The sequence below is a fragment of the Klebsiella sp. X13 genome, assembly GCF_003323835.1.
Taxonomy (GTDB): Bacteria; Pseudomonadota; Gammaproteobacteria; order Enterobacterales; family Enterobacteriaceae; genus Klebsiella; species Klebsiella ornithinolytica.
In genome coordinates, this window is sequence record NZ_CP030874.1 from 1196786 (window position 1) to 1427471 (window position 230686).

Here is a 230686-nt window from a genome sequence, read left to right on the forward strand (position 1 = left end):
TGCTCGCCCCGCAGAGTGGCCGTATTGCGTTCGAAATCCTCCAGCGAATTCAGCAAATCGATGCTTTGCTGAAGGACGGTTTCCCCTTTTTCCGTCAGCGAAAATCCGCCTCTGCCACGGCGACACAGAATGATTCCCAGCTTCTCTTCAAGCTCACTCATATAGTTGCTGATGGCCGAAACCGTCAGGTTAAGCTCCTGCTGGGCATTGGCGTAGCCCTGATATTTTGCGACGGTGATAAAAACGTGTAACAGGCGCAGATTGGGAAATTTGCCCACTGACATAGGGGAATACTCCACTGTAAGTCCCGGGTTTTGTTTTTATTTTTCTAAACTAATTTTTTGGCTTTGACTATTTTTTCTCTGTACTACGTTCCGCAGTATCTCTTTATCGCCCCGATAAGCCATGGAGAAACTGCAATGACATCCGCAACTGAACATGAGTACCCGCAGCCGCAGGATGGTGAAATTCCGCGCTTCAGCGGATTACCGACCTTTTTCCGTCTTCCGTTTGCCCCGCAGACCAGCGAACTGGATATCAGCGTGGTGGGGGTACCGTGGGATGGCGGAACCACTAACCGTGCCGGCACACGCCACGGGCCGCGCGAACTGCGCAATGCCTCCAGCCTGGTGCGGCGGATCCATCCGGTGACCCGCCGCTCTCCCTACGATTATGCGCGGGTGGGCGATCTGGGCGATGTGCGAATTAATCCCGTGGATATGCAGGATAGCCTGGCGCGCATTGAGGCCTGGTATCACGTCCTTAATCAGCAGCAGGTAATGCCGTTAACCGCGGGGGGCGACCATCTCACCACCTTGCCGATTTTGCGGGCGCTTGGACGGAATAAGCCGCTGGGCATGATCCATTTTGATGCCCATTCGGACACCAACGACAGCTATTTTGGCGGTGAGCGCTTTACCCACGGCACCCCGTTTCGCCGCGCCGTGGAAGAGGGGGTTCTCGACCCGAGACGCACGGTGCAAATCGGTATTCGCGGCGCGCTGTTCTCCGCGGATGAACACCGCTGGGCGGAGGAAAACGGCATCACGATTATCCGTATGGAGCAGGTCAATGAACTGGGCGTCGAGCGGGTGATGCAGCGGGCGCGGGAGATTGTCGGCGACCAGCCCACCTACATCAGCTTTGATATCGACGTGCTGGATCCGGTCTATGCCCCCGGCACCGGAACGCCGGAAATTGGCGGTATGACCACCTTGCAGGCGCAGCATTGTCTCCGCCAGCTTGCCGGGTTGAACCTGATTGGTGCCGACCTGGTGGAGGTGTCGCCGCCGTTTGACCAGGGCAATCTCACCAGCCTGACCGGCGCGACCCTGATGTTCGAACTGCTTTGCCAGCTTGCCGATGCTCATCATCGGCGCATTTCTGCTTAACCGGAGCCAACTGATGAAAAAATGTCTCTCACTAGGTTATCTTGCGACCACGCTGGGACTGGCGTTGGGGCTGGCATCGGCGGCCAATGCGGCCGATGCCACTCTCTCACCGGGAAAAATAAAAATAGCTATGGAAGTGACCTACCCGCCATTTGAATCCTGGCAGGATGACGCCATCGTGGGGTTCGATGCCGAACTGGCGGCGCTGCTCAGCCAGCAAACAGGCTTAACGCTCCAGCTGGTGGATACGAAATTCAGCAGCCTGATCCTTGGTCTGAGCGGCGGGCGCCAGGATGCGGTGATCTCGGCGCTCTATATCACTGAGGAACGTACCCGTCAGGCGGATGCTATCCCGTACGCCAACACCGGGGCCTATATTATGGTGCGCAGCGACAGTCCCGTGGCGCCGCAAACGGAACACGATCTCTGTGGGCTAACCGTCGGACTACAGCAGGGGACTTCATGGGTGAAAAAGCTGCAGGCGCTTTCGGCAGGCGATTGCCAGCAGCAGGGCAAAGGGGCTATTGAGATTAAAGAATTCCCGACCTCGCCGGAGACGCTGCAGGCGCTGCTCTCCGGAAATATTCAGGCCCAGGTGGATATCGCTGGCGTGGTCAGCCTGTTTACCCAGCGTAGTAAAGGCCGCCTGAAGGTGAGTTCCCCGCAGACGATTTACCCGCAAACGCTGGGGATTTACGTTCGCAAAGGCAACACGGCGCTGGCGCAGCAGCTGACTTCGGCATTGAAAACGCTGCGTGACAACGGGGAATATCATGCTTTGCTGCAGAAATATGCCGCCTACGGTATTACGGATAACGCGCCGCAGCCCTGAGATGAAAAGCGGAAATGTTGTGATGAACGAGCCATTTAATGAGATCTATATCACGGTTTTTGCCTGATTATCGTTCAGATAAAACTTAATTCTCATAGTTATCAATTGATTACTGTCTTTTTACCATCCTTTGTGTATTCAGTGTGTAAAATTACACACTGATCACAATTCCTCTCCCCTCCGCATGTTTTAATTCCCCTCACCAAAACAGAGAGGAATTCATATGAAACACATGATGATTTGCTGCGGCGCTGGCGTAGCGACCAGCACCGTCGCCTTAAATAAACTGCAGGACTTCCTGAAAAAAGAAAATATCCTCGATAAGGTTCGTATTTCACAAGGTACCGTGGCGGAAGCCAAAACCCGTGACGACGTCGATTTTATCGTCTCGACGTCGCCCGTTACGCTGTCCGTTCCGGTCATTAACGCTCTGCCGCTATTAACCGGCATGGGTACCGATAAAGTGTTCAGCAGCGTGAAAGAATTAATTCTCGCCGAGGGTTAAGCCATGTTTATTGTTGATTACATCGTGGGTTTAGGCGCATCGGTGATGATGCCGCTGATATTTATGCTCCTCGGTCTATTATTACGTCTGTCCCTCAGTAAAGCCCTGAAAGCGGGCTTAATGGTGGGGATCGGGTTTATCGGCTTAAGCATTACGGTGAACCTGATGATCGATTCTCTGACGCCCGTCAGCCACGCGCTGGTAGAGCGTTTCGGTCTGAATCTGAACGTGCTGGATGTGGGCTGGCCCGCGGCAGCGGCGGTGGCGATGGGGACGCGCGTCGGAGCGCTGGTGATTCCGGTGTGCGTGGCGATTAACGTGCTGATGCTGTACACCAAAACCACCCGGGTGTTGAACGTCGATATCTGGAACCTGTGGCATCACGCGTTTACCGGCTCACTGGTGACGATTATTACCGATAGCCTGTGGCTGGGGATATTTGCCGCCGGGATTAACTGCATTATTACGATGGTGATTGCCGACCGTACCAGCGGCGATGTTGAAAAATATTTAAATCTGCCCTCTATTTCGGTGCCACACGGTTTCTCCGCTTCATTTGTTCCGGCGGCATGGCTGGTGAATGCTATTGTCGACCGTATTCCGGTGGTGCGTGATATTAAAATTGATACGGAAGTGATTCAGCGGAGATTATCTATTCTCGGCGACCCGGCTTCCCTCGGGGCTATTATCGGCGCGCTGCTCGGCATTATTGCCGGCATTGAAGTCAAGGCTATTTTGCAAACTGCGATTACCATGGCGGCGGTGATGACCATTATTCCGCGGATGGCGAAGATGCTGATGGAAGGGGTCTACCCGATCAGTGAGCGTATTCAGGAAATTGCCCAGTCACGAGCCGGATCGTTCGGTAAAATTGCCATTGGTCTGGACTCTGCCGTCAGCGTCGGGCATCCGGTCACGCTGTCCGTTTCGATGCTGATGATTCCGGTGATGCTGGTTCTCGCGGCCATCATTCCCGGCAACCAGTTCCTGCCTTTTGCGTCATTAACCGGTTTACCCTTTGCCTTTGTTCTGGTAACGGCGGTATGCCGCGGCGATATGTTCCGCACGCTGCTGACCGGGCTGTTAACCCTGAGCCTGGCGCTGCTGATTGGTACCAACCTGGCGCCGATTGTCACCAGCACCGCGGTCAGCACTGGCTTCTCGCTGCCGCAGGGCACCACCAGTATCAGTAGCGTGGATTATGCCGGGGCCATGTTGCCGTGGGCGATTATCCAGAGCTTCCACCTCAAAGAGATTGGCGTCGGGATTCTGACCCTGTGCACCCTCGCGCTGGTGTTGTGGAATCGCCGCAAACTGGCCCAGGAAAATGAACAGCCGGCAGAAGCGGCGACGGAGGCAGGAAAATGATGTTTAGCGCTCAGCGAGTGGTGACATTTAACGAGGCCGTGAGTCGGACGGCCTTACTAACCCGCCTTGCCCAAAGTCTGCTGGCGGATGGTCTGGTAAAACCGAGTTTCACCGACGGCGTGCTCGCTCGTGAGGAGCGCTACCCGACGGGGATCTTTATGGAGACCCACAGCGTCGCCATTCCGCATACCGAGTTTGAGCATGTTAACCACACCGGGTTTGCCATCGGTATCAATCGGGCCGGCGTGGCGTTTCACCGTACCGATGAGCCGGAAGAGAGGGTGGTGCCGGAGATCGTGGTCATGATGGCCATTGATAAAACTTGCGAAAAAGTGGCAATTATTCAATCCTTATTCGCATTATTAGCCGATCGCGATCGCGTTAACGATATCGTTAAAATGACGCCAGAGGAGATTGCAAAAGTGTTCACCGATGCCGTCGTCACGCAGTAAGATAAAATGATGGGCGCCAGACGGTGAGGCCGGAAGCGGAGAGGGGAAAGATGTTACGAATCAGCGACGTCATAGAGTTAGCGATGGTCAGTCGCAAGACTATCTATAACGCGATCAACAGCGGCCGGCTGAAGTATCAGCTGGTGAATGTTGATAACCGCCAGGTTCGTATGTTCCTTGAAGAGGATGTGTTTGAAGCCTTTCCAAAAACCAGCCGCAGCACCACGCAAGAGCAGGAGATGCAGGCGCTACGGGAGGAGGTGGCTTCCCTCAAGTTTGCCCTTGCGGAACTGCAAAAGGCGGTCAACGCCATGGACCCTGAAGGTCAGTTCGAAATGACGTCGGTTAACGATCCGGCCAAAAAGCCCGGCCGCTAGTCAGCGGGCGGGCGCTAAGCGGTCAGACAATATCATCTACCACGCCGCCATCGACGCGCAGCGCCGCGCCGGAGGTGGCGGAGGCCTGAGTTGAGCAGACGTACACCACCATATTAGCCACTTCATCAACCGATGCCGCCCGCTGGATCACCGAGCTGGGGCGATGGGTCATCACAAACTCTTTGGCGAGCTGGTCCAGCGGTTTACCGGTTTTCGCTACCTCGTCTTTCATCATTTCGGCAAAGCCATCGGAAATCGTCGGGCCGGGCAACACGCTGTTCACCGTCACGCCGCTACCGGCTACAAATTTCGCCAGCCCGCGCGCCAGCGACAGCTGAGCGGTTTTGGTCACGCCATAGTGGATCATGTCCGCCGGAATGTTGCGCGCCGACTCCGAGGAGATAAACACCACCCGGCCCCAGCCTTTTTGCACCATCGCCGGCAGCAGCGCACGCGACAGCCTTACGCCGGACATAACGTTGGTCTGCCAGTAGTTTTCCCAGATGGCATCGTCGGTGTCGTAGAAGTCCAGCGGGCCATAAATCCCGGCGTTATTGACCAGAATATCGACGCCGTTTACCGCGTGCAGGAGCTGCGCGACCCCTTCGCCACCGCTGAGGTCGGCAACGGCAGCGCGCGGCCTGGCGCCGGGTACCTCGTTTTGCAGGCGAGCGATGGCCTCGTTGACGCTACGCTCGCTGCGCCCGTTGACCACCACCTCCGCGCCGCTGGCCGCCAGCCCTTTGGCGATAGCAAAGCCAATTCCGGCCGTGGATGCGGTCACCAGCGCAACTTTCCCCGAAAGATCAATCTTCATAACTCTGGCCTTATGTGTTGTCAGACAGACCATTAAGCGTAGCAGCTGATGAGGGCGCAGGCCGGGGATCGCCTGAGTAAAGGCTCAATATCCCCGCTGTTTATCCACCAGATTGTTCAGCGGCAGCGCACGCTGCTGGCGGTGAATGTTCTCCAGCAGCTGGCGGGCAATCACCTCCGCCGGCGCGATCGAGGCCATATGTGGGGTGATGACCACCTGCGGATGCAGCCAGAGCGGGTCATCCTGCGGCAGGGGTTCAACGGGGAAGACATCCAGTACCGCGCCCGCCAGCCGGCCGCTATCCAGCGCCTGCAGAATATCGTGATTCACCATATGTTCGCCGCGCCCGCAGTTGATGAGTACCGCGCCTGCGGGAAGCCGATCGAGCAGCGGCCGGGCGAGAATACCGCGAGTCTGTTCGGTGAGCGGCAGAACGTTGATCAGCGCATCCAGCTCAGCAAAAAATTCACCGGCCTGCGCATCGCCGTGATAGCACCGGACGCCGGGGAGTTGTTTCTCGCTGCGCGCCCAGCCAGAAACGTGATACCCCAGCCCGGCGAGGCGGGTGGCGATATAACCGCCGATTTCGCCAAGTCCCATCACGCCAATGCGAAAATCGCTGGCGGCCCGCTGCGGATAGATCTTCCAGACCCGCTGGCGTTGATGCGCCAGCGCGCGGTCGAAGCTGCGCTGAAACCACAGCACGCCCCATAGCGCGTACTCGAACATTCCGTGACGGAAATCCTCATCCACCACCCGGCAGAGCGGAACAGAGCTGGCGAACAGGTTATCGGGGAGATGGTCTACCCCGGCCGATGCGGCCTGGATTAATTTTAATGCCGGTGAACGCGTCAGCAGGCTGGTATCGGGAAACCAGCAGCTGGCATATTCCGCGGTGCGTGCCGCCGGATGTTCGGGCAAGACCGCGGTCACGTCCGGGAACAGCCGCAGCGCCTCGCAAATCTCGCGGGCATAGTTCTGGTCATTGCAATCGACAACGATAGTCAGGTTTGGCATAGGCGTTAGTCTTTGTAAGAAGTGTCGAGACGGTTCAGGCGGCGCAACCACGCCTGCCAGACCAGCTGGCGCTCATGTTCCACGCCCATCAGCTGTTCGCAGGCATGCTGGCTCAGGTGGGCAGGAATGGTGTGGATGGCGCTGAGCGGAGCGAGCTGGGCGCTGGCCATTTGAATTTCGCAGGCGCGGTTGAGGTAGTACATGATGTAAAACGCGTCGGCGACGGTACGCCCGACCGACAGCAGGCCGTGGCTTTGCAGAATCATGGCGATATGATCCCCCAGCGAGCGCTGAATACGTTCGCGTTCGTCGAGGTCAAACGCCACGCCCTCATACGGGTGATAGCCGACGCGCTGATAAAACTCGGTGCTGATCTGGTTAAGCTGTAACAATCCCTGCTGGCAGGCGGCGACCGCCATGCCCGGCAGCGTATGGGTATGGATGACGCAATGCGCATCTTCCCGCGCCATATGCACCGCGCTGTGGATGGTAAAGCCGGCCGAGTTGGCCGGAGCGTGGCCCTCTACGACCTTTCCCTGCATATCGACGACGATGAGATTACTGGCCGTCACCTCATCGAACATCATGCCGAACGGGTTAATCAGAAACCGCGGTTCGCCGTCGCCCGGCAGGCGCACGGAAAAGTGGGTGTAAAGCGTATCTTCCCAGCCAAACAGCGCCGCAAGCCGGTAGGCGGCAGCCAGATCCTGGCGTAGTTCACGTTCAGTCGTCATTTATTGCACTCCCATAAATTCACGTATGCGGCTCAGCGCCGGATCTTCCGCGCCGTTGCGGATGCGCTGTGGAGGCACATCGCTCGCCACGACGCCGTTTTCCATCATCACCACCCGGTCAGAGATGGATAAAGCGAAGTCCATCTCATGGGTGACGATCAGCATCGTCATCCCTTCACGGGCAAGAGACTGAATCACCTTCAGCACTTCCCCCACCAGTTCGGGATCCAGCGCGGAGGTGGGTTCGTCAAACAGCATGATGTCCGGTTTTAAAGCCAGCGCTCTGGCGATGGCGACGCGCTGCTGCTGGCCGCCGGAGAGCTGCCAGGGGTATTTTTCGGCATGGGCCAGCAGGCCGACGCGATCCAGCAGATAGAGGGCCTGCTCTCTGGCCACCCGCTGCTCAACCAGCTTGTGATACAGCGGGGCGAGCATGACGTTATCGAGCACCGTGCGGTGAGGGAACAGGTTGAAACTCTGGAAAACCATGCCGATACGCCGCACGCCGGCGCGCATCTGCGGCTTATCCACGATTGCCGCCCCCTTAAGGTAATCTTCGCCATAGAGCACGATCTCCCCGGCATCGATGCTTTCCAGCGCGTTAATGGTGCGGATAAGGGTGGTTTTGCCGGACCCCGACGGCCCGATGATGCTGATGACCTGACCGTTTTCGACTTTCAGATCGATACCTTTCAGGACCTGATGCTGGCCCCAGGATTTCTCGATCGCGCGCAGATCGAGCGCCGGCGGGTTACCGCTGGTGGGTTCGGCTTTCGCCGTATGCTGCGGCGCCTTCAGCGACTGACGCAGGGCGTCACACTCGGCGTCATTGAAGGTCTGCGGGCGCTTTTGCTGAATATCCAGTACATTTTCCAGCGCCCGGAACAGCCAGGTGAAGACCGTTACCACCATGACGTAGTAGACCGCGACCGCCAGCAGCGTCTCCATGACGAGGAAGTTTTGCGCATACAGGCGCTGTCCGGTGAGCAGCAGCTCCGGAAGTGAAATAACCGATAATATTGAGCTGAGCTTAATAATCGTGATGTATTCATTAATCAGGGTGGGTAACGAAATACGAAACGCCTGCGGAATAATAATTAAGCGCTGAATGCCAATAAAGCTGAAACTTAATGCGTGACCGGCTTCGCTTTGTCCTTTCGCCACTGACATTAATCCGCCGCGATGGATTTCCGCCATATACGCTGCTTCGGTAACGGTCATCGACACTAATCCGGCAATAAACGGAATACCGAGCAGCGGCTGCGTAACCGGAAAGAGCTGCGGCAGGTTATAGACAAAGACCAGCAGCACCATTAACGGCACGCTGCGAAAAAACCAAATATAGAGTTCGACGGGAACCTTTAGCCAGCGCGGGCCTGAGAGCTTCGCGCAGGCTAATAAAAATCCTAATACCAGGCCAATAAACCAGGACAATGAACTGACGACGATGACGGTGATACACGCCTGCCAGAATGCCCCAACGCTAAATAATGAGAAAAAGTATCCCCAATCGAACTCCATACCGACTCCTGTTGCTCGTGTGCTTTATTGTATTTAATCGATGCGCTCTAAATTGTATTTCTTGATAATGGCGTCATATTTGCCGTTGGCTTTTAAGGTGGTTAATGTTGATTTAATGGCAGTCACCAGTTCGCTATTTCCCTTCGCAACGTAAATCCCCAGAGGCAACGGGTAGACCAGCCGCGTGGAGCTGATAGCCAGCCGTCCACGACTTTTATCAACAATGATTTGCGCCGCCGGGGCGATTTCTAACTGCGCGTTAATGTTTTTCGACAGCAGGGCCTGCGAGGCTTCCGGCGCGGTCGGGAACTCCTGGATGCTGATGGCCGGTTTACCGTTCTTCAGGCAATACTCGTCGGAGTGATTCTTCAGGCTGGTGACCCAGGTGGTGCCCTGCTGCAGGCCCACCTTGACGCCGCAGAGCTCGTCTTCCGTTTTGGGCTGAATCGCGCTGCTCTTCAGGGCGATAATCGACGCGCCGGAGAGGGCGTAAGGGATCGCATCGGCCTGTTTCAGGCGCTCAGGCGTGACGTACATCCCGGATATCACCGCGTCGTATTTCTTGCCGATGCCTAAAATCAGGCTGGTGAATTTGGTATCGATCAGCTGTGGCTTCGCGTTGAGCTGTTCGGCAATCAGCGCGGCAAACTCCGGATCGAGGCCAACGATGTTGTTGTTGCTGTCATAGGATTCAAACGGCGGATAGGTGACCTCCATGCCGACTTTAAAGACACCATCGGTCAGCAGTTCTGCGGCCTGGGTCAGCGGAGAAAAGCAAGCGGCGACGGCGATGCCCAAAGCCACACGGTGCGAGAGCGACTTAAGCGTTTTTTTCATCATGTATCCTCACGGGTTATTAACGGTTTTTTGCTGTGCTTGTTTCTTCAGGTGACCAAAGGTGTTGGTGCCGCGCGCGCGCTCCGGAAGCTGCAGCTCGCCGCGGGTGACTTTCTCACGCAGGTAGCGATAGGTTTGCAGCGCCTGGCTCCACATATGCTCGCCAATGCTTAATTCCTGGTAGTCGCTGGCTTCCCCGGCGGCTAAAAAATTGGGCAGCGGCCGAATCAGCGTGTGGTAGTCGCAGGCGAAAAACAGCGGGAAGGAGTAGCGTTCCTGCGGCACCTTGCGAACACGGTGAGCTGTAGCAACAAATGTGCCAGCGCTTAATACTTCCAGCATGTCACCGATATTGATCACGAAAGCCTCTTCTCCGGCGGCGCTCTTCGCCGGCGGCGCATCGATCCAGACGCTTTCTTCGTTCAGGACTTCCAGGCCCGGCTGGTCGGCGAGCAGCAGGGTGAAGCACTCGTAATCGGTGTGTGCACCAATACCGGGAACATCCTCGGCGCTGGCGTCAAAGGGATAGTGGATCAGGCGCAGCTTCGACGGCGGGCAGGTCACCATCGCCTTGAAATATCCTTCCGGCAGGCCAAGGGCGAGGGCGAAGGCGTCAAACAGGCGATGGCCAAGGGCGAAAACCGCGTCATAGTAGGCCAGTACCCGGGATTGAAATTCCGCCAGTTCCGGCCACTCGTTGGCACCAATCAGCGGCGTGCCGGCCAGCACAAACGGATGGTCGTCCGCCGCCTGGAAGCCAATATCGAACGCCTCTTTATGGTCCGGTTTGCCGGAGCCGTAAATCTCTTCGCCTTCGGGGACGTAGCCTTTATGGCTGCGGGAATGGCCGATGTAGTACTGCATCTTTTGCTCCATCGGCAGGGCGAAGAGCGCTTTTGCCGCCGCGCGGATGCCGGCGATCAGTCCAGGGGCAATGCCGTGGCCGGTGATATAGAAAAAACCGACCTCCCGCGCCGCTTTGCCGATGGTGTCGGCGACGGCCTGGCGCTTTGCCAGACTGTCGCTGGCCAGATCGCTGATATCGATGGTCGGTAACTCAGTGAAAGAACTTTTTGCGACGCTCATTACGACAGATCCTTTTCGGTTAGCGATAAAAACTCGGCGAAATGCTGCTGTTGATGTTTCGCCATCCACGCATTCAGCGACCACAGGTCGGCCACCGGGACGTTGGTGAACGGCAGGTGATGCAGATAGCCGTCGGGGCCAAACTCGGGTGTCAGCGTGGTGTGCTGATACCCACGCCGGCGCTGCGAGTGCCAGATTTGCTGCCAGAAGCGCTGTTGAAACTGCAGCGCGGCCCGATATTCCGGCGCGGCCGGATGGGGCACCTGCGGCCCCTGGTCATAACCAGCGCGGGCCTGAATGTGGTGCACGCGGTCGATAAACGCGCTGAAATCATCGCAGGGGTCATCCAGCAGACGTTCACTCACCACAATCCAGTGGCTGATATCGGCGGTAAACCGCAGCTCAGGCAGCTGCTGGATAATCTCGAGAGTCAGCCACGGGCTATACAGCGAGGTGGCGCGATGGGTTTCAAAGCTGCAGGTCAGCTCATACGCCGCCGCCAGCTCGTGGGCCTGGCCAAGAAAATCCACCTGCTGCGCCAGCGGCCAGCGGTCGTTGCCGGCCAGCAGATTAACGAAGCGAGGGTTCAGCGCTTTGGCATCATCAAAACGACCTTTCAGGCGTTCAAGATGCTGCCGGGGCGTGTCGGCCTGAGCGGGGATCACGCCGCCGCCGCTGAATACGATAGCGATATATTCCAGCGCCGATTCCTGCAGGCGTCGGGCCAGCGTCTGCTGCTCTTCCGGGATCAGCGGTACGCGTGCTTCGATGCCGCCGCAGCCGACGCTTTTCAGCTCGCTGACCGTTTGCTGCCACGGGGTGGTGACCCCCCAAAGCGTACGAAAAACCGTGAGTTGCATGAGCCGAATCCTCTATGGGTATTTCACGCCGGGCAGGACGCAGAGCATTTCGTACAGCAGGTTTGCCGCCAGCTGGGAGGTGTTGCCACTCACGTCGTAGGGCGGAGAGACCTCGACCAGATCGCCGCCAATCAGGTTCAGGCCGCGGCAGCCGCGAACGATTTCCAGCGCCTGAATCGATGTCAGGCCGCCGACTTCCGGCGTGCCGGTACCGGGCGCCCAGATGGGATCGAGACTGTCGATATCGAAACTGAGATAGACCGGACCGTCGCCCATCTGCTGGCGGACTTCGGCCATCAGCGGGGCGAGGGATTTGTGCCAGCACTGCTCCGCCTGTACCAGGCGAAAGCCCTGGTCGACGCCCCACTGGAAGTCGCCGGCGGCGTAACCCTGGGCACGCTGACCAATCTGCACCACCCGTTTGAGGTCCAGCAGCCCCTCTTCAACGGCGCGGCGGAAGGTGGTGCCGTGGGCGATTTTTTCCCCAAACATTTCATCGTTGGTATCGGTATGCGCATCGACATGAATCAGGCCAACCGGGCCATGTTTTTTAGTCAGGGCGCGCAGGATTGGCAGGGTGATGGTGTGGTCACCGCCAAGGGTCAGCGGGATCAGCGGGAAACTATTTAAACCGGTGTAGTAATCCTCGATGATCTGCACCGATTTGAGCAGGCTGTAGGTATTTATCGGTACGTCGCCAATGTCGGCCACCGACAGCGATTCGAAAGGCGCCGCGCCGGTTGCCATGTTATAGGGGCGAATCATCACCGATTCGGTGCGGATATAGCGCGGCCCGTAGCGGGTGCCGGATCGCTGAGAGGTACCGATGTCTAACGGGATGCCGACGAATGCCGCATCAAGTCCCTGTAAATCTTCAATAAACGGCAGGCGCATCATCGTTGCGCGGCCGCCAAAACGTGGCATCTCGTTGCCACCCTGCGGTTGATGAAAGACGTTATCCATTTCAGCTCCTGAATCTGACACACAAATACTCGACAGGGAGATAGTGCGAAAGATGGGCTGGACTTTACATCGTCTGCCGTAAATACTTAGTTCATTTATTGGTGAACTAAGTATGCTCAACGACGGCAGTCTCAACATTCGGCAGCTGCAGGTTTTTGAGGCGGTGGCGCGCCTGGAAAGCTATAGCAGAGCCCAGCAGGAGCTGGGGATTTCCGTGTCGGCGATCAGCAACGCGATGTCTCAGCTGGAAGGGCAGCTGGGGTTCAGCCTGTGCCAGCGCGGGCGCGGAGGCTTCGCCCTGACCGAGAAAGGGCAGCAGTTTTTACAGCAGGCGATTCGGGTGCTGAGCGAGCTGAACGAGCTGGAGCGCCAGTCGGCGCTGCTAAAAGGCGAGCACAGCGGCACGATTTGTATTTCAACGCTGGACTCGATTGAAACTGAAACCGCGCTGTCGCTGCCGGTGGTGCTGCGTAGCTTCAGCGATAAGTTTCCCCATGTGCATATCAAGCTGATTATCCGCACCCCGGCGGAGCAGCTGAACGGCGTGCTGAACAACCATATCGATCTGGCGATCGGCAGCTACAACTCCCAGGTGCATAACATTATCAGCGAGCCGCTCTATCGCGAGCAGCACTGGCTCTACTGCAGCGATCTTCATCCGATGTTTTTCAGCCGCCAGCTCGATAAAGACCACATCAGCCAGTGTCCGCTGGTGACCCGTAGCTACTGGAATACCAGCGACCTGCGGCGGCGCGGTTTCAGTAAAGGCAGCGCCACCGTGGAAACCGTCGATGCGCAGCTGCTGCTGATTCTTTCAGGAAAATATATCGGCTATCTCCCTGAGCATTATGCCTGGCCGTGGATCAAGGAGAACCGGCTGCGGGTGCTGCTGCCTAACGAATTTGGCTTCCAGTCGCCGTTTTCGGCGATCTGCAAACGCGGGCGCAGCAACGAGCCCTATCTGAAAGAGTTCCGCAATTTACTGAAGAAGAATACGGTGGCCAGGCCGAAGTGGAATTATTGAGGGCGGTGACAGTCTGGCCCTCCGGAGCGCAGCAAGGCAAATGTTGAGTATTGCTGTTTTTTCGGGTCTGTGGCTGAATATTGAACACCCTTAACAGGCATTATTTATCTCCAGAGGAAGGAGCTGAACGATGGCATTTGAAGAGAAGAAGAAAAAAGCGATTGCGCTGATGGAAGAGAAAAAGATGTGGCGGAGCAACTATGCGCCTCCGCTGCTGCGTCTTTTCTGGAAAGTCGGCGGTAAAATGCCGCCGCCGCCGTTTGCCCCGTTCTGGCGCAATATGCTGTTCTTCGCCGCCTGGTTTGGCTGTTTATGGGGCGTTTTTATGTGGTTCAGCACCTGGCAAAGTGAAGGCTATAGCGCCCTTGACGCGCTGTTTGCCAGCGTGACTGCCGGAGGCTTATTCGGCTTTTTGATGGCACTATTTCATGCCTGGCGTAAGCGTGCCAACAAGCTGCCGGACTGGGATCGTCTTTAGCGATAAACGTGGGCGGTTAAATACCCTGGATGGCGATGTGTGTGGTGCGGAAAGTGTCTTTTACGCAACGGGTCGCGCGCAGATTGCTTCAAAAAAATGACCGTATTTGTTATATTGTTGTTCATTGCTTATTCACCTCTGCGGTGCCAAAAAGAACAAGATTCACCGCAACCCAGGAAGATAAAATGTTAGATTATCGCTTCCCGACAGCTTTGCAGATGGTTCTCAGCGTAGCGATGGCGGAGCAGTTGGGTCAACGTTCGACGAGTGCGATTCTGGCCTACGGCCTGGAAGCCAACCCGAGCTTTATCCGCAAATTAATGGTGCCGCTCACCCGTGACGGTATTATTGTCTCCACGCTGGGACGCAACGGTTCCATCCACCTTGGTCGCCCGGCGGAGAGCATCACCCTGCGCGATATCTACGTGTCGGTGATTGAAGATAAAAAGCTGTGGGCGTCGCGGCCCGATGTGCCGGCCCGCTGCGTGGTCAGCGCCAACGCCTGCTGGTACTTCAAGTCTATCGCCGACGAAGCAGAGCAGGCTTCGCTGGATGTGTTAGCTCGCCATACCGTGGCAAGCGCGCTGGAAAAGGTCAAAAAAGGCGATACCAGCGGCTGCGAGCTGCTGCCAGAACTGGATAGCCTGTATAAAAAAACGCATTAATCCTGCCTTCAGCACAAAAAATGCCTTCACTCAGAAGGCATAGGTTGTTGATAATAAACGAGCTTCCTACATTGCCCGGCGGCGCTTCGCTTGCGCGGGCCTACAGAGATTATCTCATCGTTTGATAGTGCGGGTTTTGTTGGCCAGCAGAGATTATCTCATCGTCTGATATTACGGGTTTTGTTGACCAGCAGAGATTGTCTCATCGTTTGCTAGTGCGGGTTTTGTTGGCCAACAGAGATTGTCTCATCGTCTGATATTACGGGTTTTGTAGGCCGGGTCAGGCGTCAGCCGCCACCCGGCAAAACGCGCGCGCAGTGTTCAAAACAGATTTGTCACCCGTCTCCGCCTTCATCCAGAAGGCGGTTTTTTTGTTGTGACCTATTCAGGCTGCGCTTCCAGCGCCGGTTTACCGCGTGTGACCAGCTTACGCAGCGTGACGTAGAACACCGGCGTCAGGAACAGACCAAACAGCGTCACGCCGAGCATCCCGGAGAACACCGTAATCCCGGTGACGCCGCGCACTTCTGCGCCCGCTCCGTGGCCGAGGATCAGCGGAATTGTTCCGGCAATAAAGGCGATGGAGGTCATCACGATTGGACGCAGACGCAGGCGGCAGGCTTCCAGCGCGGCTTCCATGATCCCTTTCCCCTGAATTTCCAGCTCGCGAGCAAACTCAACAATCAGGATGGCGTTTTTACAAGCCAGCCCCATCAACACCACCAGTCCAACCTGCACGAAGACGTTATTATCGCCGCCGGTGAGCCAGACGCCGAACAGGGCGGAGAGCAGAGTCATCGGAACAATGAGGATCACCGCCAGCGGCAGCGTCCAGCTTTCATACAGCGCCGCCAGCACCAGGAACGCCAGAAGAACCGCCACCGGGAAGACAATCAGCGCCGTGTTGCCCTGGGTGGCCTGCTGAAAGCTCAGATCCGTCCATTCGATGTTCATACCATTCGGCAGCAGCTGGCCGGACATCGCGGCCAGTTTGGTCATCGCCTGAGCGGAAGAGAGTACCCGAGGATCGGCGTCGCCGATCAGATCCGCCGCCGGATAGCCGTTGTAGCGGATCACCGGATCCGGCCCGTAGGTCGTGCTGATATTGACCATACTGCCGATCGGCACCATTTCACCCTGGTTATTCCGGGTGCGCAGATTGGCAATATCCTCCACGCTGTCGCGGAACGGCCCGTCGGCCTGCGCCATGACGCGCCAGGTTCGGCCGAACTGGTTAAAGTCGTTCACATAAGATGATCCCAGGTAGGTTTGCAGCGTACCGAACAGATCGGTCAGCGATACCCCCTGCGCTTTCGCCTTGTCGCGATCGACCTGCACATCCAGCTGCGGTACGTTTGCCTGGTAGGTTGAAATAGGGAAGTGCATTCCCGGCGTTTGCATGATTGCCCCGGACAGGGTATTCACCGCCGTTTGTAGCGCACCGTAGCCTAAGCCCCCTCGATCCTGAATATACAGCGAGTAACCGGACCCCTGGCCGAGGCCGAGAATCGGCGGCGGCAGGATTGAGAAGCCAAAGCCTTCCTGGATTTGCGCGATTTTGGCATTGATCTCGGCGTTAATTTCCGCCGCAGAATGTTTACGCTGATCGAACGGCTTCAGGCCAAAAAATACCGTACCGGTGTTCGGCGTATTGGTGAATTGCAGCGCGTTAAGTCCTGGAAACGCCACCGCATAATCCACGCCTTCAGTGTTCATCCCGATTTCGCTCATTTTACGGATGACCGCGTCGGTGCGGGCCAGCGAAGAACCTTCCGGCATTTTCACGCCGCCAATCAGGTAGAGCTTGTCCTGGGTGGGAATAAACCCGCCCGGCACGGCTTTAAACATCACCCCGGCGGCGCCGAGCAGCAGCAGGTAAACAATAAACACGGCGCCACGTCGTCCGAGCGTTTTGCCAACCAGCCCCTGGTAACCGTGCGAGCTGCGATGGAAAAAGCGGTTAAACGGGCGGAACAGCCAGCCGAACAGGCGATCGATAAGCCGGGTCGGGAGATCTCTTGGCGCGCCGTGCGGCTTCAGCAGCAGGGCCGCCAGCGCCGGGGAGAGGGTCAGCGAGTTGATGGCCGAGATCACCGTCGAAATCGCGATCGTCACCGCAAACTGTTTATAGAACTGCCCGGTTACGCCGGAGAGGAAGGCCATCGGTACGAACACCGCGCACAGCACCAGGGCGATGGCGATAATCGGCCCGGAAACTTCACGCATCGCCTGGTGCGCCGCCTGCAGAGGGGCGAGCCCCTCCTCGATATTGCGCTCGACGTTTTCCACCACCACAATCGCGTCGTCCACCACGATCCCAATGGCGAGAACCAGACCGAACAGGCTCAGGGTGTTAAGCGAGAAGCCAAGCAGATAGAGAATACCGAACGTCCCCACCACCGAGACCGGTACGGCAATCAATGGAATAATTGATGCGCGCCAGGTTTGCAGGAACAGGATCACCACCAGTACCACCAGCACTACCGCTTCGAGCAGGGTTTGCACCACCGCGCGAATAGAGTCGCGCACAAAAACGGTGGGGTCGTAAGGGGCGGCCCACTTCATGTCTTCCGGGAAACGCGTGGACAGTTCGTCCATTTTGGCGCGTACCGCATTCGACAAATCAATGGCGTTGGCCCCCGGCGACTGGAAGATGCCGATCCCGACCGCATCTTTATTGTTAAGCTGGGAACGTAGCGCGTAGCTGCCCGACCCCATTTCGATGCGTGCAACGTCGCGCAGGCGTACCAGCGAACCATCCTGGGCCGTTTTGAGAATGATATTGCCGAACTCTTCTTCCGTGTGCAGACGCCCCTGGGCGTTAATCGAGATCAGGAAGTCGCTCTCTTTCGGCAGTGGCTCGGCGCCAAGCTGCCCGGCGGACACCTGCACGTTTTGCTCCTGCATCGCCGTCACCACATCGGAGGCGGTCAACCCACGTGCGGCCACCTTATTCGGATCCAGCCAGATTCGCATGGCGTATTCGCCGGCACCGAAAATCTGGATTTGGCCGACGCCGGGCAGGCGCGCCAGTTCGTCCTTCACTTTTAAGGTGGCGTAGTTACGCATATACAGCGAATCGTATTTTCCGTTGGGCGAAAACAGATGCACCACCAGGGTGAGCGTCGGCGACTGTTTCTGGGTGGTGATCCCCAGACGGCGTACATCTTCCGGCAGACGCGCTTCGGCCTGTGATACCCGGTTTTGTACCTGAACCTGCGCCTGATCGGGGTCGGTGCCAGGACGGAAGGTGACGGTGGTAACCAGTACGCCGTCGGAGCCGGCGACGGACTTCATGTACATCATGTTTTCGACGCCGTTGATCGCTTCTTCCAGCGGCGTCGCCACGGTCTCGGCGATCACTTTCGGGTTGGCGCCCGGATACTCCGCGCGTACCTGCACACTCGGCGGTACGACGTCAGGGTATTCGCTGACCGGCAGCAGCGGGATGGCGATGAGCCCGGTAATAAAAATCAAAATCGACAGCACCGCGGCGAAAATTGGCCTGTCGATAAAAAAGCGGGAAAAGTCCATGCGTCGGATTCTCTGGTAAGGGATCAGTTGAGGGCAGTGCGGGTGGTCATCGCCACGGTTTTCGCGTTAACCGGCATCCCGGGCATAAACACTTTTTGTAAACCCTCGACGATGACTTTATCGCCAGGATTCAGCCCCTGCTGGACGATGCGTAAACCGGCGGCCAGGCGACCTGGCTTGATATCACGGCGCTGCGCTTTACCATCTTTATCAACGATATAGACGTATTTCCGATCCTGATCGGTCAGGACCGCTTTGTCGTCGATCAGCGTGGCCTGGAATTCGGCGCTGCCCGGCAGGCGCACGCGGGCAAACAGGCCCGGTATGAACTGACGTTGGGTGTTATCCAGCAGCGCGCGCATTCGGATAGTACCGGTGCTCGGCGTTAGCTGATTATCAAGGAAATCCACTTTCCCCTGATGGGGGTAGCCGTCCTCACCGACAAGACCAATTTCAACCGGCAGCGCAAGATGATTGCTGGCCGCCCCCTGGCCGCTACGGGCGAGGTTTTGATAGTGAAGGTAGGTCGATTCGTCGACATCAAAATAGACGTAGACCGTCTTCTGCGAGACCACCGTTGTCAGCACGCTGGCGCTGTCACCTGCGGTCACGAGATTACCGCTGGTGATCAGCGCGCGGCTGGCACGGCCATCGATAGGGGCGGTCACTTTGGTGAAGTCAAGGTTAAGCTGAGCGGCATCAACGGCTGCCTGCGCGGCCTGGATGTCGGCTTGCGCCTGGGTTGCGGCCGAACGACGCTGCTCCCACTCTTCGCGGGATACCACGTTGGTGTGGATTAATTTGTCGGTACGACTGGCCTCGCTGCGCGCCAGGCTGGCCTGTGTTTTGGCTCGTGCCAGCGTTGCCTGCGCCTGCTCGAGGGCGGCGCGATAGGTTCTGTCATCAATAGTGAATAGCACCTCGCCCTTTTTCACTTCCTGGCCGTCGGTGTAGTTCACTTTTTCAATGTAGCCGGAGACGCGTGGACGGAGCTGAACGCTTTCTACCGCTTCAATTCGACCGTTAAAGCTGTCCCACTGGCTAATGGATTTCACCACCACGTCAGCGGCGCTGACGGCAGGGGCTTGCGGGGCGGCGTTTTGCGCCGCGCTGTTATCGCAGCTGGCAAGCAGCATGGCGATGACCGCGCTCCCCAGTCCGCGCAGATAAAAGTTAACCCAGGTTTTTTGCAGGCTCATTATTTTTATTCCGGTAATTGTTGCCGCCGGGCAAGACGCAGCGAAGGGCGCTGCGCGACTTCCTATGTCCGGTCTGGCTTAAGGCCATTTGTGTCGTTCATCGCCACAAAACTGTAACAGTTGCGAATACACTATCGCGGCGATTGTAGGAAGGCGCTTAACTAAGTGCAAGAATAATTGTTGCACTTTATGTGCTGTTTCCGTTGAGCGGAAAAGACACATTTCAGGCAGGGATTTTAATGTAACAATAAAACTTGCAATTTATGCAAAAGCAGGTCACTTTTAAATGTATTAGATAAAGATACTTTTATTAACAGCCCAGGGGAACCCGACATGAACACTGGCGCTTTTATACATGATTTACTTGACTGGATTGATAATAACCTTGAAAGCCGCCTCGATATTGACACGGTCTCCAGGCGGGCAGGCTATTCAAAATGGCATCTTCAGCGGATATTCAAAGAGCATACCGGTCATCCCATTGGCGAATACATCCGCGCCCGGAAGCTGCAAAAATCGCTTGAGCGCTTAACCCGTAGCGACGAACCGATCCTCAACGTGGCCATCGCGTTGGGTTTTGACTCCCAGCAATCCTTCAATCGCAGCTTCAAGCGCCAGTATGGCCAGGCGCCGGGGGTCTGGCGCCGCAGCATGGGAATGGCTCCATCGTGCCAGCGTCCAGGCTGATAGTGGGGCGGGATTTCATCAGGAAGTGCCGGCTTAACGGCAGGCGAGTGTGCGCTTCTTTTTCTCTGCCGGCGGCTGTCTGGTTGCCGGAGACGCGCTTTTTATGCTGACCCGGACTTTTAGACGCTCATGGCCGTGAGTGTAAGAACCAGCCCCTCACGTGCTGTACGCGTCAGCAGGCTATTCTCGCCAATCAGGAGGCCAGATTATCGATCGGCGTATTCAGTCGGGGTTTGGTCGTTTTCATCGTTTGCTCTCATTCCTCAAGAGTGAGTGATCATTTTAGCTGGTTTTATTCAGGGTGATGTTAATGCTGGCAGCGTCGCACAAGGCAGGTGAGCCCAGAAATTCACGACGCTATACACACACTCCCGCTATCTTCTGTTTCAACACGGCAATTCTAGCGTGACCCAATACAATTAGCTGCCGCGATAGGTGGAGTAGCCATACTGGCTTAACAACAGCGGGATATGCAGCTTTTGGTTCTGTTTCGTTACATTAAAAATAACTGGAATGACGGGGAAGAAGGTGCTCATATTATTAATTTTAAAATACTCTCCCGTTTTAAATGTCACTTTATAGATTCCCGGCTCCATATTATCTGCCCGCGGATAGAGTGTCTTGATACGGCCATCAGCGTCCGTTTTACCGCTAGCGATATGCTGCCAACTACTGCCTTGCTGCTTATCGAGTTCAACCTGTACCCCCTGAGAAGGCAGCCCTGTCTGCTGGTTGAGAATATGTACGCTTAATGTCCCTTCTGGTGCGGCAAGCGCGCTGAAACTCAGCAATGAAATAATGGATGCGATAAGTGACTTCACGTTCGGTGACCTTAATTAGCAAGTGAATTTGTCTCAACTATAGTCAGCGTGGCGGGAAATAAAATTAAACTTTTTGTTATTAATTAGCAGGTAATATCAGCAAGGATAGGTGGCTAAATGGCTCACCATGCGCCGCTGGTTAGAGGAAAACCCGGGCGATGAATTTGCGTCAGAGGTGCGGACGGAGCTGACGATTGCGGCAAAAAACCATACCACCTATACGCGAGAGTATTGGCTGGGGGCTCAGATTCAGCCGTTGTGTCAAATACCCGGCATAGCAGAAGGCTATGCCGGAGGAGCTCGCTTAGTTTTGTGGGTTCTCTTTAACAAACAAAGTCAGTACAAAGAAGATCGCCACAAAAGCGATAATCAAGTTGAAGCCCAGCGAGACGCCATACATCTGGGATACCTGGCCTATCAGCCAGCCAGCAAAGGCTCCCCCCATTCCTGAGGCGACGTAAATCAATCCCATGGTCGAGCCGCTTTTATCGGTGAGCTTCGTCGCCACGGCGGAGGCCGTAGGGAACAGCACCGACATAGCGAAACCAAACACCATAAACAGGTAGACAAATTGGCTGGCAAAGTAGCGGCTGGCAATAATGGCAATCAGCGAGAACAGAGAAAACAGGATTAAGGTTTTGCGGTCACCCAGCTTCAGGTTGATAAACCCGCCGATAAAGCGGCCGACGGTGAATAGCATGGCAAAACTGGATATGACATAGGCGGCCGTCACCATCTTGTCTTCCGCAGACGCGCCAGCAATATCCAGCGAGCTGTAGAATATCGGGAAAAAGTTCAGGAAAGCGGCTTCGGCGGCGACGTAGAACAGGATAAAGCCAATCACCAGCATCAGGCGTCTCTGGCCAAGGATATGGACAAAATCAGAGAGCTGCATGTCCATCCCCTGCGCTTTTTCCAGCTTCAGGCTGCTGAGGACCAGAATGATAATCGCAACAATAATGGCAATCCCGACATAGAACAGGCGCCATGAGACATGATGAGAGAAAAGCTGCTGTAAAATCAGCGGAGTGGCGATCATCCCCACGCCGAACATGGCGTTGGAAACGTTGAACATCATGCCGGCTTTTTCTTTGTAGAAGGTCGGGATAACGGTAATGATGGAGACCAGCATCGAGCCGATGCCCAGGCCGACAATCAAATAGAAGCCGAAAAACAGCAGCACGCTGAATGCCAGGCTGGTGCCGACCAGACCAACGGCCATCATCAGCGAGCCAATCAGCATCATGATCTTCAGCCCTTTTTTATCGGTAAAGTAGCCGGTGAGCAGACTGGCGACCAGAAAGCCTATCTGGAAGAACATGATCAGTGTGCCTATCTGACCCATGTTGAGATTGATATCGTGCTGGACCTGCTCAAGTATCAGACCTTTGGTGTTCTGTATGCCGCCAAGAAGGAACATGGTGACGAACAGCAGGAAAAATACTTTCCATTTTTGTTGGTTAGCCATTGTGAATTTCCCCTGTATTAGCAAATGGGCTTTTGGTAATGGTTGCCTGCGGCGTCGAAAAGCGACTGCTCCGCCCAGCCGTAGCAGTAATAGAGCAGATCGTCGCAGTCGCTCTGTTCTGCTGCATTAATCGCTTCCAGGAGCGCTGCCGGAGGCAGGTTCCACATCTGAATTCCGCTGTAAATGAAGGTGCCCGGCTGCGATTTTTCACGCACCAGATTGTTTTGCTGTTTTACAAATTCAATCGGGAAACCTTCTGCTTTGAACTGTTGATATGTGATGTCGTAGGGCAGGTTGAACAGGCGCATAAAGCCGCGAAAGGCGCTTTCACGCTGGGCGTCATCGTTGGCGAAATATTCAATGAGTCCCTGAACGTCCGCGCCGCCGCCGAGCTTATGGTAGGGGAAGTGTTTCAGGACCTTAGAGGAACGAGTCAGTGACTGATAGTCCTGACCTAAGATCCAGGAATAGGCTGGTGGCCAGAGATCGAGCCAAAGTTCGCTTTCCCCGGCTTCCCTGTCGCTGATTCCGGCCAGCAGGTTCTGTACAAAGCGAGAGACGCTATGCTGGCGAAACGCCATCCAGCGCTGCAGGAGCTCGTCATTTAATAAGGCATCGACCGTCGCCTCGTACTCGCCGGAGCGCATGTGAGCCGCCAGGGTTTCCAGACGTTGGCGTACCGCCTCGACATTGATGCCTGTCCGGGTCATTTCGCTCTGACAGTGCGGACAGAAACAGGTGAATAATCCTCTGGGGCTGACGCTCTTACCCGCCCAGTCGGGATAGCGGATGCGGTCAATCAGGAAAGTCGAATAACCATACTGTGCCTTGATAGCGCTGAAAGTCGCTATCCAGAGTTCAATAACGTCCGGGCCATTAGGACATAGCCAGTGTTCAACCGGGGTGCCGCGAAAATCGATCACCTGATTGTTTTCGATCTGTCCGGCAAAATCGCCGTTGAGAATATTAACCCAGGGGATCACTTTATAAGGACCGCTATCGGTTGCCTGCTTCAGATCCCGCAGAGGATCGGACTCCGCAACAATAGTGGGATCGACGCGCTGATTCAGCCGCAGTGGGGGCAAATCGAGTTTGACATGCAGCGTGGCGGTGCCTTGCACAAATTCATGTTTCGGATTGTGCGGCAGGCGGCCCGTGGGGTAAGGGTTGCGTTCAAAAATCGTGTTGACCTCAACAAAGAGGCGGTCGACGCCGTTCATTTTAGTAATACGTTCAAGTATTGAGTCGACGCCTTCATCAAGAATATCGTGTGGGTGTAGATGGATCCCGGCCATTTTCGGCTCCTCATTGTTCTGGCTGCTGGTGGTATTTAGATAAGCTGTGTGTCCGGCATAAATTGAATCGATGGGTAGACCGCATGGAGCGCCAGCATAGCCATTCCGTATAGCGGTGCTTTTTCTTTTAATTCAGAAAGTTCGACGGATACACGGGTATTGGCAAACAGATGCCTGTCGAGATTGGCCTGTACTCTTGGCATGAAGAGTTCAGCGGATTGCGAGACACCACCCGTAAGAATGACTTTCTCAAGGTTGGCTATTGTCACCATGTTGAGAATGCCGATGGTTAAGTAGTCCGCCATCTCCTCCAGCAACATAGCGGGTAGTGTTTCACCCTGGGCGGCGGCGATAAGTATTTCATGGGCGTTCATGCTTTGGCCGCTTAGCGCGGACATTCTCTCTTTGAGTCCGGAGCCGGAGCAGTAATTTTCGAAGCAGCCCTTATTTTTCCAGTTCTGAGTCAGATGGTTGCGTTCGAAGAGCATATAGCCAATTTCACCGGCAGCATTATTGATGCCCCGGATAATTTTTCCATCCATCAGCAGCGCCGATCCCAGCCCGGTGCCAATACCAATAAGCGCGGCGCTATGAACGTGGCGACATTTTCCTTTCCACATTTCGCCGATCAGCGCTGCGCGAATATCGTTTTCCAGCACCACTCTGATATTCAGGCGCGCGTTTAATTCATCGGCAAGCGGAATGTTGTCCCACTCAGGCAGGTTAGGGGAACCTTCCAGAACCGTTCCGCTGCGATAATCAACGATGCCCGGTGTGGCGATGCCGATCACTTTTAGCTTGTCACGAGGTATATGATTCTGTTCAATAAATGACTCAATACTGGCGCTGAACAGATCGAGAAATTCCCGACGGGTTGTGACGTCATAGGTCGACTCCTGATGCTGCGCCAGCAGCTCCGCATTGAGATTAAAGAGTGAGAAGGTGATTTTAGTTCCACCTAAATCAATGCCGATACCGAGCCCATGGTTGGGATCAAAGTTAACCAGAATACCTTTGCGCCCCAGGCCGGCGTCTTCGCTGACGCCGCTCTCATAGATAATTTTCTCTTCCAGCAGATCGCTCACGATTTCAGAAATCGTTGCTTTAGTGATACCAGTAACCTTGGCTATCTGGGCGCGAGAAAGGGGGGAGTTCTCACGGATGACGTTGAGGACTACGGAGGCATTCATCTGCCTTAAGGTGTTGGGAACATTCAGCTTCAAAGTGCCATTCCTTTAGTTTGTAAACTAAACTAATTAATCGAAAAAATGCTTATTTAGCTCGTTAAAAACACATTACATCTTTTTTAAGCGGCTTATAAAGCGTTATTTTTGATCATATAGTTTGCTTTGTATATTTTATGAAAGGGATCACATAATGAGGAGGAGGCGATTGTCGGGCTGATATGAGAGTCGCGGGGTAAGTCACCGAACGAACGTTTTTTAATCAATTACCTATGGTAAGAGTAGCGGAATATCTGCGCACGGTTCCTGAAATCATCCTGTGAACCGTCATGGCTGCTAAAGCCGAAAATGATGAAAGCTCACTTAATGAAATGAGGTTTATCAGCCAGTTATTTCATTAATTTGCATGGGTAACGCATCCAGCTTTCGCATAGTCAGGCTTCTTTTAGACCATTTGGCATCCCCGTGCAGAGAAGTAATGACTCTGCGGCTCCACGTCATGGCCAGGTTTTCAGCCTGAAACCGCTCCAGTATTTGGCCGATGCATTGATGTATTCCCGCGTCAGGGTCCAGATACCGCTGAGCGTTTTTGCGCCCCGGTATGGAACGCGAAGCTTCATCAAATGCCGTTTCATCCCTGTTAACTGAACCAAGACAAAGCAAAATGTTATCACCCGCTTTATGACCCTGGCCCAAAATCAGTTCAGTGCTACATCAGAGATCCGGATCTTTTTGCAGACTCCGGATAAATTCCTCTGGTGTCTGGTTATTTTATGATGAACAGGGGCGTTGTTGGTTATATTCATGTTGCCAGCAGTCGATCCTCTCTTGAGCATCTTCGGGGACAGGAACCAGTGCACATTCAGACATTCATCGCGAAGGCTACCATTAAATGGCTCGACCAGTTCGTTGTCTGTGGCGGTTCATACCTCAAAAACAAGAAAGCTTTATGAGGTGCCTAAAAGGTTCGGATTTAATGAGTTCTCTTCGGACTTCGCGGGACAAACTGAGGGCACAAAAAAGCCCGCAGGGCTTACGCCGTGCGGGCTCTCAGGACTTCATCGGATGACTCTGGTAATCACCGATGGAGAATTTTGGGGCTGGCGGAGTCTGAATTGGTACCATAACTTATTGTTTAATCGCTAGTAATGTTCAGTTCAATTTTCACTTTGGTCCCATTGTTGGTCCTAAAAGAAAATGTCAGGTTTTTTTCGGGGGAGGGGAGGTTACAGCAGAAGTTTCTTCGTCTGTGAGATTAGCATTTTGCTTTCCTTTAGTCTGCTCTGTATTTAAGCGTTTATTTCACGTTAGCTTTTAGCAATCCGGTAGAGCGCCTTGCTCGCAGAATATCCACTACGGAAATATACGGGGTTTGTTCTTGCCACGAAAACGCCTTCCGGTCGATACGGACAAGCTCGTATTTTTCTACCAGAAAGTTCACCGCATCGCTGAGCGATACTCCAGCATCAATATGTTCCTGAATAACTGTTTTATCACTGAACGGCGTGTCGTTTAGCGTCAGGCCATAGTGTTGTTCCAGCAGGCGTGTCAGTAACATTTGCCAGACAGCCACGGGCGACAGACAGGGCTTCGTCGCCCGCGAAATTGTAGCAGGTAGAGTTTTCATGTTTGCTCTCGTGAAATTCGTTAGCGTTGAGTGGGATAGACGGCGATGTATACATAGCCGCAACTGCCAAGAGTGTCGGCTTCGCAGGTGAAACCGTTGTGGTACAGGGTGACACAGTGGGCATGGCGGGGATTCATTTCAACAGTGGTCAGCATCGATTCCATCTGGCTGATAAAGTGCGGGAATGTTTCATCCAGCTTCCGGCATTCAGCGTCACTGAATTTACCGGTGATACTGGCCCGGTCAGCCAGATAGTACAGCCGGTTGCCCTCCTGTACCAGACGGGCTCCCAGACGCGGCGTGGTATCCCGCTGCAGGCCCCATGTAATGTTGCTCATTTATAACCACCTTTATTGTCAGTTCAGAGTGATACTCATCAGACAGGCATAGGGCCCGTTGCGGTCCTGGCGGCGTTCGGCGTATACCGCCAGCACGCCGGGAATGTCAGGAACTACCTTACCGGTGTAATGACAGACACTGCCATGCCACTGGTATCTGCCGGTGCAGTATCGAAAAATGCGGAAGGCCGGGTGCTGACGGTAAATCGTCATCGCCCGGCGTTTACTGATAATTTTCATGTCATACCTCAAAGCAGACCGTGTTCAGCGAACGATAATATCTGCGTACCACCTACGATAAGGTGGTCAGGCACACGGATATCAACGAGCTGAAGCGCCTGCACCAGACGCTGCGTTATGGTCTTATCTGCCTGGCTGGGCGTGGTATCGCCAGAGGGGTGGTTATGCGCCAGTATCACTGCTGCTGCATTGAAATACAGGGCGCGTTTGACCACCTCACGGGGATGTACCTCGGTGCTGCTAATGGAACCGGCAAACAGGGTTTCATGGGCAATCAATTGGTTCTGCTGATTCAGGTACAGCACCATAAACTCTTCGCGCTCCAGCCCCGCCATTTTCAGTTTCAGCCAGTCACGGGCAGCCTGAGTGGAGGTAAATGCCACGCCTGTTTCGCGCAGGTGTCGGTCAAGCAGGGTTAAGGCGCGTTTTACCGTACGTTGTGCGGTCAGTGGAAGTGCCGGAGCCTGTGGGATAAGTGACTGTTCTATCATGAATATCCTTAATCAATAATGCGAAAAATGGCGTGGGATTCAGGGTGCTGCAGGGCGTAATCCCGCAGGCGGTAATAGTGCTCCGTCATGGCATCGCATTCGGTGCGACAGGCGTGATGGCTGTATTCAATCAGGCAGATAGCAATACCTGCGGCTTCTGCGCTCATTTGCGCACCATTACCGTTCATGCTGTTGAAAAGATGCCATTTGTCGTCACTGTCAGCATCAGGAGCCATAAACGCGCCGCCATTGCTGAGCGTGTAAAAGGACCAGATACCACCGCTGTACTCATCACAGAAGCGTTCCATCCAGGCGAAAATACGGGATTCCAGCGTTATCCACTGTGTGATAGCACCAAAGTGCAGCGGCCAGAAATCGAGACGCTGCTCGTCAGGTACTGGTGATGCAGTAAGGTCAAATTGAGGTTCATTAGCGGACATCAATTTGCATTGCGTTTGTGTCGTCATGGATATTCTCCGTCAATAAAAACGCCAGCGACGATGGCTGGCGTATGGGAAATAAAGGACATGCAGGGATGATGAATGGGTGTGGTCAGGAGGAGGATGCTCTGAGGATGCTCTGAGGATGCCTGACTTGCGGATATAACGGTTAAGCCCTTCACCGGCATCAGGTTCAAAGCACCAGGCCCGCCAGACCATTCGACCTTCAGAGTCACGAACCACCAAGCGGAAGTGACTACCCTGGTCGTCTTCAATGCTGATGTTGCGATACCGGCGGGTAACCGCTTCGGCCTGCTGTCGGGTAAAAGGTCCCGGTGGCAGCATGTGAGATTCAGGCATTCGGTGTACCTTAAAAACAAAAGCCCCTGACGCAGATGCGTCAGGGGCTGTGGGAGTTTGCATGTGTGGGGGGATTGTCAGTAACCGGTTTGCACCTTATACAACCGCAGGGTTTTGCTGCCCCGTACAATTTTCACATACAGGGCATTATCTTTCGTGCCACGCACAAAACCGGCATGCACATCGCCCTTACAGTCACCACCATCGTAAGGAATGTTGACACCGGTCTGGCGCACGAGGTCGATAATCCCGAAGCTTAAGTCTTCACAGGCCGGGCCCGGCAGGTCGTGAATCAGGGCAAATTTATGGTCATCGCTGATACCGGTCAGTGAGCACATGGAGGTATTGATGTCGTTTCCCTGGCACCAGTACTCCTGGCCGGGATTGTCTTTATCCATAAGGCTTGCCGGAAGCTGAGCGGCACCGGCACTGAAGGCGGCAAGTGACAGAATGAGGGCGGGTAGAGCAGAGGTCAGTATTTTCAGCATGGTCTTCGTCCTGAATTAATCCAGCCCGCAGTTGGGCAAAATAAGAGTGGTTGATATCGGGTGTTATCAGAAGCGCCGGTAGCGAAACAGCTCTTTGCCCTGGTAAAGTGCCACCAGGTCGTCATATTCCGGCTTCTTCTGGTTGGGCTTAAAGGTCACTACCGTACCCGGACGGCACAGGTCTTTTACGGTGAGACCGAATTTCTTGTCCGGAGTAATGGTGAATCCCTTCGACACATCGTTGCGCATGATAGTTATCCAGCCCCACAGGCCACCTTCGCAGTCTTTAAAAGGTGCTGAACGCACCGTGACCATCCCGCCCTGACGGTCAACAGACATGGCTTCGCATTTTCCGGTAATCTGACGATGCGCATCACACCAGAAAATATTCCCGTTGTTGTCATTGACGACTGCAGGTAGCGTCCGGTTATAGGGCTGGGCCTGAGCCCCTGCACAAAGCAGAAGGCTGCCGGTAATGCCCAGTATTTTAATCAGTGTTTTCATTACGTTGGTCCTTAACAGAGAAAGTATCAGGTAGCGGTGATTCAGGCCCATACGGTCAGGGCCAGCATCACAAGCCATACCCAGAAGTAAGCCGGTTTCTGACCGAGGTTTTTCGCCCGACGCCACAAATAGAACGGCACCAGCCAGGCCAGTTTGCCGAACATGGTGGTATCCACTCCGGCCTTACGCAGGCGTCGCTCATCGAGATACCCCAGAGCGATATTGAGCAGCAGCGTGATAAACCAGTACTGCCCGCCCGAGACAGCCTCATATGCCTCGTCAAAAGACATTCCGTTCAGCCCTGCAGTCCACAGCTCAAGCGCATAACCAATGAAGGGAGCAAATGCCAGTGTCCATACCACTCCACCCGGAATGCAGTTCCCCGGCAGCGCTGGTGGTGTAGTGCTGTGGAGCAGCGCTGAAGCCAGCGGGGTGGCGGAGACCGGTTGCCACTCCGTCATACCCTGTCGCCACACCAGCGTGGCAGCGGTGAGTTCACCGCGCGCAATCAGGCCAGTGATGTCGTCTTCGGTCACATTGTCGTGACGTATGCCATTTTTCTCGTAATACCAGGTCATTGTTTTTCCTTCTTAACAGAGGTAATTAAATCAGCGTGTTGCCCCGCTCCTCCTCAGAGGGCCCAGGAGACAGGATTTCGCGAATACAGCTGAAGTGCGGTAGAGCCCGGATAAAGCCCGCCTGTGTGGTTAACTGGCTGAGACGTTTTCGCGGGGTAAAAGTGGTGTTCAGGACTGTCACCGCATGGATGGTCGCCAGAGGGTGCACGGTGATATGCCCGTTAAGTTCACCGGTGAGGTACCAGCAGCCGTCGAGTGATATCAGGCGGTACGGAGCCAGCCCGTCACAGCGCTCTCCCTCGGCCAGCAGTAGTACCCGCTGGCAGGTGGTAATGGCACTGACGAGACGGTAGAACACCAGCGAGATGGCCGGTGACACAGACTGTGGCGGCTGCCATACCAGACACGGCATCCCTCCCGCAGTGAGCAGCATGCCCGCCAGACGCCGGTCCAACCCCGGAAAAATATCGGCCAGTCCTGCCCGGTGAGCAAAGGTCAGCGCATCCAGCTCGCCCTGTACGCCTCCACCGGCACTGCGCAGGCGGCATTGCCCCCGTTGATACTCAAGGTCGAGATACATCAGCCGTTCGCGAAAATCCCGTCGCAGGGTACGGACTGACACACCAAACTCTGCAGCCAGCCGCGTCATGTTCAGCGTTTCACCTGCAACCAGGCGGCTGATTATCAGTGACAGCCTGACAGCCAGCCGGTCATGACGGCGCTCTGCCTGTGTCATCTTAAATCTCCGTAATAGTTAACTGACTGAATATGAAATGATTCTAAAGAGGGGGGCGGACAGGGTATGGACACGGAATGAACTATTTTTTATCTGCCTCCGGAAGCTGGCCCGACACGGCACACCGCGAAATGCGGTGAAAAAACACTCAATTCAATGGAGGTAAAACGGACAGGGAGTGTCCCTTCCCAACATGTTGATAACAAGCTCAGGACTGAAACCCACTCAGCATCGCTTCCTCCATCACCCAGAGAGCCCGGTTGAGCTTCACATCACCGTCAATACCGCGCACCGCACGGGTATGCGTTCGTCCGCCTTTCGCACTCCGTCCACTGAGCCCCCCCTTAATCAGGTTCTCCTGAATACGCTGGTATGTGGTCCACAGATCATTGCTCTCATCCTGCCAGCGGCGTGGGGAGAGTATCTGAGGTGCTGTCACCGGCTGGTGGTCCTCACCGAAACGGTACGTCAGTGCAGCCTGTGCCAGAGCCTGTTGTGCAGGCGGCGGCAGCATCAGCGACTGCATGGCATCCCGCTTCTCTTCCACACGGTCAAAAATACCCAGCACTTCATACGCTCCCTCAATCACCTGACTCACGACATCTCCTTTGTGCGGCACCCGCACCTCGCCAAACGACTCACCGCAGACAAGCCCGTTCTGGCATACCGCACGGAATAGTCCCGGTAGCATCTGATACGAACTGGAGCCATCGTGAGAATTGAGCAGAATAATTTCCGGAACCTGCTTACCGGTAGTCTGCCCCTCCCGACGCAGGCGCAGCATATGCTTCGTATGTTCACGACGACCCGGATCACGCACGCGGGTCTGACAGGCAAAGAACGGCTGAAAGCCCTCCCGCTGCAGACTGTCCAGCAGAGAGATGGTGGGTATATATGTGTAACGTTCACTGCGGGATTCGTGTTTGTCCTCGCTGAAAACGCTGGGCACCACAAGAAACAGTTCTTCGCGGGTTAACGGACGGTCACGACGGATAAGATTTACTGCGCCAAAGCGCGAAGCCAGACGGGTCATAAGCAGACTCCTCATGATGGAAAATAAATACAAAAAGCCCCGCCGCAAAATCGCGGCAGGGCTCAGGAAACTACGGGTTAGAAGGGTTAATTTTCAGAAGAAGAAATTCCAGACTGCACGAGCGACTGATACCACGATGTCGCGTACAGACTGGATGACTGTCCGAACCGGGGCCGGTATCAGGGGCATGGAACTTACAGTGTCCAGTACCGAGCCGACCGTTTCACCAAAATCGTCACGAGCTTTTTTATTAACGACATCGGTACGAAGTTGAGCACTAAGCTGTACCGCTACCGGACTACTGGCCTCCCGCGGCAGGCAACGAATCATCCGTTCAGCCATCACCCGCAGCCCCCACTGCAAACGTACCGACACCGCACAGACAGGGTTTACAGGTTGGAACAACTCATGCAGTAGACAGATTTTGCGGCTGATATTTTGTTTCTGCTCTGTAGACAGCTTTTCACCACCGCAGGTGGGTTCAATCTTGTCGGACTGACTGATAACAAACAACACCTTATGCCGGTATACCTCACCAATCACCTCCCGGTAAAAATGTTCATCCACCGCCAGCGCTCGATCATCGCCCTTAATCAACCACAGCACCAGGTCCAACCGGGGAAGATGTTCGCGATATAGGGCGGCATATTCAGTATCGCGTAAGCTACTTTCCCCTACACCTGGTAGATCAACAAGGGTCATAATGCGCTCGCCCACTTGTAGGCTAAATTGCAATGGGTCGCGTGTGCAGGCGACCACATCGCTAACGGGTGAAACCTCACTGGCAAACAGGGCATTGCACAACGACGATTTTCCCGTCCCGGTTTTACCCATAATGCCGATTACCGGCTCGTACTGCGTGAGACTGCGAAGACGCTCAAGGATAAGGTAGCGAAGCGTGTGTGGTAGTGACGCCAGCGGTTTTTCAAAAGCCTGTAGGCCGTCAGATTTTTGCATACGAATATCTCTGTGTGAAAAAAAGACCCCGCGATCCGGTAAAAGATGTGGGGGATTCACGTAGATGATATCTATCTGAATTTATTTGAAATATAAGCAGACGCATGTAACTGCAGCAGTGCCACTTTTAAAATAACGCTCATGGTGATTGGCAGCTTTTTGCTAATAGTAGACATTTACTCCTAGGTTTAGATATCGAAATTAGTACTCCAATATAGATAGAACATGGAGTGAACCGAATTGCCTGTGCGAGACAAGAACCGTTGGCCCCTTTGGTTCGACGGATTGCAGGAAAGTCATTTCCTGTGCTGAAGAGGGTTTCTGAGGCAACCTGAGAATTTTTAAGAACATCAGAATGAATGACGTAAGTTACTTATATGCGATCGCTTAATATATCATGACATTAGTAGCATTTAAGTGCATGAAAGTTTGTACATTTGTTTGAGTTTATCTCGAAGCTAGAAATCTCAACATAAATACATAAGAGGGTTTTGTGAAACGGAAACCTGAGGCTGAATCTGCTACAGAGCTGGGTTCTATTCTGTTAAACTTGCGGTCAAAAATTTCCAAGAAAACCTAGGATTTGACATGAGTTTACTGCACACCAGTAGCAGTAGGCCGGTCACATGCCAATGGAGAGCTGTACGCAAATGAACGCCGTAGAAATTGAACAAGCCATCACGGATCTTGCAGAGCAACCCTTTGATCCCATAGAGTTTCCTTATGCTTTCCTTGAAGCCTTTGGCAACAAGGAAACGACTATCAAACGCTTGCGCGCCGGAGCATCCAATAAGTCCGATTTGGGCGGCGTTCTTCAGACCAATAACATTCACATTTTGGTTAGTGAAGAAGGGCTGGTAACACAAATGCTGGCTTCACTCAAGGCCAGCCCGGCAACAGGCAAGGCCAAGGCCAAATTCATCCTCGCCACAGACGGAAAAGACTTCGAAGCTGAAGATCTCATCAGCGGCCAGACTGTCGCTTGTGCCTTTAAAGACTTTCCCGATCACTTCGGCTTCTTTTTGCCACTGGCAGGAATCAGCACTGTTCGCCAGATCAGCGAGAATGCCTTCGACATTCGGGCCACTAGTCGCCTGAACCGTTTGTACGTCGAACTACTAAAAGATAATCCTGAATGGGGTACTACTGAGCGTCGTCATGACATGAACAAATTCATGGCGCGATTAATATTCTGCTTCTTCGCTGAAGACACCGATATATTTATCGGCAAGGGACGCTTCACCGAGACCATTGCTCAGATGAGTGAGCGTGATGCTTCAAATATGCACGACGTTATCGCCACGCTGTTTCGCGCTATGAACACCCCAGGCGATGAGCGTGTCAGCGTCGGTATTCCACGCTGGGCTGCAGAGTTTCCTTATGTTAACGGGGCTTTATTCTCGGGTAGTGAGGAAGTGCCGCGCTTTAGTCGCATTGCGCGCTCCTATCTACTGCATGTTGGCAATCTGGACTGGACCAAGATCAATCCAGATATTTTCGGGTCGATGATTCAGGCCATTGCCGAAGATGAAGAACGTGGTGAGTTAGGTATGCATTACACTAGCGTCCCCAATATTCTCAAGGTGCTTAACCCACTGTTTCTCGACGAACTGCGGGCGAAACTCGAGGAAGCTGGCGACAACCCGCGGATGCTGCTCAATCTGAGAAAGCGTATTGCCCGCATCCGCGTATTTGACCCCGCGTGCGGTTCTGGCAACTTCTTAGTCATTGCATATAAAGAAATGCGTGTGATCGAGGCCGAAATCAATCAGCGACGCGGCGAGCCAGATCGTGCGTCTGAAATACCTCTTACCAACTTCCGCGGGATTGAAATACGTGATTTCCCCGCGGAGATTGCCCGCCTTGCGCTGGTTATCGCTGAGTACCAGTGTGATGTACTGTATCGGGGGCTAAAGCTTGCACTGGCTGAGTTTCTACCTTTACGCAACGAAAATTGGATTACCTGTGGTAATGCGCTGCGGCTCGACTGGATGAGTGTTTGCCCTGCGACTGGAACTGACGTGAAGTGGCAGACAGATGATCTCTTCACGACACCTCTCGATCAAGCTGAGATCGATTTCGAGAACGAAGGTGGCGAAACGTACATTTGTGGAAACCCACCATTTACGGGTACGCGCAAACAAACAGCTGAGCAAAAAACTGATTTGAAAGAAGTTTTCTCAAATCTTACAAGTCAATGGAAAAATGTCGATTACGTTGGAGCTTGGTTTCTAAAGGCGGCGCAGTACAACGCGCAATGCAATGCACCTTTCGCTTTTGTTGCCACAAACAGCATTTGTCAAGGGCAACAAGTTCCAATTACTTGGGCCTTACTCCATTCGATGGGACTGGGTATTCGCTTTGCTGTAACTCCTTTCAAGTGGAATAACTTGGCTAGCCATAATGCTGGGGTTACGGTGGTTATTGTTGGCGTTGATGCTTATAAAAGCGGCGTTCGAACTCTTTATTATAATGATACTAAAGCAGTAGTTGAGCATATAAACCCATATCTAACTGCTCATAGAGTTGAGATCGTTGAAGCTTTAAAGAGCCCAGCCTTCCTGCCGCTTTCCTTGGAGTATGGCGTGTACTACTCGAAATCTGCAGGATTGCTCCTTTCACCGGATGAGGAGCGGAGCATAAAAGCCTCGGGTGTACCTAGTCAATACATACGCCAGTTTATTGGTTCACATCAATTCATTAACGGAGAGGTTCGCTATTGTCTTTGGATATCTAATGAGCAAATGGATGATGCTTTGTCCTATGAAGAGATTTCTTTACGTGTTGCGGCGGTTAAGCGAGACCGCCTTGAGACCGTTGACAAAGCAGTAAATAAACTTGCTTCGAGACCCCATCAATTTCGAGAATTCAAGGGTGATGATGCTAAGAAAATATTTGTCCCGATAGTTAGTTCGGAGAGTCGGTATTACTTTCCGGCAGGACTGGCTGGAAGTAATGTCATCCCCACAAACAAAGCTTTCTATGCTTCAACGGAAGAATTGTGGCCATTGGCTATTCTCCTCTCTAGGCTTCATCTGACTTGGATCGGAACGATATGTGGGCGGCTCGAAATGCGCTATTCGTACTCTAATACCCTTGGGTGGAATACTTTCCCTATCCCAACATTGACCGACAAGAATAAGCGCGACCTCACTCGCTGTGTTGAGGATATTTTGCTGGCGCGGGAGCATCATTTCCCAGCGACAATCGCGGATTTGTACGACCCCGAAAATATGCCGGCAGAACTACGCGCCGCGCATGAGCGCAACGACGAAGTGCTTGAACGCATCTACATCGGTCGCCGCTTCAAAAATGACACCGAGCGGCTGGAAAAGCTGTTTGACCTTTATACCAAGATGACTGCTTCAGTTACACCAATCAAGAGCAAGAAGCGTAAAGCAGGAGCCGACACATGAGCGTCAAGATCAAGTCAGTACCGTCCGTTTCCGTTACTTATGCACGCAACGGAGAATCGACTAAGTCTAATGCCCTTGGAATGCGCCCTATGCAAGAGCGCGCCTATGAGAAACGTGGAGAACAATATCTTCTCATTAAGTCGCCGCCCGCCTCCGGTAAGAGTCGTGCTCTGATGTTCATTGCACTCGACAAACTCGAAAATCAGGGGATCAAACAGGCCATCATCGTCGTTCCAGAGAAATCCATCGGTGCTAGCTTCAACGATGAACGACTATCGCAGTTTGGATTTTGGGCTGATTGGCATGTCGAACCTAAGTGGAACCTGTGCAATGCGCCCGGTAACGACAACGGTGGCAAGGTAAGATCTTTCGGCTCTTTTCTTGAAAGTAGCGACAAGGTGCTTGTTTGCACACACGCAACCTTTCGCTTCGCGGTCGATGCCTACGGCATAGAAGCGTTTGACGATCGCCTGATCGCGGTAGATGAATTCCACCATGTGTCAGCTAACCCGGATAACAAGCTTGGTCAGCATTTGGGGCAGTTCATCGCGCGTGACAAGACACACATCGTTGCCATGACCGGCTCCTACTTCCGGGGTGATGCGGAGGCCGTTTTGGCCCCTCAGGATGAGTCCATGTTCGATACCGTCACTTATACCTACTACGAACAACTCAACGGTTACGAATACCTCAAGCAACTCGACATCGGCTACTTCTTCTATGGTGGCTCCTACGTCGATGACATCCTTAATGTCCTCGATCCTGACAAGAAGACCATTATCCATATACCCAACGTCAATTCGCGAGAGAGCACGAAGGATAAAATCAAAGAGGTGGAGCACATTCTCGGCGAGCTTGGCGATTGGCAAGGAGCGGATCCTGTGACTGGTTTTCAGCTAGTCAAATGCCTCGATGGACGCGTGCTACGGATTGCTGACCTGGTGGACCCAACCAGCCAAGGCAAGATTCAGGAAAGCCTCCGTGCTGCAGAAATGAAGACAGACCGTGATTATGTGGACATCATTATTGCACTTGGTATGGCGAAGGAAGGTTTCGACTGGATCTGGTGCGAACATGCGTTGACCGTTGGTTACCGAGCCAGCCTAACTGAGATCGTGCAGATCATCGGTCGCGCCACTCGCGACGCGCCGGGTAAACCCCGCGCAAGGTTTACCAACCTGATCGCCGAGCCGGATGCTGTAGAGGGGGCTGTCACCGAGGCAGTCAACGATACCTTGAAGGCCATCGCGGCAAGTCTGCTGATGGAGCAGGTACTGGCTCCGCGCTTCGAGTTCAAACCCAAAAACCCAGAAAGCAGCCCTACTCCAGGTTTTGACTATGGTGATGGAGGGTATGACCCGGATAACTGCAATTTTGGTGCTAATGAGCAGACAGGGACGTATCAAATCGAGATTAAAGGACTTGCCGAGCCCAAGAGCAAAGAGGCGGCACGCATCTGCCAGGAAGATTTAAACGAAGTGATCGCGGCCTTTGTGCAGGATAAGCCCGCCATCGAACGAGGTCTGTTCGATGAAGAACTGATCCCTGAAGAATTAACACAGGTTCGTATGGGGAAGATTATCAAAGAAAAGTATCCTGAACTTGATGCGGAAGATCGGGAGGCTATACGTCAGCATGCTATCGCTGCTCTTAACCTCACGCAGCAGGCTAAGCATCTTGCCATAGACGAGAACGATGGGACGCTCAATACTGCTCTTATTGACGGAGTGCGTCGCTTTGCGATGGACGTGCGCGATTTAGATATAGATCTTATCGACCGTATCAATCCCTTTGGTGAAGCCTACGCTATCCTTGCTAAGACGATGAGTGAAGACAGTTTGAAGCAGGTCGCGGCGGCCATCTCGGCCAAGCGTACCTCGATCACACCTGAAGATGCCAAGGTGATCGCCAAGCGTGCCGCTGAATTCAAACGTGAACGTGGGCGCCTCCCATCGTTAACTTCACCGGATGCCTGGGAGAAACACCTTGCCGAGGGCGCAGCTGCGTTTATGCGTTTCAGGGCGGAGGGACGTTATGAGTAATTCTGATTTAGACGATTTGGCAGCAGAACTTGCCGAGTTTGCACCACCAGAGAAGAAAAAAGGACGTCCAGCCAGCGAGGAACGCATCATAGCCGGTTTTGAAGAAATCCAGCGCTTTACTGAGCAGCATGGGCGTGTTCCGCAACACGGCGAAGATCGTGATATCTTCGAGCGTCTCTATGCAGTGCGGCTCGACCGTCTACGCAATCTCCCAGCATGTCGTGCCTTGCTTGAGCCGCTGGATCATCAGGGCTTATTGGCTGGAGGGGGCGAAGTAGCGGAGTCTGCGGACGAAATCATTGATATCGATAATTTGGCTGTCGAACTGGCTGATGTTACCAGCGAGGACGATATCACAGTCTTGCGTCATGTTCGTGCTAGCGCCGAAAAGCGTGTTGTACAAGGGGTTGCGGATCGCAAGCCGTGCGAGGATTTTGATGCGCTCAAACCGCTATTTGAGCAGGTGCGCAGTGATCTAAGTTCAGGGTTAAGAGTGACCCGACCTTTTGGGCAGTATGCGACGATCGAAGTAGGCCATTGGTTCATCCTGGATGGTCAAACGGCTTATGTGGCTGGGGAAGGTGAAGAGTTCGATTCTCCACAGGGGAAGAAGGATGCTCGACTGCGTGTCATTTACTCGAATGGTACGGAAAGTAACCTACTTCGGCTGTCATTGGTTCGTGCTTTGTATAAAGACGAAACAGCACGCCGAATTACCGATCCAGACATGGGGCCTTTATTCAGCGATGCTCTAGAAGAGGGCGATCTAGAAAGCGGCACCATTTATGTGTTGCGTTCACTATCTGATAACCCCTATGTGGCTGAACATCGTGATGTCATTCACAAGATTGGTGTGACTGGTGGCAAGGTAGAGACTCGTATTGCCAATGCTGAACACGATTCCACCTATCTCTTAGCGAAGGTCGAGGTGGTAGCTTCATACAAGCTTGCAGGTATCAACCGCACCCGGATGGAAAACCTGTTTCACAGGTTGTTTGCACCCGCACGGCTTAAAATTACCATTAACGACCGTTTCGGCCATCCAGTGCAGCCCGAGGAATGGTTTCTCGTTCCGTTATTCGTTATCGATGAGGCTGTTGCACGTATTAAGGATGGTAGCATCATTGGGTATGTCTATGACCCCATGTCTGCGAAACTGGTGAAGGCATAGGGCAGAATTCACGCATTATGATGAAAATAACCAATGCAGTTCGCAGGGATATTACTTCCAGAGAGAATAACGGCGATAGCGGGCATTGTTTACTTAAGCTACAAAGCACTACTGAGATGATTAGTCAGGATCACTAGATAAATCAGATTGAAGTCCTGGGGGAGATTCCGTTGGAAGTAGAAATGTGGGATGGCGGTTTACAAGAGCAAGAAGTGGCAGCTATTGAGAAAATAAAGGCTGCGTTTTCGGATAATTTATCTATGTCTGACAAGCCTGTTCGTGGAGGTTCTATTGGCGAGCAGCTACAAAGATATGGTTATACCGGCAACGGAATGTTCCCCTGGAAAGGTTATGCAGGTTTTCGTTTTGTTGAGGCAAAAAAAGAAGGTGAATTTGATTTAGTCATTGTTACGCATTGTAATGTGATCATAGCTGAGTTGAAGGACTGGAACCATCAGCCCGTAACTGCGCGCGGAGAGACTTGGTATAAGGGTGATAAGAACATGGGACGCTCGCCGGTAAGCGTGACCCGTGGCAAAAAGTTCACGTTGGACAACAAACTCAAGCGTCTGGCAGATCGTTTTACGAACAAAGGCTATGTTCCATTTGTACATTTCTTTGTTGTGATGACTGGCAATGCGGACTTCAGTGAGTTACCGGAAGAACAACTTCACCATACAATCTCGTTAACAGATTTTCTTAAATTTGCTGATCGCAATACATTCAACAACTATTTCAGACCCCATCCAAGCTCCCAAGTTCTAAACAAAGATTTTCCCCTTTTTGATACCCTTTTCTTAGGGCCTCAGACAGCGGCAAAAGCCCTGCGGGTTAATGGCTTCGAAGCTAAGGATATGATTTTCGAACATCCTAAAAAGGTGTATCGGGAATACCTAGCAAAATCAGAAATATCGGTAAATAGCGAAGCATTACTCAGGGTATGGAATTTCCGGAACATCCAAGGGACGAAAGCGTACACGCCGGAAGGAAGAGCCGAGATCGTTTCACGTGAGCGTGAAGTGTTACAGCACATCAATCACCAGAACCGTGACCTGTATAACCACTGTCTGAGATCTCTGACGAGTTTTCAGAAAGACGAAGTGACTGCCGAGTACAGTGAAGTCTATGAGCTTCCGCCGGGTCATGTTCGGTTTAACGAATTCATCGGAAAGTATGGAAAGGCGTTTTCAGATCTGGACCGGTTGAATGTGGTTAAATTGCTCATTGCGAAGTTTAGTGATCTCCATGAGATGAAAATTGCGCACAGGGATATCGCCGATCATAGCTTGTGGATTTCACCTTCAAAAGAAGTTGCCCTTTCGAACTTTATTTCGGCATACCACCGGCCAGCCGGAACGGTAGGCGATTACCGTAAGCTTTTATCCGTAGGTGCAGTCGAGGTAAAAGACATGCTTGATGAGGGCGAGCTTACGCCTTTTCAGCAGGATGTTCATGCCCTGGGCCTTGTAGCCTGGCACTTGTTAAGCGGTAAGCGCATGTCTCCCAAGAGTCTGGAGACAGTACAGGACAGTATGCTAAACAGCCAGCACTGGTATTCATATGTATTACTGGATGCCGTTGCTGCAAAATTTGCTTCCGCGACAGAATTCTTTGATGTCCTGAAACAAGCCGAACCTGCGGGCAAGGCTATCCCAACATTTGATGATACTGAGCTTGACCCTTATCGGCATGCTATCAACCACTCTCGTCAGTACCGGGAAGACGATGACTTTCTGGTAGAAACATCCGACAAAGAAGTTTATATCTCGGGTGGAAGGGTCGTGAAGGCTTGGCTGAACGTTGGAGGGCAGGGAGACGATCCGTCAGTAAACTTCCAGGTTATGAAGTTTTTAAAACAGGTTGAGCAGCTTTCTTTAGTTAAACCAACGTATCTACCTGAAATTCGTGAATTCGGTATTGCATCCAAATCATCAAGTCTGTACCTGGTTACGGATCGGGTACTGGGAGAAACCTGGGATAACATGGCGGTCCCAGATGATGAAAAAATCGACCTCATTGATAAGTTTGTCGCCGCCGTTGAGCACTTGCACGGACTGGGTGTTTCTCACGGAGATATCCATCCTGGTAATGTGATGCTTGGGACACAGAGTCGTTCTCTTTTCCTCATCGATATCCCCGATTTTTCACCGTCCGGTGACGAAACTAAAAACCACAGCTACAGCCCTGAATACATCGATAATTGTACTTCCTTTGAACGCGACAACTATGCAGTGATGAAGATGTCCTGCGAGTTGTTAGGTTTGTCATGGGGGCAGGAATCAGACATTTATCCGACTATTGCTAATGCCATCAGGGCTGAACTGGAAGATCCTGTTTTTGGGTTTAAGGATTTGGGGCGATTTAAAAAAGCGATAAACAGTAATGGCCTAACGTCAGAACAAGCCCTGATAGAGATAACAGCAGGAAATGCCGATGAAATCATCTCTGTCCTGCCAGATAACGGGCATCTGTATGTCAAAGTTGAACCAAATCCTAAAGCCCCAGCTGAAGTAAAAGTAACTTTCAGCGGGATAGGTGGCGGTTTCACTGCAGTGTTCCACAAAGAGCAGAAAACGCTGATTCATGGCTTCAGGCCATGGGTTCGCGCCACAATTCGTAAGCAAGATATTGATGAAAGCCAGTTCGAAATTGGTACTGGCATCAGGATTATTCCCGGCAGTCCGCAGGATATGTCGGCCTTGACAGCATTGCTTAATGAAGAAGAATCTTTTGCGCGGGCAATCGAGTTGATTGCCGCACCTGAAGACGTTCAGGAACAGGACCCGCTTACGCTTCAGCTAAAAGATGCCTTTGCAAGACTTGATAAGCAGGCGCTTGAACCGGCTTTAAAAGAAGTGCTGGAAATTCCTACGGTGAAGCTGTGGCGCGCCATTCTGGATACTGAAACAGAATCCTATCCAAACATTGAAGTCAGCGGAGAGGTGGTCCCGGTTGCAGATGCTCCCGGAGAGCTTCTTCTCCCTTACTCTGCAGATGTTGATCCACTTGGCTCTTTCAGAAGTAGTGATGAAGTCGAAGCCTTACAGGTCGATCAGGAAGGTGTTGAGCGATTTATAGGTGAGGTGTCACTTAAGAAGTCAGAGCTCAAAGAGATCCGTCTGGTCAAAGTGCGTTCAACAGCCTACAGGCTGAAGGATTCTGATATTGTCTTCTTCCGTACAAAGCAGGATCGGGCGTCTTATCAGAAACGTAAACGCGCACTGGAACGTCTTCTAGATCGAGAAAGTGTGCTCCCTGACTTAATTGACCTGTTCGACCCATCCTGCAAACAGGTGGCTCAAAATTATGGTATCACTCTCAGCGATACCGATTTTGCCAGATACGACCGTGAAGACCAGCACGGAAACAAGATCAGTCTGAATGAGCAGCAAAGAAAGGCGTTTAACAAACTGGTTAATAATGGCCCTCTCTCCCTGCTTCAGGGGCCACCGGGGACCGGTAAAACCGAGTTCATCGCGGCCTTTGTCCACTACCTGATCGAGAAACAGAATACCAAACGCATTTTACTGGTCAGCCAGTCACACGAGGCTGTGAATACAGCGGCCGAGCGCATCAGAAAGCACTGTTCCCGGCTTGGTACAGAGCTGGACGTTGTCAGGTTCAGCAACCGGGAAGGAGCCGTTTCCCCTGGCCTGAAAGATGTGTATTCAAACGCAATTACAACTGAGAAGCGCGAACTGTTCAATGCTGAAATTAAGTACCGTGTTGAAGCGTTGAGTGAAGCCATTGGTCTGGAGCCGGGTTTTATTTCGGGTGTTGTACTTGCTGAGCTCAGGTTGTTCAGACAAATCGATCACCTTGAGAAATTGCTCTATCAGGTTAACGATTTAACGGATTCAAAAGAGATCGGTGAACTGAAAGAAATTGCAGTCGAACTCGATTTTTCTATCCGCTCCAGGCTGAGTCAGGAATATGGGATTAACCTAGACAAAGGCGCGAAGGTCTCTGCAGCAAAAGACATTCTGATTTCCAAGCTGTGTACTGAGTATGGCGTCAGACCTGATGAGGCAAGACGAGTAAAGGCATTAGCTAAAATATCCCGTGATATGCAGGATGCTATGTCGGGAGAGCGAGTGAACCTTGACGAGTTTTATTCGCGCTCCAGGCAGTTAGTGGCTGGTACATGCGTTGGTATTGGACAGGGGCACATTGGCATTCAAGAGAATATCTACGACTGGGTGATCATTGATGAGGCGGCGCGCTCGATTGCAAGTGAACTGGCCATTGCAATGCAGTCAGCCCGACGCGTCCTGTTGGTGGGTGACCACCTGCAGCTTCCCCCGTTGTACTCAGATGCCCACAAGGCGGCATTAGCGAGGAAGCTGGGTATCAATAACTCCCGCACTGAAATTGACGAGGTATTACGAAGTGACTTTGCCCGTGCCTTCAACTCTGCTTATGGTGCTCAAGCGAGTGCAGCTCTGCTGACCCAGTACCGAATGGCTCCACCGATTGGTGATCTCGTATCGAAGACGTTCTATGACAGGAAGCTTCTGAATGGAGAACGGGCAATTCCGGATGTCTATCAGCACGCTCCAGAAGCGTTATGTAGCGTCGTAACCTGGCTTGATACTGCTAATCTGGGCCACCGGGCACATCATCTTGAAGATCGCGGAACAAGCATTTACAACCGATGTGAAGCTGACGAAATTATTTCTGTACTTAAACAGGTGTCAGAGAATGAAGAATTTGTCGCTCAGCTTTCAAAGCTCGTTAACAAAGATGAAGCCGCTATCGGCGTGATATGTATGTATGCCGAACAAAAGCGGTTGCTCCGTCAGAAATTCAATCAGGAAATCTGGAGCGAGGGATTTAAGGACATTGTTAAAATTGACACTGTTGACAGTTATCAGGGTAAGGAAAACCGGATCATCATCCTGTCACTGACGCGTTCGGATAAGCAGCATAGCCCAGGTTTCTTACGAGCTCCAAACCGTATAAATGTTGCGATGTCACGCGCAATGGATCGCCTGTTGATTGTGGGTAATGCCGATATCTGGAAGGGAAACAATAAAGAACTGCCATTAGGCTCAGTTGTAAGTTATATGGCTGAACGAGGTCAGGAAGCTGGATACAGGTTCCTCTCCGCTCAGCAGGGAGGCAAAAAGAAATGATATCTGATAACAAAGTAACCTATCACGAGATTGACTTCCTGCTGCCCGCACAGAGGTTTAACATTCAGTTTTCCTATGTTTCCCAGAAGGGGCTGCCATTCATCCGGGAGTTTGTGCTAAGACTTGTTCATGTAGCCTCGATGAGCAAAGCACAAATAGCAACCTATTTCGGCCTGACCCACCGTGAGACAGAGGAGGCGATTTCCGATCTTGTGCAGCGTGGCGAATTGACGCTCTCCTCAGACGGCAGACTGACTTTAACCGACAAATCAAATGGCTATTTTTCTGAGGTTGGCGAGATACCGCACCTTTCAACTATCCAGGACAGTGGTGGTACCTTATCCTTTGATTTAGCCACATTTAGCTGCTTCAGCAACCAAACTTTCCAGGACCACTGGAGGGGAGGGTTAACATTAAAGGTTGATGACAACAACATTTCTCAAAGTGAGAAACTGGTTGAGAAGCACTTTCAGTACCAGTTTAATCAAATCTTGGATAAAGGTTATCTGTCTCACTTGCAGGTTCAGGGAGGTAAAGAACAACCTTCTATCTATACAGTTAATTCTGTTAATAAGCTGCGGCAAATACCGCTCCGTTTAACAACGGAATTTAAAATGGATAACGATGGTAAGGCTGTCGAGCGTGAAGACTATGAACAGTTAAACAGTTCGGAATGTGTTCATGAGTTAATGGCTGTTGAGATAGCTAGGTTATCACGGCATAACAATACCATGAGTATTTTTAAGGCCATGGTAGCCATAAACGATGACCTTACGCTTAAGCTGTTTGACTCTAAAACGAATCAACTTAATCCATTATTTATCAAGGATATGCAGGCGCTGGAAGAATACTCAGACTCTGGCAGGACGACTTTTTTAGGCCCGGTTTATTCTAAAAACAACTGGGAAAAGCTGCAGAAAGCTCTGGCACCGGTGCTCAATCAGCGTATCAGAGACAAAACCGATTATGGCGGTAGCCCGTTCGTCTGGGTAGCTCCATCAGATCCCTACTGGTCAAAGAGCGTCCGATTTATCTCAAGCCTGAGCGATTTTCTTAACAGGTCGGCTACGAAGGATAAGCGGCTGTATAAACCGGTGCTGTACGTACCCGTCCAGGATGCAGTTGATGCCCGGGTTGCCAGACAGTGGAAGCATGAACTTGGGCAATTCCACGCGTGCGCTAAAGGGCTAGTAGAAGGACTGTTAGATGGTAATGTTGAGATCCTTCATCTTGAAGATGAGTTATCTGCCGTTATCTATCATATTTCTCAACCAGAAACGCTGCCTGTGACGATGCCATTGGGCTTCATTACAACTAACAAAGATGCAGTTAAGATTATTGGTGCGCTGATTACTGAATATGTCAAAAGCACCTCTGGTTTTGATAAGCCTCATGACTGTGGATTTCTTTCTTCAATAGTTGAAAAACATTGAAAGGATGAGAATTTGCTTTTTTTTGCCTAAACCACCTCTATAGGAGGTGGTGATTAATGGCACCATTAAACTATTGCTTAAAGGGATCGTGTAGCATCTACGACTTACGAAATGGTTGTGGCTCATCGGCATATCGCGATTCAAGGTTTGAAGGCTATAAAATAGCCAATATATTGGCGTAGTATATTTAACATAGAGTTGCGAGCAGAAAAATAAAAAATGAAACATACATCCCCTGCTACAGCTGCTACGTGTAGCAGCTGTAGCAGGGATAAAGGGGGTTACTCATCATATTTGAAAAGCTCACTGCTCAGGTCGTGTATTAGCGCCATTTTTTGAGCTTTTTCACCTTCAGCTAAAGGCTTAATTTGACCTTCTCTCTCATTAACAATTCTGATAGCCTCAGCTAAAAATTCCCGCTTTATTACACGTTCTTCTGAATTGCCGACAAGTCCATAAATATTAACTAATTTCTCCCCGGGGAGTGTCAGGTAAGGTTTTATATAATTCAAGTTAAGAATGCAGTTGTACAATGTAAACTCATTCAGATAGCTTACGAGGTTTTGTCTGCACTCCCGAACGGTTAATATTTTTTCATCTATAATTAACTTGGCCAGTTCTTCGCTATTAATAATTTTCTCGGCTGCATCAAGCCGTTTATTTATTTTGCACAATGCAGATTCAACTTCATCCAGAATGCCCGTAATAGACTGTGGGTGGATGACAGAAAGTTCAAGCTCGTTGTAGAAACTTGTCATCTGAACCATGTTATTATACTGTTTTATCGCACTCATTATTATCAAATTATTGGCGCACATAACTAATATCCAATCGGGTTGTTTAAATTTGCGATCGATATTGACATGATCAGTAAAAATGCCGCGATACGTTAAAATTGTATTTATATCTGAAAGTAACTCTCCATTTTTTATCGTATTCCCGTTTAATTTGATGTTAAGAGCTAACTTAATAGTGCTAATAGCTGCTGAAATAAAACCTGGAGGTAGCTCATTAATTGATATGGCATTAGCTTTTTTATTTGCCTCGTTTAAATCGTCAATGCAAATGTTATGTATTATTTTAGATAACGTCAGATAAGGTGTAAGGACAACTGAGTCTGGAGAATTTTTAAGGTTGATAGCCAATTCTATCAAATCTAATTCAGAAAAAATTTCACCTTTAAGAGAACTGAAAACAAGATGCCAGATGACCTTGATATCCAGCCATGCATCTTTGTTTATCTCTATCGAATAAGGTTTGGTCGCTTTCTTATGAAACTCTTCTATTACAGATTCCAGCAACCGCTCATCGAATTTTTTCGATTCATAAAGATATTGATGTAATGCCAAATAATAGCTGTCATTCAGACCCTCTACATGAAAAAGGTATCGGTAAAAACTGGAAAGGTGTTCAGTCAGACCAGTCTTTCGTTCCAAAGCCAGCAGGACTCGAAGCGAAGAGTAAGCTACTTTAAAATCATTTAGTTGACCTTTAATTTTGTTAAACTCATCCTCGTCTAATGTTATCTGGGAATGTTCGATGCATTCATCTATGGCACTATTCATCCATGATTTTATCGGAGTGCTGTTTTTTCTGATATTTCTTATATATTCAGACAGTGGATTGAGAACTTTTTTATAACTCCCGTCAGGTGACTTAATAAGGTCCCTTAAATAGTTTTTCACTCCTTGTAGGATATCCCTTTCATTATTTTCCAGTGTTGGGCAATGATCACTCAATAAAAAAATATGAATATGAAAGTAGAATCCGCTGTTATTAGTGGTGTTGAAAGTTTTGTGTATATCAAGTGCCAGGCATGAAGAAACCCCGAGCTGAATATAACGCTCGAATACTTGGCTCCGGGTCAGAGTGCTGAACACGGGGTAAGACATGATTTGATTATAAAACATTTCGTATTTGTAGAACAAACTACGACGTTCTTCTTCACTGAATACTCTTTCTTTATCAATTATTCCGATTATCTCATTATAGCGCTGATTAAAAAACGCCTGATGACGCCAAAAACTCCCATATGCACGTATATCCCGCTGTTTACTCCCTTCCCTGAATACTCCCAAAATCTGACAGACGTCGTACATCAGTTTTGCAAATGCATGTGCCACTGAACTTCCTCCGGTTGGTTTCCATTTTTCTACGCGGACACTATCCCAGATGTTATGGCAAATTTCGAATCCAGCCAAAGACATCCAACAGGAGAAGTGAAAATGTCGAACGTTAGTGAACAAAAAGCACACCCGCTATGCATCCTACGCATGACTGAGTTGACGGCGATTCTTGGGATTTCGCGCTCAAGTATCTACGAAAAACTGAATCCGAAATCGAGGTACTACGATGCTGAGTTCCCTAAACCGGTCCGGCTAGGGGCAGCATCTGTTGGTTGGCGAGCTACTGCTATTGATGAGTGGATCGCTTCCCGTACAGTTTAATTTTTTTGGAAAAAAACAAAGGATGATGCAATGAGCAATAAATTTAAAAGTAAAATTAATCATGAGCTTAACCTGAACTATGGAAAATTACCACGGCGCATCAGGTATTGGGCTTCACATTTTTCCTACAAAACAGGAGTGGCTCTTGAGATAGCAACAGTTGCGCTATTAGCCTTTTTGGGTTTGGCTTGTCAGGATTTGTACTGTGTTAAACTAGTGGATAGACCGCGATCTTTCCTGGCATTGTATCTGCTGCTGCTTTCAAGGTCTGGTAGTGGAAAATCAAGTATATTCAGACTTTTGAAGGAGCCGGTTTTACAACTTGAGCGGGAGTTTGAAGACGATTACCGTGCGGAGCTTGAGGTATTTGAGCGAAACATTGTTCTTTGGGAAGCGCAGTTTAAAGTATTAAACAAGCGTTATAAAAAAGAACTGAGCCAGAGCGAAGACACAACGGAAACGGCTAAGGAACTAGAAGAGTGTATTGCTCGAAAGCCGAAGGCACCAGTTAGAAAATCCATTATTTTAACAAATCCGACAAGCGAAGCACTCGCAAAAGCAATCGGGCTGGGGTATCAAAACAGGGCTCTCTTCAACGATGAAGCAGCAACTGTGTACAGGAGGCTCGTCAATAATTCTGCGTCTCTTAACACATACTGGTGTGCAGATAAGGAAACTGTAGATAGAGCATCCAGTGAAAGTTTTGTTATTGAAAATTACGTGTTTTCATCATTTTTAATGATGCAACCGCAGCCATATAACAATACCCTCAGACAGAAAATGGCAAGCATCAGAGATACTGGGTTATATGCCCGTACCCTGATGATTGATATGGATCAGATTGCTGAACCATGCACCGCCAATAGTCGTTATGCACATGATGAGTCAGCGCTTTGTGACCTGTATTCACTTTTGACGCGGCTTATGAAAGCTGGTGTTAAGCGAAGAGAAAATGATGATGAATATATTGAACTTACCTTGGCTCAGGATGCACAAGAACTCTACGAATCAACATTACTGAACTTACAGCAGGAGATGGAACCTGGCGGCCTTTTGTACCACTATGATGATATAGGTGCTCGCCTTCCTGAGCAGAGCCTCAAGTTGGCAGGTATTTTTCAAATTTCTAGTGATCCTGATTCGACAGTAATAACCAAGGAACATTTGTCGTCAGCTTTGGATCTTACAGACTGGTTTGCCAATCACGCCATCACAAAAATTGATTCAACAAGAGAGCTTAGCGATGAAGAGAAAATATTGTTCTGGCTAGAGTCGCATCTTGTAGAAAATAGATCTTTCGAATTCAGAAGAAATGACATTATCAAAAAGGGGCCAAACTCAGTCAGGCGCGCTGAGAGGTTGATACCAGCGCTGGAAAAACTTGAGTCGAGAGGGAAGGTGCAATTATTCGAAGTGGCGGGTATAAATTATGTCAAATTTACTGGCTCAGAAATGGATCCTGTTTCTCTAGCTGAGAAAACTAATATACCCATATACCAGTCTGGATCACTGACACTGAGTAAGCTGGCTAAGCCTGAATAACTTCAGAGTAATTTTTATGGTCTATCAACGGGTTATCTTGCCCATGAACCCTGGTTGGTTGCGGGTTAGAGTGTCGCGAATAATATCGTTTCTTAGTTTTGGTTAGTCGGTATATGTAATATATGTCCTATATGTCCTATATGTCCTATATGTCCTATATGTCCTTATTAACATATACCTAGATACCAGTTAACTAATCGATCACTATACCAGACACCAGCATAGATAATCCATCTCTGTGATAGGAACTGTACGCCTAATCAAATGGGTAGCCCATTGCTACCCATTAATAAATAAATCTTACCTGAGTAATTTATTATGAGATCACCTTATGAGTTATCTGTAAAAGAATTTGAATCCCTGCTACTGGCAGCAGAAAAGAAATATGCCTCCAGGATATCACGCTATATGCTTCGTCGATCGCTTGCTGTGATATCTAACTATCTGGAAAGCTATCACCGGATATTTGCATTACGCGCTGACCTGAGATTTGCTCAGTCCCATGTGCCTGGAGAGCCAGACTTGCCGCTCTGCTTTCAGAAGGATGATGAGAAAGCTATAACTCGGGCTATAGAATCCCTTAAAAGCCAGTTACGGGAAGAGCACAAGCGTTCTGGCAGGACTGGTGAGCCTAGGCCACTCGGCTATATTTGGGCCAGAGAACGTGTTACCGGGGAACATCATCACTACCATCTCGTTCTGCTGTTTGACAAAGAGGTTTATGCCTATCTGGGGAATTACACTGAATCTGATGCTGATAATATGGCGACCCGTATTCAGAAAGCCTGGTGCAGCGCCATTGGGCTTGATTATCCTGAATATGCTTATCTCCCGCATTTCCCGAAGAATCATACCGCTTGGTTCACTCGGGATGACGCGTTAACGTTAAGTGATGACTATTATGAGTTCCTTCTACGAACAGCTTATCTGAGCAAAGACTACAGTAAAGATTTCTATGACGGTTATCGCAACTTTGGCACTAGCCAGCTAATACAGCAACCCTTGAGCGACAAATAAAACTTCAGTTGCAGACTTGCCGATAAAAGTGCAGGTCTGCATCTATTTCTTGATTCTGTGTCCACCATCACCTGACAAGCTGGCGATAATCACATTCCATCTGATCGATGAAATCATCACCGATTGTCGGAAACCCATTGGTTAAACACCATTCCCCTTGAATTTTAAATAAATCATAGAGATAGCTGTTCTTTTTGTGAGCGATATGAACAGGCACAAAAGGCCTGTTTTTTACGATAGCTTCGTTTAGTTTGCTGGTGCTGATGACATTGTATTGATCCCCTGTGATATCAATAACGATATCATCCAACTCCAGCCAGTAGTGAGTTATTGCATCATTTTTACCTGTTACTCCTGAGACACCTTTCAATTCCAGCTCAGGCCATAATTTCAGAAAGTGGAAGGAAAGTAGCATCGAAGCAAGCCTGCAGCTTTCAACAGGAAAGCTGTCTGGTACAAGGTAAGTTTTCGATGGATCACATTTTTCGAGCAGTTCCCGAAATCTGATAGCCTCTTTGAGTATTACCTGGACGGTTAACAAATTTATCTCCCTAATTATTATATGAGTGGTTGAAAGTCTCTGCAGATAGGAAAACGGTTTGCTCAGGCTTTTGAGATTGCTGACATGTCATAATCCTCCCATGCCTGCATCATCGGGCGTCGCTCATTCAGCAGGTCTTTACGATGGTAGGCTGCTTCAGATTTGTTCCTGATAGTTTGAGCCAATGCTTGCCTGGTTAGACCCCATGCGTGTAACCCAAGGAGCAATATCTTATAAAACCGGATTGCGCCATTACCGCACCCTCCTGTTTTTACTTGTGTGGATTAAGAATTGGTCTTATCCAGTGAGCTTTAATGTTGTAAATTCAACTTCAGCGAGGCTACCACTATCTGCCTTTTTCACAAAGTCAGCCCACCATTGCATCATTGGACGTCGTTGCTCAAGGTAATCACTGCGGTTGTAAGCACGACGTACCTCATTCTTATCCACATGGGCTAATGCTGCTTCAATGACATCAGGTGGAAACCCTTGCTCATTGAGTGCCGTACTGGCAATAGAACGTAAGCCGTGTGAAACGAGTACGCCTCCTAAGCCAGCACGCTTAAGGGCTGCATTCACTGTCTGGCTATTCATTGGCTGGGTAGGCTTAATGCGACTGGGAAAGATAAATTCTCGGCCACCACTGAGTGACTTCATCATTTCCAGAATAGAGAGAGCCTCATTGGATAATGGAACCGTATGGTCCCGGTTCATCTTCATTCGAGCTGCAGGAATTTTCCATTCGTTAACATCAAAATCGATCTCATCCCATCGAGCTTCAGCAGCTTCGGCAGGGCGTGTGATGGTGAGAAGTTGCCACATGAACAGACATCTTGTGGACAAGCTGATACTAGCCGTACGCATAGTCTGCATTAGCTGTGGAAGTTGATCCGGGCGGATGCTTGGCATGTTTTTCTTTTGCGGTTTCTCGAATGCTTTCCCGATGTTTACGCTGGGAACCGCATCAATCAGGCCCGTATTCTGCGCATAAATCATGACTTCATTAATTCGCTGACAAAGGCGTCGAACTGTCTCTAATGCACCTCTGGCCTGAACCGGCTGCACTGCTTTAACCAGAGTATGAGCCTTAATCTCAGTGACACTGATATCACCGATTGCCGGGAAAACATCTCTCTCAAGCGAGCGCCAGATATCGTCGGCATAGTCCTCTGTTACGCTGGCTTTCTTCACATTCCACCAACGCTCGGCAACTAACAGGAAAGTGTTGGTTTTGGCCTCTTGAGAATTTCTTACCTGTTCTTTCTGATGTTCCTGCGGATCAATGTCTTTCGCCAGTAAAACTCGAGATGCAGCTCTGAGTTTACGCGCATCAGAAAGTGAGACGGCAGGGTAGGCACCGAAGCTCTGTTTGGTTCGCTGCTTGGTCAGAGGGCGATAGTAACGGAACTGCCAGAGCTTACTACCGCTGGTCTTGATTAGCAGAGTAAGCCCGTCGCCGTCATACAGCTGGTAATCGGCATCTTTAGGTTTGGCGGCTTTGATTTCCGTATCGGTTAACGGCTTGGTTTTTCTTGCCATGATGGAGTCTCCATGCGTTTAGGCCCAACGAAAACAATAGAGCTTTTCGTTGGGCCTATCAATGGGCCTAAAAGGTTCGGATTTAATTAGTTCTCTTCGGACTTCGCGGGACAAATTGAGGGCACAAAAAAGCCCGCAGGGCTTGCGCCGTGCGGGCTCTTAGGACTTCATCGGATGACTCTGGTAATCACCGATGGAGAATTTTGGTGGAGCTGGCGGGAGTTGAACCCGCGTCCGAAATTCCTACATCCTCGGCACTACATGCTTAGTCCAGTCTTTACATTCGCTGGCCAGCTGCGGACGGACACGCCACTGACAAACTAGCCTGATTAGTTTTAACGCTTCAACCCCAGGCAGGGCTTCCACGCGATCTCTTTTGGGTTTGACCTCTCTTTATTCCCCGTCTTAAGAGCGGAAGCTAGGGAGAGAGGGCTCTTAGCAGGTTATTAAGCTGCTAAAGCGTAGTTTTCGTCGTTTGCGACTATTTTTTTGCGGCTTTTTACGAGGCCAACCGCCCCTCGGCATGCACCTTGGGTTTCGCGAATCCCGTCGAATCCAGAATCAGCCCCAATGTGTTAAGGCGAGTATAACAGATTTGTGAATGGAGTTACCAGCACTCGTTCGCACGATTATGGGGGCTGGGTGGGTGAAAAAGCAGCATCAACAACGATATAGCGCATAAGGGCCAACTGAGCCGGCCCTTAAAAAGAGGGGGATTAGCGACCGGCGTGTTTCATAATACGGGCTTTATCCAGCGCCCACTCGCGATCTTTGAGATCGGTACGCTTATCGTGCTGCTTCTTACCTTTGGCGACGCCGATTTTCACTTTGCACCAGGCGTTCTTCCAGTACAGCGACAGGGCTACGACAGTGTAGCCTTCACGGTTGATTCGGCCGTACAGGGCATCCAGCTCGCGCTGATTAAGCAGCAGCTTACGGGTACGCGTCGGGTCGCAGACGTAGTGGGTCGATGCCACGGCCATCGGCGTAAAGTTGGCACCAAAGAGATAGGCTTCGCCATCTTTCAGGATGACATAGCTGTCGCTGATGTTGGCTTTGCCGGCGCGCAGAGATTTGACTTCCCACCCTTGCAGGGCAAGACCAGCCTCGTATTCATCTTCGATAAAGTATTCATGGCGGGCGCGTTTATTCAGCGCAATGGTGGCTGATCCAGGTTTGTGGGCTTTTTTCTTGGTCATAATGTCCTGAAGTCATTGCTAAACGGGAACACAGTACCTCAATCCATCCTGCGAGGTGTAATGCGCTATCTTAGCACGAGTTGCGGCACAGCGTTTTTTTTAGCGGCAGATAAATGATATTATTTGCGATGTGTATAAATGTGGAACTTGCTATGCCTCAGATTAGCCGTACTGCGCTGGTGCCCTTCAGTGTGGAACAGATGTATCAACTCGTAAATGACGTGAAGTCCTATCCTGATTTTTTGCCTGGCTGCACCGGGAGCCGTGTGCTGGAGTCTGGGCCGACGCAGATGATGGCGGCGGTTGATGTGTCCAAAGCAGGCATCAGTAAGACCTTTACGACGCGTAATACCCTTACCAGTAACCAGAGCATTTTAATGAGCCTGGTCGATGGCCCGTTTAAAAAGCTGATTGGCGGCTGGAAGTTTATCCCGCTGAGCTCGGATGCCTGCAAAATTGAGTTTCATCTCGATTTTGAATTCACCAATATGCTGATTGAGATGGCGTTTGGTCGCATCTTCAAAGAGCTGGCATTAAATATGGTCCAGGCTTTCACGGCCAGGGCCAAAGAGGTCTATCGTGTCGGCTAACATCGTGGTGGAAGTTGCCTATGCCTTGCCGGAGAAGCAGTACCTGCAAAGCGTAAAGCTTGAAGAGGGCGCAACGGTTGAACAGGCGATTATTGCCAGCGGCCTGCTGGCGCTGCGCGGCGATATCGATCTGGCGAAGAACAAGGTCGGAATCTACAGTCGCCCGGTTAAGCTGAATGATGTGGTGCATGATGGCGATCGGGTGGAAATCTACCGCCCGCTGATTGCCGATCCGAAAGAGCTGCGTCGTCAGCGCGCGGAGAAAAATGCCGGGAAATAGCGGCGAAAGGGATAAAAAAAGCGCTCAGTGAGCGCTTTTTGTCTTTTTGCAGCAAGGTGTTTACTGCATTACTCGTTGGTCAGAGCCGGTTTGTTATCAATGTTGGTTAACACGCCGCTGCTGTTGAAGGTCAGCGTTAGCGTCTGCTGGGTGATTTTTTCATGCCCAGGCTGCTGACGGAAAACATAGAACCAGGTGTTGGTACCAAACGGATCCGACATCATTGGGGTACCCAGCGCATAAGCAACCTGCTGTTGCGTCATGCCGACACGAATTTTTGCTACATCGTTGGGTGCCAGATAGTTACCCTGGTTGATATCAGGACGGTAAACCACTCGTTCCAGAGTGGAACAGCCTGCGGTCAACATGAGAAGAACCGCTGCGGCAGCAGTCAGCGTTTTACAGCGCATAGTGATTTTATTCCTTTTCGGGCCCGAGCAGTACGTGGCTCATCTGTAATATGCCGATAATAATAGACCTTTGCCCAGTTGGAAACCTTCGACTGCAGGTCTTGCGGCAATTTGCTGTTCACTATGACTCTGCGAAAATCAAAAAGTTTACGCCGCGAGCAACTCTTTCGCGTTTGCCAGCGTATTACGAGTGACTTCGCTACCGCCCAGCAGACGGGCCAGTTCCTGCAGTCGCGCCCGTTTGTCGAGCGGGTGCATATGGGCTTCCGTCATCTCGCCGTCGGTCTCTTTGCAGACGAAGAAATGATGATGGCCACAGCCGGCAACCTGCGGCAGGTGAGTGACGCACATGACCTGGGTCGATTCGCCCAGCTGACGCAGCAGTTTGCCGACGACTGCCGCCGTCGGGCCGCTGATACCGACATCTACCTCATCGAAAATCAGGGCCGGCGTTTCCATCTTCCGCGCGGTAATGACCTGAATGGCCAACGCAATACGCGACAGTTCGCCACCGGAAGCGACTTTAGCAATGGGCTGAAGCGGCTGTCCCGGGTTGGTGGTGACGCGAAACTCGATACGGTCGGCCCCTTCGGCGGTGAGATGACGCTCATCAAAGGCAACCTCGATGGCAAACACCCCGTGAGGCATGGAAAGTGAGCGCATACTCTCCGTGATTAACTGCGCCAGCTCTTGCGCACTGTTTTGACGCAGAGCGTGCAGCTGCTGAGCAGTCTCTAGCGCCAGCTGATGGTGTTCTATCACGGTCTGGCTAAGTGATTCCAGCGAGCCCGCGCTGTCGTCCAGCAGCCGCTGCTCTTCCAGCAGACCCTGATAAAATGCGGGGAGCTCTTCCGGGGTGATCTGATGCTTACGCGCCAGGGCTATCTGGCGAGAGATGCGTTGCTCGAGCTCGAACAGACGATTCGGGTCGAGATCCAGACGGTCGTTATAGTGACGCAGTTCGTCGCTGGCTTCGCTGAGCTGAATAGCCGCCTCTTCAAGCATATCCAGCACGCCCGAGAGCTTGCTGTCCATACCGACGAGCTCGGTCACCAGCTGCCTGGCAGTGTAGAGCTGGCTCTGCAGGTTGGCTTCTTCGCCATCTGCGAGCACCGTCAGCGCGTGCTGACAGGTGGTCAGCAGCTGGCCGCTGTTGGCCAGACGTTTGTACTCTTCATCGATTTGTTCGAACTCACCCGGCTGCGGATTGAACTCATTCAACTCTTTCAGCTGATATTGCAGCAGGTCGGCGCGGGCTGCGCGTTCCTGGCTCTGCTGCTGATGCTGGGCCAGCTCGCGGCAGCTTTGATGCCACTGGCGGTAGTGTTCAGCCATACGCTGAGTAAGCGCATACTCACCGGTATAACCATCGAGCAGCGTTTTTTGGTGTTCTGGCTTCGTTAATAGCTGGTGCGCGTGCTGGCCGTGGATCTGAATAAGCAGCTGACCAAGCTCGCGAAGCTGGGAGAGGGGAACGGCGGTACCGTTAATGAAGCCGCGCGAACGACCGTCGGTGCTGATGACGCGGCGAAGTAAACACTCACGTCCGCTTTCCAGCTGGTTCTCTTCCAGCCAGCGCTGCGCCGCCGGAGTATCTTTTAAGGCGAAGCGGGCGCACAGGTCTGCGCGGCTGGCGCCTCTTCGCACCATGTCTGCTTCGGCTCTTCCGCCGAGGCACAGCCCCAGCGCATCAATGGCAATAGATTTCCCTGCACCGGTTTCCCCGGTGATCGCGGTCATTCCGCTGTGAAAATCGATTTCCAGTTCACGAACGATAGCAAAGTTACTGATGGTGAGTTGCGCCAGCATAGCTGCCTTCCTGTATGAAAAACCATTACTGTGTTTTCGTACAGTATAGACTGGTTTTTTATCCAGTAAAGAGGCGACTGCTAAAATCAGAACAATTTTTTCGACCAGCCGAGTTTGGTGCTCAATGTATTGAAATAGCTGTAATCTTTTGGATGAATGAGATTCAGATGATAATCGCAGCGGTGGATAAGGACATCTTCGCCATCCTGAATCGGCAGCGCTATCTGGCTGTCGCAGCTGATCTCCAGATCGCTGCAGCGCTGGGAAAAACGCAGGCGAATGGTGCTGTCGCCGTTAATCACCAGCGGACGCGCCGAGAGGGTATGCGGGAACATAGGGACCAGGGTAATGGCATCCAGGGAGGGTGTCAGGATGGGGCCTCCGGCGGATAATGAATAGGCGGTGGAGCCCGTCGGCGTGGAGATAATCAGGCCGTCTGAACGTTGGGAGAAGGCAAACACCTCATCGATATACACTTCGAACTCAATCATATGCGCGACTTTGCCCGGGTGCAGGACCACTTCATTAATCGCTGTGCTGATGCGCTTCTGGCAATCTTGCTGGCAGACCTGGGCTTCCAGCAAAAAACGTTTTTCCGAAATGTAGTGGCCTTCCAGGACGTCGGCGAGCTGCTGCAGAGCGTTATCCGGGTCGAGATCGGTCAGAAAACCGAGGTTGCCGCGGTTAATGCCGATGACGTTGATATCGTAACGTGCCAGCGTTCGCGCTGCGCCGAGCATATTGCCGTCGCCGCCCACCACTACCGCCAGATCCGCCTGCTGACCAATTTCCGCCAGCGTGCCCGTTTTGACGTTGCTAAGCTGGAGCTCATGGGCAATCTGTTGTTCGACCAGAACCTCGTAGCCTTTGCCGGAGAGCCAGCGCCAGAGCATTTCATGTGTGGTCAGCGCGGTTGGGTGACGAGGGTGTCCCACAATGCCTATACACTTGAAATGGTTCTTCATGTTCTGGATGTCCTTGCGTTAAATGAATGATGACAATCTGACAGCTTCCCTTGAAACCCGGAAACGGATCCCCATAATAAGCGAAGTTAGCGAGATGAATGCGAAAAAAACGCGGAGAAATTCATGAGTAGTAAAGAACAGAAAACGCCTGACGGGCAAGCCCCGGAAGAAATTATCACGGAACAGCACGAGAACGTTGAGGCGGTTGAGCCTGAAGTTTCTGCTGAGCAGGTGGATCCGCGCGATGAAAAAATTGCGAATCTGGAAGCGCAGCTGGCTGAAGCTCAGACTCGTGAACGCGATGGTGTCCTGCGCATAAAAGCGGAAATGGAAAACCTGCGTCGTCGTACCGAGCTGGACGTGGAAAAAGCGCACAAATTTGCTCTGGAGAAGTTCGTTAACGAACTGCTGCCGGTTATCGACAGCCTGGACCGCGCGCTGGAAGTGGCCGATAAAGCCAATCCGGACATGGCTTCCATGGTTGAAGGTATTGAGCTGACGCTGAAGTCGATGCTGGATGTCGTACGCAAATTCGGTGTGGAAGTGATTGCCGATACCAACGTGCCGCTGGATCCTAACGTGCACCAGGCCATCGCCATGGTTGAGTCTGACGATGTGGCGGCTGGCAACGTGCTGGGCGTGATGCAAAAGGGCTATACCCTGAACGGTCGTACCATTCGCGCAGCGATGGTAACCGTAGCGAAAGCGAAATAATTCGCCTCCAACGGCCGCCCAAGGGCGGCCGTTTTTTATTGTTTTTATCGCGTTGCGGTTTTGTTGCCAGGAAAGCTGCGGGCAAAAAAAACGGCGAATCCAGGGTCCACCGTCTCTGCGTCAGGCCTGTCGATTACTCGGCGGCGCTCTCGCGAAGTGGCTTCACCGGCTTGACCTTCACCTGCTTAATCATATTGTCCTGGACGTCGAGAATATCGATATCATATTGCTCGATGCGCACGCGCGTGCCGGGAACCGGGATCTCTTCCAGCGCCTCCAGAATAATCCCGTTAACCGTTCGGGCCTCATCTTCCGGCAGATGCCAGTTAAACGCTTTATTGATTTCGCGCACGTTGGCGCTGCCATCAATGATGACGGTTCCGTCGGTTAACGGCGTGACTTCTTCAGCCAGCGTCGGCGACATTGAGGTAGTGAAGTCACCGACAATCTCTTCGAGAATATCTTCTACCGTCACCAGCCCCTGGATGTCACCGTACTCATCGACCACCAGGCCTACTTTCTTCTTATTGCGCTGGAACTTCACCAGCTGCGTGCTGAGCGGCGTTCCTTCCGGCACGAAGTAAATTTCATCGGCGGCGCGCAGCATCACCTCTTTGGTGAACTCTTTTTTCTCGGTCATCAGGCGATAGGCTTCACGTACGCGCAGCATGCTGATGGCGTCGTCCAGCGAGCCGCGATACAGCACGATGCGTCCGTGAGGAGAGTGAGTCAGCTGGCGAACGATTGATTTCCAGTCGTCGTTAATATCAATACCGATAATTTCATTGCGCGGGACCATGATGTCATTGACGCTGACCTTTTCGAGATCCAACACCGACAGCAGCATGTCCTGGTTACGGCGGGAGATTTGGGTCCGCGACTCGTTCACGATGGTGCGCAGCTCATCTTTGCTCAGCGCGCCGCTGACGATAATATCGGTTTTGATGCCCATCATGCGCATCAGGAGGCGGGTGATGGTGTTCAGCAGCCAGACCAGCGGCATCATCAGCACCTGCAGCGGCGCCAGTAAGAAGCTGCTCGGGTAGGCGACCTTTTCCGGATACAGCGCCGCGATGGTTTTAGGCAGGACCTCGGCAAAAACCAGGACCACGAAGGTCAGTACGCCGGTGGCAATGGCCACCCCGGCATCGCCATACAGACGCATACCGACAATCGTCCCCAGCGCGGAGGCGAGGATGTTGACGAGGTTATTGCCGATCAGCACCAGGCTGATTAAACGGTCGGGTTTGCGCAGCAGCTTTTCTACGCGCTTTGCCTGGCGGTTGCCTTGTTTCGCCATATGCCGCAGTCGATAGCGGTTCAGGGTCATCATCCCGGTTTCAGAACCGGAGAAATAGGCGGAGATAATCACCATGATAATCAGCGTCACGATCAGCGTGGTGGTAGATATGTGTTCCAGGGGGGACTCCTTAACGCCTGGCCCGGTAGGCTATTTTATGAGCCTGCTGGCGCTGAGCGCGCCAGTCTTCAGGCTTTCTGCAATGATGACACCTGCCGGGACAGGCGGGTGTTCGGGGTTAACTAATAAACTGTTGAAGCACGCGGCTGCCAAAGTAAGCCAGCGTCAGCAGGCCTGCGCCGGTGACGTTAAACCAGACGACTCGACGACCGCGCCATCCTTCATGATAGTGGCCCCACAACAGAACGATATAGACGAACCACGCGACGATCGACAGCACGGCTTTATCGATATTTTCCGTGCTAAACAGGTTATGCATATAAAACAAACCGGTGCACAACGTCAGCGTCAGCAGGACCACGCCGACCTGCGTAATATGAAACATTTTACGCTCGATACTCATCAGCGGCGGCATTTCATGGCTGAAGGCCAGCTTTTTGTTCTTCAACTGATAATCGATCCATGCCAGCTGGAGCGCATACAGCGCGGCAATAATCAGCGTCGCATAAGAGAAGAGCGACAGGCCGATGTGCACCAGCATTCCCGGCGTGGTTTCCAGATGGGTGATGTATTCGTTCGGCACGAAAGTGGCGAAAGCCAGGTTAATCAACGCAAATGCGTAGACGATAGGCAGCAGCAGCCAGCCGCGGTTACGCGACGCGACGATAGTCATCACCGTACAGATCATCAGACTGACCAGCGAACCGACGTTTAATAAACTGAGATTCTGTCCGCTCTCGCCGCCGGGGAAAATACGTGACTCCAGCGCAAAAGCATGACAAATCAACGCAATAGTTGCGGAAAGAATCGCCATCCGCCGCCAGCTGCTGTTTTTTTGCAACAGGCCGGGGATGATCAGCGCAAGGCTGATGGAGTAGGCGACAAGCGCGAGCAGAGCAAAAACAGGCATATGGGTGTCGACTGTTGACTAAATAAGAAAGAGAAGCAGTATAGCGTCACGCGACGTCTGCTCCAACCGTTGCATCACATCGCGCTTCATGTCGTGTTATACTGCGCCAAATCCGTGTTTTCGTGTCGCTGCTGCGACCGACAGTTTCCACCTCAGGCGAGAGACAATGTTTGATAATTTAACCGATCGTTTGTCGCGTTCGCTGCGCAACATTAGCGGCCGCGGACGCCTTACCGAAGACAATATTAAAGATACCCTGCGTGAAGTCCGCATGGCGCTGCTGGAGGCGGACGTCGCGCTGCCTGTCGTTCGTGACTTCATCAGCCGCGTCAAAGAGAGCGCGGTGGGTCATGAAGTAAACAAAAGCCTGACCCCGGGTCAGGAGTTTGTCAAAATCGTACGTAACGAGCTGGTTGCGGCGATGGGCGAAGAGAACCAGGCGCTGGATTTAGCCGCTCAGCCGCCGGCCGTCGTGCTGATGGCGGGTCTGCAGGGGGCGGGTAAAACCACCAGCGTCGCGAAGCTGGGTAAATTCCTGCGTGAGAAGCACAAGAAGAAAGTGCTGGTGGTCTCCGCGGACGTTTATCGCCCGGCGGCGATTAAACAGCTGGAAACGTTGGCTGAGCAGGTTAACGTTGATTTCTTCCCGTCCGATGTGGGCCAGAAGCCGATCGATATCGTTAACGCCGCGCTGAAAGAAGCGAAGCTGAAGTTCTACGACGTGCTGCTGGTGGATACCGCCGGTCGTCTGCACGTTGATGAAGCGATGATGGACGAAATCAAACAGGTCCACGCTTCTCTTAACCCGGTAGAAACGCTGTTCGTCGTTGATGCGATGACCGGTCAGGATGCCGCGAATACCGCCAAAGCCTTTAACGAAGCGCTGCCGCTGACCGGCGTGGTGCTGACCAAAGTCGATGGCGACGCCCGCGGCGGTGCCGCGCTGTCGATTCGCCACATCACCGGTAAACCGATTAAGTTCCTTGGCGTCGGTGAAAAGACCGAAGCGCTGGAGCCATTCCACCCGGATCGTATTGCTTCCCGTATTCTCGGCATGGGCGACGTGCTGTCGCTGATCGAAGATATCGAGAGCAAGGTTGACCGCGCGCAGGCCGAGAAGCTGGCCTCTAAGCTGAAGAAAGGCGATGGTTTCGATCTGACCGATTTCCTTGAGCAGCTGCGTCAGATGAAAAACATGGGCGGCATGGCCAGCCTGATGGGCAAACTGCCCGGCATGGGGCAGATCCCGGACAACGTGAAATCCCAGATGGATGACAAAGTGCTGGTGCGGATGGAAGCGATCATCAACTCGATGACGCTGAAAGAGCGTGCTAAGCCGGAAATCATTAAAGGTTCACGTAAGCGCCGTATCGCCGCCGGCTGCGGGATGCAGGTGCAGGATGTGAACCGTCTGCTCAAACAGTTTGATGATATGCAGCGCATGATGAAGAAGATGAAGTCGAAAGGCGGCATGATGAAGATGATGCGTGGGATGAAAGGGATGATGCCCCCAGGATTCCCTGGTCGCTAATCGGCCTGGCTTGTTTGCCATTTCGGCACCGGGGTGTGCTCGCCATCCTCACGTACTACGTGTACGCTCCGGTGGCTGCGCGCACGTCGGCACCGAACTGAGCGCACCGCCGACGGCCTTTTATAGCAGACTTATCAACTGTTGATTGCAATTTCCCCAAAAATGAGTAAAATTTTCGGGCTTTTAATATGACACCCGGGCTCCGTTCCTCGATGGGGCCCGGGTGTTCTATTCACACAAGAGGATGTTATGGTAACTATTCGTTTAGCTCGTCACGGCGCTAAAAAGCGTCCGTTCTACCAGGTTGTTGTCACCGACAGCCGTAATGCACGCAACGGTCGCTTCATTGAGCGCGTTGGTTTCTTCAACCCGATCGCTTCTGCGAACGAAGAAGAAACGCGTCTGGATCTGGATCGTATCGCTCACTGGGTTGGCCAGGGCGCTACCGTTTCCGATCGCGTTGCAGCGCTGATCAAAGCAGCAAACAAAGCAGCTTAATCTGTCACGGTGGTCATGATGAGCAAGCAACACACCGCACAAGCACCTGTTGATCCGATCGTATTGGGCAAGATGGGTTCTTCCTACGGTATCCGTGGTTGGCTCAGAGTGTTTTCCTCCACCGAAGACGCCGAAAGCATTTTTGACTATCAGCCCTGGTTAATCCAGAAGGCGGGTCAGTGGCAGGTCGTTGAGCTGGAAAGCTGGCGCCACCATAATCAGGACATCGTTATTAAGCTGAAAGGCATTGACGATCGTGATGCTGCGAATCTGCTGACTAATTGCGAAATTGTCGTGGATTCCTCGCAGCTGCCGAAGCTCGAAGAGGGTGACTATTACTGGAAAGACCTGATGGGCTGCCAGGTAGTAACCACAGAAGGCTATGGCCTTGGTAAAGTCATCGACATGATGGAAACCGGGTCAAATGACGTTCTCGTCATTAAGGCAAACCTGAAAGATGCATTTGGTATCAAGGAGCGGCTGGTTCCGTTCCTCGATGGGCAGGTTATCAAGAAAGTCGATCTCGCTACTCGCACAATCGAAGTAGACTGGGATCCTGGTTTTTAAATTCTCCGGATAAACGGTAAAAGACGGCGCTATGTGGATTGGCATAATTAGCCTGTTTCCTGAAATGTTCCGCGCAATTACCGATTACGGGGTAACTGGCCGGGCAGTAAAAAATGGCCTGCTGAGCATCCAGAGCTGGAGTCCTCGTGACTTTGCTCATGACCGGCACCGTACCGTGGACGATCGTCCTTACGGCGGCGGACCGGGGATGCTAATGATGGTGCAACCCTTACGGGACGCCATTCACACAGCAAAAGCCGCGGCAGGTGAAGGCGCAAAGGTGATTTATCTGTCACCTCAGGGACGCAAGCTTGATCAAGCGGGCGTCAGCGAACTGGCAACGAATCAGAAACTGATTCTGGTGTGCGGTCGCTATGAAGGCATAGATGAGCGCGTAATCCAGACCGAAATTGACGAAGAATGGTCAATCGGTGATTACGTCCTCAGCGGTGGTGAGTTACCAGCCATGACGCTGATTGACTCCGTTTCCCGGTTTATTCCGGGGGTTCTGGGTCATGAGGCATCGGCAACGGAAGATTCCTTTGCCGATGGATTGCTGGACTGCCCACACTATACCCGTCCTGAAGTGTTAGAAGAGATGGAAGTACCGCCAGTTTTGCTGTCGGGAAACCATGCTGAGATTCGTCGCTGGCGTTTGAAACAGTCGCTGGGCCGTACCTGGCTTAGAAGACCTGAACTTTTGGAAAACCTGGCTCTGACTGAAGAGCAAGCAAAGTTGCTGGCGGAGTTCAAAACTGAACACGCAAAACAGCAGCATAAACATGATGGGATGGCGTAAGCCCCCAATATCAGTTTACCCAGGATAAGAGATTAAATTATGAGCAACATTATTAAGCAACTTGAACAAGAACAGATGAAGCAGGACGTACCTTCCTTCCGTCCGGGTGATACCGTGGAAGTGAAAGTATGGGTTGTTGAAGGTTCCAAAAAACGTCTGCAGGCATTCGAGGGCGTGGTTATCGCTATTCGTAACCGCGGTCTGCACTCTGCATTCACTGTTCGTAAAATTTCCAACGGCGAAGGCGTTGAGCGTGTCTTCCAGACTCACTCTCCGGTAGTTGACAGCATTGCTGTTAAACGTCGTGGTGCTGTACGTAAAGCTAAACTGTACTACCTGCGTGAGCGTACCGGTAAGTCTGCTCGTATCAAAGAGCGTCTTAACTAAGATTCGCTTTCGCGACATCCTGATGAAAAGGGCTGGCCCGTTGGGCCGGCCCTTTTTTTATCTTCAATTTAACCATTCTGATGTAAATCATTTACAATATCGCTCTCATTTCGGAGGGGCGGTGGTCAGCAAACTTTCTCTACACTCAGCGTTTATACGGCGGGCCGCATGGCTGGCGCTGTTTTCGATCCTGCTGATTGTGATTGCGCCGCTGATCTCGGTCTCATTGCAAAAAGATCCGATGAGCGCTATGCCCGGCATGCATCATGCCATGATGATGGCGGATATGCCGCATGAGCAGATGATGTCCCACCCGGTGGATTCTCCTGCGCCCCAGTCGACGCACACGATGCCGCTCGACCATGCGGAGGCCTGTGGCTACTGCGTGCTGCTGGCTCACGTTCCGGGGCTGCTGTTTGCGCTGGCGCTGCTTATCTCCGTTATCCTGCGCCGCGTGCGCGTGCTTTTCCCCTGTCTGGTGCTGAAGCGCCGGCATTTCTTCCCCTGGCTGTACCCCGAAACCCGCGCGCCGCCGCATCGGTCTGCTTTTTCTGCTTTCTAAAATAACAAGGCGCACAGCGCCACGTTCTCTTTTTGCTTTCAGAAAGGAAAAGTATGACTACCTGCACCTCGCGCGCGGCATGGCTGAACCTGCTGCGACGCCTCCATTTCTATATTGGTCTGTTTATCGGGCCGTTTATCTTCGTGGCGGCCCTTACCGGGACGCTGTACGTGGCCACTCCACAGCTGGAGAACTGGCTCTATCAGGATGCCCTTCGTGGCTCGTTGAGCGGCGATCGTCAGCCGCTTAGCGCCCAGCTGGCAGTCGCGGAAGAGACGACTCAGGGGAATCTTCGTTTACAGGCGTTGCGCCCGGCGATTAAGGCCGGGGAGACCACGCGGGTGATGTTTGCCGATCCGCAGTTGGGAGAGTCTGAGTCCCGGGCGATCTTTATCGACCCGGTAACGCTGAAAGTGAAGGGCGATATGACGGTCTATGGTACCAGCGGAATTTTACCGCTGCGCCAGTGGATCGATTACGCCCATAAATCATTGCTGCTCGGGGATAGCGGCCGGCTTTATAGCGAGCTGGCTGCATCATGGATGTGGGTTGCGGCTCTCGGTGGCATTGTCCTCTGGGCGATGACTCGTCCCCGCAGGCGGATAAATAATCGTATGCAGAATAGCCGTCGTCTGCATGTTTCTCTGGGCTGGGGGCTACTGGCAGGTATGCTGCTTTTCTCCGCCACCGGGCTGACCTGGTCGCAGTGGGCCGGCGGCAATGTGGATAAAATGCGCGCGGCATTCGGCTGGCTGACCCCGCAGGTGAATACGCAGCTGCATAGTGCCATGCCGATGCCGCATGATCCGCATGCCGAACACCATATGGGGCATCGGGCAGATGCGGCGCCGGCGGCGAAAGGCGAGCAGTTTGATCGGGTGCTGACGATCGCGCGTGCGGCGGGTCTCGCTGCCAGCAAGCTGGAAATCCGCCCTCCGGCGGCGGCGGGGCGGGCGTGGACGGTCAATGAAATTGACCGAAGCTGGCCCACGCAGGTGGATGCTGTGGCGATTGATGGGGAGACCATGCAGGTTGTCGATCGCACCCGCTTTGTCGATTTCCCGTTAATGGCGAAGCTCACCCGCTGGGGCGTGGATTTCCATATGGGGATTCTGTTTGGTCTTGCCAATCAACTGCTGCTGATCGCGTTTGGGATCGCGCTGTGCGTGATGATTGTGGTGGGGTATCGCCTGTGGTGGATCCGGCGGCCGGCTCATGCGGCGTTTAACCCGGCGAATACCCTGATTCAGGCGTGGTTCAACCTGGGATGGCCCGCCCGCGCGCTCACGCTGGCGATGGCAGTGATGCTGGGGCTGGCGTTACCGTTAATGGGCGCCAGCCTCGCGGCAGGACTGGTGATTGACTATCTGCGCTGGCGGGCGGCAACGGCCGTCATGCTCGCGAAGTCGGTCGACTAAGTGCCTACGGCGTGCTGATGACCACCGTAACGCGACGGTTTTCAGCACGCCCTTTCGCCGTATCGTTGCTGGCGATAGGATATTTTTTCCCTAACCCGCGGGTCGTTAAATTGCTACGCGGGATACTGGCCCCCTTCGCCCAGTCATCCGCGACGATGTTGGCGCGTTTAAGCGACAGCATTTCGTTATAGCCGTCTTCACCGTAGTTATCGGTGTGTCCGTCTAACCGGGCGTGCGTAATCCCGGTAGAAGCCAGACGAGAGGCCATTTTCTGGATTTGCGCCTGGCTATCGCTGCGCAGATGGTAGTCATTTTTATCAAACAGGATGCTGTCGGACAAACCCAGCGACCAGTCGCCATCACTTTCTGTAAAGCCGTAGGACTTCATGGCAGCAACCTGTTCCTGAGAGAATTTCCCTTGCGGGGCCTGACAGCCGGTGAGTAAAACTGCGGCCATCAGTGCGGGAGCAAAATATTTCCTGAGCATGGTTGTTCCTTTTATTTTTGTACTTGAGGAATACGCCGGTGTTTCATCCGATACATATGTTGATCGGCGAACTCCTGCAGGTTCTCCGCTGACGCATGTTCCCAGGCCAGCGCATAGCCAATGCTGAGCGACAGGGTCGCAGTATGGCCGTTATGCAGATTAAACGGTTCAAGAAACTGGCTGGATAACGATGTGCAGAGCGTCTTGACTTCCGCCTCTGAGTGTACGTCACGCAACAAGATCGCGAATTCGTCACCGCCTAAACGCCAGGCCTGATGGCGCTTGCTGACAAAATTCATCAGCCGGCTGGCGACTTCGATGAGGACCTTGTCTCCCGTCGCATGACCCCAGTTATCATTAATCAGCTTAAAATTATCGCCATCAAGAAAGAGCAATGCCGAACTGCGTCGGGCAGCCTCATCTTTCATTAATGTACTGATAACGTTGCGAAACGCAGCGCGATTGGCCAGTCCGGTGAGGGGATCATGTAACGAGGTGCGTAACAGCTGGGCATTTTTAGCCTGCAGCTGTTGCTGCCAGTCCTCCATTTCACCCAACAGGCTATTAAAGTCCTGGGCGAACAGATGGAACTCCTCGATACGCTCTTCAGGGACCCTACGGGAGAAGTGGCGGTTTTCCCGGATGTCATGTACCACCTCGGTAATGCTTTGTAAGGCGGTGACGATACCGTGGTGCAGAGAATGCGTCAGCAATAAGGCGATAAATGAGGCCAGCAGAATACTGCCGGTCAAAACAATAATAGATATGCCGAGGAAGTGGCTTATCAGGCTGTCCAGCGCCGTCAGCCGAAGTTCGCCGACGACCTTCCCCAGATGCAAGATTGGCTGGGTTGTGGGTTCAGGAAACAGCCATTTGCTGATGAGGCCGCTGAATTTCTCCTGCCGAACCAGGTCCGTATTACGCCAGACGGCGAAGTGATTTTGCTGGTTATCCAGCACCAGCGCTTCGGAAAACTGCCCCTGCCTGCCGAGCGTCGCCAGCGTCTCTTCTGCCGCAGCGCTGTCATCGAAAACCAGCGCGGCTTCAAGACTACGGCTCATCGTGGCGGCCGTCAGCGCCAGATTCTTCTGCGCATACTGTTTCAAGGTAAAGACTGACGCGGTACTCAGCAATAGCCAGACCAGGGTCATAGAGATCACTACGCTTATTACGCTGATGCGGCGTAGTGCGCGTTTAAAGGTGGGGCGCGGAGCCTGAGAGAAATCCTTATTCATGTGCGTTATTCCGGGCAAGCATCAGTACGTCTGGATTAACCCGCACACCGCTGTGTGTCAGGACATCCAGATTCACGGAGAATCTGACCCTTTTGTCATTTATGATCAGGCAAAAAGCACTGCCGATTGCACACTCGCTATTTTGTTCCGCAATGAGTAATAAGGGGCGTGATGGATATTCTGCCGTGAGCTTCGCCTGTTGAGAGGGCGACTCGCTGCCAAAATAAAATCCATCACAAACCGTATTCAACGCTTCTTCTGTATTACGCACAATGACCGGTTTGTACGGTAAAGCCTCAGGATGTTCCTGAGCCAGGCTGTAGGTATAACGCGAGGTAGAAAAAATACACAGCCTCGGTGGGCCAGATAACGCTGGCCAGCGGGTATAGGTGACAATACCCGAAACAATAGCCCGAACATTTTTAGGTGCGTCAGCGGCAAAAGCGGGGTAGCCCACGATAAATAACAAAAAAATAAAAAAAAGACGGTAGAACTCTTTCATTAACGGATCCGTCAGGTTCGTCGGGTGCATGAATTGCAGATCGCTGATGCCCGGGCGCAGGATACCATTGTTGGTGGGGAGCGTCATTAACCGCCCACTTTGCTTTGAGATAATTCTGACCAGGATTATTCGTAAACGAAGGTGGGGGAAAGGTGAGCGTCAGCAGGGGTAAATATGGTGTTGTACCAATAAGTTTACACTTATGGCGAAATAAAGGGCCATTTAATTTGCTGGTGTAAAGTAAAATTTACGGATTATGGATTGAAATCTTTACTTTGTGTGGTATCGTTACGTCATTCCTCACCGAGGAACCAACTATCGCAAACGAGCTACACAGGATCGCAATCATGCAAAAAGACGCGCTGAATAACGTACATATTACCGACGAACAGGTTCTGATCACGCCGGATCAGCTGAAAGCTGAATTCCCGCTGAGCCTCGAACAAGAAGCGCAAATCGCGCAGTCCCGTCAGACCATATCTGACATTATTGCCGGCCGCGATCCGCGTCTGCTGGTGGTGTGTGGACCTTGCTCGATCCACGATCCAGAGGCGGCAATTGAATACGCTCATCGTTTTAAAGCACTTGCCGAAGAGGTCAGCGATAGCCTCTACCTGGTCATGCGCGTCTATTTTGAAAAGCCTCGTACTACCGTGGGCTGGAAAGGGTTGATTAACGATCCGCATATGGATGGCTCGTTTGATGTTGAAGGCGGTCTGAAGATTGCGCGTCGCTTGCTGGTAGAGCTGGTTAACATGGGGTTACCGCTGGCAACGGAAGCGCTGGATCCAAACAGCCCGCAGTACCTCGGCGATCTGTTTAGCTGGTCTGCTATCGGCGCACGCACGACCGAATCCCAGACTCACCGTGAAATGGCGTCAGGTCTGTCAATGCCGGTTGGCTTTAAAAACGGTACCGACGGTAGCCTGTCGACGGCAATTAACGCGATGCGCGCCGCGGCGATGCCGCACCGTTTCGTCGGGATTAACCAGGCCGGCCAGGTTTGTCTGCTGCAAACCCAGGGCAATCCGAACGGCCACGTTATTCTGCGCGGCGGTAAAGCCCCTAACTACGGCCCGGAAGATGTCGAGAAGTGTGAAAAAGAGATGGCTCAGGCGGGACTGAAACCGTCACTGATGGTAGATTGCAGCCATGGGAATTCTAATAAAGACTACCGCCGCCAGCCTGCGGTTGCGGAATCCGTCGTCGCACAGATTAAAGATGGTAATCGTTCCATCATTGGCCTGATGATCGAAAGTAATATCCACGAAGGTAATCAGTCTTCTGAACAGCCGCGTTGTGATATGAAATACGGCGTGTCCGTCACCGATGCCTGCATCAGCTGGGAAACGACTGATGCCCTGCTGCGCGAACTGGATCAGGATCTGCGCGGTCATCTGGCGGCTCGTCTGGGGTAAGAGGATAGTATGGTTGCTGAACTGACCGCGTTACGCGATCAAATTGATGAAGTCGATAAGGCGCTGCTGGGGCTACTGGCGCGCCGCCTGGAGCTGGTTGCCGAAGTCGGAGAGGTCAAAAGCCAGTATGGGCTGCCGATTTACGTCCCGGAACGGGAAGCGGCGATGCTGGCTTCCCGACGGGAAGAGGCGTCGGCGCTGGGCGTTCCGCCCGATCTTATCGAGGACGTGCTGCGTCGCGTCATGCGCGAGTCATATTCCAGCGAGAATGATAAAGGCTTCAAAACGCTGTGTCCGAATCTGCGCCCGGTGGTGATTGTCGGCGGCGGTGGGCAGATGGGGCGTCTGTTTGAGAAAATGCTGACGCTTTCAGGCTACCAGGTACGTATCCTGGAGAAAGACGACTGGGCGCGGGCAGCGGACATTGTTGCTGATGCCGGAATGGTCATCGTTAGCGTGCCTATCCATGCGACGGTCGATACAATTGGTCAGCTGCCGCCGTTACCGGCGGACTGTATCCTGGTCGACCTGGCGTCGGTGAAAGCGGAACCTTTGCAGGCGATGCTGGCCGCGCACCGTGGTCCGGTACTGGGTCTGCACCCGATGTTCGGGCCGGACAGCGGCAGCCTGGCGAAGCAGGTGGTGGTTTACTGCGATGGTCGTCAGCCGGAGGCGTATCAGTGGTTCCTTGAGCAAATTCAGGTCTGGGGCGCCCGCCTGCACCGTATCAGCGCCGTTGAACACGATCAGAATATGGCTTTTATTCAGGCGCTACGTCACTTTGCGACCTTTGCCTATGGCCTGCATCTGGCGGAAGAAAACGTTCGCCTCGAACAGCTGCTGGCGTTGTCATCCCCGATCTACCGCCTTGAGCTGGCGATGGTTGGCCGCCTGTTTGCGCAGGATCCGCAGCTGTATGCGGATATTATTATGTCATCGGAAAACAATCTGGCGCTGATTAAACGCTACTACCAGCGTTTTGGTGAAGCGATTGGCCTGCTGGAGCAGGGGGATAAACAGGCGTTTATCGACAGCTTCCGCAAAGTGGAGCACTGGTTTGGCGATTATGCCCAGCGCTTCCAGAGCGAAAGTCGGACGCTGCTGCGTCAGGCGAATGATAACCGGCAGTAACGGAAAACCGTATATAATCAAAGCCAGAGGGGGAACCCGCTGGCTTTTTTTATAGGGATGAAAACGATGGCTGAACCACAACCGCTGTTTGATTACGCAGGACATCTGCCGGAATGTCCGACCTGGAGTGACGCCGAGCAGGCGCTCTACTGGGCCGATATTCTGGAGTGCGAAATTCACCGTTACGGCATCCGCAGCGGCGAACATCAGGTTCTGCAGTTTCCCGAAGAAGTGGGCTGCTTTGCCCTGCGCGAGAAAGGGGGTTTTATTGTGGCGCTACGCAGCGCTATCTGGCTTACCGATGCCCATGGTCTGTTGCGACGCAAAATTTGTGATAATCCGAGCAACCCGCAGCTGGCACGCTTTAACGATGGCGGCACCGATCGCGACGGGCGTTTTTATGCCGGTACATTCTGGGGGCCAGGAGATTATAACGGCGCGCTGCTGATGCGCATCAACCACGATCTCACTCCGCGGGTGATTCAGTGCGATATCCATGGCGCCAACGGTCTGGCCTTTAGCGCAGACAAGCGTTGGATGTACACCTCGGATACGCCAAACGCGGTTATCTACCGCACTCCGCTGGATGAACAGGGCGAGCCCGGTAAACGCGAAGTCTTTCGGCGTTTTCAGCCTGGAGAGGGGATTCCAGACGGGGCGGCCGTGGATGAAGAGGGTTGCTACTGGAGCGCAATGTTTGATGGCTGGCGTGTTGCCCGTTTTTCACCGACCGGTGAACAGCTGGAAGAGCATCGATTACCGGTGCGCTGCCCGACAATGGTCTGTTTTGGCGGAGCGGATATGCGCACGTTATACATCACGACCACGCGCGAAAATATGTCTGCCGACGAAGTCCAGCAATATCCGCTTTCCGGCGCTATCTTCACCCTGCCGGTGACGGTGGCAGGGATGAAGAAACCCGTATTTACAGAGCGTTAGATAGGATCGACCGGCACGACGTTTTCGCCTGGGTAGCAACCCAGAACTTTCATGGAACGGGTAATCTCGGCCAGCTCTTTTAGTGCCTTACGCATAGGCATTGATTCCAGGTTGGCCTGGATATCCAGATAAAACATCTCTTCCCACGGGTTGCCGTGAATCGGACGAGATTCCAGCTTGGTCATGATCAGGTTGTGATTGCGCAACACCAGCAGCGCTTCAACCAGCGCACCGGCCTGTTGTCCGGTTGCCATGAGCAGCGTGGTTTTTGCCGGTACCTGTTCGGAAACATTCACCGCTTTACGTGCCAGCACCAGGAAACGGGTGATGTTTTGTGTCTGATTGGCCTGGCAATGTTCAAGAACCTGCAGGCCGTACAGCGCGCCACCGGCTTCGCTACCCAGCGCGGCGACGCCCGGTGAGTTTGCCTGAGCCACTTTTTCCATCGCTGCAGAGGTGCTTTCCGTGTATTCAATTTTCCAGTGCGGATAACGGCTCAGATACTGGCTGCACTGCTGGAACGGCTGCGGGTGGCTATATACGGTATGAATGTGCTGCGGATCGGTTGACGCCGAGACCAGAACGCAGTGATCGATTGGGATCGTGAGCTCACCGACGATCGACAGGCTGGTATGCTGCAGCAGATCGTAGACATCATTGATGCCACCGGAGCTGGTATTTTCGATAGGAACGACCGCGTAGTCGGCCTGGCCGGTTTCCACCTGGTTAAAGATATCGGCAAATTTTGCGCAGCCGCTCTCGATGAACTGTTCGAAATGGCGCGCCGCGTACTGGCGGGCGGCCAGATGTGAATATGACCCTTTTGGTCCCAGGAAAGCCACGCGCGCTGAATGCGGATTGATTTTATTCAGATGCTGCTGCAGCAGGGTTTGCTGGGTGAGAACGGAATCCTCGATAATCAGCTGAAACAGGCGGGTGATGTAGTGGGCATCCAGATGGTGGCTTTTCCCCAGCGTTATCAGACGCTCCAGCAGATCGCGCTCGCGGTCGATATCACGAACCGGACGGTGTGATGCCAGCTTCGCTTTACCGACCTCTACAGCCAGTCCGCGGCGTTCTGCCAGCAGCGCGAGCAGTTTTTCATCCAGTGCGCTGATCTTATCGCGCAGAGCCAGTAACGGGTTTTCCTCGGTCATATGTGTTGCCTTTCTTGTTATTGATTTATCAATAAAAAAGGCCTCCCGTTTGGGAGGCCTTGTTGTTCGTCTTCGCATTCTTTATCACACGACGAATCGCCTCCCGTTCAGGGGAAGGTAAAAAAGAATGCGAAGAAGAACGCTAGTCGTTTCACGATGAATTCCTTGGCTCAGTTGAGATTACAGTACCCGTACTGTTTTCATCCTGTCAATAAAAAACGCGCCCGAAGGCGCGTGGCGTTACACAATATTAAGTTAAGGATTACTCTTCTTCTTCCACAAAGCCTGCCTCTTTCACCGATGTTGCGGCACGGCGGGCTTCCCCTTTGTGTTGCACTTTATTCAGCTGCCGTTCCAGCTTGTTGATCAATTCGTTGATTGCGACGTACATATCTTCACTTCTTCCGCTGGCGACCAGATGCCCGTTTGGCGTATTAATGGTTGCATCAGCGACAAAACCCTGCGGCTCCTTAGAGAGAATGATGTGCGGGTTGATTAAGTGGGTTTGCCATTTATCCAATTTGGCGAGACGGTCTGCGACATGCTGGCGAATTGCCGGAGTAATTTCCATTTGTTTACTGGTAATGTTCATTGTCATAAATTTTACCTCTTGTCTTTCCCGTCTTGGTGAACCCAGCATACCTCTCCCAATGTCAAGATGTGTGATCTGCATCACATTTTAATGTCACTTTTTGTCAACGAATTCATTTTGTGAGGCAGGGCAGGAACAGGTGAGATTTTTCTTGTCGGAAAGGGGAAAGGGAGTCATATTTGATAGGATGACTCGGCGCTAAAACGCTTCAGCTCTGGCGCCTGAGCAATAAAAAACGGCAGCTCATGGCTGCCGTTTTGCTTATCTGAAAACGATCAGGTGTTTTTACCGTTAGCGGCGATAATTTTCGCCACCTTGTCTGCCTGAGCGTTCATTTGCATCTGGCGGTAGGCGTTTTCCATTTTCGGTAGCGCATCGCGAGTCGCCTGGGTATCCGGGTAGCTGCGCAGCATACCATCGACACGGTTCACGACGGCAACCCATGCGCCGCGGTCGGTGTAGTAATCAACCACTGACAGTTCGTACTTCGCCAGGCGATCCTTCAGGAACACCATACGTTTGTAGGCGTCGGTCGCATACTGGCTGTTCGGGTAGCCGCGTACCAGTTTGGAGAAGTCGTTGAAGGCATCGCGAGCGTGCTGTGGGTCGCGGTCGGAGCGATCGACCCCGAAGAATCCTTGCAGCGCACTGTCATCCAACGCCATATTTGTCAGACCACGCATATAAATGACGTAATCAATGTTAGGATGCGTAGGGTTCAGACGAACGAAGCGGTCGATGGCTGCCTGAGCCAGCGGCAGATCGGCATTTTTGTAATACGCATAAATCAGGTCCAGCTGTACCTGTTGGGAATAAGGACCGAACGGGTAGCGGTTATCCAACGCTTCCAGTTGCGTTATTGCCTGTTTCCAGTTACCGTCCTGCAGCTTTTGCTGGGCGGTCGCGTAGATTTCATTCGGCGGATTATCAGGCACCTCTTCCTTTGAGCCGGAGCAACCCACCAAAGCCAGGCTCAGTGTGGCCGCTGCCACCAGGTATTTCATGCGCGTCATGACGTTTTGACTTCCTCAAAATGTTTATGCGGGAGAATCTCTGTTCCTGCTCCCGATTAAGACCAGCTACAATAGCACACTATATTAAACGGCAAAGCCGTAAAACCCAACGTTAAACGAAGAAGCTGTATATGGCACAACGAGTACAACTCACCGCAACGGTGTCCGAAAATCAACTCGGTCAACGCTTAGATCAGGCTTTGGCCGAAATGTTCCCGGATTATTCGCGTTCGCGCATAAAAGAATGGATCCTCGACCAGCGAGTGCTGGTAAACGGCGCTGTCAGCGACAAGCCGAAAGAAAAAGTTTTAGGGGGAGAGAGCGTCTCCATCGATGTTGAAATCGAAGAAGACGTGCGCTTCGAGCCGCAGGATATTCCGCTCAATATCGTATACGAAGATGATGACATCCTCGTGATCAATAAACCGCGCGATCTGGTTGTTCACCCGGGCGCGGGCAATCCCGACGGTACTGTGCTGAATGCGCTGCTGCACTATTATCCGCCGATTGCCGACGTACCGCGCGCGGGTATTGTTCACCGTCTGGATAAAGATACGACCGGTCTGATGGTCGTAGCGAAAACCATCCCGGCGCAAACGCGTCTGGTGGAGTCGCTGCAGCTGCGTGAAATCACCCGTGAGTATGAAGCGGTGGCAATTGGTCACATGACATCGGGCGGGACGGTAGAAGAACCTATCAGCCGTCACCCGACGAAACGCACGCATATGGCGGTGCACCCGATGGGGAAACCGGCGGTAACGCATTACCGTATTATGGAGCACTTCCGTATTCACACGCGTCTGCGTCTGCGTCTGGAAACCGGCCGTACTCACCAGATTCGTGTGCATATGGCTCACATCACCCATCCGCTGGTGGGCGATCAGGTCTACGGCGGCCGTCCGCGTCCGCCGAAAGGTGCATCGGAAGCGTTTATCACCGCCCTGCGCAAGTTTGATCGTCAGGCACTGCACGCGACGATGTTACGTCTGTACCACCCGATCAGCGGCATCGAGATGGAATGGCATGCGCCGATTCCTCAGGATATGGTTGAGCTGATTGAGGCAATGCGTGCAGATTATGAAGATCACAAGGACGATATTGACTGGCTATGACTAAACTGATTGTACCGCAATGGCCTGTGCCGGAAGGCGTGGCGGCCTGTAGCTCCACGCGTATTGGCGGCGTCAGTCTGCCTCCGTACGATTCGCTCAATCTGGGCGCCCATTGCGGAGACAATCTGCAGCACGTGGAAGAAAACCGTCGGCGGATGTTTGCCGCAGGCGGGCTACCGTCCTTTCCGGTCTGGCTGGAGCAGGTTCATGGTACCGCGGTGCTCACGCTGGACGGCGGGCCATATGAGTCAAAACGGGCGGATGCGTCATACTGCAATACACCGGGCACGGTGTGTGCGGTGATGACGGCGGACTGCCTGCCGGTTCTTTTTTGTAATCGCGCAGGGACGGAAGTTGCCGCCGCTCATGCCGGCTGGCGCGGATTATGCGACGGTGTGCTGGAAGCTACGGTCGCATGTTTCGCCGATAAGCCGGAAAACATTCTGGCCTGGCTTGGCCCGGCGATCGGTCCCGAGGCTTTTGAAGTCGGTCCGGAAGTGCGGGATGCGTTTATAATCAAGGACGGGAAAGCGGAAGACGCTTTCCGCCCCGTCGGCGAAAAATATTTTGCTGATATCTATCGGCTGGCTCGTCAGCGCTTAGCCAATGTCGGCGTGACGCAGACCTTCGGTGGCGATCGCTGTACGCTAAGCGAAAAGGATGATTTTTTCTCTTATCGTCGCGATAAGATGACGGGTCGTATGGCGAGTTTTATCTGGTTGAGATAACCTGGCGAATCAAGACGGTCCAGAAGGCAAACTTATTTTTCGCATAGTTCAGGTCTTTAACCTTGAATAATTGAGGGATGACCTCATTTAATCTCCAGTAGCAAATTTGACCTGTTATGGGAGGAGTTATGCGTCTGGATCGTCTTACCAATAAATTCCAGCTTGCTCTTGCCGATGCCCAGTCGCTTGCACTCGGGCACGACAACCAATTCATCGAACCTCTTCATTTAATGAGCGCCTTGCTGAGTCAGGAAGGGGGATCGGTACGTCCTTTATTAACTTCTGCGGGCATTAACGCCGGAGAGTTAAGCACCAGTATTACTCAGGCGCTGAACCGTTTACCGCAGGTGGAAGGCACCGGTGGTGACGTACAGCCGTCCCAGGATTTGGTGCGTATTCTGAACCTTTGCGACAAGCTGGCGCAAAAGAGGAAGGACAATTTTATTTCGTCGGAACTCTTCGTTCTGGCGGCGCTTGAATCACGCGGTACGCTGACCGACCTTTTAAAATCCGCCGGAGCAACAACCGCCAACGTGACTCAGGCGATTGAACAAATGCGCGGAGGTGAAAGCGTGAACGATCAGGGTGCCGAAGACCAACGTCAGGCATTGAAGAAATTTACGGTCGATCTGACCGAACGGGCAGAACAAGGCAAACTGGATCCGGTCATTGGTCGTGACGAAGAGATTCGTCGTACGATCCAGGTTCTGCAGCGGCGGACTAAAAATAACCCGGTGCTGATTGGTGAGCCTGGCGTCGGTAAAACCGCCATTGTTGAAGGACTGGCACAGCGTATCGTCAACGGTGAAGTACCGGAAGGGCTGAAAGGTCGCCGGGTACTGGCGCTGGATATGGGGGCGCTGGTGGCCGGGGCGAAATATCGCGGCGAGTTCGAAGAGCGCCTGAAAGGGGTGCTGAACGATCTGGCGAAACAGGAAGGCAACGTCATTCTGTTTATTGACGAGCTGCACACCATGGTCGGGGCGGGGAAAGCGGACGGCGCGATGGATGCCGGTAATATGCTCAAACCTGCTTTGGCGCGCGGAGAGTTGCACTGCGTCGGCGCAACGACGCTCGATGAGTATCGTCAGTATATTGAAAAAGATGCTGCGCTGGAGCGTCGTTTCCAGAAAGTGTTTGTGGCTGAGCCAAGCGTTGAAGATACCATCGCGATCCTGCGTGGTCTGAAAGAGCGTTATGAGCTGCACCACCATGTACAGATCACTGACCCGGCGATCGTCGCAGCGGCAACCTTGTCGCATCGTTATATTGCTGACCGGCAGCTGCCGGATAAAGCTATTGACCTGATCGATGAAGCGGCATCCAGCATTCGTATGCAGATTGACTCGAAGCCGGAGGAGCTCGACCGACTCGACAGACGTATTATTCAGCTCAAGCTGGAACAGCAGGCGCTGAAGAAAGAAGCCGATGAGGCCAGTCTGAAACGTCTGGATATGTTGAATGAAGAGCTGGCAGATAAAGAACGTCAGTATTCCGTATTAGAAGAAGAGTGGAAGGCGGAGAAAGCCTCTCTTTCCGGTACGCAGACAATTAAAGCCGAACTGGAGCAGGCTAAAATTGCGATTGAGCAGGCGCGTCGCGTCGGCGATCTCGCGCGGATGTCCGAGTTACAGTACGGCAAAATCCCGGAGCTGGAAAAACAGCTGGCAGCGGCTACGCAGTCTGAAGGTAAAACGATGCGTCTGTTGCGTAATAAAGTGACGGATGCGGAAATTGCGGAAGTGCTGGCGCGCTGGACCGGTATTCCGGTCGCGCGAATGATGGAAGGCGAGCGTGAAAAACTGCTGCGTATGGAGCAGGAACTGCATAGCCGGGTGATTGGTCAGAACGAAGCGGTTGAAGCCGTATCCAATGCGATCCGTCGTAGCCGGGCCGGGCTGTCCGATCCTAACCGTCCAATTGGGTCGTTCCTGTTCCTTGGACCAACCGGTGTCGGTAAAACGGAGCTGTGCAAAACGCTGGCGAACTTTATGTTTGATAGCGATGATGCCATGGTGCGTATCGATATGTCTGAGTTTATGGAGAAACACTCCGTATCGCGTCTGGTCGGTGCGCCTCCGGGATATGTCGGTTATGAAGAGGGCGGGTACCTGACGGAAGCGGTACGTCGTCGTCCTTACTCTGTCATCCTGCTGGATGAAGTAGAAAAGGCTCATCCGGATGTGTTTAACATCCTGTTGCAGGTGCTGGATGACGGTCGTCTGACCGATGGGCAGGGGAGAACGGTCGATTTCCGTAATACGGTTGTGATTATGACCTCTAACCTTGGTTCAGATCTGATTCAGGAGCGTTTCGGCGAGCTGGATTACAGTCATATGAAAGATCTGATTCTGGGTGTGGTCAGTCAAAACTTCCGCCCGGAATTCATCAACCGTATCGATGAAGTCGTGGTCTTCCACCCGCTTGGTGAAAAACACATTGCTTCTATTGCTCAGATTCAGCTGCAGCGTCTGTACAAACGTCTGGAAGAACGTGGCTACGAAGTTCACATGTCCGATGAGGCGCTGAAGTTGCTGAGTGCGAATGGTTATGATCCGGTGTATGGCGCTCGTCCGTTAAAACGCGCTATCCAGCAGCAGATCGAAAACCCGCTGGCACAGCAAATTCTTTCCGGCGAGCTGATCCCCGGTAAAGAAGTTCAGCTGGTGGTGAAAGATGACCATATAGTGGCAGTGCAGTAAATCACAAAACGACAAAAACGGGCCCTCTGGGCTCGTTTTTGTTTAAAAACCAGGCAAGAATTAAAGTCCGGATGCGGTATTGTTTAATAAGTGAGCGAACGGAGCATTTATTTGAATTTAGACTTGCCACATCAGAATTACCCCCTATAATGCGCCTCCACTGACACGGAACAACGGCTTACAGGCCGCCGGGTTAGCGGGGTTCAGCGATGAACGCCGGCAGAGAAAAGCAAAAATAAATGCTTGACTCTGAATGAGGAAAACGTATTATACGGGACCTCGCGACAGAGCGCTCAGCGCCGTCGCACTGCTCTTTAACAATTTATCAGACAATCTGTGTGGGCACTCAAAGTGACATGGATTCTTAACGTCCTCGGACGAAAAATGAATACCAAGTCTCTGAGTGAACACGTAATTCATTACGAAGTTTAATTCACGAGCATCAAACTTAAATTGAAGAGTTTGATCATGGCTCAGATTGAACGCTGGCGGCAGGCCTAACACATGCAAGTCGAGCGGTAGCACAGAGAGCTTGCTCTCGGGTGACGAGCGGCGGACGGGTGAGTAATGTCTGGGAAACTGCCTGATGGAGGGGGATAACTACTGGAAACGGTAGCTAATACCGCATAACGTCGCAAGACCAAAGTGGGGGACCTTCGGGCCTCATGCCATCAGATGTGCCCAGATGGGATTAGCTAGTAGGTGGGGTAATGGCTCACCTAGGCGACGATCCCTAGCTGGTCTGAGAGGATGACCAGCCACACTGGAACTGAGACACGGTCCAGACTCCTACGGGAGGCAGCAGTGGGGAATATTGCACAATGGGCGCAAGCCTGATGCAGCCATGCCGCGTGTATGAAGAAGGCCTTCGGGTTGTAAAGTACTTTCAGCGAGGAGGAAGGCATTAAGGTTAATAACCTTGATGATTGACGTTACTCGCAGAAGAAGCACCGGCTAACTCCGTGCCAGCAGCCGCGGTAATACGGAGGGTGCAAGCGTTAATCGGAATTACTGGGCGTAAAGCGCACGCAGGCGGTCTGTCAAGTCGGATGTGAAATCCCCGGGCTCAACCTGGGAACTGCATCCGAAACTGGCAGGCTAGAGTCTTGTAGAGGGGGGTAGAATTCCAGGTGTAGCGGTGAAATGCGTAGAGATCTGGAGGAATACCGGTGGCGAAGGCGGCCCCCTGGACAAAGACTGACGCTCAGGTGCGAAAGCGTGGGGAGCAAACAGGATTAGATACCCTGGTAGTCCACGCTGTAAACGATGTCGACTTGGAGGTTGTTCCCTTGAGGAGTGGCTTCCGGAGCTAACGCGTTAAGTCGACCGCCTGGGGAGTACGGCCGCAAGGTTAAAACTCAAATGAATTGACGGGGGCCCGCACAAGCGGTGGAGCATGTGGTTTAATTCGATGCAACGCGAAGAACCTTACCTACTCTTGACATCCAGAGAACTTAGCAGAGATGCTTTGGTGCCTTCGGGAACTCTGAGACAGGTGCTGCATGGCTGTCGTCAGCTCGTGTTGTGAAATGTTGGGTTAAGTCCCGCAACGAGCGCAACCCTTATCCTTTGTTGCCAGCGATTCGGTCGGGAACTCAAAGGAGACTGCCAGTGATAAACTGGAGGAAGGTGGGGATGACGTCAAGTCATCATGGCCCTTACGAGTAGGGCTACACACGTGCTACAATGGCATATACAAAGAGAAGCGACCTCGCGAGAGCAAGCGGACCTCATAAAGTATGTCGTAGTCCGGATTGGAGTCTGCAACTCGACTCCATGAAGTCGGAATCGCTAGTAATCGTAGATCAGAATGCTACGGTGAATACGTTCCCGGGCCTTGTACACACCGCCCGTCACACCATGGGAGTGGGTTGCAAAAGAAGTAGGTAGCTTAACCTTCGGGAGGGCGCTTACCACTTTGTGATTCATGACTGGGGTGAAGTCGTAACAAGGTAACCGTAGGGGAACCTGCGGTTGGATCACCTCCTTACCTGAAAGAACCTGCCTTTGTAGTGCTCACACAGATTGTCTGATGAAAAGTAAATAGCAAGGCGTCTTGCGATTGAGACTTCAGTGTCCCCTTCGTCTAGAGGCCCAGGACACCGCCCTTTCACGGCGGTAACAGGGGTTCGAATCCCCTAGGGGACGCCACTTGCTGGTTCGTGAGTGAAAGTCGCCGACCTCTATATCTCAAAACTGATTCTCAGGAATCACGTTTGAGATATTTGCTCTTTAAAAATCTGGATCAAGCTGAAAATTGAAACGACACACTGTTTCCTTTCTCCGTAATAAGAAAGGAAAAGCGGTGTGTTCGAGTCTCTCAAATTTTCGCAACGCGGACTGTTTTACGAAACAGTTTCGGGTTGTGAGGTTAAGCGACTAAGCGTACACGGTGGATGCCCTGGCAGTCAGAGGCGATGAAGGACGTGCTAATCTGCGATAAGCGTCGGTAAGGTGATATGAACCGTTATAACCGGCGATTTCCGAATGGGGAAACCCAGTGCAATTCGTTGCACTATCGTTAAGTGAATACATAGCTTAACGAAGCGAACCGGGGGAACTGAAACATCTAAGTACCCCGAGGAAAAGAAATCAACCGAGATTCCCCCAGTAGCGGCGAGCGAACGGGGAGGAGCCCAGAGTCTGAATCAGCGCGTGTGTTAGTGGAACGGTCTGGAAAGTCCGGCGGTACAGGGTGATAGCCCCGTACACTAAAATGCACACGTTGTGAACTCGAAGAGTAGGGCGGGACACGTGGTATCCTGTCTGAATATGGGGGGACCATCCTCCAAGGCTAAATACTCCTGACTGACCGATAGTGAACCAGTACCGTGAGGGAAAGGCGAAAAGAACCCCGGCGAGGGGAGTGAAAAAGAACCTGAAACCGTGTACGTACAAGCAGTGGGAGCCTACTTGTTAGGTGACTGCGTACCTTTTGTATAATGGGTCAGCGACTTATATTCTGTAGCAAGGTTAACCGTATAGGGGAGCCGCAGGGAAACCGAGTCTTAACTGGGCGTTAAGTTGCAGGGTATAGACCCGAAACCCGGTGATCTAGCCATGGGCAGGTTGAAGGTTGGGTAACACTAACTGGAGGACCGAACCGACTAATGTTGAAAAATTAGCGGATGACTTGTGGCTGGGGGTGAAAGGCCAATCAAACCGGGAGATAGCTGGTTCTCCCCGAAAGCTATTTAGGTAGCGCCTCGTGAATTCATCTTCGGGGGTAGAGCACTGTTTCGGCTAGGGGGTCATCCCGACTTACCAACCCGATGCAAACTACGAATACCGAAGAATGTTATCACGGGAGACACACGGCGGGTGCTAACGTCCGTCGTGAAGAGGGAAACAACCCAGACCGCCAGCTAAGGTCCCAAAGTCATGGTTAAGTGGGAAACGATGTGGGAAGGCACAGACAGCCAGGATGTTGGCTTAGAAGCAGCCATCATTTAAAGAAAGCGTAATAGCTCACTGGTCGAGTCGGCCTGCGCGGAAGATGTAACGGGGCTAAACCATGCACCGAAGCTGCGGCAGCGACACTATGTGTTGTTGGGTAGGGGAGCGTTCTGTAAGCCGTTGAAGGTGGCCTGTGAGGGTTGCTGGAGGTATCAGAAGTGCGAATGCTGACATAAGTAACGATAAAGCGGGTGAAAAGCCCGCTCGCCGGAAGACCAAGGGTTCCTGTCCAACGTTAATCGGGGCAGGGTGAGTCGACCCCTAAGGCGAGGCCGAAAGGCGTAGTCGATGGGAAACAGGTTAATATTCCTGTACTCGGTGTTACTGCGAAGGGGGGACGGAGAAGGCTATGTTAGCCGGGCGACGGTTGTCCCGGTTTAAGCATGTAGGCGGAACGATTAGGTAAATCCGGTCGTTTATTCAACGCTGAGGTGTGACGACGAGGCACTACGGTGCTGAAGTAACAAATGCCCTGCTTCCAGGAAAAGCCTCTAAGCATCAGGTAACAACGAATCGTACCCCAAACCGACACAGGTGGTCAGGTAGAGAATACCAAGGCGCTTGAGAGAACTCGGGTGAAGGAACTAGGCAAAATGGTGCCGTAACTTCGGGAGAAGGCACGCTGATGGTAGGTGAAGCGACTTGCTCGTGGAGCTGAAATCAGTCGAAGATACCAGCTGGCTGCAACTGTTTATTAAAAACACAGCACTGTGCAAACACGAAAGTGGACGTATACGGTGTGACGCCTGCCCGGTGCCGGAAGGTTAATTGATGGGGTTATCCGTAAGGAGAAGCTCTTGATCGAAGCCCCGGTAAACGGCGGCCGTAACTATAACGGTCCTAAGGTAGCGAAATTCCTTGTCGGGTAAGTTCCGACCTGCACGAATGGCGTAATGATGGCCAGGCTGTCTCCACCCGAGACTCAGTGAAATTGAACTCGCTGTGAAGATGCAGTGTACCCGCGGCAAGACGGAAAGACCCCGTGAACCTTTACTATAGCTTGACACTGAACATTGAGCCTTGATGTGTAGGATAGGTGGGAGGCTTTGAAGCGTGGACGCCAGTCTGCGTGGAGCCAACCTTGAAATACCACCCTTTAATGTTTGATGTTCTAACGTAGACCCGTGATCCGGGTTGCGGACAGTGTCTGGTGGGTAGTTTGACTGGGGCGGTCTCCTCCCAAAGAGTAACGGAGGAGCACGAAGGTTAGCTAATCCTGGTCGGACATCAGGAGGTTAGTGCAATGGCATAAGCTAGCTTGACTGCGAGCGTGACGGCGCGAGCAGGTGCGAAAGCAGGTCATAGTGATCCGGTGGTTCTGAATGGAAGGGCCATCGCTCAACGGATAAAAGGTACTCCGGGGATAACAGGCTGATACCGCCCAAGAGTTCATATCGACGGCGGTGTTTGGCACCTCGATGTCGGCTCATCACATCCTGGGGCTGAAGTAGGTCCCAAGGGTATGGCTGTTCGCCATTTAAAGTGGTACGCGAGCTGGGTTTAGAACGTCGTGAGACAGTTCGGTCCCTATCTGCCGTGGGCGCTGGAGAATTGAGGGGGGCTGCTCCTAGTACGAGAGGACCGGAGTGGACGCATCACTGGTGTTCGGGTTGTCATGCCAATGGCATTGCCCGGTAGCTAAATGCGGAAAAGATAAGTGCTGAAAGCATCTAAGCACGAAACTTGCCCCGAGATGAGTTCTCCCTGACTCCTTGAGAGTCCTGAAGGAACGTTGAAGACGACGACGTTGATAGGTCGGGTGTGTAAGCGTAGCGATACGTTGAGCTAACCGATACTAATGAACCGTGAGGCTTAACCTTACAACGCCGAAGCTGTTTTGGCGAAGAGACGAAATGTTCAGCTTGATTACAGATTAAATCATCACGCAGGAATGCGGGGTGAAAACAGAATTTGCCTGGCGGCGATAGCGCGGTGGTCCCACCTGACCCCATGCCGAACTCAGAAGTGAAACGCCGTAGCGCCGATGGTAGTGTGGGGTCTCCCCATGTGAGAGTAGGGAACTGCCAGGCATCAAATAGAACAAAAGGCTCAGTCGAAAGACTGGGCCTTTTGTTTTATCTGTTGTTTGTCGGAGAGTGACTCTTTGAGCAGGACAAATTCGCCGGGAGCGGATTTGAACGTTGCGAAGCAACGGCCCGAAGGGTGGCGGGCAGGAAAGCCCGCCATAAACGGCCAGGCATCAAATCAGTCAGAAGCCCGTCCTCACGGACGGGCTTTTTGCGTTTTTGTCCCGATACAAAGCGTTCGGACTGCTAAGCAGCAATCTATCTGTTTGTTCAGACAACATAAAAGCCTGCCGTAGCCCCCTCATCACCATATTTCACTTTATCCCCGTTCAGGCTTTATCGTTAATCCCGAAAACCACGCGACGAAAAAAAATGTGAGTTTAATCACATATAAATAAATAACAATTATATAACATTTGGTTTACTAATTGATTTGTCTCAGTGACGTGGCACGCCCGATAAGACAGATTGCAGTCTTTGCTGGAGCAGGATGACAATGGCAGAAAGCAGTATTAATGAACGGGGAACGCTGGAGCAAAGCGATACCCGCCGCCGCATATGGGCGATTGTAGGCGCATCTTCGGGGAATCTGGTTGAATGGTTTGATTTTTATGTCTATTCATTCTGCTCTCTCTATTTTGCACATATCTTTTTTCCTTCCGGAAACACCACCACTCAGTTACTACAAACTGCCGGGGTTTTTGCCGCCGGGTTCCTGATGCGCCCGATTGGCGGCTGGCTGTTTGGTCGTATTGCCGATCGCCGCGGACGTAAAGCCTCTATGCTCATTTCCGTATGCATGATGTGCATGGGCTCGCTGGTGATTGCCTGTCTGCCCGGCTATGCAACGATTGGCACATGGGCACCAGCATTATTACTTCTGGCGCGCCTGTTTCAGGGGATATCCGTCGGGGGGGAGTACGGTACCAGTGCAACCTATATGAGTGAGGTTGCCGTAGAAGGCAAGAAAGGCTTCTACGCATCATTCCAGTACGTGACGCTCATCGGTGGTCAGCTTCTGGCGGTGCTTGTGGTGGTGGCCCTACAGCAAATTCTTAGCGATGAGCAGCTGCACGCCTGGGGATGGCGGATACCGTTTGCGCTTGGGGCGGTACTTGCTGTAGTGGCCCTGTGGCTACGTCGCCAGCTGGATGAAACATCTAAGCAGGAGACGCGGGCATTAAAAGAGGCCGGCTCGTTCAAGGGGTTATGGCGCAATCGGAAAGCATTTCTGATGGTCCTGGGTTTCACCGCCGCCGGGTCGTTAAGCTTTTATACCTTCACGACCTATATGCAGAAATACCTGGTCAATACGGCGGGCATGAGCGCCGGTACAGCCAGTGTGATTATGACCGCGGCACTGTTTGTCTATATGCTGGCCCAACCGTTATTTGGCGCGCTATCGGACAAAATAGGTCGCCGGACATCAATGCTCTGTTTTGGCTCATTAGCGACGCTCTTTACCGTGCCGATCCTGAGTGCACTGCAGGGCGTAACCTCACCCTACGCCGCATTTGGATTGGTTATCTGCGCGTTGATGATCGTGAGTTTCTATACCTCGATCAGCGGTATTCTGAAGGCGGAGATGTTCCCGGCTCAGGTACGCGCCCTGGGCGTTGGCCTGTCGTATGCGGTGGCAAATGCTCTGTTTGGCGGCTCGGCTGAATATGTCGCCCTGTCGCTAAAATCGGTCGGCGTTGAGCATGTCTTTTACTGGTACGTTACCGTGATGAGCGCGATTGCGTTTTTGGTCTCTCTGATGCTGCATCGTAAGGGCAAGGGATTACGACTTTAGGTCTACTGGTGCGCCAGCTGCCACACGGCATAACCCGTCGTGGCGCCGGCCACATCCCACGCGAAATCCTTCCAGCTCCAGCCGCTTCCTGCCGGACGGCTGTCCCAGAGTTCTTTCGAAGCCCCCAGACTGACGGAAAACATCAGGCCAATGGCCGCGCTTCGATCGCGACTGTAGCCCTGATGCTGGGCATATTCGTTACCGGCCGCCGAGAGCATTGCCGAGGCCAGAAAATGCTGGGCCTTATCCTGACCGCTCCATGAATCATGTGCCATATGGCTACAGCCGGTGAGTAGCAACGGGGCCATAATGATAAAAGTGCGCATACACATTCCAGAAAAAAGCCCCGGCGATACGGGGCAGATATTCAGAGAATACGGCTGATCAAGCGGTCGATACGGATGCGCCTCAGGCGGCGAATCAGTTTGCGTACCTTGACCGGGTAATCCGCAATGCTTTGCAGATCGCGATAGTGTTTAACGACCGTCGTGTGCTGACGAATCAGATGCAGCTCTTTTTCACGCATCGCGCCGAGCTGATGCTGCGGATCGTGAATCAGAATCGCATTTTCCAGATCCAGGCGCCAGGCGCGCGGATTGAGGTTATTACCGGTGAGCAGCATCCACTCATCATCAACCCACATTCCCTTAAGGTGATAGCTGTTGTCGTCATCTTTCCACAGACGAACAATCAACTGGTCAGTATTAACATAATACTGCAGTCGGCTGAGGAAGCGGCGGAGGTTGATTTCATACAGATAGGGGAGTGCGCCGATAATCTTAAACGGCTGATCTTCAGGAATATAGAAGTCATTCGCTGTTTTATCGCCAACGATAATCTCTACCTGTTTCCCGCTACGCAGTAGCTGAATGATGTTACGCACCAGAAGAGCCGGAAGGTTGAAATAGGGCGTACAAATCGTCAGCTTACGCTCAGCGCAGGGCATCAGGTGGAAGATGGTTTTATTCAGCAGGCTCGATTTGCCCAGGCCGACCAGCGGCGTGACCGACAGCCGATCGTCATCCGCATTGCCAGAGAAATGATAGCCGCTGTCACGCAGTTCCTGGCGGTACTGGCGGATATCGTTTTTGATTTCCGGGCTTTTCGGGCGATCGGCGCTGTCGAGACGGTTTACGCCGCGGCCTTCAACCAGATTGTGTTCGACCCAATCGAACATCACATCGGCCATTTTGCCATTGCGAATACACTGATAGCGGTCGTAACGATACTTATCATGCTGATGCAGATAGACATCGTTCAGGCTTGCGCCGCTGTACAGGACGCAATCATCGATAATAAAACCTTTGAAGTGCAGCACGCCGAGGGCTTCCCGGGTATTGACCGGCACGCCATAAACCGGGATATCGACGCCGGGGTTTTCCTGCGCCATGCGGCAGTACCAGTCGGCATTCGTGTTCGCTGCCGCTGCGCCAATACGTCCACGCTGGGCGCGATGCCAGTCAACCAGAACGCGAACATCTAGCTCCGGACGCTGACGCTTGGCATCGTAAAGTGCCTGCAGAATTCCTTTGCCGCCATCATCCTGCTCCAGATAGAGCGCAACAATACAAATACGCTGGGTGGCGTGGGCTATCTTTGCCAGTAACGCTTGCCGAAAATCCGCAGGAGCGTAAAAGAACTCGATATCATCAACTGACTGAGAAAGCTTAGGGAGTTGGGCAAGGTGTTGTTGATGTTTATTACGCTTAAATTTTGACAACATCACAGTGCGTTTCTTCTCTGTTTATTGAAGGGTCTTCTGTACCATGCAGACGACGTAAGCGGGCAATAATAACATTACTGTTCGCGAATGTGGTCAACAATTGCGGTCGCCAGTTTATGATTGTTGTGGTGCCAGTTGCAGGGACAAACTCACAATCCCGTCCTCCAGCTGAATATCAACCGCGAACCCCAGCTTCCTGGCAAGGCCGATCATGCCTCTGTTATTGGGCATGGTGATGCCATTTAGCCGCTGCAGACCGTGGCTTTGGGTGTAGGCAATCAGCTTTTCCAGCAGCCGCCGGCCTAAACCTAACCCCTTCAGATCGGAACGAACCAGTACGGCAAATTCCGCATCAATGTTATCAGGATCGGAGATGGCTCGCGTTACGCCCAGGATCTCATTGCCTTCGGCGCTGGTGCGTACGGCAACAAACGCCATTTCTCGATCGTAGTCGATCTGCGTCATATTGGCTAAGTCATCGTGAGTAAATTCATTGATTTCGCTGAAATAACGATAGTACAGATCTTCTTTCGTTACCTGACCGATAAAGGCCAGAAGCAGCGGCTCATCTTCCGGCAGGATCGGGCGAAACAGACAGCGCTCGCCATTTTTCATCACCACCCACTCTTCCTGCTGCTGCGGATAAGGGCGGATGGCCAGCCGGCTTTCGCTGTCGCCGCTAAACGGCGCAAGGGCCAGCGTGACGTCAAGCGCGGTGAACTCGTTACCCGAAGCGAGCAGCGGGTGAATATCCAGCCGCTGGATCTCCGGACAATCGACGATGAGATTCGATACCTGGACCAGAAGTTGGCTCAGGCCAGACACATCCAGCGGGCGCAGCGCGCTGCGGCCACGGATCTTCTTACTTTTGATCGCCTGGATCACCAGGTATCGGGCCAGATTCATATTTAACGGCGGGAGGGCGACGGCGGCCTGATCTTCCGCACGCCATTCGACGCCACCTTCGCCCAGCATAATCAGCGGGCCGAACACCGGATCGTGCTCAACGACGACCCGCAGCTCCTGCGCGCCGGCGCGGTTGGCCATACTTTGTACCAGCAGACCGTGAATACGTGCCTGGGGCCAGGCCATTTTCACGCGGTCGAAAATAGCATCCGCCGCCTGCTGCACTTCCGTGGCGGTACGCAAATAGAGCATCACGCCCTGAACTTCCGATTTGTGCGGAATATCCGGCGAGCGCAGTTTCAGCGCCACCGGGTAGCCAATTTGTTCGGCGATGTGCACCGCTTCGGCGCTGTCGGCGGCAATCCATGTCGGTAAGGTGTGGATCCCGTAAGCGTGCAATACCGGGCTCACTTCATGGGTGTCTAACGAACGGGCGCCTTCGCGAATCGCTTGCTGCAACAACATATGGGCTTCTGCGCTATTGGCGGTCACCGTATCCGACAGAACCGGCGTCTCCCGGAGCTGTTTTTGGTTACGTCGGTACTCCACCATATGCATAAAAGCGGTAATGGTTCCTTCCGGCGTGCGGTAGGTTGGCAAGCCAGCATCGCTGAACAGGCGGCGGGCTTCCTGAGAAGAGTATTCACCACACCAGTTCGTTAGTACCGTGACATATTTACCGCGCGGATGTTGTTTCAGCGCGTCGATCAGGGCGAGGGCGCTTTCGGTTCCCGGGGCGGCGGCGCTGGGGGAATGAATCACCAACAGGGCGTCGTAATCCTGGCTATCCAGCAGAACGTTCAGCGCCTTGAGATAGTGTTCGCTGCTGGCATCGTCACGGAGATCCAGCGGGTTAGCGATGCCGATACCGCCCGGCAGCGCCTGGCGTAGTTTTTCACAGGTCTCTTCGCCGAGAGTGGCAAGCTTGCCGTTTCGTAGCCACAGTTCATCCAGCGCCAGCGCCGCAGGAGCGGCACCGTTGCTGATGATCATCAGTTTCTCACCGCGCAGCGGGCGCATATGGCTGAGGGTTTCAACCGCCGAGAAGAGCTCATGAGTATCCTGCACGCGCAGTAAGCCCGCTCGCTGAATCGCGGCGTCCCAGGCCGGATCCATACCCGAATTGACGTGGAGCAGCTTTTGCGCGGCTGGACTGCGGCCGCTTTTGATCACCAGGATCGGTTTATTACGCGATGCACTGCGCGCCGCGGACACGAAGCGTCGGGCGTCACTCAGGTGTTCAAGGTAGAGCAGAATGGCGCTGGTTTTACTGTCGCGGGCAAGGAAGTCGAGGAGGTCGTCGACATCAATATCCAGGCTATCCCCAAGCGCAATAAAGTAAGAGAAGCCCATTTCGCGCTGCTGCGCCCAGTCAAGAATGGTATTGGAAACCGCTGCGGACTGGGAGATAAACGCCAGCTTGCCGCGATGAATCGGTACCGGCGAAAAGCTGGCATTCAGCCCCTGCCAGGGCGCAAGCAGGCCCAGACTGTTGGGGCCAAGCAGACGCATTTGATAGCGTGCGGCGCATTCGAGCAGCACGGGATATTGTTCCGGCGGGGAGGAGAGAATAATGCAGGTCTTGCACCCCTTTTGCCCCAGCGCGTCCAGCAGCTCGGGGTTTCGCCGGGCGTTGGTACAAAGCACGGCCAGGTCCGGGGTGAATGGCAGGCTGTCGATGGTTGGCCAGGCCAGTACGCCCAGAACGGCCTTCCAGGCCGGGGTGACGGGCAGGACCGGGCCGTTGAATCCCCCGGCCAGCAGGTTACGCATCATCAGATAACCGGCGCGCTGTGGTTTCATTGATGCGCCAATAACGGCGATCGACTTCGGCCGCAGCAGTGCTTCCAGGCCTCGTTGGCTCATACCGGTCTCCTTTGATCCCCAGTGACCGAATGATTTTAAACGCTTTCTGCCATTTGTGCTGTGATGCTGCCCTTATGCTGCGTTTTTCCCGCCAGATAGCGGGTACGGAACAGACTAAAATGATCGCCAAGTGCGCGGGCGGCTTTCCGATCGTCGGCAAGATCCAGCAGCGCAATGGCCACTTCCGCGGTGCAATACTGCCCCTCGGCATGCGCTTCTCTCAGGTGATAGGCCGAAATACGTGACAGATCGACAGAGATGACCGGCAGCGCGTCAAGATACGGGCTTTTACGAAACATTTTGCGCGCTTCCGTCCAGGTTCCGTCAAGCATGATAAACAGCGGCGGTTTCCCCGCCGGCGGGGCGCTCAGCACCTGGCGTTCCGCCCCGGCGTAAGAGGCCGGGAAGACCACCATTGGCTGGTAATCCGGGTTGGCGACCAGATCGAGTAACGCCTGCGGCGGCTCGGTTCGTGACCATTGAAAGGCTTCCGTATCCGGCAGAATGTCGGCAATAAGACGCCCGGTATTGCTTGGCTTCATCGGCTCGGTATCGAACATCACCAGGCAGAAACGACTGGCGGCCGTTGTTGGCGCCAGGGTTGCGCACAGGCACTGCTTCAGCGGTAACAGACAGCGTTGGCAGCGATGGACCCGGTTACCGCGCGCGAGAAAAGGCCGGGTCGCGCGAGCGAGACGTTCGGCGCGAAGGCGAAGGACGGCGTTATCAATCATAAAGTGTCGCTAAGAAAAAACGCCATTGTCGCAGAGGTGAAAAAGGGGCACAAGCTGTGCCCCGGTAGGTTTACTGCGCGTTGGCTTCATTAAGCCAGCTGTCGAACGGCGCTTTTGGTACCGCGCCGTTAAGCATGTCGATGACTTCGCCCTTTTTAAAGATCATAATGGTCGGAATACTGCGGATGCGGAAACGCGCGCTCAGCTCGCGTTCAGCTTCGGTGTTCACTTTTACGAAGCGCATCTGGCCGCTGCGTTCTTCCGCGACGTCTTCAAAGATCGGCGCAAAATTACGGCAAGGACCGCACCATGGCGCCCAGAAATCGACAACAACGGGCAGATCGTCCTTCAGTAGTTTATCCAGCGTTGCCCCGGTCGCGTTGATGACGTCGCCGTCAAAAAGATCGTGGCCGCAGCGTCCGCATTTAGCGCCATCGGCACTACGATCGTCGGGGATGCGGTTCAGAGCCTGACAACTGGCACAAACGGTATTCATAACTAACCTCTGGTTATGGGTTGCAACGTGGCACGTGGCCGATTTGTTTCTTTAATGTTACATATTATCGATTAGCAGCGATTAAACAACAATGCGTTTTGTTCGATGAATACGATAGACCCTATCTTTTAAACGAAATCATGGCGCAGCGGTGACACATCGGGTAATCTTCGCGCTTCGCGCAGCGCAGGTGGAGAAAATTGATGAGCGACGAACTGAAAAATAAAAGCGGCAAGGTCAAAGTGATGTATGTCCGCAGTGATGATGATTCTGACAGACGCACCCATAACCCGCGTACCGGGAAAGGGGGAGGACGCCCAGGAAAATCTCGTGTTGACGGCCGTAGCCGCCCTGCCCGCGATGAACGTAACAGCCGCGGCGATGACCGCAAACGTGACGATCGTAAACGCGATGATTTCGATCGTGACAGCTCTTCTCCGTGGCGTACCGTCTCGCGAGCACCAAACGATGATGCGGCGGTGAAGCCGGATCACGGCGGGATCAGCGGTAAAAGCTTTATCGATCCGGAAGTATTACGTCGCCAGCGCGCGGAAGAGACCCGCGTTTACGGTGAGAATGCTTGTCAGGCGCTGTTCCAGAGCCGTCCGGAAGCGATTGTTCGCGCCTGGTTTGTGCAGAGCGTTACCCCGCGTTTCAAAGAGGCGCTGCGCTGGATGGCGGCGAACCGCAAAGCTTATCACGTGGTTGATGAAGCTGAACTGGCAAAAGCGTCCGGTACCGAGCATCACGGCGGCGTTTGCTTCCTGATTAAGAAACGTAACGGTACCTCCGTGGCTCAGTGGGTCGCCAAAGCCGATGCCGAAGATTGCGTTCTGGCGCTGGAAGATGTCGGTAACCCGCACAACCTCGGTGCGATCATGCGTAGCTGTGCGCATTTTGGTGTCAAGGGTGTGGTGGTGCAGGATGCCGGCATGCTGGAATCTGGCGCGGCAATCCGTACCGCAGAAGGTGGTGCAGAACACGTCGAACCGATCACCGGCGACAGCTTTATCGACACTCTGGAGCAGTTCCGCAAAGCGGGCTACGCTATTGTTTCGACCTCCAGCCATAACGGTACGCCGTTACATAAGGCTGAGCTGCCGAAGAAAATGGTGCTGGCATTAGGCCAGGAGCGCGATGGCCTGTCTGATGCGGCGATCTCCAGTGCCGATCTTAACGTTGCCATTGAAGGTACCGGCAATGTTGAAAGCCTGAACGTTTCCGTAGCGACCGGCGTATTGCTGGCCGAGTGGTGGCGTCAGAATAAGGTCTGATGGCCGAGTTCAGCTGAAAAAATGCCAGCGTTACGCTGGCATTTTTGTTTCTGCGAAAGGCGGAGGTCAGGCATCTCCGGCCGGTAATACCGGCATCCAGTCAATGGGAGACTCGCCGCGCTCGGCCAACCACTGGTTAGTCTGGACGAAGTGATTACTGCCAAAGAAGCCGCGATGGGCGGAAAGCGGCGAAGGATGCGGCGCTTTCAGCACGCAATGGCGTTGCCTGTCGATAATCGCCCCTTTTTTCTGCGCATGGGCGCCCCACAGTAAAAATACAACCCCTTCCCGATATTCGTTGATCAATGAAATAACCTTATCGGTAAAGGTTTCCCAGCCAAGACTGGCATGCGAATGGGCCTGACCTGCCCGCACCGTCAGGACCGTATTGAGCAGCAGTACCCCTTGTCGTGCCCAGCTCTCCAGATAACCATGCGTCGGACGGCTGAATCCCGGAATCGTCCCTTCCAGTTCTTTATACATATTGAGCAGCGACGGCGGCGTCTGAATCCCCGGAAGCACGGAAAAGGCCAGGCCGTGAGCCTGTCCGGGCCCGTGATACGGATCTTGCCCAAGAATAACCACTTTGACATCGCCAAGTTCGGTATAACGAAAGGCATTGAAGACATCTTTTTGCGGCGGATAAATCGTCATACCCGACTGGCGCTCTTCGGCGACAGTTTTGAGGGTATTCACAAAATAGGGCTGCTGCTTCTCTTCCGCCAGCACGTCGTGCCAGGTCAACGGGGTGGTCATCTTGCTCTCCTGCAAAGTGTCATTGCTATAGCTTAACTGCTTCTTTCTGCATAACAAAATCCCCGGTGTCTGACTGACGGTTTGTATGCAAAAAAAATTGAAAATTTACAAAAATATTTTGCATTGGCTCTGGCGTAACTTGATGTAAAACAATAATATCCTCCTATATCCATTTTTATTGAGTGGTTTTTGTTGATTTAAGTCAATGAATGCCGGTTGTTTGGCTGATATACATACACTCAGACAACAATGGTTTTACCAATTGGCCGGGAACGGGCCAGGAAAACGAATAAATATTGCCTAAGGGAGGCATCAAATGATTACTGGTATCCAAATTACTAAAGCTGCAAACGACGACCTGCTGAACTCTTTCTGGCTGCTGGACAGCGAAAAAGGCGAAGCCCGCTGCCTGTGCGCTAAAGGGGGTTTTGCTGAAGATGACGTGGTTGCGGTTAATAAACTGGGTGAAATCGAATACCGCGAAATTCCGCTCGATGTGAAACCGGAAGTCCGTGTAGAAGGTGGCCAGCACCTGAACGTTAACGTGCTGCGTCGTGAAACGCTGCTGGATGCGGTTGAACATCCGGAAAAATACCCGCAGCTGACGATTCGTGTCTCTGGCTACGCGGTACGTTTTAACTCCCTGACACCAGAACAGCAGCGTGACGTTATCGCTCGTACCTTTACTGAAAGCCTGTAAGTCGACGCTTAAACCTAAAAACGCCGGGATATCCCGGCGTTTTTTTGTTACTGCTGATTTTCACCAGCGCTGCCGCTTGGTTTACGGCGCTTGCCAATATTTTTGGCATCGCGGTGACGTTTTTTCACTCGCGGTTTCTCTTTATCTTTCTCTTTTTTCTGCTCGGCGCGTTTAGCCAGTACCTTTTTGGACGGCTTACCGGTCAGCTTCTCACTCGGTGCGCGGGTCGTCGGGCGCAGTTCATCAATAACGCGCGCTTTGAGCGGCTCGTCGATATAGCGACCAATTTTACCCAACAGCAGATGGTCATGAGCTTCAACCAGAGAAATGGCGACGCCTTTTTTCCCCGCGCGGCCGGTGCGTCCGATTCGATGCAGATAGGTATCCGCCGTGCGCGGCATGTCGAAGTTGAAAACGTGGCTAACGTCCGGAATATCTATCCCGCGGGCAGCAACATCGGTGGCAATCAGCACATTCATACGACCGTCGGTCATACGTTTGATTGCTTCGTTACGCTTGGCCTGCACCATTTCGCCTTCCAGCCAGCAGGTATTGATCCCCGCTTCGCGCAGCCAGGAGGCCAGTTCATGAACGCGCTCGCGCTTACGCACAAAGACGATAGAGCGGGTCGCATCCGACTGTTTCAGCAGGTTAACCAGTAACGCGGTTTTATGCTTAATGTCATCGGCGCGATAGTACCACTGATGAATTTTCTTACGTTCGCGCGTGGAAGGACTGGCGGAAACTTCAATGGGCTCTTCCAGCAGGCGCTCGGCAAAGTCTTTAATCGCATCGCCTTCGAGAGTCGCGGAAAACAGCATGGTCTGCTTACGCCAGCGGGTTTCACCGGCAATGTGCTCGATATCCTGCGCGAAGCCCATATCCAGCATACGGTCCGCCTCATCGAGGATCAGCGTTTCGACCGCCCGGCAGTCGAAGTTTTCTTCTTTAATGTATTGCAGCAGTCGGCCGGTGGTCGCGACCACAATATCCTGGTTCTCGCTGAATACTTCCGCGTGGTTCATGTATGCGACACCGCCGGTGATGGTGGCAATGTCCAGGTGCGTGTGTGCGGCCAGCTCACGGGCATGGTCGGCAACCTGCATTGCCAGCTCACGGGTCGGCGTCAGGATAAGAATACGCGGTGGTCCCGACTTCTTACGCGGGAAATCAAGCAGGTGCTGCAACGCTGGCAGCAGATACGCCGCTGTTTTACCGGTACCTGTCGGGGCTGAACCGAGAATATCACGGCCATCAAGCGCAGGCGGAATAGCGGCGGCCTGAATGGCTGTCGGGCGTGTGAAACCTTTTTCCTGGAGGGCTTCCAGAAGGTTTTCGTCGAGTTCAAGTTCGGAAAAAGTCGTTACAGTCATGATCTACCTCTGAGTGGACCGACGATTATAGACGTTACGGGCGTAATGTTCATCTGTTTGTAAGGCTATCTGTTCTCCGGTATTGTGCATAGCTTCAGTCTCAGGAGTTTTTGTTCGCAAGGTTATTCAGGATGTCTCAGTCGAAGTTTGCGCTGCCGCGCAATGGTTTTACGTTTAAACAGTTCTTTGTTGCTCACGACCGTTGTGCGATGAAAGTGGGTACCGACGGCATTCTGCTAGGCGCGTGGGCGCCGATCGCCCAAGTAAAACACGTGCTGGATATCGGGACCGGTAGCGGTTTACTGGCTTTAATGCTGGCTCAGCGAACCGACGATCGGGTCATGCTGGATGCGGTAGAACTCGATGAAGAGGCGACGGCGCAGGCGCGCGAAAACGTGGCGACCTCCCCGTGGGGGGCGCGTATCCAGGTGCATCAGGGGGATATTCAACAGTGGCAGCCCGCGCAAACCCGACGCTATGAACTGATTGTCAGCAACCCGCCTTTTTTTGCCGAAGGTGTGCCCTGTGCAACATCGCAGCGCGAACAGGCGCGATATACGACGACGCTCGATCACGTCACGCTCTTAACCTGCGCCGCAGAGTCGATTACCGAAGAGGGCTTTTTCTGCGTGGTGTTACCGGTGGATATTGGCAATGCGTTTGTTCAACGCGCCCAAACCATGGGCTGGCATCTGCGTTTGCGCACCGATGTCGCGGAGACGGAAATGCGCCCGCCGCACCGCGTACTGCTGGCTTTCTCGCCGACCGCGGGGGAGTGTTTCAGCGATCGGCTGATTGTCCGTGGGCCTGAACAGCAATACTCCGAAGGGTTTACTGCCCTGACCCAGGACTTTTACCTCTTTATGTGAGCCAGAGGCGACAGAATTGACGGGCCGCTATCCGCAAGTTGTTCCGGGTAATCCAGGGTATAGTGCAGCCCGCGACTCTCTTTACGTTGCATTGCGCAGCGAACGATCAGTTCGGCCACCTGCACCAGATTGCGTAACTCCAGCAAATTATTCGACACGCGGAAGCGGGCGTAATATTCGTCGAGTTCCTGCTGTAACATGGTGATTCGTCGTAGCGCACGCTCCAGCCGACGGGTGGTGCGGACAATCCCCACGTAGTCCCACATCAACAGTCTCAGCTCGTGCCAGTTATGTTGAATCACCACCAGTTCATCGGGGATCTCAACCTGACTTTCATCCCAGGAAGGGAGGGCGTTAACCGCTTGAGCCAGCGGCATGCGCTGGAGAATATCCTCGGCCGCGGACCAGCCGTAAACCAGGCATTCGAGCAGCGAATTTGACGCCATGCGGTTAGCCCCGTGCAGTCCGGTGTAGCTCACTTCGCCAATCGCATACAGCCCGTCAACATCGGTACGTCCGTTGTCATCAACCATCACGCCGCCGCAGGTATAGTGGGCGGCGGGGACAATCGGTACGGGCTCTTTGGTCAGATCGATACCCAGGCCGAGCAGCTTTTCGTAGATCATCGGGAAATGCTGACGAATAAAGGCTTCAGGCTTATGGCTGATGTCGAGATACATACAATCGACGCCGAGGCGTTTCATCTCATGGTCAATCGCGCGGGCGACGATATCGCGTGGGGCCAGCTCGCCGCGTTCGTCAAAATCGGGCATGAACCGGGTACCGTCCGGACGTTTCAGGTATGCGCCTTCGCCGCGTAATGCTTCGGTTAACAGGAAATTGCGCGCCTGCGGATGGTACAACGCGGTGGGGTGAAACTGGTTGAATTCGAGGTTGGCCACGCGACAGCCGGCGCGCCAGGCCATAGCAATACCATCGCCGGAGGAGACATCCGGGTTGGTGGTGTACTGATAGACTTTCGCCGCCCCGCCGGTGGCCAGCACCACGGATTTCGCGCCGCAGGTCTCGACCTTTTCTTTATTCCGGTTCCAGATCCAGGCGCCAACCACCCGACGTGTCCCCGGCAGGCCGATTTTATCGGAAATGATCAAATCGACGGCGTTACTTCGCTCCAGAATACGAATATTCGGATGCGCGAGCGCCTTGCCAACCAGCGTCGTTTCCACCGCTTTACCGGTGGCATCGGCAGCGTGGAGGATACGGCGATGACTATGGCCACCTTCACGGGTCAGGTGATAGCTCTGTTCGCCGTTGGCCTGGGTCTGAGTATCAAACAGCACGCCCTGGTCGATAAGCCATTGCACGCAAGGCCTGGCGTTGCTGGCGACGAAAGAGACTGCATGGCGATCGCACAGGCCGGCTCCGGCGATGAGCGTATCTTCAACGTGAGATTCCACGCTGTCGGTTTCATCAAAAACGGCGGCAATACCGCCTTGCGCGTAGAGCGTTGAACCTTCGCTGACAGGGCCTTTGCTCAGTACGGCGACGGAGCTGTGCTCCGCCAGACGTAGCGCAAGGGATAAACCGGCAGCGCCGCTGCCGATAATCAGCACATCACAGGAGAAGTCAGGAGTCGTATTCATTTTCTTTGTTTAATTTACTAAACATATTTTTGCCACAATAGCACCAGGTCGTGATGAATCGTACATTTTTTTTACTGAACGTTGTGGAAACTAAACATAAGCGGGCGGGGCGGGGCTGTGTAAACGAAAGAAAATATTTGCGAAGCAGATCGTTAGCTTCAGATTTTATAGTGAAATAAAAGCGATGTTACGTTACCCTTCTGGCGGACCTTACGCTTTTTCTTCATCATCTTACCTGGCGTTGAGTTGCGGGACATATAATGAGAGATAACAAATCGTCCGCCGTTGCCAGACAAAAATCAAAGGCGTAACGGAACTTTATTGTTTTCAGACACTCCAATCGTCTGCTTGCTCATATTGCAGTGATTGGGTAGTGCTTTGAAGACGCATGGGAATTGGGTTTGGGGAGACATTACCTCGGATGAGCGAGCAGTTAACGGATCAGGTCCTCGTCGAACGGGTCCAGAAAGGAGATCAGAAAGCGTTTAACTTGCTGGTGGTGCGCTATCAGCATAAGGTCGCGAGCCTGGTCTCCCGCTATGTGCCACCGGGCGATATCCCTGACGTTGTTCAGGAGTCGTTCGTAAAAGCATGGCGCGCGCTGGAGTCCTTCCGGGGGGATAGTGCTTTTTATACCTGGTTATATCGCATCGCCGTAAATACGGCGAAGAATTATCTGGTAGCTCAGGGACGCCGCCCACCGTCCAGCGATGTTGACGCCAATGAGGCAGAAAACTTCGAAAGTGGTGGGGCGCTGAAAGAAATTTCGAACCCTGAGAACTTAATGTTGTCAGAAGAACTGAGACAAATAGTTTTTCGTACCATTGAATCACTCCCGGAAGATTTACGCATGGCAATTACGTTGCGGGAGCTGGATGGCCTGAGCTATGAAGAGATAGCCGCTATCATGGATTGCCCGGTAGGAACGGTACGTTCGCGCATTTTCCGGGCACGAGAAGCTATTGATAATAAAGTTCAACCGCTTATCAGGCGTTGACGATAGCGGAATACTGAAAAGGGTATCAGGCATGCAGAAAGAAAAACTTTCGGCCTTAATGGATGGTGAAACGCTGGATAACGAGCTGCTCAATGAGCTGAGCCGTTCTTCTGAAATGCAAAAGACCTGGGAGAGCTACCATCTCATCCGCGATTCGCTGCGAGGCGATACCGCTGAGATGCTCCATTTTGATATCTCAGCCCGCGTCATGGCCGCCATTGAGAACGAGCCCGTTCGTCAGGCGGTGCCGCTTATTCCTGAATCTCAGCCAGCACCACATCAGTGGCGTCAGATGCCTTTCTGGCAGAAAGTCCGCCCGTGGGCCAGTTCTCTGACTCAGATGGGGGTTGCGGCATGCGTTTCGCTTGCTGTTATCGTCGGCGTCCAGCAGTATAATGGGCATAGCGAATCTGCTCAGCAGCCCGAAGCGCCTGTTTTCAACACCATGCCGATGATGGGTAAAGCCAGCCCGGTAAGCCTTGGTGTTCCGGCTGATGCTTCCGCAGGGAGCGGCCAGCAGGCTCAGGTGCAAGAACAGCGCCGCCGTATTAATGCTATGCTGCAGGACTATGAATTGCAGCGTCGCCTGCACGCAGAACAGCTTCAGTTTGGTCAGGCCCAGACTCAGCAAGCCGCTGTTCAGGTGCCAGGCTATCAAACTTTAGGAACGCAATCGCAGTAATGAAGCAACTTTGGTGTGCCATGTCGCTCATGGCAGGCAGCCTGTTCTTCTCTGTCAACGCCTCGGCTGATACATCGTCCGGGGCGTTGTTGCAGCAAATGAACCTGGCCAGCCAGTCCCTTAACTATGAGCTGTCTTTCGTCAGCATCAACAAACAGGGCGTTGAGTCGCTGCGTTATCGTCACGCGCGGCTGAACAATCAACCTCTTGCCCAGCTTTTACAACTCGATGGCCCACGCCGGGAAGTTGTACTGCGCGGCAATGAAATCAGCTATTTTGAGCCGGGGCTCGATCCGTTCACGCTGAACGGCGACTATATCGTCGATTCGTTACCCTCGCTGGCCTACACCGATTTTAAGCGACTGGCTGCCTACTACGACTTTATCTCCGTTGGGCGAACCCGTATTGCCGACAGGCTTTGCGAAGTGATTCGCGTCGTCGCGCGGGACGGTACGCGCTATAGCTATATCGTCTGGCTGGATGCGGAAACCAAACTGCCCATGCGCGTCGATTTGCTTGACCGCGACGGGGAAACGCTGGAGCAGTTCCGGGTCGTATCCTTTAACGTTGGCGACAAGGTCAGCAGCAGCATGGAAACCTTAGCGAAAGCAAGCCTGCCGCCTCAGCTGTCGGTGCCGGAAGGGGGCGATAAAGCCAACTTTAACTGGGCGCCGACCTGGCTACCGCAGGGCGTTTCCGAAGTCTCCAGCAGCCAGCGCCGTCTGCCGACCTTTGATGGTCCGGTTGAGTCCCGCCTTTACTCTGATGGGCTGTTTAGCTTCTCGATTAACGTGAATCGCGCATCGGCAAACAGTAGCGATCAGCTGTTGCGTACCGGGCGTCGTACCGTGAGCACGACGGTACGTGATAACGCCGAGATAACCGTGGTTGGCGAGCTGCCGCCGCAGACGGCTAAACGCATCTCCGACAGCATCAAATTCAGGGCTGTGCAATGATTAAAGAGTGGGCCACGGTCGTCTCCTGGCATAATGGAATGGCGCAAGTACACTGTGATGTTAAAGCCTCGTGCAGCAGCTGCGCCTCGCGCGCCGGCTGCGGTAGCCGGGTGCTGAACAAGCTGGGGCCGCAAACCAGCCACACGATCAGCGTTCCCAGCGAACAGCCGCTGTCCGCCGGGCAAAAAGTCGAGCTGGGGATTGCCGAAAGCAGCCTGCTGGGCTCGGCGGTTTTAGTCTATATGGCGCCGCTGGTTGGGCTGTTTGCAATGGCGTCTGTTTTTCAGGTCTTGTTTGCAAATGATTTCGCTTCGCTGTGTGGTGCGCTACTCGGCGGCGTCGGTGGATTTCTGGTGGCGCGCGGGCTTTCGCCCGGATTAGCCGCTCGCCAGTCGTGGCAGCCCGTTATTATTAGCGTTGGCCTGCCGCCAGATTTGGTGCGTGTAGAGACTCCCTCTTCAGAACCAGGCCAGTGAATCCACTGGCCTTTATTTTTGATTTATTACCCCCGCCAGAACACATCATTTGCTACGGTTATGCTGCTGGTAAGAGCATTTCCTGGTTTCGCGGATGTAGTGTAGAATGCGGCGTTTTCGGATTAAAAAACGTCAGGCACAGAACAGCGGCCTCATGATACGCGTAAGGCATAATTAACTCTAAAATATGAAGAATATACGTAACTTTTCAATCATCGCTCATATCGACCACGGTAAATCGACGTTGTCTGACCGTATCATCCAGATTTGCGGTGGCCTTTCCGATCGTGAAATGGAAGCCCAGGTACTGGACTCCATGGATCTTGAACGTGAGCGTGGCATCACCATTAAGGCGCAAAGCGTCACCCTGGATTACAAGGCGACCAACGGCGAAACCTACCAGCTGAACTTCATCGATACCCCGGGGCACGTCGACTTCTCTTATGAGGTGTCACGTTCGCTCGCCGCATGTGAAGGTGCGCTGCTGGTGGTCGATGCGGGTCAGGGAGTGGAAGCTCAGACGCTGGCCAACTGCTATACCGCCATGGAAATGGATCTGGAAGTGGTGCCGGTTCTCAACAAAATCGACCTGCCTGCTGCCGATCCGGAGCGCGTAGCCGATGAAATCGAAGACATCGTCGGTATCGATGCGGCCGATGCGGTGCGCTGCTCGGCGAAAACCGGCGTCGGCGTTCCCGATGTTCTGGAACGTCTGGTGCGTGATATCCCACCGCCGGAAGGCGATGCGGATGCCCCGCTGCAGGCGCTGATCATCGACTCCTGGTTTGATAACTATCTTGGCGTTGTGTCGCTGGTGCGTATCAAGAACGGCACGATGCGCAAAGGCGACAAAATCAAAGTCATGAGCACCGGTCAGGTCTATAACGCCGATCGCCTGGGTATCTTCACGCCAAAACAGGTTGACCGTACCGAGCTGAAATGCGGCGAGGTAGGCTGGCTGGTGTGTGCCATTAAAGATATCCTCGGCGCGCCGGTTGGCGATACCCTGACGACGTCACGTAACCCGGCGGATAAGGCTCTGCCAGGCTTTAAGAAAGTGAAACCACAGGTGTACGCCGGTCTGTTCCCGGTGAGCTCCGATGATTATGAAGCCTTCCGTGATGCGCTTGGCAAACTGAGCCTGAACGATGCCTCTCTGTTCTATGAGCCGGAAAGTTCAACGGCGCTGGGCTTCGGCTTCCGCTGTGGCTTCCTCGGCCTGCTGCACATGGAGATCATCCAGGAGCGTCTGGAACGCGAATACGACCTGGATCTGATTACCACCGCGCCGACGGTTGTCTACGAAGTGGAAACCACGTCGAAAGAGGTCATCTATGTCGATAGCCCGTCCAAGCTGCCGCCGCTGAATAACATTCAGGAACTGCGTGAGCCGATCGCGGAATGTCATATGCTGCTGCCGCAAGAGTTCCTCGGCAACGTCATCACGCTGTGTATTGAGAAGCGTGGCGTGCAGACCAACATGGTTTATCACGGTAAACAAGTTGCGCTGACCTATGAAATTCCGATGGCGGAAGTGGTTCTCGATTTCTTTGACCGTCTGAAGTCCACCTCCCGTGGCTACGCGTCGCTGGATTACAACTTCAAACGCTTCCAGGCATCCAACATGGTGCGCGTGGACGTGCTGATCAACGGCGAGCGTGTTGATGCGCTGGCGCTGATCACCCACAACGATAACGCGCCGTACCGCGGTCGTGAGCTGGTGGAGAAGATGAAAGAGCTGATCCCACGCCAGCAGTTCGATATCGCGATTCAGGCGGCTATCGGCAACCACATTATTGCCCGTTCGACCGTCAAACAGCTGCGTAAAAACGTACTGGCGAAATGCTACGGCGGCGACGTCAGCCGTAAGAAAAAGCTGCTGCAGAAGCAGAAAGACGGTAAGAAACGTATGAAGCAAGTGGGTAACGTTGAGCTGCCGCAGGAAGCGTTCCTCGCCATTCTGCACGTCGGTAAAGACGGAAAATAACCATTAAGGAGTTGGCATGGCGAACATGTTTGCCCTGATCCTGGTGATTGCAACCGTGATCACGGGGCTTTTGTGGTGCCTGGATAAATTCATCTTTGCACCAAAACGTCGTGAACGTCAGGCCGCTGCTCAGGCAGCGACCGGTGATAGCCTCGACAAGCAAACGTTGAAGAAAGTCGGCCCGAAACCGGGCTGGCTGGAAACGGGAGCCTCGGTATTTCCGGTGCTGGCGATCGTCCTGGTGGTGCGCTCATTTATTTATGAGCCGTTTCAAATCCCGTCAGGTTCGATGATGCCAACGCTGCTGATCGGCGATTTTATTCTGGTCGAGAAGTTTGCCTACGGCATCAAAGATCCGATCTACCAGAAAACGCTGATCGAAACAGGTCATCCGAAACGTGGCGATATCGTGGTGTTCAAATACCCGGAAGATCCGCGTCTGGACTACATTAAGCGGGCTGTTGGCTTACCGGGCGATAAGATCACCTACGATCCGGTGGCAAAACAGGTCACTATCCAGCCGGGCTGCAGCTCCGGTCAGGCATGTGGTAATGCACTGCCGGTGACTTACTCCAACGTTGAGCCCAGCGATTTCGTCCAGACGTTCTCGCGTCAGAACGGTGGGGAAGCGACCAGCGGTTTCTGGCAGTTGCCGAAAGGCGAAAGCAAGGCTGACGGTATTCGTCTGACCGAGCGCAAAGAGACGCTGGGTGAGGTGACTCACCGCATTCTGACCGTGCCGATTGCTCAGGATCAGGTTGGAATGTACTACCGCCAGTCCGGCCTGCCGTTGGCCACCTGGATTGTGCCGCCGGGTCATTACTTCATGATGGGTGACAACCGCGATAACAGCGCTGACAGCCGTTACTGGGGCTTTGTGCCAGAGGCCAATCTGGTGGGTAAAGCCACGGCGATCTGGATGAGCTTCGAAAAACAGGAAGGTGAATGGCCGACCGGCGTGCGTTTATCGCGTATCGGTAGCATTCATTAATTTCCCTGCCTTATTCACGCTGCCGCTGCAATATTGGCAGCGTGAATTATTTAATATTTAAATCTATTCAAACTAACGACATCCCTTGTCGTTGCGTATAGAATATCCCCCCGAAGTTTTGGTTGTCTCTCGTAAGAGTGACACTGCACACGAAACCGCGTTGGTTGATTTTACTCTGAATAATTTGGGTTGCAGAAAGGCGGCAGGCAAGCGCACAGGCAATCTGAATGGGGACAGGGCTGCCCAGGTCGGTTTCGTGTGCTGCATTTTTGACGCATTCATTTATTGGTAACGCATGAACCCCATCGTAATTAATCGGCTTCAACGGAAGCTGGGCTACACTTTTCATCATCAGGAGCTGTTGCAACAGGCATTAACTCACCGCAGTGCCAGCAGCAAACACAATGAGCGCCTGGAATTTTTAGGTGACTCAATTTTGAGTTTTGTGATCGCGAATGCGCTCTATCATCGTTTCCCTCGGGTGGACGAAGGCGATATGAGCCGCATGCGCGCAACGCTGGTACGAGGCAACACGCTGGCGGAGATCGCCCGCGAGTTTGAACTGGGTGAGTGTCTGCGCCTTGGCCCGGGTGAGTTGAAAAGCGGCGGCTTCCGTCGCGAGTCTATTCTGGCAGATACCGTTGAAGCGTTGATTGGCGGGGTATTCCTCGACAGCGATATCCAGAACGTTGAGCGCCTGATTCTCACCTGGTACCAAACTCGTCTGGACGAAATCAGTCCTGGCGATAAGCAAAAAGATCCAAAGACCCGTTTGCAGGAGTACCTGCAAGGTCGCCACCTGCCGCTGCCTTCCTATCTGGTAGTGCAGGTGCGCGGTGAAGCACACGATCAGGAATTTACTATCCACTGCCAGGTCAGTGGCCTGAGTGAACCGGTGGTAGGCACAGGTTCCAGCCGTCGCAAGGCGGAGCAGGCTGCCGCCGAACAGGCGCTGAAAAAGCTGGAGCTGGAATGAGCATCGATAAAAGTTATTGTGGGTTTGTCGCCATCGTTGGCCGCCCGAACGTGGGTAAATCCACGCTGTTGAACAAACTGCTTGGGCAGAAGATTTCGATCACTTCCCGTAAAGCGCAGACCACCCGTCACCGCATTGTCGGCATCCATACCGAAGGACCGTATCAGGCAATTTATGTTGATACCCCGGGCCTGCATATGGAAGAGAAACGGGCGATCAACCGCCTGATGAACAAAGCGGCGAGCAGTTCCATTGGCGACGTTGAACTGGTGATTTTCGTTGTCGAAGGCACGCGCTGGACGGCCGATGACGAAATGGTGCTGGGCAAATTACGTGATGCCAGAGCGCCGGTGATTCTGGCGGTCAATAAAGTAGATAACGTGCAGGAGAAGGCCGATCTGCTGCCGCACCTGCAGTTCCTGGCGAGCCAGATGAACTTCCTCGATATCGTGCCAATTTCTGCGGAAACAGGGATGAATGTCGATACCATCGCCGGGATCGTACGCAAACATCTGCCGGAAGCGATTCATCACTTCCCGGAAGATTATATTACCGACCGCTCACAGCGTTTTATGGCCTCTGAAATCATCCGTGAAAAGCTGATGCGTTTTCTTGGTGCCGAGCTGCCGTATTCGGTGACGGTTGAGATCGAGCGTTTCCAGACCAACGAACGCGGCGGTTATGATATTAACGGCCTGATTCTGGTTGAGCGTGAAGGTCAGAAGAAGATGGTCATTGGCAACAAAGGCGCCAAAATCAAAACCATCGGTATTGAAGCGCGTAAAGACATGCAGGATATGTTCGAAGCGCCGGTTCACCTCGAACTGTGGGTGAAGGTCAAATCCGGCTGGGCCGACGACGAGCGCGCGCTGCGCAGCCTCGGCTACGTTGACGATCTCTGAGTTTGATACACCATGGCTTTCGTGGTGCAGGCAGGCGGCAAGACCGTGAGTCCCCGGGAGCTTACTTTAGTCAGTGATTCGGCTGAAAGGGTGCGGCCAACGCACCTGCAACCTGAAAGACGACGAGTATGATGGAAGGCTGGCAGCGCGCTTTCGTTCTGCATAGTCGTCCCTGGAGCGAAACCAGCCTGATGCTGGACGTCTTCACGGAAGAGTCGGGTCGCGTGCGCCTGGTAGCAAAAGGCGCACGTTCCAGACGCTCCAACCTCAAAGGCGCCCTCCAGCCTTTTACCCCCTTACTCCTGCGCTTTGGCGGGCGTGGCGAAGTGAAAACGCTTCGCAGCGCCGAAGCCGTTTCATTGGCGCTTCCGCTCAGCGGCATCACGCTTTACAGCGGTCTGTATGTCAATGAGCTGCTTTCCCGCGTGCTCGAACATGAAACGCGCTTCTCCGAACTCTTTTTCGATTATCTGCACTGTCTGCAGGCGTTGGCTGGCGCAAGCGGTACACCAGAGCCGGCGTTGCGCCGCTTTGAACTGGCGCTGCTGGGACACCTGGGCTATGGCGTTGACTTTCTCCACTGTGCCGGCAGCGGCGAAGCGGTGGATGACACCATGACCTATCGCTACCGTGAAGAAAAAGGTTTTATTGCCAGCGTGGTTATTGATAACAACACCTTTACCGGGCACCATTTGAAGGCGCTGGCTAACCGTGAGTTCCCGGATAGCGACGCGCTACGTGCCGCAAAGCGCTTTACCCGTATCGCCCTGAAACCGTATCTTGGCGGTAAACCGCTAAAGAGCCGGGAGCTGTTTCGCCAGTTTATGCCCGCCCGCGCGGCGCGAGCAGCAGATAAAACGAATAACGATCAATGAGGATTGTCATGGCTGAATTACTGTTAGGGGTCAATATTGACCATATTGCGACACTGCGTAACGCTCGCGGCACGGCCTATCCGGATCCGGTGCAGGCGGCCTTTATCGCCGAGCAGGCTGGCGCCGACGGGATTACCGTGCACCTGCGCGAAGACCGCCGTCACATTACCGACCGCGATGTGCGTATCCTGCGCCAGACGCTGGATACCCGAATGAACCTGGAGATGGCGGTCACCGAAGAGATGCTGACCATCGCCTGTGAGACCAAACCGCACTTCTGCTGTCTGGTTCCGGAAAAACGTCAGGAAGTGACGACGGAAGGCGGTCTGGATGTGGCGGGTCAGCGCGACAAAATGCGCGATGCCTGCACGCGCCTTGCCGATGCCGGTATTCTGGTCTCGCTGTTCATCGATGCCGATGTTGAGCAAATTAAGGCTGCGGCGGACGTCGGCGCGCCGTATATCGAAATCCATACCGGTTGCTATGCGGATGCCGAAACCGACGCCCGGCAGGCCGTAGAGCTTGAGCGTATCGCCACGGCGGCCGCCTATGCCGCGAGCCTGGGCCTCAAGGTTAATGCCGGTCACGGCCTGACCTACCATAACGTGCAGGCGATCGCCCGTATTCCGGAGATGCATGAGCTGAACATTGGTCATGCGATCATCGGTCGTGCGGTGATGAGCGGCCTGAAAGAAGCGGTTGCCGAGATGAAACGCCTGATGCAGGAAGCTCGCGCGTAATGGCTATTCTGGGGCTGGGTACCGATATTGTTGAAATTGCCCGTATTGAAGCGGTGATCGCCCGCAGCGGCGATCGTCTCGCCCGGCGCGTGCTCAGCGACAACGAGTGGGCGATATGGGCACAGCACCAGCAGCCGGTTCGTTTTCTGGCAAAGCGTTTTGCGGTGAAAGAGGCGGCGGCGAAAGCCCTGGGGACCGGTATCCGTAACGGTCTGGCTTTTAATCAGTTTGAGGTTTACAACGACGAACTGGGCAAGCCTAAGCTACGGCTGTGGGGCGAAGCGAAGAATCTGGCGGAGCGTCTGGGCGTCAGAAGCATTCACGTGACGCTGGCCGATGAGCGCCATTACGCTTGTGCAACGGTTATCGTGGAGAGTTAGCGCCCGCTGTCCGCGGTATCAGATTTTGTCCGCGTGATGCATTAGCACGAACTTGTCCCACAGCTGCTCTTCATTTTCAACGTGTGCCGGGTCTTTCAGAATCGTATTCGGGATCGGGCACACTTTCTGGCAGGTGGGCGTTTCATAGTGGCCCACGCATTCCGTGCAGCGGTCGCTGTTAATTTCATAAATGCTGTCACCCATCGAAATGGCCTCGTTAGGGCATTCCGGTTCGCACATATCGCAGTTGATGCATTTTTTGGTGATTAACAGCGCCATCGGGAAATTCTCAGAAACAACACAAACAGGGCGGGCATTATACGCCCATTTTCTGTTCACACCAGTTTTTTCACCAGCGCTTCGCTGTGCCGGATACGGTCCGGCGCATGTTCAAGATCCTGTTGAACCAGCGCCATAAACAGCAGATCGGTGAGCATCATCTGCGCGCTGGTGGAGGAGATCGCCGCGCTGCGGGTCGCCTGCTCTTCGGCGATAGTATACAGGCACTGCGTGGCCTGCTGTTGCAGGGCGTTGGGGGTGAAGCCAGTGATCGCCAGGATCCGACAGCCCACGCGCAGCGCTTCTCCGGCGGCCATATTGATTTCACGACGTTCGCCAGAGTAGGAGATAGCTAACAGCAGGTCGTCTGACGACATGGCCTGTACGGTGGCGAGCAGGGCATGCATATCCTGTTCGGAAACCGCGTTAATGCCGATCTTCATTAGCTTCCAGCTAAAATTGCGCGCCACCAGGCCGGATGCGCCAATACCGGTAATAATCACCCGGCGCGCATTCCGCAGCAGCGCCACGGCTTCCAGCAGCTTCTCTTCGCTGTTCACATCCAGCGAGGCGTGCATGGCGGCCACGTTATCCTTAATCAGTTTCTCGCCGACCAGACGCAGCGGATCGTCGCCGCGGATCTGATTATGGACCGGCACCGACTGAGGATCGGGTGCACTGGCCAGCGCTTCGCTGAGCGCCAGCTTTAGCGCCGGGAAACCCTTAAACCCCATCTTCTGCGCGAATTTCACGACGCTGGACTGGCTGACGCCTGCCTCACCTGCCAGCTGTTGCGAACTGAGGTGGCGGGTCTGGTCCGGCTGAGCCAGAATAAAGTCTGCCAGCTTCTTATCGCTTGCTGCCAGCGACGGGTAGCGCTGGCGGATGCGGATTAAACAGTTCATCGGTTTTCCTCAGGACAACTTTCGCCCTCTGCTGAAAGAATTTTGTATTCGATTATAAGAGGATTGCGGCGAATTAAAAATTCTACCGCTGAGATTTATTCACGGCGGAGGAACTGCCTCAACGCAGGCTTAACGTCAGCGGATGTTTTCTCTGTTTATGGCACAAGACTGTTAAGCTAGCGGTATCAGAGACAAAATTCGATAAAAAGAGGTCAGGTTTGAAGAGCAGCACGCAGCGAGTGGTTTTTTTTGATCTCGATGGAACGTTGCATCAACAGGATATGTTCGGCAGCTTCTTACGGTACGTCTTGCGTCACCAGCCCCTGAACCTGCTGCTGGTTGTACCGCTGTTGCCGGTGATCCTGGCAGGACTGGCGGTAAATGGCCGGGCGGCGCGCTGGCCGATGAGCCTGCTGCTGTGGGCATCGACGTTCGGACGCAGTGAGCGCGCGCTAAAGCGGCTTGAGGCCGACTTTGTCCGCTGGTTTCGCCAGCGCGTGACGGCTTTTCCGGTGGTGCAGGCCCGGCTGTCGGACTACCTGACCCGGCACGATGCTGACGTCTGGCTGATTACCGGATCGCCGCAATCGCTGGTGGAACAGGTCTACGGGGATACTGCCTGGCTGCCCAGGGTGAACATCATCGCCAGTCGGATGGAACGTCGCTGCGGAGGCTGGGGGCTGTCGCTACGCTGTCTGGGCCATGAAAAGGTGGTGCAACTGGAGCAGAAGATCGGTGCGCCGCTGCAGCTGTACAGCGGCTATAGCGATAGCGAACAGGATAATCCGCTGCTTCATTTTTGCCAGCACCGCTGGCGGGTCACCCCGCAGGGCGATCTCCACCAGTTAGAATAGTGTGCAATGTCTGTCGGCCATGTATAATGCGGCCCGCTTTTTCCGCAGGAGTGCCCGTTTTGTCTGACCATGAACTGAACGATGAATACTGGATGCGTCACGCCCTGACGCTGGCTAAACGCGCCTGGGAAGAGGGCGAAGTGCCGGTCGGCGCCGTGCTGGTGTACAACAATCAGGTTATCGGCGAAGGGTGGAACCGGCCTATCGGGCGTCACGATCCTACGGCGCATGCCGAAATTATGGCGCTGCGTCAGGGGGGACTGGTCCTGCAAAACTATCGCCTGATTGACGCGACGCTGTATGTCACGCTTGAACCCTGTGTGATGTGCGCGGGTGCGATGGTGCATAGCCGGATTTCACGGCTGGTATTTGGTGCCCGGGATGCAAAAACCGGCGCGGCCGGCTCGCTAATTGATGTTCTGCACCATCCGGGTATGAATCATCGGGTGGAGATCAGCGAGGGGATTCTGGCAGAGTCGTGCTCAGGTATGCTCAGCGACTTTTTCCGCTGGCGGCGGGAAGAGAAAAAAGCCTTAAAAAAGGCGCGTCGGGTCGAAGACGCTTAGTGTCCCAATCCGGGAATCTTCAGCCTGGCGTTGTCGACTAACGATTCCGCGCGAAACTGGAAAAAGGGGAGCGCCCGCTGTTCTTTATCCAGTTCATCCGGCATCACCGCCGGATAGTCCCCGGCCAGCGCCAGCCGCTGTTCATCCTTTCTCTCTTTCTCCGACAGGTAGCCCACCAGGCTGATGTGGTATTTGCGGATGTTCTCGACGTAGGCGTATGCCTCGTGACCGCGCGCGTAGCCATATTTCAGCCGGCTGTAATAAGGTTTCTGACTGAGCAGCGGCAGGCGCTGCTTGACGTCCGCCCAGCTGTCGGGATTGCCTTTCTGTTTTTTGGTCAGTGAGATAGCGTCCAGAATATGGGCGTATCCCATATTGTAAGCCGCCAGCGCAAACCAGATTCGTTCATCTTTGGGGACCGAGTCCGGGATTTTATTCATCATATCCTGCAAGTAGCGCATACCGCCGCTGAGGCTCTGCTCCGCATCGGTACGATCGGTTAATCCCAGGCTCTGCGCGGTATTGCGGGTCAGCATCATCATGCCGCGCACCCCGGTGGGCGAAGTAGCCTGCGGATCCCAGTGCGACTCCTGCCATGAAATGGCCGCCAGCAGGCGCCAGTCGATCTGGCGCGCGTATTTCTCAAACATCGGCTGTAGGTCCGGCAGAATATTATCGACGGCGCGCAGGAACGTCCGGGTGTCGACATAATCGAAATCGTTGCCGTGTCCAAGGTATTTTTCTTCCAGCCGCGCCAGGGTGCCGTCTTCATTCATATTGTTGAAGAAATCCAGCATCGCCGCCGAAAGCGAGTTGTCCTCGCTCCTGGCGCTAAACCAGGTCACCGGCTGCTCATCGCTGATATCCAGAGCGACCGCCAGTTCCGGATGGACTCGCTGGAACAGACTAATGGCCACCGAATCCGCAATGGTGTAATCCACTTCGCCATCGATAACCGCCTGCATCAGCGCTGTCGTCCCGCGCTTTTCATCCACGCGCCAGCCGAGATCCGGGTATTTATTTCCTTTTAGTGTCTGCAGGTCGTTAATGGCGACGTGGCCCGGGGCAATCACCAGCTGCTCCGCCGTGAGGTTGGCGAGGCTGCGTGGGCGCGTGTTGCCCACCCGGTAGACCAGCTGTTGCGACACCGAATAGTAGCCCGGCCCGGCCTGATAGTTTTTGACCCGTTCTGAGTTGTAGACCAGTCCGGCAGCTAACATATCGGCATTACCGTTATCGAGGTCATCAAACAGCTGACTGATATTCTGGCGGACGGTCACTTTCAGCTTGACGCCGAGGTAATCGGCAAACTGTTCCGCCAGCTCGTAATCCAGTCCGTAGGTTTTGTTATTGATGGTCGCGAAGGTGAGCGGCGAATTGATGGTGCTGATGCGCAGCTCGCCGCGCGCCATAATTCCGGCGACACGGTTCTCCGGCTTTCCTGACCACGGGATCGACGGCCACAGGGCGGCCGCCAGCAATAAGGTCACAATGCCGATGAGCAGATAATTAATCTTTAATTTTTTCAGAGAGTTAATCTTCTGCAGCTCTGTGTTCCTCAGCAGGCTATTAGCGAATAAAGTTAAAAGAGAGTCCTCGAATGAGCGGCATTTTGCTTAAGAATGCGTCAGTTGGCAACTTATTCGCGAGGAAGGTCACATTAATTGATAAACCAGGGGAATGATTTTATTTCCACGCAAACGGTTTCGTCGAGGCTCAGGATTCACTATAATGGCGCCCGTTTCCCCCCTGGCTCATATTGAAAGCTGCGAAGACGAGAGACTTATGATGGAAATTTTGCGTGGTTCACCTGCACTGTCGGCATTTCGTGTTAATAAACTGCTGGCACGTTTCCAGGCGGCCAACCTGCCGGTTAGCACAATATATGCAGAGTATGTTCATTTTGCCGAACTGAACGCGCCGTTAAGCGGTGATGAGCGTGAGAGGCTGGCACGACTGCTCAAGTATGGCCCAAACTTAAACAGCCATACCCCAACCGGTAAATTACTGCTCGTCACCCCCCGCCCTGGCACCATCTCCCCCTGGTCTTCTAAAGCTACCGATATTGCCCATAACTGCGGCCTGTCGCAGGTTGTGCGTCTTGAACGCGGCGTGGCGTACTATGTGGAAGCCACTACGCTGAGCGAAGAACAATGGGCCGCTGTCGCGAGTGAACTCCACGACCGGATGATGGAAAGCGTCTTTGACGCGCTGGAAGAGGGCGAAAAGCTGTTCGCTCAGCATCAACCGACGCCGGTGACCAGCGTCGATCTGTTGGGTCAGGGACGTCAGGCGCTGATTGACGCCAACCTCCGTCTGGGGCTGGCGCTGGCGGAAGACGAAATCGATTATCTGCAGGATGCGTTTACCAGGCTTGGCCGCAACCCGAACGACATCGAACTGTATATGTTTGCCCAGGCGAACTCCGAGCACTGCCGCCACAAGATTTTTAACGCCGACTGGGTCATCGACGGCGAACAGCAGCCGAAGTCGCTGTTTAAGATGATCAAAAATACCTTTGAGAAGACCCCGGACTACGTTCTCTCCGCCTATAAAGACAACGCCGCGGTCATGGAAGGTTCTCAGGTAGGGCGCTTCTTCGCCGATCGCGAAAAAGGCCGCTATGACTACCATCAGGAAGACGCCCATATCCTGATGAAAGTGGAAACGCACAACCACCCGACGGCCATCTCTCCGTGGCCGGGTGCGGCGACCGGATCCGGCGGTGAAATCCGCGATGAAGGGGCAACCGGTCGCGGAGCAAAACCGAAAGCCGGTCTGGTCGGTTTCTCAGTCTCTAACCTGCGGATTCCCGGCTTTGAACAGCCGTGGGAAGAAGATTTCGGCAAGCCGGATCGTATTGTGACCGCGCTGGATATCATGACCGACGGCCCGCTGGGCGGCGCCGCGTTTAACAACGAATTCGGTCGCCCGGCGTTGAACGGCTATTTCCGTACCTATGAAGAAAAAGTGACCAGCCACAACGGCGAAGAGCTGCGCGGGTACCACAAACCGATCATGCTGGCGGGCGGTATTGGTAACATTCGCGGCGAGCACGTGCAGAAAGGCGAAATTACCGTTGGGGCGAAACTGATTGTCCTTGGCGGCCCGGCGATGAATATCGGCTTGGGCGGCGGGGCAGCCTCTTCGATGGCATCCGGTCAGTCCGACGCGGATCTTGATTTTGCCTCGGTGCAGCGCGATAACCCGGAAATGGAACGCCGCTGCCAGGAAGTGATCGACCGCTGCTGGCAGCTGGGCGATGCAAACCCGATTCTGTTTATCCACGACGTCGGCGCGGGCGGTTTGTCTAATGCCATGCCGGAACTGGTCAGCGACGGCGGTCGCGGCGGTAAATTCCAGCTGCGCGATATCCTGAGCGATGAGCCGGGGATGAGCCCGCTGGAAATCTGGTGTAACGAATCCCAGGAACGCTATGTGCTGGCGGTCGCGCCGGAACAGCTGCCGCTGTTTGACGAGCTGTGCCGCCGTGAGCGCGCACCGTATGCGGTGATCGGTGAAGCCACCGAAGAACTGCATCTCAATATGAGCGATGCTCACTTCAACGACCAGCCGATCGACCTGCCGCTGGATGTGCTGCTGGGCAAAACGCCGAAAATGACCCGCGATGTGCAGACCCTGAAAGTGAAAGGCGACGCGCTGGATCGTCGGGATATCACTCTCGCCGATGCGGTGAATCGCGTGCTGCACCTGCCGGCGGTTGCAGAGAAAACGTTCCTTGTCACCATCGGCGACCGCACCGTAACCGGGATGGTGGCGCGCGATCAGATGGTCGGCCCCTGGCAGATTCCGGTAGCAAACTGCGCGGTAACCACCGCCAGCCTCGATAGCTACTACGGCGAAGCGATGGCGATTGGCGAACGTGCGCCGGTTGCGCTGCTGGACTTTGCCGCCTCTGCTCGCCTGGCCGTCGGTGAAGCGCTGACCAACGTCGCGGCAACGCAAATTGGCGCGTTAAATCGCGTGAAACTTTCCGCAAACTGGATGGCCGCAGCGGGTCATCCGGGTGAAGATGCCGGTCTGTATGAAGCGGTAAAAGCGGTTGGCGAAGAGCTGTGTCCGGCTCTGGGACTGACCATTCCGGTGGGTAAAGATTCGATGTCGATGAAAACCCGCTGGCAGGAAGGCAGCGAGCAGCGCGAGATGACTTCGCCGCTATCGCTGGTGATTTCCGCCTTTGCCCGCGTGGAAGATGTGCGCCATACCGTGACGCCGCAGCTCTCCACGGAAGATAACGCCCTGCTGCTGATTGATTTAGGCAAAGGCCGTAACGCGCTCGGCGCCACCGCGCTGGCGCAGGTTTACCGTCAGCTGGGCGATGTTCCGGCCGACGTACGCGATGTCGCGCAGCTGAAAGGCTTCTGGGATGCGATGCAGGCGCTGGTGGCCGATCGTAAGCTGCTGGCTTACCACGACCGCTCTGATGGCGGCCTGCTGGTAACCCTGGCTGAGATGGCCTTTTCCGGCCACTGCGGCCTGACGGCAGATATTGCCGCGCTAGGTGACGATCGTCTGGCGGCGCTGTTTAACGAAGAGCTGGGGGCGGTTATCCAGGTCCGTGCCGCGGATCGCGAAGCGGTTGAAGCGCTGCTGGCTTCTCATGGCCTGGCAGACTGCGTCCACTACCTGGGCCAGGCGACGGAAGGTGACCGCTTTGTCATCACCGCTGAAGGGCATCCGGTGTTCAGCGAAAGCCGCACCACGCTGCGTATCTGGTGGGCAGAAACCACCTGGCAGATGCAGCGCCTGCGCGACAACCCGGAGTGCGCCGATAGCGAGCACGAAGCGAAACGTCGCGAGGACGATCCGGGCCTTAACGTGAAGCTCACCTTCGATATCAACGAAGACATTGCCGCACCGTACATCGCCACCGGCGCACGTCCGAAGGTAGCGGTACTGCGTGAGCAAGGCGTTAACTCCCACGTGGAGATGGCGGCAGCCTTCCACCGCGCGGGCTTTGATGCGATCGACGTGCACATGAGCGACCTGCTGGCGGGCCGTACCGGGCTGGCTGATTTCCAGGCGCTGGTTGCCTGCGGCGGCTTCTCCTATGGCGACGTGCTGGGGGCGGGCGAAGGCTGGGCGAAATCCATTCTGTTTAACGAGCGGGTGCGCGATGAGTTTGCCACCTTCTTCCACCGTCCGCAGACTCTGGCGCTGGGCGTGTGTAACGGTTGTCAGATGATGTCCAACCTGCGTGAGCTGATCCCGGGAAGCGACCTGTGGCCGCGCTTTGTGCGTAACTATTCCGACCGTTTTGAAGCGCGCTTCAGCCTGGTCGAAGTCACGCAAAGCCCGTCTCTGCTGCTGCAGGGCATGGCCGGTTCGATGATGCCGATTGCCGTTTCTCACGGGGAAGGGCAGGTGGAAGTGCGTGACAGCGCGCATCTGGCCCAGCTGGAGAGCAAAGGTCTGGTGGCGCTGCGCTTTGTCGATAACTTCGGTAAGGTGACGGAGAGCTATCCGGCTAACCCGAACGGCTCACCGAACGGGATCACCGCCGTGACCAGCGAAAGCGGTCGTGCGACGATCATGATGCCGCATCCTGAGCGCGTATTCCGCACGGTGGCTAACTCCTGGCACCCGGAAAACTGGGGCGAGGATAGTCCGTGGATGCGCATCTTCCGCAACGCACGTAAACAGCTGGGCTAATATCCGGCGAGCTGTACAGGATCCGCCGTGTTCGCAAAGCCTTCCCGGCTGAAGCGTAATGTATCAGGCCCCCGACGTTGAGCGGGGGCTTTTCGTTTGTGACGGCGGTCGCCTGCCGGTGTCGGGAATTGCCGACAAACGCCGGTGAGGGGTGTCGCCAATTAGAGACATTTAACTTATTGATTTATATAGAGATGTAAAAACGCCTCACGATGTGTTGCTAAACGGCGACACTCTGGTTAAAAAGTCACCGCAACCGAAGTGCGGGTTAAATGTTATAAATTCATTATATTTCATTGTGTTAACAATTTGTTTTGCTATGTGGCATAGTTAATGCATAATAATACGCAGTGGCTCATTCACCTTCTTATGTCAGCCCCTTCGGGACGCGCTACATAAACTTCGAATGACGCACAACAAGGTGCCTGCCGTCCAACTTCTGATAACAGCTTTGCTTTATCAACCATCGGGCGAAACGTCGAGTTAGGCACCGCCTTATTCCATAACAAAGCCAGGCCTGTGCCTGGCTTTGTTATACTCGTCGTCTTTTGTGCTACAGGTGCGTTGGCCGCATCTGTTCACCCCGGTCACTTACTTGAGTAAGCTCCCGGGGATTCTCAGCTTTGCCGCCTTCCTGTAACTCAAAATCCATAGAGTATATTGGGTATATTCAGGTAGCATCATAGTGAGCAAATGATTGAGACCCTATCCTTGAAGCGAATCTCTCTTTTCCCCCGTTCGTTGCGTCAGCTGGTCACGCTCTCGTTTGTGTTGATTTTGCTGCCGCTGCTGGTTCTGGCCTGGCAGGCGTGGCAGAGCCTGAATGCGCTGAGCGCGCAGGCCGCGCATATTAACCGCACGACGCTTGTCGATGCCCGGCGCAGTGAGGCAATGATGAACGCGTCGCTGGAAATGGAACGTAGCTACCGGCAGTACTGCGTACTGGACGATCCGACGCTGGCGAAGGTCTATCAAAATCAGCGTAAACGCTATAGCGAGATGCTTGACGCTCATGCCGGGGTGCTACCGGACGAAAAAATCTGGCAGGCGCTGAGCCAGCAGCTGAACGACCTGGCGCAGCTCAGGTGTAAAAACAGCAGTCCGGATGCGCCATCGGGAGCCAGCCTTGAAGCCTTTGCCGCCGCCAACAGCGAGATGGTTCAGGCCACCCGAACGGTGGTTTACTCGCGCGGACAACAGCTTCAGCAGGAGATTGCCGAACGCGGGCAGTTTTTTGGCTGGCAGGCGCTGGTTCTTTTTCTGCTGAGCCTGGCGCTGGTTCTGCTGTTTACCCGGATGATTATCGGCCCGGTAAAAGGGATCGAGAAAATGATTAACCGCCTGGGAGAGGGGAAATCGCTGGATAACGCGGCGCTGTTTACCGGTCCGCGCGAACTGCGTTCCGTCGGCGAGCGTATCATCTGGCTGAGCGAACGTCTGGCCTGGCTGGAGTCGCAGCGCCATCAGTTTTTACGCCACCTTTCACACGAGCTGAAAACGCCCCTCGCCAGCATGCGGGAAGGCACGGAGCTGCTGGCCGACCGCGTGGCCGGGCCGTTGACCACGGAACAGCAGGAGATCGTCGAAATTCTCGATAACAGCAGCCGCAATCTGCAAAAACTGATTGAGCAACTGCTGGACTACAATCGTAAACAGGCCGATGGCCCGGTCCCGCGTGAAATCGTTGATATTGCCGAGCTGGTTGATAACGTTGTGGCCGCTCACAGTTTGCCCGCACGCGCAAAAATGATGCATACCGCGATTCAACTGGCGGAGCGTACCTGCCTGGCAGAACCGGCATTATTGATCAGCGTGATGGATAATCTCTATTCCAATGCGGTGCACTATGGGACTGAATCCGGTAACATTCGTATTCATAGCTACCGGCACGGCGAGCAGGTTCGTATAGACGTGATAAACAGCGGCGAACCGATCCCGCAGGCGGAAAAAAATATGATTTTTGAGCCTTTTTATCAGGGAAGCCATCAGCGTAAAGGGGCGGTAAAAGGCAGCGGTCTGGGGCTGAGTATTGCCCGGGACTGCGTCCGACAAATGCAGGGTGAGCTGAGCCTGGAAGAGAGTGAGCCCGGGCTTATCTGTTTTCGCATAACGCTACCCGCCGCTGAGCCGGGAAAAACCAACACATGAATCAACAATGGGTGAATATGTCCCACTTTTTCGTAGTGGTTCGTGCTTTCAAAGGATGGCTGTTGCCCGGCCTTTCTTGCCTGGCGCTGGCGGGGTGTTCCGCCGCTTTTTCGCCGCACACGGCAAATGACAAAGCACAACCCGATCTGCCGCAGCATCAGGTTGCGGATTTTCTCTCAGTCGACTGCGCCGATATCTGGTCGCTGAAGAGCGAAGCCAGCGATAAAAACCCGCTGTACTGGCTGCGCGGGATTGATTGTGCCGATCGTCTGGCGCCGGTTCAGGCGCGGGCGGAAGCCAGGCGGCATGATGATGACAGCTGGCAGGATGCCTTTAAGCGCGGCATTTTACTGGCGGATGCGAAGATTACGCCGGATGAACGCCGTGAACTGGTATCCCGCCTGAATACCTTCAGTCCGCAAATTGCCGTGCAGGTGCGTCCGCTGTATCAGCTCTGGCGTGATGGTCAGAACAGGCAGCTGCAGCTGGTGGATGAGCGCGCCCGTTACGCGAAGCTGCAGCAATCCAGCGATAGCGAGCTGGAGGCGCTGCGCCTGCAGGAACAGCAGCTGCGCAGCCAGCTGGAGCTAACTACCCGCAAGCTGGAAAATCTCACCGATATTGAACGCCAGCTTTCCAGCCGCAAGCCCGGAGGCAATTTTAATTCCGACGGCAGTCACAGCGGCGATAAGGTTCCGGAGGTCATACATGACGATCCGTAAACCTGCGCATTTGCTGCTGGTGGATGACGATCCGGGTCTGTTAAAACTGCTGGGAATGCGTTTGACCAGCGAGGGCTACAGCGTCGTGACCGCCGAAAGCGGCGCGGAGGCGCTGCGTATTCTGGCGCGCGATAAAGTCGAACTGGTGGTCAGCGATTTACGCATGGATGAGATGGACGGCCTGCAGTTGTTCAGCGAAATCCAGAAAGTTCATCCGGGGATGCCGGTGATTATCCTTACCGCTCACGGCTCGATTCCCGATGCGGTGGCGGCCACCCAGCAAGGCGTGTTTGGTTTTCTGACCAAACCGGTGGACAAAGATGCGCTGTATAAAGCCATCGATGATGCGCTGGAACACAGTGCGCCGGCGACGGATGAGCGCTGGCGTCAGGCTATCGTAACCCGCAGTCCGCTGATGCTGCGTCTGCTGGAACAGGCCGGGATGGTGGCGCAGTCGGACGTTAGCGTACTGATTAACGGTCAGAGCGGGACCGGGAAAGAGATTGTCGCGCAGGCGATTCATAATGCCAGCCCGCGCCACGCCAAACCTTTTATCGCCATTAACTGCGGCGCGCTGCCGGAACAACTGCTGGAATCCGAGCTATTTGGCCATGCGCGCGGCGCATTTACCGGCGCGGTGAGCAACCGGGAAGGGTTGTTCCAGGCCGCTGAGGGCGGGACGCTGTTTCTTGATGAGATCGGCGATATGCCGGTGGCGCTGCAGGTGAAGCTGCTGCGGGTACTACAGGAGCGTAAAGTGCGCCCGCTGGGTAGCAACCGCGACATCGATATCGATGTACGTATCATCTCGGCCACTCACCGCGATCTGCCGAAGGCAATGGCGCGCGGCGAGTTTCGTGAAGATCTGTATTATCGCCTGAACGTGGTCAACCTGAAGATCCCGCCGCTGGCCGAGCGCGCGGAGGATATCCCGCTGCTGGCAAACCATCTGCTGCGCCAGTCTGCCGATCGGCATAAGCCGTTTGTACGGGCGTTTTCAACCGATGCGATGAAACGGCTGATGGCAGCCAAATGGCCCGGCAATGTCCGCCAGCTGGTGAACGTGATTGAGCAGTGTGTGGCGTTGACCACCTCGCCGGTGATCGGTGATGCGCTGGTGGAACAGGCGCTGGAAGGGGAAAATACCGCGCTGCCGACCTTCGTCGAAGCGCGCAATCAGTTTGAGCTCAACTATCTGCGCAAGCTGCTGCAAATCACCAAAGGCAACGTCACCCACGCAGCAAGAATGGCGGGGCGCAACCGTACTGAATTCTACAAGCTGCTGTCGCGCCACGAGCTCGACGCCAACGACTTTAAAGAGTAGCTCCGCAGCATGGCGCAAGTTATGATACGGTAAGCAACCGTTTACGCGACTAAGAGCCTATCCCAGTAGGCGTTATTGTCGCAGGCAGTTTGAACACGGACAGCGCGGAAAAAGCGGAGCGTACACGTAGTACGTGAGGATTTTGAGCGCTGCCCAGGTTCAAAATGGCAAGTAAAATAGCCTTAATGGGATAGGCTCCAAGACAGGAAAACCATGAAAAAGATTGATGCGATTATTAAACCTTTCAAACTGGATGACGTGCGCGAAGCGCTGGCCGAAGTCGGCATCACCGGGATGACGGTGACGGAAGTGAAGGGCTTTGGCCGTCAGAAAGGCCACACCGAACTGTACCGCGGGGCGGAGTACATGGTGGATTTTCTGCCGAAAGTGAAAATCGAAATTGTGGTCACTGACGATATCGTTGATACCTGCGTGGATACCATTATCCGCACGGCGCAGACCGGTAAAATCGGTGACGGTAAAATCTTCGTCTTTGACGTCGCCCGCGTGATTCGTATTCGTACCGGGGAAGAGGACGACGCGGCAATTTAAGCCGGGCCGTATTCTGACGCATTCCCCGGTCAGCTTTGCGCGACCGGGGAATATTCCCGAATGGCGGCATCTCCGCCGCCTCCGGGTTATTTCATTACAGCACCTTATGCGGGCCAAAACATTCGTAGTGAATGTTGTCGTTATTGACGCCCAGCGCCACCAGCTGTTTCGCTGCATGTTGCATAAAGGCCACCGGGCCGCACAGATAGAACTGCATTTGCGGGTCACGCAGCGTGTCCGCCAGATCCGATAACATCATCAGACCTTCGCTGTTAAAGCGTGCCGCCTGGTGGTCGGCTTCCGTCGGCGTGCGATACCAGATATGGGAGGTGAATTTCGGCAGGCTGGCGCCGAGCGTTGCCACCTCGTCGGCAAACGCATGGACATCGCCATTTTCTGCCGCGTGGAACCAGTTCACCTGGGCCGCATGCTGCGTTTTTGCCAGCGTGTCGAGCATGGCCAGCATCGGTGTTTGTCCGACGCCGCCGGAAATCAGCGTAACCGGCGTTTCCGGCTCAACGGCGAGGAAGAAGTCACCTGCCGGCGCAGCCAGATGCACAATATCTCCTTCCTGTGAGGCGTTATGCAGCCAGTTTGATACCTGACCGCCGTTTTCGCGTTTAACCGCAATTCGGTAGCCTTTGCCGTCTGGCTTGCGGGTCAGCGAATACTGACGAATTTCCTGATATTCAAACTCCTGCGGCTTCAGCCAAATCGCCAGATACTGGCCCGGCTGATAATCCGCCACCGGCTGGCCGTCTACCGGCTCGAGATCGAAGCTGGTAATCAGGGCGCTACGCGGGGTTTTCTTCACGATACGAAACGCGCGCGTGCCTTCCCAGCCCCCGTTTTTGCTGGCGTTATCCCGGTAGATTTCAGATTCACGATGAATAAAGACATTGGCCAACACGCCGTAGGCTTTGCCCCATGCGTCAAGCACTTCCTGGCCCGGGCTGAACATTTCGTCGAGCGTCGCCAGCAGATGGCCGCCGACAATATTGTACTGTTCTGGTTTGATCTGGAAGCTGGTGTGTTTCTGGGCGATTTTCTCGACGGCAGGCAGTAGGGCAGGCAGGTTGTCGATATTGCTGGCGTAAGCGGCAATGGCATTAAACAACGCTTCACGCTGGTCGCCGTTACGCTGGTTGCTCATGTTGAAGATCTCTTTGAGCTCCGGGTTATGGGCAAACATGCGATCGTAAAAATGGGCGGTCAGCTTAGGACCTGTTTCGACGAGCAGGGGAATAGTGGCTTTAACCGTTGCGATGGTTTGGGCGTCGAGCATAGCAGCTTCCTTCGGTGTTATTTAAATGATGTATTTTATATGCATCTTATAAAAATAACCCTGCACTGTAAATGGTTCCTTAACACTTTTCCCCGTAGCGGTAACAACATGAAGAATTTGCATCACAAACCTGAAAAGAAATCCGTTGATAATCGTTGAGTCGTTATTGCTCAAAGCCTTGTGTAATGGGGAGCCAATCGTTTGCGTAAAATCCTTTGTCAAGACCTGTTATCACAGAACGATTCGGTTATACTGTGGGCCGTCGCCCAAAAAGGCCCCCCTTTTAGAGCTGTAATCTATTGTTAGCTGAGCAGGAGATGCGGATGTTAAAGCGTGAAATGAACATTGCCGATTATGATGCCGAACTGTGGCAGGCTATGGAGCAGGAAAAAGTACGTCAGGAAGAGCACATCGAACTGATCGCCTCCGAGAACTACACCAGTCCGCGTGTTATGCAGGCACAGGGTTCTCAGCTGACCAATAAATATGCCGAAGGTTATCCGGGCAAGCGCTACTACGGCGGTTGCGAATATGTTGATATCGTTGAACAACTGGCGATTGACCGTGCAAAAGAGCTGTTCGGCGCTGATTACGCTAACGTACAGCCGCACTCCGGCTCCCAGGCTAACTTCGCGGTCTACACCGCTCTGCTGCAACCGGGCGATACCGTTCTGGGTATGAACCTGGCGCAAGGCGGTCACCTGACTCACGGCTCTCCGGTTAACTTCTCAGGCAAACTGTACAACATCATTCCTTACGGCATCGATGAGTCCGGTAAAATCGACTATGCAGACATGGCGAAGCAGGCTCAGGAACATAAACCGAAAATGATCATCGGTGGTTTCTCTGCTTACTCCGGTATCGTTGACTGGGCAAAAATGCGTGAAATCGCTGACAGCATCGGCGCATACCTGTTCGTCGATATGGCCCACGTTGCTGGCCTGATTGCCGCGGGCGTTTACCCAAACCCGGTTCCGCATGCTCACGTTGTGACGACCACTACCCATAAAACCCTGGCGGGTCCGCGCGGCGGCCTGATCCTGGCGAAGGGCGGTAGCGAAGAGCTGTATAAAAAACTGAACTCTGCCGTATTCCCTAGCGCACAGGGCGGCCCGCTGATGCACGTTATCGCGGGTAAAGCGGTTGCGCTGAAAGAAGCGATGGAGCCAGAGTTCAAAGTCTATCAGCAGCAGGTTGCGAAAAACGCCAAAGCGATGGTTGAAGTATTCCTGAATCGCGGCTACAAAGTGGTTTCCGGCGGTACTGAAAACCACCTGTTCCTGCTGGATCTGGTCGATAAAAACCTGACCGGTAAAGAAGCTGACGCTGCGCTGGGCCGTGCTAACATCACCGTCAATAAAAACAGCGTACCAAACGATCCGAAGAGCCCGTTTGTGACCTCCGGTATCCGTATCGGTTCTCCGGCGGTAACCCGTCGCGGCTTTAAAGAAGCGGAAGTGAAAGAGCTGGCCGGCTGGATGTGCGACGTGCTGGACAACATCAATGACGAAGCGGTCATTGAGCGCGTGAAGGGTAAAGTGCTGGATATCTGTGCACGCTTCCCGGTTTATGCGTAACGTTTAACGACGTAAGCGTAAAGAAAAAGGCCGCCAGTGCGGCCTTTTTTACGTCCGGCGTTCAGAGGTTAACGACGGTCGAGGGAGATAGCGCCCGGGCCAGTGATGGCCAGAAGCAGGAAGGCTCCAGCTATACTGATGTTTTTGTAGAAGTTAATCATATTGGGAAGTACGGCATCACCGCTCATATCCCAGTAATGATGGCCAATGACGGCGGTACCGAGGGTGTAAAAAATAAAGATCACCGCCAGCGGACGGGTGAAGAAACCCAGGATAATCAGGATTGCCGCCGGCACCTCCATCACAATCGCGATAATCGCCGCTAACGTCGGAAGCGGAGCGCCGGAGGAGGCCATATATTGTACCGTACCGCTAAAGCCCATCAGTTTGGGATAGCCAAATATAATAAACAGCAGTACGACGGCAATACGGGCGATCAGCAGCAGAACGGAACGGGAAGAGCCAAAGTCGAAATAGCGTAGTGTGTTCATAATCAATCCGTTGTGAAGGTGCGTGATTTAAACGTAATACACAATTTTGTGATCTGCCACATACCTTGTGCGATCAACGTAATGTCTGCAGTTGCTCTTCCACGTACAGATAGCCAATGCCGAGCAGTTGCTGTTGACGACTCAGCTGTCCGAAGCCGATTTGCGTTGCTCTGGTGCGCGGCGCGTCACGATGATCGAAAGGGTTAAAGCCTGTCTGCCTGATGATGGTATTCAACCACTCTTCGCCAAATCCGCAGCTGCGGCCGTACAATAAGATATTGTTTATATTTAAGATGTTAAGAAAGTTGTAGAGGCTGAGCCCGATGGCATTTGCGGAGTCTTCCACCCATGTATGAAGGCGAGAATCACCCTGCTGCCATTTTTCGATCAGGGCATCGATGGTCAGCGCCTCTGGATTATTGGCGAGATCGGGCTGTGTTTTAAGCCATATCCGCGCCTGTTTTTTCAATGCGCTCAGTGATGCCACCGTTTCCAGGCAGCCATAGCGTCCGCAGTCGCAGGCAACGCCATCAGGATTGATAATGGTGTGTCCAATCTGGCCGCTGCCATAAAGGCTACCGCGCCAGACCTGGTCGTTGATGACAAATGACGAACCAATGCCGTAATCGACGTTGATGACGCAGAAGTCGCGATACTGTCCCTCATTTTGCCATTTTTCCGCCAGCGCCAGCATGACGCAGTCGTTGTCGACCATTACGCGGACATTGAGTTTTTCTTCCAGCAGATATTTCATCTCCACGGGTTGCTTCCAGGGAGCCTGCGGCATGGTCTGTGATACTCCCGTTCCCGCATCAACCTGCCCATGAACCGCCAGCGCCAGATTGATTTTCTGCCTGGGCCAGTTCTTACGGTACTGATGCCAGCATTTCTCAATCGCTGCCAGCAGTGCATGAGGCGTTGGGGCGTCAATGGCGTGGTATTCGACGTCGCCTTTCGCACTCAGACAGGCATTTCCAAGCTGGCATTCGATACTGGTGGGCGTGATGTTCATACACAGGGTCCAGTCGCCATCGGGCGCAATAAGCCAGGCGCCGCTGCTATGACCGCGGGCCAGATGCTCATCCTGTACATTGACCACGCGTCCTTCCTCTTCCAGCTCCTGGAGGATATTGCTGACCGCGGGAATTGAGATTTGCGCCAGCCGCGCGAGCGACGATTTACTGGCTCGTTTTTTGCGGTACAGATACTCCAGCAGCACACCCTTGTTGTAATGGCGGATTTGCTGATTGTTAATGCAGGCTTTCATAAACTAAACCTTGTTAACTAAATTGCGTGATTATTGTGCGTAAATGCGCTGATTCTGTCTATTAAACTGCTCTCATTATTTCACTTCAGTATGTCTTGTTAACTTTGAGGGCATTATGAGTTCAGTAAATGTTTGGCAGGAAACGGTACATATTCCAACCTATGAAACGGGGACGCAGGATATTCACCCCATGTTCCTGGAAAATCGGGTTTATCAGGGGTCTTCCGGGGCGGTGTATCCCTATGGTGTGACGGATACGCTGAGTGAGGAAAAAACGCTAAAGGCCTGGCAGGCGGTGTGGCTGGAAAATGATTACATCAAAATTATGATTCTGCCCGAGCTGGGAGGCCGGGTGCATCGCGCGTGGGATAAGGTCCGGCAGCGCGATTTTGTGTATCACAACGAGGTTATCAAGCCTGCGCTGGTTGGCCTGCTTGGCCCGTGGATTTCCGGAGGAATTGAGTTTAACTGGCCGCAGCACCACCGTCCCACCACCTATATGCCGGTTGATTTTACGATTAGCGAAAATGACGACGGCTCAAAAACCGTTTGGGTTGGCGAGACGGAGCCGATGCATGGGCTGCAGGTGATGACCGGGTTTACTCTGCGTCCGCAGCGCGCGGCGCTGGAGATTGGTAGCCGGGTTTACAACGGTAACGCCACCCCGCGCCATTTCTTGTGGTGGGCGAACCCTGCGGTTAAGGGGGGCGATGGACATCAAAGCGTATTCCCGCCGGATGTGACGGCGGTATTTGATCACGGCAAGCGCGCGGTTTCCGCGTTTCCGATTGCTACCGGCACCTATTACAAGGTGGACTATTCGGCCGGCGTCGACATCTCGCGCTATAAAAATGTCCCGGTACCGACCTCCTATATGGCGGAAAAGTCCGAGTACGATTTCGTCGGCGCCTGGTGCCACGATGAAGATGGTGGGCTGCTGCACGTCGCGGATCATCACATTGCGCCAGGGAAAAAACAGTGGAGCTGGGGTTACAGCGAGTTTGGTCAGGCGTGGGACAAAAATCTGACGGATGGGAATGGGCCTTACATCGAGCTAATGACCGGCATTTTTGCCGATAACCAACCGGATTTTACCTGGCTCGATCCGTTTGAAGAAAAGCGCTTTGAACAATACTTCCTGCCTTACCATTCACTGGGCATGGTACAGAACGCTTCGCGCGATGCGGTGATCAAACTGCAACGCGAAGAGGGCAACATTATATGGGGCGTATATGCTATTTCGCCTCTGGTCGCCCACCGGCTTACGGTTCGCGAAGAGGGCAACCCGCAGCCGCTGCTTGATGAAATGATTGAGCTGACGCCATGCGCTGCCGTTCAGGGAACGTTAGCCGGTATTGACCCATCTCGTCTGACGATGGAGCTGCTGGACAGTCACGGCAGGTGCGTTTTGCGTTATCAGGAGCATCAGACGCAGGAGTTGCCGCTGCCGGAAGTGGCGGTTACGCCCTTACACGCCGGAGCCATAAGCAGCGTGGATGAGGCGTGGTTTATCGGCCAGCATCTGGAGCAGTATCACCACGCCAGTCGCTCACCGTTTGATTATTACCTGCGGGGAATTGAGCTGGACCCGCAGGACTACCGCTGCAATCTGGCGCTGGCGATGCTGGAATACAACCGCGCGGATTACTCGCAAACCATCGAGTATGCGAGCCGGGCATTGTCGCGCGCGCATCGGTTAAACAAAAATCCGCAGTGTGGGCAGGCAAGTTTGATTCGTGCCAGTGCGAGAGAGCGTCTACAGCAGTGGCATGATGCGCAGGAGGATTTTTGGCGCGCGGTGTGGAGCGGCAATAGCAAGGCCGGGGGATATTACGGACTTGCCCGACTGGCGACGCGCAGCGAGCGCTACGATGATGCGCTGGCATTTTGCCGGCAGAGCCTGCTGGCGTGTCCCACCAACCAGGATGTCCTGTCGCTGGAAACCCTGTTGCTGCATCTCACCGGCCGTCGCAGTCAGGCCTTACAGCAGATTGAAAAGCTGCTGGGCGACTATCCGCTGAATCCCACCCTGTGGTGGCTCAACGCAACAATATCAGAGGCTGAAGCGGATACGGCGCGCTGGTTCGCCGTATGCCAGTCGCGGGATATTAACGCACTGCTGACGGCCGGGCTGTTGTTGAGCTGGGGAATGGCGGCGCGGGCGAAAGCCGTACTGACGGCGCTGAACTGTCAAAAAACGCTGCCGCTCTATTTACAGGCCAGTCTGGCTGAAGGTAACGAGCGTATCGCGCTGATCAACCGCGCTCGCGAGGCGTTTCCTGACTTCGTGCGTTTCCCCAATCTGCTGGTGGAAGTGGCTGCGCTGGAGAAGATACCCGAGTGCTATTTTGCTCAGCATCTGCTCGCCTGTTTCCACTATAGCCGGCGTCATTATGAGAAAGCGACGCAGCTATGGCATCGCTGCGTTGAAATGGCTCCTGATTTTGCCGATGCCTGGCGAGGGCTGGCGATTCATGCATGGAATAAACAGAGTGATGCCCACCTGGCGGCAGCGTATCTGGAGAAAGCCTGCGCCCGGCAGCCGCAGGATGCGCGTCTGCTTTTTGAACGCGACCTGCTGGATAAGCTGACCGCCGTTGAGCCGGAAAAACGCCTTGCCCGCCTGGAGGCCAATCTCGCAACCGCCTTGAAACGCGATGATTTAACGGCGGAGCTGCTCCATCTGTGGCATCTGGCGGGCAACGTTGAGCAGGCGGCAAATGTGCTTGCTTCGCGTAAATTCCACCCCTGGGAAGGCGGCGAAGGCAAGGTGACCAGCCAGTTTGTTATCAACCAGTTATTACGTGCCTGGCCGTATCTCCAGCCGCAGCCGCAGCAGGCGGAAACGCTGCTGCTATCGGCGCTGCGCTATCCGGAAAACCTCAGCGAAGGGCGTCTCCCGGGACAGACGGATAACGATATCTGGTTCTGGCTGGGGATTTGCGCCAGGCAGCAGGGCATGGAGGAACGCGCGCTTGAGTGTTTCCGCAAGGCGGCGTCAGGCGATCGGACGATCAATATTCATAGCTACTACAACGATCAGCCGGTGGACTATCTCTTCTGGCAAGGCGTGGCTTTGCGGATGCTCGGCGATCGTCTGAGCAGCGAGCGTCTTTTCACTGAAATGTTGCAGTGGGCTGAGCATATGGAAACGGCACAGATAGAGGCCGACTTCTTCGCGGTGTCGCAGCCTGACCTGCTGGCGCTATATGCCGATATCCAAAAACAGCATCAGGAGAAGTGTTTGCTGGTGCGAGTTCTGGCGAGCGCGGGATTAGGCGGCGGTTCGAGGCATGAACAGGCGCTGTCGGCGCTGGAAGCGCTAAACCCGGCCTGGGCGAAGGCGGCATTATTCCGTAAAACGCTGCCGTTTGTACTGCACCTCATTAACTAAAGAGCGTTTACTGTAATTTTTGAGCGGTCTGACCCGCCGCGCCTCTCGAGATGTTTAGAATATGTGAAATCGTTCTGCGGCAGGCCCAAATGCCGCAGAATCCAAACAACAATAAATGCCTGACCCTACAGGAGGCACGTATGTCTAAAAGTAAGGCAGTCTCATGTTTTTTATGTTTACTGTTAACGTCGTTGAGTATTTCACTCCCCGTCTATAGCGCGACAAAGGATATCACCGTTGGTGCTATCTACCTTGATACCCAGGGCTATTACGCCGGGGTACGGCAAGGGGTTCAGGATGCAGCCAAAAGCACCGATGCGAAAATTCAGCTGATTGAAACCAACGCGCAAGGCGATATTTCTAAAGAGAGTTCATTTATCGATACGCTGGTCGCGCGTAACGTGGATGCCATCATTCTTTCCGCCGTTTCAGAAAATGGCAGTAGCCGCGCGGTGCGTCGGGCTAATGAAGCCGGTATTCCGGTGATTTGCTACAACACCTGTATTAATGAGAAAGGTGTCGACAAATATGTCTCTGCCTACCTGGTTGGCGACCCACTTGAGTTCGGTAAAAAGCTTGGCGAGGCGGCGGCAGATTATTTTATTGCCAACAATATTAGCGCACCGAAAATTGCGGTCATCAACTGTGAAGCATTTGAAGTATGCGTACAGCGGCGCAAAGGTTTTGAAGCCGCGCTGAAGGCGCGAGTTCCGGATATGCAGATTGTTGCGAATCAGGAGGGAACCGTTCTGGATAAGGCTATTTCAGCTGGTGAGAAACTGATTATCTCCTCGCCTGATCTGGACGCCATTATGGGAGAGTCTGGAGGGGCAACGCTGGGGGCGGTAAAAGCGGTCCGCAACCAAAATAAGGTCGGGAAAATCGCCGTATTTGGCTCCGATATGACCACGGAAATAGCCCAGGAGTTAAACAGCTATCAGGTACTAAAAGCGGTGGTGGATATTTCCGGCAAGAAAATGGGTAACGCCGTTTTCGCGCAAACCCTGAATGTGATTAATAAAACTCCGCCAGCCAATAAAATTATCCCTGTTGCTATCGATACCTATACCAAATCTGAAGACGGTAAGCAGTGGCTGGCTACGCATGTCGATGGCTTGCCTTAATTCCCCTGTCGAATAACTGAGGTAAAGACTCGATGACGGCAACAGAAAAAACGGCGGTGCCGGTGGCGCAGATCCTGAGGGGAAATAAGCGCTATCCCGGCGTCGTCGCCCTGGATAACGTTGATTTTACCCTGTCAAAAGGCGAAGTTCGGGCGCTACTGGGGAAAAATGGCGCGGGTAAGTCCACCTTAATTCGCATGCTGACCGGAAGCGAAAGTCCCGATAGCGGCGAGGTTTGGCTGGCCGGGACCCGTCTTGAAGGGAACGATGCAACGCTAACCCGCCGGGCTGCGGAGCTGGGCGTCAGAGCCGTATACCAGGAGTTAAGCCTGGTCGAGGGGCTAACGGTGGCGGAGAACCTCTGTCTTGGTCAGTGGCCGCGTCGCAATGGCACGATCGACAAAAACGCCATGGCCCGCCAGGCCACAGAGGCTCTTGCCTCTCTTGGGGTTGATGTCCCGCCAGATGCGCTGGTCGACACGCTTAGTCCGGCACAAAAGCAGCTGGTAGAAATCGCCCGTGTGATGAAAGGTCAACCTCAGGTGGTGATTCTTGATGAGCCGACCAGTTCACTGGCGAATGCGGAGGTCGAACTGGTGATTAACGCGGTAAAGAAAATGTCAGCTCTGGGCGTTGCCGTGATTTATGTCAGTCATCGAATGGAGGAGATACGCCGTATCGCCTCTTGCGCCACCATTATGCGCGATGGCCAGGTGGCAGGTGATGTCACTCTGGAGAGGACGACAACCCAGGAAATCGTGTCGCTGATGTTAGGAAGGGAGCACATCGATCTACCGCGGGTGAAATCTGAAATCGCCCTGACAACCCCGGTACTCCAGGTGGCCCGGCTACGCCATCCCCCTAAGCTTCAGCAGATTAATTTTACCCTGCACCGTGGCGAAGTGCTGGGTATTGCCGGGCTGCTGGGATCGGGTCGTAGTGAACTACTTAAGGCCATCATCGGCTTAGAAACGTTTGCTGAGGGGGAGATCACGCTCAATGGTGTGCGCATTTCGCGTCCACGGTATACCTCGATGCTCAAGAGTGGCGTGGGCTATACCCCGGAAAACCGTAAGGAAGCGGGCATCATTCCGCTGCTGGGCGTGGATGAAAATACGGTGATGACCAACCGGCACAAAGTTAGCCGCCGTGGCGTCCTGAACTGGCAGCGGATTCAGCAGTTAACTGCCGCGGTCATGAACCGAATGACGGTCAAGGCGGCAAATACAGAGACTGCTATCGGGACGCTATCGGGGGGGAACCAGCAAAAAGTGGTGATTGGCCGCTGGGTTTATGCCGAAAGTGACATTTTACTTCTTGATGAGCCTACGCGCGGGGTTGATATCGAAGCCAAGCAGCAGATTTATCGAATTGTGAGGGAACTCGCCGCTGAAGGAAAAAGCGTTGTATTCATTTCCAGTGAAATAGAGGAACTGCCCTTGGTCTGCGATCGTATTTTGCTGCTGCAAAACGGTGAATTTACCCGTGAGCTTTTAGCCCCCGTAAATGTCGATGAATTAATGTCGGCAATTTTATCCATGCATTAGCCATTACGTTTATTGAGGAATTAACAGATGTCTGCCTCATCATTAACGCTGCCGCAAGGCAAAAGTGCCACACCCAAGCAGTTTATCAGCCGTCATATTAATGAAATTGGCCTGCTGGTGGTGATCGCTATTTTATATCTGGTATTTTCATTTAACGCGCCGGGATTTATTTCTTTAAACAATCAAATGAACGTGCTGCGCGATGCGGCAACGATTGGTATTGCCGCATGGGCGATGACGCTGATTATTATCTCCGGCGAGATTGATGTCAGCGTCGGTCCGATGGTGGCGTTTATCTCCGTCTGCCTCGCCTTTCTGCTGCAGTTTCAGGTTCCGCTTAGTCTTGCCTGCCTGCTGGTGTTAATCCTCGGTGCTGCGTTGGGGACTCTCGCTGGCGTGTTGCGAGGCGTATTCAACGTGCCGAGCTTTGTCGCAACCTTAGGTTTATGGAGTGCATTGCGTGGCATGGGGCTCTTCATGACCAACGCCCTACCGGTTCCCATCGATGAAAATGAGGTGCTGGACTGGCTCGGCGGGCAGCTCTTTGGCATACCCGTTTCGGCATTAATTATGCTGATTCTGTTCGTCATCTTTGTGTTTATCAGCCGTAAAACCGCCTTTGGCCGTTCCGTGTTTGCCACCGGGGGCAACGCAACGGCGGCGCAGCTCTGCGGGATTAACGTTAAGCGGGTGCGTATTTTGATTTTTACGCTTTCAGGATTGCTGGCGGCGATTACCGGTATTCTGCTGGCGGCGCGTCTTGGTTCGGGCAATGCGGGGGCTGCCAACGGCCTCGAGTTTGATGTTATCGCCGCGGTGGTGGTCGGTGGTACCGCACTGTCCGGCGGCCGCGGTTCGCTATTTGGCACCTTATTAGGCGTGCTGGTGATTACCCTTATTGGCAATGGACTGGTGCTTCTGGGTATTAACTCATTCTTCCAGCAGGTCGTTCGCGGATTAATTATCGTGGTTGCTGTTCTGGCAAATATATTACTGACCCAGCGCAACAGTAAACATAAACATTAATATTCATCAATTTGTTAGAGGGAATTATGAAAACAATGTTGGCTGCTTTTTTACCGGGCAACTCAAGCGTAGAGCTACGCGAAGTTCCCGTACCAACGCCGTGGATTAACCAGGTGTTGATTAAAATGAAGTCCTCAGGAATATGCGGCAGCGATGTCCATTATATTTATCATCAGCATCGTGGTACCGCCGCCGCGCCGGATAAGCCGTTGTATCAAGGCTTTATTAATGGCCATGAACCTTGTGGGCAAATTATAGAGACCGGGGCCGGATGCCGACACTTTAAAGCAGGGGACCGAGTGCTGGTTTACCATATTTCCGGCTGTGGTTTTTGCTCCAACTGCCGCCGTGGTTTTCCTATCTCCTGCACCGGAGAGGGCAAAGCGGCCTATGGCTGGCAGCGCGATGGCGGCCATGCAGAATATTTACTGGCGGAGGAAAAAGACCTTATTCATCTGCCGGACGCACTGAGCTATGAAGATGGCGCGTTTATTAGCTGCGGGGTAGGAACCGCCTATGAAGGCATTTTGCGCGGCGAGGTTTCCGGCAGTGACAACGTTCTGGTTGTCGGGTTAGGGCCCGTTGGCATGATGGCGATGATGCTGGCGAAAGGACGCGGTGCAAAACGCGTGATTGGCGTCGATATGTTGCCGGAGCGTCTGGCGACGGCGAAACAGCTGGGGGTGATGGATAACGGCTTCCTGGCGACAACGGAGAACCTCCCGGCGCGGATTGCCGAATTGACGCACGGCGGCGCGGATGTGGCGCTGGATTGTTCTGGTAATGCCGCAGGGCGTTTGCTGGCATTGCAGTCTACGGCGGATTGGGGAAGAGTGGTGTACATCGGTGAAACCGGGAAGGTTGAGTTCGAGGTGAGCGCCGATCTGATGCACCACCAGCGGCGTATTATTGGCTCCTGGGTGACCAGTTTGTTCCATATGGAGAAGTGCGCCCGCGATCTGACCGACTGGAAACTGTGGCCGCATAGCGCGATTACCCATCGTTTTTCGCTTGCCCAGGCGGGGGAAGCCTACGCGCTGATGGCCAGCGGTAAATGCGGCAAAGTGGTGATTAATTTCCCCGATTAAGGAGCCATGATGACGCTTTTTACACTGGATAACGATCGGGTAAGGCTGCAGGTTGCGGAGCGCGGCGGCGCGATCGAGGGGTTATGGTGGCAGCATCAGGGGAAAACACTCCCGCTGCTGCGCCCTGGGCTGAATAGCGGGGTGGCGGTGGAGTCCTCTTGCTTTCCACTGGTGCCGTTTGGCAACCGGGTGAGTGGCAATCAGTTTTCTTCGCCGGTTGGGGAGCATCGGCTGGCGCCAAACGTCGAGTGGGATAGCCACTATCTTCACGGCGATGGCTGGTTGAATAACTGGCGCTGTATGGATCAATCTCCCACGCACCTCACGCTAGAGTATGTTCATCGCCAGGGGCTCTATCATTACACCGCGCAGCAGCGCTTTACCCTAAGCGAAAGCGGCGTGGAGATGGAACTGCGTGTGACGAATGATGGCGACGCGCTGCCGTTTGGCCTGGGCTGGCATCCCTATCTACCGCTGTCACAGGAAACGCGGGTGCAGGCGCGGGCCACGGGCTACTGGCTGGAGAAAGAACAGTGGCTTACCGGGGAGTATCAGGAGAGTTTGCCGCAGGAACTGGATTTCAATCAGTCTGCGCCACTCCCCGGGCACTGGGTGAATAATGGGTTCTCCGGCTGGGATGGCATCGCGACGATCCGGCAACCGGAACTGGGGTACCAGCTCTCTATGACCACCGAACCGCCAGCGCCATGCTATTTTGTTTTTGTGTCCGATCCGGCGTTTGATCAAGGCTATAAATTTGATTTCTTCTGTTTTGAGCCGATGAGCCACGCGCCTGACGATCATCATCGTCCGGGATTTGGCCAGCTAACCGTGCTGGCACGCGGTGAAAGCCTGCGGCAAAAAATGGTGCTGAATGTTCGTCCGCTTTAAGCCTGACCTGCCCGGAAGCGGGCAGGTCAACTTCACCTTGCGGCATTCATGCTTTATCGCCAGACTATCGACTCCATTCGGGAGGGAATCATGGTCTTGCACTCCACGCGCTGGTTGGCGCTTAGTTACTTCACCTATTTTTTCAGCTACGGCATTTTTCTGCCATTCTGGAGCGTCTGGCTGGCGGGAACCGGTTTAACGCCGGAAACCATCGGTATGCTGTTGGGCGCGGGGCTGGTGGCTCGTTTCCTGGGGAGCCTGCTCATCGCGCCGCGGGTCAGCGATCCCGCGCGGCTGATTTCCGCTCTGCGTATCCTCGCGCTACTGGTGCTGTTGTTTGCCCTGGCCTTTTGGGCCGGAAACCACGTTGCCTGGCTGGCGGTGGTGATCGTGGGGTTCAACCTCTTTTTCTCTCCGCTGGTGCCGTTGACCGATGCGCTGGCCAACACCTGGCAAAAACAGATAACCATGGACTACGGGCGCGTGCGTCTGTGGGGGTCAGTGGCGTTTGTTATCGGCTCGGCGCTTACCGGTAAACTGGTCAGCCTGTTTGACTATCGGGCGATTCTGCTGCTGCTCAGCCTCGGCGTTGCCTCTATGCTGCTGGGGATGCTGCTGAAACCCTCGGTGATGCCGCAAGGGGAGTCTCGTCATCAGGAAGGGGCGGGAGTGGCGGCCTGGCTGTCGCTGATACGGCAAAGCTGGCGCTTTCTCGCCTGCGTCTGTCTGCTCCAGGGCGCGCACGCCGCCTACTACGGCTTCAGCGCGATTTACTGGCAGGAAGCCGGTTACTCTGCCTCTGCCGTGGGCTATTTATGGTCATTGGGCGTGGTGGCGGAAGTGGTTATCTTTGCACTGAGTAAAAAAGTATTTAGTCGCTTCAGCGCCCGGGAGCTGCTGTTGCTTTCGGCCGTGTGCGGTCTGATTCGCTGGACGCTGATGGGCGCAACCACGGCTCTTCCGTGGCTTATCGTCACCCAGATTTTGCACTGCGGCACCTTTACGGTGTGCCACCTGGCGGCGATGCGCTATATCTCCGCGCGCCAGGGCAGCGAAGTGATACGCTTGCAGGCGGTCTATTCTGCCGTGGCGATGGGCGGCAGTATTGCGGTGATGACGGTTTTCGCCGGCTTCCTCTATCAGCACCTGCATCAGGGCGTATTCTGGGTGATGGCGCTGGTGGCCCTCCCGGCGCTGGTGCTGCGGCCGAAGGCGGTTGCCTAATCCTCCAGCATTTTGCAAATATGCTGCCGCTGGTGATCGCTGAACATCTCTTCAGTGTGAAACAGCGGCGGTGAGAACAGCGGTAATGCGGTGGCGTACGGTGTGACGACCAGCGCTACGCCTTTGGGGGCGCCTTCCTTCTCAAAAGCCTGCACGCTTTGATATTTGATATTCAGCGGCAGCAGCGTCAGTTCGCGCAGCTGGAGTTCCAGCGCCTGTTCAAGAACGGGATTATCGTGGGTAAGCAGCACGACCTGCTTTTCATGCAGGTCGCTTTTTTGCATCAGCCATGCGCCGAAAATCACCGCAATCAGCCCCACCTCTTCCTGATTAAACGTAATCTCGTAGGTCGCTTCAAACTCGCGTAGCGCGGCCTGGGTCGTGCGCATCAGCCGCGGGTAGAGACGACTAATCTCTTCCGGCAGGGCGTTATCAATACCGATGGCGAACACGCTGCGATTGAGCGCCTGCGACAGATGAATATAAAGCTGATCGCTCAGTCCCTGGTCATCGCTGAACGGCCGACCCGCCAGATCCTGGAAGCGATGAATTAAGCGATCGATTGCCAGGTGTAACCGCCGGTCCTGGTGATGGCCGTCGCGGATGGGATCGGGCGTTTTCAACAACATAAAGAGCAGCGTCAGGAACAGCTGTTCGCCCGCGTGCGGCGTGCTGGCGACCCGGCGTTGCCAGTGGCGAACGATCTCCTGGGCGAGAGCGAACTCCGCCGCTTGTTGCGTCCAGCGCTGCTGCTCATGGGTAAAATCCGGGGTCAGTCCAAGATGATGCTGCAGCAGGCAATATTGCAGATACAGACGCAGGAAATGAACATCGCGACAGTCAAACTGCCGGTTGAGCATCCGCGAGCAGCGGTTGACCAGCGCCTGCAGGTTGGTGTCGTCATACAGCGTCCGCGCAATGCCCTGTAGTTTAAGCTGCGTTTTTAATGCCGGCGTAAAATGGTGGGCAATAAAATGCGGACATAAACGTAATGCCCGCCGCAGGCCGTGCAGCAGACACAGTCGTTGATCGATGACAGCACCTTCAATCCGGTAGCTGCCGTCCACCTGTGACGAAAGTGTCAGTCGGTGGTAACGCTGAATTTCGCGTGCGGTCTCTGCGATATCCTGCCGGGCCGTTGACTCATCAACCTGGTTGATGTGGCTAAGCTGTTCTGGCGTCACTGGCTGCCCGGGCAGATAAAACATCAGCAGTACCTGACTACGGCGCTGTGGACTGGAAAGCGCAGATGGTGGTTCAATGACAGTCATCATCTGGTGAGTTCCAGTTAGGGTTTTTGCTAAGAATAGCTAATGATGAATGGAGATCAGGGCAGTTCGGCGCCTTTACGTCAGGATTGCTGGCTAAGTTCACAGAATTTTTCACGTGAGGATCGGATGAAGAGAGTGAAACAATGCACCAGTGCGGCATTTTTCATGGTTTTATCATTTAGTGTGCTAGCGCACCCGCATAGCTTCATTAGCCTGAAAACGGAAGTCGTGGCGGACAACGGGCTGCTCACCGGTTTTAACATGCGCTGGACGATGGATGAAATCACTTCGGCAGACTTGCTCTACGATGCGGGGAACGCAAAGCCAGGGGATGAGGTGTGGAAAAAACTGGCGGCAGAGGTGATGGCCAATGTGCTCGGCCAGCATTACTTCAGCGAGCTATGGCACAACGGCCAGCGGGTGAAGTTTGATAATCGACCTGATGGCTATGGCCTCGAACGCGATGGTCACCAGGCGGTGCTGACGTTTACGCTGCCGCTGGCAAAACCTCAGCCGCTGGCCGGACAGACGCTAACATTGTCGACATTCGATCCGACCTATTATGTTGATATGCACTATGACAAAGCGAGCGATGTCACCTTGCCCGCCGCGTTACGCACGACATGTAAGGTCAAGGTGGTCACGCCGGAACCGAATGAAAAAATGGCGGCTTTTGCCCAGTCTCTCGATAAAGCCGACGCGCCGCCGGAAGATATGGCGCTGGGAACCTACTTTGCCCAGAAGGTGACGCTGACATGTCCGTAATTTTCTCTCACACCGCACGCACTTCGCGTCTGCGCCAGATGTGGCCGCTGGCGCTTTTTTTGCTGCTGGCGACAGCGGCGGGGATCTGGCTGTGGCAGGCCTGGCCGCAGGTCTTGCTGCAAAGCGCCGTCTGGCAGCGGGCGTTGAATCTTGAGCTCAGCCGTCTGCTGAAAGCGGTTGCGGACAATCCCTCAGCGGCGGGATTATCGCTGCTGGCGTTCAGTTTTATCTACGGTGTGCTGCACGCCCTGGGGCCTGGTCATGGCAAGATCGTGATTACCACCTGGCTGGCCACGCATCCGGCAAAACTTAAATCCAGTATTATGCTGACCCTGGCGGCCTCGCTCCTGCAGGGCGTTGTGGCGATTGCGCTGGTCGTGGTGGTATTAACTCTCCTGCAACTGCCGGCCAGACAGCTGCATCTCAGCAGCTTCTGGCTGGAGAAAGGCAGCTATCTGCTGGTGGGGGCGCTGGGCCTGCTGTTGTGCTGGCGGGCGGTGAAAAAGCTGCGCGCGGTATTGCGACGACCGACGTTTATCGCCTTTACGCCGCACCACGTTCATCATGCTCAGTGCGGATGCGGACATCAGCATATGCCCGCGCCGGAACAGCTCCAAAGCGGCGATGACTGGCGCGCGCGGCTGGTCATTATCCTTTCGATGGGGATGCGGCCCTGTTCCGGGGCGATTATGGTCCTGCTGTTTAGTAAAGTGATTGGCGTGTTTAACTGGGGAATGGCGGCGGCGCTGGCGATGGCGGCAGGCACTTCGTTGACCATCAGCGGGCTGGCGCTGCTGGTTCATGGTTTCCGCCAGCTGGCCGTTAAGCTCAGCGGCAATAAGACGCCACCGCTGTGGCAACACGTTGGTTGGGCGACGCTGGCATTGGCGGGCGGGGTGATTTTACTGGTTGCGGCGCTGGTGATGTGGAGCAGTGCGGCGCCTGTTGGCGGGGGGTTACGACCGTTTTGAAGAATCCCCTCACCCCGCGAACGGGGTGAGGGGAGAATGATTAGCGCTTCAGCGCTTCACTCAGTTCGTCACGCATATTCGCCAGCATAGCTTTAACGACACGCGGGTTACCGGCAACGATGTTGCCGGTGTGCATGTAGTTGTGGCCGCCGGTGAAATCGCAAACCAGCGCGCCTGCTTCACGAGCGATCAGCTCACCTGCCGCAAAATCCCAGGGTTTCAGCGCGATTTCAAAATAACCGTCAACGCGGCCTGCGGCCACGTAAGCCAGATCCAGAGCAGCAGAACCGGTGCGGCGGAAATCAGCACACTCGGTAAACAGCTTACCGAGAATATTCATGTACGCCGTCGCGTGCTGTTTTGCTTTGAACGGGAAGCCGGTCGCCAGAATCGTGCCATCCAGGTCGCGAGCGTTGCTGCCGCGCAGACGGTAGCCGTTCAGCTGTGCGCCCTGACCACGGGTAGCCGTGAACAGTTCGTTACGCATTGGATCGTAAACCACCGCGACTTCTGTACGGCCTTTGATGCGTACGGCGATGGAAACGGAGAAGTGTGGCAGACGTTTGACGAAGTTGGTGGTGCCATCCAGTGGATCGATAACCCATTGAACATCCTGATCTTCACCTGCGTGTTCACCGCTTTCTTCGGTGATAATGGTGTGCTGCGGGTAAGATTTGCGAATGGTTTCAATAATCAGCGCTTCGGCTGCTTTATCGACGTTGGTCACAAAATCATTGCTGCCTTTCTGGCTCGTTTCTACGGAGTCTGGGGTTTCGTAGTGCTTGGCAATTAAATTACCCGCCTTGCGCGCTGCGCGCACGGCGATGTTCAGCATCGGATGCATCGGTCTCTCTCACTGGATGTTAAAGAACGGGAAAAAACGGCGCACATAGTAACAGTGAAATCTGCCTATGTCTCCGTTTTATGATAGCATGCGTGAATAATCTTTAGCCGAAGAACCATAATGCTACAAAATATTCGAATTGTACTGGTAGAAACATCACATACTGGAAACATGGGTTCCGTCGCCCGGGCAATGAAAACCATGGGGTTAACCAACCTGTGGCTGGTTAATCCGCTGGTTAAACCTGATTCTCAGGCTATCGCGCTGGCCGCTGGCGCCAGTGACGTGATTGGCAATGCGCAGATCGTTGATACCCTGGATGAAGCCCTGGCCGGCTGCAGCCTGGTGGTGGGGACCAGTGCCCGTTCACGCACTCTGCCGTGGCCGATGCTTGACCCGCGCGAGTGCGGTTTGAAGAGCGTGGCGGAAGGGCAGCATGCACCGGTCGCGCTGGTCTTTGGCCGCGAACGCGTTGGGCTGACCAACGATGAACTGCAGAAATGTCATTATCACGTCGCGATTGCCGCAAACCCGGAATACAGTTCGTTGAACCTGGCAATGGCGGTGCAGGTTATCGCCTACGAAGTCCGCATGGCCTGGCTGGCCACCCAGGAACAGGACGAACCGGCAGCGGCGCACGAAGAGACGCCGTATCCGCTGGTTGACGATTTAGAACGTTTCTATGGCCACCTCGAGCAAACCCTGCTCGCCACCGGTTTTATTCGCGCCAGCCATCCAGGGCAGGTGATGAACAAACTGCGTCGTCTGTTCACCCGCGCCCGCCCGGAAAGCCAGGAGCTGAATATCCTGCGCGGTATGCTGGCCTCTATCGATCAGTTAAAGAAAGAGAAGTAAGCGCCTGCATCCCTTGACGGGAGCGGCTCCGCCTTACGCGGCCTGCATCGTCACAGGCCTGCACAAGCGTAGCGCCGCCGGGCAAATACAGACCGCACGGATGGTTAAATACCTGACTAAAACAGTCAAGTAAATAGTTGACCAAATTACTCGGGAATGTCAGACTTGGCCCTGCTATGCAATACCCATATTAATAAAAAGCCCGGGCAGGGGCGAGTTTGAGGTTAAGTAAGACATGAGACTGACATCTAAAGGGCGTTATGCTGTGACCGCGATGCTGGACGTTGCGCTCAACTCTGAATCGGGCCCGGTTCCGTTGGCTGATATTTCTGAACGTCAGGGAATCTCGCTGTCCTATCTGGAACAGCTGTTTTCCCGCCTGCGTAAAAATGGTCTGGTATCCAGCGTACGTGGTCCAGGCGGCGGTTATTTGTTAGGTAAAGAAGCTGGCAGCATCGCCGTAGGCGAAGTGATCAGCGCAGTAGACGAATCGGTTGACGCGACCCGCTGTCAGGGTAAAGGCGGCTGCCAGGGCGGCGATAAATGCCTGACCCACGCGCTGTGGCGCGACCTGAGCGAACGTCTGACCGGCTTCCTGAACAACATCACCCTGGGTGAACTGGTGAATAACCAGGAAATCCTCGATGTTTCAGGTCGTCAGCATAGCCATGAATCCCAGCGCAATACCCGCACTCAGGACGCCATTGACGTCAAGCTGCGTGCATAATACTCGTCTTGTTTCAGCTTGCGGCACCGCTGCGGCAGGCTGAAATAGTCAGAGTAAAAACGATAAAAAAGAGATTTCAGAATCAGGCCGGGATGTTGCGACATCCCGTGTCCCCGGTCGTACATCAAGCCGGTTGCCTGGTTCCTTGCATTGAGTGATGTACGGAGTTAAAGAGCAATGAAATTACCGATTTACCTCGATTACTCCGCAACAACGCCGGTGGACCCGCGTGTTGCCGAGAAAATGATGCAGTTCCTGACCCTGGACGGGACCTTTGGTAACCCGGCCTCTCGTTCACACCGTTTCGGTTGGCAGGCTGAAGAGGCGGTTGATATCGCCCGTAATCAGATTGCTGAACTGGTCGGTGCCGATCCGCGTGAAATCGTCTTTACCTCCGGTGCAACGGAATCAGACAACCTGGCGATTAAAGGTGCAGCCAACTTTTATCAGAAAAAAGGCAAGCACATTATCACCAGCAAAACCGAGCATAAAGCGGTTCTGGATACCTGTCGCCAGCTGGAGCGTGAAGGTTTCGACGTTACCTACCTGGCGCCGCAGAGCAACGGGATTATCGATCTGAAAGAGCTGGAAGCCGCGATGCGTGACGACACCATCCTGGTCTCCATCATGCACGTGAACAACGAAATCGGCGTGGTGCAGGATATCGCCACCATCGGCGAACTGTGCCGCGCGCGTGGCATCATTTACCACGTTGACGCCACCCAGAGCGTGGGCAAACTGCCTATCGATCTGAGCCAGCTGAAAGTTGACCTGATGTCCTTCTCCGGTCACAAAATTTATGGTCCTAAAGGTATTGGCGCACTGTACGTTCGTCGCAAACCGCGTATCCGCATTGAAGCGCAGATGCACGGCGGCGGTCACGAGCGCGGCATGCGTTCCGGTACTCTGCCAGTCCACCAGATCGTCGGTATGGGTGAAGCTTACCGTATCGCGAAAGAAGAGATGGAAACCGAGATGGCGCGTCTGCGCGGTCTGCGTAACCGTCTGTGGGACGGCGTAAAAGATATGGAAGAGGTTTACCTTAACGGCGACCTCGAGCAGGGCGCGCCGAACATTCTCAACGTCAGCTTCAACTATGTTGAAGGCGAGTCGCTGATTATGGCGCTGAAAGACCTGGCCGTTTCCTCCGGTTCTGCTTGCACCTCCGCAAGCCTTGAGCCGTCCTATGTGCTTCGTGCACTGGGCATGACTGACGAACTGGCACACAGTTCTATCCGTTTCTCTTTAGGTCGATTCACTACCGAAGAAGAGATTGACTACACCATTGATCTGGTTCGTAAATCCATCGGCCGTCTGCGCGATCTTTCTCCGCTGTGGGATATGTTCAAACAGGGCGTGGATCTGAACAGCATCGAATGGTCACATCATTAATCGGTAGGGTATAAGGAGAATTCATCATGGCATACAGCGAAAAAGTTATCGATCATTACGAGAATCCGCGCAACGTCGGCTCTTTTGACAACAGCGACGACAGCGTCGGCAGCGGCATGGTTGGCGCACCAGCGTGCGGCGACGTGATGAAGTTGCAGATTAAAGTCAACAATGAAGGTATCATTGAAGACGCGCGCTTCAAGACCTATGGTTGCGGTTCTGCTATCGCCTCCAGCTCCCTGGTTACCGAATGGGTGAAAGGGAAATCTCTGGACGAAGCTCAGGCTATCAAGAACACCGATATCGCCGATGAGCTGGAACTGCCGCCGGTGAAAATTCACTGCTCCATCCTGGCGGAAGACGCGATTAAAGCCGCGATTGCGGATTATAAAAGCAAACGTGAAGCGAAATAATTAAGAGGTTATTGTATGTCGATTACTCTTAGCGACAGCGCAGCGTCGCGAGTTAATTCCTTCCTGGCCAACCGTGGCAAAGGCTTCGGTCTGCGCTTAGGTGTCCGCACTTCGGGCTGCTCAGGTATGGCCTACGTGCTGGAATTTGTTGACGAGCCGGCGGCAGAAGACACCGTGTTTGAAGATAAAGGCGTCAAGGTAGTGATCGACGGCAAAAGCCTGCAGTTCCTCGACGGCACTCAGCTGGACTTCGTCAAAGAAGGCCTGAACGAAGGGTTTAAATTCACAAACCCGAATGTTAAAGATGAGTGCGGTTGCGGCGAAAGCTTTAACGTATAATCCCGACACTATCCGACGTATTTCAGGCCGCATCAGGGCGGTAAATGCGTGAATCCCGGGGGCTGACAGCAGTCGGTCCTGCGGGTAAGCGACTACAGCCCACGCAGAGGCGGCCCGATGTGCACGGGTAGAGGACCCCACCGCGGTGAATCGTGAGTGGGGTTTGCTTTATCTCGTTAACCCTGAGGTTACTATGGACTATTTCACCCTCTTCGGGTTACCGGTCAGTTATACCCTTTCGCAAGAACAGCTGGCTGTCCGGTACCAGGATTTGCAGCGCCAGTATCATCCCGATAAGTTCGCCAGCGCGAGCGCGGCCGAACAGCTCGCCTCCGTGCAGCAATCCGCCACGATCAATCAGGCGTGGCAAACGCTCCGTCATCCGCTGACCCGCGCCGAATATCTCCTTTCACTCCACGGCTATGACCTGGCCTGCGAGCAGCACACCGTGCGCGATACCGCTTTTCTGATGGAACAGCTGGAGCTGCGTGAAGAGCTGGATGAGATTGAAAAATCGCAGGATGAAGAACGACTGGCGGCATTTATCAAACGCGTGAAGGGGATGTACGACGTTCGTCATCAGCAGGTTGTCGAACAATTAAATAGCGAGACGTGGGACGCGGCGGCGGATACCGTGCGTAAACTGCGTTTTCTCGATAAACTTCAGAGCGTTGCAGAACAACTCGAAGAAAAGCTGCTCGATTTTTAATTTTCGGAAGCAATTATGGCCTTATTACAAATTAGTGAGCCTGGTCTGAGTGCCGCGCCGCACCAGCGTCGTCTGGCGGCGGGTATTGACCTGGGCACCACCAATTCTCTGGTCGCTACCGTGCGTAGCGGTCAGGCCGAAACTCTGCCCGACCATCAGGGACGCTACCTGCTGCCTTCCGTGGTTAACTACCATGAATCTGGCCTGAGCGTCGGCTACGACGCCCGACACAATGCGGCCCTCGACCCGGTTAACACCATCAGCTCCGTGAAACGGATGATGGGACGCTCGCTGGCCGATATCCAGACGCGTTACCCCCATCTGCCTTACCAACTGCAGGCCAGCGAAAATGGTCTGCCGATGATTCAGACCGCCGGCGGTCTGCTCAACCCGGTTCGCGTCTCCGCCGACATCCTGAAGGCGCTGGCCGCCCGGGCAACGGAAGCCCTGTCCGGAGAACTCGATGGCGTGGTGATTACCGTCCCGGCCTATTTTGACGATGCTCAGCGTCAGGGCACCAAAGACGCCGCGCGTCTGGCCGGTCTGCACGTATTGCGCCTGTTGAACGAACCGACCGCCGCGGCCATTGCCTACGGCCTGGACTCCGGTCAGGAAGGCGTGATCGCGGTTTACGATCTCGGCGGCGGCACCTTTGATATTTCGGTGCTGCGCTTAAGCCGCGGCGTATTTGAAGTGCTGGCCACCGGCGGGGATTCCGCGCTGGGCGGCGATGACTTTGACCATCTGCTGGCGGATTATCTCCGTGAACTGGCCGGGCTGAGCGATCGTAGCGACAATCGCCTGCAGCGCGAACTTCTGGATGCGGCCATCGCGGCGAAAATCGCCCTCAGCGATGCCGATTCGGTCAGCGTCAACGTCGGCGGCTGGCAAGGCGATATTACCCGTGAGCAGTTTAACGAGCTGATTGCGCCGCTGGTGAAACGTACGCTGTTAGCCTGCCGTCGCGCGCTTAAAGATGCGGGCGTGGCGGCGGAAGAGGTGCTGGAAGTGGTCATGGTTGGCGGTTCAACCCGCGTGCCGCTGGTGCGTGAGCGCGTCGGTGAATTCTTTGGCCGCACTCCGCTGACCACTATCGATCCGGACAAAGTGGTGGCCATTGGCGCCGCGATTCAGGCCGATATCCTGGTGGGCAACAAACCGGACAGCGAACTCCTGTTGCTCGACGTTATTCCGCTCTCTTTAGGGCTGGAGACGATGGGTGGCCTGGTGGAGAAAGTGATTCCGCGCAACACCACGATTCCGGTGGCGCGTGCGCAGGAGTTCACCACCTTTAAAGATGGTCAGACGGCAATGTCTATCCACGTTATGCAGGGCGAGCGCGAACTGGTGCAGGACTGCCGTTCGCTGGCGCGTTTTGCGCTGCGTGGTATTCCGGCGTTACCGGCGGGCGGGGCGCACATTCGCGTCACCTTCCAGGTGGACGCCGATGGCCTGCTGAGCGTGACCGCGATGGAGAAATCGACCGGCGTCGAAGCCTCCATTCAGGTCAAGCCCTCCTACGGTCTGACCGACAGCGAAATCGCCACCATGATTAAAGATTCGATGAGTCACGCCGAACAGGATATCAAGGCGCGTATGCTGGCCGAGCAAAAAGTGGAAGCCGCACGCGTTCTTGAGAGCCTGGAAAGTGCGCTGGCCGCCGATGCCGCGCTGCTAAGCGCCGCAGAACGTCAGGCTATCGATGAAGCAACGGCGCAGCTGCGTGCGGTTGCCGCAGGCGATGACGCCGACGCTATTAAAGATGCGATTAAAAATACAGACACACAAACCCAGGAATTTGCCGCACGCCGCATGGACCAGTCGGTCCGTACTGCGCTGAAAGGCCAATCCGTGGACGAGGTTTAATATGCCAAAGATTGTTTTTCTGCCCCATCAGGACCTGTGCCCGGATGGCGTAGTTGTGGAAGCTGAGATCGGTGAGACCATTCTGGATGCTGCTCTGCGTAGCGGCATTGAGATTGAACACGCTTGCGAAAAATCCTGTGCCTGCACCACCTGCCACTGCATCGTGCGTGAAGGTTTTGACTCGCTGGCCGAAAGTACCGAAGATGAAGATGATATGCTGGATAAGGCCTGGGGGCTGGAGCCCGACAGCCGTCTGAGCTGCCAGGCGCGCGTGACCCACGATGATCTGGTCGTCGAGATCCCGCGTTATACTATCAACCACGCACGCGAGCATTAATATGGGACTGAAATGGACCGATAGTCGTGAAATTGGCGAAGCGCTGTATGACGCCTTCCCGGATCTCGACCCGAAAACCGTTCGCTTCACCGATATGCATCAGTGGATTTGCGAGCTGGAAGATTTTGATGACAATCCGACCGCATCCAATGAAAAAATTCTGGAGGCGATTCTGCTAGTCTGGTTAGATGAAGCAGAATAATTTCCGCAACATGTTTCACGCTGCAGATGCGTGGGTCGTGTTTGCTCACTCCCGCCGCACAGTAATCTGTGGGCCCGGTGAATGAGCGGCTGACCGCCTTCTCCTGCAGCGTGAAACATCGGAAAAATAATATGGGCTGCCTTTTGGCGGCCCTTTTGCCAAATGCGGCTCCTTTGCCAAATAAGGATAAAGATAAAATGACCGAAGCCATGAAGATTACGCTGACGACCCAACCCGCCGACGCGCGCTGGGGAGAAAAAGCGGCTTACAGCATTAATAATGACGGCATCACCCTGCATCTGAACGGTAAAGACGACCTCGGTTTGATTCAGCGCGCGGCGCGTAAAGTCGACGGGATGGGGATCAAACATGTCGCGCTGAGCGGCGAAGGCTGGGATACCGACCGCGCGTGGGCATTCTGGGCCGGTTACAAAGGGCCGAAAGGCAGCCGCAAGGTGGAATGGCCGGCGCTGGACGACGCGCAGAAAAGCGAGCTGGACAATCGGCTGACGATTATTGACTGGGTGCGGGATACCATTAACGCGCCGGCGGAAGAGCTTGGCCCGGAACAGCTGGCTCAGCGCGCGGTCGATCTGCTGTGCAGCGTCGCCTGCGACAACGTGACATACCGCATCACGAAAGGTGAAGACCTGCGTGAGCAAGGCTATCTTGGCCTGCATACCGTTGGCCGCGGCTCCGAGCGTCCGCCGGTACTGCTGGCGCTGGATTACAACCCAACCGGCAATAAAGAGGCCCCGGTGTACGCTTGCCTGGTCGGGAAAGGTATCACCTTCGATTCCGGCGGCTACAGCATCAAACAAAGCGCGTTTATGGATTCGATGAAGTCCGATATGGGCGGCGCGGCAACGGTTACCGGCGCGCTGGCGTTCGCGATTACCCGCGGCCTGAACAAACGCGTGAAGCTGTATCTGTGCTGTGCGGACAACCTGATCAGCGGTAATGCCTTTAAACTCGGCGACATCATTCGCTATCGCAATGGCAAGACTGTGGAAATCATGAACACCGACGCTGAAGGTCGTCTGGTGCTGGCGGATGGTCTGATTGATGCCTCGACGCAGAAACCTGAGCTGATCATCGATGCCGCGACCCTGACCGGGGCGGCGAAAACCGCGCTCGGTAATGACTATCACGCGCTGTTCAGCTTTGATGACTCGCTGGCTAACCGTCTGTTGGCGAGTGCGCAGGCGGAAAACGAAGCCTTCTGGCGCCTGCCGCTGGCCGAGTTCCACCGCGGCCAGCTGCCGTCTAACTTCGCCGAGCTGAACAACACCGGCAGCGCGGCCTATCCGGCTGGCGCCAGCACTGCAGCCGGTTTCCTGTCGCATTTCGTTGAAAATTATCACCAGGGCTGGCTGCACATCGACTGCTCGGCGACCTATCGCAAAGCGGCGGTTGAGCAGTGGTCTGCCGGCGCCACCGGCCTCGGCGTGCGCACGATTGCTCATCTGTTAACCGCAGAGTAATGCTCTTGCCGGTGGCGCTGCGCTTATCCGGCCGGGGAAATTCGTAGGCCCGTGCAAGCGCAGCGCCGCCGGGCAATTTAAAGTAATGAAAATATGTCCGAAACTAAAAATGAATTAGAAACTCTGCTGGAAAAGGCGGCGACCGAGCCAGGTCACCGCCCGGCATTTTTCCGTACGCTGCTGGAATCCACCGTGTGGGTTCCGGGGGCGGCAGCGGAAGGTGAGCCGATTGTCGAAGAGAGTGCCGTCGATCTGCAGCACTGGGAGAAAGATGATGGCGCTTCGGTGATTCCGTTTTTCTCTTCTCTGGAAGCGCTGCAGCAGGCGGTGGAAGATGAACAATCGTTTGTGGTGATGCCGGCACGGACGCTGTTTGCGATGACGCTCGGCGAAACGCTGTTCCTCAATGCGAAGCTGGCAACCGGTAAAGAGTTTATGCCCAATGAGATCCGCCATCTGCTGGGGGAAGAGGGCAGCCCGCTCAGCACCCAAACCGTGCTTGAAGGCGGCGAGTCTTTGCTGTTGTCTGAAGTCGCCGAGCCACCGGCGCAGATGATTGATTCGCTGACGACGCTGTTTAAAACGATGAAGACCGTCAGACGGGCATTTCTTTGCTCAATTAAAGATAGCGCTGATGCGCCGGCAAACCTGCTGATCGGGATTGAAGCCGAAGGCGATATCGAAGAGGTGATCCAGGCGGCAGGCAGCGTGGCGACCGATACGTTACCTGGCGATGAGCCGGTTGATCTTTGTCAGGTGGTTGAAGGTGAAAAGGGGATCAGCCATTTTATGATTGCCCATATCACGCCATTTTATGAAAAGCGCTGGGGCAGTTTCCTGCGCGATTTCAAACAGAACCGCATTATCTAAAGCAGCGGGGGCTTCGGCCCCCGCTGTTGTTCTCTTATTGCGCCGGTTCGATCGGCAGGTCGCTACGTGCGCCCCATTCGCTCCACGAGCCGTCATAGAGACAGACGCCGTTGACGCCCAGCGTCGTCAGCGCCAGCACCACAACCGCCGCCGTGACGCCGGAGCCGCAGCTGGCAATAATCGGCCGCTCGAAATCCACGCCCTGGCGAATGAAAATCTCATTCAGTTCATCCACGGTTTTCAGTTCGCCGTTAATCACCAGATCGCTCCACGGTACGTTGAGCGCGCCGGGAATATGACCGCGACGCAGTCCTGGACGAGGCTCATCCACCAGGCCATTAAAACGCCCGGCCGGACGCGCATCGACGATCTGCGCCGATCCCTCATGGCTAACCAGCAGTACATCGGTCAGCCGTTTGATCACTTCCGGATCGAAGCGTCCGTCAAATTCGCCTTCCGGAATATCGGGAACTCCCTGCTCAAGAGGCAATTCATCGCGCTGCCAGCCGGCCAGGCCGCCGGCGAGAATCGAGACGTTTTCGACGCCAAATGTGCGCAGCATCCACCAGGCGCGCGGGGCTGAGAAGAGATTGCCTTCATCGTAAACCACCAGATGTTTATCGCTGCTGACCCCCAGCTCGCGCATCGCAACGGCGAAGGCTTCGGCTCGCGGCATCATATGCGGCAGCGGGCTGGTGCGATCGGAAAGCGCTTCAATATCGAAAAATACGGCGTTGGGAATATGACCCGCGCGATATTCGGCGTGCAAATCGCGATCTTCCTGCCCAGGCGGCGCCATTCGCGCATCGATAATCTGAATTTCCGGGTCATCAATATGTTCCGCTAACCAGTCAGCGGCGACAAAAAACGAAGTGGACATGGCTGTCTCCGTGTCATCAACAATAGGTAGATTGTTGATGTTTTTGCCCTTACCGACAAGGCATTTTCACGTAATACATACCGTAATGTGATATGTCCCCGGCGTACACCGGGGAGAAGCGATCAGAAGCGGTCTTGATGCAGATAGCGCCAGGCGTACTGAGCGTACAGCCCGGCGCCGGTTTTCATCACTTGCTCATCGATATTGAAGCATCCGTGATGGTGGGCGTAGTCGCTCCCTTTCGCTTTATTACCGGAGCCGAGCAGGGCAAAACAACCGGGAATATCTTGCAGATAGAAGCTGAAATCCTCCCCGCCGGTCGTGGGTTTTTCGCTGAATAGCACGTCGTCACCGAAGGCTTCGCGGATCGTGGACTGCGCCAGCAATGCGCTGCGTTCTTCGTTAATCACCGGTAACGTGCCGTAGCAGTAGTCGACGTCAACGCTGGCGCCATACATCGCCGCAGTATGCTGCGCATAGCGCGTGATTGCGGCCTCCAGGCGCCGACGGGTTTCGATGCTGAAGCAACGTACTGTACCGTCCAGGAGCGCATTTTCGGCAATCACGTTGAACCGGGTGCCGATATCCATGCGACCGATAGAGACCACGGCGGAGTCCAGCGGCGAAGTTTCACGCGCCACGATAGCCTGTAAATTCATCACGAAGGCGGAGGCGACAACCGCCGCATCGATGCAGGCCTCTGGCATGGAACCGTGACCGCCGCGGCCGCGAAAGGTGACTTTGAGTAAATCTGCGGAGGCAAATGACGACCCCACGTTGCAGGATATTTTGCCGGAAGGCGAGCCGGACCAGATGTGCATGCCAAAAATGTTGTCGACATTATCCAGGGCCCCCTGGGCGATCATCGCTTTGGCGCCTTCGGCAATCTCCTCGGCGGGCTGAAAAATTAACCGTACGTTACCGGCCATCTGCTCGCGAACCTCATACAGCGCGCGGGCGGCGGTAAGCAGCATTGCGGTATGGGAATCATGCCCGCAGGCATGCATTTTCCCGGCGGTGAGCGATTTATAGCTGAGCCGATCGTTGAGCTCATGCACCGGCAGCGCATCCATATCGGCGCGCAGTGCCACCGTTTTGCCCGGTTTACTGCCAGTAATGTCTGCAATGACGCCGGTCGGAACGGTACGGCGACAGGCGATGCCGATATTCTCCAGTTCCGCCACGACGCGATCCGTCGTTCGTCGCTCCTCCCACGGCAGCTCCGGGTGGGCGTGTAGATCGCGGCGAAAGTCGATTGTTGCCTGCTCTTCTCTGGCGATGATGGCGGTAATAACGGGGTTAATCATAAAACGGACTCCATAGGTTCGTAGAAAATGAAACGGTTCAGTCGATCACCGGCGCCAGATAACCCACCAGTATTCCGGCCAGAATGACGGAAACAATCGTCACGGAGATAAACCCGCCAACCAGCATTGGCCCCAGCATGTGCTGAGTCAGCATCTGGCGTTCTTTTTCATCCTGGGTAAGGGCGTTAATGGCTTCGTTGGTGATGATGTAATCCGCCGGGAAGCCGTACAGCGCGGTCAGGGAGATGGCGAATGACATGGCGCCGCTGACGCCGAGCGCTTTCCCCACGAGCCAGGAAACCATAAACATGCCGATAACCGCCGTGGCGATGAGCACCGCCATCGGATAAAGCAGGCGTAGCAGCATCTCCGGCGTTGCTTTGTTCAGGGTATCAAAGATAAACAGCATCAATGCCATGACGGCAAAGCCGAACCCGTTCGCTTTTTGTAGCGTGTGTTTTTCGAGAAACCCTACGGAAGTAAAGACCACGCCAAAAAACAGACACAGCACGAACGGACTGATGCTAACGATGGGTTTTGCCAGGTCGGAGATAAACCAGGCCAGACAGCCGACCATCGCCAGGCGCAGAAATTTAAAATAGCTACTGTTGTAGCTTGCGGGGAGGCGGCTAAACAAACGCGGCATTATTTCTTCGCCGCAGGGGAGGAGGGGCTGTTCTTCAGCGTTTTCATGATGCTGTTTGTTACTGCGGTAGCGCCTGAGCCACGATTTTCCTTCGCGTTGCAGCATGATGGCGGTGAGGGGATAGCCGGCGAATCCCTGCATCACGTAAATCAGAATCGCCAGTACGGACAGATCGACCAGCCCGGCGTTGCTTGCACCTTGCGACATAATTAATGATGACACGATCCCACCGACCAGCGGCGGGATGGTCACCAGCGCGGTGTTGCGGTCAAATAGCAACAGGCTCACCGCGAAGACGGCTACCGTTATCCCGGCAATACCGGCAAGCGCGATGATTACCGTTTTCCACTGGCGCATGAGCTCCTGCAGTGACAGCAGGGTACCCATATTGGTAATCAGCAGATACATCAGCATGATGGCAACGGGCGCCGTGATCCCCGCCCGGCTAATAATATCAGGCGGAAAAAACGTCCAGTATCCGCCCAGAAACAGGACCGCACAGACAAAGACGGAAGGGATCCAGGCTTTGGTGCGGGTAGAGATAACATCGCCTGTATAAAGAATGAAAATAATAATTAACAGCGCGTTCATTTGTGACATAAATAATTCCCATATTACTTATTTAATATATCAATACGGAACGAATGACGGTTGTGCCGTTATTGAATCAGCGGCGCGGGCGGTCAGAACGACTATCCGTTTTTTTAGCCAACGTGGGCATATTGAAAGATACCGGTAATCATGCGATTGAACGGGCTTCGGCAATGAGGTCATTTCTCCGTCTGGAGATGAAAATTGACGACTACCAGCAGTATCAGAGGGCATGAAATATGGCGGTATAGCGTTCAGATAAGAGAAAACTGGCGTATTGTCAATTTATAAAGCGGTAGTGCATTTAATTTCGGAATTAATCAAGGAGGAAAATTATACTCTCAGCCGGTAATTAAATTGCCACATTGTCCGTTTCTGCTTTTTTTAAATGCGCGTGGTCACATATTTTATATTTATCGTGCGGGGCGGCAATTTTTCGCCCTCCGCGGACTCAAATACACTGTTGTTATTATTCTCATCGGGTACCAGATAAAGCATATTGCCGAAAGCGTATTATCGGAACATCAGACCGCCTGTGCGATGCAGATAGCATAAGCAATTGGTAATTCCGCCGTTAGCGCATAATAATGTGTTCACTACAGGCATCTGGCTGTTCAGGCCAAGGGGTTAAAGGATGAAACCATTTCGTTTAGCGGCGCTGTCGCTGGCACTGTTGACGGCACTCTCTCTCAGCGGATGCGATGACAGCGGTAAACCGCAGGCCGTCTCGCCAGCCGGCTCTTCCGCTGCGCAAACGGGCACTGCAAAACCGGATAGCGCGCAGCTGGCGGCGCTGGCGGAAAAAAGCAAAGGTAAAGCGCTGACGCTGCTCGACGCCTCGGAAATCCAGCTGGACGGCGCGGCGGCGATGGTGCTCACCTTCTCTGTGCCGCTTAATCCCGATCAGGATTTCTCACGCAGCGTGCATCTTGTCGATAAAAAAAGCGGCAAGGTGGATGGTGCCTGGGAACTCTCTCCTGACCTGAAAGCGCTGCGGCTACGTCATCTTGAGCCGAAACGCGAACTGATTGTCTCCGTTGACCCGACGCTGAGTGCGCTGAACGCGGCGACCTTTGATAACCATTTTGAAAAAACCATTACCACCCGCGATATTGCTCCGAGCGTCGGTTTTGCCAGCCGCGGCTCGCTGCTGCCGGGCAAAGTGGTTGCCGGGCTGCCGGTTATGGCGCTGAACGTCGATAACGTCGACGTCAACTTTTTCCGTATCAAGCCGGAGTCGCTGTCCGCTTTTGTCAGCCAGTGGGAATATCGTAACTCATTGAGTAACTGGGAGTCTGACGAGCTGTTGAAAATGGCCGATCTGGTCTATACCGGGCGTTTCGATCTCAATCCGGCGCGCAACACGCGGGAGAAACTGCTGCTGCCGCTGGCGGATATTAAGCCGTTGCAGCAGCCGGGCGTTTACGTAGCGGTGATGAATCCGGCGGGACGCTACAGCTATAGCAACGCTGCGACGCTGTTTACGTTGAGCGATATCGGCGTATCGGCGCACCGTTATCGTAACCGGCTGGATGTCTTTACCCAGAGTCTCGAAGACGGTGCGGCGCAATCGGGTATCGATGTGCAGCTGCTGAATGCGAAAGGGCAAACTCTCGCCCAGGCGAAAAGCGACGCCCAGGGGCACGTGACCCTGCAAACCGATGATAAAGAAGCGGCGCTGTTGCTGGCGCGAAAAGACGGGCAGACCACCCTGCTGGATCTCAAACTTCCCGCACTGGATCTGGCCGAGTTCTCGATTGCCGGCGCCCCGGGATTCAGCAAGCAGTTCTTTATGTTTGGTCCGCGCGATCTTTATCGTCCGGGAGAGACGGTCATCCTCAACGCGCTGCTCCGTGACGGCGACGGCAAACCGCTGGCCGAGCAGCCGGTGAAGTTCGACGTGGTTCAGCCGGACGGTCAGGTGATCCGCTCGCTGGTCAGCAAACCGGTCAATGGTCTGTATCAGTTTACCTGGCCGCTTGATAGCGGGGCGGCGACCGGTATGTGGCATATCCGCGCCAGCACCGGCGACAATCAGCCGCGCGAGTGGGATTTCCACGTCGAAGATTTTATGCCTGAGCGTATGGCGCTGAATCTGACGCCGCAAAATACCCCGCTGGCCATGGATGCCGATGTGCGCTTTAACGTTGCCGGCGCCTATCTGTATGGCGCCCCGGCCAGCGGCAATCAGCTCCAGGGAAAACTGTTCCTGCGTCCGCTGCGCGATGCGGTTGCGGCGCTGCCGGGCTTCCAGTTTGGTGATATTGCCGAAGAAAACCTCTCCCGCAGCCTGGATGAAGTCCAGACGACGCTGGATGAAAAAGGCCATGCCGACGTGACTACCGCCAGCCAGTGGCAGGATAGCCATTCGCCGCTGCAGGTGGTTTTACAGGCCAGCCTGCTGGAGTCAGGCGGCCGACCGGTTACCCGTACCGTACAGCAGCCGATCTGGCCGGCCGATACGCTGCCGGGGATCCGCCCTGAATTTGCCCTCAAAGAGGTCTACGACTATCGCACCGACAGTACGGTGAAACAGCCGGTGGTAGAAGAAAACAGCACCGCGGCGTTTGAGATTGTCTACGCCGATGCCAAAGGCGAGAAAAAAGCGGTCTCCGGGCTACAGGTACGGCTGATTCGCGAGCGCCGCGACTACTACTGGAACTGGTCTGACGGCGAAGGCTGGCAGTCGCAGTTCGATCAAAAAGATCTGCAGGAAGGCGAACAGTCTCTGGATCTGCAGGCCGGGCAAACGGCGAAAGTGAGTTTCCCGGTGGAGTGGGGATCCTACCGCCTGGAAGTGAAGGGGCCTGATGACGTGATCAGCAGCGTGCGCTTCTGGGCGGGCTACAGCTGGCAGGATAACAGCGATGGCACAGGAGCCGCGCGTCCGGATCGGGTCACCATGAAGCTGGACAAAGCGGCCTATAAACCGGGGGACACTATCAAACTGCATATCGCCGCGCCTGCGGCGGGAAAAGGTTATGCGATGGTTGAATCCAGCGAAGGGCCGCTGTGGTGGCAGGAAATTGACGTCCCGGCGGAGGGTATGGCGCTGTCGATTCCGGTCGATAAAACCTGGAACCGTCACGATCTCTACCTCAGCACCCTGGTGATTCGCCCCGGGGATAAATCCCGCTCGGCGACGCCAAAACGGGCGGTGGGTCTGCTGCACCTGCCGCTGGGCGATGAAAACCGCCGCCTGACGCTTGCGCTGGATGCACCAGAAAAAATACGCCCGAATCAGCCGCTGACGGTGAAAATCAAAGCCAGCGTGGCGCAGGGGGAGGTGCCAAAACAGGTCAATGTGCTGCTCTCCGCCGTGGACAGCGGCGTGCTGAATATCACCGATTACGCCACTCCGGATCCGTGGAAGGCTTTCTTTGGTCAGAAGCGTTACGGCGCGGATATTTATGATATCTACGGTCAGGTGATTGAAGGGCAGGGGCGTCTCGCCAGCCTGCGCTTCGGCGGTGACGGCGATGAACTCAAACGCGGCGGTAAACCGCCGGTTAACCACGTCACGATTATTGCCCAGCAGGCGCAGCCGGTGATCCTGGACGAGCGTGGCGAAGGCGCGGTAACGCTGCCGATTGGCGATTTCAACGGCGAGCTGCGGGTGATGGCGCAGGCGTGGACCGCCGATGATTTTGGCAGCAGCGACGAGAAAGTGGTGGTGGCCGCGCCGCTAATTGCCGAGCTGAATACGCCGCGCTTCCTCGCCAACGGCGACGCAACCCGGCTGGCGCTGGATCTGCGTAACCTCACCGACAGACCGCAAACGCTGAACGTCGCGCTGAGCGCCAGCGGTTTGCTGCAGCTTGATGGCGCGGCCATTCCTCCGCTACAGCTGGCGCCCGGCGCGCGCAGTACGCTGTTTGTCCCGGTGAGCGCCCGCGATGGTTTTGGCGATGGTCAGGTGAATGCCACGATTACCGGCGTGGCTCTGCCGGGTGAGACCTTCCCTCCGATGCAGAAACAGTGGAAAATTGGCGTACGTCCGGCCTTCCCGGCGCAAACCGTGAATAGTGGCGTGGTGCTGCAACCGGGGGAACGCTGGCAGGCGCCAGTCGGGCAAACCCAGGGGTTCTCACCGGCGACGCTGCAGGGACAGCTGGTGTTCAGCGGTAAGCCGCCGTTGAATCTCGCCCGCTATATTCGCGACCTGAAAGCCTATCCCTATGGCTGCCTGGAACAGACCGCCAGCGGTCTGTTCCCGTCGCTTTACACCAACGCCGCGCAGCTCAAAGCATTGGGCATCGCCGGCGACAGTGATGAAAAGCGCCGTGCGGCGGTAGAGATCGGTATTTCCCGACTGCTGCATATGCAGCGTGACGATGGCGGATTTGCGCTGTGGGACAAAGAGGGGCCGGAAGAGTACTGGCTGACCGCCTATGCCATGGATTTCCTTGTGAGAGCAGGCGAGCAGGGCTATAGCGTACCGACTCAGGCGATGAATAACGGTAACCAGCGTCTGCTGCGCTATCTGCAGGAGCCGGGACTGATGACCGTTCGCTACAGCGATGACGCGGCGGCCAGCCGTTTCGCCGCTCAGGCCTATGCCGCCCTGGTGCTGGCCCGTCAGCAAAAAGCCCCCCTTGGTGCCCTCCGCGAAATCTGGAGTCGTCATGAGCAGGCGCGTTCTGGCCTGCCTCTGCTGCAGCTGGGGATCGCCCTTAAAGCGATGGGCGATGCGCCGCGCGCTGAGCAGGCGTTGACGCTGGCGATGAGTACGCCGCGTCAGGATACGGACCGCTGGCTGGGCGATTATGGCAGCGCCCTGCGCGATGATGCGCTGAAGCTGGCCCTGCTGGAGGAGAATCAACTGCTGCCGGATGCGCAGAACACCTTACTGAGCACCCTTGCGGAAGAGGCCTACGGTCAGCGCTGGCTTTCAACCCAGGAGACCAATGCGCTGTTCCTGGCCGGCCGGACATTACAGGGCTTACCCGGCAGCTGGCAGGCGCAAACCTCATTGCAGGCTCAGCCGCTGGCGGCGGATAAAGCGCAGACCCGCAATCTGAGCGCTGAACAGCTGGCGACCCTGCAGGTCAGCAACACCGGCGATCGTCCGCTCTGGTTGCGCCTTGATAGCAGCGGATACCCGCTCGCTGCGCCGCAGGCCACGGGGAACGTACTGGGCATTGAGCGTCAAATCTTTGATACCCGCGGTCAGCAGAAGTCGCTGACCTCGCTGCGTAGCGGCGAGCTGGTGCTGGTGAAGCTGGAGGTAACCGCCAAACGCAATGTTCCGGATGCGCTGGTGGTGGACCTGCTGCCGGCGGGACTGGAGCTGGAAAACCAGAACCTGGCGAACAGCAGCGCCAGCCTGCAGGAGAACGGCGACGCGGTGCAGAACCTGCTTAACCAGATGCAGCAGGCGGATATTCAGCACATCGAGTTTCGTGACGATCGCTTTGTCGCCGCCGTGGCAATTAACGAAGGGCAGCCGGTGACGCTGGTGTATCTGGCGCGCGCGGTCACGCCGGGAACATATCAGGTTCCGCAGCCGCAGGTAGAGTCGATGTATATTCCGCAGTGGCGGGCGACCGGCGCGGCCAGCGGCCCGCTGACTGTTACCCCGTAAATGCGGCGGCTGCGACAGATAAAACGCCGCTGGCGCTGGCTGGCGGCGTTGATCATTATGCTATGGCTGGCGGTGCTGGCGGCCGATCGTCTGTGGCCGTTGCCGCTGCATGAGGTGGCGCCGGCCCGGGTGGTGGTAGCGGAAGATGGCACGCCGCTGTGGCGCTTTGCGGATAAGCAGGGAGTCTGGCGCTATCCGGTCGCTCTCGATGATGTGTCGCCGCGCTATCTGCAGGCGCTGATCCAGTATGAAGATCGCTGGTTCTGGCGGCATCCGGGGGTGAACCCGTTTGCGGTTATTCGCGCGGCCTGGCAAGACCTGACCGCCGGGCGAGTCGTCTCCGGTGGCAGCACGTTGACTATGCAGGTCGCGAGGCTGCTCGATCCCCATCCCCGAACCTTCGGCGGCAAGCTGCGCCAGCTCTGGCGCGCGCTGCAGCTGGAGTGGCATTTATCAAAAAGCGAGATCCTGACGCTGTATCTTAACCGCGCCCCCTTTGGCGGGACGCTGCAGGGAATTGGCGCTGCCAGCTGGGCCTATCTCGGTAAACCCCCCGCGCAGCTCAGCTATGGTGAAGCGGCCCTGCTGGCCGTGCTGCCGCAGGCGCCGAGCCGCCTACGTCCGGACCGCTGGCCGCAGCGGGCTCAGGCCGCGCGGGATAAAGTACTGACGCGGATGCGCAGTCAGGGGGTCTGGCCCGATAAGGCGGTACAGGAGGCGATTGAAGAACCGGTATGGCTGTTTCCACGACAGATGCCGCAGCTGGCGCCGCTTTTTTCCCGGCGGGCACTGGCGAGCAGCCGCCGGGAGAAAGTGGTGACGACGCTGGATGCCGGGCTCCAGCGTCAGCTGGAAGATCTGGCGCTCAACTGGAAATCGCGCCTGCCGCCGCGCAGCTCGCTGGCGATGGTGGTGGTCGACCATACCAGTATGAAAGTGCGGGGCTGGGTCGGGTCGGCAGATATTTCCGACGATAGTCGCTTCGGGCATATCGATATGGTCTCGGCGATTCGTTCGCCGGGTTCAGTCTTAAAACCGTTTGTCTACGGTATGGCGTTGGATGACGGGCTTATTCATCCGGCATCTTTATTACAGGATGTGCCGCGCCGCTTTAGTGATTACCGGCCCGGAAATTTTGATAGCGGTTTCCATGGGCCGGTCAGCGCCAGCGAAGCGCTGGTGCGCTCGCTGAATCTTCCGGCGGTTCAGGTGCTTGAAGCCTATGGGCCGAAGCGCTTCGCCGCCAACTTACGCAATGCCGGTTTGCCGCTGATATTACCGGCCGGCGCGGAACCCAACCTGTCGCTGATCCTCGGCGGGACGGGAGCAAAACTGGAAGATATTGTGGCCGGATATAGCGCCTTCGCTCGCCATGGCAAGGTCGCGCGATTGCGGATGACGCCGGATGACCCGCTGGTGGAAAGACCGCTGTTGTCGTCGGGGGCGGCCTGGATAGTCCGGCGAATTTTGGCTGGCGAGGCCCAGCCGGTGCCGGACGCTTCGTTGGTGCAGGTGGTTCCGCTGGCGTGGAAAACCGGGACCAGCTACGGCTACCGCGATGCCTGGGCCATTGGCGTCAATGCCCGCTACCTGATCGGTATCTGGACCGGACGGCCGGACGGCACCCCGGTGGTGGGGCAGTTTGGTTTTGCCAGCGCGGTGCCTCTGCTGAACCAGGTCAATAATATGCTGCTGGCGCGACCGGCCATGGGACGCGGCGGTCTGCCCACCGATCCGCGTCCGCAGACGGTCAGCGCGGCAACGATCTGCTGGCCCGGCGGGCAGAGCCTGGCATCAGGCGATAGCAACTGTCGACGTCGACTGGCGACATGGCTGCTGGAAGACAGCCAGCCGCCGACGCTGCTGTTGCCGGGCCAGGAAGAGGGGCGCGGTATTCGCTTCCCCATCTGGTTAGATGAGCAGGGACGGCGGGTGGCGGCGGATTGCCCCGGCGCGGTGCGGAAAGTCGTCGATGTCTGGCCGCTGCCGCTGGAGTCCTGGCTGCCCCCTGCGGAGCGGCGGGCAGCCCGCCTGGGCGCGGTTTCACCGGACTGCCCGCCGCCGCAGGCGACGGATGTGGCGCCGCTGGTGCTGTCAGGCGTGCGCGAGGGGGCGGTGATTAAACGTTTACCGGGAACGGCGCGGGTCATGCTGGCGTTGCAGACAACCGGTGGCGAAGGGCGGCGCTGGTGGTTTCTTAATGGCGAATCCCAGACTGCCGCTGGCGCCAGCGTCACGCTGCCGCTGGAGCGACCCGACCGTTATCAACTGGTCGTCATGGACGAGAGTGGCCAGATGGCGACGGCGAATTTTACCCTGCAATAGCGGCAGATGCCCAATTCCCCTGTTTTATGTGTTGCTAAAACTCGTCTTATTTTAACAAAATGTTACCTTCATCCATAGGCAGCGCCGGTGTTGCTCATTATAATGCGCGCCAGGCCATACGATCGTATGCGCAACAACAGAACATTTTATTAGAGGTAATCATGGCTATTGAACGTACTTTTTCCATCATCAAACCAAACGCGGTGGCAAAAAACGTTATTGGCAGCATCTTTTCTCGCTTTGAAGCTGCAGGGTTCAAAATCGTCGGCACCAAAATGCTGCACCTGACCGTTGAACAGGCTCGCGGTTTCTACGCTGAGCACGAAGGTCGCCCGTTCTTTGACGGTCTGGTTGAGTTCATGACTTCCGGCCCGATCGTGGTCTCCGTTCTGGAAGGCGAAAACGCCGTTCAGCGTCACCGTGACCTGCTGGGCGCAACCAACCCGGACAACGCGCTGGCAGGCACCCTGCGCGCAGACTACGCCGACAGCTTCACCGAGAACGGCACCCACGGTTCCGACTCCGTTGAATCTGCCGCTCGCGAAATTGCGTTCTTCTTCGCCGAAGGCGAGGTTTGCCCGCGCACTCGCTAATCTCCTGCGTCTTTCAGGCCACTGCTTTGTTGGCTTCATTCGCGCACCCGGGTCACATAGTTATCTCTGTTCCCGGGGATTTGCGAACGTGCCGTCTCGCCGTGAGCTGAAATACTTTGGCGATCCTGGTCCTCGTCTTTTCGCCAATCGAAAAGCCATAGAGGATGAAGTACGCAGCAACAGATTTTTTCATCATTGCCGCGTGCAAACGTGGTATTGATGCAGCAGAATTTGTACAATGCAGCGCCCCTGGACGAGCACTCGTTCATAGGGGCGTTTCTTTTTTCAACCCTCCTGGGGCCATAACGTGTAACAACGAGGCCGGAATAGATTATGTCTGAACATATTGTCACACCTGATACCGCCGCTCTGACGGTGCCGAACAAAGATGCCAAAATCAACCTGCTGGACCTGAACCGTCAGCAGATGCGCGAGTTTTTCAAAAACATGGGTGAAAAACCCTTCCGCGCCGATCAGGTGATGAAATGGATGTATCACTACTGCAGCGACAACTTTGATGATATGACCGATATCAACAAGGTGCTGCGCAACAAGCTGAAGGAAGTCGCGGAGATTCGCGCGCCGGAAGTCGTTGAGGAGCAGCGCTCCAGCGACGGTACCATTAAATGGGCGATTGCCGTCGGCGATCAGCGCGTGGAAACGGTCTATATTCCGGAAGACGATCGTGCGACGCTGTGCGTTTCGTCGCAGGTTGGGTGCGCTTTAGAGTGTAAATTCTGCTCGACCGCGCAGCAGGGTTTTAACCGCAATCTGCGGGTTTCAGAAATTATCGGCCAGGTATGGCGCGCGGCGAAAATCGTCGGTGCGGCCAAAATTACCGGCCAACGCCCGATCACCAACGTGGTGATGATGGGGATGGGCGAGCCGCTGCTGAACCTGACTAACGTCGTTCCGGCGATGGAAATCATGCTGGACGATTTCGGTTTTGGCCTGTCGAAACGTCGCGTGACGCTTTCTACTTCTGGCGTGGTCCCGGCGCTGGATAAGCTCGGCGATATGATCGACGTGGCGCTGGCGATCTCCCTGCACGCCCCCAACGATACGATTCGTGATGAGATCGTGCCGATCAACAAGAAATATAATATTGAGACCTTCCTGAACTCGGTTCGCGGCTATATTTCGAAATCCAACGCTAACCAGGGTCGCGTCACCATTGAGTACGTCATGCTGGATCACGTCAACGATGGTACCGAGCATGCCCATGAACTGGCGGCGCTGTTGAAAGATACGCCGTGCAAGATCAACCTGATTCCCTGGAACCCGTTCCCGGGGGCGCCGTACGGCCGTAGTTCAAACAGCCGTATCGACCGTTTCTCCAAGGTGCTGATGGAATATGGCTTTACCACTATCGTGCGTAAAACGCGCGGCGATGACATTGACGCCGCCTGTGGACAGCTGGCCGGCGATGTTATCGACCGGACCAAGCGTACGCTGCGTAAACGCATGCAGGGCGAAGCCATCGATGTGAAGACGGTCTGATAAATGACGCAGCGCACGGCATGAAGCATGCGCTGCGGATTTATGCCTAATCGCCAGGCGAAATACGCTGATTCGGGCAATAATTACGGTGCGTTTTTGTCGACTTTGAGGCAGTATGTAGCGGCACTACAACCGCTTAGCATTCAATATTGATAAGTATCTGTGATAGTGGGTCATACGGACTTATACTCTTCGTGTGACGTTTAGCAGATGTTTCGCGGCGCGGGGTTAACCGGCGCTGAACTTTAAATTCACGTACCAGTAGTTGTCGAATGAACACTGAAGCCACTCAAGACCATCAAGAAGCAAATACGACGGGCGCGCGTCTACGTCATGCCCGTGAACAACTCGGACTCAGCCAGCAAGCGGTGGCGGAGCGCTTATGCCTGAAAGTTTCCACGGTTCGTGATATTGAAGACGACAAGGCGCCGGCCGACCTGGCCTCTACGTTCCTGCGCGGCTACATCCGCTCCTATGCGCGCCTTGTGCACATTCCGGAAGATGAACTGCTGCCAATGATGGCAAAACAGGCCCCGATTCGTGCCGCGAAAGTTGCGCCGATGCAGAGCTTCTCCCTGGGAAAACGCCGTAAAAAGCGTGACGGCTGGCTGATGAGCTTCACCTGGCTGGTGCTGTTTGTGGTCATTGGCCTCAGCGGCGCCTGGTGGTGGCAAGACCATAAGGCCCAGCAGGAAGAAATTACCTCAATGGCCGACCAGTCAACCGCTGAACTGAATGCGGGCGACAGCAGCCAGAGTATTCCGTTGGATACCGGTGCCGGCAGCACGGCAGCGGACAGCACTGCCAACAGCGCGCCGGTTGATACCACCCCTGCGCCGATGGCCTCTACCCAGGCGCCGGTTGATAATAACGCCGTTGTGGCGCCGTCTCAGGCCAATGTGGATAGCGCACCGACTGCCGCGGCGCCGACCTCTCCACTGCCAACCGCCCCGGCTAATGCCGCCGCTACCGCCGCTGCGGCCCAGGATTTGGTCCTGAACTTCTCTGCCGACTGCTGGCTGGAAGTGAGCGATGCAACCGGTAAAAAACTGTTCAGCGGTTTGCAACGTAAGGGCGGTAATCTGAACCTGAGCGGTCAGGCGCCTTATAAGCTGAAAATTGGCGCACCGGCAGCGGTACAGATTCAGTATCTGGGTAAACCCGTCGATTTGAGTCGTTTTATCAGAACTAACCAGGTTGCGCGTCTGACCCTTAATGCCGAAACATCACCGGCGCAGTAACAGACGGGTAACGCGGGAGATTTTTCATGCATAACCAGGCTCCGATTCAACGTAGAAAATCAAAACGTATTTACGTTGGGAATGTGCCGATTGGCGATGGTGCTCCCATCGCCGTACAGTCGATGACCAATACTCGCACCACCGATGTGGCTGCGACGGTAAACCAAATCAAAGCCTTAGAGCGCGTTGGCGCGGATATCGTCCGCGTCTCCGTTCCGACGATGGATGCAGCGGAAGCGTTCAGGCTCATCAAGCAGCAGGTCAACGTCCCGCTGGTCGCCGATATCCACTTTGACTACCGTATTGCCCTGAAAGTGGCGGAGTACGGTGTGGACTGCCTGCGTATCAACCCGGGCAACATCGGAAACGAAGAACGTATCCGCATGGTGGTTGATTGCGCCCGCGATAAAAATATTCCTATCCGTATCGGCGTCAACGCCGGTTCGCTGGAAAAAGATCTGCAGGAAAAGTACGGCGAACCAACGCCGCAGGCGCTGCTGGAATCAGCCATGCGTCATGTCGATCATCTCGATCGTCTCAACTTCGATCGCTTTAAGGTCAGCGTGAAGGCTTCCGATGTCTTCCTGGCGGTGGAATCTTATCGTCTGCTGGCGAAGCAGATCGATCAGCCGCTGCACCTTGGGATCACTGAAGCCGGCGGCGCCCGCAGCGGCGCGGTGAAGTCGGCGATCGGCCTGGGGCTGCTGCTGTCTGAAGGGATCGGCGATACCCTGCGCGTTTCCCTGGCGGCGGATCCGGTTGAAGAGATCAAGGTCGGTTTCGACATTCTGAAATCCCTGCGCATCCGCGCCCGCGGGATCAACTTCATCGCTTGCCCGACCTGTTCGCGTCAGGAGTTCGACGTTATCGGCACCGTTAACGCGCTGGAGCAACGTCTGGAAGACATTATTACGCCGATGGATATTTCGATTATCGGTTGCGTGGTGAACGGTCCGGGCGAAGCGCTGGTTTCAACGCTTGGCGTGACCGGCGGCAATAAAAAAAGCGGCCTCTATGAAGATGGCGTGCGTAAAGACAGGCTGGACAACGACGATATGATCGATCAGCTGGAAGCACGGATTCGTGCTAAAGCCTCGATGCTTGATGAAGCGCGTCGCATCAATGTTCAGCAGGTTGAAGAGAAATAATCCGGGGCGGTGTATCACTTCCCGTGTATGATTGAACCCGCAGACGCGCGGCGTCGGGGTTCATTTTTGTATATAAATAAAGAGAATAAACGTGGCAAAGAACATTCAAGCCATCCGTGGCATGAACGATTATCTGCCGGGCGAGACCGCTCTCTGGCAGCGCATTGAAGGCTCACTGAAACAGGTGCTCGGCAGCTACGGTTACAGCGAAATCCGTTTGCCGATTGTAGAGCAGACCCCGTTATTCAAACGCGCGATCGGCGAAGTGACCGACGTGGTTGAAAAAGAGATGTACACCTTTGAGGACCGCAATGGCGATAGCCTGACGCTGCGTCCGGAAGGGACGGCGGGCTGCGTACGTGCCGGCATCGAACATGGTCTCCTGTACAATCAAGAACAGCGTCTGTGGTACGTCGGACCGATGTTCCGCCACGAACGTCCGCAGAAAGGGCGCTATCGCCAGTTCCACCAGATGGGCGTTGAAGTCTTTGGCCTGCAGGGTCCGGATATCGATGCTGAGCTGATCATGCTGACCGCTCGCTGGTGGCGTGAGCTGGGCATCGCTGACCACGTTGCGCTGGAGCTGAACTCCATCGGTTCGCTGGAAGCGCGTGCAACCTATCGCGATGCGCTGGTCGCCTATCTTGAGCAGTTTAAAGATAAGCTCGACGAAGACTGCAAACGCCGCATGTATACCAACCCGCTGCGCGTCCTCGATTCCAAAAATCCGGAAGTACAGGCGCTGCTCAACGATGCGCCTGCGCTGGGCGACTACCTGGACGAAGACTCCAGAGCGCATTTCGCGGGCCTGTGTGCCCTGCTGGACGATGCTGGGATTCGCTATACCGTCAATCAGCGCCTGGTGCGCGGCCTGGATTATTATAACCGTACCGTGTTTGAGTGGGTCACCACCAGCCTCGGTTCCCAGGGAACGGTCTGTGCCGGCGGTCGTTATGATGGTCTGGTAGAGCAGCTGGGCGGGCGCGCAACGCCGGCCGTAGGCTTCGCTATGGGGCTGGAACGTCTTGTTTTACTGGTTCAGGCAGTAAATCCGGAATTTAAAGCCGATCCTGTTGTCGATATATACCTGGTGGCTTCCGGAACCGATACCCAGTCTGCAGCGATGCGTCTGGCTGAGCGGGTTCGCGATGAGCTGCCCGGCGCTAAGCTGATGACCAACCACGGCGGCGGCAACTTTAAGAAACAGTTTGCCCGCGCGGATAAATGGGGCGCTCGCGTTGCTCTGGTGGTCGGTGAATCAGAAATTGCTGACGGAAACGTGGTAGTGAAGGATTTACGCTCAGGTGAGCAAACTACCGTAACGCAGGATAGCGTTGCTGCGCATTTGCGCGCACTTCTGGGTTAATCTCCCGGGAATCATTAGTCAGGAGAAGGACTGCGTGGAAACGTATAACAACGAAAACGATCAGGTCGATGCGCTCAAGCGTTTCTTTGCCGAAAATGGCAAAGCGCTGGCCGTTGGTGTGATTTTAGGGATTGGCGCGTTGGTTGGCTGGCGCTACTGGAGTTCGCATCAGCAGGATACGGCGAGAGAATCCTCTTTAGCCTATGAAAACGCCATTTCCGCGCTCAAATCAGACAAGCCGGAAGCGATCGGTTTGGCGGAAAAGTTTGCTGCCGATAGCAAAAACAGCTATGGCGCGTTTGCTTCTCTGGAGCTGGCCCAGCGTTTTGTCGATAAGAACGATCTGCAAAATGCCGAAAAGCAGCTTCAGCAGGGCCTGGCCGCCGCGCCGGATGATAACCTGAAGTCGGTTATCAATATGCGTCTTGCGCGTGTGCAGCTGCAGCTGAAGAAACCTGATGAAGCGCTGAAAACCCTTGATGGTATTAAAGGTGAAGGCTGGGTCGCTATTGTTGCCGATCTCCGTGGTGAGATTCTGCTTAACAAAGGCGATAAGCAAGGCGCTCGCGCGGCCTGGGAAGCTGGCGTGAAAAGCGATGCTTCACCTGCGCTCAGCGAAATGATGCGTATGAAAATAAATAATCTGTCCATCTGAGAGGGACTCGATGCAATTGCGTAAATTACTTTTGCCAGGGCTGCTTTCCGTTACCTTATTAAGCGGTTGTTCGTTGTTTAACAGCGAAGAAGATGTGGTGAAAATGTCACCGCTGCCGACGGTGGAAAATCAGTTTACGCCGTCCACGTCCTGGAGCACCTCTGTTGGCGATGGTATCGGCGATTTCTATTCTAACCTGCACCCGGCTTTTGCCGACGGCGTAGTCTATGCGGCCGATCGTAAGGGCACCGTCAAAGCGCTGAACGCTGACGACGGGAAAGAGGTGTGGTCGGTGAACCTGGCTGAAAAAGACGGCTGGTTCTCTCGCACGCCTGCGCTGCTCTCTGGCGGTATCACCGTTTCCGGTGGTCATGTCTATATCGGCAGCGAAAAAGCGCAGCTGTTCGCCCTGAATACCAGCGATGGTACGGTGGCGTGGCAGGCTCGCGTTGCGGGTGAAGCGATTTCTCGCCCGGTCGTCAGCGACGGCATGGTTCTGGTTCACACCAGTAACGGTCAGCTGCAGGCGCTGAATGAAGCGGATGGGGCGGTGAAGTGGACCGTTAACCTGGATATGCCGGCGCTCTCTCTGCGCGGTGAATCTGCTCCGGCGACCGCCTATGGCGCAGCCATCGTTGGCGGCGATAACGGTCGCGTTAGCGCCGTGCTGATGCAGCAAGGGCAGATTATCTGGCAGCAGCGTATCTCCCAGGCGACCGGACCGACGGAAATCGATCGTCTGAATGACGTCGATACGACCCCGGTTATCGTCAACGGTGTGGTATACACGCTGGCGTATAATGGCAACCTGACCGCGCTGGATCTGCGCAGCGGCCAGATCATGTGGAAGCGTGAGCTGGGTTCCGTGAACGACTTTATCGTTGACGGCAACCGTATCTACCTGGTCGATCAGAATGACCGCATCCTGGCGCTCTCCACCGAAGGTGGCGTGACGCTGTGGACGCAAAGCGATCTATTGCATCGCCTGCTGACCGCGCCGGTGTTGTATAATGGCAACCTGGTGGTCGGTGATAGTGAAGGCTATATGCACTGGGTGAACCCGGAAGATGGTCACTTTGTGGCTCAGCAGAAAGTGGATAGCTCCGGCTTCCGTACCGACGCGGTGGTAGCCGATGGTCGACTGCTGATCCAGGCAACCGACGGCACGCTGTATTCTATTACGCGTTAGTCGTGGCGGCTTACCCCGCGGCTCTTGAGTTTCTTCGCGGCGGCCGGCAACGCAGCCGGCGGCGACGTTCACTGAGAGACAACGGGTATAGTGCGAATTGAGAAACGGCTCCTGGCAGACAGGGGCCGTTTTGACTTTTTTAAAAACGTCGTTAAATCGATGTTGCATAGCAATTTGTAAGAGGCATTTAACATGATACCTGTGGTCGCGCTTGTCGGGCGCCCTAATGTTGGAAAATCCACGCTTTTCAACCGTTTGACGCGCACTCGTGATGCGTTGGTCGCGGATTTCCCGGGGCTGACTCGTGACCGTAAGTACGGTCGTGCTGAAGTTGAAGGTCGTGAATTTATCTGTATCGATACCGGCGGTATCGATGGCACAGAAGATGGCGTTGAAACCCGTATGGCTGAACAGTCGCTGTTGGCGATTGAAGAGGCGGACGTCGTGCTGTTTATGGTCGATGCGCGTGCGGGCCTGATGCCTGCTGATACCGCGATCGCCAAACATCTTCGCTCGCGTGAAAAGCCGACTTTCCTGGTGGCGAACAAAACCGACGGCATTGATGCCGATCAGGCCATTGCCGACTTCTGGTCGCTGGGTCTCGGGGATATCCATCCGATCGCTGCGTCTCACGGTCGCGGCGTGACCAGCCTGCTGGAGCACGTCCTGTTGCCGTGGGCCGAAGAGATCGACCCGTCGGAAGAGGTCGATGAAGATGCGGCGTACTGGGCGCAGTTTGAAGCGGAACAGAACGGTGAAGAAGCGGAAGAGCCGGAAGACGACTTCAACCCGCAAGATCTGCCGATTAAGCTGGCGATTGTGGGTCGTCCGAACGTGGGTAAATCCACGCTGACCAACCGTATCCTGGGCGAAGACCGCGTGGTGGTCTACGACATGCCGGGAACCACGCGCGACAGTATCTACATTCCGATGCAGCGCGATGAACGTGAATACGTGCTCATCGACACCGCGGGCGTGCGTAAGCGCGGTAAAATTACCGACGTGGTCGAAAAATTCTCGGTCATCAAAACGCTGCAGGCCATTGAAGATGCCAACGTGGTGATGCTGGTTATCGATGCGCGTGAAGGGATTTCCGACCAGGATCTTTCTCTGCTTGGTTTTATCCTCAACAGTGGCCGTTCGCTGGTGATTGTGGTCAACAAGTGGGATGGCCTGAGCCAGGAAGTGAGAGAGCAGGTTAAAGAGACGCTGGACTTCCGTCTGGGCTTCATTGACTTTGCACGTATCCACTTTATCTCCGCACTGCACGGCAGCGGCGTAGGTAACCTGTTCGAATCCGTACGCGAAGCGTATGACAGCGCGACCCGTCGCGTCGGGACGGCGATGCTGACCCGTATCATGACCATGGCGGCAGAAGATCATCAGCCGCCGCTGGTGCGTGGTCGTCGCGTGAAACTGAAATATGCCCATGCCGGCGGTTATAACCCGCCGATTGTGGTCATCCACGGTAATCAGGTAAAAGATCTGCCGGACTCCTATAAGCGTTACCTGATGAACTACTTCCGCAAGTCGCTGGACGTAATGGGTACGCCAATTCGTATCCAGTTCAAAGAAGGGGAAAACCCGTTTGCCAACAAACGCAATACCCTGACGCCGAACCAGATGCGTAAGCGTAAACGCTTGATTAAACACATCAAGAAAAGCAAGTAATCCAGTAATAGAGAAACCCGCCGCTGGCGGGTTTTTTTTATCTCGTAACAACTCGCGACATTGGTGAATCCACGTTCGCCGCCCGTTCGATGTGTATAATACCCATATTATTTCCACCGACTTACTGGCAGGTCACTATGCAGACTGGATTTGTTGGGCTGGGCGCGGTAGTCGAAACCGCTTATCTTCCCGCGCTGAGGCATTTGGGGATCCCCATGAACGAATGCTGGGGTTTCGATGCGAATCCTGGCAGAAGATTACCGGGAATAACCCGCTGTGCGTCACTAGCGGCAGTGCTCGGAAAGCCGTTAGATCTGCTATTTATCACCACCGCGTCGTTGCAGCATCTTCCGGTGCTGGAGGCGGCGCTGGCATCAGCCTGTCCGCGCATTGTGGTGGAAAAACCGGTTGTTGCGACTCTTGAACAAATGACCCGTCTGCGTGAGCTGCTCAACGAGCCGCAGCATGCGCGGCGGGTACTGGCGCTCGATCACTGGATGGCGCGGGACGGTGCGCTGAAGCTGGCATTGGGTGAGCTGGACGAGCGCTGGCAGGGGGAAGATGCGGCGCAGCCCCGTCGGCCTCTGCTGTCATCAATCCAGGATATCGCCCGTATTGACGGATTTTTGCAGGAGCCCAGCGGATTTAACGACCAGGGCGAGCCCGTGGCGCTCAATTTTGCCACCGGTGAGCCGGATACGCGCCAGCTGCGTCATCCTGACGGCGTGATTCTTGATATTGGTACGCATGTGCTGGCGATGCTGCGCGAAACAATCCGCTACTGTGGTGGGACGGATGAGATGCACCTTGAAGTCCGGCAGGTCAGCGATCGCCTGGGCCATGCCATTGCCCGGGGAGATACGCAAACCGCGGAAGGCAAGGCCCATCTGCAGGGGCAACTCAGCGGCATCCCGCTCAATATCTGGCTGAACAAATATGCCGGACCGGCGGGAGGACAAAAAGGGCTGCGCATCTGGCTACGCGATGGGCGCATTATCAATCAGGACCGGCGCGATAATTGCGAAGTGGTGGAGCTGATTGCTGGCGATCGTATTGAGCGCTGGCGGCGTCCGGGCGCTATCTATGAGCATTGCCTGGGCGAGCATATTCTGGGAACAGAGAGCCTGTTTGTTCGCGCTCCTGAGGAAGTGTCCCGGTTAACGCAGCGACGGATCAACGAAGTGGCGCTCTTGCTTGAGCTACAGCAGCAATTGCGTGGGCCACACTGAACCACCGCCGTGGTAAACTGGGCGGACGAACATTCGGTAAGGAATCATCATGGAACTTGCATGCCCCATCTGTCGCGCGCCGTTGTCAGTAGAGGATCAGAATGCACGCTGTCAGCACTGTGCGAAAGCGTTTGCCCTGCAAGCCCGCTGCCCGGATTGCCACAAACCGCTGGAGGTTTTAAAAGCGTGTGGCGCAGTGGATTATTTTTGCCAGAACGGGCACGGGCTGATTTCGAAAAAACGCGTGGAGTGGGCGGCGGTAGAATAACCGTTGTTACTTTTTCTTCGCCCGGGTTTTCTTCACGGGCGTAATCGTTTTGACTTCGCTTGCGACCCAGCCGTCATTTAAACGAGTGGTCAGCATATCGCCTGCCTTCACCTGTTTGGTTTGCTTCAGCACTTTGCCGTCGCTGGCTGAGGTGACGCTATAGCCGCGGGCCAGCGTTGCCAGCGGACTCACCGCCTCCAGATGGGTCACCGCGTTGCCGAAGCGCTCGCGGCGCTCGCTTAAACGCGAACGGATGCTCTCGGCGAGGCGGTATTCGAGTTGCTGAATGCGCGACTGATGACGGTGGATGCGCGGCTGCGGGTTTTGCATGTTCAGACGCTGAATGACGCGTTGTTGACGCTGATCGGCGCGTTTCATCTGCGTCTCAAGCGCAAGGCGCATTCGCTCCCGTAGCCTTTCCAGCGCCGTTTGCTGGCGCACTAATCGTAGCTGCGGATGCTGTTGCTGAAGACGATGGAACAGCTGGGTAAAACGACGGTGACGGTTGGCGATAAAATAGTCCATCGCCATTTCCAGACGCTGCTGTCCGGATTGCAGCTGGCGCAGCAGCTCCTGCTGATTGCGGCTGACAATCTCTGCGGCCGCTGAAGGGGTTGGCGCCCGCAGGTCGGAGACAAAATCGGCGATGGTGACGTCGGTTTCATGGCCGACGGCGCTGACGACCGGGATGCGGCTGGCAAAAATCGCCCGCGCTACCCGCTCATCGTTGAAGCTCCATAAATCTTCCAGAGAACCGCCGCCGCGGCCAACGATCAGCACATCGCACTCTTCGCGAAGGTTGGCTAATTCTATGGCGCGAACGATTTGCCCTGGCGCATCGTCGCCCTGAACCGGCGTGGGGTAGATAACGACCGGCAGCGACGGATCGCGTCTTTTCAGCACGTGCAGAATGTCGTGTAGCGCCGCGCCGCTTTTCGAGGTGATGACGCCCACGCAGCGCGCAGGGGAGGGGAGGGCTTGCTTATACTGCTGATCGAAAAGACCTTCCGCCGCCAGCAGCGCTTTTAACTGTTCATACTTTTGCTGTAACAGCCCTTCGCCGGCAGGCTGCATACTCTCAACGATAATCTGATAGTCGCCGCGCGGCTCATACAGGGTGATATTGGCACGCACCAGTACCTGCTGGCCGTGCTGCGGGCGAAAAGTGACCCGACGGTTGCTGTTGCGGAACATCGCGCAGCGCACCTGGGCGTTATCGTCTTTTAAGGTGAAGTACCAGTGGCCGGAAGAGGGCTGGCTGAAGTTGGAGATCTCGCCGCTGATCCAGACCTGACCCATTTCCTGTTCCAGCAGCAGGCGAACCGTCTGATTTAGGCGGCTGACCGTGAAAATTGCAGGGGATTGAGATGGTAACATGTGAGCAAGATCAAATTTTAAATCAGCAGGTTATTCAGTCGATAGTAACCTGCTGATGGACGATCGCAAGTATTATTTTCAAAAAAGGGTAGATGCAATCGGTTACGCTCTGTATAATGCCACGGCAATATTTATCCACCCTGGTCGAGATATTGCCCATGCTACGTATCGCTAAAGAAGCTCTGACGTTTGACGACGTCCTCCTCGTTCCCGCTCATTCTACCGTTCTGCCGAATACTGCCGATCTCAGCACCCAGCTGACGAAAACCATTCGTCTGAATATTCCTATGCTCTCCGCAGCCATGGATACCGTAACAGAAGCGCGCCTGGCAATTGCCCTGGCACAGGAAGGCGGCATCGGCTTTATTCACAAAAACATGTCCATCGAGCGTCAGGCGGAAGAAGTTCGCCGCGTGAAGAAACATGAGTCCGGCGTGGTTTCCGATCCGCAGACCGTACTGCCTACAACCACCCTGCGTGAAGTAAAAGTGCTGACCGAGCGTAACGGTTTTGCCGGTTATCCGGTAGTGACCGAAGACAACGAACTGGTCGGTATCATCACCGGTCGCGACGTTCGCTTCGTGACCGACCTGAACCAGCCCGTCAGCGTTTACATGACGCCGAAAGAGCGTCTGGTTACCGTGCGTGAAGGCGAAAGCCGCGAAGTCGTGTTTGCCAAAATGCACGAAAAACGCGTTGAAAAAGCGCTGGTTGTTGATGCTGGCTTCCATCTGCGCGGCATGATTACCGTTAAAGATTTCCAGAAAGCGGAACGTAAGCCGAATGCGTGTAAAGATGAGCATGGTCGTCTGCGCGTCGGTGCAGCGGTTGGCGCAGGCGCGGGCAACGAAGAGCGCGTAGATGCGTTGGTTGCTGCAGGCGTTGATGTTCTGCTGATCGACTCCTCCCACGGCCATTCTGAAGGCGTTCTGCAGCGCATTCGTGAAACCCGTGCTAAATATCCTGACCTGCAAATCATCGGCGGTAACGTGGCTACCGGCGCCGGCGCGCGTGCCCTGGCTGAAGCGGGCGTGAGCGCGGTGAAAGTAGGTATCGGCCCTGGTTCTATCTGTACTACCCGTATCGTCACCGGCGTTGGTGTCCCGCAGATTACCGCCGTCTCAGACGCGGTAGAAGCGCTGGAAGGTACCGGCATTCCGGTTATCGCCGATGGCGGTATCCGTTTCTCCGGCGATATCGCCAAAGCAATCGCTGCTGGTGCTGCTGCCGTGATGGTCGGCTCCATGCTGGCGGGCACCGAAGAGTCCCCGGGTGAAATCGAGCTCTACCAGGGGCGTTCTTACAAATCTTATCGCGGTATGGGTTCTCTGGGTGCGATGTCCAAAGGCTCTTCTGACCGTTACTTCCAGAGCGACAACGCCGCGGACAAACTGGTGCCGGAAGGTATCGAAGGCCGCGTTGCTTATAAAGGTCGCCTGAAAGAGATCATTCACCAGCAGATGGGTGGCCTGCGCTCCTGTATGGGGCTGACCGGTTGTGGTACCATCGACACCCTGCGTACTAAAGCGGAATTCGTGCGTATCAGCGGTGCTGGCATCCAGGAAAGTCACGTTCACGACGTGACGATCACCAAGGAATCCCCGAACTACCGCATGGGCTCCTGATTTTCATCGCCCGGTCATGCGCCGGGCGATTTTATTTAATCGCTACTGCTCTGGAATAAACGTCAATGACGGATAACATTCATAAACATCGCATTCTAATCCTGGACTTCGGTTCTCAGTACACCCAGTTGGTTGCGCGTCGCGTACGTGAATTAGGGGTATATTGCGAGCTGTGGGCCTGGGACGTAACGGAAGCTCAGATTCGTGAGTTCAATCCTAGCGGCATCATTCTTTCCGGCGGCCCGGAAAGCACCACTGAACATAACAGCCCGCGCGCGCCGCAGTATGTTTTCGAAGCCGGTGTACCGGTGTTTGGCGTTTGCTACGGTATGCAGACCATGGCAATGCAGCTGGGCGGCCACGTAGAAGGCTCTAATGAGCGCGAGTTCGGCTATGCGCAGGTTGAAGTTGTTACCGATAGCGCGCTGGTGCGCGGTATCGAAGACTCCCTGACCGCTGAAGGTAAACCGCTGCTCGACGTCTGGATGAGCCACGGCGACAAAGTCACCGCGATCCCGTCTGACTTCGTAACCGTTGCCAGCACTGAAAGCTGCCCGTTTGCCATCATGGCGAACGAAGAAAAACGCTTCTATGGCGTGCAGTTCCATCCGGAAGTGACCCACACCCGTCAGGGTATGCGTATGCTGGAGCGCTTCGTGCGTGACATCTGCCAGTGTGAAGCCCTGTGGACGCCGGCAAAAATCATCGACGATGCCGTTGAGCGTATCCGCCAGCAGGTTGGCGATGACAAAGTGATCCTCGGCCTCTCCGGCGGCGTGGACTCCTCCGTGACCGCCATGCTGCTGCACCGCGCTATCGGTAAAAACCTGACCTGCGTCTTCGTGGACAATGGTCTGCTGCGTCTGAACGAAGCCCAGCAGGTTATGGACATGTTCGGTGATCACTTCGGTCTGAACATCGTTCACGTGGAAGGCGAGAAGCGCTTCCTGGACGCGCTGAAAGGCGAGAACGATCCGGAAGCCAAACGTAAAATCATCGGCCGCGTGTTCGTCGAAGTGTTCGACGAAGAAGCGCTGAAGCTGGAAGATGTTAAATGGCTGGCGCAGGGAACCATCTACCCGGATGTCATCGAATCCGCAGCGTCTGCAACCGGTAAAGCACACGTCATCAAATCTCACCACAACGTGGGCGGCCTGCCGAAAGAGATGAAAATGGGGCTGGTTGAACCGCTGCGTGAGCTGTTCAAAGACGAAGTGCGTAAGATTGGTCTGGAGCTGGGCCTGCCGTACGACATGCTGTACCGTCATCCGTTCCCGGGGCCGGGTCTCGGCGTTCGCGTACTGGGCGAAGTGAAGAAAGAGTACTGCGATCTGCTGCGTCGTGCGGATGCTATCTTCATCGAAGAGCTGCATAAAGCTGACCTGTACAACAAAGTGAGCCAGGCGTTCACCGTGTTCCTGCCGGTCCGCTCTGTCGGCGTAATGGGCGATGGCCGTAAGTACGACTGGGTCGTTTCCCTGCGTGCGGTCGAAACCATCGACTTTATGACCGCCCACTGGGCGCACCTGCCATATGACTTCCTTGGCCGCGTTTCCAACCGCATTATCAACGAAGTGAACGGCATTTCCCGCGTCGTCTATGACATCAGCGGCAAGCCGCCGGCAACCATCGAGTGGGAATAACTCCCCGGCGTGGTTAAACGAAGCCCTCTGTTTTATCAGGGGGCTTTTCTTTTTGACCGCCGGATTAATGCTGAGTGTTATCGCTGAACTGCGGCACTTCCGTTGAGAAACGCGCGCTGCGGGCATCGCGTTCATAACCCTGATTCTGGCTCAGAATCGCATAGAGCTCGGGGCGTCTGCCGTGAATCCAGCGTCGGCCTGTGGACATGGCCAGCAGGTTTAAATCCAGCGTGGTGCAGACCAGGGTGTCTTCAAACGCATCGGTCTCGGCAATAATGCGGCCATAGGGATCGATAATCATCGCATTTCCGGTACGCACCTCCCCGTTGTCCAGCCCGACGCCATTGCTGAATAAGATAAACATCCCATTATCATGCGCTCTTGAGGGCAGCCAGCGGAGCAACCATTCCCGACCGTTACGGCCCTGAAATGCGGCTTTCAGCGCGTCAGGATCCTGATACCGGTTCTGCCAAAGGGCAACGGGAACGGGCTTCATCCCGAACGGGCTGCGGGAGTTCGTGCCGCCGGTTTGATGGGGGGCCAGCAGAATATCCGCGCCCAGCAGCGCGGTAGCCCGGGCATTTTCCGTCAGGTTATTGTCCCAGCAGATCAGAACGCCAACTTTCACTCCCCACGGCGTATCGAAGACGGTGAAGCTATTCCCCCGGTCTATCGCCGGATGTTCAAAGGCGTGCAGCTTGCGGTGGATATGCCTCTGGCCATCCGGCATACAAACGACGTAGGTGTTATACAGACGATCGTCACTCGCTCTTTCAATCAGCCCTACGCCAATCGCCATCTCATAACTTTGCGCCAGGCGGGCAATTCTCGCCAGGGAAGGACTGTCGTCAATGGTCTCGGCCAGCGAGCTTACCTCCTCGGCGCTGAGATCGATAACGTGCCAGTATCCGGTAATGCACATTTCGGGAAAGGCCAGAATGCGGGTCCCTTCGCCGGCTGCCTGATGAATAAAGCGTTCCATAATGCCCAGGTTATAGGACTTATCATTAGCGCGGTGGCAGAACTGTACCGTAGCCACCTGGAGTTCGTTGTTCATAGGTCTCTTCTCGTTGCGAAAAACTGAGCTCATTACGCCAGCAGAGACACAGGATGTATAATCACGCTTTCTCCGCGTTTGATAAGGGACTGGAATGGACATCAGATTAATACGGGCGTTCGTCACTCTGGCCCAGCTGCGACGCTACCATGCGGCGGCGGAGAGGCTTTGTTTGACCCAGCCGGCGCTGACGAAACAAATCCAGACCCTGGAACATCTGACGGGCATGACTCTTTTTCAGCGGGGGCGGCAGGGAGCGCAGCTGACCGCGGCGGGGGAGGCTATCTATTCTCAGGCCTGCCATTTTGTAGCGCAGCATGACCAGTTTTGTGCCTGGACGGAGCAGGTCCGGCGCGGAAACGTCGGCACGCTGGCGCTGGGGTTCGGCATCTCAACCTTCCAGCTGGCCCCGGCGCAAGTTAAAGCCTTTCGCCAGCAGTTTCCCGATATTGAGGTCTCCCTCAACGATATCGCTTCCCACGAGCAGTATCGAATGTTACTGGAGGGGCAGCTGCATGCCGGGTTCGTGCGGATGCCTGTTCCGGAGGCGCTGGAGGCCCGGGCGCTGATGGAAGAGAGCCTGGTGCTTGCCGTGCCCGCTGGCGCAACGGAGGCGCTCCCGGATATCGCCTCGGTGCTCCGACAGTTCCCGCTGCTGCAAATTAACCCACGGCGCGGCCGGGGGTTAGCAGAGCAAACGGCGCATTTCCTGCAAATCAACCGCCTGTCCGCTGACATCGTGACGGATGCTGACGATATTCACACCCTGCTGGCGCTGGTTGCCGCCGGAAATGGTGTTGCGCTGCTTCCTGCCGGCGCATGTCATCTTCTGCCGGCAGGCATAAAGCTCGTTACCGTGACGGGGGAGGGCGCGCAATGGCAGGTTGGCCTGGCCTGGAATCCTCAGGCGGCGGACGCCGTCCGCGATCGTTTTATCGCAATGGTCTGTCGGAAAAACGGGGAGATACCTCCTCGCTAAGGGGCGTGCAGGTATCGCCACGAAGCTCAGGAATCAATGGCTACCGGCATCGTCTCGGGTGGCCGACGGGACTGGCTCCGGGCAATGGCGAGCGCCAGCGCGGCGACCACCAGCGTCAGCGCAGCGGAAAAACCTAAGCTTCCCTGAACCCCGAACTGCTGAGTTAACCAGGCGTAGGCAAACGGGGAGGCGGCAGCCAGCAGCTGGGCGGGGATCAACAGGATACCGGTGCGTCTGGCGTAATCCTCGGCGGCAAAAAGCTCTAGCGGTAGCGTGGCTTTAAATACCGTCGTTAACCCATTGATAGCGCCATAGCCCAGCACAAATCCGCCGGCGGTGCCGAGGAGATAAGGCCCGCTCAGGCCAAGGGCGAAACAGACCGGCATCAGCAACGTGGTCAGCAGCGTAAGTCGAAGTGGCGTGAGCACCGAACCCGAGGCGACCTCCAGAAAGCGGGCGCCGGTCTGGCCAATGCCCCAAAGCATCCCCGCCGCCACCGGCAGACCGTAGTGGGCGATAAATTCCGGCAGGTGGGTGGAGGTTCCATTAGAAACAAATGTCACCAGCGCGATCAGCGCCGCATACAGCAGAGCAACCTGTCTCTGCTGGCGGGAAGCGGGCCGGTGCGCTTCTGGCCGTATCGCCGCGGGTCGCCTGGCGTTCGGCATTCGCCAGAGCAGCAGCGCGCTGAACAGGCCCAGCAGGGCATAAACCAGCAGCGCCTCCCGCCAGCTCATCATCGTCAGCAAAAATGCGCCCAGTGGCCAGAACAGAGCGGAAGCCAGGCCGCCAGCCAGCGTCACGCGGGAAATGGTGCGTCTTGCCTGCTGACCGTAAAGATTCACCAGCGCGGCAAACAGCGTATCATACAGCGCCAGACGCATTCCGATACCGGTAAGTAGCCAGGCGCCCAGCCAACCGGAGAGAGTCGGTACGGCCGCCATGATGAAGCATCCTGCGGCGATCGCCAGCGTGCCGCTGACCACAATGTGCTGGCCGCCAAACCGGGCCAGCAGGCGGGCGACAAACGGGGAGATCGACGCCATTATCAACATGGCGATCGTCAGGCCGAGGTAGATTTGCGTCGTTGGCCAGCCGGTGTCCTGCTCGATAGCCCGGGAAAAAGTGCCCGGCATATAAAATGAGATCCCCCAGTTAATCAGCTGATTGCATCCAGCGGCAAGCGTCAGCATGCCGGACGCGGCGCGTCTGTTTTCCATATTTTTCATCGTATCTCAGTCTGTTATGCAGTTGCCGGCAGCATAACCTGCGCGCTATTGTGCAGGCAGACTCGTTGGTTTATGACCCTTATAAGAGAAACTTTGAGATGACGACGCTTAATCTGGGACATCTGGCTACTTTCCGGCTGGTGGTACAGCGGGGGAGCTTCTCGGCTGCTGCGGATGTCCTGGGGCTATCGCAGCCCGCGGTCAGCCTGCAGGTACGTCAGCTGGAACAGTTTCTGCAGACCCGGCTGATTGAGCGGACCGGACGGGGGATTAAAGCGACGGCGGCCGGTATGGCTCTGCTGGCTCACGGTGACAATATTGAACGGGCGGTCAGCGCGGCGGTACTGTCGGTGAGCGAGTTTAATCGCGAAATCAGCGGCGCGATAACGCTCGGAACGGGGGCCACGGCCTGCATACATCTTTTACCGCCGGTCTTACAGCAGCTGCGGCAGGCGCATCCGCTGCTGACGGTAGGCGTGACGACCGGAAATACGCTGGATATCGTGCGCGCCGTGGAGGAGAACCGACTCGATCTCGGACTGGTCACGCTTCCGGCCCACGGGCGCAACCTGGCAATAGATCCGCTGGTGGATGAGGAGTTTGTGTTTATTTTTGCCTGTGGACAGGATGCGCTGCCGCTGGAGCTGACGGCGGAAGTGCTGCAGGCGCTGCCGCTGATTGCCTTTGAGGCCGGGAGCGGAACCCGGGAGCTGATTGATGGCTGGTTTCGTGCCAGCGGGCGGGATATTTCGCCGGTGATGCAGCTGGGCAGCATTGAAGCCATCAAGCGAATGGTGCGCGCCGGACTGGGATACAGCATTGTTCCACGCATGGCGGTGGCGCATCATGACGATCGGCAGGGGTTACGCGTTCAATCGCTGACGCCACTACTCCACCGTCAGTTGGGGGTCGTGATGCGTCAGGATAAAATTCTCAGCAAAGGGATCGGCGAGATGCTGCGCCTGCTGCGAGAGGTGCAGTTTACCGTTTAAAGCAATGTTATGCCGTACTGGCTGGCACCGTAATGTGCTGGCTTATTCCCGCGGCGTGGTATCAACCGGGATCGTCGATTGCTGGGACTCGATCTTGTCCTGATGATGATACCAGGCGCCAATAGAAGAGTAGACAAAGCGTCCAAAGAAGAAGATAAAGCTGATAAGCAGTACGATACGGGTCATGCGACGGTTAAATCGATGTCGTTTACGCATACTGGGTGCCTGACTCACAAAAGGTTCCTTGAGGTATACCCACAACTGGGGCGATAAGGGTATTAAGGCACAGGAATGCAGCAGGGTCAATTGATGGGGATGTAAAAATCCGCCGCTCAAACATTACTTAATGTTATGTAAGATAATTATCACATTCACATCCTTTTTCTTTCATTCGAACAGACGCATAAAAATAAGCTTTATTAATCATAGCTAAAAGATTTATTGATTTATATCAACAGTCCGCGTGTGCTGATAACTAAAATCTCTTGCCTGTTCCGCGTAGGTATTCCTTATGCGGCTAGGATGGTTAGGTTGGATGCCTACCTGAATATACCCAGCGGGAATTTGGGTTATCTGTAGAGCATCAATGAAAATAATTAAACAATACAGACTGTATCGGGATAAATGGTGGGCGCTTCCGCTGATTTTACCCCTGCTTTTACTGCCTCTGGCGCGAGGGGCAAATTCCTATGCCGTGCTGGATGGTAGTGAAGTTTCGCTTTACTATTTACCGTTGGCGCTGGTCCAGAGTCTTATGCTGTTTTTTGATGTGGCAGCGCTGCCCGGTATTATCATCGGTCTGCTGTGCACCGTGGCCCGGGGAATGAATCCGTGGGAGGCGATTGTGGTCGTTTTCCATTTTCTTATCCCGGCGGTTTTGTGCTGGGGCGGCTATCGGATTTTTGTGCCGCGCCGCCAGCATATTTACCACGGTAACGTGAGCCTGATGCCGTATCGCCTGTTCTGGCAGATGCTGCTGCCATCGCTCATTTTTCTCATACTTTCTCAGATTGCCGAGTATCTCGGCATGCATCCGCGGACGACGGGGCTGGTCGGGATCGATCCGCTAAGTTTACGCTCCCTGATTACTTTTCAGGCCTTGATGGTAGGCGGTTTAACCGGCGTTCCGCTGTGCTATTTATTGATTCGTATTCTTCGCAATCCTTTTTATCTGCGTAGTTTTATTTCACAGGCGAAGTTACAGGTTGATCCAAAAATAAAATGTGGTGAATTTGTTTTATGGTCGATAACATTGTTAATGTTATTGGGTTTGTTATTAATACCGCTGAATGGTCAGAGTACGATATTTAGCACAAACTATACATTGTCATTACTCATGCCGGTAATGTTGTGGGGCGCGATGCGCTTTGGCTATCGCTGTATCGCAATGATTTGGACGCCGGTTTTAATCATCATTATTCACTTTCATTATCGCTATTTGCCTTTCTCTCCGGGATATGCCCATCAGCTGGCCATAACCTCTTCGAGCTATCTGGTGTTCTCTTTTATTATTACTTATATGGCCATGCTGGCGACCCGGCAGCGTCTGATTCATGCCAGGGTACGGCGGATGGCTTTTCTCGATCCGGTTGTCCATATGCCCAATTTACGGGCGCTGAGTCGGTCGTTGGACAGCGCAATGTGGTCGGTGCTGTGCTTTTTACGCATTCCTGAGCTGGAGCTGCTGGGGCGCCATTATGGCGTTATGCTGCGCATTCAATATAAACAAAAACTGGCTGAACATCTGGGCGATTTACTCCAGCCGAACGAGGCCGTTCACCATCTGGCTGGACACGATCTGGTGCTCCGTCTGAACAGCGGCGATCATAAGGCGCGCATTGCCGCGCTGGATGAACGTATCCAACGGTTTCGCTTTATCTGGGACGGTATACCTCTGCAGCCCGCGGTAGGGATTAGTTACTGCAGCGTGCGCTCACCGGTGAAGCACCTCTATTTGCTTTTAGGCGAGCTGAATAACATTGCTGATATGTCTCTGACCAGCGGCCAGCCAGAAAATATGCAGCGTCGCGGGGCTATACATATTCAGCACGGCTTACGGGATAAAGTGGTGATGATGAACCAGATCCAGCAGGCGCTGGAGCAGAACCATTTTTGTCTGATGGCGCAGCCGATCGTCGGTATTCGCGGTGACAACTATTATGAAGTTCTGCTGCGCATGGCGGGAGATGACGGGGAGCTCATTTACCCGGATGATTTCCTCCCGGTGGCGCATGAGTTTGGCCTGTCATCCCGTATTGACCTGTGGGTACTGGAGAATACGCTCGCCTTTATGAACCAGCAGCGGACAATTTTACCCGGTCTGCGGCTGGCGGTGAATCTTTCGCCGGTCTCCGTCAGCCGGAGCCAGTTTCCCGGCGAAGTGGAGCGGCTGCTGGCGCAGTATCATGTTGAACCGTGGCAGTTATTATTTGAGTTAACGGAAAACCACTCGCTCAGCAACCCTGAGCAGGCACGGCAAACGCTGGCGCATTTGCAGGCGCTGGGATGTCGGGTGGCGATCGATGACTTTGGTACCGGCTACGCCAGCTACGCGCGCCTGAAAACGCTGAACGTTGATCTGCTGAAGATTGACGGTAGCTTTATTCGTAATTTGCACTCCAGCAGTCTTGATTACCAGGTCGTGGCATCGATTTGCCATCTGGCGCGGATGAAGAATATGCAGGTGGTGGCGGAGTGTGTGGAAACGCCGGAGATTCGACAGGCGGCGCTGTCATTGGGGATTGATTATCTGCAGGGGTACGAGATTGGCCAGCCGGTTCCACTGGCGTCTCTGGTGACGGCGGTAACGGCTGAAGCGAGCTGATGGGGAAGAAGCGGGCCGGGTGAGAGCAACCCGGCCTCGGGACTAATTTTTGCTTTCAGGCTCTTCTTCGGCGATTTTCAACAGCCAGTCAGGCACGCCTTCCCAGTACTGCTGCTCTTTTTCCAGATCGAGCAGCACCAGCGCATTCTGGCTGAACCAGTCATGCGGGAAGATCAGCGTCCAGTGATTGGCTTCGGTCTTCAGCCTGAGCGTGGGCGGTGTGGTGGTCGCCTGACGCTGGTTATTCAGCAAAATACCCAGGCGTAAAAGCTGAATGAGCGGCAGAAACTGCTTTTTCTTAAACAGCGTAAAGCGGGGCAAATCATCCAGTTTGATCGCTTTACGGTGATAGCGAACCAGCGTCGCCATCAGCATCTGCTGCTCCTGATTGAAGCCCGGCAAATCGCTGTTTTGCAGAATATAAGCCGAGTGGCGGTGCATTCCGCTGTGGTTAATATTCAGCCCCACTTCGTGCAACATTACCGCCCATTTCAGCAACGCCGACAGATTCGGGTTGTCCAGTTTGGGGTTCTGTTCCTGCCACTGTTCGAATATATGGGTGGTCGTTTCCAGTACCCGACGCGCCTGCTCACGGTCAATGTTGTACTGGTTTGCCAGACTTTGCGCGGTGCGGCTGCGGATATCCTGATGGCGAAAACGTCCCTCCATCTCATACAGCACGCCTTCACGCAGCGCGCCATCGGACAAGCGCAGCTCTTTGATCGCCAGCGCATCGAAAACGCCGCAGAGGATAGCCAGCCCAGGAGCAAACACCGCTTTGCGTTCTTCCGACAGACCCGGCAGGCTGAGCGCGTCAAAGTTTTTATACTTCAACACTTCATCCACCAGCATTTCAAGGCGTTCCGGGGTGATAAAACCATCTTTCTCACCCATGGCGACCAGCACTTCCTGCGCAGCTTTAATGGTGCCGGATGCGCCCAGCGCCACATTCCAGCCCTGGATGCGGAACTGCCACGCCAGCGTTTCCAGCTTCTGCACCGCCGACAGACGCGCGCGCTGGAAATTCTCTTTGTTGATGGTGCCGCCGGGGAAATAGATCTGCGAGAAGCTGACGCAGCCCATACGACGGCTCTCAACCAGACGCGGTTCGAAATCCTCGCCAATCACCAGCTCCGTCGAACCACCGCCGATATCAATGACCAGCTTACGGCCACGTTCCGGCTGCGTATGTTCGACGCCCATAAAGATCAGGCGCGCTTCTTCGTTACCGGAGATTATCTCTATCGGATAGGGAATCACCTTTTCCGCGCGCTTGAGAAATTCCGCGGCGTTGGCGGCCTGACGTAAGGTGTGTGTCCCGACGATGCAGACGCTGGAGGGAGAAAAACCCTGCAGGCGTTCGGCAAACAGCGACAGGCAATTCAGCCCACGGGCGATCGCCTCTTCGCTGAGCACGGAGTTTTCATCCAGTCCATCGGCCAGGTGAACCCGCTGTTTCAGGCGACCGATGATCTGCATGGCTCCGTCGACGACGCGGGCGATCACCATATGAAAACTGTTTGAACCAAGGTCGACCGCAGCGAACTCCTGCGGACGAGGGGTTTTTTCGTTTATTGGCATAGGTTAGTCGGGTTGTTCGAGTGATTTGAGATAATCGTAAATCGCCAGCTGTGCGCGCACTTTACGGCGATTGCCGCGCGGCACATAGCGATTACTCAGTTCTTTATCAAGATAGCGTGCTTTGACCGTATCGTTGAATAAGAGATCAAAAATATCCAGTACGCGCTGCTTCAACCGCGGATCCAGCAGCGGCGCGGCGACCTCAATACGGTAATCAATATTGCGCGTCATCCAGTCAGCAGAGGAGAGCCAAACCTGTTTGTCGCCGCCGTTTTCGAAAACATAGACGCGGTCGTGCTCAAGGAAACGATCGACGATACTGGTGACGCGAATATTTTCGCTGATCCCTTCCAGCCCAGGAATCAAAGAGCACATGCCGCGAATCAACAGGTTAACGGGAACCCCGGAGCTTGACGCGGCATAAAGTCGATCCACCAGTCCTTTATCAACCAGGTTATTCAGCTTCAGCGTGATGCCAGAAGGCTGACCGTTCTGGGCGTTGGCGATTTCTCTGTCGATCATTTCATACAGCAGGCGGCGCGAGTTCTGCGGCGAAACCAGCAGGTAATCGAAGCTCACCGGGCGATATGGATTTTCGATAAAGTTAAAGACGCGGCGCACTTCATTGGTGATACGTGCATCTGCCGTCAGCAACGAATAGTCGGTGTACAGACGGGCGGTTTTTTCGTTGAAGTTGCCGGTCCCGATATGCGCGTAGCGGACGACTTCCTCTCCCTCTTTACGCGAGATCAGGAACAGCTTGGCGTGAATTTTCAGCCCTGGCGCAGAGAAGATAACGTGGACGCCGGCTTCGGTCAGACGCTTCGCCCAATGGATATTGGCTTCTTCGTCGAAACGCGCCTGAAGCTCCACCACCACGGTGACTTTTTTGCCGTTATGGGCTGCGTGGATCATCGAATCGATGATCCGTGAGTCTTTGGCAACGCGATAAATGTTGATTTTGATTGCCAGCACGCTCGGATCGAATGAGGCCTGGCGCAGCAGCTCCAGCACGTGCTCAAAGGTATGATACGGGTAGTACAGCAGCACGTCGCGTTCGCGAATGGCGTCAAACCCGTTGCGGAACTTATCAAACCAGGTGTGGCGCAGGCGCGGCAGCGGCTTGTTGACCAGATTGGCCTTACCGACGTTCGGGAAGCCGATAAAGTCTTTAAAATTATGATAGCGCCCGCCTGGCAGCATTGAGTCGTAGCGTGAAATGGAGAACATCTCGCGCAGCATTTCCACCATGGTGTCCGGCATATCGCGCTGATAAACAAAACGCACCGGTTCCGCCGTCAGACGCTGCTTCAGACTCGAAGACATCAGCTCCATCAGGCTCGACTCCATCTCGTGCACCAGATCGTACTCGGCGTCGCGGGTCATTTTCATCGAGTAGGCGTTCAGCGCATCGTAGTCAAAGAAGCCTTTAAAGATATCATCCAGGCAGTAACGCAGGATGTTATCAAGCAGGATCATTGGTTTGCGGCGACGCGGTGCTTCCGGCGGCAGATTGACAAACCGCGGGACTTTATCTGACGGAATCTCCAGCAGGGCGTAATTGATGGTTTCCCCGCGGATGATTTCGACCGCCAGATAGGTGTAATCATCTTTCAGGAACTGGATCAGATCCGTTTCTGGGTTAATCAGGATCGGGGTGATGTGCTGACGCAGGTACTGTTTAAAATAGTTGCGTAGCCAGGACTGCTGATTCACCGAAAGCTGGCGTTCATTGATCAAAAAGATCTGGTTACGCGCCATCTCCAGCAGCAGCTCATTATACAGGCTGTCAAATTCCTGGTCGGCCTTCAGAACGCGGGCCTGAATTTTGCCTAACAAATGGCGAGAATGGGCGGTACTCCCTTGTTCTTCGCTAATTATGATACGGCGCTTAAGTTCAGCGAAGCGCACTTTATAAAATTCATCGAGGTTGTTGGAGTAGATGCCCAAAAAGCGCATGCGCTCAATCAGTGGATTGCTTTTATCCGCCGCTTCCTGAAGTACGCGTTCGTTAAAGGACAACCAGCTGAGTTCTTTCTCGATATATAGCTTTTCCTGGCCCATTACAACTCACACTCCGGTTGATTGATGTTGCTTTTTCATTATGGCGAGCTTTGCCATTGAATGTCCAACTATGTCAAAGAAGTATGACAGTTTTCTTTCAATCTGCTGTGAACAAAAACGGTGGCGAGCAAGTGCCGATATTGTGTGCAAAACGAGGCTGTGCCTGGAGATAAACCGGGCAAAAATCATCGCTGATTTAAACAAAACAGAGGGAAAGCGGCTGAGGCTGAACCGATAAAATGCGCCTCTGGCGAGTGCCGGAGGCGCTGATGATTATTCTTCGGCCGCATGGCCCTGCGGCGGCAGAGGGGCGTTGTCAAGCCAGGCCTGATTTCCCTCCATGCGCAGACGACCGTCCATAAACCAGCTCACCACCAGCGGGTAGATGGCATGTTCCTGTGTCTGCACGCGGGCGGTAATCTCGTCTTCGCTATCCCCGGCAAAAACCGGCACTTTGGCCTGCAGAATCACCGGACCACCGTCGAGCTCATCGGTGACGAAATGCACCGATGTACCGTGTTCCTCATCGCCGTTTTCCAGTACCTGGCGATGCGTATGCAGCCCCGGGTATTTTGGCAACAGCGATGGGTGGATATTCAGCAGACGCCCCTGATAATGGGCGACAAACGCCGGGCTAAGGATCCGCATATAGCCTGCCAGCACCACCAGATCCGGCGCATAAGCATCGATCTCATGCATCAGCTCGCGATCGAAGGCTTCGCGATTGGCAAACTGGCTGGCCGATAACGCATGGGCCGGAATACCGGCCTCACGCGCGCGTTCAAGGCCGAACGCGTCGGCCTTATTGCTGAATACCGCTCTCAGGGTGCCGTTAATCTGCTTTCGGGCGCAGGCATCAATTATCGCCTGCAAATTGCTTCCGTTACCGGAAATCAGCACCACAATGTTTTTCATTCAATGACCACACGCTGTTCGGAATCAGAAGCTTTGATATAGCCGATTTTCCACGCGTTTTCACCTTTCTCGTTCAGCAGCGCGATGGCGCTGTCGGCGACTTCAGCCGGCAGGGCGATAACCATGCCGACGCCGCAGTTAAAGGTACGGTACATTTCATGGCTGCTGACGTTACCGGCCTGCTGCAACCAGTTGAAGACCTCTGGCCATTGCCAGGAGGACTCGTCGATGACCGCCTGGGTGTTATCCGGCAGAACGCGCGGAATGTTTTCCCAGAAGCCGCCGCCGGTCAGGTGGGCAATGGCGTGGACTTCAACGTTAGCAATCAGCTCCAGAACTGACTTAACGTAGATGCGGGTCGGCGCCAGCAGATGGTCGGCCAGCGGCGAACCATTCAAATCGGTCGTCTGCGGATCGACGCCGCTGACTTCGATAATTTTACGCACCAGCGAGTAGCCGTTGGAATGCGGACCGCTGGAGGCCAGCGCGACCAGCACGTCACCATCGGCAACTTTGCTACCATCGATAATTTCTGATTTTTCTACTACGCCGACGCAAAAGCCCGCGACGTCATAGTCATCGCCGTGGTACATGCCCGGCATTTCTGCCGTTTCGCCGCCAACCAGCGCACAGCCTGACTGCAGGCAGCCTTCCGCGATGCCGCTGATGACGCTGGCTGCCGTATCGACATCCAGTTTACCGGTTGCATAGTAGTCGAGGAAAAACAGGGGTTCTGCACCCTGGACCACCAGGTCATTGACGCACATCGCCACCAGGTCAATACCGATAGTATCGTGGCGCTTCAGGTCCATTGCCAGCCGCAGCTTGGTGCCGACGCCGTCAGTGCCGGAAACCAGAACCGGCTCGCGGTATTTTTGCGGCAATGCGCACAGTGCGCCGAATCCGCCCAGTCCACCCATCACTTCCGGGCGTCGGGTTTTCTTCACCACACCCTTGATACGGTCGACGAGCGCGTTGCCTGCATCAATATCTACGCCGGCATCTTTATAGCTGAGAGAGGTTTTATCGGTCACTGCGAAATCTCCACACATTTGCGGTAGCAAGAAAAATCGGCGCAATTCTAACAGGGAAAGCAAACGTTTGCGAGCCTGCTTTGCAGTCGGCGTTAATCGGCAGCGATATGAACAAATTTGAAGCGGTTCACGAAAATGAAACCGGGTACATTCTTGTGCTTGCCTCTGACATCGGGAATAGCCATCATGCCACTGAAACCGGTTTCTGTTTTTGTTCAAGAGAGCCGAAGGTAGATTCTGCGGGGATTCAGGAGGAAGAGACGGGATGAGCATTGCCGCATTTGATATCGGTGGAACGGCGTTAAAAATGGGCGTCAGCACCGCTGCAGGCGAACTGCGTGAAAAAGGCAAGCAGTCGATTATCGATAGCGATGGCGACCAGATACTGCAAGCGATGCTGGCGTGGATTGCCGCTCACCCGGCGTGTGAAGGCGTGGCGATCAGCGCGCCTGGCTATGTCAACCCGCACACCGGCTTTATCGAAATGGGCGGCGCAATCCGTAAGTTCGATAATTTCGCCATTAAGCGCTGGCTGGAGCAACAGACCGGGCTTCCCGTCGCCATCGAAAACGATGCTAACTGCGTCCTGCTCGCCGAGCGCTGGCGGGGCAAAGCCGCCGAGATGAGTGATTTTCTGGTCCTGACGATTGGCACCGGCATCGGCGGGGCGATCTTCTGTAATAACCGACTGGTGCACGGCGCCAGTTTTCGCGCCGGCGAATTCGGCTATATGCAGACCGATCGTCCGGGCACCCGCGATGTGCGCCGCTATTCGATGAATGAAAACTGCACGATGCGCGTATTGCGCCAGCGCTATGCCGACCATTTCGGCAAAACGCTGGAAGAGGTGACCGGGGAAGAGATATTCGATCGCTACGATACGGGCGACGTGACCTGCCAGCGGCTGGTGGCTGACTTTTTCAACGGTCTCGGTAGCGGTCTGTATAACCTGGTGAACATTTTTGATCCGCAGGCCATTTTCATCGGCGGCGGCATTGTGGAACGGCCGGGCTTTTTGGCGCTGCTGCGTGAACATCTGGCCTGGTTCGGTATCGCGGACTATCTCGACACCGTCAGCCACGGCAACGACGCCGGTTTGATGGGGGCGGTTTACCATTTTAATCAGCAAAACCGATCGCTTAACGGCGATCGCGCATAAAGGAAGAGAACATGTCTGGATTTAAAGAAGGTTTTCTGTGGGGCGGCGCGGTGGCGGCGCATCAGCTGGAAGGTGGCTGGCAGGAAGGAGGTAAAGGCGTCAGCGTGGCTGATGTGATGACCGCCGGCGCACACGGCGTGCCGCGTGAAATCACCGATGGCGTACTGCCGGGGAAAAATTATCCCAACCATGAGGCGATTGATTTTTACCATCGTTATAAAGAAGACATTCAGCTGTTTGCTGAAATGGGATTCAAATGCTTCCGCACTTCGATTGCCTGGACACGTATCTTCCCGCTGGGCGATGAGCGGGAGCCTAACGAAGCAGGGCTCCAGTTCTATGACGACCTGTTTGATGAATGCCTGAAGTACGGCATTGAACCGGTGATCACGCTCTCTCACTTCGAGATGCCTTACCATCTGGTGACCGAGTATGGCGGCTGGCGTAACCGTAAGCTGATCGATTTCTTCGTCCGCTTTGCGAAAGTGGTGTTCGATCGCTATCAGCACAAAGTGAAGTACTGGATGACCTTTAATGAGATCAACAACCAGGCTAACTTCCACGAAGATTTTGCCCCGTTTACCAACTCAGGTCTGAAGTATCTGCCGGATGAAGATCGCGAACCGGTGATGTATCAGGCGGCGCACTATGAGCTGGTGGCCAGCGCCCTGGCGGTAAAAGCTGCCCGTGAGATAAATCCCTCGCTGCAGGTGGGTTGCATGATTGCCATGTGCCCGATTTATCCGTTCTCCTGTGCCCCGAACGATATGATGATGGCAATGAACGCCATGCATCGCCGTTACTGGTTTACCGACGTTCATGTTCGCGGTAAGTACCCGCAGCATCTGCTGAACTACTTCGCGCGCCGCGGTTTTACGCTCGATATCACCGCAGAAGATCGTCAGGCGCTGGCCGAAGGCTGCGTCGACTATATTGGCTTTAGCTACTATATGTCGTTTGCCACGAAAGCGACCGATGATAACCCGCAGCTGGATTATGACGAGACCCAAAGCCTGGTCTCTAATCCGTACGTGCAGAAGTCAGACTGGGGCTGGCAGATTGACCCGGTGGGTCTGCGCTACTCCCTGAACTGGTTCTGGGATCATTACCAGCTGCCGCTGTTTATTGTTGAGAACGGCTTCGGGGCCATCGACGTGCGCGAAGCTGACGGCACGGTGAACGATCGTTACCGTATCGATTATCTCTCCGCGCATATTGCCGAGATGAAAAAAGCGGTGGTTGAGGACGGCGTTGACCTGATGGGCTATACCCCGTGGGGATGTATCGACCTCGTTTCCGCCGGTACCGGTGAAATGAAGAAACGCTACGGATTTATCTACGTCGATAAAGATAACGAAGGCAACGGAACGCTGGACCGCAGCCGGAAGCAATCTTTCTCCTGGTATCAACAGGTTATCAGCAGCAACGGCGAAACATTGTAAAACACCCCTCAAGCCTTGTGTGACCCCGCCTGTGCGGGGTTTTTTTATTTTGTTTTATACTGGCTCAGGCAGCGCAAAGCATTTTGGTTGATCCCGGTCAAACATATCGGCTATGGCGCAAATGGAAAAAAGCGGTATAATCCCGCGATTTTTTTTGTGGCTGCCCCTCAGAGGAGAAAGAGAATGAAGATTGTGGAAGTGAAACACCCGCTCGTCAAACACAAGCTGGGCCTGATGCGTGAGCACGACATCAGCACCAAACGCTTCCGTGAACTTGCCTCAGAGGTAGGTAGCTTGCTGACTTATGAAGCCACTGCCGATCTGGAGACAGAGAAAGTCACCATCGAGGGCTGGAATGGTCCGGTAGAAATCGAGCAGATCAAAGGGAAGAAAATCACCGTTGTGCCGATTCTGCGCGCCGGTCTGGGGATGATGGAAGGGGTTCTGGAGCACGTACCGAGCGCGCGTATCAGCGTGGTAGGGATCTATCGTGACGAAGAGACGCTGGAGCCGGTTCCTTATTTCCAGAAGCTGGTGTCGAATATCGACGAACGCATGGCGCTGGTGGTTGACCCGATGCTGGCAACCGGTGGTTCGATGATCGCCACTATCGACCTGCTGAAAAAAGCGGGCTGCTCCAGCATTAAGGTGCTGGTTCTGGTGGCGGCGCCGGAAGGGATTGCCGCGCTGGAGAAAGCGCATCCGGATGTTGAGATGTATACCGCATCCATTGACCAGGGCCTCAACGAGCACGGATACATTATTCCGGGGCTCGGCGATGCCGGCGATAAGATTTTTGGTACCAAGTGATTACATAGATAATAAGAAGCCGACTTTAAGAGTCGGCTTTTTTTTGAATAAAACAAACTCACAGCAACTAATAAACGACTCTTAGAGGAAAACGCTATGACGCGCCGCGCAATCGGGGTGAGTGAAAGACCGCCGCTTTTACAGACTATCCCACTGAGTTTGCAGCATCTGTTCGCTATGTTTGGCGCAACGGTTCTGGTGCCCGTTCTGTTTCATATCAACCCGGCTACCGTCCTGCTGTTTAACGGCATTGGGACATTGCTGTATCTTTTCATCTGTAAGGGAAAAATCCCGGCCTATCTCGGATCGAGCTTTGCATTTATATCCCCGGTGCTGCTGCTGCTGCCGCTGGGGTATGAGGTGGCGCTGGGTGGCTTCATTATGTGCGGCGCTCTGTTCTGCATCGTCTCCTTTATTGTCAAAAAAGCCGGCACCGGCTGGCTGGACGTGATGTTCCCGCCGGCGGCTATGGGGGCCATTGTCGCGGTTATCGGCCTCGAACTGGCGGGCGTCGCTGCCAATATGGCTGGCCTGCTGCCGGCTGACGGGCAATCGCCGGACAGCAAAACCATCATTATTTCGATGGTGACGCTGGCGGTGACGGTCTTCGGTTCGGTGCTGTTTCGCGGTTTCATGGCCATTATCCCGATTTTGATCGGCGTGCTGGTCGGCTACGCGCTCTCTTTCGTGATGGGCGTTGTCGACACTACGCCGATCGCCGAGGCGCACTGGTTTGCCCTGCCGACGTTCTACACCCCGCGCTTTGAATGGTTTGCTATCTTCACCATTCTGCCCGCTGCGCTGGTGGTGATTGCCGAGCACGTCGGCCACCTGGTGGTGACGGCGAATATCGTTAAAAAAGATCTGATCCGCGATCCCGGGCTGCATCGTTCGATGTTTGCTAACGGCCTGTCGACGATGATCTCCGGCTTCTTTGGTTCGACGCCCAACACCACTTATGGCGAGAACATCGGCGTTATGGCGATCACCCGTGTCTACAGTACCTGGGTTATCGGCGGCGCGGCAATCTTCGCGATTCTGCTCTCCTGCGTAGGGAAACTGGCGGCTGCGATTCAGATTATCCCGCTGCCGGTGATGGGCGGCGTTTCGCTGCTGCTGTACGGGGTGATTGGCGCCTCCGGTATTCGCGTCCTGATCGAATCGAAAGTGGACTACAACAAGGCGCAGAATTTGATTCTGACCTCCGTGATTCTGATCATTGGCGTCAGCGGCGCGAAAGTGCACATTGGTGCGGCGGAGCTGAAAGGCATGGCGCTGGCGACAATTGTCGGCGTGGGTCTGAGCCTGATTTTCAAACTGATCAGCGTCCTGCGTCCGGAAGAGGTTGTGCTGGATGCCGCCGACAGTGAAGAAGTAAAACATTGATCCTGCAACCGGGCGGCGATCCCGCCCGGTTCTCTCAAGGCATACTTCGTGATAAACTCATCGCGTTTTTCTGTAAGCCTATGATGAGGTCCATCTGAACGCACCGGCACAGCTCTCTCTGCCACTGTATCTTCCCGATGATGAAACTTTCGCGAGTTTTTGGCCGGGTGATAATCCTTCTCTTCTTGCTGCCTTACAGAATGTGTTGCGGCAGGAACATAGCGGGTACATCTATATCTGGTCACGCGAAGGGGCGGGGCGCAGTCACTTGTTACATGCCGCCTGTGCGGAGCTTTCCCAGCGCGGCGATGCGGTGGGCTATGTTCCACTGGATAAGCGTACGTGGTTTGTACCGGAAGTGCTCGATGGGATGGAGCAGCTTTCGCTGGTCTGTATTGACAATATCGAGTGCGTGGCCGGCGACGAGCCGTGGGAAATGGCCATTTTCAACCTCTATAACCGGATCCTCGAATCGGGTAAAACGCGTTTGCTGATTACCGGCGATTGTCCGCCGCGCCAGCTGAATCTCGGGTTGCCGGATCTGGCGTCGCGCCTCGACTGGGGGCAAATCTACAAGCTACAGCCGCTGTCGGACGAAGATAAGCTGCAGGCGCTACAGCTGCGCGCGCGTCTGCGGGGTTTTGAGATGCCGGAAGACGTCTGTCGTTTCTTGCTCAAACGGTTAGATCGTGAAATGCGCTCGCTGTTTATGACGCTCGATCAGCTCGATCACGCTTCGATTACCGCGCAACGTAAATTGACCATTCCTTTCGTGAAAGAGATCCTCAAGCTCTAGCCGGGCCGGATCTCTGCGATCTGCCCAATCCGCGCCCTTCGTCTTTCACCCGCTGCGCCATCACGGCAAACCGCAATGGCGCATCGGCATCAGTTGACGATTTCCAGAACCTGCTCCGGCGGTCGGCCGATCCGCGCCTGGCCATGGCTGACGACAATCGGGCGCTCCATCAACTTCGGATTATCGACGATGGCCTGAATCAGCGCCTCCTCGCTAAGCTGCGGGTCGGCGAGCTCCAGGGATTTATACAGATCCTCTTTCTGGCGCATCAGTTCGCGGGCGCTGACCATTCCGAGCATTTTTAACAGCTGGCGGAGCGTGTCTGCATCCGGCGGCGTCTCCAGGTAGAGCACGACTTCAGGATCGATACCGTTAGCCTTCAACAGGCTTAAGGTGTCGCGGCTCTTGGAGCAGCGGGGATTGTGATAGATTTTTACCGCGTCAGACATGTCGTCTCCTTACATTTTTTGATAGGGGCGGAATCGTTCCTGCAGCTGGCGCAGCTGGTCGATACGCGCATCGTAGCGCGCCTGCTGCAAACTGCCCAGTTTCACCTGCGAGCTGGCGCTGCTCAGCAGAGTAATCGCCTGATCGAGCTGGCCGACCAGCGCCATACCTTCTGCGCGTGCCGCCAGCTCCTGGTCACGATTGCCGAGGCTCGCTTCAGCCTGCGCCAGCAGATCCCAGCCGTTGCCGTCATCTTTGTAGCTAAAGGTGTACCGGTTGAGGATTTTCGCCGCTTCCGCCGCTTGTCCGCCCTGTAAGTATGCGTTGGCAAGGTTCAGCTGCAGAACCGGGTTGGTACGAATTTCGCGGGCATTTTTCAGGCGGTTAATCGCATCGGCCGTTTTCTTCTGTCCGAGATCGATATCGGTTGCCAGGTCGAGATACCAGGCGTTCTGCGGATCGGCGCTCAGCAGAGGCTGCAGAGTTTTGCGCGCCAGATCGTAATTATTGCTTCCCATGGCCAGCAGCGCTCGCCCGTACTGGGAGGCGTGCTGTTCGCGGATATTGCCTTTCGCCCACGCGTTCAGCAGATCGTCGCCAAGCTTATTTTCCCCTGAGTTATACATTCCCAGGGTTCTGGCCTTGGCGAGGTAAAAATCGGCGGAAGACTGAACAACCACAGGACGCATCTGGTTGGCGCGGTTGCGGGCGTCAGACAGACGGCTTTCCGGCAAGGGGTGAGTCAGCAGCATTTCCGGCGGACGGGTAGAGTAGCGCGACTGGTCGAGCAATTTGCCCATAAAGGCCGGCATCGCCTGCGGATCAAAACCGGAGCGCTGCAGCACCTGAATCCCGATGCGGTCAGCCTCTTCTTCGTTTTGCCGGGTAAAACTGATCATCCCCTGCTGGGTTCCCGCCAGCGTACCGGTGAGTGCCGCCATACCGGCCTGCGGGCTCGCCATCGCCAGCAGAATTGAGCCCAGCGCACCGACCCAGGTCAGCGGAGCGTTGCGCTTTTGGTCTTCCATTGCTCGCGCGAGGTGGCGCTGGGTGACGTGTGAGATTTCATGCGCCATTACCGATGCCAGCTCGCTTTCGGTATCTGAATAGCGGAACAGAGCGGAGTGCAGCACGACATTGCCACCGAAGAAAGCAAAGGCGTTTATCTGGTCGTTATTAATCAGGTAAAAGTGGAAAGGGGTGCGAACAGAGTTAGCGTGCGAGACCAGACGCATCCCTAATCCGTTAATATATTGCACCAGCAGAGGGTCGTTGATGAGCGGCGCGCTACCGCGTAGCTGGCGCACATAGTAATCCCCCATCTGCATTTCCTGGCCAATAGAGAGCGTGCTTCCCGCAGAGGTTCCCATATCGGGCAGGGTATCTGCGGAGTCAGCAAAAGCAGGCAAAATCGAACCCAGCGTCAGCGACGCTATGACGGTTGCCACCAGCGTTTTCTTTAACTGCCTGAACATAACCTCTGTCCTGTAATGTGGGTGTGCCAGTTTGACCGATTGGGCGGCGTAATGTTCCATTTCCGCGCGTCATGCGAGTTTAGCTGGCGTTGAGGCTATTGAAAATATGATATTCACGCCAGCGTCAATGTTTGTGGCTTTGCTAATAAAAGCGAAGTCTTTCAGATGACATTTAGATACAATTCCCTCGGTTTTTTTGCCGCTACGCGCTTCAGGGAAGGGTTTTATGCTTGAGATGTTAATGCAGTGGTATCGTCGTCGGTTTAGCGATCCGGAAGCGATAGCGCTGCTGGTTATTTTGCTGGCCGGGTTCGGAATCATGTTCTTTTTCAGCGGCCTGCTGGCGCCATTGCTGGTTGCTATCGTGCTGGCTTATCTGCTGGAATGGCCAACCGTCAGGCTGGAGCGCGTAGGGCTTTCGCGAACCTGGGCAACCTCGTTCGTACTGATTCTGTTCGTGGGCGTCTTGCTGCTGATGGCGTTTGTGGTGATGCCTGTTGCCTGGCAGCAGGGCATCTATCTGATTCGCGATATGCCGGGCATGCTCAATAAGCTGTCCGATTTTGCCGCCACGGTTCCGCGCCGTTACCCGGCGCTGATGGACGCCGGGATTATCGACGCCATGGCGGACAATATGCGTAACCGCGTGCTCACCGTCGGCGACTCGGTCGTCAAATACTCTCTGGCTTCGCTGGTCGGCTTACTGACTCTGGCGGTCTATCTGGTGCTGGTGCCGCTGATGGTGTTCTTCCTGCTAAAAGATAAAGAGCAGATGCTGAACGCCGTGCGCCGCGTGCTGCCGCGCAACCGCGGGCTGGCGGGGCAGGTATGGAAAGAGATGAACCAGCAGATTACCAACTATATCCGCGGTAAGGTGCTGGAGATGATTGTCGTCGGCGTGGCAACGTGGATTGGCTTTATCTTGTTCGATCTCAACTATTCGCTGCTGCTGGCGGTGCTGGTCGGGTTCTCGGTGCTGATTCCGTACATCGGCGCCTTCGTGGTGACCATTCCGGTCGTCGGCGTGGCGCTGTTCCAGTTTGGCGCAGGTCCGGAGTTCTGGAGCCTGTTTGCGGTATACCTGATTATTCAGGGACTGGACGGTAACCTGCTGGTACCGGTGCTGTTTTCCGAAGCGGTCAACCTGCATCCGCTGGTGATTATCCTGTCGGTGGTTATCTTCGGTGGGCTGTGGGGATTCTGGGGAGTCTTCTTTGCGATTCCGCTGGCAACCCTTATCAAAGCGGTAGTGCATGCGTGGCCGGATGGCCTGGCGGTGGAAGAAGAGAAATAGTCTGCGGCCGGAAAACGCGGGGAAGAAAACGGACGCCGGGTCAGTGAATGGTGACCCGGCGTCCTGCGTCGGGTAGAACGTTAGCCGTTTTCTTTCAACCAGTTCAGCACCACATCGTGGTGATTGCTGGTTTTAAAGTTATCAAACACGTGTTCGACTTTGCCGTTGCTATCGATCAGGAAGCTAATGCGGTGAATACCGTCGTAGGTTTTCCCCATAAACGATTTTTCGCCCCAGACGCCAAACTGCTCGCATACCTGGTGATTTTCATCAGACAGCAGCGTGAAGTTCAGCAACTCTTTTTCGGCGAAACGGGAGAGTTTTTCCGGTTTATCAGTACTGATACCCAGGACTTCAACGCCCGCTTTTTTTAACTCATCCATATTATCGCGCAGGCCGCAGGCCTGAACGGTACAACCCGGGGTCATGGCTTTCGGGTAAAAATAAACCAGAACACGCTGTCCCTGGAAGTCGGTCAAATTTACTTCCTCGCCGTCCTGGTCCGGTAAGCTAAATTTCGGTGCAAGATCACCGGCTTTCAGTGGATTCATTACTCAAACTCCATCCTGTTCATCATGTTGTGAATAATTAACGATGTTAATACTGCCTTGTGCGTTCAGTTCTGTACATAGGGCTTTGAACGCTTGTTCGATATTTGATGCATTTTGTGTTGCAGGGCTGTGTGCGGTTATCTGAATGAACAACTGCGCTGAATCGTCATCACCGCTGACCTGGGTCCGAGAAACCAGTTCGGCGATGTTCATATTCCACGCGTCAAACAGGGCAGTGAAACGCTCGATAATGTGCGGCGAGTCCGGTACCTCAACCTGGACCCAGACGGTGTTTGGCATGGCCTGAGGAGGCCGCGCGGTCGTCCGCTTCATCACGATCAGCAAATCCAGCTCAGCACCTTTCAGCGGCAGGGTCGATTCGATCAGCGTAATCGCGTTCCATGAACCTGAAAGCAGCATGATAAACGTAAACTCGTCACCAAGCATGGCCAGCCGGCTGTCTTCGATATTACAGCCGCAGCTGCTGACGTGGCGGGTGATGGTGTTCACGATGCCGGGACGGTCAGCGCCCAAAGCGGTAATAACCAGATAGTGTTGTAATGAGGCGGTCAAACCTGTTCTTCCTTTAAAAAGGTGAGGTAACATTAGGAAAGCATAAAAAAAACCGGCATACAACATCCCTGATGGCATCGGGTCTCTTGCTTTTATTACGGCACCAAACGTAACATTGAGAATCTTGTCGCACTTCAGCTCTGAGGATGGCCCATGTTCACGGGAAGTATTGTAGCGCTTGTCACGCCGATGGATGAAAACGGTAATGTCTGCCGGTCAAGCCTGAAAAAACTGATTGATTACCATGTCGCCAGCGGAACCTCGGCGATCGTTTCGGTAGGGACTACCGGAGAATCCGCGACCCTGAGCCATGAAGAACATGGCGATGTCGTGATGATGACGCTTGAACTTGCTGACGGGCGTATCCCGGTCATCGCAGGTACCGGTGCAAATGCAACCGCAGAGGCGATTAGCCTGACCAAACGTTTTAACAATAGCGGTGTTGTCGGTTGCCTGACGGTCACTCCTTATTACAATCGTCCGACCCAGGAAGGGCTGTTCCAACACTTTAAAGCCATCGCAGAACACACCGACCTGCCGCAAATTCTGTATAATGTGCCGTCCCGTACCGGTTGCGACATGCTGCCGGAAACCGTCGGTCGCCTGGCGGAAGTAAAAAATATTATTGGTATTAAGGAAGCGACGGGGAACTTAAGTCGTGTTCATCAGATCAAAGAGCTGGTTTCAGATGACTTTATTCTGTTGAGCGGCGATGATGCCACCGGAATGGACTTTATGCAGCTCGGCGGTCAGGGCGTGATTTCCGTAACGGCGAACGTTGCGGCTCGCGAAATGGCGGATATGTGCCGACTGGCTGTAGAAGGCCAATTTGCGCAAGCTCGTGCAATTAACCAACGTCTGATGCCATTGCATACAAAATTATTTGTCGAACCCAACCCGATCCCCGTGAAATGGGCATGTAAGGCGTTGGGTCTTGTGGCAACCGATACGCTGCGCCTGCCGATGACGCCGATTACCGAACAGGGTACTCAGGCCGTTACCGCAGCGCTGAAGCATGCCGGTTTGCTGTAAAGTTTAGGGAGATTTGATGGCTTACTCAGTACAGAAGTCGCGCCTGACGAAGGTTGCGGGTGTTTCATTGGTCCTGCTTCTCGCGGCCTGTAGTTCCGACTCACGCTACAAACGTCAGGTGGGAGGCGATGAGGTCTATCTGCAAGCTACGCCGCTCAGTGAACTTCACGCACCTGCTGGCATGATTCTGCCGGTTCAGGTTGGTGATTATAATATTCCGGTTGCGACCAGCAAAGGCGCAGTGGGCAAAGCTCTGGACATCCGCCCACCGGCTCAGCCTCTGGCACTGGTGAGCGGCGCTCGTACTCAGTTCAATGGCGATACCGCCACGCTGATGGTCGAGAACGGTCGTAGCGGTTCGCTGTGGGCGCAGGTAGCCAGCATCATACAGTCTAAGAACTATGTCATCACCAAACGTGACGATGCCAGCCAGACGCTGAATACCGACTGGGTTGAATGGAATCGCCTCGATGAAGACCAGCAGTATCGTGGTCGCTATCAAATCTCAGTGAAACCTCAGGGTTATCAGCAGGCGGTTATCGTGAAGCTGGTGAATCTTGAGCAGGCCGGGAAACCGGTATCCGATCCGGCTTCTCTGCAACGCTATAGCACGTCGATGCTGAACGTCATTTCCGAAGGTCTGGATATGAACGCCACCAGCGCACAGAATGCGGCGCAGAAAAATGCTGGCGCGACCTTCGATGTGCAGAGTGCTGCCGACGATACGGGTCTGCCAATGCTGGTTGTTCGCGCACCGTTCAACATGGTGTGGCAACGTCTGCCGGGCGCACTGGAAAAAGTGGGCATGAAGGTGACGGATAGCACCCGCTCGCAAGGCAGCATGGCGCTGACCTACAAGCCGCTGTCTGACAGCAGCTGGCAGGCGCTGGGCGCCAGCGATCCGCAGCTGGTTTCCGGTGACTACAAACTGCAGGTCGGCGATCTCGATAACCGCAGCAGTCTGCAGTTCATCGATCCGAAAGGCCATACGTTGACGCAGTCGCAGAATGACGCCCTGGTAGCCGTATTCCAGGCCGCATTCAGTAAGTAATAAACAGGGCTGGAGCAATCCAGCCCTTTTTCATGTATAGTGACGCAAACGTGTGCGTCGGCAGAAAAGCGCAATATTTATCGTCTATATCTTCACTGGAGTGACAAAGATGCAAAAGCAAGCTGAGTTGTATCGTGGTAAAGCGAAAACCGTTTACAGCACGGAGAATCCGGATCTGCTGGTACTCGAATTCCGTAACGATACTTCAGCAGGGGATGGCGCGCGCATTGAGCAGTTCGATCGTAAAGGCATGGTGAACAACAAATTTAACCATTTCATTATGAGCAAACTGGAAGAAGCCGGTATCCCGACTCAGATGGAAGCGTTGCTCTCCGATACCGAATGTCTGGTAAAAAAACTGGAGATGGTTCCGGTGGAGTGCGTAGTCCGTAACCGCGCCGCCGGTTCTCTGGTTAAGCGTCTGGGTATTGAAGAAGGGATTGAACTCAATCCGCCGCTGTTTGACCTGTTCCTGAAAAATGATGCGATGCACGATCCGATGGTCAACGAGTCTTACTGCGAGACTTTTGGCTGGGTAAGCAAAAAGAACCTCGCGCGCATGCAGGAACTGACTTTCAAAGCTAACGACGTATTGAAAAAGCTGTTTGATGATGCCGGCCTGATCCTGGTCGATTTCAAGCTTGAGTTTGGTCTGTTCAAGGGCGAAGTGGTGCTGGGCGATGAGTTCTCGCCAGATGGCAGCCGTCTGTGGGATAAAAATACCCTCGATAAAATGGACAAAGACCGCTTCCGCCAGAGCCTCGGTGGCCTGATTGAGGCCTACGAAGAAGTGGCCCATCGCCTTGGTGTTAAGCTCGACTAATCCTCCTCTCGCCAGAAGGTCGCTCTACCTTCTGGCGCTCTCCTTGTTGTTTCCAGTGGTAATCCTGCGCCGAACCGCCTACGATCTCTCATATTCGAGAATTTGATGGATTGAGGTGCCTATGCGCTGGCAAGGACGTCGCGAAAGCGACAATGTAGAAGATCGACGTAATGATTCCGGCTCCCCCCTGGGCGGTGGTGGCGGCGGTTTCCGTCTTCCCAGCGGGAAGGGCGGTATCGTCCTGCTGATTATCGTGCTGGTTGCGGGCTATTACGGCGTGGATTTGACCGGCATGCTGACCGGGGAGCCCGTTTCACAGCAGCAAACCACCACCCAACGCTCCATCAGCCCGCAGGAAGAGCAGGCCGCGAAGTTCACTAAGGTGATCCTTGCGGATACCGAAGACACCTGGGGCGCCATCTTCCAAAAAATGGGCCGTCAGTACCCGCAGCCGAAGCTGGTGCTCTATCGCGGCGCGACGCGGACCGGCTGCGGTACCGGCCAGTCGGTGATGGGGCCGTTTTACTGCCCGGCCGATAGCACGGTCTACATCGATCTCTCGTTCTACGATGAGATGAAAAACAAGCTCGGCGCGGACGGCGATTTTGCACAGGCCTACGTGATTGCTCATGAAGTCGGGCATCACGTGCAGAAGCTGCTGGGTATTGAATCCAAAGTGCGTCAGCTGCAGCAGCACGCGTCGCAGGCTGAAGCGAATCGCCTGTCGGTGAAAATGGAGCTGCAGGCCGACTGCTTTGCCGGCGTGTGGGGTCACAGCATGCAGGATCAGGATGTTATGGAAACCGGCGATCTGCAGGAAGCGCTGAATGCCGCAGAGGCCATCGGCGACGATCGCCTGCAACAGCAAAGCCAGGGACGTGTGGTCCCGGACAGCTTTACCCACGGTACTTCGCAGCAGCGCTATACCTGGTTTAAGCGCGGGTTTGACAGCGGAGACCCGGCGCAGTGCAATACATTTGGTAATGCGCTCTGACTGCCGCTGTAAATGGATCAATTACTTAACCTGACGGCGCGGATGGCGCAGCAGGGCATTCGTCGTCTGCTGGTACTCAGCGGCGACGATGCGTGGAGTCTGGAGCAGGCGCTGCTGCTGCGTAAACGGCTGGCCGGCGATGGTCTGTGGGTGGGGCCGCAGCCTATGGAAGCGCCCTGTATCTCGCCGGAGGCCCTCAAATCTCTCCTCGGGCGCGAGTACCGCCACGCCTTCTTTGATGCCCGCAGCGGCTTCGACGCGGCGGCTTTTGCCGCCTTGAGCGGGACATTGAAAGCGGGAAGCTGGCTGATCCTGCTGACCCCCTCTTTCACCCGTTGGCCAACGCGGCCAGATGCGGACTCTCTGCGCTGGAGCGACGCGCCGGAGCCTATTCCCACTCCCCATTTTGTCCACCGTTTTTGTCAGCGGGTCTGCGCGAATCCTGAGGCGATCGTCTGGCGTCAGAATGAACCGCTGACGCTACCGGAGGAGGTGCCACGACCGCGCTGGCATCCGGCTGATGGCCATCCTCAGGCCGGACAGGCCGCTATTCTGGCCAGTCTGAGCACACTCCCTGCGGGCATTGCCGTGGTTACCGCCGAGCGCGGACGCGGAAAATCCGCGCTGGCGGGAATGTTGATACGTCAGCTGGCGGGCGATGCCATCGTTACCGCCCCGGCGCGCGGCGCGACCGAGGTGATGGCGGCGTTCGCCGGTGAAGGTTTTCGCTTTATAGCGCCGGATGCGTTGCTGGCTGGCGATATGCGAGCGTCATGGCTGATCGTTGATGAAGCGGCCGCCATTCCCGGGCCGCTGCTTCGCCAGCTGGTCACCCGTTTTCCTCGCACCTTACTGACCACGACCGTGCAGGGCTATGAAGGGACCGGCCGCGGTTTTCTGCTCAAGTTTTGCGCCAGCTTCCCCCATTTGCGCCAGTTTAGTCTGCTTGATCCTATCCGCTGGGCCGCAGGCTGTCCGCTGGAAGCAGTGGTCAGTGAATTACTCTTGTTTGGTGATGAAAGCTTTACGCAATCTCCAGCGGGGGAGGTGACGTTTGAGGCGGTGAGTCAGGACAGCTGGCGGCAGCAGGACGGGCTGGCCGAGGCGATGTATCAGCTCCTTTCCGGCGCGCATTACCGCACATCGCCGCTGGATTTACGGCGGATGATGGATGCGCCGGGCCAGCATTTTACCTGCGCCCGCACCAGCAACGGCGTGGCCGGTGCGCTATGGCGGGTGGCGGAGGGAGGGCTTGATCCCGCGCTCAGTCGGGCGGTATGGGCCGGTTTTCGCCGCCCGCGCGGTAATCTGGTGGCGCAGTCGCTGGCGGCTCACGGCGGAAGTCCGCTGGCGGCCACGCTATTGGGGCAGCGAATCACTCGTATCGCCGTGCACCCGACCCGCCAGCGCGAGGGGCTTGGTCAGGCTTTGGTTGCCCGGGCGGTAGCGCAAAGCCACGGCCTCGATTATCTATCGGTCAGCTTTGGCTATACGCCAGAACTAGGGCGCTTCTGGCAGCGCTGCGGTTTTACGCTGGTGCGTTTAGGTACCCATCGTGAGGCAAGTAGCGGGTGCTACACGGCGATGGCACTTCATCCGTTAACTTCGGCGGGGCACGAACTGGTTTTACGGGAGTCGCAGCGTCTGGCGCGCGATGAGTTCTGGCTGTGGGAGTGGCGGGAAGCGTTATTCCCGCGGCCGGTAGCGCCAGCAGCTATGCTTACGGATGACGACTGGCTGGATGTGGCGGGCTTTGCGTTTGCCCATCGTCCGCTGCTGGCGGTGGTTGGCAGCCTGAACCGCCTGCTGCTACACACCGGGCTGCCGCTTCCGGCGCTTCGCGCCCGCCTGCAACGCCAGGACGAAGCGGAGATTTGCACCGGGCTGCGTCTGTCCGGACGCAAAGCGCTGCTGGCCAGGCTGCGCGAAGAAGCGGGACTGGCGCTGCTGAACCTCGACGCATCGCGGGCGGAGAGGCTGCGTCAGCAGGTCGGGGAACTGCAATTTTTTTAACTAACTCATTCAGTTAAATGTCATGGTCATATTCCGCGCGCGGCGTAAACTGCCCACGTAAACTAAGGAGACAGCCATGAAACACGACCATTTTATTGTACAAAGCCCTGCGACACCTGCCCAACAGCTGCTGTTGCTGTTTCATGGCGTCGGCGATAACCCGGTTGCAATGGGGCAAATCGGCAGTCTGTTTGCGCCGCAGTTCCCGGATGCGCTGATCGTCAGCATCGGTGGCGCGGAACCTTGCGGTCCGCCGCCGGGCCGTCAGTGGTTTTCGGTTCAGGGGGTGACGGAGGAAAATCGCCAGTCGCGTATTGATGCCATTATGCCGACCTTTATTGAGACCGTTCGCTACTGGCAGAAACAGAGCGGCGTCGGTCCGCGGGCGACGGCGCTGATTGGTTTCTCGCAGGGGGCGATTATGTCTCTGGAGAGTATCAAAGCTGAGCCGGGGCTGGCATCGCGGGTGATCGCCTTTAACGGACGGTATGCGACGCTTCCGCAGTCGGCGACTACCGCGACAACCATCCATCTGATTCACGGCGGCGAGGATCGCGTTATCGACCTGGCGTGGGCGGTTTCGGCCCAGGAGGCGCTTCAGCAGGCGGGCGGCGACGTGACGCTGGATATTGTCGAGGATCTGGGGCACGCGATTGACGATCGCAGCATGCAGTTTGCCCTTGAGCGCCTGCGCTATACCGTGCCGAAGCACTATTTTGACGAAGCGTTGAGCGGCAGTACGCCGAAAGACGATGATATTATAGAACTACTCTGACAGTGCGCCCCGGTGCTGTCGTGGCATCGGGGCTCAGGCAGAGCCTTCCCTATTCCCCGGCGCTTCTTCTGCCATTGCGAAGACTTTTTGCCGAATACGAGACCAGCTTTTTAGCCATTATCAGAAGGCTCAGAAGAATCAGTATGCAGGCCAGAGGTCGGGTCAACAGCGGCGCAAGCGTACCTTCGCCCATCATCACGGTTTGCTGCATATACAGCTCAAGCTGTGGCCCCAGTACCAGGCCAATAATTAACGAAACGACAGAAAGGTTCAGTACCTTCATCCCGTAGCCAAGGAACATAAACAAAATGGCGATGACGATCGCGGTAAAACTGCTGTCCATGACGCAAATCCCGCTAAAGCACAGGAAAATGATCATCGGGAAGAGGAGTTTGCGCGGGGAAGAGAGCAGGCGAATAAAGAAAAATAACCCGATGTAACCCACAATCAAATTAAAGAGATTGCCTAGCATCATGGTGCTGTAAATGGCGTAAACGGTTTCAGTATGCTGTTCGAACATCAGCGGGCCGGGTGTGATGCCGTGCAGAATGAACGCACCAATCAACAGGGCTGAAATGAGGCTGCCGGGAATACCCAGGGTAAACAGCGGTATCAGGCTGGCGCAGATCACGGCGTTATTTGCGGCTTCCGGGGCTACCACGCCTTCGCTACGTCCTTTGCCAAAAGTATCCGGATCTTTGGCGCGTTTTTTTTCCACGCCGTAGCTTAGAAAGGCGGAAACGGTCCCTCCGATGCCCGGAACAATACCGACAATCACGCCAACCAGCGAACCGCGAATCAGCGCGGGCAGTAAGCGGAAAAACTCAACGAATCCCAACCGATCTGCCTGCATATCGCCAGGCGGTAAATTGTGGGGCTGAACCTGCGCTTTATGCCGATCGTACTCCGCCATTTGTCGGGATATCTCCGTCAGCGCCAGAATCCCGATAACGGCAGGGGCCAGCGGTATTCCGTTTTCCAACGGGTAGTAACCGAACGTCAGGCGAGGAAGAGAAGAGACAGGATCCAGTCCAATGGTGCTAAGCAACAGGCCGAAAGCTGTCGCCAGTATGCCTTTCCAGATATTGTCGGAATCAAGATCGGCTATCAGGATCAATGTGAAGATAATCAGTGCGCAGAGCTCCGCCGGCCCCAGTTGAATCGCCAGGCTGGCAAGGGGGAGCGCGATAAGAATAAGTATCAAGGTGGAAAAAAAATCGCCAAATGCCGAGGCAAATAAAGACAGCTTGAGCGCTTTTAATCCCTTGCCCTGACAATGCATGGGATAACCATCAAAGCAGGTAGCCGCCGCATCAGGCGAGCCGGGGACGTTTAAGATAATAGCGGAAACCGAGCCGCCAAAAGCCGCCCCTTTGTTGATACCAACAAGAAAACCCATTGCGCCCACCGCGGGCATATAGTAGGTCAGCGGTACGGCAATCGCGATAGCCATTACGGCATTCAGGCCTGGGATCGCACCAATGATATTTCCCAGCGCGACACCGGCGACAATATAAAGCAGATTATCGATAGATATACTGGTGAGGAGTGCGGAAACAACGAGTTCCATTTTTGATTTCCTGTGTTTTCCATGGACCACTATGGCAGCGCCATACCCAGCAGGCGCGTGCAGGCCAACCATAAAAGTGGCGGAGGTAACAGCGAAAGTAATAACAGAATGCTCCAGCGTCGTTGCCCCATTACCCATTGTAAAATAAACAATATTCCCATACCTGCGACGATAAAACCAAAGAAGTAGAGCGCCCATGCATAGAGGAGTATTGCGATCTGGATCGGTAATATATTTCGCCACGCGTGAGGGAACTGAAATATTTTGGTTTGCCGATGTCTGGCTTGAATAAATAACGCCAGCGAAGCGAACGCCATTACGCCGCTATAGATACAGGGGAGTCGCGAGGAGGGCATGCCATACGTGTTAGCGCCCGAATCCTCCTGGAAAATAAGCATTGACAGAATGAGCAGGGATACGACAAGGCACAGGAGATATGCAACAGTTTGAATGCGATCTTTCATGTTTTCCTCGCTCTCTGTTTATACGTATGGGAAATAATTTGTTATCCCGTCCCCCTTCTGTGCGCATAGCGTTTACTGCAATGTGTCGAATAAGGTCCGCATTTTAGATTGTTGCCCGACGATGAGGCTGGAGGCATCTTTCATCAGATGAACATCAATATTCATAAAAAGCTTATCTTCAATCAGAGATCGAATATGTTCGTCGCGCATGATGTCGGCAAATGCTGAGGAGAGATGTTCTGTAATAGCCTGCGGTACGCCAGCGGGAAGTACGACGATAAAAAAGGTATTAATGGCGATATCCCACCCTTGTTCTTTTAACGTCGGCACATCAGGGGCAATAGATTGACGTTGGTCGGTGAGCGAGGCCAGGACTTTCATTTTCCCTGAACTGACATATTGCGTATGCATTGTCGCGCTGTAAGCGAAATCAACGTGGCCGCCCAGCAGTTTTGGGATCATTTCGCCGCCGCCTCGGGTTGGCAGCGCGGCAATTTTGTTGCCAGTCTGACGGGCCAGCCAGTTAATAATGAGCTGATCTACCGGGCTTTGAGAGGCGAACAGTAGCGTTTTCTGTTCGTTACGAGCCGAGTCGAGCATCTGCGACAGCGAGTTCCATGGCGCATCGGCTCTGGCAATGAGCGCGTCCGGAGAGCGATAGAGTACGGCCAGGAGAGTAAAGTCTTCGGCCCGATAATGCGTGCTTATCAGCGGCTGATAACTTAGCGTCCAGGAAGGCACCAGGGCGAGGGTATACCCATCCGGCTGTGCATTTTTTAGCGCCATCATGGCTATAGCGCCTCCCGCGCCGGCGCGATTGCTGACCAACACGGGCTGGCCCAGAAGCGGGGAGAGCCGCTCGGCGAGGGCTCTGGCGACGATATCCATACCGCCACCCGCAGCGGCACCCACTTCAATTTTCACCGGTGCCGTGGGAAAGTGTTGGGCAGAGAGTATCCGCGGAGAAAAAACACACAGTCCGATAAGCAGCAGCAGGCATTTACTCATTTCCAGCCCCCTGTCCTGTAGTGATACGGAGACTGAAGTAGTCAAATGCCTCCAGCGCTGAGTTGGCATAGGTGAGTGAGAGTCCTCCGCTCATGCTGATACAAATACCGGCGACTTCGGCGATTTCTTGCCGGCTGGCGCCGCATTCTGCCAGCTTACGAGCGTGTCGAGCGATACAGGGATCGCAGTGGGTGGAAATGGCAATACCCAGCGCAATAAGCAGCCTGGATTGATGAGGAATCGCGCCTTCACCTTTGGCTGATTTCGCCATGTCCTGAAAAGGTTGCAGCACAGCAGGGAGCGCCTGTTCCAGCATCTCCGCACTATGCGCGACGCTGGCATCGAGTTGTTGATAATCCTTCATGATGTTTAAATATCCCGAGTATTTGCGGTATAGAATTGGGGCAAGAGATTGACGATATATCCCGTGGGGACCTGGCTAATATGGCATTATTTTTTATTGGCCGATGCGGGTGAGATCATTGTTTTAATATTCCACGGCGAATGCGGTGTGCTGAGGGCGTTTATATATATGTCGTGTGAATATATTTATTCTTATTTATATTAAATTATGGTTTTCCATAGGTAATTTAAGCGGGTACGCAGGGGGAAATAAAATATTGCCTGATAACGAATGAGCGTCGCGGTTTTTTCATTGACGATGGGGTTGGAAATGATTCTGGCGTGCCGGGCAATCGTCGGGAATGAACGTTGCGCAAGGCAGTCTAACGACGAAAGGTGAGATTTCTGAGCGCACCCTGCGGGTATATGATTTCGCGAAGTTGGTGACCCGACTAAGGCGCATCGCCGTAAGCTCGACAACTCCCCGGTAGCGTTGCGCTAACCGGGGAGCGGGAGCGAAATCTTACTTCTTCGGCTGGTCGTGCTTCGGCCAGTCGTCGTCATCGTCCCACTTATCGTTACAATCACGATGGGGCGGCAGTTCCGGCTTATTGGCGAGAAACTTTTTGTGGTCAACGCGATTAAGATCCTTAATGACGTTAATCATGACGCCCACCAAAAATACCAGCACCAGAATCCACCAGTGGTTGATTAGCCATTCCATGTGCGCTTCCTCTTTTCAGGTCGAGGTCGTCAGGCGACCAGTTGTTCCATGATGCGTTGATACATCCGCGCCAGCAGCTGCAGGTCGGCGGCGTTAACACATTCATTGATTTTGTGAATTGTCGCATTCACCGGTCCCAGCTCAACCACCTGCGCACCCATGCGAGCGATAAAGCGACCGTCAGAGGTGCCGCCGTTGGTTAGCAGCTGGGGTTTGATCTCATTATAGTGCTCAATGGCGTTCACCACCGCTTCGACCAGCTTGCCACGGCTGGTGAGGAACGGTTGGCCAGACAGCCACCAGTCAAGGGTATAGCGCAGCTGATATTTATCCAGCAGCTCGACGACGCGGGCTTTAATCATTTCGTCGGTCAGTTCAGTGCTAAAACGGAAGTTGAACTGAACATACATGTCGCCGGGGATCACGTTATTGCTCCCGGTACCCGCCTGCACGTTGGCTATCTGCATGCTGGTGGGGGGGAAGAATTCATTGCCTTTATCCCACTCGATTGCTACCAGCTCCGTCAGCATAGGGGCCGCGCGGTGCACCGGGTTATCGGCGAGATGCGGGTAAGCAACATGGCCCTGCACGCCGTGAATGGTCAGGTTGCAGGTGAGTGAGCCACGACGACCGTTTTTGACCACGTCACCGACGACTTCGGTGCTTGACGGTTCGCCGACCAGGCAGTAGTCCAGGCGCTCGTTGCGGGCCATCAGCGCTTCGACCACTTTCACCGTTCCGTTGTGCGCGCTGGCCTCTTCATCAGAGGTGATCAAAAAGGCCAGACGACCTTTATGATTCGGGTACTGGGCGACAAAGCGCTCGGCGGCAACCACCATCGCGGCCAGCGAGCCTTTCATATCTGCCGCGCCGCGGCCGAACAGCATGCCGTCGCGGATGGTGGGTTCGAAAGGCGGGTTAATCCAACGGTCAGCATCGCCGGCCGGAACAACGTCGGTATGGCCGGCAAAGGCCAGCGTTTCACCGCGCCCGCGCCAGGCCCAGAAATTTTGCGTATCGCCGAAATCCATCGGTTCCACGGTAAAGCCAATCGCACGCAGGCGTTCAATCATTAACGCCTGGCATCCCGCATCATCGGGGCTGAGGGAAGGGCGGCGAATAAGCTGCTGAGCCAGCTCAATGACCGGGCAAGACATAGACTATACCTCGTTAACAAGCTTCTTATAAGTGAGTTCACTGAAACCCAGCAGCATAGGCTGCCCGGGCGCGCAGAGCAATGGGCGTTTGATAATTGCCGGCATTTCCAGCATCAGCGCGGCGGCGGCATCGGCGTTATTGATACCGGCACGCACGGTTTCATCCAGTTTCCGCCAGGTTGTCCCGCGCGTGTTGAGCAGTGCTTCCCAGCCCAGCTCAGCGATAAAGGTGTTTAATAACTCGCGATCCAGGCCATCGGCACGATAATCATGGAACTGATAGGCAATGTGATTAGCTTCCAGCCAGCGGCGGGCCTTTTTAATGGTGTCGCAGTTTTTGATTCCGTACATAGTGAGCATAATGAAACCTTTTCTTTTACGTTGATTTACGCGATTAACTCAGAAATATCCGAATACACAAGCCGGTATAAAATAATACGTGAACCGCGTGAATAAATATCCTTTTTTACCCTCTATGTATGCACTGGGCGAATATTAACCAGTCCGCTAACGATAACCTGGAAATCGTTCGCCGACGGAGGATAAAAGAGCAGGATATCGGCAGGGGAAATTATCTGAAAACAGGCTTAATGTTGCGAAATGTTGCTATGCATCACATTAAATTTCCACTCCCAGGCTCATAGTACCAGTAAATCAGAGAGATGATGGCGTAGAAGGGGTTACCAGCAATCGCAGCGATAACCTTAGTGCACTTCCTTTCCCAAACCGATTTGCATAGAATCACCCATAATAATAAGAGAGGCTATTATGATTGAACATGAACTAGGGAACTGGAAAGATTTTATTGAAGGTATGCTTCGTAAATAAAATCCTCAATGTGAGCAGGGTAATCGTACGGCTAAAATAATAGCCCGGCGGCTGTAAGCAGATAAAAAAGGCGACTATAACAGCCGCCTTTTTGTTATTTCCCGGGTAAGAAACGGGACCCTCAGGATCCTGCCGGGTTATTGCGGGCGCTCTTTTTGCGGAAAGCGTCGACGTACCAGTACGAAGAATAGCGGAACGAAGAAGATAGCCAGGACGGTGGCGGAAATCATCCCGCCCATGACCCCGGTACCCACGGCATGCTGGCTACCGGAACCGGCGCCGGTGCTGGTCGCCATCGGCAGGACCCCAAAAATAAAGGCCAGCGAGGTCATCAGGATCGGCCGCAGACGCTGGCGACAGGCCGATAGCGTGGCGGCGAGTAAATCTTCCCCTTTCTCGTTTAGCTCATTAGCAAACTCGACGATCAGAATGGCGTTTTTCGCCGACAGGCCGATGACCGTCAGCAGGCCAACCTGGAAGTACACGTCGTTTTCAAGACCGCGCATCCAGGTGGCCAGCAGCGCCCCGATAACCCCCAGCGGCACCACCAGCATGACCGAGAAGGGGATAGACCAGCTCTCGTACAGCGCAGCCAGGCACAAGAACACGACCAGCAGCGAAATGGCGTACAGCGCCGGTGCCTGCGCGCCGGACAGCCGTTCCTGATAGGACATGGCCGTCCAGTCGAGCCCAAAGCCGTTTGGCAGCTGTCTGGTCAGATCTTCCATGATAGCCATCGCGGTACCGGTACTGATGCCTGGAGCCGCTTCGCCGATGATTTCCACCGCCGAGTAGCCGTTATAGCGCTCCAGACGCGGGGAGCCGGTTTGCCAGCGCGAGGTGGCAAATGCCGAGAAGGGCACCATCGTGCCGCTGCTGTTGCGCACGTACCACAGATTAATATCGTCAGGCAGCATGCGGTAAGGGGCGGCGGACTGGACGTAGACTTTCTTCACGCGGCCACGATCCATAAAATCGTTCACGTAGCTTGAGCCCCAGGCGGTTTGCAACGTGTTGTTGATATCGTCAATAGCCACGCCCAGCGCCTGGGCTTTCCGCTGATCGATATCAATCTGCAGCTGTGGGCTATCGTCAAGGCCGTTATGGCGAACCCGGGTCAACCGCTCATCTTTCGCCGCCAGATCGAGCAGCGTATCGCGGGCTGCCATGAGCGCCGCGTGCCCGTTGCCGGCGTGGTCTTCAAGCTCCATATCAAAACCGGCGGAGCTGCCCAGTCCGCTGATTGCCGGCGGGTTAGTGGCGAACACCCGCGCCTCGTTAATGCTGTTAAAGGCTTTTGTCGCACGTTCAATGATCGCAAACGAGGTACCGGTTTTCGCATCGCGTTCATCCCAGTCCTTCAGGCGGATAAACATACGCGCGACGTTCTGACCGTTGCCTCCCGGGCCAGAGCCCACGGTAGCGAAAATCGAAGCAACGTTGGCCTGTTCATGATTAAAGAAATAGTCCTCAACTTTTTGCACGACTTTTAAGGTCTGCTGCTGCGTTGCGCCGCTCGGCAGCTGCACCGAGGTCAGGAACATGCCGCGGTCTTCCTGGGGCAGGAACGACGTCGGGAGGCGTAAGAACATAAAGACCATCCCCCCCAACAGCAGCGCGTAGATCGCTATCCAGCGCAGCGAGCGGTGAAGAATTTTGCCCACGGCGGTTTCGTAGCGGCTGGCGTTACGGTTGAACATACGGTTAAACCAGCCGAAGAAGCCTTTTTTACCGTGTTCTTCGCCTTTCTTCATGGGTTTCAGCAAGGTGGCGCACAGGGCCGGCGTGAGGATCATGGCCACGAGTACCGACAGCACCATCGCCGAGACGATGGTAATAGAAAACTGGCGGTAAATGGCGCCGGTTGTGCCGCCGAAGAAGGCCATCGGGATAAAGACCGCCGACAGTACCATCGCGATCCCGACCAGCGCCCCCTGAATCTGGCCCATGGATTTTCGCGTCGCTTCACGCGGCGAAAGGCCCTCTTCGCTCATGATGCGCTCAACGTTTTCGACGACCACGATAGCATCGTCCACCAGCAGACCTATCGCCAGCACCATCGCGAACATCGTCAGGGTGTTGATACTGTAGCCGCAGGCAAACAGGATGGCGAAAGTCCCCATCAGAACCACCGGTACGGCAATGGTTGGGATGAGCGTTGCGCGGATGTTTTGCAGGAACAGGTACATCACCAGGAACACCAGCACGATGGCTTCCAGCAACGTTTTCACCACGTCATGGATAGAGGCCTTCACGAAGGAGGTGGTTTCGTAGGCAATTTTATATTCAAGGCCGTGAGGGAAATACTGCGACAGCTCATCCAGACGATTGAGCACCAGCTCCGCGGTCTGCATTTCGTTTGCCCCGGAGGCCAGCTGCACGCCAAGGCCGGAGGCCGGGTTGCGGTTGTAGCGGCTGAGGTAATCGTAGCTTTCCGCGCCCAGTTCAACTTTCGCCACATCGCCGAGCGTCACCAGTGAGCCGTCCGGATTCACGCGCAGCGTAATATCGCGGAACTGCTGCGGCGTTTGCAGCAGCGACTGGGCGTTAATGGTGGCATTGAGCGACTGATTATCGACCGACGGTGTACCGCCAAGCTGGCCGACCGCGATCTGCGCATTCTGTGATTCGATGGCGTCGGTGACATCTTTCGCCGTCATCTGCACGCTGGTGAGTTTGGCCGGATCAAGCCAGATGCGCATTGAGTATTGCGAGCCGTAGGCCGTAATGTCGCCAACTCCGTTCACGCGGCTGAGCGGTTCCTGAATGTTACTGGCCACGTAGTCGGCAATATCCTGCTTATCCATACTGCCGTCAGTCGAGACGAACGCGATAGTCAGAATGTTGGTATCGCCGGTTTTACGTACCGTCACCCCCTGATTTTGCACATCCTGAGGCAGTTTTTTCATTGCCGATTGCAGCTGGTTTTGTACCTGCTGCATGGCTTCGTTGGGATTGGTTCCGGCGGTAAAGGTCAGCGTAATCGTCGCCTGACCCGAAGAGCTGCTCTGGGAAGACATATACATCAGGTTATCGAGGCCGGTCATATTCTGCTCGATAACCTGGGTGACGGTATTTTCCAGCGTTTGTGCGGAGGCACCTGGATAATTGGCGGTAATGCGCACGTTAGGCGGCGCAAGATCGGGATACTGCTCGACGGGAAGTGACAAGATTGCGAGCGTTCCGGTCAGGCATAGCAGGATCGCCAGAACCCACGCGAAAATGGGGCGATCGATAAAAAAATTCGCCATCAGAATTGAGACCTCATTGTGTACATTTTTGTTACCGCACAGTCCGTGACACTTTATAGGCAACTCCACGGGCAAACGTGGAGAAATTAAGGAGATAGTGTAATTTATCGTGTGGCTTTAGCGGACACCGTAAAGAACTCTCCGACTCTCTGCGCAAACCGCCGCTTACCCCGGCGTCCGTTTGTCATCGTTAAACTGCCTTCTGCTTGCTACGTTAAATAAAACGCAATTTCATTTAAGTCAAAGAATTTGATCCAAAACGGGTTATCTCCAGAAAAATACGCTTCCGGGCAAATGAACATTGTTCCTGCCCCGTTTTGTCGGGTAATAAATAGTCATGCGAATCGAGGGGTTATTTAGCGAAGACCGAAGGATACCATGAACCACTTTATTATCAGCGATAGTCGCAAATGCATCGGCTGCAAAGCCTGCGAAGTGGCCTGCGTGATGGCACACAACGACGAACAGCACGTCCTGACCCCGCAGCGCTTCTTACCGCGCATTACCGTGATGAAGCACGAGCAAAAACGTAACGCAATAACATGTCGGCATTGTGAAAGCGCCCCCTGTGCCCGCAGCTGCCCGAATGATGCCATTCGCCAGGTAAATGATAGCGTGCAGGTTGACGAGGAAAAGTGCATCGGCTGTAAATCCTGCATGGTGGCCTGTCCGTTTGGCGTCATGGAGATCGTGCTGTTACCGGCGGCGGCGGGGAAAGTGAAAGCCACCGCGCATAAATGCGATCTGTGCAGCGGCCGTGAAGGCGGGCCCTCCTGCGTGCAAAACTGCCCGGCGCAGGCGCTGCAGCTGGCGACGGAAGCGACCCTGTCCGCGATGGCCAGACAGCGACGCCTGCGTACGGCGCGGATGGATGCGCGGCCGTGGCATGCGCATCCCGGCGACATGGCATTACCGGCAGCTGACGCAAAAGCCCGCCAGATGGCGGCAACGCCGCCGCGCAGCGAGGCCGATAAACGGGCCGCGGCGATCCGCAAGAGGGATTTTGCCGAGATCGTTCTGCCCTTTAACGCCGGGCAGGCGCAGCAGGCCTCGGAGCGCTGCCTGCAGTGCGGCGAACACAGTATCTGTGAATGGACCTGCCCGCTGCATAACCATATTCCCCAGTGGATTGAGCGGGTACAAGCGGGGGATATCGACGCCGCCGTGGCGCTGTCCCATCAAACTAACTGCCTGCCGGAGATAACTGGCCGGGTTTGCCCGCAGGATCGCCTGTGTGAAGGGGCCTGTACGCTGCGCGATGAACAGGGCGCGGTGACGATTGGCAACATCGAGCGCTATATCTCCGACCAGGCGCTGGCACAGGGCTGGCGACCGGACCTCTCCCGGGTTATCGATAGCGGGAAAAAGGTGGCCATTATCGGTGCCGGGCCGGCGGGACTGGCCTGCGCTGACCTGCTGATCCGAAACGGCGTGCAGCCGGTGGTCTTTGACCGTCATCCGGAAATCGGCGGTTTGCTGACTTTTGGCATTCCGGCCTTCAAGCTGGAAAAGTCACTGCTGGCCCGGCGACGGGAGATTTTTACTGAGATGGGTATCCGCTTTGAACTGGAGTGTGAAGTGGGCAAGGACGTGGCGTTAACCACCTTGCTGGCAGAATACGATGCGGTATTTATTGGCGCCGGAACCTACCGTTCCATGAAAGCGGGACTGCCAAACGAAGAGGCCCCGGGGGTCTATGATGCGCTGCCGTTCCTGATTGCCAATACGAAACAAGTCATGGGGCTGAGCGAGAAACCCGAAGAGCCTTACGTCAATACCCGCGGGCTGAATGTCGTGGTGCTGGGGGGCGGCGACACGGCGATGGACTGCGTGCGCACCGCGCTGCGTCACGGGGCGAAAAAGGTCACCTGCGCCTATCGTCGCGATGAGGCCAATATGCCGGGGTCGAAAAAAGAGGTGAAACACGCGCGTGAAGAAGGGGCGGAGTTCGAATTCAACGTTCAGCCGGTGACGCTGGAGCTGGATAGCGACGGTCGGGTTAACGGCGTACGTTTTCTGCGCACACAGCTGGGTGAACCGGATGAGCAGGGGCGCCGCAGCCCGTCGCCGCTGCCGGGCAGCGAGTTCGTGATGCCGGCCGATGCGGTGATTATGGCCTTTGGTTTCCATCCCCACGGGATGCCGTGGCTGGAGTCCGTCGGCGTAGAGCTTGATAACCGGGGGCGGATTAAGGCCAGTGTCGAGAGCCGCTACCGCTATCAGACCACGCACGACAAAATTTTTGCCGGCGGAGATGCCGTCCGCGGCGCCGATCTGGTGGTGACGGCGATGGCCGAAGGTCGCCATGCGGCGCAGGGGATCATGGATTATCTCGGCGTAAAATCGGCCCTGCTTCACTAACGACAAACCCGGCCTCGCAGCGTAGTATGACAGCGTCATTCCACGCTGCGGGGCCGTATGTCACTCAACATCAACGTTATCAAAGATAAACTCCTCTCTGAAAACTACTTTATTTTGCGCAATATGACCTACGAGCTGACGCGTAGCGACGGCAGCGTGGTCCGTCATAAGCGCGAGGTTTACGATCGCGGCAACGGCGCCACGGTGCTGTTGTATAACCGCCGTAAGCAAACCGTCGTATTGGTCCGCCAGTTTCGTGTTGCCACCTGGGTTAACGGTAACGAGGACGGGATGCTGATCGAAACCTGCGCCGGGCTGTTGGATAACGACGAGCCTGAAGCCTGCATCCGCAAAGAGGCCATCGAAGAGACCGGGTACGAAGTGGGCGATGCGCATAAGCTGTTCGAGCTGTATATGTCTCCCGGCGGGGTGACCGAAATTGTCCACTTCTTTATCGCCGAGTACAGCGACGCGCAGCGCAAAACGCGCGGCGGCGGCGTTGAAGATGAAGATATCGATGTGCTGGAGCTGCCTTTCAGCCAGGCATTGCAGATGGTTGCCAGCGGCGAGATACGCGATGGGAAGGCGGTGATCCTGCTGCAATATTTGCAAACATCGGGACTGATGGCGGGGTTATCTGATAAATCTGATTGAGTAACATGTCGCCGCTGGTGAAGATGGCTGCTGTTTTGAGCGTTCTTCTCTGGGGTTGTGCCGCGCATGCTTTATCGGGTTCTTTTTTTTCTGTTTTTCGGTTTGATACCGACGTCATGGGCGTGGGCGGCGCCGGTACAACAGCTCTTCGACGACTGGCTGGTCACCTGCAATAATCAGAATTTCTGCGTCGCTCGCAACGTTGGTCTGCATCACGGACTGGTTATGACTCTCAGCCGTAGCGCCGGTGCCGTCACGGATGCCAGCCTGCGCATTGAGCTGGGCGGTATCGGTAACCCGGTTGCCGCCCTGGCGCCAATCGCTCCTCGCCTTTTGCTTGATGGTAAACCGCTGGCGTTGACCGATAAACACTGGCAGGTTGCGGATAAGCTGCTCAAAACCGGGGATAGCGTGACGATCGATGCTTTTCTCCAGCAGGTGCAGGAGGGGCAGGCGATCACCCTGGTTAACGGGCTGCAAAGCATTTCTCTGCAAGGACTGAAAGCCGCGTTGCTGTTTATCGATAGCCATCAAAAGCGTGTCGGCAGTGAAACCGCGTGGGTAGGGAAGGGCGAAGAGCCGCCGCTTAGCGTACCGCCGGCACCTGCGCTGCGGGCGGTTGGCAAAGTCGATCTCTCGCAATCACCGCTCAGTCGGGAGGAGCTCAATGACCTGATGGATTACGGCAACGAGCGGATGAACAATAGCGCCTGTTCGCTGGACCCTTTCCGCCGCGAGATTCGGGTTACCGCGTTGACGGATGAGAAGGTGTTACTGATGGTCAGCTGCGAAGCCGGGGCGTACAACACTATCTGGCTGGCCTGGCTGGTGTCGCGCCAGCAGCCGTATGTGGCCCGCCAGGTTCGTCTGACGCTGCCCTTCCAGCCGCCGGGCAATGCGGCGCGTGATATTGAGCTGATTAATGCCAGTATTGATGAGCGACGTCACGAGCTGGTGACTCTGGATAAAGGGCGCGGCCCCGGCGATTGCGGGGTTCAGACCCGCTGGCGCTATGATGGCCAGCGGTTTAGCCTGGTTCGCTATGCGCAGCAGCCGCAGTGTGATAACTGGCAGGGGCCAGATGCCTGGCCCACGCTATGGGTTACCCGTTACATATTTCATCCGCGAGACTGACGATATGCTCGACGGTGAAGCCAAAGAACGGGAAGAGCTTATCCGCCGGCGCCGATTCACCGTAGCTTCTCATTCCCACGATGGCGCCTTTCAGCCCGACATATTTATACCAGTAGTCGGCGATACCGGCCTCAACGGCAATTCTGGCGCTGACGTTAGCCGGAAGAACCGATTCCCGATATGCCGCATCTTGCGCATCGAAAACATCGGTTGAAGGCAGGGAGACTACCCGCACGTTAACACCTTTGGCGAGCAGCTTTTCCGCCGCCAGCACGGTTATCTCCACTTCGGAGCCGGTGGCTATCAGGATTAAATCTGGTTTGCCCCCCGCATCTTTCAGCACATAGCCGCCGCGGGCAATATCCTGTACCTGTTGCGGCGTCCGCGCCATTTGCGCCAGATTTTGCCGCGACAGTATCAGCGCGGTGGGGCCGGTTTGTCGTTCAATCGCCGCCTGCCACGCGACCGCCGTTTCGACCTGATCGCAGGGGCGCCAGGTGCTGAAGTTCGGCGTCAGTCGCAGACTGGCCAGCTGTTCGACCGCCTGATGAGTGGGGCCATCTTCCCCTAACCCAATCGAGTCATGGGTATAGACCATTATCTGTCTGGCTTTCATCAACGCCGCCATTCGCGCTGCGTTACGCGCATATTCGACAAACATCAGGAAGGTGGAGGTATAGGGGATAAAGCCGCCGTGGAGAGCAATGCCGTTGCCGATCGCCGTCATGCCGAACTCGCGTACGCCATAATGAATATAGTTACCCGCCATATCCTCTTTGATGGATGTTGACCCAGACCAGATGGTGAGGTTGCTCGGCGCCAGATCGGCCGACCCGCCCAGCAGTTCCGGCAGGAGCGGGCCATAGGCGTTCAGGGCATTTTGCGACGCTTTACGGCTGGCAATTTTCGCCGGCTCGGCCTGCAGTTGCGCGATATAATCGTGCGTCGCATCGCTCCAGTTCGCCGGCAGCGCGCCGTCCATTCTGCGTTTTAGCTCCGCCGCCAGTTCAGGATACTGCTGCTGATAAGCGGCGAACCGCTGATTCCACGTCTGTTCTGCCTGCTCGCCGCGCGGCCGGGCGTCCCATTGCTGATAAATCTCTTTGGGGATCTCAAACGGTGGATATTTCCAGCCCAGCTTCTCGCGGGTTAACGCCACCTCTTTTTCCCCCAGCGCTGCGCCGTGGGACTCTTCCGAACCGGCTTTATTCGGTGAGCCATAGCCGATCACGGTTCGGCAGATGATCAGCGAAGGTTTATCCGTGACGCTTTGCGCCTCGAGAATCGCCTGTTTCACTGCCTGCGGGTCGTGGCCGTCAATATCGCCAATCACGTGCCAGTGATAGGCCCGAAAGCGCGCGGCGGTATCGTCGGTGAACCAGCCGTCGGTTTTACCATCGATTGAGATGCCGTTATGGTCATAGAAGCCGATGAGCTTACCGAGACCCAGCGTCCCCGCCAGCGAACTGGCTTCGTGGGAGATCCCCTCCATCAGACAGCCATCGCCCATAAACACCCAGGTATAGTGATCGACAATGTCGTGGCCGGGACGGTTAAACTGCGCCGCCAGCGTGCGCTCGGCAATCGCCATGCCGACGGCGTTGGCCAGCCCCTGGCCAAGCGGGCCGGTGGTTGTCTCGACGCCGGGAGTATAGCCGTGTTCCGGGTGGCCGGGCGTTTTCGAATGGAGCTGGCGAAAGTTTTTCAATTCGGACAGCGGCAGATCGTAGCCGGTCAGATGCAGCAGGCTATACAACAGCATCGACGCATGACCGTTAGAGAGCACAAAGCGGTCACGATCATACCAGTGCGGATTCTCCGGATTGTGTTTAAGGAAATCATTCCACAGGACTTCGGCGATATCCGCCATCCCCATCGGGGCGCCGGGGTGGCCGGAGTTGGCTTTCTGTACGGCGTCCATGCTCAGGGCGCGAATGGCGTTGGCAAGTTCTCTTCGGGACATAATGGACTCCTGAAACAAGATGTTGCATGAGTTTTTGTTGATTGTTTGTCGAGGTGTTTATCGGGTGGATAACTAAAAAGCATAGCAGACGGGACTATCATTGCTTTCGAAATCAGGTTACATAAATGTTATAAATCGATAACAAATATACCATTGCGATGGCGAGAGTTTGGCGGCGTTCAAAGTTTGAAAAGCCGTCAGGCGAGATACTATGCGCCACCTTAGGGTGGGCACCAGGATAGTCATTACGCACACCCCCTACGACCGATACGTGAAAGGAACAATAAAATGGATGAGCAGTTGAAACAAAGCGCCCTCGATTTCCATGAGTTTCCCGTTCCCGGGAAAATTCAGGTTGTCCCTACCAAGCCTCTGGCCACCCAGCGCGATCTGGCGCTGGCCTACTCGCCAGGCGTGGCGGCACCTTGTCTGGAAATCGAGAAAGATCCGCTGGCCGCCTACAAATACACCGCCCGTGGCAACCTGGTGGCCGTTGTCTCCAACGGCACCGCGGTGCTGGGACTGGGGAATATTGGTGCGCTAGCCGGTAAGCCGGTGATGGAAGGCAAGGGCGTTTTGTTTAAAAAATTCGCCGGGATTGATGTGTTCGATATCGAAGTCGATGAGCTGAATCCGGATAAATTTATCGATGTCGTGGCGGCGCTGGAGCCCACCTTCGGCGGCATCAACCTCGAAGACATCAAAGCGCCAGAGTGTTTCTACATCGAGCAAAAGCTGCGCGAGCGCATGAACATTCCTGTGTTCCATGACGATCAGCACGGCACGGCCATTATCAGCACCGCGGCGATTATTAACGGCCTGCGGGTGGTTGAGAAGAATCTTTCCGACGTTCGGATGGTGGTATCCGGCGCGGGCGCGGCGGCGATTGCCTGCATGAATTTGCTGGTGGCGCTGGGGATGCAGAAACACAATATCGTGGTCTGCGACTCCAAAGGCGTTATCTATAAAGACCGTGAGCCCCATATGGCAGAGACCAAGGCGGCCTACGCGGTAGAAGATGACGGCAAACGCACTCTGGACGATGTGATTGACGGGGCGGATATTTTCCTCGGCTGTTCAGGCCCGAAAGTGCTGACGCCGGAGATGGTGAAAAAAATGGCCCGCGCGCCGCTGATCCTCGCTCTGGCTAACCCGGAACCGGAGATTCTGCCGCCGCTGGCGAAGCAGGTCCGCGAAGATGCCATCATCTGCACCGGGCGCTCTGACTACCCGAACCAGGTCAACAACGTGCTGTGCTTCCCGTTCATTTTCCGCGGGGCGCTGGACGTTGGCGCTACGGCGATTAACGAAGAGATGAAGCTGGCTGCGGTCCACGCGATAGCTGAACTGGCGCATGCCGAGCAAAGCGAAGTGGTCGCCTCTGCCTACGGCGATCAGGATCTGAGCTTTGGTCCGGAATATATCATTCCAAAACCGTTCGATCCGCGCCTGATCGTCAAGATCGCGCCGGCGGTCGCCAAAGCGGCGATGGACTCCGGCGTCGCCACGCGTCCGATTGCCGACTTCGACGCCTATATTGAGAAGCTCAGCGAGTTTGTCTACAAAACCAACCTGTTCATGAAGCCAATTTTCTCCCAGGCGCGTAAAGAGCCTAAGCGCGTGGTGCTGGCGGAAGGCGAAGAGACGCGCGTCCTGCACGCCACACAGGAGCTGGTATCGCTGGGGCTGGCAAAACCGATTTTAATCGGTCGTCCGAGCGTGATTGAAATGCGCATCCAGAAGCTGGGGCTGCAGATCAAAGCCGGCGTGGATTTTGAGATCGTCAATAACGAATCCGATCCGCGCTTTAAAGAGTACTGGGGCGAGTATTACCAGATCATGAAACGCCGCGGCGTGACTCAGGAGCAGGCGCAGCGGGCGGTGATTGCCAATACGACGGTCATTGGCGCAATCATGGTGCACCGTGGCGAGGCGGATGCCATGATCTGCGGCACCATCGGCGACTACCATGAGCATTATGGGGTCGTTCAGCCGCTGTTTGGCTACCGTGACGGCGTCAGCACCGCGGGGGCCATGAATGCGCTGCTGCTGCCAAGCGGAAACACCTTTATCGCCGACACCTACGTCAATAACGATCCTACGCCGGAGCAGCTGGCGGAAATTACGCTGATGGCGGCGGAAAGCGTCCGTCGTTTTGGTATTGAGCCGCGCGTGGCGCTGCTGTCGCACTCCAACTTCGGTTCCTCTGACTGCCCGTCTGCAAGCAAAATGCGCGAAGCGCTGGAGCGGGTGAAAGCGCTGGCGCCGGATCTGATGATCGATGGTGAAATGCACGGCGATGCTGCGCTGGTGGAAAGTATTCGCCATGAGCGGATGCCGGACAGTCCGCTGAAAGGTTCGGCTAACATTCTGGTGATGCCGAATATGGAAGCCGCGCGCATTAGCTATAACCTGCTGCGCGTCTCCAGTTCGGAAGGGGTGACCGTCGGACCGGTGCTGATGGGAGTGGCGAAGCCGGTGCATATTCTGACGCCTATCGCTTCCGTGCGTCGCATCGTCAATATGGTCGCGCTGGCGGTGGTCGAGGCTCAGACTCAGCCGCTGTAAGGGATTTGTCGGGTGGCGCTGCGCTAACCCGACCTACGGGATAGCGTAGGCCGGGCAAGCGGAGGCGCCGCCCGGCATTAAATCCATTCGCGAACCTGAATAAACTCACTCAGGGCAGCCTCAGGGCTGCCTTCTTCCGGCCGGTAGTCATACTCCCAGCGCACCAGCGGCGGCATCGACATCAGAATCGACTCCGTGCGCCCGCCGGTCTGCAGGCCAAACAGCGTCCCGCGATCCCACACCAGATTGAACTCCACGTAGCGGCCGCGACGATAGAGCTGAAACTGACGCTCCCGCTCGCCATATGGCGTGGCTTTGCGCCGCTCAACGATCGGCAGATACGCATCGGTGTAGCCATTGCCAACGGCCTGCATAAAGCTGAAGCAGTGGTCAAAGTCCGGGGTATTCAAATCGTCAAAGAACAGGCCGCCAATTCCGCGCTGCTCGTGACGATGCTTCAGATAGAAGTAGTCATCGCACCATTTTTTATAGCGCGGATAAACCTCTGCGCCGAAGGGCTGGCACAGATCGTGAGCCGTGCGATGCCAGTGAACCGCATCCTCCTCAAAGCCGTAGAAGGGCGTCAGGTCAAACCCGCCGCCGAACCACCACACCGGCTCTGCGCCGGGCTTCTCAGCAATGAAAAAACGCACGTTGGCATGGCTGGTCGGCACATAGGGATTCCACGGATGTACCACCAGAGAAACCCCCATCGCCTCAAAGCTGCGACCGGCCAGTTCCGGGCGATGCGCCGTTGCCGAAGCCGGCATGGCGTCGCCGTGAACGTGGGAGAAGTTTACGCCCGCCTGCTCAAACACGCCGCCATCGCGCAGAACCCGGCTGCGACCGCCGCCGCCGCCTTCGCGCTGCCAGCTGTCTTCGACAAATTCACCGCCGTCAATGGCGCTCAGTTTCTGGCAAATGGTCTCCTGGAGCTGGAGGAGATAGCGTTTTACCTGTTGCGCGTCGGGCTTCATTTACGTCTCTTCGAGTGGGCCTTCTGGTTATCGAACCAGTGGAAATAGCTGATGATGCCGGACGCGATCGCGCTGGCGATTTTTTGCCGGAACGCGGTGGTACCTAACAGTTTTTCTTCGCCCGGGTTGGTGATAAATGAGGTTTCAACCAGTACGGACGGGATTGACGGCGACTTCAATACCACGAAGGCGGCCTGTTCAGTGTTACGGCTATGCAGCTTATGCACCGGCTTAATATTTTTCAGGATATGCGAACCCAGCGTCAGGCTGTTTTTAATGGTATCGGTCTGCACCAGGTCAAACAGCACCTGCTGCAAAAGATGGTCCTTGGCCGTGGCTTTTTTACCGGCGACCTCATCGGCGCGGTTTTCGCGATCGGAGAGGTATTTCGCCATCGCGCTACTCGCACCGCGGTTGGAGAGGGCAAATACCGACGCGCCGGCCGCGCTGGGGTTGGTAAAGCCATCGGCGTGAATCGACATAAAAAGATCGGCGCCGTGCTGGTGGGCAATTTCCACGCGGTCGTACAGCGGGATAAAGGTATCGCCAGAACGCGTCAGGCGCGCGTCAATACCGTTATTGCGCAGAATGCTGCGTACGTTTTTGGCAATCGCCAGTACGACATGCTTCTCTTTTGAACCGTTGTGACCGATAGCGCCGGTATCAATACCGCCATGGCCCGGGTCGAGCATAACGATGCGCTTCGCGCCCGCCTTTTTCGCCGCGGGTTTACTGTGGCCGTTGGACGTCGTCAGCGGCTGTTCTTTTGCGATGACCTGCGATGAAACCCCGGAAAGGGTCATGGCAGCCAGTCCTGCTTTCAGCACCTGGCGGCGCGAAGCAAGTATTTTTAATGGTTTAAAAGTGCTCATTCGGCCTGAATTGCAAACAAGTGGTACCTGGTGTTATATCGTATCGCGTTTTCCGTTACGACCATTCAAAACAAGAATTGTTTTACTTTTCATTTCAATACATGACAGTGCGTATTATGTCATTTTTTCCACTTCATTTCGCCTGATATTGGCTATCCGCTGAAATCGCGCCATAATCGCTGTTTTTAAGCTTGAAAAATGGGGAATACCATGGAGATACGCGTTTTTCGCCAGCAAGATTTTGAAGAAGTGATTACGCTGTGGGAGCGCTGCGAGCTTCTGCGCCCGTGGAATGACCCGGAAATGGACATTGAGCGTAAAGTTAACCACGATGTCAGCCTGTTTCTCGTCGCGGAAGTGAATGGCGAGGTGGTTGGCACGGTGATGGGCGGCTATGACGGTCATCGCGGTTCCGCCTACTACCTGGGCGTGCATCCGGAATATCGCGGGCGTGGTATCGCCAATGCGCTGCTGAACCGGCTGGAAAAAAAGCTGATTGCTCGCGGCTGCCCGAAAATTAACATCATGGTTCGCGATGATAATGAGGTGGTGCAGGGGATGTATGAACGGCTTGGTTACGAATATGCCGATATCCTGAGTCTGGGTAAACGTTTGATTGAAGATGAAGAATACTGAGTTTATCCCTTCTGATTTCGATGCCCACGGCCGGCTCAGGCTACCGTTTCTGTTCTGGTGCGTACTGCTGCTGCAGGCGCGAACCTGGGTGCTGTTCATTATGGCGGGGGCCTCCCGCCAGCAGGGCGATGTGTTACTGAACCTGTTCTATCCCGATCACGATAATTTCTGGCTAGGATTATTGCCGGGTATCCCGGCGGTACTGGCGTTTATCGTCAGCGGGCAGCGGCAGCGTTTTCCCCGTCTCTGGCCGCTAATGCGCTGGCTGCTGGTGCTGTCGCAGACGCTGCTGCTGCTCTGGCAGCCGCTATTATGGCTGAGCGGCGAGTCACCTTCGATGCTGACTATCGGCCTGCTGATCGCCGATCTCTATGCCTTCTGGTGGCTGTTAGCCAGCCGTCGACTCAAAGCTTGTTTTCAGGAAGATCGGGTTTAACGGCACTTTTTGCCGATCCTGCACTCCAACAGGCGTCAAATAAACAAGAAAGGATCGAGTCATGAAATCGCTACGTTTGCTTCTCTGCGCGTTACCGCTGGCATTAACCGGTTGCTCCACTATGAGTGCAGTTAACTGGTCAGCGGCCTACCCATGGAACTGGTTTGGTTCCTCAATGGAAGTGACCGAGCAGGGCGTGGGTAAACTAACGGCCACAACGCCGCTTAATGAACAGGCCATCAGCGATGCGCTGGGCGGGAGCTATCGTCTGCGCAGCGGCATGAAAGCGGCCAACGGTAATATCGTGCGCTACTTTGAGGCGCTGAAAGATGACAAGGTCGCGATGACCATTAACGGCGACGGCGGCACCATCAACCGTATCGAAGTGCGGGATAGCGAGATTAAAACGGACCGCGGCGTTCAGGTCGGCACTCCGTTTAGCGAGCTGTACAGCAAAGCCTTTGGTCATTGTCAAAAAGGCGCAAATGATAATGGTGCCGTGGTGGAGTGCCAGGCGGACGGCAGTCAGCATATCAGCTACGCCTTTACCGGCCACTGGAATGGTCCGGAAGAGCTGATGCCTTCCGACGACACGCTGAAAAACTGGAAGGTCAGCAAAATTATCTGGCGCGGCTAATTTGATCTGAACGGACACGGCACAGGGAAAAAACGGGTACAATAGCGCGATAAAAGTGCCACAGTGTTGTGGTTGTATCATTTCAGGAGGAGCGATGTCTCAGGTTCAGAGCGGCATTTTGCCGGAACATTGCCGTGCGGCGATTTGGATTGAAGCCAATGTCAAAGGGGACGTCAACGCCCTGCGCGAAGCCAGCAAAGTCTTTATTGATAAATTAGCGACCTTTCAAACGCAATTTCCGGACGCACAGCTGGGCGCCGTGGTGGCTTTTGGCAATAACGTCTGGCGTGAGCTGAGCGGCGGTGTGGGCGCCGAAGAGCTTAAAGATTTCCCGGTATACGGCAAGGGCCTGGCGCCGTCTACCCAGTATGATGTCCTGATTCATATCCTCTCCGCGCGTCATGAGGTGAACTTCTCCGTTGCTCAGGCAGCCATGGCGGCCTTTGGCGATGTGATTGAGGTGAAAGAAGAGGTTCACGGTTTCCGCTGGATTGAAGAGCGTGACCTGAGCGGTTTCGTCGACGGCACGGAAAACCCGGCCGGTCTTGAGACCCGCCGTGAAGTGGCGATCATCAAAGATGGCGTGGATGCCGGCGGCAGCTATGTCTTCGTTCAGCGCTGGGAGCATAACCTCAAGCAGTTGAATCGCATGAGCGTTCCGGACCAGGAGATGATGATTGGCCGGACCAAAGAAGCCAATGAAGAGATTGATGGCGACGATCGTCCGGCAACCTCACACCTGAGTCGCGTCGACTTAAAAGAGGATGGCAAAGGGCTGAAGATTGTTCGTCAGAGCCTGCCTTACGGCACCGCCAGCGGCACTCATGGCCTCTATTTCTGTGCGTACTGCGCACGTATCCATAACATTGAACAGCAGTTGCTGAGCATGTTTGGCGATACCGACGGCAAACGTGATGCCATGCTGCGCTTTACCAAACCCGTGACCGGCGGCTACTACTTTGCTCCGTCACTGGATCGTCTCCAGGCGCTGTAATCTCCGGGTTGACACTGCCCCTCTTCCACTCGGGAGAGGGCAGATAACTTTCTCCCAGTCTGACGACCACGTTTGGCTTAACCCCTTGTTCTCCCTGACCTCCTGCTCCGCCCCATAGAGGGAAAATCACGCCGAAAACCCGCCTCCACAATGGTTTGTAAACGGCTTATTCTCTTTTCGACTTCCAAATCGCCAAACGGTATATAAAACCGTTACTCCTTTCATCCTCGTTATAAATATTATGGCTATAAGAAAGTCATCAAACTGATAAGGGTGCGCAATGGCGGTTAAATCACTGAACAAAGGATATCTGGCACTGGCTGCTTCGATGCTGCTGGTTGCGCAGGCTCAGGCGACTGAGCTGCTGAACAGCTCTTATGATGTCTCCCGCGAGCTGTTTGCCGCCCTTAATCCGCCGTTTGAACAGCAGTGGGCGAAAGATAATGCCGGCGATAAGCTGACGATCAAACAATCTCATGCCGGTTCGTCGAAACAGGCGCTGGCCATATTGCAGGGCTTAAAAGCCGATGTGGTGACCTATAACCAGGTGACGGATGTACAGATCCTGCATGACAAAGGCAACTTGATTCCCGCCGACTGGCAAAGCCGGCTGCCGAACAACAGCTCGCCGTTCTACTCCACCATGGCGTTTCTGGTGCGTAAGGGGAACCCGAAGAATATTCATGAGTGGAGCGATCTGGTGCGCCCGGACGTGAAGCTGATTTTCCCGAATCCGAAAACGTCCGGTAACGCGCGCTATACCTATCTGGCTGCATGGGGAGCCGCAGATAAAGCCGACGGCGGCGATAAAGCGAAAACCGAGCAGTTTATGACCCAGTTCCTGAAAAACGTCGAAGTATTTGATACCGGCGGCCGCGGCGCGACTACGACCTTCGTTGAACGTGGACTCGGCGACGTCCTGATTACCTTCGAATCGGAAGTGAACAATATTCGCAAGCAGTATGAAGACCAGGGCTTCGAAGTGGTAGTGCCGAAGGTCAATATTCTGGCGGAGTTCCCGGTCGCCTGGGTGGACAAAAACGTCAAGGCCAACGGAACCGAGAAGGCGGCGAAGGCTTACCTGAACTGGCTCTATAGCCCTCAGGCGCAGACGATCATTACCGACTATTACTATCGTGTGAACAACCCGAAGGTGATGGAGACGCTGAAGGATAAATTCCCGCAGAC

199 protein-coding genes, 1 tRNA gene, 3 rRNA genes, 1 other RNA gene, 4 pseudogenes and 1 other annotated feature (2 of these 209 cut by a window edge) are annotated in these 230686 nt (G+C 54.7%); of the genes and pseudogenes, 121 read left to right on the forward strand and 87 right to left on the reverse strand.

The window, feature by feature from the left end; genetic code table 11:
- Positions 1-284, reverse strand: the beginning of a protein-coding gene (locus tag DSD31_RS05865) for a LysR family transcriptional regulator (RefSeq protein ID WP_004866683.1). It extends 619 nt beyond the left edge of the window; the window shows 284 of its 903 coding nt (coding positions 1-284); its start codon is at positions 282-284; its stop codon lies beyond the left edge, outside the window.
- Between the two features lie 135 nt (positions 285-419).
- On the opposite strand from DSD31_RS05865, the gene speB (DSD31_RS05870) reads away from it, so the two are divergent.
- From speB (DSD31_RS05870) to DSD31_RS05895, 6 genes are all read left to right on the forward strand, one after another.
- Entirely contained in the window at positions 420-1391 is a 972-nt protein-coding gene (gene speB / locus DSD31_RS05870; protein WP_004866682.1) for an agmatinase, read from the forward strand.
- Between the two features lie 13 nt (positions 1392-1404).
- Positions 1405-2223, forward strand: coding sequence for an ABC transporter substrate-binding protein (locus DSD31_RS05875; protein ID WP_004866679.1), 819 nt, complete (start codon positions 1405-1407; stop codon positions 2221-2223).
- A gap of 223 nt (positions 2224-2446) precedes the next feature.
- Positions 2447-2728, forward strand: coding sequence for a PTS sugar transporter subunit IIB (locus DSD31_RS05880; RefSeq protein ID WP_113990880.1), 282 nt, complete (start codon positions 2447-2449; stop codon positions 2726-2728).
- 3 nt (positions 2729-2731) lie between these two features.
- The gene (locus DSD31_RS05885; protein ID WP_004866671.1) at positions 2732-4096 is read left to right on the forward strand and encodes a PTS galactitol transporter subunit IIC; all 1365 of its coding nucleotides are present in this window, start codon (positions 2732-2734) and stop codon (positions 4094-4096) included.
- Entirely contained in the window at positions 4093-4548 is a 456-nt protein-coding gene (locus tag DSD31_RS05890; protein WP_004866667.1) for a PTS sugar transporter subunit IIA, read from the forward strand. The genes DSD31_RS05885 and DSD31_RS05890 overlap by 4 nt, the downstream gene beginning before the upstream one ends.
- Before the next feature lie 50 nt (positions 4549-4598).
- Complete coding sequence (locus tag DSD31_RS05895) at positions 4599-4925, forward strand: MerR family transcriptional regulator (RefSeq protein WP_004866665.1); 327 nt, start codon at positions 4599-4601, stop codon at positions 4923-4925.
- A 22-nt stretch (positions 4926-4947) separates the two neighbouring features.
- Here DSD31_RS05895 and DSD31_RS05900 read toward each other — a convergent pair whose 3' ends face one another.
- From DSD31_RS05900 to speB (DSD31_RS05935), 8 genes are all read right to left on the reverse strand, one after another.
- Entirely contained in the window at positions 4948-5742 is a 795-nt protein-coding gene (locus DSD31_RS05900; protein ID WP_069476507.1) for an SDR family NAD(P)-dependent oxidoreductase, read from the reverse strand.
- Between the two features lie 84 nt (positions 5743-5826).
- Positions 5827-6759 (reverse strand): 2-hydroxyacid dehydrogenase, encoded by a 933-nt coding sequence (locus DSD31_RS05905; protein ID WP_004866658.1) that lies wholly within the window; start codon positions 6757-6759, stop codon positions 5827-5829.
- 5 nt (positions 6760-6764) lie between these two features.
- Positions 6765-7493, reverse strand: coding sequence for a class II aldolase/adducin family protein (locus DSD31_RS05910; protein WP_004866655.1), 729 nt, complete (start codon positions 7491-7493; stop codon positions 6765-6767).
- Positions 7494-9014, reverse strand: coding sequence for an amino acid ABC transporter permease/ATP-binding protein (locus DSD31_RS05915; RefSeq protein WP_004866653.1), 1521 nt, complete (start codon positions 9012-9014; stop codon positions 7494-7496).
- Positions 9015-9047: 33 nt separating this feature from the next.
- Positions 9048-9851 (reverse strand): ABC transporter substrate-binding protein, encoded by an 804-nt coding sequence (locus tag DSD31_RS05920; RefSeq protein WP_044023589.1) that lies wholly within the window; start codon positions 9849-9851, stop codon positions 9048-9050.
- Between the two features lie 9 nt (positions 9852-9860).
- On the reverse strand, positions 9861-10937 hold the full coding sequence (locus tag DSD31_RS05925) for an isopenicillin N synthase family dioxygenase (protein ID WP_004866646.1): 1077 nt from the start codon (positions 10935-10937) through the stop codon (positions 9861-9863).
- The gene (locus tag DSD31_RS05930) at positions 10937-11797 is read right to left on the reverse strand and encodes a sugar phosphate isomerase/epimerase family protein (protein ID WP_015585911.1); all 861 of its coding nucleotides are present in this window, start codon (positions 11795-11797) and stop codon (positions 10937-10939) included. Before DSD31_RS05930 ends, DSD31_RS05925 begins: the two co-directional genes overlap by 1 nt.
- Positions 11798-11809: 12 nt before the next feature.
- Positions 11810-12760, reverse strand: a complete 951-nt coding sequence (gene speB / locus DSD31_RS05935; protein WP_004866639.1) for an agmatinase — start codon at positions 12758-12760, stop codon at positions 11810-11812.
- Between the two features lie 112 nt (positions 12761-12872).
- Here speB (DSD31_RS05935) and DSD31_RS05940 point away from each other — a divergent pair, with 112 nt between their 5' ends.
- The 3 genes from DSD31_RS05940 to DSD31_RS05950 all read left to right on the forward strand — a co-directional run bounded on the left by DSD31_RS05940 (position 12873) and on the right by DSD31_RS05950 (position 14927).
- On the forward strand, positions 12873-13784 hold the full coding sequence (locus DSD31_RS05940) for a LysR family transcriptional regulator (protein ID WP_004866636.1): 912 nt from the start codon (positions 12873-12875) through the stop codon (positions 13782-13784).
- Between the two features lie 130 nt (positions 13785-13914).
- Entirely contained in the window at positions 13915-14262 is a 348-nt protein-coding gene (locus DSD31_RS05945; RefSeq protein ID WP_004866634.1) for a DUF6404 family protein, read from the forward strand.
- 185 nt (positions 14263-14447) lie between these two features.
- Positions 14448-14927: an RrF2 family transcriptional regulator gene (locus DSD31_RS05950; RefSeq protein WP_004866631.1), complete on the forward strand. Its 480-nt coding sequence runs from the start codon at positions 14448-14450 to the stop codon at positions 14925-14927.
- A 381-nt stretch (positions 14928-15308) separates the two neighbouring features.
- Here DSD31_RS05950 and oqxB read toward each other — a convergent pair whose 3' ends face one another.
- On the reverse strand, positions 15309-18461 hold the full coding sequence (gene oqxB, locus DSD31_RS05955; RefSeq protein ID WP_015585912.1) for a multidrug efflux RND transporter permease subunit OqxB: 3153 nt from the start codon (positions 18459-18461) through the stop codon (positions 15309-15311).
- Between the two features lie 23 nt (positions 18462-18484).
- Positions 18485-19660: an efflux RND transporter periplasmic adaptor subunit gene (locus DSD31_RS05960; RefSeq protein ID WP_015585913.1), complete on the reverse strand. Its 1176-nt coding sequence runs from the start codon at positions 19658-19660 to the stop codon at positions 18485-18487.
- Between the two features lie 333 nt (positions 19661-19993).
- On the opposite strand from DSD31_RS05960, the gene DSD31_RS05965 reads away from it, so the two are divergent.
- Complete coding sequence (locus DSD31_RS05965) at positions 19994-20347, forward strand: helix-turn-helix domain-containing protein (RefSeq protein WP_004866624.1); 354 nt, start codon at positions 19994-19996, stop codon at positions 20345-20347.
- Between the two features lie 419 nt (positions 20348-20766).
- Here DSD31_RS05965 and uraH read toward each other — a convergent pair whose 3' ends face one another.
- Entirely contained in the window at positions 20767-21168 is a 402-nt protein-coding gene (gene uraH, locus DSD31_RS05970; RefSeq protein ID WP_004866621.1) for a hydroxyisourate hydrolase, read from the reverse strand.
- A gap of 112 nt (positions 21169-21280) precedes the next feature.
- On the opposite strand from uraH, the pseudogene DSD31_RS05975 reads away from it, so the two are divergent.
- A pseudogene (locus DSD31_RS05975) lies at positions 21281-21403 on the forward strand (SAM-dependent methyltransferase); the annotation flags it as partial.
- Between the two features lie 69 nt (positions 21404-21472).
- Here DSD31_RS05975 and DSD31_RS05980 read toward each other — a convergent pair.
- The 16 genes and pseudogenes from DSD31_RS05980 to DSD31_RS06060 form a co-directional block, all read right to left on the reverse strand.
- Positions 21473-22636: an MFS transporter gene (locus DSD31_RS05980; RefSeq protein WP_004866618.1), complete on the reverse strand. Its 1164-nt coding sequence runs from the start codon at positions 22634-22636 to the stop codon at positions 21473-21475.
- Between the two features lie 17 nt (positions 22637-22653).
- Entirely contained in the window at positions 22654-23931 is a 1278-nt protein-coding gene (locus tag DSD31_RS05985) for a hypothetical protein (RefSeq protein WP_113990881.1), read from the reverse strand.
- 35 nt (positions 23932-23966) lie between these two features.
- The gene (locus tag DSD31_RS05990) at positions 23967-25154 is read right to left on the reverse strand and encodes an ROK family transcriptional regulator (RefSeq protein ID WP_004866608.1); all 1188 of its coding nucleotides are present in this window, start codon (positions 25152-25154) and stop codon (positions 23967-23969) included.
- Between the two features lie 732 nt (positions 25155-25886).
- Positions 25887-26032 (reverse strand): annotated as a pseudogene (locus DSD31_RS06000) (integrase core domain-containing protein); the annotation flags it as partial.
- 380 nt (positions 26033-26412) lie between these two features.
- The gene (locus DSD31_RS06005; protein ID WP_063844052.1) at positions 26413-26742 is read right to left on the reverse strand and encodes a TA system toxin CbtA family protein; all 330 of its coding nucleotides are present in this window, start codon (positions 26740-26742) and stop codon (positions 26413-26415) included.
- A gap of 20 nt (positions 26743-26762) precedes the next feature.
- Entirely contained in the window at positions 26763-27080 is a 318-nt protein-coding gene (locus DSD31_RS06010) for a type IV toxin-antitoxin system YeeU family antitoxin (RefSeq protein ID WP_113990883.1), read from the reverse strand.
- A gap of 18 nt (positions 27081-27098) precedes the next feature.
- Complete coding sequence (locus tag DSD31_RS06015) at positions 27099-27320, reverse strand: DUF987 domain-containing protein (RefSeq protein WP_113990884.1); 222 nt, start codon at positions 27318-27320, stop codon at positions 27099-27101.
- 8 nt (positions 27321-27328) lie between these two features.
- Positions 27329-27811, reverse strand: coding sequence for a JAB domain-containing protein (locus tag DSD31_RS06020; protein ID WP_058649301.1), 483 nt, complete (start codon positions 27809-27811; stop codon positions 27329-27331).
- A gap of 8 nt (positions 27812-27819) precedes the next feature.
- Positions 27820-28278 carry an antirestriction protein gene (locus tag DSD31_RS06025; RefSeq protein ID WP_064411435.1) on the reverse strand — a complete coding sequence of 153 codons (459 nt, stop codon included), beginning with the start codon at positions 28276-28278 and terminating at the stop codon, positions 27820-27822.
- Between the two features lie 117 nt (positions 28279-28395).
- Positions 28396-28611, reverse strand: a pseudogene (locus DSD31_RS06030) (DUF905 domain-containing protein); the annotation flags it as partial.
- 77 nt (positions 28612-28688) lie between these two features.
- Positions 28689-29099: a hypothetical protein gene (locus DSD31_RS06035; RefSeq protein ID WP_113990885.1), complete on the reverse strand. Its 411-nt coding sequence runs from the start codon at positions 29097-29099 to the stop codon at positions 28689-28691.
- A gap of 66 nt (positions 29100-29165) precedes the next feature.
- Positions 29166-29603, reverse strand: coding sequence for a hypothetical protein (locus tag DSD31_RS06040; RefSeq protein ID WP_113990886.1), 438 nt, complete (start codon positions 29601-29603; stop codon positions 29166-29168).
- A 41-nt stretch (positions 29604-29644) separates the two neighbouring features.
- Positions 29645-30181: a DUF4339 domain-containing protein gene (locus DSD31_RS06045; protein ID WP_113990887.1), complete on the reverse strand. Its 537-nt coding sequence runs from the start codon at positions 30179-30181 to the stop codon at positions 29645-29647.
- A 25-nt stretch (positions 30182-30206) separates the two neighbouring features.
- On the reverse strand, positions 30207-30917 hold the full coding sequence (locus DSD31_RS06050) for a DeoR family transcriptional regulator (RefSeq protein WP_113990888.1): 711 nt from the start codon (positions 30915-30917) through the stop codon (positions 30207-30209).
- Between the two features lie 208 nt (positions 30918-31125).
- The gene (locus DSD31_RS06055) at positions 31126-31950 is read right to left on the reverse strand and encodes a DUF932 domain-containing protein (protein ID WP_113990889.1); all 825 of its coding nucleotides are present in this window, start codon (positions 31948-31950) and stop codon (positions 31126-31128) included.
- A 93-nt stretch (positions 31951-32043) separates the two neighbouring features.
- Positions 32044-32907, reverse strand: coding sequence for a GTPase family protein (locus DSD31_RS06060; protein ID WP_113990890.1), 864 nt, complete (start codon positions 32905-32907; stop codon positions 32044-32046).
- A gap of 650 nt (positions 32908-33557) precedes the next feature.
- Between DSD31_RS06060 and DSD31_RS06065 the strand changes: the two genes are divergently transcribed.
- The 5 genes from DSD31_RS06065 (at position 33558) to DSD31_RS06085 (ending at position 46104) form a co-directional block, all read left to right on the forward strand.
- Positions 33558-36323 carry a class I SAM-dependent DNA methyltransferase gene (locus tag DSD31_RS06065; protein WP_113990891.1) on the forward strand — a complete coding sequence of 922 codons (2766 nt, stop codon included), beginning with the start codon at positions 33558-33560 and terminating at the stop codon, positions 36321-36323.
- Positions 36320-38365 (forward strand): DEAD/DEAH box helicase, encoded by a 2046-nt coding sequence (locus tag DSD31_RS06070; protein WP_113990892.1) that lies wholly within the window; start codon positions 36320-36322, stop codon positions 38363-38365. The genes DSD31_RS06065 and DSD31_RS06070 overlap by 4 nt, the downstream gene beginning before the upstream one ends.
- Positions 38358-39536 carry a GIY-YIG nuclease family protein gene (locus DSD31_RS06075; RefSeq protein ID WP_113990893.1) on the forward strand — a complete coding sequence of 393 codons (1179 nt, stop codon included), beginning with the start codon at positions 38358-38360 and terminating at the stop codon, positions 39534-39536. Before DSD31_RS06070 ends, DSD31_RS06075 begins: the two co-directional genes overlap by 8 nt.
- A gap of 182 nt (positions 39537-39718) precedes the next feature.
- Positions 39719-44671: an AAA domain-containing protein gene (locus tag DSD31_RS06080; RefSeq protein WP_113990894.1), complete on the forward strand. Its 4953-nt coding sequence runs from the start codon at positions 39719-39721 to the stop codon at positions 44669-44671.
- Positions 44668-46104: a hypothetical protein gene (locus tag DSD31_RS06085; protein ID WP_113990895.1), complete on the forward strand. Its 1437-nt coding sequence runs from the start codon at positions 44668-44670 to the stop codon at positions 46102-46104. The genes DSD31_RS06080 and DSD31_RS06085 overlap by 4 nt, the downstream gene beginning before the upstream one ends.
- 281 nt (positions 46105-46385) lie before the next feature.
- Here DSD31_RS06085 and DSD31_RS06090 read toward each other — a convergent pair whose 3' ends face one another.
- Positions 46386-48227, reverse strand: a complete 1842-nt coding sequence (locus DSD31_RS06090) for a hypothetical protein (protein ID WP_205318365.1) — start codon at positions 48225-48227, stop codon at positions 46386-46388.
- A 150-nt stretch (positions 48228-48377) separates the two neighbouring features.
- On the opposite strand from DSD31_RS06090, the gene DSD31_RS06095 reads away from it, so the two are divergent.
- From DSD31_RS06095 to DSD31_RS06105, 3 genes are all read left to right on the forward strand, one after another.
- Complete coding sequence (locus tag DSD31_RS06095; protein WP_226875014.1) at positions 48378-48551, forward strand: helix-turn-helix transcriptional regulator; 174 nt, start codon at positions 48378-48380, stop codon at positions 48549-48551.
- 30 nt (positions 48552-48581) lie between these two features.
- Entirely contained in the window at positions 48582-50093 is a 1512-nt protein-coding gene (locus DSD31_RS06100; protein WP_113990898.1) for a DUF3987 domain-containing protein, read from the forward strand.
- Positions 50094-50411: 318 nt separating this feature from the next.
- Positions 50412-51110, forward strand: a complete 699-nt coding sequence (locus DSD31_RS06105; RefSeq protein ID WP_113990899.1) for an inovirus Gp2 family protein — start codon at positions 50412-50414, stop codon at positions 51108-51110.
- A 67-nt stretch (positions 51111-51177) separates the two neighbouring features.
- Here DSD31_RS06105 and DSD31_RS06110 read toward each other — a convergent pair whose 3' ends face one another.
- The 4 genes from DSD31_RS06110 to smpB form a co-directional block, all read right to left on the reverse strand.
- The gene (locus DSD31_RS06110; RefSeq protein ID WP_113990900.1) at positions 51178-51651 is read right to left on the reverse strand and encodes a hypothetical protein; all 474 of its coding nucleotides are present in this window, start codon (positions 51649-51651) and stop codon (positions 51178-51180) included.
- Positions 51652-51948: 297 nt separating this feature from the next.
- Entirely contained in the window at positions 51949-53190 is a 1242-nt protein-coding gene (locus DSD31_RS06120; protein ID WP_113990901.1) for an integrase, read from the reverse strand.
- A 204-nt stretch (positions 53191-53394) separates the two neighbouring features.
- Positions 53395-53759, reverse strand: a transfer-messenger RNA (tmRNA) gene (gene ssrA / locus DSD31_RS06125).
- 147 nt (positions 53760-53906) lie between these two features.
- Positions 53907-54389: an SsrA-binding protein SmpB gene (gene smpB / locus DSD31_RS06130; protein WP_004866580.1), complete on the reverse strand. Its 483-nt coding sequence runs from the start codon at positions 54387-54389 to the stop codon at positions 53907-53909.
- Between the two features lie 152 nt (positions 54390-54541).
- Between smpB and DSD31_RS06135 the strand changes: the two genes are divergently transcribed.
- Positions 54542-54979, forward strand: coding sequence for a type II toxin-antitoxin system RatA family toxin (locus DSD31_RS06135; RefSeq protein ID WP_004866577.1), 438 nt, complete (start codon positions 54542-54544; stop codon positions 54977-54979).
- A complete protein-coding gene (locus DSD31_RS06140; protein ID WP_004866575.1) occupies positions 54969-55259 on the forward strand; it encodes an RnfH family protein in 291 nt (96 codons plus the stop codon). The genes DSD31_RS06135 and DSD31_RS06140 overlap by 11 nt, the downstream gene beginning before the upstream one ends.
- A 68-nt stretch (positions 55260-55327) precedes the next feature.
- Here the strand turns inward: DSD31_RS06140 and bamE are convergent, their stop codons facing one another.
- The 3 genes from bamE to nadK form a co-directional block, all read right to left on the reverse strand.
- Positions 55328-55669, reverse strand: a complete 342-nt coding sequence (bamE, locus tag DSD31_RS06145) for an outer membrane protein assembly factor BamE (protein ID WP_004866572.1) — start codon at positions 55667-55669, stop codon at positions 55328-55330.
- 147 nt (positions 55670-55816) lie between these two features.
- Positions 55817-57478, reverse strand: a complete 1662-nt coding sequence (recN, locus tag DSD31_RS06150) for a DNA repair protein RecN (protein ID WP_113990902.1) — start codon at positions 57476-57478, stop codon at positions 55817-55819.
- An 86-nt stretch (positions 57479-57564) separates the two neighbouring features.
- Positions 57565-58443, reverse strand: a complete 879-nt coding sequence (nadK, locus tag DSD31_RS06155; RefSeq protein ID WP_004866566.1) for an NAD(+) kinase — start codon at positions 58441-58443, stop codon at positions 57565-57567.
- Between the two features lie 123 nt (positions 58444-58566).
- Here nadK and grpE point away from each other — a divergent pair, with 123 nt between their 5' ends.
- Entirely contained in the window at positions 58567-59157 is a 591-nt protein-coding gene (gene grpE, locus DSD31_RS06160; protein WP_004866563.1) for a nucleotide exchange factor GrpE, read from the forward strand.
- A gap of 133 nt (positions 59158-59290) precedes the next feature.
- On the opposite strand, the gene DSD31_RS06165 is transcribed toward grpE, so the two are convergent.
- Entirely contained in the window at positions 59291-60577 is a 1287-nt protein-coding gene (locus DSD31_RS06165; RefSeq protein WP_032718085.1) for an HlyC/CorC family transporter, read from the reverse strand.
- A gap of 118 nt (positions 60578-60695) precedes the next feature.
- Complete coding sequence (locus tag DSD31_RS06170; RefSeq protein ID WP_004866556.1) at positions 60696-61487, reverse strand: cytochrome C assembly family protein; 792 nt, start codon at positions 61485-61487, stop codon at positions 60696-60698.
- A 166-nt stretch (positions 61488-61653) separates the two neighbouring features.
- Here DSD31_RS06170 and ffh point away from each other — a divergent pair, with 166 nt between their 5' ends.
- The 7 genes from ffh (at position 61654) to DSD31_RS06205 (ending at position 67249) form a co-directional block, all read left to right on the forward strand.
- On the forward strand, positions 61654-63018 hold the full coding sequence (ffh, locus tag DSD31_RS06175) for a signal recognition particle protein (protein WP_004866553.1): 1365 nt from the start codon (positions 61654-61656) through the stop codon (positions 63016-63018).
- A gap of 249 nt (positions 63019-63267) precedes the next feature.
- Positions 63268-63516 carry a 30S ribosomal protein S16 gene (rpsP, locus tag DSD31_RS06180; RefSeq protein ID WP_004866550.1) on the forward strand — a complete coding sequence of 83 codons (249 nt, stop codon included), beginning with the start codon at positions 63268-63270 and terminating at the stop codon, positions 63514-63516.
- An 18-nt stretch (positions 63517-63534) separates the two neighbouring features.
- Complete coding sequence (gene rimM, locus DSD31_RS06185; protein ID WP_004866548.1) at positions 63535-64083, forward strand: ribosome maturation factor RimM; 549 nt, start codon at positions 63535-63537, stop codon at positions 64081-64083.
- 31 nt (positions 64084-64114) lie between these two features.
- Positions 64115-64882 carry a tRNA (guanosine(37)-N1)-methyltransferase TrmD gene (gene trmD, locus DSD31_RS06190; RefSeq protein ID WP_004866546.1) on the forward strand — a complete coding sequence of 256 codons (768 nt, stop codon included), beginning with the start codon at positions 64115-64117 and terminating at the stop codon, positions 64880-64882.
- Positions 64883-64921: 39 nt separating this feature from the next.
- On the forward strand, positions 64922-65269 hold the full coding sequence (gene rplS, locus DSD31_RS06195) for a 50S ribosomal protein L19 (RefSeq protein ID WP_002914145.1): 348 nt from the start codon (positions 64922-64924) through the stop codon (positions 65267-65269).
- 121 nt (positions 65270-65390) lie between these two features.
- Positions 65391-65831 carry a DUF2946 domain-containing protein gene (locus DSD31_RS06200; RefSeq protein ID WP_004866543.1) on the forward strand — a complete coding sequence of 147 codons (441 nt, stop codon included), beginning with the start codon at positions 65391-65393 and terminating at the stop codon, positions 65829-65831.
- Between the two features lie 53 nt (positions 65832-65884).
- A complete protein-coding gene (locus tag DSD31_RS06205; RefSeq protein WP_015585929.1) occupies positions 65885-67249 on the forward strand; it encodes a PepSY-associated TM helix domain-containing protein in 1365 nt (454 codons plus the stop codon).
- Positions 67250-67253: 4 nt separating this feature from the next.
- Here the strand turns inward: DSD31_RS06205 and DSD31_RS06210 are convergent, their stop codons facing one another.
- Genes DSD31_RS06210 through DSD31_RS06220 form a run of 3 tightly spaced genes read right to left on the reverse strand, consistent with a single transcriptional unit; the run spans position 67254 to position 69473 of the window.
- Positions 67254-67736: an OmpA family protein gene (locus tag DSD31_RS06210; RefSeq protein WP_004866538.1), complete on the reverse strand. Its 483-nt coding sequence runs from the start codon at positions 67734-67736 to the stop codon at positions 67254-67256.
- Positions 67737-67747: 11 nt separating this feature from the next.
- Positions 67748-68971 carry a diguanylate cyclase DgcN/YfiN gene (dgcN, locus tag DSD31_RS06215; RefSeq protein WP_015585931.1) on the reverse strand — a complete coding sequence of 408 codons (1224 nt, stop codon included), beginning with the start codon at positions 68969-68971 and terminating at the stop codon, positions 67748-67750.
- Positions 68964-69473, reverse strand: coding sequence for a regulatory sequestration protein YfiR (locus tag DSD31_RS06220; protein ID WP_032718208.1), 510 nt, complete (start codon positions 69471-69473; stop codon positions 68964-68966). The genes dgcN and DSD31_RS06220 overlap by 8 nt, the downstream gene beginning before the upstream one ends.
- Before the next feature lie 347 nt (positions 69474-69820).
- Between DSD31_RS06220 and aroF the strand changes: the two genes are divergently transcribed.
- The 3 genes from aroF (at position 69821) to DSD31_RS06235 (ending at position 72961) form a co-directional block, all read left to right on the forward strand.
- Complete coding sequence (gene aroF / locus DSD31_RS06225) at positions 69821-70891, forward strand: 3-deoxy-7-phosphoheptulonate synthase AroF (RefSeq protein WP_004866527.1); 1071 nt, start codon at positions 69821-69823, stop codon at positions 70889-70891.
- 9 nt (positions 70892-70900) lie between these two features.
- On the forward strand, positions 70901-72022 hold the full coding sequence (gene tyrA / locus DSD31_RS06230) for a bifunctional chorismate mutase/prephenate dehydrogenase (RefSeq protein WP_004866523.1): 1122 nt from the start codon (positions 70901-70903) through the stop codon (positions 72020-72022).
- Between the two features lie 66 nt (positions 72023-72088).
- Positions 72089-72961, forward strand: a complete 873-nt coding sequence (locus DSD31_RS06235; RefSeq protein ID WP_086817519.1) for an SMP-30/gluconolactonase/LRE family protein — start codon at positions 72089-72091, stop codon at positions 72959-72961.
- Here the strand turns inward: DSD31_RS06235 and pheA are convergent.
- The 4 genes from pheA to bamD all read right to left on the reverse strand — a co-directional run bounded on the left by pheA (position 72958) and on the right by bamD (position 75723).
- Complete coding sequence (gene pheA / locus DSD31_RS06240; RefSeq protein WP_064356760.1) at positions 72958-74118, reverse strand: bifunctional chorismate mutase/prephenate dehydratase; 1161 nt, start codon at positions 74116-74118, stop codon at positions 72958-72960. The genes DSD31_RS06235 and pheA overlap by 4 nt on opposite strands.
- Before the next feature lie 31 nt (positions 74119-74149).
- Positions 74150-74274: a sequence feature (Phe leader region), on the reverse strand.
- Entirely contained in the window at positions 74226-74273 is a 48-nt protein-coding gene (pheL, locus tag DSD31_RS26315; protein WP_193312497.1) for a pheA operon leader peptide PheL, read from the reverse strand. It overlaps the preceding feature by 48 nt.
- Before the next feature lie 106 nt (positions 74275-74380).
- Positions 74381-74716, reverse strand: a complete 336-nt coding sequence (gene raiA, locus DSD31_RS06245) for a ribosome-associated translation inhibitor RaiA (RefSeq protein WP_004866516.1) — start codon at positions 74714-74716, stop codon at positions 74381-74383.
- A 269-nt stretch (positions 74717-74985) separates the two neighbouring features.
- Complete coding sequence (gene bamD / locus DSD31_RS06250) at positions 74986-75723, reverse strand: outer membrane protein assembly factor BamD (protein WP_004866513.1); 738 nt, start codon at positions 75721-75723, stop codon at positions 74986-74988.
- A 131-nt stretch (positions 75724-75854) separates the two neighbouring features.
- On the opposite strand from bamD, the gene rluD reads away from it, so the two are divergent.
- The 8 genes from rluD (at position 75855) to DSD31_RS06290 (ending at position 87543) form a co-directional block, all read left to right on the forward strand.
- Positions 75855-76835, forward strand: coding sequence for a 23S rRNA pseudouridine(1911/1915/1917) synthase RluD (rluD, locus tag DSD31_RS06255; protein ID WP_004866507.1), 981 nt, complete (start codon positions 75855-75857; stop codon positions 76833-76835).
- Positions 76832-77563: a purine nucleoside phosphorylase YfiH gene (gene yfiH, locus DSD31_RS06260; protein WP_113990903.1), complete on the forward strand. Its 732-nt coding sequence runs from the start codon at positions 76832-76834 to the stop codon at positions 77561-77563. Before rluD ends, yfiH begins: the two co-directional genes overlap by 4 nt.
- A gap of 128 nt (positions 77564-77691) precedes the next feature.
- On the forward strand, positions 77692-80265 hold the full coding sequence (gene clpB, locus DSD31_RS06265) for an ATP-dependent chaperone ClpB (protein ID WP_113990904.1): 2574 nt from the start codon (positions 77692-77694) through the stop codon (positions 80263-80265).
- 450 nt (positions 80266-80715) lie between these two features.
- Positions 80716-82255 (forward strand): 16S ribosomal RNA (locus tag DSD31_RS06270).
- 85 nt (positions 82256-82340) lie between these two features.
- A tRNA-Glu gene (locus DSD31_RS06275) sits at positions 82341-82416 on the forward strand.
- Between the two features lie 218 nt (positions 82417-82634).
- Positions 82635-85541 (forward strand): 23S ribosomal RNA (locus DSD31_RS06280).
- A gap of 94 nt (positions 85542-85635) precedes the next feature.
- Positions 85636-85751: ribosomal RNA gene (rrf, locus tag DSD31_RS06285) — 5S ribosomal RNA — on the forward strand.
- Together the 16S, 23S and 5S rRNA genes with 1 tRNA gene alongside form the textbook arrangement of a ribosomal RNA operon.
- A 493-nt stretch (positions 85752-86244) precedes the next feature.
- Positions 86245-87543 (forward strand): MFS transporter, encoded by a 1299-nt coding sequence (locus DSD31_RS06290; protein WP_004866498.1) that lies wholly within the window; start codon positions 86245-86247, stop codon positions 87541-87543.
- Positions 87544-87545: 2 nt separating this feature from the next.
- On the opposite strand, the gene DSD31_RS06295 is transcribed toward DSD31_RS06290, so the two are convergent.
- The 5 genes from DSD31_RS06295 to trxC form a co-directional block, all read right to left on the reverse strand.
- On the reverse strand, positions 87546-87869 hold the full coding sequence (locus DSD31_RS06295) for a YfiM family lipoprotein (RefSeq protein ID WP_015583686.1): 324 nt from the start codon (positions 87867-87869) through the stop codon (positions 87546-87548).
- A gap of 41 nt (positions 87870-87910) precedes the next feature.
- On the reverse strand, positions 87911-89266 hold the full coding sequence (pssA, locus tag DSD31_RS06300; RefSeq protein ID WP_064356763.1) for a CDP-diacylglycerol--serine O-phosphatidyltransferase: 1356 nt from the start codon (positions 89264-89266) through the stop codon (positions 87911-87913).
- A gap of 114 nt (positions 89267-89380) precedes the next feature.
- The gene (locus DSD31_RS06305; protein WP_015583688.1) at positions 89381-92038 is read right to left on the reverse strand and encodes a bifunctional acetate--CoA ligase family protein/GNAT family N-acetyltransferase; all 2658 of its coding nucleotides are present in this window, start codon (positions 92036-92038) and stop codon (positions 89381-89383) included.
- Between the two features lie 35 nt (positions 92039-92073).
- Positions 92074-92772 carry a tRNA-uridine aminocarboxypropyltransferase gene (gene tapT / locus DSD31_RS06310; RefSeq protein ID WP_004866485.1) on the reverse strand — a complete coding sequence of 233 codons (699 nt, stop codon included), beginning with the start codon at positions 92770-92772 and terminating at the stop codon, positions 92074-92076.
- 70 nt (positions 92773-92842) lie between these two features.
- Positions 92843-93268 carry a thioredoxin TrxC gene (gene trxC, locus DSD31_RS06315; protein ID WP_004866483.1) on the reverse strand — a complete coding sequence of 142 codons (426 nt, stop codon included), beginning with the start codon at positions 93266-93268 and terminating at the stop codon, positions 92843-92845.
- A gap of 203 nt (positions 93269-93471) precedes the next feature.
- Here trxC and DSD31_RS06320 point away from each other — a divergent pair, with 203 nt between their 5' ends.
- A complete protein-coding gene (locus tag DSD31_RS06320; RefSeq protein ID WP_004866478.1) occupies positions 93472-94542 on the forward strand; it encodes a tRNA/rRNA methyltransferase in 1071 nt (356 codons plus the stop codon).
- Between the two features lie 66 nt (positions 94543-94608).
- Here DSD31_RS06320 and ung read toward each other — a convergent pair whose 3' ends face one another.
- Positions 94609-95298, reverse strand: a complete 690-nt coding sequence (ung, locus tag DSD31_RS06325; protein WP_113990905.1) for a uracil-DNA glycosylase — start codon at positions 95296-95298, stop codon at positions 94609-94611.
- Positions 95299-95614: 316 nt separating this feature from the next.
- Here ung and grcA point away from each other — a divergent pair, with 316 nt between their 5' ends.
- Positions 95615-95998: an autonomous glycyl radical cofactor GrcA gene (grcA, locus tag DSD31_RS06330; RefSeq protein ID WP_004866471.1), complete on the forward strand. Its 384-nt coding sequence runs from the start codon at positions 95615-95617 to the stop codon at positions 95996-95998.
- Between the two features lie 47 nt (positions 95999-96045).
- Here the strand turns inward: grcA and srmB are convergent, their stop codons facing one another.
- Complete coding sequence (srmB, locus tag DSD31_RS06335; protein WP_113990906.1) at positions 96046-97371, reverse strand: ATP-dependent RNA helicase SrmB; 1326 nt, start codon at positions 97369-97371, stop codon at positions 96046-96048.
- Between the two features lie 131 nt (positions 97372-97502).
- On the opposite strand from srmB, the gene trmN reads away from it, so the two are divergent.
- On the forward strand, positions 97503-98240 hold the full coding sequence (gene trmN / locus DSD31_RS06340; protein WP_004866466.1) for a tRNA(1)(Val) (adenine(37)-N(6))-methyltransferase TrmN: 738 nt from the start codon (positions 97503-97505) through the stop codon (positions 98238-98240).
- Here the strand turns inward: trmN and nadB are convergent.
- Positions 98225-99844, reverse strand: coding sequence for an L-aspartate oxidase (gene nadB, locus DSD31_RS06345; RefSeq protein WP_103073209.1), 1620 nt, complete (start codon positions 99842-99844; stop codon positions 98225-98227). The two genes, trmN and nadB, sit on opposite strands and share 16 nt — an antisense overlap.
- Positions 99845-100265: 421 nt before the next feature.
- On the opposite strand from nadB, the gene rpoE reads away from it, so the two are divergent.
- From rpoE to acpS, 11 genes are all read left to right on the forward strand, one after another.
- Complete coding sequence (gene rpoE, locus DSD31_RS06350; RefSeq protein WP_004866461.1) at positions 100266-100841, forward strand: RNA polymerase sigma factor RpoE; 576 nt, start codon at positions 100266-100268, stop codon at positions 100839-100841.
- 31 nt (positions 100842-100872) lie between these two features.
- Positions 100873-101523 (forward strand): anti-sigma-E factor RseA, encoded by a 651-nt coding sequence (rseA, locus tag DSD31_RS06355; RefSeq protein WP_004866460.1) that lies wholly within the window; start codon positions 100873-100875, stop codon positions 101521-101523.
- A complete protein-coding gene (gene rseB / locus DSD31_RS06360; RefSeq protein WP_004866458.1) occupies positions 101523-102479 on the forward strand; it encodes a sigma-E factor regulatory protein RseB in 957 nt (318 codons plus the stop codon). Before rseA ends, rseB begins: the two co-directional genes overlap by 1 nt.
- A complete protein-coding gene (gene rseC, locus DSD31_RS06365; RefSeq protein WP_004866456.1) occupies positions 102476-102955 on the forward strand; it encodes a SoxR-reducing system protein RseC in 480 nt (159 codons plus the stop codon). The genes rseB and rseC overlap by 4 nt, the downstream gene beginning before the upstream one ends.
- 187 nt (positions 102956-103142) lie before the next feature.
- A complete protein-coding gene (gene lepA, locus DSD31_RS06370; protein ID WP_004866454.1) occupies positions 103143-104942 on the forward strand; it encodes a translation elongation factor 4 in 1800 nt (599 codons plus the stop codon).
- 16 nt (positions 104943-104958) lie between these two features.
- Positions 104959-105933: a signal peptidase I gene (lepB, locus tag DSD31_RS06375; RefSeq protein WP_044351455.1), complete on the forward strand. Its 975-nt coding sequence runs from the start codon at positions 104959-104961 to the stop codon at positions 105931-105933.
- Positions 105934-106228: 295 nt separating this feature from the next.
- A complete protein-coding gene (gene rnc, locus DSD31_RS06385; protein WP_004866451.1) occupies positions 106229-106909 on the forward strand; it encodes a ribonuclease III in 681 nt (226 codons plus the stop codon).
- Positions 106906-107811 carry a GTPase Era gene (gene era / locus DSD31_RS06390; protein ID WP_004866448.1) on the forward strand — a complete coding sequence of 302 codons (906 nt, stop codon included), beginning with the start codon at positions 106906-106908 and terminating at the stop codon, positions 107809-107811. Before rnc ends, era begins: the two co-directional genes overlap by 4 nt.
- Positions 107812-107942: 131 nt before the next feature.
- Complete coding sequence (recO, locus tag DSD31_RS06395; protein ID WP_032686559.1) at positions 107943-108686, forward strand: DNA repair protein RecO; 744 nt, start codon at positions 107943-107945, stop codon at positions 108684-108686.
- Between the two features lie 8 nt (positions 108687-108694).
- Positions 108695-109426 (forward strand): pyridoxine 5'-phosphate synthase, encoded by a 732-nt coding sequence (gene pdxJ / locus DSD31_RS06400; RefSeq protein WP_113990907.1) that lies wholly within the window; start codon positions 108695-108697, stop codon positions 109424-109426.
- Positions 109426-109806 carry a holo-ACP synthase gene (gene acpS / locus DSD31_RS06405; RefSeq protein WP_004866442.1) on the forward strand — a complete coding sequence of 127 codons (381 nt, stop codon included), beginning with the start codon at positions 109426-109428 and terminating at the stop codon, positions 109804-109806. Before pdxJ ends, acpS begins: the two co-directional genes overlap by 1 nt.
- A gap of 18 nt (positions 109807-109824) precedes the next feature.
- On the opposite strand, the gene DSD31_RS06410 is transcribed toward acpS, so the two are convergent.
- Together DSD31_RS06410 and DSD31_RS06415 are read right to left on the reverse strand one after the other, a co-directional pair.
- Entirely contained in the window at positions 109825-110085 is a 261-nt protein-coding gene (locus tag DSD31_RS06410; RefSeq protein ID WP_004866440.1) for a YfhL family 4Fe-4S dicluster ferredoxin, read from the reverse strand.
- A 56-nt stretch (positions 110086-110141) separates the two neighbouring features.
- Positions 110142-110990: a MurR/RpiR family transcriptional regulator gene (locus tag DSD31_RS06415; protein ID WP_004866439.1), complete on the reverse strand. Its 849-nt coding sequence runs from the start codon at positions 110988-110990 to the stop codon at positions 110142-110144.
- A 281-nt stretch (positions 110991-111271) separates the two neighbouring features.
- Between DSD31_RS06415 and yfhb the strand changes: the two genes are divergently transcribed.
- Positions 111272-111844, forward strand: coding sequence for a phosphatidylglycerophosphatase C (gene yfhb / locus DSD31_RS06420; protein ID WP_230132538.1), 573 nt, complete (start codon positions 111272-111274; stop codon positions 111842-111844).
- A 59-nt stretch (positions 111845-111903) separates the two neighbouring features.
- On the forward strand, positions 111904-112410 hold the full coding sequence (tadA, locus tag DSD31_RS06425; RefSeq protein WP_004866434.1) for a tRNA adenosine(34) deaminase TadA: 507 nt from the start codon (positions 111904-111906) through the stop codon (positions 112408-112410).
- Here tadA and mltF read toward each other — a convergent pair.
- Positions 112407-113975: a membrane-bound lytic murein transglycosylase MltF gene (gene mltF / locus DSD31_RS06430; RefSeq protein WP_071824599.1), complete on the reverse strand. Its 1569-nt coding sequence runs from the start codon at positions 113973-113975 to the stop codon at positions 112407-112409. The genes tadA and mltF overlap by 4 nt on opposite strands.
- A gap of 220 nt (positions 113976-114195) precedes the next feature.
- On the opposite strand from mltF, the gene purL reads away from it, so the two are divergent.
- The 5 genes from purL (at position 114196) to glnB (ending at position 122829) form a co-directional block, all read left to right on the forward strand.
- Positions 114196-118083, forward strand: coding sequence for a phosphoribosylformylglycinamidine synthase (gene purL / locus DSD31_RS06435; RefSeq protein ID WP_065907415.1), 3888 nt, complete (start codon positions 114196-114198; stop codon positions 118081-118083).
- Between the two features lie 711 nt (positions 118084-118794).
- Positions 118795-120231 (forward strand): sensor histidine kinase, encoded by a 1437-nt coding sequence (locus DSD31_RS06445; protein ID WP_113991381.1) that lies wholly within the window; start codon positions 118795-118797, stop codon positions 120229-120231.
- Positions 120232-120248: 17 nt separating this feature from the next.
- Positions 120249-120953 (forward strand): two-component system QseEF-associated lipoprotein QseG, encoded by a 705-nt coding sequence (qseG, locus tag DSD31_RS06450; RefSeq protein WP_032718077.1) that lies wholly within the window; start codon positions 120249-120251, stop codon positions 120951-120953.
- The gene (gene glrR / locus DSD31_RS06455; RefSeq protein ID WP_004866424.1) at positions 120940-122277 is read left to right on the forward strand and encodes a two-component system response regulator GlrR; all 1338 of its coding nucleotides are present in this window, start codon (positions 120940-120942) and stop codon (positions 122275-122277) included. Before qseG ends, glrR begins: the two co-directional genes overlap by 14 nt.
- 213 nt (positions 122278-122490) lie before the next feature.
- Positions 122491-122829 (forward strand): nitrogen regulatory protein P-II, encoded by a 339-nt coding sequence (glnB, locus tag DSD31_RS06460; protein WP_002914032.1) that lies wholly within the window; start codon positions 122491-122493, stop codon positions 122827-122829.
- A 94-nt stretch (positions 122830-122923) separates the two neighbouring features.
- Here glnB and hmpA read toward each other — a convergent pair whose 3' ends face one another.
- Complete coding sequence (gene hmpA / locus DSD31_RS06465) at positions 122924-124114, reverse strand: NO-inducible flavohemoprotein (protein ID WP_032718065.1); 1191 nt, start codon at positions 124112-124114, stop codon at positions 122924-122926.
- Between the two features lie 323 nt (positions 124115-124437).
- Between hmpA and glyA the strand changes: the two genes are divergently transcribed.
- Positions 124438-125691, forward strand: a complete 1254-nt coding sequence (glyA, locus tag DSD31_RS06475; protein WP_004866418.1) for a serine hydroxymethyltransferase — start codon at positions 124438-124440, stop codon at positions 125689-125691.
- A gap of 68 nt (positions 125692-125759) precedes the next feature.
- Here glyA and DSD31_RS06480 read toward each other — a convergent pair whose 3' ends face one another.
- Together DSD31_RS06480 and DSD31_RS06485 are read right to left on the reverse strand one after the other, a co-directional pair.
- The gene (locus tag DSD31_RS06480; protein WP_004866416.1) at positions 125760-126182 is read right to left on the reverse strand and encodes a DoxX family protein; all 423 of its coding nucleotides are present in this window, start codon (positions 126180-126182) and stop codon (positions 125760-125762) included.
- 73 nt (positions 126183-126255) lie between these two features.
- Positions 126256-127449, reverse strand: coding sequence for an ROK family transcriptional regulator (locus DSD31_RS06485; protein ID WP_113990908.1), 1194 nt, complete (start codon positions 127447-127449; stop codon positions 126256-126258).
- Positions 127450-127564: 115 nt separating this feature from the next.
- Here DSD31_RS06485 and DSD31_RS06490 point away from each other — a divergent pair, with 115 nt between their 5' ends.
- The 7 genes from DSD31_RS06490 (at position 127565) to DSD31_RS06520 (ending at position 137743) form a co-directional block, all read left to right on the forward strand.
- Positions 127565-130843, forward strand: coding sequence for a DUF5107 domain-containing protein (locus tag DSD31_RS06490; protein ID WP_113990909.1), 3279 nt, complete (start codon positions 127565-127567; stop codon positions 130841-130843).
- A gap of 140 nt (positions 130844-130983) precedes the next feature.
- A complete protein-coding gene (locus DSD31_RS06495; protein ID WP_113990910.1) occupies positions 130984-131967 on the forward strand; it encodes a substrate-binding domain-containing protein in 984 nt (327 codons plus the stop codon).
- Between the two features lie 32 nt (positions 131968-131999).
- A complete protein-coding gene (locus DSD31_RS06500; protein WP_015583701.1) occupies positions 132000-133514 on the forward strand; it encodes a sugar ABC transporter ATP-binding protein in 1515 nt (504 codons plus the stop codon).
- A 27-nt stretch (positions 133515-133541) separates the two neighbouring features.
- A complete protein-coding gene (locus tag DSD31_RS06505) occupies positions 133542-134540 on the forward strand; it encodes an ABC transporter permease (RefSeq protein WP_004866408.1) in 999 nt (332 codons plus the stop codon).
- Positions 134541-134566: 26 nt separating this feature from the next.
- Positions 134567-135628, forward strand: a complete 1062-nt coding sequence (locus DSD31_RS06510; RefSeq protein ID WP_113990911.1) for a zinc-dependent alcohol dehydrogenase family protein — start codon at positions 134567-134569, stop codon at positions 135626-135628.
- A 9-nt stretch (positions 135629-135637) separates the two neighbouring features.
- Positions 135638-136519 carry an aldose 1-epimerase gene (locus tag DSD31_RS06515; RefSeq protein ID WP_104897144.1) on the forward strand — a complete coding sequence of 294 codons (882 nt, stop codon included), beginning with the start codon at positions 135638-135640 and terminating at the stop codon, positions 136517-136519.
- 90 nt (positions 136520-136609) lie between these two features.
- Entirely contained in the window at positions 136610-137743 is a 1134-nt protein-coding gene (locus tag DSD31_RS06520) for a 3-phenylpropionate MFS transporter (RefSeq protein ID WP_004866402.1), read from the forward strand.
- Here the strand turns inward: DSD31_RS06520 and csiE are convergent.
- On the reverse strand, positions 137740-139017 hold the full coding sequence (gene csiE, locus DSD31_RS06525) for a stationary phase inducible protein CsiE (protein ID WP_004866400.1): 1278 nt from the start codon (positions 139015-139017) through the stop codon (positions 137740-137742). The two genes, DSD31_RS06520 and csiE, sit on opposite strands and share 4 nt — an antisense overlap.
- Positions 139018-139140: 123 nt before the next feature.
- Here csiE and DSD31_RS06530 point away from each other — a divergent pair, with 123 nt between their 5' ends.
- Positions 139141-139779, forward strand: coding sequence for a DUF1007 family protein (locus DSD31_RS06530; RefSeq protein WP_015583704.1), 639 nt, complete (start codon positions 139141-139143; stop codon positions 139777-139779).
- Positions 139770-140750: a nickel/cobalt transporter gene (locus DSD31_RS06535; RefSeq protein ID WP_004866396.1), complete on the forward strand. Its 981-nt coding sequence runs from the start codon at positions 139770-139772 to the stop codon at positions 140748-140750. Before DSD31_RS06530 ends, DSD31_RS06535 begins: the two co-directional genes overlap by 10 nt.
- 40 nt (positions 140751-140790) lie before the next feature.
- Here the strand turns inward: DSD31_RS06535 and suhB are convergent, their stop codons facing one another.
- A complete protein-coding gene (gene suhB / locus DSD31_RS06540; RefSeq protein WP_004866394.1) occupies positions 140791-141594 on the reverse strand; it encodes an inositol-1-monophosphatase in 804 nt (267 codons plus the stop codon).
- A 120-nt stretch (positions 141595-141714) separates the two neighbouring features.
- On the opposite strand from suhB, the gene trmJ reads away from it, so the two are divergent.
- The 11 genes from trmJ to sseB all read left to right on the forward strand — a co-directional run bounded on the left by trmJ (position 141715) and on the right by sseB (position 150788).
- Positions 141715-142449, forward strand: a complete 735-nt coding sequence (gene trmJ, locus DSD31_RS06545) for a tRNA (cytosine(32)/uridine(32)-2'-O)-methyltransferase TrmJ (protein WP_015583705.1) — start codon at positions 141715-141717, stop codon at positions 142447-142449.
- Positions 142450-142684: 235 nt separating this feature from the next.
- Positions 142685-143176, forward strand: a complete 492-nt coding sequence (gene iscR / locus DSD31_RS06550; RefSeq protein WP_004866388.1) for a Fe-S cluster assembly transcriptional regulator IscR — start codon at positions 142685-142687, stop codon at positions 143174-143176.
- A gap of 177 nt (positions 143177-143353) precedes the next feature.
- Positions 143354-144568 carry a cysteine desulfurase gene (gene iscS / locus DSD31_RS06555; protein ID WP_004866386.1) on the forward strand — a complete coding sequence of 405 codons (1215 nt, stop codon included), beginning with the start codon at positions 143354-143356 and terminating at the stop codon, positions 144566-144568.
- A gap of 26 nt (positions 144569-144594) precedes the next feature.
- Positions 144595-144981, forward strand: coding sequence for a Fe-S cluster assembly scaffold IscU (iscU, locus tag DSD31_RS06560; protein WP_004866383.1), 387 nt, complete (start codon positions 144595-144597; stop codon positions 144979-144981).
- Between the two features lie 15 nt (positions 144982-144996).
- A complete protein-coding gene (gene iscA, locus DSD31_RS06565; protein WP_004866380.1) occupies positions 144997-145320 on the forward strand; it encodes an iron-sulfur cluster assembly protein IscA in 324 nt (107 codons plus the stop codon).
- A gap of 193 nt (positions 145321-145513) precedes the next feature.
- On the forward strand, positions 145514-146029 hold the full coding sequence (gene hscB, locus DSD31_RS06570) for a co-chaperone HscB (RefSeq protein WP_004866378.1): 516 nt from the start codon (positions 145514-145516) through the stop codon (positions 146027-146029).
- Between the two features lie 15 nt (positions 146030-146044).
- On the forward strand, positions 146045-147895 hold the full coding sequence (gene hscA, locus DSD31_RS06575; protein WP_004866374.1) for a Fe-S protein assembly chaperone HscA: 1851 nt from the start codon (positions 146045-146047) through the stop codon (positions 147893-147895).
- 1 nt (position 147896) lies between these two features.
- Positions 147897-148232, forward strand: coding sequence for an ISC system 2Fe-2S type ferredoxin (gene fdx, locus DSD31_RS06580; protein WP_004866372.1), 336 nt, complete (start codon positions 147897-147899; stop codon positions 148230-148232).
- A 1-nt stretch (position 148233) separates the two neighbouring features.
- A complete protein-coding gene (iscX, locus tag DSD31_RS06585) occupies positions 148234-148434 on the forward strand; it encodes a Fe-S cluster assembly protein IscX (protein ID WP_004866369.1) in 201 nt (66 codons plus the stop codon).
- Between the two features lie 197 nt (positions 148435-148631).
- A complete protein-coding gene (pepB, locus tag DSD31_RS06590; protein ID WP_004866367.1) occupies positions 148632-149918 on the forward strand; it encodes an aminopeptidase PepB in 1287 nt (428 codons plus the stop codon).
- Between the two features lie 93 nt (positions 149919-150011).
- A complete protein-coding gene (gene sseB, locus DSD31_RS06595; RefSeq protein WP_004866365.1) occupies positions 150012-150788 on the forward strand; it encodes an enhanced serine sensitivity protein SseB in 777 nt (258 codons plus the stop codon).
- A gap of 34 nt (positions 150789-150822) precedes the next feature.
- Here the strand turns inward: sseB and sseA are convergent, their stop codons facing one another.
- The 3 genes from sseA to DSD31_RS06610 all read right to left on the reverse strand — a co-directional run bounded on the left by sseA (position 150823) and on the right by DSD31_RS06610 (position 154221).
- Complete coding sequence (gene sseA, locus DSD31_RS06600; protein WP_004866360.1) at positions 150823-151668, reverse strand: 3-mercaptopyruvate sulfurtransferase; 846 nt, start codon at positions 151666-151668, stop codon at positions 150823-150825.
- Between the two features lie 122 nt (positions 151669-151790).
- On the reverse strand, positions 151791-152975 hold the full coding sequence (locus DSD31_RS06605; RefSeq protein WP_113990912.1) for an amidohydrolase: 1185 nt from the start codon (positions 152973-152975) through the stop codon (positions 151791-151793).
- Positions 152976-153012: 37 nt separating this feature from the next.
- Entirely contained in the window at positions 153013-154221 is a 1209-nt protein-coding gene (locus tag DSD31_RS06610) for a hypothetical protein (RefSeq protein WP_015583708.1), read from the reverse strand.
- Between the two features lie 625 nt (positions 154222-154846).
- On the opposite strand from DSD31_RS06610, the gene DSD31_RS06620 reads away from it, so the two are divergent.
- The 12 genes from DSD31_RS06620 to DSD31_RS06675 all read left to right on the forward strand — a co-directional run bounded on the left by DSD31_RS06620 (position 154847) and on the right by DSD31_RS06675 (position 172981).
- Positions 154847-159796, forward strand: a complete 4950-nt coding sequence (locus DSD31_RS06620; protein ID WP_113990913.1) for an alpha-2-macroglobulin family protein — start codon at positions 154847-154849, stop codon at positions 159794-159796.
- Positions 159797-162121 (forward strand): peptidoglycan glycosyltransferase PbpC, encoded by a 2325-nt coding sequence (gene pbpC / locus DSD31_RS06625; RefSeq protein ID WP_113990914.1) that lies wholly within the window; start codon positions 159797-159799, stop codon positions 162119-162121.
- A 161-nt stretch (positions 162122-162282) separates the two neighbouring features.
- Complete coding sequence (gene ndk / locus DSD31_RS06630) at positions 162283-162714, forward strand: nucleoside-diphosphate kinase (protein WP_004866348.1); 432 nt, start codon at positions 162283-162285, stop codon at positions 162712-162714.
- 333 nt (positions 162715-163047) lie between these two features.
- On the forward strand, positions 163048-164214 hold the full coding sequence (gene rlmN / locus DSD31_RS06635) for a dual-specificity RNA methyltransferase RlmN (RefSeq protein WP_004866345.1): 1167 nt from the start codon (positions 163048-163050) through the stop codon (positions 164212-164214).
- 272 nt (positions 164215-164486) lie between these two features.
- On the forward strand, positions 164487-165455 hold the full coding sequence (gene rodZ, locus DSD31_RS06640; RefSeq protein ID WP_113990915.1) for a cytoskeleton protein RodZ: 969 nt from the start codon (positions 164487-164489) through the stop codon (positions 165453-165455).
- A gap of 26 nt (positions 165456-165481) precedes the next feature.
- Positions 165482-166603, forward strand: a complete 1122-nt coding sequence (ispG, locus tag DSD31_RS06645) for a flavodoxin-dependent (E)-4-hydroxy-3-methylbut-2-enyl-diphosphate synthase (RefSeq protein ID WP_004866336.1) — start codon at positions 165482-165484, stop codon at positions 166601-166603.
- A 91-nt stretch (positions 166604-166694) separates the two neighbouring features.
- Positions 166695-167969: a histidine--tRNA ligase gene (gene hisS, locus DSD31_RS06650; RefSeq protein ID WP_004866334.1), complete on the forward strand. Its 1275-nt coding sequence runs from the start codon at positions 166695-166697 to the stop codon at positions 167967-167969.
- Between the two features lie 34 nt (positions 167970-168003).
- Positions 168004-168624 (forward strand): YfgM family protein, encoded by a 621-nt coding sequence (locus tag DSD31_RS06655; RefSeq protein ID WP_113990916.1) that lies wholly within the window; start codon positions 168004-168006, stop codon positions 168622-168624.
- A 10-nt stretch (positions 168625-168634) separates the two neighbouring features.
- Positions 168635-169813: an outer membrane protein assembly factor BamB gene (gene bamB, locus DSD31_RS06660; RefSeq protein ID WP_004866328.1), complete on the forward strand. Its 1179-nt coding sequence runs from the start codon at positions 168635-168637 to the stop codon at positions 169811-169813.
- A gap of 192 nt (positions 169814-170005) precedes the next feature.
- Positions 170006-171484, forward strand: a complete 1479-nt coding sequence (der, locus tag DSD31_RS06665; protein WP_004866324.1) for a ribosome biogenesis GTPase Der — start codon at positions 170006-170008, stop codon at positions 171482-171484.
- Positions 171485-171621: 137 nt separating this feature from the next.
- Positions 171622-172713 carry a Gfo/Idh/MocA family oxidoreductase gene (locus DSD31_RS06670; protein ID WP_069476531.1) on the forward strand — a complete coding sequence of 364 codons (1092 nt, stop codon included), beginning with the start codon at positions 171622-171624 and terminating at the stop codon, positions 172711-172713.
- 49 nt (positions 172714-172762) lie between these two features.
- Positions 172763-172981, forward strand: a complete 219-nt coding sequence (locus tag DSD31_RS06675) for a zinc ribbon domain-containing protein (protein WP_071359709.1) — start codon at positions 172763-172765, stop codon at positions 172979-172981.
- 6 nt (positions 172982-172987) lie between these two features.
- On the opposite strand, the gene xseA is transcribed toward DSD31_RS06675, so the two are convergent.
- A complete protein-coding gene (xseA, locus tag DSD31_RS06680) occupies positions 172988-174358 on the reverse strand; it encodes an exodeoxyribonuclease VII large subunit (protein ID WP_113990917.1) in 1371 nt (456 codons plus the stop codon).
- Positions 174359-174516: 158 nt separating this feature from the next.
- Between xseA and guaB the strand changes: the two genes are divergently transcribed.
- Both guaB and guaA read left to right on the forward strand, forming a co-directional pair.
- Positions 174517-175983, forward strand: a complete 1467-nt coding sequence (gene guaB, locus DSD31_RS06685; RefSeq protein ID WP_004866245.1) for an IMP dehydrogenase — start codon at positions 174517-174519, stop codon at positions 175981-175983.
- Between the two features lie 65 nt (positions 175984-176048).
- Entirely contained in the window at positions 176049-177626 is a 1578-nt protein-coding gene (gene guaA, locus DSD31_RS06690) for a glutamine-hydrolyzing GMP synthase (protein WP_004866242.1), read from the forward strand.
- A gap of 64 nt (positions 177627-177690) precedes the next feature.
- On the opposite strand, the gene DSD31_RS06695 is transcribed toward guaA, so the two are convergent.
- Complete coding sequence (locus tag DSD31_RS06695; protein WP_075808328.1) at positions 177691-178683, reverse strand: nitrilase family protein; 993 nt, start codon at positions 178681-178683, stop codon at positions 177691-177693.
- A 94-nt stretch (positions 178684-178777) separates the two neighbouring features.
- Between DSD31_RS06695 and DSD31_RS06700 the strand changes: the two genes are divergently transcribed.
- Positions 178778-179662 carry a LysR family transcriptional regulator gene (locus tag DSD31_RS06700; protein WP_048024168.1) on the forward strand — a complete coding sequence of 295 codons (885 nt, stop codon included), beginning with the start codon at positions 178778-178780 and terminating at the stop codon, positions 179660-179662.
- Between the two features lie 26 nt (positions 179663-179688).
- On the opposite strand, the gene DSD31_RS06705 is transcribed toward DSD31_RS06700, so the two are convergent.
- Positions 179689-180891: an MFS transporter gene (locus DSD31_RS06705; RefSeq protein ID WP_113990918.1), complete on the reverse strand. Its 1203-nt coding sequence runs from the start codon at positions 180889-180891 to the stop codon at positions 179689-179691.
- A gap of 72 nt (positions 180892-180963) precedes the next feature.
- Between DSD31_RS06705 and DSD31_RS06710 the strand changes: the two are divergent.
- Positions 180964-181883: pseudogene (locus DSD31_RS06710) on the forward strand (LysR family transcriptional regulator).
- Positions 181884-181925: 42 nt separating this feature from the next.
- On the opposite strand, the gene DSD31_RS06715 reads toward DSD31_RS06710, so the two are convergent.
- Positions 181926-182117 (reverse strand): YfgG family protein, encoded by a 192-nt coding sequence (locus DSD31_RS06715; protein WP_015583719.1) that lies wholly within the window; start codon positions 182115-182117, stop codon positions 181926-181928.
- 352 nt (positions 182118-182469) lie between these two features.
- Between DSD31_RS06715 and DSD31_RS06720 the strand changes: the two genes are divergently transcribed.
- The gene (locus tag DSD31_RS06720; RefSeq protein WP_048024164.1) at positions 182470-184707 is read left to right on the forward strand and encodes a sensor domain-containing phosphodiesterase; all 2238 of its coding nucleotides are present in this window, start codon (positions 182470-182472) and stop codon (positions 184705-184707) included.
- Positions 184708-184749: 42 nt separating this feature from the next.
- On the opposite strand, the gene ppx is transcribed toward DSD31_RS06720, so the two are convergent.
- The 4 genes from ppx to purM form a co-directional block, all read right to left on the reverse strand.
- Entirely contained in the window at positions 184750-186288 is a 1539-nt protein-coding gene (gene ppx / locus DSD31_RS06725; protein ID WP_004866210.1) for an exopolyphosphatase, read from the reverse strand.
- A gap of 3 nt (positions 186289-186291) precedes the next feature.
- On the reverse strand, positions 186292-188352 hold the full coding sequence (ppk1, locus tag DSD31_RS06730; protein WP_004866208.1) for a polyphosphate kinase 1: 2061 nt from the start codon (positions 188350-188352) through the stop codon (positions 186292-186294).
- A 273-nt stretch (positions 188353-188625) separates the two neighbouring features.
- Positions 188626-189267, reverse strand: coding sequence for a phosphoribosylglycinamide formyltransferase (gene purN, locus DSD31_RS06735; protein WP_004866205.1), 642 nt, complete (start codon positions 189265-189267; stop codon positions 188626-188628).
- The gene (purM, locus tag DSD31_RS06740; RefSeq protein ID WP_004866203.1) at positions 189264-190301 is read right to left on the reverse strand and encodes a phosphoribosylformylglycinamidine cyclo-ligase; all 1038 of its coding nucleotides are present in this window, start codon (positions 190299-190301) and stop codon (positions 189264-189266) included. The genes purN and purM overlap by 4 nt, the downstream gene beginning before the upstream one ends.
- 265 nt (positions 190302-190566) lie before the next feature.
- Between purM and bglK the strand changes: the two genes are divergently transcribed.
- The 5 genes from bglK to DSD31_RS06770 all read left to right on the forward strand — a co-directional run bounded on the left by bglK (position 190567) and on the right by DSD31_RS06770 (position 195894).
- A complete protein-coding gene (gene bglK, locus DSD31_RS06750) occupies positions 190567-191460 on the forward strand; it encodes a beta-glucoside kinase BglK (RefSeq protein WP_004866201.1) in 894 nt (297 codons plus the stop codon).
- Positions 191461-191471: 11 nt separating this feature from the next.
- On the forward strand, positions 191472-192902 hold the full coding sequence (locus DSD31_RS06755; RefSeq protein WP_004866198.1) for a 6-phospho-beta-glucosidase: 1431 nt from the start codon (positions 191472-191474) through the stop codon (positions 192900-192902).
- 183 nt (positions 192903-193085) lie between these two features.
- Entirely contained in the window at positions 193086-193712 is a 627-nt protein-coding gene (gene upp / locus DSD31_RS06760; protein ID WP_004866196.1) for a uracil phosphoribosyltransferase, read from the forward strand.
- Between the two features lie 96 nt (positions 193713-193808).
- On the forward strand, positions 193809-195098 hold the full coding sequence (gene uraA / locus DSD31_RS06765) for a uracil permease (protein ID WP_004866193.1): 1290 nt from the start codon (positions 193809-193811) through the stop codon (positions 195096-195098).
- A gap of 94 nt (positions 195099-195192) precedes the next feature.
- Positions 195193-195894, forward strand: a complete 702-nt coding sequence (locus tag DSD31_RS06770) for a DnaA inactivator Hda (RefSeq protein WP_071824600.1) — start codon at positions 195193-195195, stop codon at positions 195892-195894.
- 89 nt (positions 195895-195983) lie between these two features.
- On the opposite strand, the gene arsC is transcribed toward DSD31_RS06770, so the two are convergent.
- Positions 195984-196343, reverse strand: a complete 360-nt coding sequence (gene arsC, locus DSD31_RS06775) for an arsenate reductase (glutaredoxin) (protein ID WP_004866188.1) — start codon at positions 196341-196343, stop codon at positions 195984-195986.
- Between the two features lie 9 nt (positions 196344-196352).
- On the reverse strand, positions 196353-197816 hold the full coding sequence (bepA, locus tag DSD31_RS06780; protein WP_004866184.1) for a beta-barrel assembly-enhancing protease: 1464 nt from the start codon (positions 197814-197816) through the stop codon (positions 196353-196355).
- 226 nt (positions 197817-198042) lie between these two features.
- On the opposite strand from bepA, the gene DSD31_RS06785 reads away from it, so the two are divergent.
- The gene (locus DSD31_RS06785) at positions 198043-199110 is read left to right on the forward strand and encodes an AI-2E family transporter (protein WP_004866181.1); all 1068 of its coding nucleotides are present in this window, start codon (positions 198043-198045) and stop codon (positions 199108-199110) included.
- A gap of 80 nt (positions 199111-199190) precedes the next feature.
- Here the strand turns inward: DSD31_RS06785 and bcp are convergent, their stop codons facing one another.
- Positions 199191-199661 (reverse strand): thioredoxin-dependent thiol peroxidase, encoded by a 471-nt coding sequence (bcp, locus tag DSD31_RS06790; RefSeq protein WP_004866178.1) that lies wholly within the window; start codon positions 199659-199661, stop codon positions 199191-199193.
- 3 nt (positions 199662-199664) lie between these two features.
- Positions 199665-200234, reverse strand: coding sequence for a glycine cleavage system transcriptional repressor (locus DSD31_RS06795; protein WP_004866176.1), 570 nt, complete (start codon positions 200232-200234; stop codon positions 199665-199667).
- A 153-nt stretch (positions 200235-200387) separates the two neighbouring features.
- Here DSD31_RS06795 and dapA point away from each other — a divergent pair, with 153 nt between their 5' ends.
- The 6 genes from dapA (at position 200388) to ypfH (ending at position 206922) form a co-directional block, all read left to right on the forward strand.
- A complete protein-coding gene (dapA, locus tag DSD31_RS06800) occupies positions 200388-201266 on the forward strand; it encodes a 4-hydroxy-tetrahydrodipicolinate synthase (protein ID WP_015583724.1) in 879 nt (292 codons plus the stop codon).
- A 16-nt stretch (positions 201267-201282) separates the two neighbouring features.
- A complete protein-coding gene (bamC, locus tag DSD31_RS06805; protein ID WP_004866171.1) occupies positions 201283-202317 on the forward strand; it encodes an outer membrane protein assembly factor BamC in 1035 nt (344 codons plus the stop codon).
- Positions 202318-202426: 109 nt separating this feature from the next.
- Positions 202427-203140 carry a phosphoribosylaminoimidazolesuccinocarboxamide synthase gene (gene purC / locus DSD31_RS06810; protein ID WP_004866167.1) on the forward strand — a complete coding sequence of 238 codons (714 nt, stop codon included), beginning with the start codon at positions 202427-202429 and terminating at the stop codon, positions 203138-203140.
- Positions 203141-203261: 121 nt separating this feature from the next.
- Positions 203262-204134 (forward strand): KPN_02809 family neutral zinc metallopeptidase, encoded by an 873-nt coding sequence (gene ypfJ, locus DSD31_RS06815; protein WP_004866164.1) that lies wholly within the window; start codon positions 203262-203264, stop codon positions 204132-204134.
- Between the two features lie 12 nt (positions 204135-204146).
- Positions 204147-206147 (forward strand): tRNA(Met) cytidine acetyltransferase TmcA, encoded by a 2001-nt coding sequence (locus DSD31_RS06820; RefSeq protein WP_113990919.1) that lies wholly within the window; start codon positions 204147-204149, stop codon positions 206145-206147.
- 76 nt (positions 206148-206223) lie between these two features.
- A complete protein-coding gene (ypfH, locus tag DSD31_RS06825; RefSeq protein ID WP_004866158.1) occupies positions 206224-206922 on the forward strand; it encodes an esterase in 699 nt (232 codons plus the stop codon).
- A 49-nt stretch (positions 206923-206971) separates the two neighbouring features.
- Here the strand turns inward: ypfH and DSD31_RS06830 are convergent, their stop codons facing one another.
- The 7 genes from DSD31_RS06830 to DSD31_RS06860 all read right to left on the reverse strand — a co-directional run bounded on the left by DSD31_RS06830 (position 206972) and on the right by DSD31_RS06860 (position 212547).
- A complete protein-coding gene (locus DSD31_RS06830; protein WP_113990920.1) occupies positions 206972-208492 on the reverse strand; it encodes a tripartite tricarboxylate transporter permease in 1521 nt (506 codons plus the stop codon).
- Between the two features lie 29 nt (positions 208493-208521).
- Positions 208522-208956: a tripartite tricarboxylate transporter TctB family protein gene (locus DSD31_RS06835; RefSeq protein WP_048024157.1), complete on the reverse strand. Its 435-nt coding sequence runs from the start codon at positions 208954-208956 to the stop codon at positions 208522-208524.
- Positions 208957-209028: 72 nt separating this feature from the next.
- On the reverse strand, positions 209029-209964 hold the full coding sequence (locus DSD31_RS06840) for a tripartite tricarboxylate transporter substrate binding protein (RefSeq protein WP_004866150.1): 936 nt from the start codon (positions 209962-209964) through the stop codon (positions 209029-209031).
- Entirely contained in the window at positions 209957-210328 is a 372-nt protein-coding gene (locus DSD31_RS06845; protein WP_004866148.1) for a carboxymuconolactone decarboxylase family protein, read from the reverse strand. Before DSD31_RS06845 ends, DSD31_RS06840 begins: the two co-directional genes overlap by 8 nt.
- A gap of 501 nt (positions 210329-210829) precedes the next feature.
- Positions 210830-211030, reverse strand: a complete 201-nt coding sequence (locus DSD31_RS06850; protein WP_004866145.1) for a YpfN family protein — start codon at positions 211028-211030, stop codon at positions 210830-210832.
- 29 nt (positions 211031-211059) lie between these two features.
- A complete protein-coding gene (dapE, locus tag DSD31_RS06855) occupies positions 211060-212187 on the reverse strand; it encodes a succinyl-diaminopimelate desuccinylase (protein ID WP_004866142.1) in 1128 nt (375 codons plus the stop codon).
- Positions 212188-212190: 3 nt separating this feature from the next.
- Complete coding sequence (locus tag DSD31_RS06860) at positions 212191-212547, reverse strand: ArsC family reductase (RefSeq protein ID WP_015583730.1); 357 nt, start codon at positions 212545-212547, stop codon at positions 212191-212193.
- Between the two features lie 408 nt (positions 212548-212955).
- Here DSD31_RS06860 and ypfM point away from each other — a divergent pair, with 408 nt between their 5' ends.
- A complete protein-coding gene (ypfM, locus tag DSD31_RS06865; RefSeq protein WP_100181659.1) occupies positions 212956-213015 on the forward strand; it encodes a protein YpfM in 60 nt (19 codons plus the stop codon).
- Positions 213016-213152: 137 nt separating this feature from the next.
- Here ypfM and acrD read toward each other — a convergent pair whose 3' ends face one another.
- On the reverse strand, positions 213153-216266 hold the full coding sequence (acrD, locus tag DSD31_RS06870) for a multidrug efflux RND transporter permease AcrD (protein ID WP_004866137.1): 3114 nt from the start codon (positions 216264-216266) through the stop codon (positions 213153-213155).
- A gap of 378 nt (positions 216267-216644) precedes the next feature.
- Between acrD and aegA the strand changes: the two genes are divergently transcribed.
- The 3 genes from aegA (at position 216645) to DSD31_RS06885 (ending at position 220415) form a co-directional block, all read left to right on the forward strand.
- The gene (gene aegA / locus DSD31_RS06875) at positions 216645-218627 is read left to right on the forward strand and encodes a formate-dependent uric acid utilization protein AegA (protein ID WP_015583731.1); all 1983 of its coding nucleotides are present in this window, start codon (positions 216645-216647) and stop codon (positions 218625-218627) included.
- Between the two features lie 57 nt (positions 218628-218684).
- Positions 218685-219281: a GDP-mannose pyrophosphatase NudK gene (gene nudK, locus DSD31_RS06880; RefSeq protein WP_004866133.1), complete on the forward strand. Its 597-nt coding sequence runs from the start codon at positions 218685-218687 to the stop codon at positions 219279-219281.
- A 66-nt stretch (positions 219282-219347) separates the two neighbouring features.
- Positions 219348-220415 carry a DUF1176 domain-containing protein gene (locus DSD31_RS06885; protein WP_015583732.1) on the forward strand — a complete coding sequence of 356 codons (1068 nt, stop codon included), beginning with the start codon at positions 219348-219350 and terminating at the stop codon, positions 220413-220415.
- Here DSD31_RS06885 and tkt read toward each other — a convergent pair.
- A complete protein-coding gene (gene tkt, locus DSD31_RS06890; RefSeq protein WP_113990921.1) occupies positions 220384-222378 on the reverse strand; it encodes a transketolase in 1995 nt (664 codons plus the stop codon). The genes DSD31_RS06885 and tkt overlap by 32 nt on opposite strands.
- A 288-nt stretch (positions 222379-222666) precedes the next feature.
- On the opposite strand from tkt, the gene maeB reads away from it, so the two are divergent.
- Positions 222667-224946 (forward strand): NADP-dependent oxaloacetate-decarboxylating malate dehydrogenase, encoded by a 2280-nt coding sequence (maeB, locus tag DSD31_RS06895; protein WP_004866124.1) that lies wholly within the window; start codon positions 222667-222669, stop codon positions 224944-224946.
- 77 nt (positions 224947-225023) lie between these two features.
- Here maeB and hemF read toward each other — a convergent pair whose 3' ends face one another.
- Both hemF and amiA read right to left on the reverse strand, forming a co-directional pair.
- Positions 225024-225923 carry an oxygen-dependent coproporphyrinogen oxidase gene (gene hemF / locus DSD31_RS06900; protein ID WP_015583733.1) on the reverse strand — a complete coding sequence of 300 codons (900 nt, stop codon included), beginning with the start codon at positions 225921-225923 and terminating at the stop codon, positions 225024-225026.
- A complete protein-coding gene (gene amiA, locus DSD31_RS06905) occupies positions 225920-226795 on the reverse strand; it encodes an N-acetylmuramoyl-L-alanine amidase AmiA (protein WP_015583734.1) in 876 nt (291 codons plus the stop codon). The genes hemF and amiA overlap by 4 nt, the downstream gene beginning before the upstream one ends.
- 210 nt (positions 226796-227005) lie before the next feature.
- On the opposite strand from amiA, the gene DSD31_RS06910 reads away from it, so the two are divergent.
- The 5 genes from DSD31_RS06910 to DSD31_RS06930 all read left to right on the forward strand — a co-directional run.
- Complete coding sequence (locus tag DSD31_RS06910; protein ID WP_004866116.1) at positions 227006-227431, forward strand: GNAT family acetyltransferase; 426 nt, start codon at positions 227006-227008, stop codon at positions 227429-227431.
- Positions 227418-227867: a DUF2919 domain-containing protein gene (locus DSD31_RS06915; RefSeq protein ID WP_004866113.1), complete on the forward strand. Its 450-nt coding sequence runs from the start codon at positions 227418-227420 to the stop codon at positions 227865-227867. Before DSD31_RS06910 ends, DSD31_RS06915 begins: the two co-directional genes overlap by 14 nt.
- A 61-nt stretch (positions 227868-227928) precedes the next feature.
- Complete coding sequence (locus DSD31_RS06920) at positions 227929-228504, forward strand: RpoE-regulated lipoprotein (RefSeq protein WP_004866110.1); 576 nt, start codon at positions 227929-227931, stop codon at positions 228502-228504.
- Between the two features lie 94 nt (positions 228505-228598).
- The gene (locus DSD31_RS06925; protein WP_004866106.1) at positions 228599-229498 is read left to right on the forward strand and encodes a Dyp-type peroxidase; all 900 of its coding nucleotides are present in this window, start codon (positions 228599-228601) and stop codon (positions 229496-229498) included.
- Positions 229499-229778: 280 nt separating this feature from the next.
- On the forward strand, positions 229779-230686 hold the 5' portion of the coding sequence (locus DSD31_RS06930) for a sulfate ABC transporter substrate-binding protein (RefSeq protein ID WP_004866103.1). It continues 109 nt past the right edge of the window; only the first 908 of its 1017 coding nucleotides appear in the window; its start codon is at positions 229779-229781; its stop codon lies off the right edge, out of view.

Coding starts and splice junctions, on each gene's coding strand:
- DSD31_RS06820 (WP_113990919.1), top strand. CDS start 204,147: ATGGATCAATTACTTAACCTGACGGCGCGGATGGCGCAGCAGGGCATT.
- purN (WP_004866205.1), bottom strand. CDS start 189,267: ATGAAAAACATTGTGGTGCTGATTTCCGGTAACGGAAGCAATTTGCAG.
- bamC (WP_004866171.1), top strand. CDS start 201,283: ATGGCTTACTCAGTACAGAAGTCGCGCCTGACGAAGGTTGCGGGTGTT.
- rpoE (WP_004866461.1), top strand. CDS start 100,266: ATGAGCGAGCAGTTAACGGATCAGGTCCTCGTCGAACGGGTCCAGAAA.
- ispG (WP_004866336.1), top strand. CDS start 165,482: ATGCATAACCAGGCTCCGATTCAACGTAGAAAATCAAAACGTATTTAC.
- DSD31_RS05945 (WP_004866634.1), top strand. CDS start 13,915: ATGGCATTTGAAGAGAAGAAGAAAAAAGCGATTGCGCTGATGGAAGAG.
- rimM (WP_004866548.1), top strand. CDS start 63,535: ATGAGCAAGCAACACACCGCACAAGCACCTGTTGATCCGATCGTATTG.
- oqxB (WP_015585912.1), bottom strand. CDS start 18,461: ATGGACTTTTCCCGCTTTTTTATCGACAGGCCAATTTTCGCCGCGGTG.
- DSD31_RS05915 (WP_004866653.1), bottom strand. CDS start 9,014: ATGGAGTTCGATTGGGGATACTTTTTCTCATTATTTAGCGTTGGGGCA.
- DSD31_RS06050 (WP_113990888.1), bottom strand. CDS start 30,917: ATGACACAGGCAGAGCGCCGTCATGACCGGCTGGCTGTCAGGCTGTCA.
- DSD31_RS05875 (WP_004866679.1), top strand. CDS start 1,405: ATGAAAAAATGTCTCTCACTAGGTTATCTTGCGACCACGCTGGGACTG.
- DSD31_RS05895 (WP_004866665.1), top strand. CDS start 4,599: ATGTTACGAATCAGCGACGTCATAGAGTTAGCGATGGTCAGTCGCAAG.
- DSD31_RS05880 (WP_113990880.1), top strand. CDS start 2,447: ATGAAACACATGATGATTTGCTGCGGCGCTGGCGTAGCGACCAGCACC.
- DSD31_RS06850 (WP_004866145.1), bottom strand. CDS start 211,030: ATGGAATGGCTAATCAACCACTGGTGGATTCTGGTGCTGGTATTTTTG.
- DSD31_RS06860 (WP_015583730.1), bottom strand. CDS start 212,547: ATGCTCACTATGTACGGAATCAAAAACTGCGACACCATTAAAAAGGCC.
- sseA (WP_004866360.1), bottom strand. CDS start 151,668: ATGTCCACTTCGTTTTTTGTCGCCGCTGACTGGTTAGCGGAACATATT.
- rpsP (WP_004866550.1), top strand. CDS start 63,268: ATGGTAACTATTCGTTTAGCTCGTCACGGCGCTAAAAAGCGTCCGTTC.
- DSD31_RS06835 (WP_048024157.1), bottom strand. CDS start 208,956: ATGAAAGATCGCATTCAAACTGTTGCATATCTCCTGTGCCTTGTCGTA.
- DSD31_RS06675 (WP_071359709.1), top strand. CDS start 172,763: ATGGAACTTGCATGCCCCATCTGTCGCGCGCCGTTGTCAGTAGAGGAT.
- DSD31_RS06025 (WP_064411435.1), bottom strand. CDS start 28,278: ATGACGACACAAACGCAATGCAAATTGATGTCCGCTAATGAACCTCAA.
- DSD31_RS06705 (WP_113990918.1), bottom strand. CDS start 180,891: ATGAAAAATATGGAAAACAGACGCGCCGCGTCCGGCATGCTGACGCTT.
- DSD31_RS06915 (WP_004866113.1), top strand. CDS start 227,418: ATGAAGAATACTGAGTTTATCCCTTCTGATTTCGATGCCCACGGCCGG.
- DSD31_RS06290 (WP_004866498.1), top strand. CDS start 86,245: ATGGCAGAAAGCAGTATTAATGAACGGGGAACGCTGGAGCAAAGCGAT.
- DSD31_RS06060 (WP_113990890.1), bottom strand. CDS start 32,907: ATGCAAAAATCTGACGGCCTACAGGCTTTTGAAAAACCGCTGGCGTCA.
- rnc (WP_004866451.1), top strand. CDS start 106,229: ATGAACCCCATCGTAATTAATCGGCTTCAACGGAAGCTGGGCTACACT.
- DSD31_RS06515 (WP_104897144.1), top strand. CDS start 135,638: ATGACGCTTTTTACACTGGATAACGATCGGGTAAGGCTGCAGGTTGCG.
- pssA (WP_064356763.1), bottom strand. CDS start 89,266: ATGTTGTCAAAATTTAAGCGTAATAAACATCAACAACACCTTGCCCAA.
- recN (WP_113990902.1), bottom strand. CDS start 57,478: ATGCTGGCGCAACTCACCATCAGTAACTTTGCTATCGTTCGTGAACTG.
- DSD31_RS06120 (WP_113990901.1), bottom strand. CDS start 53,190: ATGGCAAGAAAAACCAAGCCGTTAACCGATACGGAAATCAAAGCCGCC.
- DSD31_RS06535 (WP_004866396.1), top strand. CDS start 139,770: ATGTCCGTAATTTTCTCTCACACCGCACGCACTTCGCGTCTGCGCCAG.
- raiA (WP_004866516.1), bottom strand. CDS start 74,716: ATGACAATGAACATTACCAGTAAACAAATGGAAATTACTCCGGCAATT.
- ypfJ (WP_004866164.1), top strand. CDS start 203,262: ATGCGCTGGCAAGGACGTCGCGAAAGCGACAATGTAGAAGATCGACGT.
- sseB (WP_004866365.1), top strand. CDS start 150,012: ATGTCCGAAACTAAAAATGAATTAGAAACTCTGCTGGAAAAGGCGGCG.
- DSD31_RS06480 (WP_004866416.1), bottom strand. CDS start 126,182: ATGAACACACTACGCTATTTCGACTTTGGCTCTTCCCGTTCCGTTCTG.
- DSD31_RS06700 (WP_048024168.1), top strand. CDS start 178,778: ATGGACATCAGATTAATACGGGCGTTCGTCACTCTGGCCCAGCTGCGA.
- acpS (WP_004866442.1), top strand. CDS start 109,426: ATGGCTATTCTGGGGCTGGGTACCGATATTGTTGAAATTGCCCGTATT.
- DSD31_RS06885 (WP_015583732.1), top strand. CDS start 219,348: ATGCTTTATCGGGTTCTTTTTTTTCTGTTTTTCGGTTTGATACCGACG.
- clpB (WP_113990904.1), top strand. CDS start 77,692: ATGCGTCTGGATCGTCTTACCAATAAATTCCAGCTTGCTCTTGCCGAT.
- iscU (WP_004866383.1), top strand. CDS start 144,595: ATGGCATACAGCGAAAAAGTTATCGATCATTACGAGAATCCGCGCAAC.
- DSD31_RS06755 (WP_004866198.1), top strand. CDS start 191,472: ATGTCTGGATTTAAAGAAGGTTTTCTGTGGGGCGGCGCGGTGGCGGCG.
- DSD31_RS06830 (WP_113990920.1), bottom strand. CDS start 208,492: ATGGAACTCGTTGTTTCCGCACTCCTCACCAGTATATCTATCGATAAT.
- DSD31_RS06080 (WP_113990894.1), top strand. CDS start 39,719: ATGTGGGATGGCGGTTTACAAGAGCAAGAAGTGGCAGCTATTGAGAAA.
- DSD31_RS06070 (WP_113990892.1), top strand. CDS start 36,320: ATGAGCGTCAAGATCAAGTCAGTACCGTCCGTTTCCGTTACTTATGCA.
- DSD31_RS06695 (WP_075808328.1), bottom strand. CDS start 178,683: ATGAACAACGAACTCCAGGTGGCTACGGTACAGTTCTGCCACCGCGCT.
- iscR (WP_004866388.1), top strand. CDS start 142,685: ATGAGACTGACATCTAAAGGGCGTTATGCTGTGACCGCGATGCTGGAC.
- bglK (WP_004866201.1), top strand. CDS start 190,567: ATGAGCATTGCCGCATTTGATATCGGTGGAACGGCGTTAAAAATGGGC.
- DSD31_RS06505 (WP_004866408.1), top strand. CDS start 133,542: ATGTCTGCCTCATCATTAACGCTGCCGCAAGGCAAAAGTGCCACACCC.
- lepA (WP_004866454.1), top strand. CDS start 103,143: ATGAAGAATATACGTAACTTTTCAATCATCGCTCATATCGACCACGGT.
- rlmN (WP_004866345.1), top strand. CDS start 163,048: ATGTCTGAACATATTGTCACACCTGATACCGCCGCTCTGACGGTGCCG.
- DSD31_RS06100 (WP_113990898.1), top strand. CDS start 48,582: ATGAGCAATAAATTTAAAAGTAAAATTAATCATGAGCTTAACCTGAAC.
- hscB (WP_004866378.1), top strand. CDS start 145,514: ATGGACTATTTCACCCTCTTCGGGTTACCGGTCAGTTATACCCTTTCG.
- dapE (WP_004866142.1), bottom strand. CDS start 212,187: ATGTCTTGCCCGGTCATTGAGCTGGCTCAGCAGCTTATTCGCCGCCCT.
- acrD (WP_004866137.1), bottom strand. CDS start 216,266: ATGGCGAATTTTTTTATCGATCGCCCCATTTTCGCGTGGGTTCTGGCG.
- recO (WP_032686559.1), top strand. CDS start 107,943: ATGGAAGGCTGGCAGCGCGCTTTCGTTCTGCATAGTCGTCCCTGGAGC.
- rplS (WP_002914145.1), top strand. CDS start 64,922: ATGAGCAACATTATTAAGCAACTTGAACAAGAACAGATGAAGCAGGAC.
- guaA (WP_004866242.1), top strand. CDS start 176,049: ATGACGGATAACATTCATAAACATCGCATTCTAATCCTGGACTTCGGT.
- hemF (WP_015583733.1), bottom strand. CDS start 225,923: ATGAAGCCCGACGCGCAACAGGTAAAACGCTATCTCCTCCAGCTCCAG.
- DSD31_RS06305 (WP_015583688.1), bottom strand. CDS start 92,038: ATGAGCCAACGAGGCCTGGAAGCACTGCTGCGGCCGAAGTCGATCGCC.
- DSD31_RS06845 (WP_004866148.1), bottom strand. CDS start 210,328: ATGAAGGATTATCAACAACTCGATGCCAGCGTCGCGCATAGTGCGGAG.
- DSD31_RS06220 (WP_032718208.1), bottom strand. CDS start 69,473: ATGAAAGAGTTCTACCGTCTTTTTTTTATTTTTTTGTTATTTATCGTG.
- suhB (WP_004866394.1), bottom strand. CDS start 141,594: ATGCATCCGATGCTGAACATCGCCGTGCGCGCAGCGCGCAAGGCGGGT.
- DSD31_RS06925 (WP_004866106.1), top strand. CDS start 228,599: ATGTCTCAGGTTCAGAGCGGCATTTTGCCGGAACATTGCCGTGCGGCG.
- yfiH (WP_113990903.1), top strand. CDS start 76,832: ATGACTAAACTGATTGTACCGCAATGGCCTGTGCCGGAAGGCGTGGCG.
- trxC (WP_004866483.1), bottom strand. CDS start 93,268: ATGAATACCGTTTGTGCCAGTTGTCAGGCTCTGAACCGCATCCCCGAC.
- DSD31_RS06135 (WP_004866577.1), top strand. CDS start 54,542: ATGCCTCAGATTAGCCGTACTGCGCTGGTGCCCTTCAGTGTGGAACAG.
- DSD31_RS05960 (WP_015585913.1), bottom strand. CDS start 19,660: ATGAGCCTGCAAAAAACCTGGGTTAACTTTTATCTGCGCGGACTGGGG.
- DSD31_RS05940 (WP_004866636.1), top strand. CDS start 12,873: ATGCTCAACGACGGCAGTCTCAACATTCGGCAGCTGCAGGTTTTTGAG.
- DSD31_RS06065 (WP_113990891.1), top strand. CDS start 33,558: ATGAACGCCGTAGAAATTGAACAAGCCATCACGGATCTTGCAGAGCAA.
- DSD31_RS06490 (WP_113990909.1), top strand. CDS start 127,565: ATGAGTTCAGTAAATGTTTGGCAGGAAACGGTACATATTCCAACCTAT.
- lepB (WP_044351455.1), top strand. CDS start 104,959: ATGGCGAACATGTTTGCCCTGATCCTGGTGATTGCAACCGTGATCACG.
- nudK (WP_004866133.1), top strand. CDS start 218,685: ATGTCACTCAACATCAACGTTATCAAAGATAAACTCCTCTCTGAAAAC.
- bamE (WP_004866572.1), bottom strand. CDS start 55,669: ATGCGCTGTAAAACGCTGACTGCTGCCGCAGCGGTTCTTCTCATGTTG.
- DSD31_RS05965 (WP_004866624.1), top strand. CDS start 19,994: ATGAACACTGGCGCTTTTATACATGATTTACTTGACTGGATTGATAAT.
- era (WP_004866448.1), top strand. CDS start 106,906: ATGAGCATCGATAAAAGTTATTGTGGGTTTGTCGCCATCGTTGGCCGC.
- rseB (WP_004866458.1), top strand. CDS start 101,523: ATGAAGCAACTTTGGTGTGCCATGTCGCTCATGGCAGGCAGCCTGTTC.
- DSD31_RS06720 (WP_048024164.1), top strand. CDS start 182,470: ATGAAAATAATTAAACAATACAGACTGTATCGGGATAAATGGTGGGCG.
- DSD31_RS06840 (WP_004866150.1), bottom strand. CDS start 209,964: ATGAGTAAATGCCTGCTGCTGCTTATCGGACTGTGTGTTTTTTCTCCG.
- bepA (WP_004866184.1), bottom strand. CDS start 197,816: ATGTTCAGGCAGTTAAAGAAAACGCTGGTGGCAACCGTCATAGCGTCG.
- bcp (WP_004866178.1), bottom strand. CDS start 199,661: ATGAATCCACTGAAAGCCGGTGATCTTGCACCGAAATTTAGCTTACCG.
- DSD31_RS05925 (WP_004866646.1), bottom strand. CDS start 10,937: ATGAGCGTCGCAAAAAGTTCTTTCACTGAGTTACCGACCATCGATATC.
- nadK (WP_004866566.1), bottom strand. CDS start 58,443: ATGAAGAACCATTTCAAGTGTATAGGCATTGTGGGACACCCTCGTCAC.
- DSD31_RS06605 (WP_113990912.1), bottom strand. CDS start 152,975: ATGATTAACCCCGTTATTACCGCCATCATCGCCAGAGAAGAGCAGGCA.
- rluD (WP_004866507.1), top strand. CDS start 75,855: ATGGCACAACGAGTACAACTCACCGCAACGGTGTCCGAAAATCAACTC.
- pheA (WP_064356760.1), bottom strand. CDS start 74,118: ATGACCGAGGAAAACCCGTTACTGGCTCTGCGCGATAAGATCAGCGCA.
- maeB (WP_004866124.1), top strand. CDS start 222,667: ATGGATGAGCAGTTGAAACAAAGCGCCCTCGATTTCCATGAGTTTCCC.
- ppx (WP_004866210.1), bottom strand. CDS start 186,288: ATGCCAATAAACGAAAAAACCCCTCGTCCGCAGGAGTTCGCTGCGGTC.
- DSD31_RS06035 (WP_113990885.1), bottom strand. CDS start 29,099: ATGCTGAAAATACTGACCTCTGCTCTACCCGCCCTCATTCTGTCACTT.
- iscX (WP_004866369.1), top strand. CDS start 148,234: ATGGGACTGAAATGGACCGATAGTCGTGAAATTGGCGAAGCGCTGTAT.
- purL (WP_065907415.1), top strand. CDS start 114,196: ATGATGGAAATTTTGCGTGGTTCACCTGCACTGTCGGCATTTCGTGTT.
- hmpA (WP_032718065.1), bottom strand. CDS start 124,114: ATGCTCGACGCCCAAACCATCGCAACGGTTAAAGCCACTATTCCCCTG.
- DSD31_RS06520 (WP_004866402.1), top strand. CDS start 136,610: ATGGTCTTGCACTCCACGCGCTGGTTGGCGCTTAGTTACTTCACCTAT.
- srmB (WP_113990906.1), bottom strand. CDS start 97,371: ATGACTGTAACGACTTTTTCCGAACTTGAACTCGACGAAAACCTTCTG.
- rseA (WP_004866460.1), top strand. CDS start 100,873: ATGCAGAAAGAAAAACTTTCGGCCTTAATGGATGGTGAAACGCTGGAT.
- hscA (WP_004866374.1), top strand. CDS start 146,045: ATGGCCTTATTACAAATTAGTGAGCCTGGTCTGAGTGCCGCGCCGCAC.
- DSD31_RS06415 (WP_004866439.1), bottom strand. CDS start 110,990: ATGAACTGTTTAATCCGCATCCGCCAGCGCTACCCGTCGCTGGCAGCA.
- amiA (WP_015583734.1), bottom strand. CDS start 226,795: ATGAGCACTTTTAAACCATTAAAAATACTTGCTTCGCGCCGCCAGGTG.
- der (WP_004866324.1), top strand. CDS start 170,006: ATGATACCTGTGGTCGCGCTTGTCGGGCGCCCTAATGTTGGAAAATCC.
- tyrA (WP_004866523.1), top strand. CDS start 70,901: ATGGTTGCTGAACTGACCGCGTTACGCGATCAAATTGATGAAGTCGAT.
- glyA (WP_004866418.1), top strand. CDS start 124,438: ATGTTAAAGCGTGAAATGAACATTGCCGATTATGATGCCGAACTGTGG.
- DSD31_RS05890 (WP_004866667.1), top strand. CDS start 4,093: ATGATGTTTAGCGCTCAGCGAGTGGTGACATTTAACGAGGCCGTGAGT.
- glrR (WP_004866424.1), top strand. CDS start 120,940: ATGACGATCCGTAAACCTGCGCATTTGCTGCTGGTGGATGACGATCCG.
- rseC (WP_004866456.1), top strand. CDS start 102,476: ATGATTAAAGAGTGGGCCACGGTCGTCTCCTGGCATAATGGAATGGCG.
- ffh (WP_004866553.1), top strand. CDS start 61,654: ATGTTTGATAATTTAACCGATCGTTTGTCGCGTTCGCTGCGCAACATT.
- DSD31_RS06075 (WP_113990893.1), top strand. CDS start 38,358: ATGAGTAATTCTGATTTAGACGATTTGGCAGCAGAACTTGCCGAGTTT.
- DSD31_RS05900 (WP_069476507.1), bottom strand. CDS start 5,742: ATGAAGATTGATCTTTCGGGGAAAGTTGCGCTGGTGACCGCATCCACG.
- grcA (WP_004866471.1), top strand. CDS start 95,615: ATGATTACTGGTATCCAAATTACTAAAGCTGCAAACGACGACCTGCTG.
- DSD31_RS05950 (WP_004866631.1), top strand. CDS start 14,448: ATGTTAGATTATCGCTTCCCGACAGCTTTGCAGATGGTTCTCAGCGTA.
- smpB (WP_004866580.1), bottom strand. CDS start 54,389: ATGACCAAGAAAAAAGCCCACAAACCTGGATCAGCCACCATTGCGCTG.
- bamD (WP_004866513.1), bottom strand. CDS start 75,723: ATGACGCGCATGAAATACCTGGTGGCAGCGGCCACACTGAGCCTGGCT.
- iscA (WP_004866380.1), top strand. CDS start 144,997: ATGTCGATTACTCTTAGCGACAGCGCAGCGTCGCGAGTTAATTCCTTC.
- DSD31_RS06235 (WP_086817519.1), top strand. CDS start 72,089: ATGGCTGAACCACAACCGCTGTTTGATTACGCAGGACATCTGCCGGAA.
- aroF (WP_004866527.1), top strand. CDS start 69,821: ATGCAAAAAGACGCGCTGAATAACGTACATATTACCGACGAACAGGTT.
- dgcN (WP_015585931.1), bottom strand. CDS start 68,971: ATGAATAAGGATTTCTCTCAGGCTCCGCGCCCCACCTTTAAACGCGCA.
- DSD31_RS06920 (WP_004866110.1), top strand. CDS start 227,929: ATGAAATCGCTACGTTTGCTTCTCTGCGCGTTACCGCTGGCATTAACC.
- DSD31_RS05910 (WP_004866655.1), bottom strand. CDS start 7,493: ATGACGACTGAACGTGAACTACGCCAGGATCTGGCTGCCGCCTACCGG.
- DSD31_RS05930 (WP_015585911.1), bottom strand. CDS start 11,797: ATGCAACTCACGGTTTTTCGTACGCTTTGGGGGGTCACCACCCCGTGG.
- tkt (WP_113990921.1), bottom strand. CDS start 222,378: ATGTCCCGAAGAGAACTTGCCAACGCCATTCGCGCCCTGAGCATGGAC.
- tapT (WP_004866485.1), bottom strand. CDS start 92,772: ATGATTGATAACGCCGTCCTTCGCCTTCGCGCCGAACGTCTCGCTCGC.
- csiE (WP_004866400.1), bottom strand. CDS start 139,017: ATGATGACTGTCATTGAACCACCATCTGCGCTTTCCAGTCCACAGCGC.
- uraA (WP_004866193.1), top strand. CDS start 193,809: ATGACGCGCCGCGCAATCGGGGTGAGTGAAAGACCGCCGCTTTTACAG.
- qseG (WP_032718077.1), top strand. CDS start 120,249: ATGTCCCACTTTTTCGTAGTGGTTCGTGCTTTCAAAGGATGGCTGTTG.
- DSD31_RS06485 (WP_113990908.1), bottom strand. CDS start 127,449: ATGAAAGCCTGCATTAACAATCAGCAAATCCGCCATTACAACAAGGGT.
- DSD31_RS06295 (WP_015583686.1), bottom strand. CDS start 87,869: ATGCGCACTTTTATCATTATGGCCCCGTTGCTACTCACCGGCTGTAGC.
- DSD31_RS06205 (WP_015585929.1), top strand. CDS start 65,885: ATGACTACCTGCACCTCGCGCGCGGCATGGCTGAACCTGCTGCGACGC.
- purC (WP_004866167.1), top strand. CDS start 202,427: ATGCAAAAGCAAGCTGAGTTGTATCGTGGTAAAGCGAAAACCGTTTAC.
- iscS (WP_004866386.1), top strand. CDS start 143,354: ATGAAATTACCGATTTACCTCGATTACTCCGCAACAACGCCGGTGGAC.
- grpE (WP_004866563.1), top strand. CDS start 58,567: ATGAGTAGTAAAGAACAGAAAACGCCTGACGGGCAAGCCCCGGAAGAA.
- ppk1 (WP_004866208.1), bottom strand. CDS start 188,352: ATGGGCCAGGAAAAGCTATATATCGAGAAAGAACTCAGCTGGTTGTCC.
- DSD31_RS06095 (WP_226875014.1), top strand. CDS start 48,378: ATGACTGAGTTGACGGCGATTCTTGGGATTTCGCGCTCAAGTATCTAC.
- speB (WP_004866682.1), top strand. CDS start 420: ATGACATCCGCAACTGAACATGAGTACCCGCAGCCGCAGGATGGTGAA.
- DSD31_RS06210 (WP_004866538.1), bottom strand. CDS start 67,736: ATGCTCAGGAAATATTTTGCTCCCGCACTGATGGCCGCAGTTTTACTC.
- DSD31_RS06020 (WP_058649301.1), bottom strand. CDS start 27,811: ATGATAGAACAGTCACTTATCCCACAGGCTCCGGCACTTCCACTGACC.
- DSD31_RS06105 (WP_113990899.1), top strand. CDS start 50,412: ATGAGATCACCTTATGAGTTATCTGTAAAAGAATTTGAATCCCTGCTA.
- DSD31_RS06055 (WP_113990889.1), bottom strand. CDS start 31,950: ATGACCCGTCTGGCTTCGCGCTTTGGCGCAGTAAATCTTATCCGTCGT.
- glnB (WP_002914032.1), top strand. CDS start 122,491: ATGAAAAAGATTGATGCGATTATTAAACCTTTCAAACTGGATGACGTG.
- speB (WP_004866639.1), bottom strand. CDS start 12,760: ATGGATAACGTCTTTCATCAACCGCAGGGTGGCAACGAGATGCCACGT.
- aegA (WP_015583731.1), top strand. CDS start 216,645: ATGAACCACTTTATTATCAGCGATAGTCGCAAATGCATCGGCTGCAAA.
- rodZ (WP_113990915.1), top strand. CDS start 164,487: ATGAACACTGAAGCCACTCAAGACCATCAAGAAGCAAATACGACGGGC.
- ung (WP_113990905.1), bottom strand. CDS start 95,298: ATGACCACCCCGTTGACCTGGCACGACGTGCTGGCGGAAGAGAAGCAG.
- pdxJ (WP_113990907.1), top strand. CDS start 108,695: ATGGCTGAATTACTGTTAGGGGTCAATATTGACCATATTGCGACACTG.
- DSD31_RS06085 (WP_113990895.1), top strand. CDS start 44,668: ATGATATCTGATAACAAAGTAACCTATCACGAGATTGACTTCCTGCTG.
- DSD31_RS06010 (WP_113990883.1), bottom strand. CDS start 27,080: ATGAGCAACATTACATGGGGCCTGCAGCGGGATACCACGCCGCGTCTG.
- DSD31_RS06170 (WP_004866556.1), bottom strand. CDS start 61,487: ATGCCTGTTTTTGCTCTGCTCGCGCTTGTCGCCTACTCCATCAGCCTT.
- DSD31_RS05920 (WP_044023589.1), bottom strand. CDS start 9,851: ATGAAAAAAACGCTTAAGTCGCTCTCGCACCGTGTGGCTTTGGGCATC.
- DSD31_RS06495 (WP_113990910.1), top strand. CDS start 130,984: ATGTCTAAAAGTAAGGCAGTCTCATGTTTTTTATGTTTACTGTTAACG.
- arsC (WP_004866188.1), bottom strand. CDS start 196,343: ATGTCTGACGCGGTAAAAATCTATCACAATCCCCGCTGCTCCAAGAGC.
- DSD31_RS06670 (WP_069476531.1), top strand. CDS start 171,622: ATGCAGACTGGATTTGTTGGGCTGGGCGCGGTAGTCGAAACCGCTTAT.
- upp (WP_004866196.1), top strand. CDS start 193,086: ATGAAGATTGTGGAAGTGAAACACCCGCTCGTCAAACACAAGCTGGGC.
- DSD31_RS05985 (WP_113990881.1), bottom strand. CDS start 23,931: ATGGCCGGGATCCATCTACACCCACACGATATTCTTGATGAAGGCGTC.
- nadB (WP_103073209.1), bottom strand. CDS start 99,844: ATGAATACGACTCCTGACTTCTCCTGTGATGTGCTGATTATCGGCAGC.
- DSD31_RS06410 (WP_004866440.1), bottom strand. CDS start 110,085: ATGGCGCTGTTAATCACCAAAAAATGCATCAACTGCGATATGTGCGAA.
- DSD31_RS06500 (WP_015583701.1), top strand. CDS start 132,000: ATGACGGCAACAGAAAAAACGGCGGTGCCGGTGGCGCAGATCCTGAGG.
- DSD31_RS06045 (WP_113990887.1), bottom strand. CDS start 30,181: ATGACCTGGTATTACGAGAAAAATGGCATACGTCACGACAATGTGACC.
- DSD31_RS06910 (WP_004866116.1), top strand. CDS start 227,006: ATGGAGATACGCGTTTTTCGCCAGCAAGATTTTGAAGAAGTGATTACG.
- DSD31_RS05885 (WP_004866671.1), top strand. CDS start 2,732: ATGTTTATTGTTGATTACATCGTGGGTTTAGGCGCATCGGTGATGATG.
- DSD31_RS05905 (WP_004866658.1), bottom strand. CDS start 6,759: ATGCCAAACCTGACTATCGTTGTCGATTGCAATGACCAGAACTATGCC.
- DSD31_RS06620 (WP_113990913.1), top strand. CDS start 154,847: ATGAAACCATTTCGTTTAGCGGCGCTGTCGCTGGCACTGTTGACGGCA.
- DSD31_RS06320 (WP_004866478.1), top strand. CDS start 93,472: ATGAGCGACGAACTGAAAAATAAAAGCGGCAAGGTCAAAGTGATGTAT.
- trmJ (WP_015583705.1), top strand. CDS start 141,715: ATGCTACAAAATATTCGAATTGTACTGGTAGAAACATCACATACTGGA.
- ypfH (WP_004866158.1), top strand. CDS start 206,224: ATGAAACACGACCATTTTATTGTACAAAGCCCTGCGACACCTGCCCAA.
- DSD31_RS06510 (WP_113990911.1), top strand. CDS start 134,567: ATGAAAACAATGTTGGCTGCTTTTTTACCGGGCAACTCAAGCGTAGAG.
- DSD31_RS06610 (WP_015583708.1), bottom strand. CDS start 154,221: ATGTCACAAATGAACGCGCTGTTAATTATTATTTTCATTCTTTATACA.
- DSD31_RS06005 (WP_063844052.1), bottom strand. CDS start 26,742: ATGAAAACTCTACCTGCTACAATTTCGCGGGCGACGAAGCCCTGTCTG.
- ndk (WP_004866348.1), top strand. CDS start 162,283: ATGGCTATTGAACGTACTTTTTCCATCATCAAACCAAACGCGGTGGCA.
- trmN (WP_004866466.1), top strand. CDS start 97,503: ATGTCTCAGTCGAAGTTTGCGCTGCCGCGCAATGGTTTTACGTTTAAA.
- yfhb (WP_230132538.1), top strand. CDS start 111,272: ATGTTCGGCAGCTTCTTACGGTACGTCTTGCGTCACCAGCCCCTGAAC.
- DSD31_RS06015 (WP_113990884.1), bottom strand. CDS start 27,320: ATGAAAATTATCAGTAAACGCCGGGCGATGACGATTTACCGTCAGCAC.
- dapA (WP_015583724.1), top strand. CDS start 200,388: ATGTTCACGGGAAGTATTGTAGCGCTTGTCACGCCGATGGATGAAAAC.
- fdx (WP_004866372.1), top strand. CDS start 147,897: ATGCCAAAGATTGTTTTTCTGCCCCATCAGGACCTGTGCCCGGATGGC.
- guaB (WP_004866245.1), top strand. CDS start 174,517: ATGCTACGTATCGCTAAAGAAGCTCTGACGTTTGACGACGTCCTCCTC.
- DSD31_RS06785 (WP_004866181.1), top strand. CDS start 198,043: ATGCTTGAGATGTTAATGCAGTGGTATCGTCGTCGGTTTAGCGATCCG.
- pbpC (WP_113990914.1), top strand. CDS start 159,797: ATGCGGCGGCTGCGACAGATAAAACGCCGCTGGCGCTGGCTGGCGGCG.
- xseA (WP_113990917.1), bottom strand. CDS start 174,358: ATGTTACCATCTCAATCCCCTGCAATTTTCACGGTCAGCCGCCTAAAT.
- DSD31_RS05980 (WP_004866618.1), bottom strand. CDS start 22,636: ATGGCTAACCAACAAAAATGGAAAGTATTTTTCCTGCTGTTCGTCACC.
- DSD31_RS06530 (WP_015583704.1), top strand. CDS start 139,141: ATGAAGAGAGTGAAACAATGCACCAGTGCGGCATTTTTCATGGTTTTA.
- DSD31_RS06040 (WP_113990886.1), bottom strand. CDS start 29,603: ATGAAAACACTGATTAAAATACTGGGCATTACCGGCAGCCTTCTGCTT.
- bamB (WP_004866328.1), top strand. CDS start 168,635: ATGCAATTGCGTAAATTACTTTTGCCAGGGCTGCTTTCCGTTACCTTA.
- pepB (WP_004866367.1), top strand. CDS start 148,632: ATGACCGAAGCCATGAAGATTACGCTGACGACCCAACCCGCCGACGCG.
- trmD (WP_004866546.1), top strand. CDS start 64,115: ATGTGGATTGGCATAATTAGCCTGTTTCCTGAAATGTTCCGCGCAATT.